Raw genomic sequence first — 224370 nt, 5'->3', positions numbered from 1 at the left:
GGGGCAAATGCCTATGCTGCACTGCAACCATTCACAGAGTGCGCCCCCTCTGTGCGAGCGACTGTCGTCCCGACGACATTGCGCACCGCAGCACGCACACCTGCAAACGCGCGATGCATGCACGCGCACCATCATGAGGATGTCGAGCACGCATGCACGCTTCGTGAAAAACTGGCGTGCCCGCTGCGCTGCCGCGATGCGCTTTCACCCGGATTGAATCCATCACCGCCATGCCGAACTTCCGCTCACCCGAATTCCTTGCCAGCCACATCGCCCACACGCTGGCGTTCTACGCGCCGCGCAGCCGCGATGCCTCGGGCGGCTTCTTCCATTTCTTCACCGACGATGGCACGGTGTACGACCGCCGCACACGCCACCTCGTGAGCAGCACGCGCTTCGTGTTCAACCACGCGATGGCCTGGCGCCGCTTCGGGCGGCCCGACGATCTTGCGGCGGTGCGCCACGGCCTGGCGTTTTTGCAGACCGCGCATGCGCAGCCGAATGGTGGCTATGCATGGCAGATCGACTGGGATGGCCATCAAGCCACCGTGCAGGACGGCACGCAGCACTGCTACGGCCTGGCCTTCGTGCTGCTGGCGCACGCGCATGCGCTGATGGCCGGCGTCGAGGAAGCACGCGCCGGCCTCGCGCGCACCCGCGATCTGATGGAACAGCATTTCTGGGAACCGGCGCACCAGCTGTACGCCGACGAGGCGACGCCAAGCTGGCAGGTCGGCCCCTACCGCGGCCAGAACGCCAACATGCACGCCTGCGAGGCCATGCTCGCGGCCTACGACGCCACGCGCGAGCCCTTCTACCTCGAGCGCGCACGCACGCTGGCCGAAAGCATCACGGGCCGGCAGGCCGCGCTCGCCGACGGGCTGGTGTGGGAGCACTACCGCGAGGACTGGTCGGTCGACTGGGACTACAACCGCGGCGACAAGACCAACATCTTCCGGCCCTGGGGCTTCCAGACCGGCCACCTCACCGAGTGGGCCAAGCTGCTGTTGCAGCTCGAGAGCCACCTCGGGCGCGGCGCGCCCGGCACCGAATGGCTCGTGCCACGCGCGCGCCACTTCTTCGACACCGCGATGCAGCGCGGGTGGGACGCGGCGCACGGCGGGCTGGTCTACGGCTTCGGTCCCGATGGCGCGGTGTGCGACGGCGACAAGTACTTCTGGGTGCAGGCCGAAAGCTTCGCCGCCGCCGCCCTGCTCGCGGTGCGCACGGGCGACGCCGGCTACTGGGACTGGTACGACCGGATCTGGGCCTACAGCTGGGACCACTTCGTCGACCACGCGCACGGTGCGTGGTATCGCATCCTCACGCCGCAGAACGCGAAGATCAGCGACGAGAAGAGCCCGGCGAGAAAGACCGATTACCACACGATGGGTGCGTGCCATGACGTGCTGAAGGCGCTGGGGCACGGCGTGAAGTAGCCACGCTGATCGTCACGATCCGCACAAATCTTGTGCGGCCCCGCCTCTACCCCGCAGCGTGCGGGCTGCCTACGCTTCAAGCCTTCTTTCACTCACGCAGAGAACGCATGAAGCACCCCAGCATCCGCAGCCTCACCGGCGCCGTGCCCACGAGCCGTCTCGATCCCGCCGCCACGGCGCTGATCGCCATCGATTTCCAGAACGAATATTTCGACGGGCGCATGCCCATTCCCGACGGCCTGGCCGCCCTGCGCCAGGCACGGCGCCTGATCGATGCCGCCGACCGGCATGCGATGCCGGTGTTCCATGTGCAGCACGTCGCGCCCGCCGACAGCCCGATCTTCGCGGAGGGCAGCCACGCCTTCGGCATCCACGACGCACTGCGCCCGGCGCCGCAACACGCCGTGCTGCGCAAGGCGACGCCGAGCGCCTTCGCCGGCACCGCACTCGAGGCCGAGTTGCAGGCGCGCGGCATCACGACGCTGATCCTCACGGGCCTCATGACGCACATGTGCGTGTCGGCCACGGCCTTCGATGCCGCACCGCGCGGCTACCAGAGCCTCATCGTGGGCGACGCCTGCGCGACGCGCGACCTCGACCTGGAGGAAGGCGGCGTGCTGGGCCACCGCGAGCTGCATCGCGCGGCGCTGCGCGGCGTGTCGGATGTGGTGGCCGAGGTGCGCTCGACCGACGAGGTGCTGCAACTGCTGGAAGCGGGCCGCTGACGCCCTGCCCTTCACATGCACCCACGAATCCACCCTCTTCGATCCATGACCATGAAACGCTCTTCTGCCTTGTTCCTCGCCCTGTCCTGCGCCCTGAGCGCGTCGGGCCTCGCCACTGCCGCCACGCCGGCACCCCGCACGCCGATCTCGGCACCGGCCGACACGCTGCAATGGCAGGCCCTCGCGGGCGGCATCCGCTACGCCAACGTGCGCGGCAACCTGACGGGCAATGGCCCGTACGAAGCTTTTGTCGAATTCCCGGCCGGCTTCGACAACCCGCACCATCGCCACACGCAGGCGCTTCCGTCCGTCGTGCTCTCGGGTGTGTTCTATGCGATCTTCGATGACGGCAAGAAGGTGCTGTACCCGGCCGGCTCGTACTACCTGCTGCCGGCGCGGCTGCCGCACCGCAGCGGCTGCGAGCCGGGCGCGAACTGTCTGCTGTTCCAGTACCAGAGCGATCGCTTCGACCTGGTGCCGACCACGTCGAAGTGAGGCGCTGCCGCCGCGTTCAGTCGCCCTGCCCGTCCGCGGGCAGGTAGCGCGCGGCGGCAAAGTCGACAAACGCCCGCACCTTCGGCGACAGGTGCCGGTTCTGCGGATACAGCGCGTACAGGTTCAGCGGCTGCTGGCGGAATTCGGGCAGCACGCGCACCAGCTCGCCGCGCGCCACAGGGTCGCGCACGAGGAACGCCGGCGACGCCGCCAGCCCCGTGCCCGCCAGCGCGGCGCTGCGCAGCACGAGCCCGCTGTTGGCCTGCAGCCGCCCACCCACGTCGACCGTGCAGACGCTGCCGTCCGGCGCGGTGAAGCTGGGCTGTGCGGCCTTCGCGGCCAATGAATAGTTCAGGCAGTCGTGCGCCGCCAGGTCGGCGGGCGTTCGCGGCGTGCCGCGCCGCTGCAGGTAGGCGGGCGATGCCACCCACCACTCCTCGAAGCTCGCGAGGCGCTTGACGATCAGCGTCGAGTCCGAGAGTGCATATGCCAGTCGCAATCCCACGTCGAAGCCCTCTTCGATCAGGTCGACGAAGCGGTCGTTGCAGACCAGGTCGGCCTTGACCTGCGGATGCGCGTCGAGAAAAGCCGGCAGCCACTGCGCCAGCTCCTCCAGCCCGAAGGACATCGGCGCGTTGATGCGCAGCAGGCCCGTGGGCTCGACCTGGTGCTGCGCCACGACCAGCGCCGCGGTCTCGACCTGGTCGAGGATCTGCCGCGCGTGTTCGTAGTAGGTCTGGCCCGCCTGCGTGAGCGCGAAGCGGCGCGTGGTGCGGTTCAGCAGCTGCACGCCCAGCGCCGTTTCCAGCTGCTTGACGTGGCGCGAGACCACCGTGTGCGACACGTCCATCGCGTCGGCCGCGGCGGTGAAGCCGCCGGCCTCCACGACGGCGCGGAACGCCTTCATGGCCGCGAACTGGTCCATGCGCGAGCGCTGCCCGTTGTCAGTGCGCGCCGGCGGCCGCGTCGCCGCCCGCGCCGCCCTTTTGCGGCCGTGCCAGCCACACCAGCGGAATCAGCAGCAGGAACAGCACCGCCGAGGCATAGAAGATGTCGTTCGTCGCGAGCATGAACGACTGCTGGTCGACCAGCCGGTTGATCTGCCCGAGCACCTGCTCGGAACTGAAGCCGCTGCCGGTCAGCCCCGAGATGGCGCTGGTGGCCGCGCTGTTGCCCGGGTTCACCGACTCCACCAGCTGCGCATGGTGCAGGGCCGCGCGGCTGTCCCACAGCGTGGTGGCGATCGAGGTGCCCATGGCGCCCGCCGTGATGCGCAGGAAGTTCGACAGCCCCGACGCGGCCGGGATGCGGTCGGGCGTGAGGCCCGACAGCGTGATGGTCACGAGCGGAATGAAGAAGAACGCCATCGCGATGCCCTGGATGATCGTCGGGATGATGATCGTCACGAAGTCGGCCTGCGTGTTGAAGTTCGAGCGCATCCACAGCACCAGCGCGAACACGAGGAACGAGAAGGTCGCGTAGCGGCGCGGGTCGATCTTGGACACCGTGAGGCCCACCACCGGCGAGAAGAAGATCGCCAGCAGCCCCACGGGCGCCATGATCATCCCCGCCTGTGTGGCGGTGTAGCCCATCCACTGCTGCAGCCACAGCGGCAGCAGCACCACGTTGCCGAAGAACAGGCCGTAGGCGATGGCCGTGGCCACCGCGCCCGACCAGAAGTTGCGCCGCTTGAACAGCGACAGGTCGACCACCGGATGCTTGTCGGTCAGCTCCCAAACCAGGAAGAAGGCGAAGCCGACCACGGCCACCACGGCCATCGTGACGATCTCGGCCGAGTGGAACCAGTCGAGCTCCTTGCCCTTGTCGAGCATGAGCTGCAGCGAGCCCACCCACAGCACCAGCAGCGCCAGGCCGATGGCGTCGATCGGCACCTTGTGCGTCTTGCTCTCGCGCTTGTGGTACAGCGTCCAGGTGATGGCCGCGGCCACGATGCCGACCGGGATGTTGATGTAGAAGATCCACGGCCACGAGATGTTGTCGGTGATCCAGCCGCCGAGCAGCGGTCCCATCACGGGCGCGACCAGCGTGGTCATCGACCACATGGCCATGGCCAGGCCGGCCTTGGCCTTCGGGTAGCTCGACAGCAGCAGCGTCTGCGACAGCGGGATCATCGGCCCCGCCACGAAGCCCTGCAACGCGCGAAACAGGATGAGCGTGGTCATGTTGGGCGCCAGGCCGCACAGCAGCGAGGCGACCATGAACAGGATCACGCTGGCCATGAACAGGCGCACCTGGCCGAAGCGCTGGGTCATGAAACCCGTGAGTGGCACCGCGATGGCGTTGGCCACCGCGAAGCTGGTGATGACCCAGGTGCCTTGCGTGGTGCTCACGCCGAGGTCGCCCGAGATGGCCGGCAGCGACACGTTCGCGATCGACGAGTCGAGCACGTTCATGAAGGTGGCGGCGGACAGCGCGACCGTGCCCCACACGCGGGCGGAGCCCTCGAGCGGGGGGTGCGCGATGTAAGCAGGAGCAGCAGTGGCCATGGCGCGAGCTGTGAGGGTTCAGCGAATGGCTGTGATCAGCCCGGCTGGCCCTGCGTGGCGACATGCGCGGCCGGCACAGCGTTGGAGGCCGCCGGACGGCTCACCGCCGCCGTGGGCGTACCGCGGCCGAGGTTGGCGGCGACGATGCGGTCCACCTCGGCGTCGGCACCGCGGTCGAGCTGGCTGTAGACCTGCGTCTGCGCGAAGGCGGTGCTGCGCGGCGCGTCGGCCAGCATCTTGCCGGTCTTCTGCGTGATGTCGATCTCGGCGTCCATCGACAGGCCGATGCGCAGCGGGTTGGCCTTGAGTTGTTCGGGGTCGAGCGCGATGCGCACGGGCACGCGCTGCACCACCTTGATCCAGTTGCCGGTGGCGTTCTGCGCCGGCAGCAGCGCAAAGGCGGCGCCGGTGCCCACGCCCAGGCCAGCGACCTTGCCGGTGTACTCGACCTTCTTGCCGTACACGTCGGCGGTGAGCTTCACGGGCTGGTCGATGCGGATGTTGCGCAGCTGCACTTCCTTGAAGTTGGCGTCGACCCACAGCTGGTGCAGCGGCACGATGGACATCATCGGCGTGCCGGCGGCCACGCGCTGGCCCAGCTGCACGGTGCGCTTGGCGACGTAGCCGTCGACCGGCGCAGGCATGGCCACGCGCTGCGTGGCGAGGTAGGCCTCGCGCACCTTGGCGGCGGCGGCCAGCACGCTCGGGTGCTGGGCCACGCTGGTGCCTTCGGTCAGCGACTGGTTGCTGGCCAGCGCCTCACGCGCGGCGACCACGCCGGCCTGTGCGGCGGCCAGTGCGCTCTTGGCGTTGGCCAGCTGCGTCTCGGCGTGGTTGAGTTCTTCCTTCGACACGGCGCCGTTGCCCGACAGCGCGCGGCGGCGCTGCAGGTCGTCCTGCGCCTTGGCGATGTCGCTCTGGGCCTTGGCGATGTCGCTCTGGCGCAGCGTGACCTGCGCGGCCAGCGAACCGTTGTTCGCGTACAGCGTGCGCACCTGGCGCACGGCCTGCGCGAGCGCGGCCTCGGCCTGCTCGAGCGCGACCTTGGCATCGGCCGGGTCGAGCTGCACCAGCGGCTGGCCGGCCTTCACGAAGTCGGTGTCGTCGGCGCCGATGGCCATGACGGTGCCGCCGATCTGCGGCGTGATCTGGATGACGTTGCCCTGCACGTAGGCGTTGTCGGTGTTCTCGTAGTGGCTGGCGACCAGCCATTCGTACAGGCCCCAGCCGCCGCCGGCGACCAGCACCACGGCGGTGAGAACGGTGAGTGCGCGGCGGCGCTTGCCGTTGCCCGCGGGCGCCTCGGGCGCGGCGGTGGTGGGCACGGGGGAAGCGGATGTCGGAGTGTTGTTATCGCTCATGATGGAGTTCTTTCCGAAGAAGGCGGATCAGCAAATCAGTTCTGGGTGGCGGCCGTCGGGGCCGAAGCCGTGGCGGTGGCCGGTGGCTGCCAGCCGCCGCCCAGGGCGCGCGCCAGGCCCACCTGCGTGTCGAGGGCGCGGGCCGCCAGGTCGACCGCGAGCCGGCGCTGGGCCAGCACGGCGGTTTCGGCGGTCAGCACGTTGAGGTAGTTGCCCAGGCCCGCGCGGTAGCGCTGCACGGCAATGTCATAGGCGCCTTCGGCGGCCGTCTGCGCGGCGCGCTGTTCGGTCTGCTGGCGCGTGATCGACTGTGCGCTCGACACCTGGTCGGCCGCGTCGCGCACGGCGTCGAGCACGGTGGCGTTGTAGCTTTCGATGGCCACGTCGAGGTCGGCCGACTTGCCGCGCAGGTTGGCGCGCAGGCGCCCGCCCTCGAAGATCGGCAGGTGGATGGCCGGGCCCACGCCCCACTGCTCGCTGCCCGACTTGAGCAGCTTGCCGAAGCCCAGGCTCTGGAAGCCGGCAAAGGCCGTGAGGTTCACGTTGGGATAGAACTGGGTCTTGGCATTGGCCACGTCGCTGGTGGCGGCTTCGACGCGCCAGCGCGCGGCGGCGATGTCGGCGCGGCGGCCCAGCAGGTCGGCCGGGATGTTCGCCTGCAGCGCCATCGGCTTCACGCCCGCGAGCACCGGCGGCTTGAGCGAGGCCGACACGTTGGGCTGGCCCACGAGCGCATCGAGTGCGTGCTGCTGCAGCGCGATCTGCTCGTTGAGCGCTTCGATCTGCTGGCGGGCTTCAGGCAGGCCGCCTTCGCTCTGGCGCAGTTCGAGGCGGGTGTCGAGGCCGGCCGAGACGCGGTCGCGCACCAGCTTGAAGGTCTCGTCGCGCTGGGCCAGCGTGCGCTTGGCCACTTCGACCTGCTCGTTCAGGCGCGCCCACTGGAAGTAGCTGCGCGCCACGTTGCTCGCGAGCAGCACGCGGGCGGCATCGGCGTCGGCCGCTGCGGCGTTGGCTGCGCCGAGGGCGGTGTCGAGCGCGCTGCGGTTCTTGCCGAAGAAGTCGAGCTCCCAGCTCGCGCCGAGCTGCAGCAGGCCGATGTTCTGCGTCGAGCCGCCCAGCGGCGCCGGGTAGATGTAGTTGCTGTTGAACTTCTGGCGGTTCAGGTTCAGGTCGGCACCGACCTTGGGCAGCAGCGCCGCGCCGGCGATGTCCGCCGAGGCCTGGGCGCGCACGAGGCGCGCACGCGCGACCTGCAGGTTCGGGTTGCCGGCCACGGCCTGGTCGACCAGCGCATTGAGCTCGCTGTCGCCGAAGGCCTGCCACCACTGGCTGTCGAGGCTGGGCACATTGGCGCGCGCGGGGTCGGCCGCGATGCCGAGCGTGGTCGCGTCGCGCAGCGTGGCGTGCGAGCCGATGCCGGCCATGTCGGCGCAACCGGCGAGCGCGACCACCGCCAGCGCGGCGGCCACGACGGGCGTGCGGCGCAGCGCGCGCACGGCGAAAGACTCAGTCATTCTTCTCTCCACGGGCCGCGAGGCCCTGTGCGTTGTCGAGGATGCGGCGCAAGTAGTCCTTGAGCTGCTCCCATTCTTCGAGGCTGAAGCCGGCCAGGTACTCGTTCTGCACCCGGCTCAGCACATAGGGCACTTCCTTCGCGGCCGCACGGCCTTCGTCGGTGAGTTCGATGTTGACCACGCGGCGGTCTTCGAGCGAGCGCACGCGCCGGCACAGACCCTTGGCCTCGAGGCGGTCGAGCAGGCGAGTCATGGCGCCGGTGTCGAGCTCGCAGGCGCGGGCCAGTTCGGCCACGGTGGTGGCGGCGCCGACGTGCAGCTTGTACAGCGGCACCCACTGCGGATAGGTGGGGCTGCCGGGCTCGCACATGCGCGTGCCGACGGTCTGGCCCACGGACGTGACGATGCGGCGCATCAGGTAGCCGATGCTCTCTTCGGCGCGGTAGTCCTCGGCGCGATAGAAGGCGGCCGGCGGGCGCACGGCCTCGTCGGGCGTCGGAGGGACCGGGGAAATGGGGGCATCGCTCATGGCCGAAATATTAGTTGTCATGGCAATTACTGTCAAGGCGACCTTTGTGGGGGCAAGGGCTCGGTAGAATTCGCGCCCATGGCTTCTTCCCCTCCGTCGTCCTCCGCAGCCAAGGGTTCGCCCCGCTCGCTGTCGGGGTTGCGCCCCTTCCTTCGCCCCTACCGCGTGCAGATCGTGCTGGCAGGGGTCTTCCTGGTGATGGCGGCGGTCACGACGCTGGCTTTCCCTATTGCCCTGCGCAGCCTGATTGATGGCGGCCTGGTCAGCGCCGACAAGGGCGCCCAGACCATGGCGCTGCGCGAGCACTTCGGTGCCCTCTTCGCCGTGGCCGTGGCGCTGGGCCTGTTTTCGGCGGCGCGCTTCTATACGGTGAGCTGGCTCGGCGAGCGCGTCACGGCCGACCTGCGCAACGCGGTCTACGGCCATGTGCTGCAGCAGAGCCCGGCCTTCTTCGAGACCACGCAGACCGGCGAGGTGCTGTCGCGCCTCACGGCCGACACCACGCTGGTGCAGACGGTGGTCGGCTCGTCGCTGAGCATGGGCCTGCGCAACGCGGTCATGGGCGTGGGCGCGCTGGCGGTGCTGGTCTGGACCAACCCTTATGTGATGGTGCAGGTGCTGGGCATCCTGGTGCTGGTGGTGCTGCCGAGCATGTGGTTCGGCCGCCGCGTGCGCAAGCTGTCGCGCGCCAGCCAGGACCGCGTGGCCGACTCGAGCGCCATCGCGGCCGAGGTGCTGAATGCGATTCCGGTGGTGCAGAGCTACACGGCCGAAGGCCGCGAGGCCGACCGCTTCAAGGGCTCGACCGAGAACGCCTTTCATACCGCCGTGCGCCGCACGCGCGCGCGCTCGGTGCTGGTGGCCTTCATCATCATTGCCACCTCGGCCGCCCTGCTCTGGGGCCTGTACGAAGGCACGCAGGCCGTGCTGCGCGGCGACATCACGGCCGGCCACCTGGGCCAGACCGTGGTCTACGTGGCGATCCTGGCGAGCGCCACCGCGGTGCTCGGCGAGGTGTACGGCGACCTGCTGCGAGCGGCCGGCGCCACCGAGCGCCTGATGGAACTGCTGCACGCGCCGACGGCCATCGCCTCGCCCGCACGGCCGGCAGTCGCGCCCGTTCCCGCCGCGGGCAGCGCCATCCGCTTCGACGCGATCACCTTCCACTACCCCTCGCGGCCGGGCACGCCGGCGCTGCGCGACTTCAGCCTGGACATCGCACCGGGCGAGACCGTGGCGCTGGTGGGATCGAGCGGCGCCGGCAAGAGCACGGTGTTCCAGCTGCTGCTGCGCTATTACGACCCGCAGTCGGGCCGCATCGTGCTCGACGGCGCGTCGCTCGACGCGCTCGCGCTGCACGACCTGCGCACCCGCATCGGCCTCGTGCCGCAGGACGCGGTGATCTTCTCGGCCAGCGCTTTCGAGAACATCCGCTACGGCCGGCCCGATGCCAGCACCGACGAGGTGCACGCCGCGGCGCGCGCCGCCTTCGCGCACGACTTCCTGCAGGCCCTGCCCGAGGGCTACGACACCTTCCTGGGCGAACGCGGCGTGCGGCTGTCGGGCGGCCAGCGCCAGCGCATCGCCATTGCGCGGGCCATCCTGAAGAACCCGCCGCTGCTGCTGCTGGACGAAGCCACCAGCGCGCTCGACGCCGAGAGCGAACGCATGGTGCAGGCCGCGCTGGAATCGGCGATGGAAAACCGCACCACGCTCGTGATCGCCCACCGCCTGGCGACCGTGCAGAAGGCCGACCGCATCATCGTGCTGGACCACGGCGGCATCGTCGAACAGGGAACGCACGCGGCGCTGGTGGCGCAAGGCGGCGTGTACGCGCGGCTGGCCGCGCTGCAGTTCACGGCCTGAGCGGGCCGGGCCGGACGGGCTCGTCGTCGAGCCGGTCGGTTACTGCAGGGTTTCTTTCAGCGCCGCCGGAATCGGCAGCGCCATCACCGGAATGCCTTCGTCGAGCAGCGCCTCGGTCTGCTCCGGCGTGGCTTGGCCGCGGATGCCGCGCTCGGCGGTTTCGCCGTAGTGCATCTTGCGCGCCTCGTCGGCAAAGCGGTCGCCGACGTCTTCGGTCTTGGCCAGCACTTCGCGCACGGCGCGCATCCAGCGGGCTTCGGGCGAAGTCGAGGTTGCGGATACTTGCGTGGAAGGCGTTGCGGGTGCCGCCGGCGCGCGGGCCGCGTCGCCACGCCCTTCTTCCTTCGGCGCCTTGGCGTTGCTCAGGTTCAGGCGGGGTGCACTCAGCAGCTTGACGATGGCGGTGTCGCCGCAGACCGGGCACTCGACCAGGCCGCTCGCGAGCTGGCTGTCGAACGCCTCGTTGGACGCGAACCAGCCCTCGAAGCCGTGGCCGTGCGTGCAGCGGAGATCGAGGACCTTCATGCGCGGATTATCCCGCGCCGCCTTGCGAGGCTGCGGCCTGCCAATCCAGTGCCCATGCGCCCGACAGGACGTTCTGCAGCCACAGAGCGCAGGTGAGCGTCTTCGCGTCGGTCACGGTGCCGTCGCGGCACCAGCCGATGAGCTCCTGCGGCGTGGCGGTGAACACGTCGAGGAACTCGCCGTGGTCGAGCTGGCGCTCGCCCAGCGAGAGGCCGCGTGCGAAGTAGATGTGGATGATTTCGGTCGAGTACGCCACCGCCAGGTGCGTGGCGCCCGCATGCGCCCATTCGCGCGCGGAGTAGCCGGTTTCCTCGAGCAGTTCGCGCTGGCCGCACAGCAGCGGATCTTCGCCGGCGTCGAGCTTGCCCGCGGGAAACTCGACGATCACGCGGTCCACCGGGTAGCGGAACTGGCGCTCCAGCACCACGCGGCCGTCGTCGAGCAGCGGAATCACCACCACCGCACCGGGGTGCACCACGTACTCGCGCGTGGCACTATGGCCGTCAGGCAGGCGGATGGTGTCGCGCTTGGCGTGCAGGAACTTGCCCTTGAAGAGCTCTTCGCTGCTGACGAGCGCTTCCTTCAGGTGCAGATCGGTGGCGGGAGAAGTCATGTCGGTCAGTGCCTGTGCTTCATCAGGTAGCGCCAGGTGAACCCCGGGAAGGCCAGCACGACGAACAGCGAGGCCGTCACCGCGTAGAACTCCCAGCCCTGGGCGGCGATCTGCCCTGCCCTGCGTTCGAACAGCAGGCCGATGCCGCCGGCAATGAAGTACAGCACCACCAGTTCGCCGAAGCGGATGGCGAGCGACTTGTGCGCGGTCGACAGCGGCACCGCCCCGAACAGGCGCTCATTCAGGAACGGCAGGTTGGCAGCCACCAGGGCCACCAGCAGCACCACCCAGACCGACGCGGTTTGCGACACCGTGTTGCGGACCGCGTCAGTGGGCCAGCGTGGCCGCGATGGCGTCGTAGCACAGCGTCATCAGACCGCCGGGCAGCACGCCAAGAATGAGGATCAGCGCGCCGTTGATCGTGAGCACGGTGCGCACGTCGAACGAGGCCGACACGGTGGTCGCCGTGACGGGCGCGTCGAAGTACATGACCTTGACCACGCGCAGGTAGTAGAACGCGCCGATCAGCGAGGTGATCACGGCGAACACCGCCAGGCCGATGTAGATGGCGGCGCCCGAGGCGATCAGCGCCTGCAGCACGGCCAGCTTGGCGTAGAAGCCAACGAGTGGCGGCAAGCCGGCCAGCGAGAACATCGCGATGGCCATCACGCCGGCGTACAGCGGGCTGCGCTGGTTCAGGCCGGCCAGGTCGGTGATCTCTTCGCTTTCGAAGCCTTCGCGCGCCAGCAGCAGGATGATGCCGAAGCTGGCCAGCGTGGTCAGCACGTAGGTCACGACATAGAACATCGCGGCGCTGTAGGCGGCCTGCGCGTTCTGCGTGCCCTGCAGGTCGGAACCCGCCACCAGGCCCAGCAGCATGAAGCCCATCTGCGCGATGGTCGAGTAGGCCAGCATGCGCTTGAGGTTGCTCTGCGCGATGGCGGCCAGGTTGCCGATCACCAGCGACGCCACCGCCAGCACGGCCAGCATCTGCTGCCAGTCGATGGCCAGCGGCTGCAGGCCGTCGACCAGGAGACGGATGATGATGCCGAAGGCAGCCAGCTCTGGCGCGGCACCGATCAGCAGCGTGATCGCCGTCGGCGCGCCCTGGTAGACGTCGGGCACCCACATGTGGAACGGAGCGGCACCGACCTTGAACGCCAGGCCGGCCACGATGAAGACCAGACCGAATACCAGCACCTGGTGGTTCACCTTGCCGGTCGAGATCGCCTTGAACACTTCGTTCAGGTCGAGCGAGCCGGTGGCGCCGTACATCATCGACAGGCCGTACAGCAGGAAGCCGCTGGCCATGGCGCCGAGCACGAAGTACTTCATGGCGGCTTCGCTGGCCACCGCGTTGTCACGGCGCAGCGCCACGAGGGCGTAGCTCGACAGCGTGAGCAGTTCCAGGCCGAGGTAGATCAGCAGGAAGTTGCTGCCGCCGATCATCACGAACATGCCCAGCAGCGCCAGCATGCTGATCGTGAACATCTCGCCGCCGCGCAGCATCTCGCGGTCGGCCGCGTAGGGCCGGCCGTAGACCAGCGTGACCATCAGGGCCAGCGAGGCGAAGCACTTGAGCCAGTTGCCCATCGTGTCGCTCACAACCATGCCGCCGAAGCCGTAGGAGGTCTTGCCGCCGACAGCGGCCAGGCCCGTGAGCACAGCCACCGCCGCCAGCGTGAGCAGCGTCAGGATGTAGGTGCGGGTGCGGCGCGGGCTCGTGTCCGACAGGTCGACCAGCGCAATGATGCAGGCCATGACCAGCAACACGATTTCGGGGTAGATCGTCACCCAGCTGAGTTTGTCAATCATCTCGTTCTCTTCTTCAGCGTGGCATCAGACGGGCAGCTTCGAAATCGCCACGTGGCGCAGAAGCTCGACGACGGAGGCATCCATCGCGTCGGTGAAAGGCTTCGGATACAGGCCCATCCACAGCACGGCGATCGCCAGCAGCGAGAGCATCAGGAATTCGCGGGCGTTGATGTCCTTCAGTTCCTTGACGTGGTCGTTGCCGACCGGGCCCAGGTACACGCGCTTGTACATCCACAGGGTGTAGGCAGCGCCGAAGATCAGTGCGGTGGCAGCGCCCAGGCCGACCCAGAAGTTGGCCTTGACGGCGCCCAGGATCACCATCCATTCACCCACGAAACCGGCGGTGCCCGGCAGGCCGCAGTTGGCCATGGCGAACAGCAGCGCGAACGCGGCGAACTTGGGCATGGTGTTGACCACGCCGCCGTAGTCGGCGATCTGGCGCGAGTGCACGCGGTCGTACAGCACGCCGATGCCCAGGAACATGGCGCCCGACACGAAGCCGTGGGCAATCATCTGCACGATGCCGCCGGACACGCCGAGCTCGTTGAAGATGAAGAAGCCCAGCGTCACGAAGCCCATGTGGGCGACCGACGAGTAAGCCACCAGCTTCTTCATGTCCTGCTGCACCAGCGCCACCAGGCCCACGTAGATCACGGCGATGAGCGACAGCGCGATCATGAGCCAGGCCCACTCGTGCGAAGCGTCAGGCGCGATGGGCATCGAGAAGCGCAGGAAACCGTAGGCACCCAGCTTCAGCATGATCGCGGCCAGCACGGCCGAACCGCCCGTGGGCGCCTCGACGTGCACGTCGGGCAGCCAGGTGTGGACCGGCCACATCGGCACCTTCACGGCGAAGGCCGCGAAGAAGGCGAAGAACAGGAAGGTCTGCGCGGTCGAACCCAGCGGCAGCTTGTGCCAGCTCAGGATGTCGAAGCTGCCGCCCGACTTGTTGTACAGGAAGATCAGCGCGACCAGCATGAGCAGCGAGCCGAGCAACGTGTACAGGAAGAACTTGAACGCCGCGTAGATCTTGTTCGGGCCGCCCCAGATGCCGATGATCAGGTACATCGGGATCAGCGTGGCTTCGAAGAACACGTAGAACAGGATGCCGTCGAGCGCCGAGAACACGCCGATCATGAACCCCGACAGGATCAGGAACGCGCCCATGTACTGGTTCACGCGCTCGGTGATCACTTCCCAGGCCGAGATCACGACCACGACCGTGATGAACGAGGTCAGCAGCACCAGCCACAGCGACATGCCGTCGATGCCCAGGTGGTAGTTGACGTTGAAGCGCGAGATCCAGCTCGTCTTCTCGACGAACTGCATCGCGGCGGTTCCGTTCTGGAAGCGCGTGAACAGCGGCACCGTGACCAGGAAGCTCACGATGGCACCGACGAGCGCGACCCAGCGCACGCCCTTGGCGTGCTCGTCGCGGCCAAACGCCAGCAGCACGGCGCCGAATGCGATCGGCACCCAGATGGCAAGGCTCAACAAACCCATTTTTCTTTTTCTCCAGCGTTCGGGCTCAACGTTTGAACCAGACGAAGTACGTCATCAGGATGAAGATGCCCAGCAGCATCGCGAAGGCGTAGTGGTAGATGAAGCCCGACTGCAGCCAGCGCACGACGCCGGCCACGCGACCCACCACCTTCCAGGAACCGTTGACGAGCGCGCCGTCGATCAGCGCCTGGTCGCCGCCCTTCCACAGGCCCGTGCCGAGCAGGCGCGCACCGCGGGCGAGGATGTTCTCGTTGATCCAGTCGAGGTAGTACTTGTTCTCGAGCAGGTTGTAGATCGGGCTGAAGGCGCGCTTGATGGCGGCCGGCAGCGCCGGGTTCATCATGTACATGTAGTACGACAGCGCCACGCCGGCCAGCGCCAGCCAGAACGGTGCGGTCTGCAGGCCGTGGATCGCCATGGCGACCGGGCCGTGGAAGGCTTCCTTCAGCTCGCCCATCGCGTGGTGCTTGGCACCGTCGACGAAGATCGCGTCCTTGAAGAAGCTGCCGAACAGCATCGGGTCGATGGTCATGAAGCCGATCACCACCGAGGGGATCGCCAGCAGCACCAGCGGCAGCCAGACCACCATCGGCGATTCGTGCGGCTTGTGGGCGTCGTGGCCATGGCCATGGTCGTCGTGTCCGTGCGCGTCGTGCGCATGGTCGTCGTGGTGTGCGTCCGGGTTCTGGTCGTAGCGTTCCTTGCCGTGGAAGACCAGGAAGTACATGCGGAACGAGTAGAACGCCGTCACGAACACGCCGGCCAGCACCGCGTAGTAGGCGAACTGCGCGCCCCACAGGTGGCTTTCGTGCACGGCCTCGATGATGCTGTCCTTCGAGTAGAAGCCCGAGAACAGCGGCGTGCCGATCAGCGCGAGCGAACCCAGCAGCGAGGTGATCCAGGTGATGGGCATGTACTTGCGCACGCCGCCCATCCAGCGGATGTCCTGGTTGTGGTGCATGCCGATGATCACCGAGCCCGCGCCGAGGAACAGCAGCGCCTTGAAGAAGGCGTGCGTCATCAGGTGGAACACCGCGACCGAGTAGGCCGAGGCACCGAGCGCCACCGTCATGTAGCCCAGCTGCGACAGCGTCGAGTACGCGACCACGCGCTTGATGTCGTTCTGGATGATGCCCAGGAAGCCCATGAACAGCGCGGTGATGGCGCCGATCACGAGGATGAAGCTCAGGGCCGTGTCGCTCAGCTCGAACAGCGGCGACATGCGCGCCACCATGAAGATGCCGGCCGTCACCATGGTCGCCGCGTGGATCAGCGCCGAGATGGGGGTCGGGCCTTCCATCGAGTCGGGCAGCCACACGTGCAGCGGGAACTGGGCGCTCTTGCCCATCGCGCCGATGAACAGGCAGATGCAGATCACCGTGATGAGCATCCACTCGGTGCCCGGGAAGGTGATGCCGGCCAGCGTGTGCGCCTTGGCGAAGGCTTCGCCGTAGTTCAGCGTGCCGGCGTAGGCGGCGATCAGGCCGATGCCCAGGATGAAGCCGAAGTCACCCACGCGGTTGACCAGGAAGGCCTTCATGTTCGCGAAGATGGCCGTGGGCTTGTTGAACCAGAAGCCGATCAGCAGGTACGACACCAGGCCCACCGCTTCCCAGCCGAAGAACAGCTGGAGCATGTTGTTGCTCATGACGAGCATCAGCATCGAGAAGGTGAACAGCGAGATGTACGAGAAGAAGCGGTTGTAGCCGTCGTCTTCTTCCATGTAGCCGATGGTGTAGATGTGGACCATCAGCGACACGAAGGTCACGACGCACATCATCATGGCCGTGAGGCCGTCGACCAGGAAGCCGACTTCCATCTTCAGGCCGCCGACCATCATCCATTCGTAGATGGTCTGGTTGAAGCGGGCACCGTCGACGATGACCGACTTCAGCGTCATCGCCGAGATCACGAAGGCGACGAACACGCCCAGGATGGTCAGCGAATGCGTGACCTTGCGGCCGATGTGGTTGCCGCCGAACTTCGTGCCGAACAGGCCGGCAAGTGCGGCGCCGACCAGGGGTGCCAGCGGCACGGCCAGCAAGGTGGATGCGGAAAGGGTTGCGCTCATACTGCTGTCAACCCTTGAGCGAGTTGAGTTCGTCGACGTTGATGTTGGACTTGTTGCGGAACAACAGGACCAGCAGCGCCAGGCCGATGGCCGATTCGGCCGCCGCCACCGTCAGGATGAAGAACACGAAGATCTGGCCGTGCATGTCGCCCAGGTAGTGCGAGAAGGCCACGAAGTTCATGTTGACCGCCAGCAGCATCAGCTCGATGGCCATCAGCAGCACGATCAGGTTCTTGCGGTTCAGGAAGATGCCGATCACCGACAGCGCGAAGAGCATCGCGCCGAGCGAGAGAAAGTGTCCGAGCGTGAGCGTCATGCCTTGTTTTCCTTTGCAGCGGCATCCGCTGCCGGGGCCTCAACCACCGGCTCGGCCGCACGCGTGACGGGCATCTGCACGATGCGCACGCGGTCGCGCGCCTTCACGCGCACCTGGTCCGACGGGTTGACGTACTTGCTGTCCTTGCGGGTGCGCAGCGTCAGTGCAATGGCGGCAATGATGGCCACCAGCAGGATGACCGCGGCGATTTCCAGCGGATAGAGGTATTCGGAGTACAGCAGCTTGCCCAGCTCGAGCGTGTTCGAGCTGTTGGGCGAGGTCGTCGCCATGGCGCGCGGGCCTTCGCCCAGGCGGAAGCCGCCCATGAGCACGGCCGCCATTTCGAGCGCGATGAGCGCGCCGATGCCTGCCGCCAGCGGGAAGTGCTTCCAGAAGCCCTCTCGCAGGCCGTCGACGTCGATGTCCAGCATCATCACGACGAACAGGAACAGCACCATCACGGCGCCGACGTACACCAGCACGAGCGAGATCGCCAGGAACTCGGCGCGCAGCAGCAGCCAGATGGCCGAGGCCTGGAAGAAGGCCAGCACCAGGTACAGCGCGGCGTACACGGGGTTGCGGGAGGTGATGACGCGGAAGGCTGCAAACAGCAGCACCGCGGCAAACAGATAGAACAGACCGGTCTTGACGTCCATTGGAATTCGATTGGTACGGGTTTCGAGCGGAGCCGGCTCAGCGGTACTTGGCGTCGGCCGCCTTGTTCGCCGCGATTTCTTTTTCGTAGCGGTCGCCCACGGCCAGCAGCATGTCCTTGGTGAAGTACAGGTCGCCGCGCTTTTCGCCGTGGTATTCGAAGATGTGCGTCTCGACGATCGAGTCGACCGGGCAGCTCTCTTCGCAGAAGCCGCAGAAGATGCACTTGGTCAGGTCGATGTCGTAGCGCGTGGTGCGGCGCGAGCCGTCGTCACGCACGTCGGATTCGATGGTGATCGCCAGCGCGGGGCACACGGCCTCGCACAGCTTGCAGGCGATGCAGCGCTCTTCGCCGTTCTCGTAGCGGCGCAGCGCATGCAGGCCACGGAAGCGCGGCGACAGCGGCGTCTTCTCTTCGGGGAACTGGACGGTGATCTTGCGCGCGAAGGCGTACTTGCCCGTGATGGCCAGGCCCTTGAACAGTTCGAACAGCATGAAGCTGCCCAGGAAGTCCTTGAGCGAGAACGGTGCGGAGGCCAGCTTGGAGGTGCGTCCGAGCCCTCCGGCGGTGTGTGAAGCAGTCATGATGTCGTCGCTTCCTGCTTATTTCCAGATGTTGAACGGCGTCTGCATCCAGCCACCGACCACGACCAGCCACACCAGGGTGACGGGAATGAAGATCTTCCAGCCCAGACGCATGATCTGGTCGTAGCGGAAGCGCGGGAACGTCGAGCGCACCCACAGGAACATGGTGACCACGCAGAAGGTCTTCAGGCCCAGCCAGATCCAGCCCGGAATGAAGCTCAGGAACTCGAACGGCGGCAGCCATCCGCCGAGGAACAGCACCACGGTCAGGATCGAGACGAGCCACATGTTGGCGTACTCGGCCAGGAAGAACATCGCGAAGCTCATGCCCGAGTACTCGATCATGTGGCCGGCCACGATTTCCGATTCGCCTTCCACCACGTCGAACGGGTGGCGGTTGGTTTCGGCGAGACCCGAGATGAAGTACACAACGAAGATCGGCAGCAGCGGCAGCCAGTTCCACGACAGGAAGCCAATGCCCATGTCTTGGAACATGCCCTTGCCCTGCACCGTCACGATGTCGGACATGTTCAGGCTGCCCGTGACCATCAGCACCACGACGAAGCAGAAGCCCATCGCGATTTCGTAGCTCACCATCTGTGCCGAGGCACGCAGCGCGCCCAGGAAGGCGTACTTCGAGTTCGAGGCCCAGCCGGCGATGATCACGCCGTACACCTCGAGCGAGGTGATGGCCATCACGAACAGCAGGCCGGCATTGATGTTGGCCAGCGCCACGTCGGGACCGAAGGGAATCACGGCCCATGCGGCCAGCGCCGGCATGATGGTCATGATCGGGCCGAGCAGGAACAGGCCCTTGTTAGCGACCGTCGGAAGGATGATTTCCTTGGTCATCAGCTTGAGCGCGTCGGCGATCGGCTGCAGCAGGCCCAGCGGCCCGATGCGGTTCGGGCCCACGCGGATCTGCGTGAAACCGATGGCCTTGCGTTCCCACAGCGTGAGGTACGCCACGGCCAGCATCAGCGGGATCACGACGACGATGATCTTGATCAGCGTCCAGACCACGGGCCAGACGACGGACGTCCACCAGCCCGCGGCGACCAGCCCCTGGCCGAAGCCATGAATTGCGTCGATCATGCCAGGGCCTCCTCGGCACGAGCGGGTGCGGCCTGTGCGCTGTGGCGCGCGTCGGCGGTCAACTGCAGCGACGGTGCGCGGCGCACGATCGAGTCGAGCTGGTAGATGCTCGCGACCACGGGCGCAGCCACGACGCCACTGGCCGCGACGGCCTTGGCGGAGGTGGCGTTGCTCAGCGCGTTCGCCGGTACGGTGCCCTTGTCACCGACGGTGGCCAGCACCTCGGCGGTCGATTCGAAGGCGAAGCCCGGCAGGCCGAGCAGGTTCGCCAGCACGCGCAGCACCTTCCACGCCGGGCGCGTTTCGCCTTGCGGCTTCACGACGGCATGGAAACCCTGCACGCGGCCTTCAGCATTGACGAAGGTGCCGGGCGTTTCGGTGAACGGGGCGATGGGCAGCAGCACGTCGCTGAACTCGAGGTTGGCCTTGAAGGGGCTCAGCGTGACCACCATCTGCGCATTGCCGATGACATCGGCGGCGGCAGCACCGGCGGCCGAGTCGAACACCGGCTCGGTGTTCAGCAGCAGCACGGCCTTCAGGCCGGAGCCGGCGGCAAGCATGCGGCCGGCATCGAGGCCGCCGTTTTGCGGGAAGGCGCCGACGAGCTGTGCGCCCACGGTGTTGCCCGCTTCGGTCAGGTAGCCGACGGTGGCGCCGGTCTGTGCGCCGATCCAGTTCGCGAGGGCCAGCAGGCTGCTGGCTTGCGCGTGGTGCGCGGCGGCATTGCCGAGCAGGATCGCCTTGCGCTCGCCGCTCAGCAGCGAGGCTGCGATGGCTTGCGCGGCGGCGTCGGGTGCGTTCTTCGGTGCCAGCGGTGCGGCCGCGCCATTGGTCTGGCCGATGGCCGCGGCCACGGCGGCCAGCGCCTCGACCCATTGGTCGGCGTCGACGATCGACGCTTGCGCCACGTCGATGGCCCAGGCACCGCGGTCGGCCATGAGGCTGGACGAGGTGATCACCGACAGCGCGGCGCCCTTGCGCACGGCCTGGCGGATGCGCTGTGCGAACAGCGGGTGTTCCTTGCGCAGGTTCGAGCCGACGACCAGCGCGCGCTGCACTTGCGTGAGCGAGGCGATCGAGGTGCCGAGCCAGCGCACGCCTTCGAAGGCCGAGAACTCGGCATTGCGCAGGCGGTAGTCGATGTTGTCGCTGCCGAGTTCACGCGTGAGCATGGCGGCGAGCTGCAGCTCTTCGAGCGTGCTGTGCGGGCTGACCAGCGTGCCGATGCTTTGCGCACCGTGGTCGGTCTTGATCTGCTTGAGACCGTTGGCGACGTACTCGAGCGCCGTCTGCCAGTCGACCTGCTGCCATTGGCCGCCCTGCTTCAGCATGGGCTGCGTCAGGCGTTCCGTGCCGTTGAGCGCTTCGTACGAGAAGCGGTCGCGGTCGGCGATCCAACATTCGTTGACGTCTTCGTTCTCGAGCGGCACCACGCGCATCACGCGGTTGTTCTTGACCTGGACGATCAGGTTGGCACCGGTGGAATCGTGCGGGCTCACCGACTTGCGGCGCGACAGTTCCCAGGTGCGGGCGCTGTAGCGGAAGGGCTTGCTCGTGAGCGCGCCGACCGGGCAGATGTCGATCATGTTGCCCGACAGCTCGGAGTCGACCGAGTCGCCGAGGAAGGTTTCGATTTCGGAGTGCTCGCCGCGGTGCGACATGCCCAGCTCCATCACGCCGGCCACTTCCTGGCCGAAACGGACGCAGCGCGTGCAGTGGATGCAGCGGCTCATTTCTTCCATGCTGATCAGCGGGCCGACGTCCTTGTGGAACACGACGCGCTTTTCTTCTTCGTAACGCGAAGAAGAACCGCCGTAGCCGACGGCCAGGTCCTGCAGCTGGCATTCGCCGCCCTGGTCGCAGATGGGGCAATCCAGCGGGTGGTTGATCAGCAGGAACTCCATGACGGACTGCTGGGCCTTGATGGCCTTGTCGCTCTTGGTGCGAACGATCATGCCCTGCGTGACGGGCGTGGCGCAGGCCGGCATCGGCTTGGGCGCCTTTTCCACGTCGACCAGGCACATGCGGCAGTTGGCCGCGATGCTGAGTTTCTTGTGATAGCAGAAGTGCGGAATGTAGGTGCCCGCCTTTTCGGCCGCATGCATCACCATGCTGCCTTCGGTCACTTCGACCTTCTTGCCGTCGAGTTCGATTTCGATCATGTCTGTGTTTCTTCTCGCACTCAGGCCTTGACGGGCGCCGTCGGGACGTGGCCCGGGATCAGGGCCTCGAACTCATGGCGGAAGTGCTTGATCATGGCGCGCACGGGCATGGCTGCCGCATCGCCGAGCGCACAGATGGTGCGGCCCATGATGTCGCCGGCCACGGAGTCCAGCAGCTGCATGTCGCTGGGCTTGCCCTGGCCGTTGTGGATGCGGTCCACCACGCGGTAGAGCCAGCCCGTGCCTTCGCGGCAGGGGGTGCACTGGCCGCAGGACTCGTGCATGTAGAAGTACGAGAGGCGCTTGAGCGACTCGACCATCGACCGCGTGTCGTCCATGACGATCACGGCGCCCGAGCCCAGCATGGAGCCGGCCTTGGCGATCGAGTCGTAGTCCATGGTGCAGGCCATCATGATGTCGGCCGGCAGCACCGGCGACGACGAGCCGCCGGGGATCACGGCCTTGAGCGTGCGGCCCTTGCGCACGCCGCCGGCCAGTTCGAGCAGCTTGGAGAACGGCGTGCCCATCGGCACTTCGTAGTTGCCGGGCAATTCGACGTCGCCGCTCACCGAGTAGATCTTGGTGCCGCCGTTGTTCGGCTTGCCGCACTCGAGGTAGGCCTGGCCGCCGTTGCGGATGATCCAGGGAACCGCCGCGAAGGTCTCGGTGTTGTTGATGGTGGTCGGCTTGCCGTACAGGCCGAAGCTGGCCGGGAACGGCGGCTTGAAGCGCGGCTGGCCCTTCTTGCCTTCGAGCGATTCGAGCAGCGCGGTTTCCTCGCCGCAGATGTAGGCGCCGAAGCCGTGGGCCGCGTGCAACTGGAAGTTGTACGTGCTGCCCATGATCTTGTCGCCGAGGTAGCCGGCGGCGCGCGCTTCTTCGAGGGCGGCCTCGAAGCGGTCGTAGCTCTGGAAGATCTCGCCGTGGATGTAGTTGTAGCCCACGCTGATGCCCATCGCATACGCGGCGATGGCCATGCCTTCGATCACGATGTGAGGGTTGAACTGCAGGATGTCGCGGTCCTTGCACGTGCCGGGCTCGCCTTCGTCCGAATTGCAGACGAGGTACTTCTGGCCCGGGAACTGGCGGGGCATGAAGCTCCACTTCAGGCCGGTCGGGAAACCCGCGCCGCCACGGCCGCGCAGGCCCGAGGCCTTCACTTCGGCGATCACCTGGTCGGGCGTGAGGCCCTCGGTGAGGATCTTGCGCAGCGCCTGGTAGCCGCCGCGCGCTTCGTAGTCGGCCAGGTGCCAGTTGGTGCCGTCCAGGCCTGCATAGATCTGAGCGCCGATGTGGCGGTCATGGAAGCAGGTCTGGACACCGGTGGCCTGGAATTGCGAGAGAACCTGTTCGGGCGTCATCACGAAGCCTCCCCTGGCTTGGCACTGCGCAAACCGTCGATGAGCTGGTCGAGCTTGTCGTTGCTCATGAAGCTGCACATGGTGCGGTCGTTGACCAGCATCACGGGCGAATCGGCGCAGGCGCCCAGGCATTCGCTCTGCTGCAGCGTGAACAGGCCGTCGGCCGTGGTCTCGCCCATCGTGATGCCGAGCTTCTTCTCGAGGTGCACGAGCGCGGTGACGCCGTCGCGCAGCTGGCACGGCAGGTTGGTGCACACGTTGAGCTTGAACTTGCCCACCGGATGCTGGTTGTACATGTTGTAGAAGGTCGTCACTTCGTGCACGGCGATAGGCGCCATGCCGAGGTAGGCGGCGATCTCGCGCTCGCGCTGCACGCTCACGAAGCCTTCGTCCTGCTGGACGATGGCCAGGCAGGCCATCACGGCCGACTGCTTGCCGGCTTCGGGGTACTTGGCGACCTCGCGCGCAAAGCGCTCGAGGATGGCGGCCTTCAACGGCGCCGAGGGCGCCGCGTCATGGTGATGGGTTGAGGAAGTCGTCATTCGCTCTTTCTCACCTGTCGATTTCGCCGAACACGATGTCCATCGTGCCGATCACCGCGACAGCGTCGGCGATCATGTGGCCGCGCGACATTTCGTCGAGGGCAGCGAGGTGCGGGAAGCCCGGGGCGCGGATCTTCAGGCGGTACGGCTTGTTGGCGCCGTCGCTCACGAGGTAGATGCCGAACTCGCCCTTGGGGTGCTCGACGGCGGCATACGCTTCGCCTTCGGGCACATGGAAGCCTTCGGTGAAGAGCTTGAAATGGTGGATCAGCTCCTCCATGTTCGCCTTCATCGATTCGCGCGCGGGCGCTGCGACCTTGTGGTTGCTGGTGATGACCGGACCCGGATTCACGCGCAGCCAGGCCGAGCACTGCTGGATGATCTTGTTGGCCTGGCGCATTTCTTCCACGCGAACCAGGTAGCGGTCGTAGCAGTCGCCGGTCTTGCCCACGGGCACGTCGAACTGCATCTGGTCGTAGACGTCGTAGGGCTGCTTCTTGCGCAGGTCCCATTCGACGCCCGAGCCGCGCAGCATCGGGCCGGTGAAGCCCAGGTTCAACGCGCGCTCCGGCGTGACCACGCCGATGCCCACGGTGCGCTGCTTCCAGATGCGGTTGTCGGTGAGCAGCGTCTCGTACTCGTCGACCATCTTCGGGAAGCGCTTGCAGAAGTCGTCGATGAAGTCGAGCAACGAGCCCTGGCGGTTCTCGTTGAGCTTTTCGATGGCCTTCGCATTCTTGATCTTGCTGACCTTGTACTGCGGCATCGAATCCGGCAGGTCGCGGTAGACGCCGCCCGGACGGAAGTACGCCGCGTGCATGCGCGCGCCGGACACGGCTTCGTACATGTCGAACAGGTCTTCACGCTCGCGGAAGCAGTAGATGAGCATGTTCATCGCGCCGCAATCGAGACCGTGCGCGCCGAGCCACAGCAGGTGGTTCAGCAGGCGGGTGATCTCGGCGAACATCACGCGGATGTACTGCGCGCGGATCGGCACATCGAGGCCCATCATCCGCTCGATGGCGAGGCAGTAGGCGTGCTCGTTGGACATCATCGACACGTAGTCGAGGCGGTCCATGTAGGGCAGCGACTGGATGAAGGTGCGCGATTCGGCGAGCTTCTCGGTCGCACGGTGCAGCAGGCCGATGTGGGGGTCGGCCCGCTGGATCACTTCGCCGTCCAGCTCGAGCACCAGGCGCAGCACGCCGTGTGCTGCGGGGTGCTGGGGACCGAAGTTGAGTGTGTAGTTCTTGATTTCGGCCATATCTGTCAGTGCAAACCGCCGCCGTAGTTGTCTTCGCGGATCACGCGCGGCGTGATTTCGCGCGGCTCGATCGAGACCGGCTGGTAGACCACGCGCTTCTGCTCTTCGTCGTAGCGCATCTCGACGTGACCCGACACCGGGAAGTCCTTGCGGAACGGGTGGCCGATGAAGCCGTAGTCGGTCAGGATGCGACGCAGGTCGTCGTGACCGTCGAACACGATGCCGTACAGGTCGAAGGCTTCGCGCTCGAACCACGTGGCAGCGCTCCAGACGGGCTGGAGCGAGTCGATCACGGGCAGGTCTTCGCTGGTCGCGAACACCTTCAGGCGCACACGCTGGTTGAGGCTCACGGAGAGCAGGTGCGAGACGACGCCGTAGCGTTCGCCCTGCCACTCGCCTTCGCGGTAGTCGGAATAGTCCATGCCGCACAGGTCGATCAGCTGCTCGAAGCGGCAGCCGGGCGCATCGCGCAGCAGGAGCGCCGCGTCGATGTAGTCGGCAGCGCTGACCACCACGGTCACTTCTTCGAGCGCGATCGTCACGCTCTTGGCCTTGGCGCCGAGTGTCTCGGCGATGGTGGCGCGCAGCACCTCCGGCGAAATTGCAAAGTCAGTCATCGTCGGCAATCTCTCAGGCGCGGGCAATGGTGTTGGTGCGGCGAATCTTCTGCTGCAGCTGGATCACGCCGTACAGCAGCGCTTCAGCGGTGGGCGGGCAACCCGGCACATAGACGTCGACCGGCACGATGCGGTCGCAGCCACGCACCACGGAATAGCTGTAGTGGTAGTAGCCGCCGCCATTCGCACAGGAGCCCATCGAGAGCACCCAGCGCGGCTCGGGCATCTGGTCGTAGACCTTGCGCAGCGCCGGCGCCATCTTGTTGCACAGCGTGCCGGCCACGATCATCAGATCGGACTGGCGCGGGCTGGGGCGGAACAGCATGCCGAAACGGTCGATGTCGTAGCGGGCAGCGCCCGCGTGCATCATTTCGACCGCACAGCATGCGAGGCCGAACGTCATCGGCCAGAGAGATCCGGTCTTCGCCCAGTTCACGACCGAGTCGTAGGTCGTGGTGACGAAGCCTTCTTTGAGAACGCCTTCAATGGCCATCGTGTAGCTTCCTTGTCATTCCCAGTCGAGCGCGCCTTTTTTCCACTCGTAGACGAAGCCCACGACGAGGATGGCGAGAAAGATCATCATGGCCCAGAAGCCAACAGCGCCGATTTCCTTGAGCGCAATGGCCCACGGAAAGAGAAAGGCAATCTCGAGATCGAAGAGGATGAAGAGAATCGCGACGAGGTAATAGCGCACGTCGAATTTCATGCGCGCATCCTCGAAGGCTTCGAAGCCGCACTCGTAGGGCGCGTTCTTCGCAGCGTCGGGCCGATTGGGCCCGAGGATGTATCCGATGACTTGCGGGGCGACGCCTACGCCGACCCCGACCAAAATGAACAAAAGGACGGGAAGGTAGGAATCGAGGTTCATCGAGAAATTTTCACCGCTTGCCACCGACAGAAGAGCCTCTGGAAAGAGATCTTCTGCCGGTGAGATTTGGTGCGGTCGGCGAGACTCGAACTCGCACAGCTTTCGCCACTACCCCCTCAAGATAGCGTGTCTACCAATTTCACCACGACCGCGGTTTTTAACTGTCCAGATGGCATGAGGTGCCGTTGAGGCATTTGGCTTTCTGAACAGATTTAGAGTTTACCCTGAAATGAAGCCGTTTCTCACGAACGGCTGCATGAAAACAACCTGATTACTTGGCCGGAATCTGGCCAGGGCCCGAAACGGGTGCAGCAGGTGCCGAAGCAGCCTTCGCAGGTGCTGCTGCAGCGGGGATTTCGCCCGCAGCGCCAGTCGCAGGCGCGGCCGGTGCAGCAGGCGCACCCACGGCTGCGCGCTCCAGCAGGCTGCCGCCGCCCGCAGGACGTGCGTGGCTGAAGTAGGCCAGCAGCAGCGTGCAGGCGAAGAACACCGCGGCCAGCACAGCCGTGGTGCGCGAGAGGAAGTTGGCACTGCCGCTGGCACCGAACAGGCTGCCCGCACTGCCGCTGCCGAAGGCCGCGCCCATGTCGGCGCCCTTGCCGTGCTGGATCAGGATCAGGCCGATCATTGCCAGCGCCGCCAGCATTTGCACGCCGACCAGAAGATTGAGGACCACGTTCATTCGTTCTTACTCCTAAGTGATGGCTGCCGTTGCCGCAATCAGCGTGCAGCGGCAGAAATGATCTGCAGAAAGTCGGGCGCCTTGAGCGAGGCACCGCCGATGAGGCCGCCGTCGATGTCGGCCTGCGCCAGCAGTTCGGCGGCATTCGCCGCGTTCATGCTGCCGCCGTACAGAATCTTGATGCCCGCGGCATGTTCGCTCGCGGCATGGTGCAGTTGCGCACGCAGCACGGCATGCACCGCCTGCGCCTGTTCGGGCGAAGCCGTCTTGCCCGTACCGATGGCCCAGACCGGTTCGTAGGCCACGACGATCTCGCTGATGCAGTGGCCATTCACATGGATCACCGCAGCCAGCTGACGCTTGACGATCTCTTCGGTCTGCCCTGCTTCGCGCTGTGCCAGCGTCTCGCCGACACAGACGATCGGCGTGATGCCGTTCGCCAGCGCCGCCGCCGTCTTCGCGGCCACGGCATCGTCGGTTTCGCCGTGGTACTGGCGACGCTCCGAATGGCCGACGATGGCATAGCGCACGCCGAAATCCTTCAGCATCGCAGCCGATTGCTCGCCGGTGAACGCACCTTGCGGGTGCGCCGAAATGTCCTGCGCACCGAGGGCCAGCGACGGCGTGTCCGCCAGCAGCGATTGCAGCTGGGCGAAGTACGGCGCAGGCGCGCACAGCGCGACACCGCATGCTGCAGGGCTGGCGGCCAGCCCTTGCTGCAGGGCCCTCACCAGCGCCTCGTTGGCGGCCAGACCGCCATTCATCTTCCAGTTGCCGGCAATCAGTTTCTTGAAGGTTGTCATCGCGTTGTTCGTCTCACCAAGTCAGCACGATCTTGCCGATGTGCTGGTTCGATTCCATCAGGGTGTGAGCCTGGGCCGCGCCGCTGGGCTCACCTGCTGCCGCATAGGTGCTGTGGATCACGGGCTTGACCGCGCCGCTTTCGAGCAGCGGCCAGACCTTCTCGCGCAGCGCCTTGGCGATGGCGCCCTTGAACGCCACCGGCCGCGGACGCAGCGTCGAGCCCGTGATCGTGAGCCGCCGACGCAGCACGAGGCCCGCGTTGATCTCGCTCTTCACACCACCCTGCACCGCAATGATCACCAGCCGGCCGTCTTCGGCCAGGCACTCGACCTCGCGCGCCACGTAGTCGCCCGCCACCATGTCGAGCACCACGTCCACACCCTTGCCGCCCGTGAGCTGCTTCGCCACTTCGACGAAATCGCTCGTGCGGTAGTTGATGGCGTGGTCGGCACCGAGCTTCAGGCAGGCTTCGCATTTGTCGTCGCTGCCGGCCGTGACGATCACGGCCGCGCCGAGCGCCTTGGCGATCTGGATCGCCGTGACGCCGATGCCGCTGGAGCCACCCTGGATCAGCAGGGTCTCGCCCTTCTGCAAGCGGCCGCGCTCGAACACGTTGCTCCAGACGGTGAAGAAGGTCTCGGGCAGCGAAGCCGCCTCGACATCGCTCCAGCCCTTGGGCACCGGCAGGCATTGCGCCACGGGCGCCACGCACAGCTCGGCATAGCCGCCACCAGCCACCAGCGCGCACACGCGGTCGCCGACCTGGAAGCCCGCATCTGCCAGCGCCTTGGCGTCACCCGACACGATCTCGCCGGCCACTTCGAGGCCCGGCAGGTCGGAGGCACCGGGCGGCACGGGGTAGTGCCCCATCCGCTGCAGCACGTCCGGGCGATTCACGCCGCTGGCCGCCACGCGGATCAGCAGCCCACCCTCGCCCGCCACCGGGTCGGGACGCGCAGTGACGCGCAGCACCTCGGGGGCGCCGTACGAAGTGATCTCAATGGCTTTCATGGGGGTCTCCGAGGCTCGGATGCCCGCACGGGGCGGGCATCACCACTGTCCACGCGAGAGGCGACGGCACAGGCCGTCGCGCCTCACTGCTTACTCCTGCGGTTCGCGCGGCGCTTGCTGCTGCGACTCGCCGACGGGCTGCTGTTGCTGCTCGCCGCGGGGCTGTTGCTGCTGGTCGTTGAAGCGCGGTGCGCGCTCGCCACGATCGCCGCCGCGGTCACCGCGGTCACCGCGGTCGCCACGGTCCGAACGCTCGCGGCGGTCGCCACGGTCGCCGCGATCACCACGGTCTTCGCGCGGCGGGCGCTCGCTGTACTCCATGCCGGCCGGACGCTCGGTCAGGGCCTTCATGGACAGCTTGACGCGGCCCTTTTCGTCGGTCTCCAGAACCTTGACCTTCACGATCTGGCCTTCGCTCAGGTAGTCGGTCACCTTCTCGACGCGCTCGTGCGCGATCTGGCTGATGTGCAGCAGGCCGTCCTTGCCGGGCAGCAGGTTGACCAGCGCGCCGAAGTCCAGGATCTTGGTGATCGGGCCTTCGTAGACCTTGCCGATTTCGACTTCAGCGGTGATCTGCTCGATGCGCTTCTTGGCGAATTCGGCCTTTTCCGGATCGGTCGAGGCGATGGTGATGGTGCCGTCTTCGTCGATGTTGATCGTCGTGCCGGTTTCTTCCTGCAGGCCACGGATGACCGCACCGCCCTTGCCGATCACGTCGCGGATCTTCTCGGGGTTGATCTTCAGCGTGGTCAGGCGCGGTGCGAACTGCGACACGTCGGCCTTGGCCTCGCCCATCGCTTCTTGCATCTTGCCCAGGATGTGCATGCGCGCTTCCTTGGCCTGCGCCAATGCAACCTGCATGATTTCCTTGGTGATGCCCTGGATCTTGATGTCCATCTGCAGCGCGGTGATGCCGTTGGTCGTGCCGGCCACCTTGAAGTCCATGTCGCCCAGGTGATCTTCGTCGCCCAGGATGTCGGTCAGCACCGCGAAGCGGTTGTCTTCCTTGATCAGGCCCATGGCGATGCCGGCCACGTGTGCCTTCATGGGCACGCCGGCGTCCATCATCGAGAGGCAGCCGCCGCAGACCGAAGCCATCGACGAGGAGCCGTTCGACTCGGTGATTTCCGACACCACGCGGATGGTGTACGGGAATTCTTCCTTGGTCGGCAGCACGGCGACGAGCGCGCGCTTGGCCAGGCGGCCGTGGCCCACTTCGCGGCGCTTGGTGGAGCCCATGCGACCCACTTCACCGGTGGCGAAGGGAGGCATGTTGTAGTGGAACAGGAAGCGGTCTTCGTACTCGCCGGCCAGCGCATCGATGCGCTGTGCGTCGCGCTCGGTGCCGAGCGTGGTGACGACCAGGCCCTGCGTCTCGCCGCGCGTGAACAGCGCCGAGCCGTGGGTGCGGGGCAGCACGGAGTTGCGGATTTCGATGGGGCGCACGGTGCGCGTGTCGCGGCCGTCGATGCGCGGCTCGCCTTGCAGGATCTGGCCGCGCACGATGCGCGACTCGATCGCGAACAGCAGGTCGCTGACCTTGCCGGCGTCGAACTCGGCGCCTTCGGCCTTCAGGGCCGTGAAGACGCTGGCATTGGCTTCACGCAGGGCTTGCGTCCGGGCTTGCTTGCTGCGGATTTGATAGACAGCGCGCAGCTTTTCTTCGGCCAGGCCATTGATCTTGGCGATGAAGTCTTCATCCTTGGCTTCAGGCACCCAGGTGCCTTCCTTGAGCCATTCCGGCTTGCCGGCGTCACGCACGAGGTCGTGGATCGCGTTGATCGCGATGTTGGCTTGCTCGTGACCGAACACCACGCCGCCCAGCATGATTTCTTCGCTGAGTTGCTGGGCTTCGGATTCGACCATCAGCACGGCGGCTTGCGTGCCGGCGACGACGAGGTCCATCTGCGAATCCTTGCGGGCGGTGGGGCCCGGATTCAGCACGTACTGGCCGTTGATGTAGCCCACACGGGCGGCACCGATCGGGCCGCTGAACGGGATGCCGGAGATCGACAGCGCGGCGCTCACGCCGATCATGGCGGCGATGTCGGCGTCGACTTCAGGGTTCAGCGACACGGTGTGGATCACCACGTGCACTTCGTTCAGGAAACCTTCGGGGAACAGCGGGCGGATCGGACGGTCGATCAGGCGGCTGGTCAGCGTTTCGTGTTCGCTGGGCTTGGCTTCGCGCTTGAAGAAGCTGCCAGGGATCTTGCCCGCAGCGTAGGTCTTCTCGATGTAGTCGACGGTCAGCGGGAAGAAGTCCTGGCCAGGCTTGGCGGTCTTGGAAGCGACCACGGTCGCCAGGATCACGGTGCCGTCGATGTCGACCAGCACGGCGCCGGTCGCCTGACGGGCGATTTCACCGGTTTCCATGACGACGGTCTTGTCGCCCCATTGGAAGGACTTGGTGATTTTGTTGAAGAGGCTCATTGTTGCTCCTATTTTGATAGCGAATCACACAGGATTCGCAAGGGGCGGAGGCTGCTCAGAACACGATGCCATTCCAGCGAAGCTCGGGACGAACTTCATTGGAATGACACAGCTTCGCTCTGTTGGGCACTCCGAAAGTGGATCGCGAAGTAAAAAACGCCTGAGCTAGCGGACTAACCCAGGCGTTTTTTCATGCGATTCGAATTACTTGCGCAGACCCAGCTTGGCGATCAGCGCGGTGTAACGCTCGGCGTCCTTGGACTTGAGGTAGTCGAGCAGCTTGCGACGGCGGCTGACCATGCGCAGCAGGCCGCGACGACCGTGGTGGTCCTTGGCGTGCGTCTTGAAGTGGGGGGTCAGCTCGTTGATACGGGCGGTCAGCAGTGCGACTTGCACTTCGGGGCTGCCGGTGTCGTTGGCTGCACGGGCGTTGTCCTTGACAACTTCGGCCTTGATGGAGGCTGCGATCATGTTGAATTTCCTTGTTCCGGGATGTTTGACTTGCGGTGAGCACTGGAACTGCCCTCACCGTGCGCCTTGCGGCATGCAAAGCTTTGGGAGTATACATCGGCCGGCTTGACCGCTCCTTCCCGCCGCCTTCCGTCAAGCGAAACCAGCCCCACGGCCCCCAGCACGCAGGCGGCGCCGGCGACCTGGGCCCACCCCACCGCCTCCCCCAGCCACCACGCAGCCAGGACCAGCGCCGACACCGGCATCAGCGCCGTGAACAGCGCCGCCTCGGCGCCGCGCAGCCGGGCGGCGCCCGCGTACCAGAGCAGGAAACCCGCCACCGTCGGCACCAGCGCGTAGTAGGCCACCCCGGCCAGCGCCTCGCCCGGTATCGGCCGCAGCCACGCGCGCTCCAGCAGCGCCGGAACCACGGACAGCAGCAGCCCCAGCGCGACCATCGCGGTCGATTGCACGAGCGGCGCCAGCGGCACGCGCAGCCGCTTGTTGAGCAGGATGAACAGCGACTCGAGCGCCACCGCCCCCAGCACCAGCAGGTTGCCGAGCAGCGCGGTCGACGTGCGCTCGCCACCTCCGTCGCCCGGGCGCAGCGTGATCGCCAGCACGCCCAGGCTCGCGAGCACGATCCCGCCCACAAGGTAGCGCCCCGGCCGCTCGCGCAGCGCCAGCACAGCCACCAGCGCGGCCATCGCCGGCAGCGTGCCGGTCACCACGCCCGCATCGGCGGCCGGCGCCCAGCGCACGCCCAGGATCAGCAGCACCGTGTAGCCGACGCTGCCCGCCGCCGCCTGGCACAGCAGCAGCACAGCGTCGTGGCGGTCCGGGCGCGGCCAGCGCACGCGCAGGAACCCCATCAGCGCCACGAACACGGGCAGCGCCAGTGCAAAACGCAGCGCGGTGGCCGTGAACGGCGGCAGGCCGCTGGCGATGAGCTTGCTCGCGACCACCGTGCTGCCGACCGTGACCATCGCGAGCGCGCACAGCCACATTCCCTTGCTTCGTTCCGACATGCTGATCGCCTTCCGTTTTGCAGAAAGCGCGAGCGTCTCCCGCCAGGGGCACGGCGGTCTTGAACGAAATTGCAGGAATCGAGCTAGCGCGCCGCCGCATACGCCCCGGGCGTGAAGCCCAGGAAGCGCACGAAAGCCCGCGTCATGTGGCTCTGGTCAGAGAAGCCTGCACCGGCGGCGGCCTCGGCCAGCGCCCTGCCCTGCGCGATCAGCCGGCGGGCGCGCGACAGCCGGCACTGCTGCAGCCAGGCATGCGGCGGCAGCCCGAAGGCGGCAGCAAAGCCGCGCAGCAACTGGTAGCGGCTCAGGCCCGCCTCGCGTGCCAGTTCGGCGAGCGTGGGCGCGTGAATGCAGTCGTCGGCGATGCGTGCACGCGCTCGTTCCATCGCTGCCGGCGCCACGCGCTGTGGCGACTCGGGAGCTCGCGTGCCGGGCGCATCGCGCAGCAGTTGCAGCACGCCCTGCTCCAGCGCCAGCGCGTCGCCGCCTTCGACGACGGCCGCGAACAGCCGATCGAAACCCTGCCGCAGCGCCGGATCGCTCAGCACCGGCCGCGTCAGCTCGAACCCCGGGGGCACACCGTCCGACAGCAGCGCAGGCGCCAGATGCAGCATGCGCCAGGCCCGCGCCTCACCGCGCATCGCGACGCCGTCGTGCACCTCGCCCGGATTCACCGTGATGACATCGCCGCGCACCGCCTCGACCGCGCCACGCCCGCTGGCCGAGCGCTGTCCACCGCGGTCCATCACGCCGATGCCGAACACGTCGTGCATGTGGCGCGGAAAGCTGCGCTTCGATTCAGCCGCGATCGCCTGCAGGCCCGGCAGCGCCGAGCCGCGGATGCGCACGGCATCGACAGGCGCGGACCTCGATGCCATGCCGGAAAGCCTCAGCGCGCCTGCTTCGCCAGCCAGTCGCGCAGCCGCTCGACACCCTGCACCAGCCGCTGCGGGTCCTTCGACGCGAAGCACCAGCGCAACCAACCCTGCGCCTCAGGCGCGAAGGCGTTGCCCGGCGCGAGCCCCAGGCCGGCTTCGGCGACCAGGCGCTTGGCGAGTTCGAGCGAATCGCCAAAACCTTCGAGCCGGAAGAAGGCATACATGCCGCCCTTGGCCGGTGCCACCTGCACGCCCGGCACCGCCGCCAGCAACGGCACCAGCGTGTCGCGGCACTGCTTCAGGTGTGCGACGACGCGCGGCGTGATGTCGGCCGTGTGCGCGAGCGCCGCGATGGCGGCACGCTGCGTGAACACGCTGGCGCACGAGGTGTTGAACTCGATCAGCTTGCCGATGCCGTCGACCATCGCCGGCGGCAGCACCAGCCAGCCGAGGCGCCAGCCGGTCATGAGGAAGCTCTTCGAGAAGCTGTGCGTCACGACCAGGCGATCGTCGGGCGTAGAAATGTCGAGGAAGCTCGGCGCACAACCGTTCGGCGTGGGCTCGAAGTACAGGCGCTCGTACACCTCGTCGGCCAGGATCCAGGTGCCGGTCTCGCGGCAATGGTCGAGCACGGCCTGCTGCTCGTCGCGCGTCATCGTCCAGCCCGTGGGGTTGTTCGGCGCGTTGACGATCAGCAGCTTCGTCTTCGGCGTGACCGCCGCGCGCAACGCAGGCAGGTCGAGCGTCCACTGCCCGTTCACTGGCACCAGCGGCACGGTGCGAACCTGCGCGCCCATGATCGCCGGCTGCGCCGTGAGGTTGGGCCACACGGGCGTGACCGCGACCACGTCGTCGCCCGCATCGACCAGCGCCTGCACCGCGAGCATCAGCGCACTCACGCCGCCCGAAGTGACGGCGATGCGCGAGGCGTCGACCGTCGGGTGCAGGCGGCTGGTGTAGCGCGCGATGGCTTCGCGCAGTTCGGGCAGGCCGAGGTTGTGGGCGTAGAAGGTTTCGCCGCGCTGCAGCGACTCGATGGCCGCCTGGCGGATCACCTCGGGAGTGACCTCGTCGCTCTCGCCGAACCAGAAGGCGAGCACGTCGTCGCGGCCCATGCCGGCATTGGCGACTTCGCGGATCTTCGAGGCTTCGAGGTGGTGGATGGCTTCACGCATGTCTGGGAGTTCCTGTGCTGTCGGGGTCATGCGCCTCAGGGGCGCTTCATCTTGCAAGAGGTGGGCTGCTCGGCGCGTTCGGGCGCGATCGTCTTGATCACGCGAAAGCCGTAGCCCGAGCCCTCGACGTCGAACTGCACGCCGGGCTTGCCCTGCTTGTCCATCACGCCCACCACGAGCTGCTGCTGGAACTGGTGGTCGGCCGCGCGCATGCGCCCGCGCTGGCCATACAGGCTCACGTCGGCCTGCTCCAGCGCGCGCGCCAGCGGCACGGCCTCGGTGCTGCCCGCGCGTTCCAGCGCCTGCGCGAGCGACTCGACCAAGAGCTGCATGCGCATGTGTACGTAGTCGTCGGCCGGGCGCGGAAAGCGCGTGCGGAAGGCGCGGTAGAAGGCCTCGGACTGCGGCGTCTGCACGTTCGGCAGCCAGTCGGCCACGGCGACCACGCGGCCGATGCCCGCGTCGCCGATGGCGGCCGGCGCGCCCAGCGCATTGCCGTAGAAGGTGTAGAAGCTGCCGTTGAAGCCGGCTTCGCGCGCGGCCTTCACGAGCAGCGTGAGGTCGTTGCCCCAGTTGCCGGTGACCACCGCCTGCGCGCCGCTGGCGAGGATCTTGGTGGCGTAGGGCGCGAAGTCCTTCACCTTGCCCATCGGGTGCAGCTCGTCGCCGACGATCTCCACGTCGGGGCGCTGCACGCCCAGCTGGCGGCGCGACTCGCGCAGCACGGCCTGGCCGAAGCTGTAGTCCTGGCCGATCAGGTAGACGCGCTTGAGCGCCGCGTCGTCCTTGACCACGTCCATCAGCGCGGCCACGCGCATGTCGGCATGGGCGTCGAAGCGGAAGTGCCAGAAGCTGCAGCGCTCGTTGGTCAGCACCGGATCGACCGCCGAGTAGTTCAGGAAGATCGCGCGGCGCGACGGATCGCGCTCGTTGTTCTTGTCGATGGCGTCGATCAGCGCCGCGGCCGTCACCGACGAGTTGCCCTGCAGCACGATGCGGGTGCCGTCGTCCATGGCCGCGCGCAGCGCCGACAGCGCCTCTTCGTTCTGGCCCTTGCTGTCGTAGCGGTCCAGTTGCAGCGGCCGCGCGCCGCCGGCCAGCTTCACGCCGCCGCGCGCGTTCACGCGCTCCACGGCCCACTGCAGGTTGCGGAACACGGCCTCGCCGGTGTTGGCGAAGGGGCCGCTCATGCTCTCGATGAGTGCCAGCCGGATGGGGGCGGGTTGCGGGGCCTGGGCCAGGCCGGCGAACGGGGTCGCGCATAGCGCCGCCGCTGCGAATTTCAAGGCCTGGCGGCGCCAAATAAAGGGGGTTTTCATTGTCTTGAAACGCGTGCCGATGCGCCTAGATGAGGTGTCAAGCGGCACTCACGATGGAAAGGCCGCGCAGTGTAAGGGACACACATTCCATGTCCCCATTGTGTTCATTCACCCAGGAGTTTTCGCCATGTTCTTCACCCCCACCCACCGCAGCGCGCATTTCGCTCCCCGTGCCCACGACCGCGCTTTCGAGCGCTTCGTGAACGAGGCTTTTGCCGGCGCCCGCCGCTCGCCCCTGGTCGAGCAGGACGACAAGAGCTGGACCCTGTCGCTGGACGTGCCCGGCCTGTCGCGTGAAGACCTGTCGGTGGCCATCGAAGGCGCCGTGGTCCGCATCGAAAGCAAGGCCGAAGCCAAGCGCCAGATCAAGCTCGCCTACGAGCTGCCGCAAGCCATCGACCTGGCCACCAGCGAAGCCAAGCTGGAGAACGGCGTGCTGACCCTGAAGCTCGGCAAGCTGGTGCCCGCAAGCCAGGTTTCGCACTTGCAGATCAACTAGTCCCGGCGATGCCCCCACGAAGAAAATGTTAGTGACAGCTTGTTTTGACTTTAAACAAGCGCCGTATTCACAATAGTGCCGGATAACGTCACATGATGTGACGATTTATTAGTACTTTCTTCTTCGTGGGCATCTCGTAAACGCATCGAGTTCCCGGGCGGTGCGGACAGCGGGTGTGCCTCAAGGCACCATGAAAACGCACCTGCAGTCAGCCAATGACAACGAACGGTCCGACACGCTCCTGATCTTCCTGCCAGGGGCCTACCTCAAGCCCGAAGAGTTCGAGCGCGAGGGCTTCATCAGCGCCGTGCGCGAGCGGCACCTCGCAGCCGACGCACTGCTGGTCGATGCGGACGTCTCCTACTACTACGACCAGACCCTCAGCGAGCGGCTGCACGCCGACGTCATCGAGCCCCAGCGCGCCAAGGGCTACACCTCGATCTGGCTGGTCGGCATTTCCATCGGCGGATTCGGCGCGCTGATCCACGAACTGGCGCGCCCGGGCTCGGTGGACGGCATCGTGGCGCTGGCGCCCTACCTCGGGCGCCGCGTGCTCGGTGCGGAAATCAAGAAGGCCGGCGGCCTGCGCGCCTGGCAGGCGCCCACCGGGCCGCAGCCCGACGAGGAACCCGACCGCAAGCTCTGGCCCTTCTTCCAGCAGTACCTGGCGCCGAAGCCTTCCCAGGACCTGCCGCCGCTGTACCTGGGTTTCGGCCTGGCCGACCGCTTCGCCAGCAACCACAAGCTGCTGGCCGACGCCCTGCCCCCGGGGCGCGTGTTCACGACCGAAGGCGGCCATGACTGGCCCGAGTGGCGCCAGCTGTGGCGCAACGTGCTCGACGTGCTGCCGCTGCCCTCGCTGGGGCGTGCACGGCAGCAGCCGGCTACACGGTTTCCGGCAGCGGCGTCTCGGGCGTCATCAGCGATGCCATCGGCCATCGCGGCTTGACGTCGAAGGCGTAGCGCTCGCTGGCCTGCGACAGGCCTGACTGCAGCCGCATCGCGGCGGCCATGGCGATCATGGCGCCGTTGTCCGTGCACAGGTGCAGCTCGGGGTAGTGCACGCGCACCTTGCGCTTGGCGCAGGCCGCGTTCAGCTGCTCGCGCAGGTTCTTGTTGGCCCCCACGCCGCCGGCGACCACCAGCCGCTTCAGGCCGGTCTGGTCCAGCGCCGCGAGCGACTTCTTCAACAGCACCTCGACGATGGCCGCCTGCGTGGAGGCGGCGAGGTCGGCCTTGCGCGCCTCGAGCTGGTCGCCGAGCTTCTTGGCCTGCGTGAGCACAGCCGTCTTCAGGCCTGCGAACGAAAAGTCGAGGTCGCCGCTGTGCAGCAGCGGGCGCGGCAGCTTGAAGGCTGCGGCGTCGCCGCCTTCGGCCAGCTTCGCGAGCCAGGGGCCGCCGGGGTACGGCAGGCCCATGAGCTTGGCGCTCTTGTCGAAGGCCTCGCCAGCCGCGTCGTCGATGGTCTCGCCGAGCAGTTCGTAGCGGCCCACGCCGTCGACCCGCATCAGCTGCGTGTGGCCGCCCGACACCAGCAGCGCCACGAACGGGAATTCGGGCGGGTCGGCGCTCAGGAACGGCGACAACAGATGCCCTTCCAGGTGATGCACACCCAGCACCGGCTTGCCCAGCGCCACACCCAGTGCGCAGGCCACGCCCGCGCCCACGAGCAGCGCGCCGGCCAGACCCGGGCCGCGCGTGTAGGCCACCACGTCGATCTCGGCCAGCGAACGCCCGGCCTCGGCCATCACGGCTTCGGTGAGCGGCAGCACGCGGCGGATGTGGTCGCGGCTGGCCAGCTCGGGCACCACGCCGCCGTAGGCCTGGTGCATGGCGATCTGGCTGTGCAGCGCGTGCGAACGCAGCAGCGGCAGCGCGTCGCCGTGCGACTCGACCAGCGCCACGCCGGTCTCGTCGCAGGATGATTCGATTCCCAACAAGAGCATGGCGCCGAGTGTAGGGGCCGCCCGCCGGCGGCGCCCGCGAAGGGGCAAGCAAGGCACGGAAGTTGCACGAGCGGAAGGCGCCCCTTCCGCGCCCCCACGAATGACTTCCGGCCTGAGCTTCCTGATCGCCGCGCGCCGATGCGAGATCGACGCGCTGGACCAGCTCGCGCGCACCAGCGAGCTGGTCGGCGCCATCGGCCGGCTCGTGCATGCGCTGCAGCGCGAGCGCGGCATGTCGAACGTGTTCCTGGCCTCGCACGGCGGGCGCTTTGCCGACCAGCGCGGCCCGCAGATCGCCGAATGCCTGGCGCTCGAGCAGCAGGTGCGCGCCGGCTTCGACCGGCTCGAGGCCGAGCACCACCGCGCGGTGGGCGCCGGCCACGGCGCGCGCCTGTTCAGCCGCATCGCCTGGGTGCTGCCCGGCCTGGACGCCCTGCCCGCGCTGCGCCGGCGCATCGACGCGCTCGAACTCCAGCCGGCGCAGGCCGTGGCCGCCTTCGCCAAGCTGGTGGCCGGCCTGCTGGCGGTGGTGTTCGAGGCGGCCGACGGCGCCACCGACCCCGAGATCTCGCGCCTGCTGGTGGCGATGTTCAACTTCATGCAGGGCAAGGAGTTCGCCGGCCAGGAGCGTGCCTTCGGCGCCGCCGCGCTCGCGCTGGGCCGGGGCGACGACGCGCAGCGCCAGCAGTGGCGCCACCTCATCGAGTCGCAGGAGCGCTGCTTCCAAGTGTTCATCGACTTCTCGGGCGACGCGGTGCGCACGCTCTGGCACGACAGCCAATCGGACGCCGTGCTGGCCGAGCTCGAGCGCCTGCGCCGCAAGGGCGCCACCTCGGTGCCGGCCGACGCACTGCTGAGCCAGGCCTGGTTCGACTGCTGCACGCGGCGCATCGACGCCATGCAGACGGTCGAGAACCGCCTCTCGGCCGACCTGCGCGCGCTGTGCGACCACAAGACCGCCCAGGCGCGCAGCGAGCTGGCGGCCTACCGGCAGCTGCTCGGCACGCTGGCCCCGCAGGCCGGCGGCGCGCTCTTCTTCGACGATGCCCAGCAGGCGCAGGACGCCACGCCGGCGCAGCTCGGGCGCCACCTCGAGCGCTCGGTGCTCGACATGGTCCAGGAACAGTCGCAGCGCCTGCAGGCCATGAGCGACGAACTCGACACCGTGCGCGCCTCGCTCAACGAACGCAAGATCGTCGAGCGCGCCAAGGGCCTGCTGATGGCGCACCGGCGCCTGAGCGAGGCCGAGGCGCACAAGATGCTGCGCCAGACCGCCATGAACCAGAAGCGCCGCCTCGTCGACGTGGCCGAGTCGATGCTGGCCATGGCCGACTACCTGCCGCTCGAGCCTGCACCGCGGCGCTGACCCGGGCCGCTTGGATTGGTGCAGCGCACAACAACTGTGCGTCGCCCGGGTTAGCGAGCCAGCAGGAACTTTCTCCTGCACCGGCGCGCCCTGCCAGCTATCTTTTCCATAGCTCCCAACGGTGGGTTCGAACTGGCACGTCGCTTGCATAGTCCTTGGCACGGGACCGCAAGGTCTCAAAGGCAGGTTGCACCCAACGGCGGGTGCGGCCCACCGAACCGGACAAAGGCGTCCCCATCCCGCAAGGGCTCGTTCACGAGCAGCCCCTGCGCGGTGCGGACGCCTTTTCGTTTTTGTCTTTCACTTCTGGAGCCCCGCCATGTCCGATCTGCTGCTGAAAACCAAACTGAGCCGGCGCCGCGTGCTGCAGGCCGCCGCCCTCGGCGCCGTGGGCATCGACCCCGCGCTGCGTGCCGCCGTCTGGGCCCAGGGCTCGGACAAGCCCGAGAAGGAAGAAGTGAAGATCGGCTTCATCCCGCTGACCGATTGCGCCAGCGTGGTGATGGCTTCGGTGCTGGGCATCGACAAGAAGTACGGCGTGAAGATCGTGCCGAGCAAGGAAGCCAGCTGGGCCGGCGTGCGCGACAAGCTCGTGAACGGCGACCTCGACATGGCGCACGTGCTCTACGGCCTCGTGTACGGCATGCACCTGGGCGTGAGCGGCCCGAAGAAGGACATGGCCGTGCTCATGACCCTGAACAACAACGGCCAGGCCATCACGCTGTCGAAGAAGCTGGCCGACAAGGGCGCGGTCGATGCGGCTTCGCTCGCCAAGCTCATCGCCAGGGAAAAGGGCGAATACACCTTCGCCCACACCTTCCCCACCGGCACGCACGCCATGTGGCTCTACTACTGGCTCGCCTCGGCCGGCATCGACCCGTTCAAGGACGTGAAGAACATCACCGTGCCGCCCCCGCAGATGGTGGCCAACATGCGCGTGGGCAACATGGACGGCTACTGCGTGGGCGAGCCCTGGGGCCAGCGCGCGATCATGGACGGTATCGGCTTCACCGGCATCACGACGCAGGACATCTGGAAGGACCACCCCGAGAAGGTGCTGGGCTGCACCGCGGAGTTCACGAAGAAGTACCCGAACACCGCGCGCGCCGTCACGGCCGCGATCCTCGAGGCCGGCAAGTGGATCGACACCGGCCTGCAGAACAAGAACAAGATGGCCGAAACCATTGCTGACAAGAGCTACGTCAACACCAGCGTGGACGCCATCAACCAGCGCATCCTGGGCCGCTACACCAACGGCCTGGGCAAGAGCTGGGACGACCCCAACCACATGAAGTTCTACAACGGCGGCGCCGTGAACTTCCCGTACCTGTCGGACGGCATGTGGTTCCTCACGCAGCACAAGCGCTGGGGCCTGCTGAAGGAACACCCCGACTACCTGAAGGTGGCCACCGAGATCAACCGCATCGACATCTACAAGCAGGCCGCCGCCGCCACGCAGACGCCCGTGCCCAAGGACGTGCTGCGCACCAGCAAGCTCTTCGACGGCACGGTCTGGGACGGCAAGGACCCGAAGAAGTACGCCGAGTCTTTCAAGCTCCATGTCTGAGGAGAAACGCACCATGGTCAGCGCTGTCTTCCATTCCCCGCTCGACGCCGTGGCCTCGCAGGTCGCCGCGCCCGTCGTGTCCAGGCCCCTGGCACCCGCCCCCGCTGTGGCCGTTGCGGCGGCGGCACCCGTGCCCCGCACCCGCGCGCCCCTCGATCTGCGCGCCTTCTGGATGCGCGTGCTCCCGCCGTTCCTGGGCTTCGGCCTGCTGGTGCTGGTGTGGGAGATCGTGGCCATGAAAAGCACCACCGGCTTCCCTTCGCCGCTGGCCACCTGGCAGCAGGCGCTCACGGTGTTCAGCGATCCGTTCTACAGCAAGGGGCCGAACGACCAGGGCGTGGGCTGGAACGTGCTGTCGTCGCTGCAGCGCGTGGCGCTGGGCTTCGGCCTGGCGGCGGCGGTCGGCATTCCGGCCGGCTTCGCCATCGGGCGCTTCGAGTTCCTCTCGCGCATGTTCAACCCGCTGATCAGTTTGTTGCGCCCGGTGTCGCCGCTCGCGTGGTTGCCCATCGGCCTCTTGGTGTTCAAGGGCGCCAACCCGGCCGCGATCTGGACCATCTTCATCTGCTCGATCTGGCCGATGGTCATCAACACCGCCGTGGGCGTGCAGCGCGTGCCCAGCGACTACATGAACGTGGCCAAGGTGCTCAACCTCAGCGAATGGAAGATCCTCACCAAGATCCTCTTTCCCGCCGTGCTGCCCTACATGCTCACGGGCGTGCGGCTGGCGGTGGGCACCGCGTGGCTGGTGATCGTCGCGGCCGAGATGCTCACGGGCGGCGTCGGCATCGGCTTCTGGGTGTGGGACGAGTGGAACAACCTCAACGTCGCCAACATCATCATCGCGATCTTCGTGATCGGCATCGTCGGCCTGGTGCTGGAGTTCGCGCTCGTCAAGCTCGCCACCGCATTCACGTTCGAAGAGGTGAAGTCATGAACGACGACAGCAAGTACATCGAGATCCACGGCGTCGAACAGGCGTTCAAGACGCCCAAGGGCCGCTTCGTCGCGCTGCGCGACGTGAACCTGAACGTGGCCAAGGGCGAGTTCGTCACGCTCATCGGGCACTCGGGCTGCGGCAAGTCGACGCTGCTGAACCTGATCGCCGGGCTGACCACGCCCACGCAGGGCGTGCTGCTGTGCGCCAACAAGGAGATCAAGGGCCCGGGCCCCGAGCGCGCCGTGGTGTTCCAGAACCACTCGCTGCTGCCCTGGCTCACCTGCTTCGAGAACGTGTACCTCGCGGTCGAGCGCGTGTTCGCGGCCACCGAGAACAAGGCGCAGCTGCGCGAGCGCACCGACGCGGCGCTCGCGCTGGTGGGCCTCACGCCCGCCGCGCAGAAGCGCCCCGGCGAAATCTCGGGCGGCATGAAGCAGCGCGTGGGCATCGCCCGTGCGCTGTCGATGGAACCCAAGGTGCTGCTGATGGACGAGCCCTTCGGCGCGCTCGACGCCCTCACCCGCGCCAAGCTGCAGGACGAGCTGCTCGCCATCGTGCAGAAGACGCGCAGCACGGTCGTCATGGTCACGCACGACGTCGACGAGGCCGTGCTGCTCAGCGACCGCATCGTGATGCTCACCAACGGCCCGGCCGCCACCATCGGCGACGTGCTGGCGGTGGAGATCGCGCGGCCGCGCAACCGTGTCGCATTGGCCGAAGACCCGGCCTATGTGCATGCGCGCAAGGCGGTGATCGATTTTCTCTACACGCGCCAGGCGCATGTGGAGAAGGCCGCGGCCTGAAGCACGCCCCGGGTGGTGACATCGTGTCGATCCTTCGGGAGACACCGCGGAACCGGCTTCGCCGGGCCGCTGGTGTCGCCCCCTGCAAGGGGGTAGGAGAAGCGACACGAAGTGCGCGAAGCCTGGGGGTTTGCCAGGTGACTCAGGACATGATGACCTGCAGGCTGTGCTCGTACCACCCCGTGAGGCGCTCGAAGGTGTCCACGAGCGCCTCGCTGGAACGCACCAGCGTGGCGCGCCCCTCGGCACTGTCGAGCGCCTGCACGCCACCGACGAGGCGCAGCCACTCGTCGCGCGCGCTCGCCAGTCCGGCACGGATCTCGGGCGAGCTGAGCGGCGCGCGCTCCAGCTCCAGCAGCGCGGCTTCGAATTCGTTCATGGTCGGCAACAGCCGCTCGCGCGAGGCGCCGGCCGCGAGCGTCGAGGCCAGCAAGGCGTCCTTGGCCAGCCGCTGCGCGCGCATGCGCTGCCGCCCGCAGATGTTGACGATGCGCAGCGCGCGCCGCGCACCCGAGGCCTCCAGCGCGTCCGTCAGCGCCTCGGCCGCCGACAGCAAGGCCTCGCCGCGCGCATCGATCGCAGCCAGCCCCTGCGACGCGGGCTTGGCAACCAGCAGCGCGGCCAGCGCGAGCCACGCGGCCTGCACCTCGCCGAGCGCCTGCACGCCCGCCGGCCCCAGCTCGAGGGCCGTCAGATGATCCAGCGTCTGCTGCACCCGCTCGGTCGACTGCGTGCGCAGCACGCGCGCACGCTGCGCATCGATGCCGGCCGCGAGCTGTGCCGCCACGCGCACCAGCCGCTGGGAGAGCATGCGCAGCTGGCCCGCGCGGTTGATCGCCTCGGCCCACTGCGCGGCCTCGATGACCGAGCGCGACACCTCGCCCAGCCGCAGGTTGGCGTGCATCGCGGCGCCGCGCAGCAGGCCGAAGGCCTCGTCCTCGCCGATGCCGCGCGCGGACATCAGCAGGCCCTTGGCGCGGTCGACCCACTTGCGCTCGTCCATGCGTGTGCGCAGGGCGTCGAGTTCGATGCGCAGCGCGGCCTCGCGCGTCCAGCGGGCCTGCGCCTGCGCGGTCAGTGCGGCGAACGCATCGGCGCTCTCGATGGGTACCCACCCGTGCACGCCCGCGGCCACGAGCGCCGCATGCTGCGCGCCGTCCAGCGGCGCGCTCATCACGCCCAGGGCGCACGGCGGTGCGCCGCCCCAGGGCGCCAGCGCTTCGAGCAACGCGTCGAGCTGCGGCTCTGTTTCATCCAGATGCACCAGGACCATCGACGGTGCAAGCGCCTGCGTGCGCTGCACCAGCGTGTGGCAGCCCGCGCGCCCGAGCACCGCGACGCCCGCGGCATCGATCGACTGCTGCAGCGGCGCCGGCAAGGGCTCGCCTTCAGCGGGTTCAGGGGAAAGGACGACGAGAAGGGACATGGCGGCAAGGTGTGGCAAGGCCCGGGAAGCATAGGCCACGCCAGCCTGCATTCGCAGGCACGCCTCTTGCATCGAAGGGGGCACGGTGTAACGAAGCACCGCTTTGGTGAGGCTGCAGGTTCCTGCATCCAACCCGGCCATCCTCAGGCCGGGCTCACCCCCATGCCGACGGCGTTCGCCGCCGGCCTCCCGACTCCACCCCTGTCCGTCGACACGACCGCTGCCCGGTCGCGCCGCGGCTTTTTGCACCTTTGAACACCATGTCCGGTTTCAGGAATTTCTTGCAGTCAGGCCACAGTCCGACCCTGTTCGCGGCCTTCCTGTACTTCTCGTTCTCCTGCTGCATCTGGGTGCTCAACGGCGCCATGGCGCCCTTCATCGGCGAGACCTTCAACCTCTCGCCCGCGCAGAAGGGCCTGATGCTGTCGGTGCCGATCATCGCGGGCGCGCTCATGCGCTTTCCGCTGGGCCTGCTGTCGCAGTACATCGGCCGCAAGAAGGCCACGCTGGTCGAGATGGGCCTCATCGCCGTGGCGATGCTGTTCGGCTTCTTCTTCGTGAAGAGCTTCAACGACCTGCTCGCCATGGGCGTGCTGCTGGGCATCGCCGGCGCAAGCTTCGGCGTGGCGCTGTCGCTGGGCTCGGGCTGGTTCCCGCCGCAGCACAAGGGCCTGGCCATGGGCCTGGTGGGCGCGGGCAACGTGGGCACGGCCGTGTCGGTGCTGGTGGCGCCGCCGCTGGCCAACTGGCTGGGCTGGCAGGCGGTGTACGGCGTGGCCGCCGTCGCGATCCTCATCCCGATGGTCGTGATGGTGTTCTTCGCCAAGGAGCCGCCGGACGTGGACCCGCACGGCAGCTTCCGCGCCCACATCGCCTGCCTGTTCGAGAAAGACGGCTGGGTCTTCAGCCTGATCTACGGCGTGACCTTCGGCGGCTTCATCGGCCTCACGACCTTCCTGCCCTCGTACTACTACGACCAGTTCGGCGTGAGCAAGGTGCAGGCCGGCCAGCTGACGATGCTCGCGGCCTTCATGGGCGCGGCGGTGCGCATCGTGGGCGGCTGGCTGTCCGACCGCTGGGGCGGCGTGAACACGCTCACGGTGGTGCTGCTGGTGGTGGCCGTGGGCCTCGTGCTGGTGGGCTTCTCTTCGGGCTCGCTGGCGCTCACTACGCTGCTGCTCATCGTCTGCTTCGCCGCCCTGGGCGCGGGCAACGGCGCGCTGTTCCAGCTGGTGCCGCTGCGCTGGCCCACGAGCACGGCGGTGGCCGGCTCGATGATCGGCGAGATCGGCGCCCTCGGCGGCGGCCTGGTGCCCAACGCCATGGGCCTGTCGAAGCAGTACCTGGGCAGCTATGCCTGGGGCTTCGTGTTCTTCGGTGCGCTCTCGCTGGCGATGCTGGGCGTGATGCGCGTGATGCAGATCCGCTGGACGCGCACCTGGGCCGAAAAAGGCGGACGCGCGCGCGTCACGCCGGCCCCTGCGGCTGCCAAGCCCTCGCCCGTTCGCAAGGCCGCCCGTTCATGAGCCTCTTCGCCCGCCCCCGCTCAACGTGGCAGGAAGAGAAGCCACACGATGAGCAGCACGTTGAACAGCACCGACACGCCGAGCGCGAGCTGGTACAGCGCGAGCGGATCGCGGCGGATCAGCGGCGTGGCGGCGGGCGCGTTCACGGGGCGCGAGGCGCCGCGCTCCAGCGCGAGCAGCATCTCCTCGGCGGTCTCGAAGCGTTCGCGCGGATCGCGGGCCACGGCCTTGCGCACGAGGTGGTCGAGCCACACGGGCACGTCGGGCCGCAGGCGCGAGAGCGCGACCGGGTCGCGCCGGTAGCGCGCCACCTGGTAGGGCTCGATCTCGCCGTAGGGCAGGTGCCCGCCCAGCCATTGGTAGAGCGTGGCACCGAGCGCGAACAGGTCGCTGCCCGCATCGGCCACGCCGCCCTCTTCCCACTGCTCGGGGTTGATGTAGCTCGGCGTGCCCGCGTGCAGCTCGCGCTGCGCCGCACCCTCGCGGCCCGAGATCGCCACGCCCAGGTCGAGGATGCGCCAGCGCCCGTCGTCGCCCCGGTGCAGGTTGCCGGGCTTGATGTCGCGGTGGACCACGCCGTGGCGGTGCAGCCGCCCGAGCGCGCGGCTCACCTCGATGGCCGCGGCGACCACCTCGGCCACGTTGCCGCGCGTGCCGTCCTTGCGCATCTGCTCGAGCGTGCGCCCGCCGTGCCAGTCGAACACGATGTACAGCGCGCTGGCGTCCGGTGCGCGCTCGTGCACGCGCACGAAGCCGCCGCCCTGCCCCACGCGCTGCCCCAGCCAGGCCTCGTGCGCCAGCATCGCGCGCTCCTGCGGGTCGCCGGCGCGCGACGGGTGCAGGGTCTTGAGCGCGACCAGCTCGCGCGTGACCGGATGGCGCGCCTGGTACAGCAGGTGCACGCCGGTGTCGGCCACCAGGCCGGTGACGACGTAGCCGTCGAGCACGTCGCCCACCTTGAGCCACGGCGGCGGCGCCAGGCGGCGGCCGTCGCCGAGTTCGTCGTCGAGCTGGCGCGCGTCCAGCCCCACCACGCGGATCACCAGCGCGGTCGCGTTGTCGCGCGTGCCGGCGGCCAGCGCCGCCTGCACCAGCGCCTCGCTCGCGGCCTCGGCGTCGCCCTGCAGCGCGAGCGCGGCCACCTGCTGCGGCTTGAGCACGCCGTGCACGCCGTCGGTGCTGAGCACGAAGCAGTCGCCCACGCGCACGTCGCCCTGCAGGTAGTCGACGCGCACCTGGTCGTCCAGGCCGATGGCGCGCGTGAGCCGGCTGCGCATGTCGGGGTGGTCGAAGGCGTGGTCTTGCGTGAGCAGCTGCGCGGGCTCGCCGTCGGCGCGCACGCGCCAGGCGCGCGTGTCGCCCACGTGGGCCAGCGTGTAGCTCTGGCCGTGCAGCACCAGCGCGGTGAGCGTGGTGAGCGCCGTGCCGGCGCCCTCCTGTTTGCCCTGGCGCCGGCGGTTGTGGTCGGCCAGCCAGCCGTTCTGCGCGCCGATCAGGCGGTCGAGCGCGGCGGTCGGCTCCCAGGTCGCGGGCATGGCGAAGTAGTCGGCCAGCAAACCCATCACCGTGGTCTGCGCCGCTTCGCGGCCGCGTCCGCCACTGGACACCCCGTCGGCAATGGCCGCGATGAGCCCACGCGCTTCGTCACCCACGGGCGCATGCACCGCGCCGGCGAAATCTTCGTTCGCGTCGCGCGGCCCGCGCTGGCTGCTGTAGCCGATGTCCACTTCAAAGCTCATGGCGCGATTCTGACCGCGCGCCGCGGGCCGTCGTTCGGTTGATTTCCCTGAAAGGTCCCGCCCCATGAAGAAAATGAAACTCGTGATGGTCGGCAACGGCATGGCCGGCGTGCGCACGCTCGAAGAGCTGCTGAAGATCGCGCCCGACCTGTACGACATCACCGTCTTCGGCGCCGAGCCGCACCCCAACTACAACCGCATCCTGCTGTCGCCCGTGCTCGCGGGCGAGCAGACGGTGGACGAGATCGTGCTCAACAGCTGGGAGTGGTACAGCGACAACCACATCACGCTGCACGCCGGCAAGAAGGTGGTCGAGGTCGACCGCGTGAACCGCATCGTGCGCGCGGAAGATGGCACCGAGGCGCCCTACGACCGCCTGCTGATGTGCACCGGCTCGAACCCCTTCATGCTGCCCGTGCCCGGCAAGGACCTGAAGGGCGTGATCGCCTACCGCGACATCGCCGACACCGACTACATGATCGAGACCGCGCGCACGCACAAGAACGCCGTGGTCATCGGCGGCGGCCTGCTCGGCCTGGAAGCGGCCAACGGCCTGATGCTGCGCGGCATGACCGTGACCGTGGTGCACGTGATGCCCTGGCTCATGGAGCGCCAGCTGGACGACGTGGCGGGCAAGCTGCTGCAGAAGTCGCTCGAAGACCGCGGCCTGAAGTTCCTCATGGGCGCGCAGACGCAGGACCTCGTGGGCGGTGACGATGGCCGCGTGAAGGCCATCCGCTTCAAGGACGGCACCGAAGTCGCGGCCGACCTCGTGGTCATGGCCGTGGGCATCCGCCCCAATGTCGAGCTGGCCGAGAAGATGCGCCTGCACTGCAACCGCGGCATCGTCGTGACCGACACGATGCAGACCGTGACCGATGCGCGCATCTACTCGGTGGGCGAATGCGCGGCGCACCGCGGCATCGCCTACGGCCTGGTCGCACCGCTGTTCGAGCAGGCCAAGGTGGCGGCCAACCACCTCGCGCTGTTCGGCATCGGCCGCTACCTCGGCTCGCTCACGTCCACCAAGCTCAAGGTGACGGGCATCGACCTGTTCAGCGCCGGCGAGTTCATGGGCGGCGAAGGCACCGAGGAGATCGTGATGAGCGACCCCTTCGGCGGCGTCTACAAGAAGCTGGTGCTCAAGGACGACAAACTGATCGGCGCCTGCCTGTACGGCGACACGGTGGACGGCAGCTGGTACTTCAAGCTGCTGCGCGACGGGCGCAGCGTGCACGACATCCGCGACAAGCTGATGTTCGGCGAATCGAACATCGGCGACACCGGCCACGAAGGCCACAGCAAGGCCGCGAGCATGCCCGACGATGCCGAGGTGTGCGGCTGCAACGGCGTGAACAAGGGCACCATCTGCAAGGCCATCAAGGAGAAGGGCTTGTTCACGCTCGACGAGGTGAAGAAGCACACCAAGGCCAGCGCCAGCTGCGGCTCGTGCACCGGGCTGGTCGAGCAGATCCTGATGTTCACCGCGGGCGGCGACTACTCGGCCACGCCGAAGAAAAAGGCGATCTGCGGCTGCACAGACATGAGCCACCAGGACGTGCGCGACGCGATCCGCAAGGAGCACTGGCTCACGCACGATGCGGTCTACCGCGGCATGGGCTGGCGCACGCCCAACGGCTGCGCCACCTGCCGCCCGGCCGTCAACTACTACCTGATCAGCACCTGGCCCAAAGAGGCGAAGGACGATCCGCAGAGCCGCTTCATCAACGAGCGCAGCCACGCGAACATCCAGAAGGACGGCACCTACTCCGTCATTCCGCGCATGTGGGGCGGCCACACCACGCCCGACGAGCTGCGCCGCATTGCCGACGCGGCCGACAAGTACAAGATCCCGACCGTCAAGGTCACGGGCGGCCAGCGCATCGACCTCTTGGGCGTGAAGAAGGAAGACCTGGAAGGCGTGTGGAAGGACATCGGCATGCCCTCGGGCTTTGCCTATGCCAAGTCGCTGCGCACGGTGAAGACCTGCGTGGGCAGCGAGTGGTGCCGCTTCGGCACGCAGGACTCCACGCAGATGGGCAAGGACCTGGAGCGCGCGCTGTGGGCCATGTACTCGCCGCACAAGGTCAAGCTGGCCGTGTCGGGTTGCCCGCGCAACTGCGCCGAGGCCGGCATCAAGGACGTGGGCGTGATCGGCGTCGACTCGGGCTGGGAGCTCTATGTGGGCGGCAACGGCGGCATCAAGACCGAGGTGGCGCAGTTCCTCGTGAAGGTGAAGACCGCCGAGGAAGTGATGGAACACGCCGGCGCCTTCCTGCAGCTGTACCGCGAGGAAGGCTGGTACCTGGAGCGCACGGTGCACTACATCGGCCGCGTGGGCCTGGACTACGTGAAGAAGAAGATCCTCGAAGACGCCGAGGGCCGCAAGGCGCTGTGGGAGCGGCTGCAGTTCGCGCTCGACGGCGAGCCCGATCCGTGGTTCGAGTCGGCGCAGGCCTCGGTGGACGTGCGGCAGTTTGCGCCGCTGAGCGTGTGATCGGAGCGACCGCTTGAAACGACGAATTTTCATTGCCTCTTCCGCCCTCGCCGCACTCGCCCCGGTGGGCGCCCGCGCGCAGGTGGCCGACCTCAACGACGCCATCAACAAGGCCGGCCGCCAGCGGATGCTGTCGCAGCGCGCGAGCAAGGCCTACCTGGCGCTGGTGCAGAAGGTGGAGCCGCGCAGCGCGCAGCAGGTGCTTGACCGTTCCGTGGCGCTGTTCGAGCGCCAACTCGGCGAGCTCAAGGCCTTCGCACCGACGCCGGCGCTGCGCGCCACCTACGATGGCCTGGACGGCGCCTGGCGTGCGTTCCGCACCGAGCTGGCCGATGCGGCGCCCGGCCGTGAAGCCGCCGCGCGGGTCGTGGCGCTCGACGCCGCCGTGCTCGCGCTGGCCCACCAGGGCACGGCGCAGTACGAGGCCGCCTCGGGCAAGCCGGTCGGGCGCCTGGTCAACATCGCGGGGCGCCAGCGCATGCTGTCGCAGCGCATGGCCAAGTGCTACCTGGCCGCGGCGATGCAGATCGACCCGGCCGGCAGCACCGCCGAAATCGCCAAGGCACGCACCGAATTCCTGGCCGCGCTCGAGCTGCTGCGCAACGCGCCCGAGGCCACCGCGCAGATCCGCCAGGAGCTGGTGCTGGCCGACGCGCAATGGATGTTCTTCAACCGCGGCCTGCAGCGCCTGGACGGTGCGGGCGCCTCGCCCGCGCTGATGTCCGACGTGTTCGTGAGCAGCGAGAACCTGCTCGCGATCATGGACCGCGTGACCGGCCTGTACGCCGAGATCAAGACCTGACCCGCGCCCGAACACAAGACAAGAGAGCCCCACCATGAGCGATTGGAAAGCCATCTGCCGCCTCGACGACATCCCCGTGCTCGGCGCCCGCCGCGTGATGCGACCCGCCGGCCTGGACGTGGCCGTGTTCCGCAATGCCGAGGACCAGGTCTTTGCGCTGCTCGACCGCTGCCCGCACAAGGGCGGCCCGCTGAGCCAGGGCATCGTGTTCGGCACCAGCGTGGCCTGCCCGCTGCACAACTGGGCCATCGGCCTGGACGACGGCTGCGCCCGCTCGCCCGACGAAGGCTGCACGCCGAAGTTCGCGGTGAAGCTGGAAGACGGCGTGGTGCACCTGGACGCCGGCGAGCTGGCCACGCATGCGCTCGACCTGGAGCGACCGGTCGCCGGGCCGCAGCGCCTCGCCGCCGTGACGGTCCTGTCCCCGGAAGAAGGTTGAGGCCCGCATGACCCAGGAGACGCGCTCCACCTGCCCGTACTGCGGCGTCGGCTGCGGCGTCATCATCGAATCGCAGGGCGACCAGATCACCGGCGTGCGCGGCGACCCCGACCACCCGGCCAACTTCGGCCGCCTGTGCACCAAGGGCTCGACCTTGCACCTCACAGCCAGCGCGACCGTCACGCGCCAGACGCGGCTGCTGCAGCCCCTGCAGCGCCTCGCGCGCAAGGAGGCGCCCGCGCCCGTGACGTGGGACCACGCGCTCGACCTCGCCGCCGGCAAGTTCGCGCAGGTGGTGCGCGACCACGGCCCCGACGCGGTCGGCTTCTACGTGTCGGGCCAGCTGCTCACCGAGGACTACTACGTCTTCAACAAGCTGGCCAAGGGCCTGGTCGGCACCAACAACATCGACACCAACTCGCGCCTGTGCATGAGCAGCGCGGTGGCCGGCTACAAGCAGACGTTGGGCGCCGACGCGCCGCCGGCCTGCTACGACGACCTGAAGCACGCCGAGTGCCTGTTCATCGTGGGCAGCAACACGGCGTGGGCGCACCCCATTCTGTTTCGCCGCATCGAGGACGCGAAGGCCGCGAACCCGGCGCTGAAGATCGTCGTGGCCGACCCGCGCCGCACCGACACGGTCGAGATCGCCGACCTGTTCCTGCCGATCCAGCCCGGCACCGACGTGATGCTGTTCCACGGCATGCTGCACCTGATGCTGTGGGAGGGCTGGACCGACACCGCCTACATCGCGGCCCGCACCAACGGTTTCGACGCACTGAAGGCCACGGTGCGCGACTGCACGCCCGACACCGTGGCGCAGGTGTGCGGCATTCCGAAGGACGACCTGCTCGCGGCGGCGCGGATGTTCGCCACCTCGCCCGCCACGCTGAGCCTGTACTGCCAGGGCCTCAACCAGTCTTCCAGCGGCACGGCGAAGAACGCCGCGCTCATCAACCTGCACCTGGCCACGGGCCAGATCGGCAAGCCCGGCGCGGGCCCGTTCTCGCTCACGGGCCAGCCCAATGCGATGGGCGGGCGCGAGGTGGGCGGCCTGGCCAACCTGCTGAGCGCGCACCGCGACCTGGCCAACCCCGAGCACCGCGCCGAAGTGGCCGCGCTGTGGGGCGTGCCCTCGGTGCCCGAGAAGCCCGGCAAGACGGCCGTCGAGATGTTCCAGGCCGCGGCCGACGGCGAAATCCGCGCGCTGTGGATCGCCTGCACCAACCCCGCGCAGTCGATGCCCGACCAGGCCACGGTGCGCCGCGCGCTCGAACGTGCCGAGTTCGTCGTGGTACAGGAAGCCTTCGCCACCACCGCCACCTGCGCCTTCGCCGACCTGCTGCTGCCCGCCACCACCTGGGGCGAGAAGGAAGGCACCGTGACCAACAGCGAGCGCCGCATCTCGCGCGTGCGCCCCGCCGTGCCGGCACCGGGCCAGGCGCGCAACGACTGGTCGATCGGCGTGGCCTTCGCGCGCCGGCTCGAGGCGCAGCTGGGCCGCAGCTTCACGCTGTTCCCGTACGAGAGCGCCGAGTCGGTCTGGAACGAGCACCGCGAATCCACGCGCGGGCGCGACCTCGACATCACCGGCCTGAGCTACGCGATGCTCGAGAACGCCGGCCCGCAGCAATGGCCGCTGAAGGAAGGCGAGCGCGCCGGCCGCGTGCGCCTGTACGAAGACGGCGTGTTCCCCACGCCCGACGGCCGCGCGCGCTTTGTCGACACGCCCTACAAGCCCGTGGCCGAGGCGCGCGAGGCGCGCTTTCCCTTCTCGCTGAACACCGGCCGGCTGCGCGACCAGTGGCACGGCATGAGCCGCACCGGCACGGTCGGCAAGCTGTTCGGCCACGTGTCCGAGCCCGTGGTGCAGATGAATGCGCAGGACATGGCGCGCCGCCAGATCGCCGAAGGCGACCTGGTGCACCTCACATCGAAGCGCGGCTCGATCCTGCTGCCGGCGCGCGCCAGCGCCGAGATCGGCCTGAGCCAGGCCTTCGTCGCCATGCACTGGGGCGAGGAGTACCTGAGCGGCTGCTCGTCGACCGGCGTGCGGCTCGCGGGCATCAACGCGCTCACCACGCCGGCCTACTGCCCCACCTCGAAGCAGCCCGAGCTCAAGCACACGCCCGTGAAGATCCTCAAGGCCGAGCTGCCGTGGTCGCTGCTGGCCATGGCCTGGCTGCCCGCCGGCGACGCGCTCACGGCGCAGCGCGCACTGCAGCCGCTGATGGCGCTGTTCCCCTTCGCCACCTGCGTGCCGTTCGCGGGCAATGCGCCCGGCGAAGAAGAACGCAGCGGCGTGCTCTTTCGCGCCGCCGCGCACGACGCGCCCGACGCCGCGCTGGTCGAAAAAATCGAAGCCCTGCTGGGCCTGCAGACCGCCGACACCCTGCGCTACGCCGACCACCGCCGCGGCCAGCGCCGCGCCGCGCGGCTGGTTCGCCGCGCCGACGGCAGCGCCGGGCTCGAAGCCTTTTTGCTGGGCGGCGACACCAGCGCCGAAGCCTGGATCGCCACCCTGCTGCGCGAGGAACTGCCCGCGCAGAGCTACGGCCGCCTGCTGCTGTCGCCGGGCGCCCGCGCGCCGGTGGCCGTGCAGTCGCGCGGCAAGCCGGTGTGCGCCTGCTTCAACGTGACCGACCGCGCCATCGAGGCCGAGCTGCTGCGCTGCACCGGCAGCGCCGACGAGCGGCTGGCGGCGCTGCAGGGGGCGCTGAAGTGCGGCACCAACTGCGGCTCGTGCGTGCCGGAGCTCAAGCGCATGGTGCGGGCCACCCCGGCCGAAGCACTGGCCGTGGGGGCATAAGCCGACTCACATTCCGGCATAAGCGTTGCGGGACAATCCGCCTACCCATGGGAATCAGCCACTACATCAAGGAAATCGGCCGCGGCGCGCGGGGCGCCCGTCCGCTCACGCGCGAGCAGGCCTGCGACCTGTTCGGCCAGGTGCTGGACGGCACGGTCACCGACCTGGAGATCGGCGGCTTCTGCCTCGCGATGCGCATCAAGGGCGAAACGCCCGAGGAGATGGCCGGCTTTCTCGACGCCACGCACGCGCGCCTGAACCCCGTGACGACCCGCGGCGGCCCGCTGATCGTGCTGCCCAGCTACAACGGCGCGCGCAAGCTGCCGGTGCTCACGCCGCTCCTGGCGCTGCTGCTGGCCCGCGAAGGCCTGTCGGTGCTGGTGCACGGCAGCGCGAGCGAAACCTCGCGCGTACTGGCATCGAACGTGCTTTCAGCCCTGGACATGCCCCCGATGACCACGCTCACCCCCTTGGCCGCCGGCCAGGTGGGCTTTGCCCCGACCGAGCTGCTGAACCCCGCGCTCAAGCGCCTGCTCGACGTGCGCCGCGTGGTCGGCCTGCGCAACCCCGGCCACAGCGTGGTCAAGCTCATGCGCCCGACCACCGGCCCCTGCGTGGTGGTGGCCAGCTACACGCACCCCGAATACGCCCGCACGATGGGCGAGACCTTCGAGCTCACGGGCATGACCGCCCTGCTCTCGCGCGGCCTCGAAGGCGAAGTGGTGTCCGACCCGCGCCGCACCGCGCAGATCGACGGCTTCGTGCGCGGCGTGCGCAGCGAACTCCAGGCCCAGGCCGCCGGCACCGCCGCCGACGTGCCCGGCCTGCCGAAAGAAATCGACGTCGCCACCACGGCCGACTACACGCGGCGCGTGCTGGCCGGCGAGCTTCCCGTGCCCGAAGCCATCGCGACGCAAGTCAGGCACATCACCGAACTGGCCTCCCACGCATGAACACCCCCTCCACCCTCATCACCGGCCGCTGCACGCTGGTAGGCGCCGGCCCCGGCGACCCCGAGCTGCTGACCGTCAAGGCCGTCAAGGCGATCCAGGCCGCCACGGTGCTGCTGGTCGACGACCTCGTGAACGATGCCGTACTCCAGGCCTACGCCCGCCCCGGCGCGCGCATCGTGCACGTGGGCAAGCGCGGCGGCTGCAAGAGCACGCCGCAGGCGTTCATCGAGCGGCTCATGATCACGGCCGTGCGCGAAGGCGAAACCGTGGTGCGCCTCAAGGGCGGCGACCCGTTCATCTTCGGGCGCGGCGGCGAAGAGGTGGAACACCTGCGCGAGGCCGGCATCGAGTGCGCGGTGGTCAACGGCATCACCGCCGGTCTGGCCGCCGTGACCTCGCTGGGCGTGCCGCTCACCCACCGCGACCATGCGCAGGGCGTGGTCTTCGTCACCGGCCACGCCAAGACCGGCGCGGGCGCGGCCGAAGACCCGACCGACTGGCGCGCGCTGGCCGCCACGGCGCACAACGCCCGCCTCACGCTCGTGATCTACATGGGCGTCTCGGGCGCCGGCCACATCGAGCGCGAACTGCTGCACGGCCTGCCGGGCGACACGCCCGTGGCCGTGGTGCAGCACGCGAGCCTGCCGCACCAGCGCCACCTCGTGACCACGCTGCAGGGCCTGCAGACGCGCATCGCCGAAGCCGGGCTGACCAGCCCGGCGGTGATCGTGGTCGGCGACGTGCTGCAGGGGCTGGCCGCGGCCGCGCTGCAGCCGGGCGACGCCGGCCGGTTCGGGACCTAGCGCGCAGCTTCGAGGTGCGTGACGGTCGGCTTGCCCTTCACCACCTCGACATGGAACCGGACCTTGTCGCCGGGCTTGACCTGTTCGAGCATCTGCTTCTCGGCCACATCGAAACCCATCGTCATCGGCGGCATCGCGAGATTCGGGATGTCGCCGTGCTTCAACACGATCAGGCCGCGGGCCGGGTCGATCTTCTGGACCACGGCATCGGTCAGCATGCCCGGCGCGGACGCCTTCGCGGGCGGTGGCTCGCTCTTCGGCGCCTGGGCCTGGGCGGCACCGGCCAGGCCGGCGATCAGTGCGAAGGCAAGGGGATGGAGAAAGTTCATGAAGTGGCTCCTTGATGAGATGAGGGGTTGGAAACGGGAGACGACAAAGGGGCGCGTCGGCGCAAGAGATACCAGGCCGCGGGCACGACCAGCATGCTCAGCAGCGGCGCGGTGACCATGCCGCCCACCATCGGCGCGGCAATGCGGGTCATCACCTCCGAGCCAGTGCCGCTGCCCCACAGGATGGGCAGCAGGCCGGCCATCACGACCGCCACGGTCATCGCCTTGGGCCGCACGCGCAGCACGGCGCCTTCGCGGATCGCGGCCAGGAGCGTCTCGTCGTTCATCGGCTCGCCGGCATCGAGGCGCCGTGCCAGCGCGTTCTTCAGATAGACCAGCATCACCACGCCGAACTCGGCCGCCACGCCGGCCAGCGCGATGAAGCCGACCGCCGTCGCCACCGAGATCAAATGGCCCAGCACCCAGATGAGCCAGAAGCCGCCGACGAGCGAGAACGGCACGGCCGCCATCACCAGGGCCGCATCGGCGAACGAGCGGAACAGCAGGTACAGCAGCACGAAGATCACCGCCAGCGTGGCCGGCACGACCAGCTTCAGCCGCTCGGTCGCGCGCGCCAGGTACTCGAACTGGCCGGACCATGACACCGCATAGCCCGCAGGCATCTTCATGGCCTGGTCGACCGCCGCCTGCATGTCGTGGACGGCGGAGCGCAGGTCGCGCCCGCGCACGTCGACGTAGACCCAACCCGACAGCCGCGCGTTCTCGCTGCGCAGCATCGGCGGGCCGTCTTCGATGGTGATGCGCGCGACATCGCCGAGCAGCAGCTGTGCGCCCTTCTCCGTCACGAAGGGCAGCTGCCGCAGCCGCTCCAGCGAATCGCGTATCTCGCGGGGGTAGCGCACATTGATCGGATAACGCTCGCGCCCCTGGATCACTTCGCCCACGTTCTCTCCGCCGATGGCCGTGGACACCACGGCCTGCACATCGGCCACCGAGAGGCCGTAGCGCGCGGCGGCGAGACGGTCGACATCGACGTCGATGTAGCGCCCGCCGGTGAGCCGCTCCGCCAGCGCCGACGACACGCCGGGCACGCCCTTCACCGCCGCCTCGATCTGCGTGGTCAGCGCATCGATGGTGGCCAGGTCCGCCCCCGCCACCTTGATGCCGACCGGGCTCTTGATGCCCGTGGCCAGCATGTCGATGCGGTTGCGGATGGGCGGCACCCACACGTTGGTCAGGCCCGGCACCTTGACGGCGCGATCGAGTTCCTCGACCAGCCTGTCGGGCGTCATGCCGGCGCGCCACTCGCGCTTCGGCTTGAACTGGATCGTGGTCTCGAACATCTCGAGCGGCGCCGGGTCGGTCGCGGTGTCCGCGCGGCCGGCCTTGCCGAACACGCGCGCGACCTCGGGCACGGTCTTGATGAGGCGGTCGGTCTGCTGCAGCAGCTCGGCGGCCTTCGACACCGACAGCCCCGGCAGCGCGGAGGGCATGTAGAGCAGGTCGCCTTCGTCCAGCGGCGGCATGAACTCGCCGCCCAGGCGCATCAGCGGCACCACGGTGAGCGCCAGCAGCACCGCGGCAACGGCCAGCGTCCCCTTCGGAAAGCGCAGCACCAGTTCCAGCGCAGGCCGGTACACGGCCATCAGGAAGCGGTTCACGGGATTGGCGCCTTCGTGCGGAATGCGCCCGCGCACCAGGTAGCCCATGAGCACCGGAATCAGCGTCACCGACAGGCCCGCGGCAGCGGCCATGGCGTAGGTCTTGGTGAAGGCCAGCGGCGAGAACAGCCGCCCCTCCTGTGCCTCGAGCGAGAACACGGGCACGAAGGACAGCGTGATCACCAGCAGCGAGAAAAACAGCGCCGGCCCGACCTCCACCGACGCGTCGGCCACCAGCCGCCATCGCTCGACCACCGTCGGCTGCCGACCCTGCGCCGTCTCGAAGGCCTCGATGTGCTTGTGCACGTTCTCGACCATCACGATGGCGCCGTCCACCATCGCCCCGATGGCGATCGCGATGCCGCCCAGCGACATGATGTTGGCGTTGACGCCCTGCCAGTGCATCACGATGAAGGCCGCGAGCACGCCGATCGGCAAGGCCACCACCGCCACGAGCGCCGAGCGCAGGTGGAACAGGAAGACCGCGCAGACCAGCGCGACCACGATGAACTCCTCGATCAGCTTGCCGCGCAGGTTGTCGACGGCGCGGTCGATCAGCAGCGAGCGGTCGTAGGTCGGCACGATCTCGACGCCCGGCGGGAGGCCGGGTTGGAGCGCATCGAGCTTCGCCTTGACGGCCTCGATGGTCGAGCGCGCGTTCTTGCCCGAGCGCATGACGATCACGCCGCCGGCCACTTCGCCCTCGCCGTCGAGTTCGGCGATGCCGCGGCGCATCTCGGGGCCGACCTGCACCGTGGCCACATCGCGCAGCAGTACCGGCGTGGCGCCCGTCACGGCCAGCGGGATGGTGCGGAAGTCGTCCAGCGAACGCAGGTAGCCGCGCGAACGCACCATGTACTCGGCCTCGGCGAGTTCGACGACCGAGCCGCCCGAGGCCTGGTTGGCTTTCTGCAGCGCCGCCACGACCGCCTGCTGCGTGATGCCCAGCGCGCGCATGCGGTCGGGATCGAGCACCACCTGGTACTGACGCACCATGCCGCCGATGCTGGCGACCTCGGCCACGTCGGGCACGGTCTTGAGCTCGAACTTGAGGAACCAGTCGTTCAGTGCGCGCAGCTGCCCGATGTCGCGCGTGCCGGTGCGGTCGACCAGCGCGTACTCGTAGACCCAGCCCACGCCCGTGGCATCGGGGCCCAGCGAGGCGTTCGCGCCCGCGGGCAGCCTGCCCTGCACCTGGTTCAGGTACTCGACGACGCGCGAGCGCGCCCAGTAGGGATCGGTCTTGTCGTCGAACAGCACGTAGACGAACGAGTCGCCGAAGAACGAGTAGCCGCGCACGGTCTTCGCGCCGGGCACGCTGAGCATGGTGGTGGTCAGCGGGTAGGTGACGAGGTCTTCGACCACCTGGGGCGCCTTGCCGGGGAAAGGCGTGCGGATGATGACCTGCGTGTCCGACAGGTCGGGTAGCGCATCGAGCGGCGTGCGCACCACCGACCACCACCCGGCGGCCACCAGGAACAAGGTCGCGATCAGCACCAGGAAGCGGTTGCCGATCGACCAGCGGATGACTGCGGCGATCATCGCTTGGCGCCCTGTGGCATGCGCTGCACGGAGACCAGCTCGTAGCCGGTGGGGCCGCCTTCCTTGAACTCGAAGCGGACCAGGTCGCCGGGCTCGATGTCCGGGAACGCCTCGGGCGATGCCTTCGCAAAGCCCATCGTCATCGGCGGCCACTTGAGCGTGGCGACAGGGCCGTGCGAGATCGTGAGGCCGTCGGGCGCCACGCTTTCGACCTTGCCTTCGGCCTGGTGCAGCACGGCAGCCGGCGCTGCGGCCGTGGCCGCAGGCGATGCCATGCTGCCCAGCACCGAACGCAGCCGGGCCTCCGAGTCGATGAGGAACTGGCCGCTGGCCACCACCTGGTCGCCTTCGTTCAGGCCCGAGACGATCTCGGTGTCGTCGCCCAGGTCCGCGCCCGGCGACACGTCGCGCGGCTCGAACGCGCCATCGGCCTTGCGCACGATGACGACCGCGCGCTTGCCGGTGCGGATGACGGCTTCGGACGGCACGACCAGCCGGGTGCTGGCGGGCCCCGTCACCTGCAGGCGCAGCAGCATGCCGGGCGTGAGCTTTCCGTTCCTGTTGTCGACCTCGAAGCGGGCCTTCAGGGTGCGGGTGGCTGCGTTGACCTCGGGCAGGATCTCGTCGAGCGTGCCGTCGAACGACTGGGCGGCATCGGCCTGGAGGACCGCCCTGACCTTCTGGCCGCGTGCGAGCCGCACGGCCTGTGCTTCCGGAATCTCGGCCACCGCCCAGACCTTCTCCAGGCCCGCGATGCGGAACAGCGTCATGCCAGGCGTGACGGCGACGCCTTCGCGCACGCCCAGCTCGGCCACCACGCCGTCGGACGGTGCGGTGAGCACGTAGCGCGCCTGCGCCGTGCCGGTCTCCTCGCTGCGGCGGATGAGCTCGGCGGGGATGGACAGGGCCCGCATGCGATCACGCGCCGCGGCGACGAGGTCGGCGGAAGCACCCGATCGCTTGAGGGCCAGCCACTCGTTCTGCGGGCCCAGCCATTCAGGCGCGAAGACCGTCGCCAACGCTTGCCCCTTGCGCACGCGCTCCATCGGCGCGCGGACCGACAGGCGCTCGACGTAGCCCGCCACGCGCGTCTGCACGACGACGTTGAGCCGCTCGTCGAACTGCACGGCGCCGACGGCATCGAAAGACGCGGAGACTTCCGCGTGCCGCACGCCGGCATACCGGATGCCGAGGTTCTGCTGAACCGTGGGGCTCACCTGCACGCCGCCTGCACTGCCCGTGCCGGTGGTGCTGTCAGCGTACATGGGCACCAGCTGCATGTCCATGAAGGGCGACTTGCCGGGCTTGTCGAAGCGCGGGCCCGGCACCATGGGGTCGTGCCAGTAGAGGACCTTGCGGCCGTCCGGGGTGGACGGCGCGGTCGTCGGTGCCTCCGTGGACGGGGCGGTCGTGCGCCCCAGGTAGAAGGCGCCTGCGGTGAGCAACAGGACGGCCAGCAGCGAAGCGCCGATCGTGCGTGTGCGGTTCATGGGGCCCCCTCGGTGGTGAGCAGCCGGAAGGCCAGTTGGACGTGGGTTCTGGCCAGGTCGCGCTGCAGCGTCAGCAGCTTGCGCTGCGCTTCGACTTCGGCATGCCGCGCCTCGAACAGCGTGACGAGGCTGCCCTGGTTGGAGCGGTAGGCCGCTGTCGCGGCCGCCGTTCTCTGGCCGGCCGGAACGACCACGCCCGTGCGGTAGCGGTCGATGCGTTGCTGCAGGCTTTGCGCATCGCTGCGCAGCGCCTGGTACTCGGCGGTCGCGGCCCGGGTGGCTTCGGCCAGGTCGGCCTCGGCTTTCTCGACCAAGGCCAGCTTGGCGGCGGTGTCCCGGTCCTGCCGTTCGCCGGGTGCAATGGGCAAAGGAATGCTCAGGCCCACCGACACCATGTCGGCGTAGCCGGTGCGCTGGCCGTAGGCGAGCTCCCAGGTCCAGTTCGGCTTGCGGTTGGACGCGGTGACGGCCGCCGTCTGCCTGGCCACGTCGACATCGCGCTGCAGGGCCGCGACCGTGGGGTGCGCGGCCACATAGGCCGCTTCGGACGGCACGGCGATGGCGCCCGGAGAACGCAGTTCGTCGGGCGGCACGCCGACCCAACGCCGGAAGGCGACGCTGGCGGCTTCCTGCTGCTGCTGGAGGTCGGCCGTCTCGTCTTCCGCGATGCCTCTGGCGCCGGCCAGGGCCAGCACGTCCTGGCTGCTCCCCGCGGCCGACGACAGGCGTGCGCGCGAGGCCTCCAGTTCTTCGTGCGCGTGGTGTTCCATGCGCCGCGCGAGCTTGACGCTCTCGCCTACGTAGAAGGCGTCCACGTAGGCGAGCGCGGCCTGCCGGCGGGTGTCGGCCACGGCGGCCTGCACCCGCACCGCCTCCAGGCCGACCGACGCCTCGGCGGCGGCCTGCCGCGCGGCGCGCTTGTCGGCGGACAGCCATTCCTGGCTGATGCCGATGCGCTTCATCGTCATCGAATCGCGCGTGGTGTGGAAACGGTCCGCACCCGTTGCGGGCAGGTTGTCGACGCCGATGCGCAGCGTCGGGTCGGGAAGCTGCGGGGCCGCGGAGGCCGCCGCCGTGGCGCTGGCGACGCCGGCACGGGCGGCGCGGGTGGCTTCGGAGCGCTGCGTCGCCCGCTGAAGCGCGTCCTCCAGGGACAGGGGGGCCGCCGTCGCCAGGTACGGCAGCAGCGCGGCAGCCCATGCGGCCGCGCGCGAAAAGGAAATGAACATGAAAACTCCGCAAACGAACGAGCGAATCGCTGGCAGGCGGACGCGCCGCACCAGCACCGGTCAGTCGACGGAGATGTCAGACGCGCAGTCTGCGCGTGGCGAGAAAAACGGGATCGGGCGGTGGATGCTGCCGCTCCGGCACGGCCTGCGGCGGAAGGACATGGCCTTCCGACACCAGCACCAGGGGCATCACCACGAGCTGCACGATGGCCGGCAGCGAAGGCGTGGTCAGCTTCACCGGCTCGAAGGACAGCGACAGGTCGGCGGCGTGCTGGAAGCACAACACCGGCTGGGCCATGTCCATGCCTTCGCAGGGCTCGCCCGACGCCATCATGTCGGCCATCGAACCCGGGCTGTCCGACGCGCCGGGGCAGACATAGCCTGCCAGCGCCAGCTGCGAGAACAGCAGCGACAGGACCACGAAAATCGCGGTCGTGCAGCGACGAAGAGAGCGGCGGGCCATGAGGAGCCGCAGTGTAGCGCCGCCGTCCGGGCGCCGCCTAAAATCCCGCCCGGCCCAACGAACAAGAAGGAAGAGGCAGGGATGCTCGACAAACTCAACGAATTCACCGAAAGCCACGGCGAGCTGCGCCGCGGGCGCGGGCTGGTCACGGGCACCATCGCCTTCAGCCTCGCCGCCCTGTGCTTTCTGGGCGTGCTGGCCTTCCACTTCCCGCAGTACCTGACGACGCCCGAGCTGCGCAAGAGCTACAACGTCGACGTGATGCGCGTCATCCTGCTGACGGCGCTGGTCATTGCGGGCGGGCTCTCGCTGGTCAACATCATCTTCAACCGCTCGCGCTGGCTCTCGTCGGCCGCGTTCCTGCTGGTGGCGGTGTCGGCGCTGCTGGGCGGGCACAAGGTTCCGGTGCATGACTTCGCTGACCACACGCCGTACATCGGCCTCGATTGGTTCATCCTCGACCTCTTGGGCTCGTCGCTGATCTTCATCTTCATCGAGAAGCTCTTTGCGCTGCGCAAGGACCAGCCCGTGTTCCGCGAAGAGTGGCAGACCGACTTTCATCACTTCGTGGTGAACCACATGATCGTGGGTTTCGTACTGCTGGCCACCAACCTCATGGTGCACAAGCTCTTCGGCTGGGCCGCCAACGACGGCATCCGCGGCTGGGTGAGCAATCTGCCGTTCTGGGCCGGCATCCTGCTGATCATCCTGGTGGCCGACCTCGTGCAGTACTGGACGCACCGCGCGTACCACGAGGTGCCGGTGCTGTGGCGCCTGCACGCCGTGCACCACAGCGTGAAGAGCATGGACTGGATGGCGGGCTCGCGCCAGCACATCCTGGAGCTGCTGATCACGCGCACGCTGGTGCTCGCACCCATCTACGTGCTGGGCTTCAGCAAGGACGTGATCGACGCCTACATCGTGGTGGTCGGCTTCCAGGCGGTGTTCAACCATTGCAACGTGAGCGTGCGGCTGGGCCCGCTGCGCTACCTGATCGTGACGCCCAACTTCCACCACTGGCACCACAGCCAGGACATCGAGGCGCTCGACAAGAACTACGCGGCGCACTACGCCTTCCTCGACTATTTGTTCGGCACCGCGGTGAAGAGCACCAAGCTCTGGCCCGAAAAATACGGCGTGCTGGGCGACTACGTGCCCAACGGCTTCTTCAAGCAGCTGAAGTTCCCGTTCGTCTGGAAGGGATGACCATGGCCTCCCTTCTTCGCGCCGTGGCGCTCGCCGCGGCGCTGCCGCTCTTGCTCTCGGCCTGCGCCACGCGCATCGAGATGCCTTCCGAAACCTCCGGCCTGCGCCTGCGCGTGCAGAGCTCGGTGATCGCCCCCGGCAACGGCGGCGAGCTGATCGGCGCCGAGGTGCTGGCGCCCGGCGACATCCTGCTGACCTCGATCGCCACGGTGAACTCGTTCGGCATCCGCCTGGGCACCTTCTCGCCCGTGAGCCATGCCGTGCTCTACCTGGGCGACGGGCAGATCGCCGAGGCCGTGGGCACCGGCGTGCGCGCACGGCCGCTGGCCGAGGTGGTCGACGAAGAGCAGATGGTCGTGGCCTTCCGCGTGCCGGGCCTCGTCGAGGCCGACGTCGAGAAGATGCGCGAGTGGGCGCATTCGCAGGTCGGCACCCGCTACAACACCGCCGGCGTGCTGCTGAACGCCCCCTTCGTGCTGAACCGCCGGCTGTGCGAGCTGCCGCTGATTCCCTCGGCCGTGAGCGCGTACTGCATCAGCGGCCTGGCCACGGTGCAGCTGGGCGCCAGCCGCAACGACCAGTTCTTCTGCTCCCAGTTCGTGCTGGAGGCCTACCGCCAGGCCGGCGTGCCGATCACCGACGCCGACCCGCGCTGGGTGAGCCCCGCCGACCTGCTCCACATGCGCGAGGGCGACGTGCCCTCGATCGCCGCCACGCAGCCGCTGCGCTACGTGGGCCACCTCAAATACAACCCGCCGCCGGTGCTGGCGGCGGACGGACCCGCTTGAGCTCTTCCCCCTCCTCTTCCTTTGACGTCGTTGTCGTCGGTGCCGGCGCCGCCGGTCTTTTTTGCGCCGCACTGGCGGGCCAGCGCGGCCTGCGCGTGCTGCTGGTCGACCACAGCGAGAAGGTCGGCGAAAAGATCCGCATCTCGGGTGGCGGCCGCGCCAACTTCACCAACCGCGACCTCGACGTGCGCGCCCCGCAGCGCCATTTCGTCGGCGACAACCCGAATTTCTGCCGCTCGGCGCTCTCGCGCTACGCGCCGCAGCAGTTCATCGACATGGTGCAGCGCCACGGCATCGCGTACCACGAGAAGCACAAGGGCCAGCTGTTCTGCGACGGCTCCTCGCAGCAGATCGTCGACATGCTGCTGGCCGAGTGCGCCGCCGGCAACGTCGAACGCTGGCAGCCGTGCAAGCTCGGCGACATCGCCTTTGTCGACGGGCGCTACCAAATCAGTAGCACGCGCGGCCCGATCGACACGCCCAAGCTCGTGGTGGCCACCGGCGGCCTGTCGATTCCCCAGATTGGTGCCAGCGACTTCGGCTACCGGCTCGCCGAGCAGTTCGGCCTGCGCCTGGTCACGCCGCGCCCGGCGCTGGTGCCGCTGACCTTCGGCGGCGACGCCTGGGCGCCCTACGCCGGCCTGGCCGGGCTGGCGCTGCCGGTGCGCATCGAGACCGGCGGCAAGAAGGACAAGATGGCCTTCCTGGAAGACCTGCTGTTCACCCACCGCGGCCTGTCGGGCCCGGCAGTGCTGCAGATTTCGAGCTACTGGAAGCCCGGCGCCCCGCTGACGCTGGACTTTGCGCCCGGCACGGACGTGGCCGAGTCGCTGTCCGACGCCAAGCGGCGCTCGAAGAAGCGCATCGCCAACGAACTGGCCGCGCTGGTGCCCTCGCGCCTGGCCGACGCCTGGGTCGGCGAAGACCCGGCCCTGCAGCGCCCGGTCAACGAGGCCACCGACAAGGCGCTGGCGACGCTGTCCGAGCGCATCGCCCGCTGGCAGATCACCCCCAGCGGCACCGAGGGCTACAAGAAGGCCGAAGTGACGGCGGGCGGCGTCGACACCCGCGATCTGTCGTCGCAAACCATGGAATCGAAGCAGCCGGGCCTGTATTTCATCGGGGAAGTGGTCGACGTGACGGGTTGGTTGGGCGGATACAACTTCCAGTGGGCGTGGGCGAGCGCACATGCGTGCGCAACCGCGCTATAATCGCGGGCTAACTCTGGCCTTCCCTCAACGGCCGCAAAAAGTTTTCAGTTGAGGAACCCCGGCTTGGGGCCTCGATCTCCCCCGGCCAAATCCATTTCAACGATTCATCAATGACCACCATCCGCGTTAAAGAAAACGAGCCCTTCGACGTCGCCCTGCGCCGCTTCAAGCGCACCATCGAAAAGCTCGGCCTGCTGACCGACCTGCGCGCCCGCGAGTTCTACGAGAAGCCGACGGCCGAGCGCAAGCGCAAGAAGGCAGCTGCGGTCAAGCGCCACTACAAGCGCGTGCGCAGCATGCAGCTCCCCAAGAAGCTGTACTAAGCAACGCCCAGGGTGGCTGGCCCCGACGAAAGTCCCCGCCAGCGCCCCGTTGCACCAGCCGCGCCAGGGAAACCTGCCGCGGCTTTTGTTTTTTCCGAAAGGTTGCGAAGAATGACTCTCAAAGAACAAATCACCGAAGACATGAAGACGGCGATGCGCGCCAAGGACTCGGAGCGCCTGGCCACCATCCGCCTGCTGCTCGCCGCCATGAAGCAGAAGGAAGTCGACGAGCGCGTGGAGCTCGACGACGCCATGGTCGTGGCCATCGTCGACAAGATGGTCAAGCAGCGCAAAGACTCGATCGCCGCGTTCACCACGGGTGGCCGCGCCGACCTGGCCGACAAGGAAGCCGCCGAGATCAAGGTGCTCGAGGTCTACCTGCCCCAGCGCATGAGCGCCGACGAAACGGCCGCCGCGGTGAAGGCCATCGTGGCCGAACTGGGCGCCTCGGGCCCCGGCGACATGGGCAAGGTGATGGGCGTGGTCAAGACGCGCCTGGCCGGCAAGGCCGACATGGGCCAGGTCAGCGCCGCGGTCAAGGCCGCCCTCACGGGCGCCTGAGGCGGCCACCGCCATGAAGAACGGCAGCAGCAGCCCGCTCGGCGCCGCCCCCGTCGCGACGATCCCGAAGGCCTGCGCCTGCCTGGTCGATGCGCAGGGCCGGCTGCTGGTGTTCCGTCATCCCGAGGACGGCAACATGCAGCTGCCCAAGGGCACCATCGAGCCCGGCGAGTCGCCCGAGGCGGCCGTGCGGCGCGAGCTGCTCGAAGAGTCGGGCCTGGTGTTCGCCGGCCGGCTCGAATCGCTGGGCACGCTGGAGCGCGAATGCGAAGCCGGCGTCGAAGGCAACACGCATCGCCACCCGCAGCGCTGGCACATCTTCCTGATGCGCGACCACCGCGCCCTGCCCGAGACCTTCGAGCACATGGCCACGGGCAGCCCGGAAGAAGAAGGCCTGGTGTTCTCGTTCTACTGGCTCGACGCCGATGCGGCCATCGAGGACTTCGCCCTGCCCTACCGCCAGACCATCGAGCGCGTGCGCGCGGCCCTGCTGGCCGCCAGCTGACCGGTCACGGGATCAGGCGGACATGACGGCGCGCAGCGCCATGTACGCCCCCAGCAGCGCCAGTCCGATCAGGAAGCAGCGCCGGAACACGGCCACCGGCAGCCGCTGCCGCAACCAGGTGCCCAGCACCATGCCGCCGACCGCCGGCACCAGCATCGCCAACGACCCGCCCAGCACCGCCGCCGGGTAGCTTCCGTTGGCCGCCAGCCCCAGGGCCAGCACCACGGTCGAGGTGGTGAACGAGATGCCCATGGCCTGGATCAGCCCATCGCGCTGGAAACCCAAGGCCTGCAGGTACGGCACGGCCGGCACCGCGAACACGCCGGTCACGGACGTCACCAGCCCCGTCGCGGCGCCCACCACGGGCCCCAGCCAGCGCGCCTGCGCGTCGCTCACGTGCAGCTGCCGCCCCGTCAGCCCCCACAGCGCATAGATCACCAGCGCCACGCCGAGCGCCAGCGAGGCCCAGGCCCCGGCCGGCACGCCCAGCCACCACGCCCCGGCGAGCGTGCCCACCACGACGCCGGCCTGCATGCGACCGATGCGGCGGAACACGGCGCCGAAGCTGGCGCGCGGTCCGGTCTGCCAGAGGTTGGTGACCAGCGACGGCACGATCAGCAGCGCCGCCGCCTGCGCGGGCGACATCCACAGCGCGAGCAGCGCCATCGCCACGGTCGGCAGGCCGAGGCCGATCACGCCCTTGATCAGGCCGGCCAGCAGGAAGACCGCGGCGGCCGCCGCCCACAGACCCATCGCTTCATTGGAGATCGTCATCGCCGCGGAGTCTGCCGACCGGCGCCTTCACTGGAAATGCGGCTTTCGCGCAGCCAGCCTCAGGCACAGGCTGAGGCTGGCGTGCTACCTTGCGGCCCATCATGCGATTCGATCTGACCGACCTGCGGCTCTTTCTCCACGTCGTCGAAGCCGGCAGCCTCACGGCCGGCGCCGGCCGCTCGCACATGACGCTGGCTTCGGCCAGCCAGCGTGTGCGCGGCATGGAAGACGCGCTCGGCACGCCCCTGCTCACCCGCCACGCGCAGGGCGTGCGCCCCACCGAGGCCGGGCGCACGCTGCTGCACCATGCGCGCGTCGTGCTGCAGCAGATGGAGCGGCTGCGCGGCGAACTCGGCGAGTACGGCCAGGGCCTCAAGGGCCACGTGCGCTTCATGTGCGGCACCTCGGCGCTCACCGAGCACCTGCCCGAGGTGCTGAGCCGCTTCCTGGCCGAGCATCCGCGCATCTCGGTCGACCTCGAGGAGCGCGCCAGTCCCGACACCGTGGAGGCCCTGCGCAGCGGCCTGTGCGACATCGGCATCGTCTCCGACGCCATCGACAGCGACGGCCTCGAATGCCACCCCTTCCGCCGCGACGACCTCGTGCTCGTGATGCCGCGCGGCCACGCGCTGGCCGGCCGGCGGCGCGTGCACCTGGCCGAGGTGGTCGACAGCGAGTTCGTCGGCCTGCCCGCCGACAGCGCGCTCCAGCAGCTGATCACCGGGCACGTGCGCGCGCTCGCCAGGCACCTGGCCTACCGCGTGCGCGTGCGCAACTTCGAGGCCGTGTGCCGCATGGTCGAGTACGGCATCGGCGTGGGCATCGTGCCGCAGACCGCGGCCGAGCGCTGCGCCCGTTCGATGAAGATCGCGCGCGCCTCGCTGGCCGACCCGTGGGCCGAGCGCACGCTGATGGCCTGCGTGCGCTCGTCGCAGGATCTGCCGCTCAATGCGCGGCGCATGCTCGACTACCTGATCGCACCGCCGCCGGCGGCGGACGCTACGCGCAAGTGACCGGCCGCCCCTGCTGCGCCCGCGCCGCGATGAAGGCCTCGAAGGCCTCGCGGCTGGTCTTGCGCGGCACGTAGCCGAACTGGGTCTTCAGCGCGGTGTTCAGCAGCACCGGCCGGTAGCGCAGGAAGTCGAGCTGCTCGGGCCCGTAGCGGCTCACGCCCAGTGCCGAACCCGCGGCCAACGCCGCCTGCAGCACGCCGGCCGGCCAAGCGATGGCGCGCTTGCCCAGGCGCGCGGCAATCTCGTGGATCGTGAGCGCGCCGTCGCCCGCGAGGTTGTAGCAACCGGGCGGCGCGCCGCCGAGCGCGTGGGCGATGGCGCCGGTCACGTCCTCGTCCCACACGAACACGAAGGGGCTGTCGCTGCCGCGGATGGCGATCAGCCGCTTCTTCTCGAACAGCGCCGTGATCTGGTTGTCGACGCGCTCGCCGAGGATGGTGCCGATGCGCAGCACGGTCTGCGCCAGCGCGGGATGCCGCGCACGGCAGTCGGCCAGCATCTCTTCCACCTGCCGCTTGTGGTCGGCATAGGCGAACACCGGATTGCCGCGCAGCGGCTGCGACTCGGTGATCCAGGCCGGGTTGTCCGCGTGGTAGCCGTAGGCCGCGCCGCTGGACGACACCACGATGTGCCCCACGCCGCGCGCCACGCAGGCGTCGAGCACGTTGCGCGTGCCGCCCACGTCCACCGAATGCTCGAAGGCGCGGTTCGAGTCCTTGCCGGGCGTGACGATGGATGCGAGGTGCACCACCGTGTCGATCGCGTGTTCGGCGAGCACGTCAGCGATGCCGTCGTCGCGCACGTCCTGCTGCAGGTAGGCCACGCCGGGCAGCCGGCGCGCGGCGGGCACCTCGCGCACGTCGAGTGCCACCAGGGTTTCGAAGGTGCCTTGCGCGGCCAATGCGGCGAGCACGCTGCGCCCGAGAAAACCATCACCGCCCGTCACCAGCACGCGTCGCGCGGACGCCTTCCAGACCTCGCTCATTGGTATACCTTCGTGCTTCGCACTGCGGTGCGAGCTTGCTTGGGGCGGCCCGGCGCGGCGCTCATGGCGTCGCAGGCTTGCGCCCCCACCAGCTCGCCAGCGCCAGGCCCGCGATGATGTCCCAGAAGCCCCACACGCCGGCCACCACGGCCATGCCGCCGAGCCCGCCGAAGAAGCTGAAGATCAGCACCAGCCCGAGCCCCGCGTTGCGGATGCCCACCTCGATGGCCACCGCGCGCCGGTCGTAGTCGCCCAGCCCCGAGAGCCGCGCGCACAGGTAGCCGGTGCCGAAGGCCAGCGCGTCGTGGATCACCACGGCCATCAGCACCAGTCCCACGTAGTCGAGGAAGTAGCGCCAGTTGCCCGCGATGGCGCCGACGATGAAGGCGATCAGCGCCAGGAAGCTCAGGATGCGCGCCGGCTTCTTGATGCGCGCCGTGAGCCCCGGCAGCTTGTGCGCGCAGGCCACGCCCAGCACGAAGGGAATGCCGATGATCATCACGATGTGGCCCAGCATGTCGAAGGGGTCGAGCGCGATGGTCTTGAGCAGCACCGAGGCCGTGGGATGCAGGCCGCCCCAGAACGCGAAGTTCAGCGGCATCACCACGATCGACAGCGCGTTCGAAATGGCTGTCATCGACACTGACAGCGCCACGTTGCCGCCCGCGCGGTGCGTGAGGATCTGCGAGATGTTGCCCGGCGGGCAGCAGGCCACGAGGATCATGCCCAGCGCGATGCTCGGGCCCGGCTGCAGGATCAGCGTGAGCACGAAGGTCACGGCCGGCAGCACCACGAACTGCGCACCGATGCCCACCGCCATCGCACCGGGCATGCGCGCCACGCGCCTGAAGTCGTCGATGCGCGTGTCCAGCGCAATGCCGAACATCAGGAAGCCCAGCACCACGTTGAGCAGCACCAGCGAGGCCGGGTTGAAGTGCAGGCGGATCTCGTCGACAGGCAGCATGCGCGGAACCTCGTGAAGAAGGGATCGGTCGGTCAGTCAGCCAGTGCGGCAGCGGCCTGGCGCACGGCCGCGCGGTAGGTGTCCTTGTGCACGTAGTAGGCCATGCGCTCCAGCTGCAGGTACTTGAAGCCGCCCGACAGGTCGGGCGGCGGCCCCTGCACTGCCGTGCGCAGCGCCGTTGCCTTGGGCGAGCCCGCAGCCTGCGCGCGGAAGTAGCGCGCCAGCAGCTCGGCCTGCTCGTAGCGCCCCTGCCAGCCGATGCCGCTGGCCTCGATCATGCCGAGCACGCCCAGCGTCTCGAAGCGCGGCGAGAAGATGTTCAGGTACAGGCGCGGCGCCATGCCCTGCCAGTTGAGCAGCTCGCGGTCGATGAACGGGTAGTGCAGCGCGTAGCCCGTGGCCGTGAGGATCAGGTCGTAGTCGCGCGCGCTGCCGTCCTTGAAATGCACGGTGCGTCCGGCGAGCCGCGCGATGTCGGCGCGCACGCCGATGTCGCCATGGCCCACGTGGTGCAGCACCAGCGAGTTCACCACCGGGTGCGACTCGTACATCTTGTAGTCGGGCTTCGGAAAACCGAAGCGCACCGGGTCGCCGGTGAACCACTGCAGCACGGTGGCGTCGACCTTCTGCTTGAGCCACGGCGGCAGCGGGCGCTTGCCGCCCAGCGTGTCGGCCGGCTTGCCGAACACGTACTTGGGCACGAAGTAGTAGCCGCGCCGCACCGAGATGTCGACGCTCTGCGCGTAGTGCACCGCATCGACCGCGATGTCGCAGCCCGAGTTGCCCGCGCCGACGATCAGCACGCGCTTGTCCTTGAACAGTTCCGCGTGCTTGTAGCGGCTGGTGTGCAGCAGCTCGCCGTCGAAGTGGCCTTCGAACTGCGGATGCTTGGGCTCGGAGAGCGTGCCGTTGGCGATCACCACGCCCTTGTATTCGTCGGTTTCCACGGTGCCGTCGGGCGCCTCGACGCTCACGCGCCAGCGCGTGTCGGGCGCGTCGCTCACCGGCTCCACACGCAGCACGCGCGTGCCGAAGCGGAAGTGCGCGCGCAGGCCAAAGCGGTCGGCAAAGTCGCTGAAGTAGCGGCGCAGCTCGCGGTGGCTCGGGTAGTCGGCCACGGTGTCGGCCATCGGGAACTCGGCGAACTCGGTCGTGCGCTTGCTCGAGATCAGGTGGGCCGAGTGGTAGACCGTGGAGCGCGGGTTGTCGATGTCCCAGAGGCCGCCCACGTCGCTGTGTGCTTCGAAGCCCTGGAACGGAACGCCGAGCTTCTGCAGATTGCGGGCGCCCGCGAGGCCCGAGGGCCCGGCGCCGATGAGGGCGATCTGTTCGTGTGTCGGAACGGCAGCGGCGGAAGGCGTCATCGGCGGGGAGGTTCTTTCTGGGAATTCAGGCCGGGGATGGCGGTGGCGCCCGCCTCGCCCACGCGCGGCTTGCGCGGCTGGCCGCGCAGCAGGCGGTCGTGCAGCGGTACGGGCAACAGGCCGAGTGCTTTCGACAGCCAGCCGATGCGCCGCGGCAGCACGATCTTTTCGCGCCGTGCGGCAAGGCCCGCCAGCAGCTGGCGCGCCGCTGCGTCGGCCTCGAGCAGCCCCGGCATCGCGAAGCGGTTGCCGGCCGTGAGCGCGGTGCGGATGTAGCCCGGGCTCACCGTGTGCACCGTGAGCCCCGTGCCGCGCAGCTCGGCGCGCAGGCTTTCGAGATAGCGGATCAGGCCGCCCTTGCTCGCGCAATAGGCGCCGTTGCCCGGCATGCCGTGCCAGCCCGCGATGCTGGCCACGCCCACGAGCGCGCCGCGGCCCTGCGCACGCATCGGCTGCACGAAGGGCTGGAAGGTGGTGGCCGCGCCGAGCAGGTTGATCTCGAGCATGCGGCGGAACACGGCGAGGTCGTCGGCCTCGGCGGTGTCGTAGCCGCCGGCCACGCCCGCGTTGGCGATCACGAGGTCGGGCGGGCCGAAGCGCTGCATCCAGTCGGCCGCCATCGCCTGCATGGCGGAGCTGTCGGACACGTCGGGCGTGTAGGCCTTGCAGCGTCCTTCACCTTGGGCCGCGAGCGCGGCGAGGCGTTCGGTGTCGAGCCCCACCAGTGCCACGCGCGCACCGCCATCGATCAGCGCACGCGCCAGCGCCTGCCCCAGGCCGCCGCAGGCACCGGTGAGAACGACATTGCGAAACGGCAAGAGCATGGGCAAGGAAGCGCGCGAGGCTGCGAGTGGCAAAACGCAGCCACTGTAGCCGCGCCCTGCCAGCGCACTCCCCAGCGTTTCCCCTTGTCCCGCGCCCTTGCGGGGCGTTCAGGCGGCTTCGGCGGCAGGAAATTCGATCTGGATCTTCACATCCGTGACGCGCCCGGCCGCAGCCTCCTCGAACGCGGCGATGCCGTCCTCGAACGCGAAGGTGCGCGAGATGAAGGGCTTCACATCGACCTGCCCCGACGCGATGAGCGCCAGCGCGCGCGGGAAGATGTTGGCGTAGCGGAACACCGACTCGATGCGCGCCTCCTTCGCCTGGATCGCGACGATGTCGAAAGCCACCTTGTCGGCGGGAATGCCCACCAGCACGAGGCAGCCACCGGGGCACAGCAGGTCGAACACGTTGTCGAAGGCGCGCGCGCTGCCACTGGCTTCGAAAACCACGTTCGCGCCCCAGCCGTCGGTGAGGGCCTGCACGGTGTCGGCGAGGCTGGTGCTGCGCACGTCGACCGTCGTCACCGCCGGGTTGTGGGCGAACAGCGCCAGCTTCTCGGGCACGAGGTCGGCCAGGATCACGCGCGCCGCGCCGCCCGCGAGCGCGGCCAGCGCCGTCATCGCGCCGATGGTGCCGGCGCCGATGACCACCGCCACGTCGCCCGGCTTCAGCGCCGCCTTCTTCGCGGCCTGCAGGCCGATGGCCAGCGGCTCGACGATGGCGCCTTCGCCGAAGCTCACGTTGTCGGGCAGGCGGAAGGTGAAGGCCGCCGGATGCACCACGTAGGGCGTAAGGCAGCCGTGGATCGGCGGCGTGGCCCAGAAGCGCACGGCAGGGTCGAGGTTGTAGAAGCCTTCGCGCACGGCGCGCGAGTCCATGTCGGGAATGCCGGGCTCCATGCAGACGCGGTCGCCGGGCTTCAGGTGGGTGACTTCGGCGCCCACCTCGGCCACCACGCCCGAAGCCTCGTGGCCGAGGATCATGGGCGCGTCGACGACGTACGGGCCGATGCCGCCGTGCTGGTAGTAATGAACATCGCTGCCGCACACGCCCACGGTGTGCATGCGGATCTTCACGTCGCGCGGGCCGACGTGCAGCGGCAGCTCGACATCGCGCAGCGTGATCTCGTGCGCCTTTTCCAGAACCAGTGCTTTCATTGCATCTTTCTCAGAGGGTTGAAATGGGGCCACACACTCGGCGTCAGTGCAGCGCGGCGTCCGGACGCAGCAGCGAGGCGCCCGTCGCGACATCGAACAGGTGCACCTGCTGCGCATCGGCCACCAAGCGCAGCGGCTCGCCGAGCCGGGGGCCCGCGGCGGACGGCAGGAGCACGGCGATCTCTTCGCCGCCCTGCCCCACGCTCACCAGCACTTCGTTGCCGAGGTATTCGATGAGCTGGACCTCGCCTGCAAAGCCTTCACCGTTTGCCCTGGTGGTGTCGAGGTGCAGGTGCGCCGGGCGCACGCCCAGCGTCACGCGCGCGCGGCCTTCGAGCGCGAAGCGGCGCGCATCCACGCGCACCGAGCCGCCGCCGCCACGCAGCTCGCACTGCCCGTTGTCCAGGCCGTGCACCGCCATCTCCATCAGGTTCATCGGCGGCGTGCCGATGAAGCCGGCCACGAAGGCCGAGCGCGGGCGCTCGAAGATTTCCTGCGGCGTGCCGACCTGCTCGATGCGCCCGTCGCGCAGCAGCACGATGCGGTCGGCCAGCGTCATGGCCTCGTGCTGATCGTGCGTGACGTACACGGTGGTGGTCTTCAGCGTCTGGTGCAGCTTCGCGATCTCGATGCGCATGTGGTTGCGCAGCTTGGCGTCGAGGTTCGACAGCGGTTCGTCGAACAGGAACACCTTCGGCGTCTTGATCATGGCCCGCGCAATCGCCACACGCTGCTGCTGGCCGCCCGACAGCTCGGTGGGCTTGCGCTGCAGGTAGCGCTCCAGGCCCAGCGTGTCCGACACCTCCTTGATGCGGCTGTCGATCTCAGCCTTGGGCACCTTCAGGCGCTTGAGCCCGAACGCGATGTTGTCGCGCACCGTCATGTGCGGGTACAGCGCGTAGTTCTGGAACACCATCGCGATGCCGCGCTCCTGCGGCGGCAGGTCGTTCACGCGCTGACCGCCGATGTGCAGGTCGCCGCCGCTGATGTCTTCCAGGCCCGCGAGCATGCGCAGGATGGTCGACTTGCCGCAGCCCGAGGGGCCGAGGAACACGACGAACTCGTTGTCGGCCACGTCGAGATCGAAGGCGTGGACGACCTGCGTTTCCCCGTAGCGCTTGATGAGGTGGTGACAGCGGATGGCAGACATTTTTTGTTCTGGAGAAAGAGAGGTGATGGCGCTCATGCGGCCTCCCGCTTGCGCTTGAACGCGGCATTGAGAAAACCGCTGAGCACGCCCACCATGAGCAGCGGCGGCAGCGACAGCAGGATGACCGAGGCATTCAAGATGCCCCAGGGCACGTCGCGCCCGAGCTGGCTGAGCTCCGAGGCCACGATGGGCAGCGTCTTGGCCTCGGAGGTGGTGAGCATCAGCGCGATGAGAAACTCGTTCCACACCAGCACGAAGCCGAAGGCGATGGCCCCTACCAGCGAGCGCGCGGCAATCGGCAGCGCGATGCGAAAGAAGATCGCGTAGGGCCCGTAGCCGTCGACGCGGCCGGCCTCTTCCACTTCCTTCGGCACCGCCTTGAAGGCCGGAATGGCGAGCCAGATCACGGTCGAGAGCGTGAGCAGCGTGTAGGTGGCGATGAGCGCCACGCGCGAGTCGTACAGCTCCAGCTGCAGCCAGATCACCATGAGCGGAATGGCCACCGCCACCGGCGGCAGGAAGCGCATCGACAGCACGAAGAACTGGATGTCGTTGCCCCAGCGCAGCGGGTAGCGCGCCAGCGCATAGGCGGCCGGCAGGCCCAGCACCGCGCCGATGATCACCGCCGCGCCCGCCACCACGATCGAGTTGACCAGCCCCGCGGCCACGGCCTCGCGGTTCAGCACGTACAGGTAGTTGTCGAGCGTGGGCGTGAAGAAGAACTTCGGCACGGCCGAGACGATGTCGACCCGGTTCTTGAACGAGTTGAGAAAGGTCCACAGCACGGGCACGAGCGCCGAGAGCCCGGCCGCGATGAGCGCCAGCCGCGCCAGCAGCGTTCCGATGGCAAGCTTCTTCATGATGGCCTAGTCCATTTCCAGATGTAGGTGAACGCGACCGTCGAGGCGACCATCATCAGCACCGCCATGCTCGACGCGTACGAGATGCGGCCCGACTCGATGAAGCCTTGCGAGAAGGCGTACATGTCGAGCGTCTCGGTCGAGATGCCGGGACCGCCGCGCGTCATCACGTAGATGAGGTCGAAGGCGCGCAGCGACTCCACCATCTTCACGAAGGCCAGGCTGATGAGCGGCGCCTTCAGCATCGGCAATGCCACGTAGGCATACACCTCCCACGTCTTCGCGTGATCGAGACGCGCGGCCTCGAAGGGCTGCGGCGGCAGGGTTTCGAGCAGCTTCAGCACGATGACGCCGAAGAACAGCCCCCACTGCCACACGTCGACGAAGGCCACCGTGAGCAGTGCCAGCACCGGGTCGGCGAACAGGTCGAGCGGCTCGCCGGTGATCGCCTTGTAAGGCCACGTGATGAGGCCGAACAGCGGATGGAAGGCGAACTTCCAGACGAAGGCGGCCGACACGCGCGGCAGCAGCACCGGCACGATGAACAGCATCGACAGCACCTGGCGCCAGCGCGGCGTGGCGCAGCGGTGCATCAGCGTGCCCATGAGCACGGCCAGGGCCATGGTGGCGCTGACGGTCAGCACCTCCCACACCAGCGACACGCGCACCGAGTTCAGGAAGCGCCGGTCGGAGAACAGCTGCACGTAGTTGCTGAACCAGACCCAGCCGGTGTCGGCCTGGCCCAGCTCGCGGTCCTGCAGCGAGATGGCGATGGCGAACACCGTCGGCACCAGCGCCAGGACGGCCAGCACGAGCAGCCCCGGCCCGATGAACACGGCCGGCAGCCGTGTTTTGTGGGAACGCATGCTCACTTCTTGCGACGCGCGATCAGCTGCTTGGCGTAGGCGTCGAGTTCGTCGAGCCCGCCCTGGATGTCGGTGCGCGAGCCGGTGATCAGCTCTTCCAGAATGATCCCCCAGCGGTCGCCCAGGTCGGGCCAGGCCGGGTCTTGCCAGAAGTTCACGGCCGTGACCTTGCCGGTGTCGGCCAGCGCCTTGCCCAGGTCGGCGCCGTAGCGCTTGGCGAACTCGGGGCTGCCGAGCACGCTGGTGCGGTTGAGCTCGCCGAACTGGCCCTGCGCCAGGCGGCGCTGCTCGTTCTCCTTGGACGTGGCCCAGGCGATGAACAGGCCCGCGCACTTCTTGGCCTCTTCGGTCTTGTTGGCGCGCGCGCCGATGGCCAGGCCGTGGCCGTAGCCGCCGCCGGTGAGCGGCGTGGGCGGCACGGCGTAGGCGATCTTGCCGACCACGGTCGACATCTTCGGGTCGAGCGCGTTGCCCGCCAGCGGCGTCGACTCGACCAGGATCGCGACCTTGCCGGCCAGGAAGGCGCCGGTGGATTCGTCCCATCCGCCCGTCTTGGTGCCGGGCGCGGAGTACTTGAAGAGATCCAGGTAGGTCTGGGTCGCCTTCACGGCGGCGGGCGAGTTGAAGACCGGCTTGTCGCCGTCGAACCACTGGCCGCCGTAGCCGCGGAAGAACGGCATCCAGCGCCACACGTTGGCGCCCGAGCCGCGCTGGCCGCGCAGCGCCACGCCGTAGACGCCGTTGGCCGGGTCGTTGAGCTTCTTCACGGCCGCCACGAACTCGTCGAGCGTGGCCGGCGGCTTGATCCCCGCCTTCTCGAGCAGGTCCTTGCGGTAAACCATGAGGTCGCCGCCACCGGTGAGGGGCGCGAACCAGGCCTGGCCGGCGAAGGTCGCGACTTTCTGGCGGCCGGCGTCGAAGTCGGCGTAGTCGTAGCTGGCGGGGTAGTACGGCGTGAGCGGCACGATCCACTTCGACTGGACGAACTGCGCCACGTTGGCCTCGTCGACGTAGTACACGTGGTACTTGCCGACCGTGGACGCATCGGCGCGCGACTTGGCGCGGCGGTCGTTCTCGTTGAGGTTGTCGATGCTGAACGAGGCCCCGCTCAGGCGCTTGAACTCGTCCTTGGATTTCTCGAGCAACGTCAGGCCTTCGCGCGGCTGCGACAGGACGCGCACGTCCTCCTTGCAGACCTGCGCCAGCGCGGCGGGCGCCAGCGTGGCCAGCGCGAGCGCGAGGCCGGCCAGACGGTGGGGATGCGGAATCGGCATGCTTGTCTCCTTCGTTGTTCGTGCAAATTGCCGGCGAAATGCCGGCAAATGCAACGAGACGAAGGTTAGGAGGCCGATCCGAAGGGCCTCCTACATGCCCACCGGGCGCCTGATACTTTGCTGCCAAGCCGTCTCGGGGTTTAGCCCGAGAGGCAAGTGCGTATCAGTCGGCAATCAGGCAGCGAGTGGCGTGTGCTGCGCGCTGCGCAGGCCGAAACGCTCCTGCGCCTGCTGCCGGTAGGCCGAGGGCGTCATGCCCTTGAGCTGCAGGAAGCGACGGTTGAAGTTCGCGAGGTTCGAGAAGCCGACCTCGTAGCAGATGTCGCTCACCAGCCGGTCAGACACCTGCAGCATCTCGCAGGCCTTGGTGATGCGCAGCCGCGTGACGAAGTCGGTGAAGGTGCTGCCCATGTGCTTGTGGAAGTAGCGCGAGAAGCTGCTCTCGGCCATGTTGGCGACGCCGCACACGGTGGGCAGCGAGAGCTCTTCGGCCAGGTGGGCATGCAGGTAGTCGAGCACGCGGCGCATGCGGGTGTTGGCCGTGGGGTCCTCGTCGCTCGGGTCGGCGTTGCTCGAGATCTGGCGCCAGTCGCTCCAGCTCGCGAGCTCGTGCAGCAGGCCGATGAACTCCGACAGCCGGGCCATGCCCTTTTGCTTCTGCACGCGCACGAAGCGCTCGCGCACGAGGTCGCCGATGCCGAAGAACTCGATGCCCAGCTTGGCGCGGTCGAGCATCGGCAGCACCGTCTCCAGCTCGGGGAACAGGTCGACGCCCTGGCGCAGGGGGGCGTCGCGGAAATGGATCACCATGCTGCGGTCGGCCACGCCCTCGGGCGGCACGTCGTGCGAGATCCAGGTGTGGGGCAGCCGCGCGCCCACCAGGGCGACATAGCCGGGCTCGAAGCGGCCGATGTGGTTGCCGACGAAGGCATCGCCGCTGGTGCGGTTGATGCACTGCAGCTCGTACTCGTCGTGGTAGTGCCAGCAGTCGAAGGGCCAGGGCACGCCGTGCTGCAGGCAGCGCACCGAACTGCTGCCCGCCGGCTCGAAGCCCAGGCGCGGGTCACGCAAGAGTTCGTGTTCGAGGGCCGGCTTGCGTACGGCGCTGTGTTTGCTCATGTCCTGTCCCCCTGTCCTTGAATGGAGGGGTCGTCGAGCCAGCGCCGTTGCGAGCGGCAGGGCCTGTCAGGCGCCCGCCACCTTCATGCGGTTGACCAGGATCGACCCCGTGGTTTTTGCGCCGAAAGTGTAAGCATCTGCGCCAATCGCTTCAATTCCCATCAGCATCTGACGCAAATTGCCGGCAATCGTGATTTCCTGCACCGGATAGGCGATGCGGCCGTTTTCCACCCAGAAACCGCTGGCGCCGCGCGAATAGTCGCCGGTCACGTAGTTCACGCCCTGCCCCATCAGCTCGATCACGAACAGGCCGGTGCCGAGCTTGGCGAGCATGGCGTCCAGGTCGTCGCCGTGCTTCGTGAGGCGCGAGCTCAGCGTCAGGTTGTGCGAGCCGCCGGCGTTGCCGGTGGTCTTCATGCCCAGCTTGCGCGCCGAGTAGGTCGAGAGAAAGTAGCCTTCGAGGCGGCCGGCATCGACCACCTTGCGGGCGCGGGTGATCACGCCTTCGTCGTCGAAGGGCGAGCTGCCCTTGCCGCGCAGCACGTGCGGGTCTTCGGCCACGTCGACGTGCTTGGGCAGCACCGGCTTGCCCAGCGAGTCGAGCAGGAAGGTGCTCTTGCGGTACAGCGCCCCGCCGCTCACGGCCTGCACCAGCCCGCCCAGGAGGCCCACGGCCAGCGGCGACTCGAACAGCACCGGGCATTCGGTGGTCTTGATCTTGCGCGACTTCAGGCGGCTGAGCGCGCGCTCGGCGGCGTAGCGGCCCACGGCCTGCGGGCTGGCCAGTTCGTCGGCCGAGCGCATCGAGCTGTACCAGGCGTCGCGCTGCATGTCGTCGCCCTTGCCGGCGATGGGGGCCACCGAAATCGAGTGCCGCGAGCTGGCGTAGCCGCCGCGAAAGCCGTGCGTGTGGGCGCTGAAGAAGTGGCTCTGCTGCGCCGAGACGCCGGCGCCTTCGCTGTTGGTGATGCGCTTGTCGGTGGAAAGGGCTGCCGCCTCGCATTCGAGGGCCAGCTTGGCGGCCTGCTCGCTCGTCACGTCCCAGGGATGGAACAGGTCGAGCTCGGGCTGCACCTTGGCGATGTCTTCCTCGTCGGGCAGGCCGCTCACCGGGTCTTCGGCCGTGAAGCGGGCAATGTCGTAGGCCGCCTGCACCGTGCGGGCGATGGCCGCCTCGGAAAAGTCGGAGGTGCTGGCGTTGCCGCGGCGGTGGCCCACGTAGACCGTGATGCCCAGCGACTTGTCGCGGTTGCGCTCGACGTTCTCGAGCTCGCCCTTGCGCACCGAGACGCTCAGGCCGCAGCCCTCGGAGGCCTCGGCGCCGGCGTCGGTGGCCCCGAGCTTTTTGGCGTGGGCCAGGGCCGAATCGACCAGGTTTTCGAAGAAGGAGCGGCTGTAGGCGAAGCCGGAATCGGCGCGCGAGGAGGATGTCGTCATGTGGTGGCTATGATACTTGCGCCCCCTGTTTCACGTTTTCCCTTCCGCGCCCCCTGTGCGCGTTGCAGCGCCGCACGGCGCGGCCCAGAATCCACCCCATGTCCCGCAAACCCAAAAAAGGCTATTTCGTCCGTGGCCACTTCGTTGCCGAAGGCAGCGAACTCGACCTGGAGCTCAAGCGCGAGCTCAAGGGCGGCACCGACGAAGCCAGCCGCACCGAACTCAAGCGCGAGAGCGCCGAACTGCAGAAACTGGGCGAAGAACTGCTCACCCTGCGCGCCGGCCTGTTCGACGCCCTCCCGCTGAGCGAGAAACTGGTCGACGCCATCGCCGAGGCGAAACGCATCACCAATTTCGAGGGCAAGCGCCGCCAGATGCAGTTCATCGGCAAGCTCATGCGCGCCCTCGACCCCGAGGTGCTCGAGGCCGTGAAGCAGGCGCTGACCGAGCAGAACACCGTGCCGGCCGCCGAAGCCGCCGCGCTGCACGAGGCCGAACGCTGGCGCGAACGCCTGATCGCCGACGACGACGCCCTCGGCGGCTGGATCGAGACCCACCCCGCCACCGACTCCCAGCAGCTGCGCGCCCTCGTGCGCCAGGCCCGCAAGGACCTGAAGTCCGGCCCCGCCGGCGAAGCACCGCGCCAGGGCAAGGCCTACCGCGAGATCTTCCAGCTCGTGCGCGCGCAACTCGCGGTGCATGGCGGCGACGACCACGCCGAAGCGGCTGCGGCGCAAGACCGGGAAGAAGACGCATGAGCGAAGGCTTCGATTCGGTGCGCATCGGCATCGTCTCCATCAGCGACCGCGCTTCCAGCGGCACCTACGAAGACAAGGGCCTGCCCGCGCTCAAGGACTGGCTGGGCCGCGCGCTGAAAAACCCCCTCGAATTCGAAGCCCGCCTGATCCCCGACGAGGCCGACCGCATCAGCGCCACGCTCATCGAGCTGGTCGATGCCGGCTGCTCGCTCGTGCTCACCACCGGCGGCACCGGCCCCGCGCTGCGCGACGTCACGCCCGAGGCCACGCTGGCCGTGGCCCACAAGGAAATGCCCGGTTTCGGCGAACAGATGCGCCAGATCAGCCTGCGCTTCGTGCCGACCGCCATCCTCTCGCGGCAGGTCGCCGTCATCCGCGACCAGAGCCTCATCATCAACCTGCCGGGCCAGCCCAAGTCGATCGCCGAGACGCTCGAAGGGCTGAAGGACGCCGACGGCACGCAGCTCGTGCCCGGCATCTTCGCCGCCGTGCCCTACTGCATCGACCTGATCGGCGGGCCGTACCTCGAGACCGACGACACGGTCTGCAAGGCCTTCCGGCCCAAGTCGGCGATCCGCGCCGCGCGCTAGGGCCTGTTCACCCTATTTCTGGCGTCGCGAAGGTCTGCCACGGCGGGCCAATCAAGGCGCGTGACGCCGCGTGTGCATGCGCACACGCAAGGAGCGCAACGCCGAGTGGCCCGCCGTGGCAGACCTTCCCTTCGGGTTGGCTGGCAAAGGGGCCGTCTGCGGCGTTGCCCGCGCTTGCAAGGCTTCAGCCTTGCTGCGCACGGGCGCCTTGCAGCCAGCCCCTTTGCCAGCCAACGCGACGCTAGAAATAGGGTGAACAGGCCCTAGCCTCCCCGCCGCCGGTTCTCGCGCGGCGGCTTTCACCACCGAAGACTTTCTGCTTCGCCGATGCGCGAGGGGCGCGCTCGCGCCCGCATCGCTCGCCTTGGCTTTTATCGGACCCGTCCGATGGTTCCGCTCCCCTGTTCTTCCTAGAGTTCCTGACGCCCGGGCCGCCGGATCGAACAGCGTGAATTCGCTGCCCGATCCGATCTTTCTTTCCCTTTTCAGAGCATAGGAACTGCATGGCATCCAAAAAGGCAAACGTCTTCGTCGACAACCCGAGCATCGATCAGACAGCACGCGCACAGGTCTTCGCACCACAGCCTCCCACCATGGACAGCGTCATCGACGACGCAGGCGACATCATGGGCACCCTCGCCTCCGGCGGCGTCACGGACGATCGCCAACCCGAGTTCCAGGGCCAGGGCACGCCGGGCGACACCATCCTCATCAGGAACCACGGCGTCGAGATCGGCCAGACCGTCGTGGACGACGATGGCCAATGGGCCTTCACGCCGTCGACCGACATGAGCGAAGGCCATCACGCCATCACCATCGTGGCGCGCGACACCGCCGGCAACGAGAGCGAGCCTTCGGGCCCGTTCAATTTCGAGATCGACGTCACGCCACCCAACGCGAGCAAACTGGCCATCACTGGCGTCCTCGATACAGCAGGCGGCATCACCGGCAACGTGGCCGCCGGCAAGACCACCGACGACACCCGCCCGCTGCTCACCGGCACGAGCACCGGTCAGCCCGGCCACACCGTCACGGTGATGGTCCGGGACAGCACCGGCACCCATGCGCTGGGTGAAGCCGTCGTCGGCGACAACGGCCAGTGGTCGCTGCAGGTCATGGCGCCACTGGCCGCGGGCCTGAATACCTTCACGCTCGTGGAGAAGGACGCGGCGGGCAACGAGACGGCGCCGACGGGGCGCTACCAGGTGACCATCGACACCAGCAAGCCAACGCCCCCGGTGATCGAGCACGTCTACGACGACGTGGGCGTGCCCCACATGCTGGCCCCCGGCGAGGTCACCAACGACGCCCGGCCGACCCTGCACGGCACGGCCCAGCCCGGCCATACCGTGACGTTCCACGACGGCACCACCGTTCTGGGCAGCACCCAGACCGGCGCCGACGGCACCTGGGCGTTCACGCCCAAAGACAACCTGAGCGAGGGTGCGCACCACATCACCGCCACGGCCACCGGCCCGGTGGGCCAGACCGGCGACGCGAGCAGCGGCTGGCACTTCGAGGTCGACACCCTGGCGCCCACGCAGACCCCCACCGTCTCGGGCATCGGCAAGGACAGCGGCATGAACGCCGACGACCACGCCACCAACGACGGCAGCGCGGGGCGCCTGATGACGGGCCGCCTGAGCGCATCGCTCGCGGCCGGCGAGACCCTGCAGGTGTCCACCGACGGCGGCCAGACCTGGAAGACCGCCTTCGTGAATGGCACGCAATGGAGTGCCCAGGACGACCACAGCCATGCGGGCGACTGGACGGTGCAGATGCGCGTGGTGGACCCGGCCGGCAACGTGGGGCCGGTGAACTCGCAGGCGGTGACCCTGGACACCGCCACGCCCCACGCGCCGACGGCCGTCGTGCTGGGCAATGCGCAAGTGACCGTGAGTTTCGACAAGGCCGCGGTGTCGCCGGGCGACCGGATTCACCTGCTCAACGGCAAGCAGAACGTGGACTACGTGCTGACGGCGGCAGACATTGCTGCGGGCCAGGCCACCGTTGCGGTAACCGACGTTTCGCTGAACCTGGCCGCGGCGGTGGTCAGCGCAACGGGAAATCATTCGCCCTACCTGGTGATCCGATCGAACGCCGAACAGGAAGACTTCGATGCCAGTGAAACCGTCGAACTTGCGCCAGGACAAACAGCCGACGCCGGCATGCTGCTCCTGACAAGACAAGACGCGGCGGCCGACGCTTCTTCGAACAACGGCGTTTTCGACAGCGCCTCACCCGACCACGGGCAGGCATGGCACATCAGCGGCACGACCAACGCATCACTGAAGGGCAACACCTACAACGCCATCGAGTTCGACTGGCGGCACTCCCAAGCCACGCAGTCGGTCACCTTCTACGACGCATCGGGCAAGGTCATCTTCGAAGGCAGCTTCGGAGAAAGCCACAGCCTTCCGGCCGATGGACACGCGAAGTTCATCATGCCCGACGGGCTTTCCTTTGCCTCCTTCGACATCCGGACCGGGCTCGTCGACGGCATGGAAACCGACTGGATCGAGGTCGACAACGTGTCCCTCGCCGTGCTGTACCCGCACCCTGAACTGGTGGACATCCCCACCCTGCAGGAAATCCAGGCGGGCTCGGACGTCCACTACGGCGGGGCGGGAGACGACGTGTTCCTGCTCCCCGACGTGTCGTACTTCGAAGGCAGCCATGCGAAGGTCATCGGCAACGAGGGACTGGACACCCTCACCCTGACCGGCGCGGACCAGACACTCGACCTGAGCTCGGTCACGGGCAAGCTCAGCGGCGTCGAAATCATCGACCTCACCGGCACGGGCGACAACACCTTGAAGCTGTCGCTGGCCGACGTGTTGGAGAACGGCGCCGTCGATCAGTTCGTTGCCAACGGCCGCGTGCAGATGCTGGTCAAGGGCGACGCCGGGGACGCGGTGACGCTGTCGGACGCCCTGCCCAACGGCACCGACCCCGGCGACTGGGTGAAGGGCGCCAACGTGACCATCGACGGCGTGGTCTACGAGGAGTACGCGCACTCGGGCTTCGACGCCGCACTGCTGGTGCAGCAGGGCGTGACTGTCAGCTTGCAGAACACCTCCGACACCTTCAACGATGCCGGACCCGGGGCAACACCAACGCTCGCCGACAGCGATGAAACACACATCGCCCGGTTCGGTTATGCAGACCGGTTGGAGGACGGCGCGGGTGACGACACCGCCCGCCTCCATGGCGACGGCGACTTCGCGCGTGTCCCTGGCGGCCTGGGCGTCGGCACCCTCGTGATGGACGGCAAGGCCATGCACATCGACCTGTCGGCCCTCGACCTGAAGACGGCGCAGGGCGCGCAGAACCCGGTGTCCCCCGACGGCACGGTGCAGATGCAGGCCACCGGCCCCCACGGCGAGGTCGACCCGCTCGACGGCGGCGGGGTCCACGGCAGCGATGCCACGGTGAGCGGCACCGCCGACCACGTCTACTCCAACCTCGCCGGCACCGCGCTGCTGGTCGAGGACAAGGTCCACGTGACGATCCTGTAGGCCCCCACTCGCCGGCGCACCCCGCGCCGCGTGCAGCCGACAACGCGACAGCCGCCCCGTGCAGCTGTCGCGTTTTTTTATTTCTGCCCAGCGACACATCGTCTTGTGCCGTCCTGCACGACTTTGTTCGCGCTTTCAGCGCCGACTGACTTCTTCGCGTGCCGCTTTCAGATTCGTCCGATGGCCTTGCACAGGGCTTCTTTCTAGAGTGCCCTACCCCACCAGACCCCACGATCGGACTGCGTTCGCTCGCATGCCGATGCGGTCTGGTTTCTTCATTTCAGAGCACAGGAATTCCATGGCCTCCGAGCAGACGAACAGCGTCGCCCTTTCCCAGAACACCGACCTCGCATCGACCTTTGCGCCCCCGCCTCTTCATGTGGGCAGCGCCGCCGACGACGCCGGCGACATCCTGGGCAGCATCGCCCACGGCGGCGTCACCGACGACCGCCAGCCCGAATTTGGCGGCCGGGGCACGCCGGGCGACACCATCGTCATCCGCAACAACGGCACCGAGATCGGCACCACCGAGGTCGACGCCAACGGCAGCTGGACCTTCACGCCCTCAACCGACCTGCTCGAAGGCCAGCACGCCATCACCATCGTCACGCGCGACGACAGCGGCAACGAGGGCACGCCCTCCCCCGCGTTCAACTTCGAGATCGACGTGACTCCGCCCGACGCCAGCCGGCTGAACGTCAGCGGCTTCACGGACAACGTGGGCGGGGTCACCGGCAACGTGATCTCGGGCGGCACCACCGATGAAACGCGCCCGCTGCTCAGCGGCATCAGCACCGGCGTGCCCGGCCACACCGTCACCGTGATGGTGAAAGACGCCACCGGCACCCATGAGCTCGGCCTGGCCACCATCGGCGAGAACGGGCAGTGGACCTTCCAGGTCGACACCCCGTTGAACGCAGGCCTGAACACCTTCATGCTCGTGGAGCGCGACGCCGCCGGCAACGAGACCATGCCGACCGGGCGCTACAAGGTGACCGTCAGCACCGACAAGCCGAACGCGCCTGTGATCGACAGCGTGTTCGACGACGTGGGCGAGCCGCACATGCTGCAGCAAGGCGAGGCCACCAATGACGCCAGGCCGACGCTTGCGGGCACGGCGCAGGCCAACCACACCGTCAAGTTCTACGACGGTTCTACGTATCTGGGCGAGGCCGTGGCCGACGCTTCGGGCAACTGGAGCTTCACGCCCACGGTCGGCCTGACCGATGGCACGCACGGCATCACCGCCACGTCCACCAGCCCCAAGGGCCAGACCAGCGGCGCGAGCAACACCTGGAATTTCGTGGTGGACACCGTTGCCCCCAAGATGCCGATCAAGCTTCTCGCCGACGGTGCCCATGTGGATGTGTACTTCGACGCCACCGACGCGAAGGCCGGTGACACGGTGCGCGTGTTCTTCGGCGACAGGCAGGTCGATCACGTGCTGACCGGAGCCGACATCGCCGCCGGCAAGGTTTCCCTGGCCGACGCAGGGCAGCCATCGAAAGCGGTGATCATCGATCCCGCAGGCAACGTCTCGCCGGCACGCACGCCGACCGCCGGCACGACCATCGACAAGGTGTACGACGACCAGGGCAGCATCACGGGCGACCTGCTTCCGGGCGCCGTGACGGACGACAACCAGCCCGACATCAGCGGCACGTCAGAGGCCAACAGCACCGTCCTCATCAAGGACCACGGCGTGGTCATCGGCCAGACAGAGGCTGACGCATCGGGCCACTGGACGTTCAAGTCACCGATGCTTCTGGCGGACGGTGCTCACAGCCTGACCGCCACCGCCGTGGGCAAGGATGGCATTGCCGGCGCGCCTTCAGACGCGTTCCATCTCACGGTGGACGCCAAGGCGCCGCTCGCGCCCTCCATCGAAAGCGTCTTCGACAACGAGGGCCCGGACCACGGCACCGTGGTTTCTGGCAGCGTCACCGACGATGCCACGCCTGCGATCAACGGCAAGGCCGAACCGAACAGCACGGTCATCGTCTATGGCAATGGCGTGGAACTGGGCCGTGCCCCGGTCGACGGCGCAGGCCGGTGGACCTTCGAGCCCAACCCGCCATTGGAAAATGGCGCCTACAAGCTGACCGCGAAGGCCGTCGATGCAGCGGGCAACATCAGCGTGCCGTCCAACGAATTCAACTTCGTGCTGGACAAGGACCTGAGCACGGGCGACGACCATCCGCGCGAGTTGCTTGAAGGCAAGAGAGGCTTCAACGCCACCCTGCTGATTGATACGTCAGGCAGCATGGGTGGCGCACCGCTCGCATCGGTCCAGCAGACCCTGAAGGATCTGGCAACGGCCTACCTCGAAGTCGGGGAATCCGTGACTTTGACGCTTCTGAGCATGAGTTCGAACAAGCCAGTGAAGTACACCTTTGCCAACGCAGCCGATGCAGATTATTTGAAGTACATCACTGCAGTGAACGCGCTGGGATCCAGCGGCATGATTGCTTACGAGACAACCGTACTGGCAGCCATGAACAGCATCAAGGCCGACTATCTGGCAGGAAAGGGGCCGAGCCAAGTTTTCATTCTTGGCGATACAGCGAACTCTCTTTCGCGTGAGACAGCTGACAAGTGGCAAGCCATGCTGAAAGACCCCGATGGTGACGGCAACCCGTTGACGACGCCCATCGTGTCGACACCGATATCCTTCGTCCCACTGGGCGGCTACTACGTCTATTCGTTCGAGTGGCTGGCCAGCGACAAGGCGATCGGCATGCCGACGCCCGAGATGCTGCCCGAAATCTTGCTGGGCTCCGCAGTTGCAGACAGCATCTCAGGAAACCTGCTGGGCAACGACGTGAAGATCACAGTGGATGGCAAGGAGCGCCTGAGCCAGATCACGTTCGAAGGCGGTGTGTTCCGTATCACCAGCGACAACAAGCTGGTCGTGGAAAACGCCAGTGGCAAGGTCATTTCCGCGGCCTACGACGCCAGCAGCGGCCTGCTGACCGTCGCCACCACCAACGGCTGGCTGAAGGTCTACATGCAGAACTCCACCGGTCACAAGGCCGGGGACTACTCGTACGCAGCCAAGCTCGCCACCCTCTACAACCTGGAAAGCTCGGTGAAGGAGGTCTACGGCTACACCGTGGTCGACAGCAAGGAGGCCTCGCAAACGTCCAAGCTGCACATCAGCATCCAGCAGCCTTCTGCGAGCGAGCTGTTGAAGATCTCGAGCCTGGGCAAGGACACGGGCGTGGCGGGCGACTCGGTCACGGCCGACGGCAGCGCCGGGCGTGCGATCACCGGCACGCTGTCGATGCCTCTGGCTTCGGGCCTCAAGGTCCAGGTGTCCGTCGATGGCGGCAAGACCTGGCAAGACGCCGTGGTCAACGGAAAGAACTGGGCCTTCGTGGACCTTTCGGCACACACCAGCGACTGGGCTTACCAGGTGCGCGTCAGCGACGGGGTCAAGCATGGGGCCGATGTGTTGTCCCAGGAAGTCACTCTGGTTGATGTGCCAGGGGCACCGGCCATTGTGCGCATTCCAGATGCCGAAGGCATCTACACCTCCACGAAGGCGCAAGACGGCTCGCAGGTGCTGCTGTCGCTCGCCGGTACGGGCGCCAAGGCGGGCGACACGGTGCACATCCAGTGGGGCATGAGCACGTACGACCAGGTGCTGACGCAGCTGGACATCAACACCGGCATCGCGACCATCAGCGTCCCATCGACCGTGACCTACTCATACCAGGGCGCGGCGAAGGACTTCGCGGTCACCGCGCAGATCATCGGCAAGGATGGTGCGATCGGCGCGGTGTCCAAACCCTACGAGGTGGTCGGTACGGCTGCGCTGACGGCGGTGAGCGACACCCTGCAGAAGGCGCCGGTGGGCGACGTGTACACCGGCACCGGCTTCAAGGTCACGACCACGGGCACGCTGGCCAAGACGGTCGCGACCACGACGGCACTGGCCGGCCTCACGCTGAACGACGCCACGCAGGCCAACGCGCTGTTCACCCTGGACAAGCCGGCCAACTACTTCTCGCTGCGCCTGACCGGCATCGACAACGCCATGGGCGCGCAGATCCAGGTGTTCGACGTCAAGGGCAACCTCATCCACACCGAGAACTTCATCGGCGGCACGGATGCGCGCCACACCAAGGTGTTCACCTACACCTCGGCGGAACTGGTGGACATCGGCTCGTTCAAGGTCATCTCGCTGAGCCCGAGCGTGACGCTGGACGCGTTCAGCCAGAAGGTGGTGAACCACGTGGCGGAAACGCGCGACCCCAACCTGATCGAGTACGCACCCGAGACCTTCTACGGCGGCACTGGAGATGACGTGGTGTCGCTGTCGGTCAGCGCGACGACCTACTTCAACCAGGCCACGGCGGGTATCCACGGCGGCAGCGGCATCGACACGCTCAAGCTTGAGGGCTACGCGCACGTGCTCGACCTGACCAAGGTCGGCAACAAGCTGAGCTCGATGGAGGTCATCGACATCACGGGCACCAGCTACAACACGCTGACCCTGTCGCTGGCCGAGGTGCTGAACAACGGCGGCGTCGACCTGTTCCACCAGGGCGACAAGAGCCGCGTGCAAATGATGATCAAGGGCAATGCCGGCGACACCGTGAACCTGAGTGACCTGCTCGCCGGTGGCATTGACCAGGGTGACTGGATCAAGAAGAGCAGCGTCACGGTGCAGGGCGTGGCGTACGACAGCTACCAGCACTCGTCGCTCGCCGCCGAGCTGCTGGTACAGCAGGGCGTGACCGTCAAGGTCACCAACTCGACGCTGGTCGGTGCGGTCGGCACCTTCGAAGCACCGTCGGATGCCATGCCGGACGCCCTCCCCGATGACGAGGTGCTGAGCCACTCGACCCAAGGCTACACCCATGGCGACGACGCGATCATCGCCAAGCTCGGCTTCGCGGACCGCCTCAGCGGCGGCGCCGGCAACGACACCTTCACCAACGTCGGCACCCGCGACGCGGTCCATGGCGGTGCAGGCGACGACACGATCCGCATCAACAGCGGCGACTTCGAGCGCGTTGAAGGCGGCCTGGGCATCGACACCCTGGTCATGGACGGCAAGGCCATGCACATCGACCTGACGGCCTTCGGCCTGAAGATCCAGGGCATCGAGAAGTTCGACCTGGGTGCCGGCGGCAACACGCTGGCGCTGCACGCCAGCGACGTGCTCGCCGGCGGCATGCGCGACATGGTCACGGCCGACGGCAAGGTGCAGATGCTGGTCAACGGCGCCAATGGCGATGTGAACCTGCTCGGCGGCGACGACGGCTGGACCCTGGGCAATGCAGCCACCGTCGGCGGCGTGACCTACAGCGTCTACACCAACCTCGCCGGCACCGCAGAACTGCTGGTCGAAGACAAGGTCCACGTGACCATCCTCTAAGCCTGCAGACAGGCCATGCGGCGCCCCATCGGCGCCGCCCCGACGCGACAGCCGCCCCGTGCGACTGTCGCGTTTTTTGTTGTGCCTGCCCTTGCGTCAGCCCGCCGTCACCGCAGGCCCGAACCCATGGGTCTCCCCCGCCTGCTCGCAAGGCACCCGCTCCACCTGCACGGTCGAGTGGTGGATGTCGAACTTCTCGGCCAGCAGGCCGCGCAGCCGCAGCATCAGCGGTGCCAGGTCGACCACGTCGGGCGTGCACACCACGTGCACGCTCAGGCTCACCTTGCCGCTGGACAGCGCCCACACATGCAGGTCGTGCAGGCCCGCCACGCCCGGCTGCGCCTGCAGCGCGCGCTCGACCTCGGGCAGGTCGATCTCGTCGGGCACGCCTTCGAGCAGCACGTTGAGGCTCTCGCGCAAGAGGCGCCAGGTGCGCGGCAGCACCCACAGGCCGATGGCGACGGCAATCACCGAGTCGACCCAGGCCCAGCCCGTGAAACGGATGACCAGCGCGCCCGCGATCACGCCGACGGAGCCGAGCATGTCGGCCCACACTTCGAGGTACGCGCCCTTCACGTTGAGGCTCTCGTCCTTGCCGCTGGCCAGCAGGCGCATGCCGATGAGGTTGACCACCAGGCCGCCGATGGCCACGAGCAGCATCATGGTCGACTGGATCTCGGCCGGCTGCGAGATGCGCCGGTACGCCTCGTAGAGCACGTAGATCGCCACGAAGAACAGCAGCACCGCATTGACCACGGCCGCCAGGATCTCGAAGCGGAAATAGCCGAAGGTGCGCCGCTTGTCCGCCGGCCGTTTGCCCAGCCAGATGGCGGCCAGCGAGATGGCCAGCGCCACGGTGTCGGTGGCCATGTGGGCCGCGTCGGACAGCAGCGCCAGGCTGCCCGACACCAGCCCGCCGATCACCTCGGCGACGAGGTAGGTCGAGGTGAGCGCCAGCGCCCAGCGCAGCGCCTTCTCGTTGCCACCTACAGCATGTGAATGCTCATGGGCCATGGGAACCTTGCAGTGCGGGATCGAGGGGTGCGCCGTGTTGCTGCTCGGCGTTGGCTTCCTGCACCTCGTCTTCATCGCGCCGGTGGGCGATGCGGTACAGCAGCGGCAACACCAGCAGCGTCAGCGCGGTCGACGACAGGATACCGCCGATGACCACGGTGGCCAGCGGGCGCTGCACTTCGGCGCCCGTGCCGGTGGCGATGGCCATGGGCACGAAGCCCAGCGAGGCGACCAGCGCGGTCATGAGCACGGGGCGCAGCCGCGTGAGCGCGCCTTCGCGAATGGCTTCGTCCAGCGGCAGGCCGCCCTCGCGCAGGTTGCGGATGAACGAGATCATCACCAGCCCGTTGAGCACGGCCACGCCCGACAGCGCAATGAAGCCCACCGCCGCCGAGATCGACAGCGGAATGCCGCGCAGCCACAGCGCGACGATGCCGCCCGTGAGCGCGAACGGAATGCCGGTGAACACCAGCAGCCCGTCCTTCAGGTTGCCGAACATCGCGAACAGCAGCGTGAACACCAGCAGCAGCGACACGGGCACCACCACCTGCAGGCGCTGCGTGGCCGAGGCCAGGTTCTCGTACTGGCCGCCCCACACGGTCCAATAGCCCGGCGGAATGCGCACGGCGCGCATGGCCTCCTCGGCCTCGGCCACGAAGGAGCCGAGGTCGCGCCCGCGCACGTTGGCGCTCACCACGATGCGGCGCTTGCCGTCCTCGCGGCTGACCTGGTTGGGGCCGGGCGCGAGGTCGAGCGTGGCCACTTCGCCCAGAGGGATGAAGCTGGTGCGCAGGCCTTCGCCGCCCGCCCCCTTGGGCAGCGCGATCGGCAGCCGGCGGATGGCCTCCAGGTCGGTGCGCAACGTCTCGGGCAGGCGCACGAGGATGTCGAAGCGGCGGTCGCCGTCGAACAGCGTGCCGGCCTCGCGACCGCCCACGGCGGTCGAAATGGCGTCCTGCACATCGCCCACGTTCAGGCCGTAGCGCGCGGTCTTCTGGCGGTCGATGTTCACAGTGAGCATCGGCAGGCCGGTGGTCTGCTCGACCTTCACCTCGGCGGCGCCGGGCACCTTGCCCAGCGCGTTCGACACCTGCGCGGCGGTCTGGTTGAGCACGTCCATGTCGTCGCCGAAGATCTTCACGGCCACGTCGCTGCGCACGCCCGAGATCAGCTCGTTGAAGCGCAGCTGGATGGGCTGCGAGAACTCGTAGTTGTTGCCCGGCAGCTTCTCGACCTCTTCCTGCACGGCGGCCAGCAGCTCGGGCCGCGTGCGCTTCGGCTTGGGCCACTCGCTCTCGGGCTTGAGCATGATGTAGCCGTCGGAGATGTTCGGCGGCATCGGGTCGGACGCGATCTCGGCCGTGCCGGTGCGCGCGAACACGCGCTCGATCTCGGGGAACTTGTCTTTCAGCGTGCGCTCGAGCTGCTTTTGCATCTCGACCGATTGCGTGAGGCTGGTGCCCGGGATGCGCAGCGCCTGGATGGCGAAGTCGCCCTCGCTCAGGCTGGGCACGAACTCGGTGCCCAGGCGCGTGGCCAGCAGGCCCGAAAGCACCACCGCCACCACCGCCGTGGTGATGACCAGCGGCTTGGCATTCATCGCGCGCGACAGCAGCGGCGCGTAGCCGCGCTTGGCCCACAGCATCAAGCGGTTTTCCTTCTCGGCGACCTTGTTGCCGATGAACAGCGCCACGGCGGCCGGGATGAAGGTGATCGACAAAATCATTGCGCCCAAGAGCGCAATCACCACGGTGAAGGCCATCGGGTGGAACAGCTTGCCCTCGACGCCGGTGAGCGCAAAGATCGGCAGGTACACGATCATGATGATGAGCTGGCCGAACAGCAGCGGCCGGCGCGCCTCCTGCGAGGCCGCGAACACTTCATGGAAACGCTCGCTGCGCGTGAGCGCCCTGCCGTGTTTCTCCTGCGCATGCGCCAGGCGCCGCACGCAGTTCTCCACGATCACCACGGCGCCGTCGATGATGATGCCGAAGTCGAGCGCGCCCAGGCTCATGAGGTTGGCGCTGACCTTCTGGTTCACCATGCCGGTGAAGGTGAAGAGCATCGACAGCGGGATCACCGTCGCGGTGATGATGGCCGCGCGGATGTTGCCCAAAAACAGGAACAGGATCGCCACCACCAGCACCGCGCCCTCGAAGAGGTTCTTCTTCACGGTGGCGATGGCCTTGTCGACCAGCACCGTGCGGTCGTACACCGTCACGGCCTTCACGCCCGCGGGCAGCGTGCGGTTGATCTCCTGCATCTTCTTGTCGACCGCCTGCGAAACGGTGCGGCTGTTCTCGCCGATGAGCATGAACACGGTGCCCAGCACCACCTCGCGGCCGTTGTCGGTGGCGGCGCCGGTGCGCAGCTCCTGGCCGATGCCGACCTCGGCCACGTCGGACACGCGCAGCGGAATGCCGCCGGCGTTGCCCAGGATCACGTTGCCGATGTCTTCCACCGACTTCACCTGCCCGGGCGCGCGAATGAGGTACTGCTCGCCACGCTTCTCGATGTAGCCCGCGCCCACGTTGGCGTTGTTGCGCTCCAGCGCGGTGACCAGGTCGGTCATCGTGAGGCCGTGCGCCAAGAGCTTCGCGGGGTCGGGTGCGATCTGGAACTCCTTGGCGTAGCCGCCGATGGAGTTGATCTCGGTCACGCCCGGCACGTTGCGCAGCTGCGGCTTGATGATCCAGTCTTGAATTTCTCGCAGGTCGGTCGGCGTGTAGGGCTTGCCGTCGGCCTTCTTCGCGCCCTCCTCGGTCTCGACGGTCCACAGGTAGATCTCGCCCAGGCCGGTCGAGATGGGCCCGATCACCGGCGACACGCCGGGCGGCATGCTCTCGCGCGCCGACTGAATGCGCTCGTTCACGAGCTGGCGCGCAAAGTAGATGTCGGTGCCGTCCTTGAAGATCACCGTGACCTGCGACAGGCCGTAGCGCGACAGCGAGCGCGTCTGCTGCAGGCCCGGCAGGCCGGCCATGACGGTCTCGATGGGGTAGGTCACGCGCTGCTCGGCTTCGAGCGGCGAGTAGCCGGGCGCGGACGTGTTGATCTGCACCTGCACGTTGGTGATGTCGGGCACGGCGTCGATGGGCAGCTTCTGGTAGCTGAAGACGCCGAGCGCCGCCATGCCGAGCACGGCCAGCAGGATCAGCCAGCGCTGCTCGATGGAGAAGCGGATGATGCGTTCGAACATGCGGTCGTCCTCAGTGGGTGTGCGTGGCCGAGCTCTTGCCCTGCTGCGACTTCACGACGAAGCTGCCGCTGGCCGCATAGGCCGCGCCGGGCTTCAGGCCGCCCACGATCTCGATGCGCTGGCCGTCGCTGCGGCCGGTCTTCACGTGCTGCGGCACAAAGCCGCCGGGCACGCGCAGGAACACGGTGGGCTGGTCGTCCACGGTCTGCACGGCTTCGGCCGACACGGTGACGGGCGCATCGGCCTCCGATGCCACCAGCTCCACGTTCACGAACAGGCCCGGGCGCCAGGTGCGCTGCGGGTTGGTGAGCGTGACGCGCGCGGTGGCGGTGCGCGTCTGCGCGCCGATGAGCGAGCCCACGTACGACACCGTGCCGCGCGCGGCCTGGTCAAAGGAACCGGCGCGGATGGTCACGGCCTCGCCGATGCGCACCAGGTTCAGGTTGCTGGCGGGCACGCTGATCTCGGCCCACACGGTCGACAGGTCGGAAATGGTGAACACGTTGACCGCCTCGCCCACCGATTCGCCCAGCGAGATGTGCTTTTCGACCACCATGCCGTCGAAGGGTGCGCGCAGCTCGTAGCGGCCCAGTGCCGACGAGCCGGGCGTGGCGCCCAGCGCCAGCAGCTTCTGGTTGGCGTTGGCCACGGCGATCTGCGCCTCCTGCATGGCCTGCTCGGCCTGCAGGAAGTCTTGCTGCGGCGAGATCTTTTCTTCCCACAGCTTCTTCTCGCGGTCGTGCGTGGTGCGCGCCAGTGCCAGCCGGCGCTGCGCGGTCTGCAGCTCGCTGCGCTGCTCCGAGAGCGCGGGGCTGGAGATCACGGCCAGCACCTGGCCGCGCTTGACCTCCTGGCCCAGGTTGGCCGACACGCTGTCGACCACGCCCGCCACGCGCGGCACCACGTGGGCCGTGCGGTCTTCGTTGAACTTGATCTCGCCGGGCAGCTGCAGCGACGTCTTGATGCGCGCCGGGCCGACGCTGTCGATCGCGATGCCGGCGGCCTTGACCTGCTCGTCGGTGAAGGGGATCTTTTCTTCGTCTTCCTTGTGGGCGTTGGCGGCGGCTTTCTGCGGCTCTGCCGATGCAGGCGTGTCCTTGCCGGGCGCCTTGCCCGCATCCTTGCCGGCGTCCTTGCCTTCTTCCGCGTGGTGTTCCTTGTCGCCATGGCCTTCGTCATGCGAATGGCCGTGGTCGTCTTCCTTGCCCTTGGCGTGGCTCTTGTCTTCCTCGTGGTGCTCGCCGTCGGCGTGGCCGGCGGACTCCGAATGGCCGCCCGCCTCGGGCTTGGACGGCGCGGTGCGCAGGATGAGCGCGCCGGCAACGAGGCCGGCGAGCAGGACGGCGGCAATGGCGATCCACTGCTTGCGGCCGGCGGACGTGGTGCGGTTGTGTGGTGTGGTCATGGTCGGAATCGGTTCGGTGTTCTTCTTCAGCGCACGTTCGGCGTCGCGTTCGAGGCGATGTCGTCGCCCTCCGTGCCCAGCAGGCGGTCGAGCTCGCCGGCCGCGCGGTGTGCTTCGGCCAGCGCGACGAGGTACTGGTTGCGCACCTGGAACAGCGTGCGCTGCGCGTCGAGCGCTTCGAGAAAGCTGAACTTGCCCAGCTCGAAGCCCTTGGTGGCGGCGCGGTAGGCGGTCTCGGCGCCGGGCAGTGCGTCGCGCTGCAGCGTCTCGGCGGTGGCGCGCGCGGAACGCAGGCGCTCGCTGGCCTGGGCCACGTCGGCGCCCAGTTGCAGCTCGGCGGCGGCGAGCTCGTCGCGCGCCTTGTCTTCGCGGCTCAGTGCCTCGGCGATGTTGCCGCGGTTGGTGTCGAAGATCGGCAGCGGCACCGACAGGCCCACCACCACCTGGTTGCGCCGGCTGCTGCTCACGGCCTCGCCGCCCTCGCCTTCGGACGCGGGCACGCGCTTGACGCCGAGCGACACGGTCACGTCGGGAATGCGCTTGGCCTGCTCCAGGTCGCTCAGCGCGCGGCGGCGCTCGACCTCGAGGCGGGCCTGGCGCAGCACGGGCGCATCGGGCAGGCGGCGCGCCACCTCGGGCGCGGCGGCCTGGGCCGGCAGCTGGTCGACCGCGCCGTCCACCTGCGTGAAGCGCGGCGACGGGTTGCCCCACAGCGCGGCCAGCAGCTGGCGCGACGCGCGCAGCGTGCCTTCGGCCTGCAGCAGTTCGACACGGATGCCGGCCTCGGCCACGCGCGCCTTGGTTTCCTCGAGCGGCGACACCTTGCCGGCCGCCACGCGGTTGGCCGCGGCGCGGGTGGCGATCTGCGCGAGCCCCACCGAGTCTTGCGCCAACCGCAGGCGCTCCTGCGCGGTCAGCACGTCGAAGAAGGCAGTGACGGCCGCGGCGCGCAGTTCGGCGCGCCGCGCCGACAGCGCCGACGTCGCCTGGTCGCGCGCACGCTCGGCCGCCGTGACGCGCGCGGCGCGCTTGCCGCCCAGCTCGAGGGGCTGGCTCAGCTGCAGCGTGGTCGTGCGGTTGTTGCGGCGCAGGTCTTCCAGCTGCGTGTCGAGCGTGGGATTGGGCCAGGCGCCGGCCTGCACCACGGCGCCGTCGGCGGCGGCCTGTTCATGGCGCGCGGCCGACAGGCCCGGATTGGCCTGCAGCGCCAGCGCCACGGCGGCGCGCAGGGTCAGCGGGCCTTCGGGCTCCAGCGTGCGGGCGGGTGCCGACAGGGACGACGAGGGACCGGCCGCCTGCGCGGTCTGCTGTGAAAAGGCCGGGGGTACCGCCAAGGCCAACACGGCCAGCGGCACGAAAAGCGTGCGCATCGAATTCTCCTGGGTTGCGAAACAACGGACGGACGAATTCGGCGAGGAGCGCTCAGCTGATGAGTGAGATCAGAAAGAAGAAAAGGGGCTGTGCTCTCGCCGAATCAGGCGCAGAGCAACCAGTCGGGGCGCACCGGCACTTCGGCGATGTGCGAGGCGAAGCGTTCGGTGGAAGCGGCGCGCAGCGGCTGCGAAGCCACGGGCGCCTGGGCCGGCAGCGCGGCGGCGGTGTCCGCATGCTGGGCCTGCCCGAAGTGGGCAACGATGCAATGGCCGACCGCCGCATTGGGCTGGCGGGTGCTGTCTTTCTTGGCGCCGTCGCCCGCGTGGGTGCGGTCGGTGCCGCGCGGCTCGTCCTCGTGGTGGCCCCAGTGGCCGCTGCTCTTGTCGCCTTCGTGCAGGCAATAGGCGGCCGACACCGCCCAGCTGTACTGGAAAGGCAAGAGAAACAGCAGGAAAATCAGGAGCCAGCGGCGCATTGTTGACAAAAGTATATCGACGGGGCGTGGCGCGCCGACCATGAAAAGCCCTGCGAACCGAGGGCCCGGCCCACTGTACGACAGCGTGTCGGCGCTTTGTCCTTCAATAGGATTACTAAATCGTAACCAGCGTCTCGAAAGGCCTTGGGTACGATCCGTACCATGCGAATTCTTGTCATCGAAGACGAACCCAAACTGGGCGATTACCTGAAAAAGGGGCTGGAAGAGAACGGCTACGTGGTCGACATCGCCCGCGATGGCATCGAAGGCCGCTACCTCGCCACCGAGGGCGACTACGCGCTCGTGCTGCTGGACGTGATGCTGCCGGGCATCGACGGCTTTGCCGTGCTGCAGGCCATTCGCCGCACGAAGAACGTGCCCGTGCTGGTGCTCACCGCGCGCGACAAGGTCGAAGACCGCGTGCAGGGGCTGCAGCAAGGCGCCGACGACTACCTGGTGAAGCCCTTCTCCTTCTCGGAGCTGCTGGCGCGCGTGCAGGCGCTGCTGCGACGCGGCAAGACGCAGGAACCCACGGTGCTGCGCCTGGCCGACCTGGAGCTGGACCTGGTGAGCCGCAAGTGCATGCGCAACCGCACGCGGCTGGACCTCACGGCCAAGGAGTTCACGCTGCTGGTGGTGCTGCTGCGCCGGCGCGGCCAGATCCTGTCGCGCTCCACGCTCGCCGAGCAGGTGTGGGACATGAACTTCGACAGCGACACCAACGTGGTCGAGGTGGCGATTCGCCGCCTGCGCAGCAAGATCGACGACCCCTTCGACGTGAAGCTGCTGCACACCGTTCGCGGCATGGGCTACGTCCTGGAAGACCGCTCCTGGGCATGAGCCCGAAGCCGCATTCGATCCAGAGCCGGCTCTCGTTCTGGTTCGCCGCGCAGACGCTGTCCGGCCTGAGCATCATCTGCCTGGCCATCTACCTCGTGACCGCCTGGAGCTTCGGCGCCAAGCAGCGCGACGCGCTCGACCAGAAGACGGTGCTCGTCGAGCACCTGCTCAAGGAGGCCGAGAAAGGCGGCGACCTCGTCTTTCTGCGCCACAAGCTCGACGACTTCTTCTCGATGCAGGACGACGTGACCTTGTCGATCGCCAACGCCGGCAAGCCGCTGTTCCAGTCCACGCCGCCGCCGCAGGGCCGCTGGCTGCGGCGCGCCATCGTCGTGCCCTGGCAGAACGGCGACTTCCACACCGACCTGTCGGTGCAGGTCGGCGTGAACATCGCGCAGGACTCGCGGCTGCTCGAACGCCTGGCCTGGACGCTGCTGGGCGCGGTGGTGCTGGGCACGGCGCTGGTGTCGCTCACCGGCATGTGGCTGGTGCGGCGCGGGCTGCGGCCGCTGAAGGCACTGGCCGAGCGCACCGCGGCCATCACGCCCGACCACGTCCACCAGTCGATCGACCCCGGCGCCTTCGCGCAGGAGCTGCGGCCCTGGATCACGCAGTTCAACGCGCTGCTGGCGCGGGTGCAGCGCGCCTACGTGCAGCTGGAGTCGTTCAACGCCGACGTGGCGCACGAGCTGCGCACGCCGCTGGCCAACCTGCTGGGCTCGACCGAGGTGGCGCTCACGCGCCCGCGCAGCAACGAGGAGCTGCAGGCCGTGCTGGCCTCCAACCTCGAGGAGATGGGGCGGCTGTCGGGCATCGTGACCGACATGCTGTTTCTTTCGAAGGCCGACCGCGGCACCTCGGCGCGCTCGATGGCCCCGGTGAGCCTAGCGGAGCAGGCGCGCGACGTGATCGACTTCTACGACGCCATGCTCGACGAGGCCGGCCTGCGCGCCGAGGTGCACGGCGAGGCCGTGGCCGAGGTGGACGCGGGGCTGATCCGGCGCGCCCTCTTCAACCTGCTGGGCAATGCGATCCGCTTTGCCGAACCGGCCTCGACGCTGCGCATCGAGATCGCGGCCGCCCCTGGCGGAGAACACCACACCATCGCCGTGATCAACCGCGGCGCGGCCATCGACCCCGAGGCATTGCCGCGCCTGTTCGAGCGCTTCTACCGCGCGGCCCAGGCGCGCGACGGCTCCACGCGCCACCACGGGCTGGGCCTGTCGATCGTCGAGGCGATCGCGCGCATGCACGGCGGGCAGGTGTTCGCGTCGAGCCAGGGCGGCGAGACGCGCATCGGGTTCAGCGTGCGCCGCAGCGGCTGAAGGGCTTCAGGGCTCGGCGTGCGCCGCCGTCTCGGCGGGCTTAGGCTTGCGGCCGACGCACAGCGTCATCAGCGGCCCGGTCATCGCGGTGGTGGCCAGCGCCATCACCAGCAGCATCGTGAAGAGCTCGGGGCCGATCAGGCCGACGTCCAGGCCGATCTTGATGACGATGAGCTCCATCAGCCCGCGCGCGTTCATGAGCGAGCCGGTGGCCAGGCTGTCGCGCCAGCTGTAGCCGGCGATGCGCGCGCCGGCTGCACCGCCGGCGATCTTGCCCACGGTGGCCACGCCCACGATCACCAGCATCGCGCCCAGGCTCGCGCCCGAGAACGCGTTGGCCGTGGTGCCCAGCCCCGCGAGCGCGAAGAACAGCGGCATCAGCACCACGATGGAGATCGGCTCGATGCGCTCGCTCAGCGAGCGCAGCAGGCGGTCGTCGCGCGGCAGGCAGGCGCCGAACAGGAAGGCGCCGAACACCGCGTGCAGGTGCAGCCACTCGGTCAGCAGCGCCGTGACCAGCAGGCCGATCATGAGCGCGGCCATCAGCGTGGTCGACGGCTCGCCGTCGGGCGCCTTCACGCGCAGCAGCCACGCAAAGGCCGGCTTCAGCCCGAGGAACAGCACCGTGAGCATCACCACCACGCCGACCGTGATCTTGATCAGGCCCGCATAGCCGTCGCTGGTGCCCACCAGCGCGACCACGAAGGCCAGCAGGATCCACGCGAACACGTCGACCACCGCCGCCGCGCTCAGCGAGAGCTGGCCGAAGGGCGTGCGCGTCATGCCGCGGTCTTTCAGGATGCGCGCCATCACCGGGAAGGCCGTGATCGACAGCGCCGCCGCCATGAACAGCGCGAAGGGCCAGAAGCCCACGCCGGCCGGCGCGAGCGTGGGGTGCAGCGCCGGCGAGATCGCCAGGCCCAGCACCAGCGGCACCAGCACGCTGAGCACGCCCACCGCGCCGGCCGCCTGCAGCTGCGCGCGCATGTTGCGCGTGGCCCGCAGCTCCAGGCCCACCACGAACATGAACAGCACCAGCCCCACCGTCGCCAGCGACGACAGCCCCTGCAGCGACTCCTTGGCGAACAGCTGCGCGTGCAGCGACGGGAACAGCAGGCCCATGACCGCCGGCCCGAGCATCAGCCCCGCCGCCATCTCCCCCACCACGCTCGGCTGCCCCACATGGCGCAGCACCCAGCCGCACAGGCGTGCGGTGGTGAGGATGACGACGAGTTGCAGCAGGAGGGTGGTGACGGACATGGGCGGAAAACCGTGAGAGCGAAAGAACTCGCTCGATGTTAGTGAGTTCCACGCGCTGGGGATGCCGGCAACCGGCCACCTTGCGCTAACCTGCGCCGCGGCCCGTGCCGATTGCCCCTTTCATCACATCTCACGCTTCCGGGAGAAACATGCAAACCTTTGTAGAACTCATCATCAGCTGGGGCCCCATGCTGCTGCTCATCGGCGTCTGGATTTTCTTCATGCGCCGCAGCGGCGGCCTGAAACAAGGCCAGTACATCGAAGAAGTGCGCCACTATCTGTCGGATCACATCGTCGAAACGCGGCGCATGAACGCCAACCTCGAACGCATCGCCGCCGCGCTCGAGGCCCGCCAGGCCCCGCCCGACACGTCCTCAAGAAACGGGACGTAGCGCGCTCACTTTTCGGTCCGCATCAACCGCAACCCGTTCGCCACCACCAACAGGCTCGCCCCCATGTCGGCGAACACCGCCATCCACATGGTCGCGCTGCCGAACACCGCGAGCACGAAGAACACGCCCTTGATGCCGAGCGCGAGGGTGATGTTCTGCCACAGCACGGCATGCGAGCGGCGCGACAGGCGGATGGTCTCGGGGATGCGGCGCAGGTCGTCGTTCATGATGACCACGTCGGCCGCTTCCATCGCGGTGTCGGTGCCGGCGCCGCCCATGGCGAAGCCGATGTCGGCCCTGGCCAGTGCCGGGGCGTCGTTGATGCCGTCGCCGGTCATCGCGACGGCGCCGTAGCGTTGCTGCAGGGCCTGGATGGCGCCCAGCTTTTCTTCGGGCAGCAGGTTGCCGCGCACGTCCTCGATGCCGGCGTGCGCGCCGATGGTCTTCGCGGTGGCGGTGTTGTCGCCGGTGAGCATGACGGGCGTCACGCCCAGCGCGCGCAGTTCGGCCACGGCGGCCTGCGACGAAGGCTTGATGGTGTCGGCCACTGCGAACAGCGCCAGCACCGACTTTTCAGATGCCAGCAGCGTCACCGTGCGACCGGCCTCCTCGTGCCGCTTGAGTTCGGCTTCGAGTTCCGGCGAGCACAGGCCGCGCTCCTCGATCAACCGGTGGTTGCCCAGCACGTAGGTCTGGCCCGCGTGCGTGGCCTGCACGCCGCGTCCGGGCAGCGCGGTGAAGTCGCCGACTTCTTCGACCGACCCACCCAGGCCCTGGGCGATGGCCTTCGACACCGGGTGGTCGGAACGGCCGGCGATGTTGGCGGCCAATGCGTACACCGCGCCTTCATCCCTGCCCGCCTTGTCGATCAGCACCGACTCGACCAGCTTGGGCTTGCCTTCGGTGATGGTGCCGGTCTTGTCGAGCGCCACGGCCTTGAGCTTGCGCGCCTCTTCGAGGTAGGTGCCGCCCTTGATGAGGATGCCGCGCCGCGCGGCCGAGGCCAGCGCGCTCACGACCGTCACGGGCGTGGAGATGACCAGCGCGCACGGGCAGGCGATGACCAGCAGCACCAGCGCCTTGTAGACCGCCTGCACCCAGGTCCAGCCCAGCAGCCACGGCGTGAGCACCGCGATGGCCAGCGCCAGCACGAAGACGGTGGGCGTGTAGATGGCGGCGAACCGGTCGACGAAACGCTGCGTGGGCGCGCGCGAACCCTGCGCTTCTTCCACCGCGTGGATGATGCGCGCGAGCGTGGTGTTGGCCGCCACGGCCGTCACGCGGAACACCAGCGCGCCGGTCTGGTTGATGGTGCCGGCAAACACCGCATCGCCCACGGCCTTGTCGACCGGGATGCTCTCGCCCGTGACCGGCGCCTGGTCGATGGCGCTGGTGCCTTCGAGCACCACGCCGTCCAGCGGCACGCGCTCGCCGGGGCGGATGCGGGCCACGGCACCGAGCGCCACCGCGTCGGCGCGCACGGTCTGCCAGCTGCCGTCGGGCTGCCGCACCTCGGCCTGTTCGGGCGCGAGCGCGAGCAGGCTCTGGATGGCGTTGCGCGCGCGGTCGACGGCGCGGGCTTCGATGAGCTCGGCGATGGCGTACAGCGCCATCACCATCGCGGCCTCGGGCCACTGGCCGATGATGAAGGCGCCCGTGACGGCGACGGCCATCAGCGCATTGATGTTGAGGCGCCCGCGCACCAGCGCGGCAAAGCCCTTCTTGTAGGTGTCCAGGCCGGCCAGCGCGATGGCCGCGAGCGCGAGCCCCATCTCGGCGGCCATGAAGCCCACGCCGTCGAGCGCCAGGAAGGACACGGTCTCGGCCGCGATGGCCAGCACCAGCGCGGCCACGAGGCGCGCCAGGCCGGTCGACATGCCGGCGAAGCGCGCGGGCTCGGCCTTCTGCCCCGTCGACGACGCCACCGGCTCGGGCTTGAAGCCGGCCTGGCGGATGGCGTCGAGCGCGGCGGGCAGCGCACCGTCTTCGGTGGTGAGGGCCAGCGTGCGTTCGCTCAGGCGAAAGCGCAGGGCCTTCACGCCCGCAACGGGCTCGAGGGCGCGGCGGACCTCGGACTCTTCGACCGCGCAGTCCATGGTGGGAATGCGAAACAGCACGGCGCCCTTCGGCAGGTCGCCCGGCTCGGCCGACGCCGGCGCACTGCCGCACACGGGGCTGCCACAGCAGGCCGTTGCCGGCGCGGCGGGGGCGTGATCGTGTGCATGGTCATGCGCGTGGTCATGTCCGTGGCTGTGCCCGTGGTCATGGTCGTGGTCATGCGGCGCTGCACGCGGCACCGGCTGATTCAGGGTGTTCTGATTCGTCATGCCTTCATTGGAAACCCTGAAGCAGGTGTAGAGTCAACCGTTGATTGCCACTTCCTTGAGATGCCGCATCATGAAAATCGGTGACTTGGCCAAGGCCACGAACACGCCGGTCGAAACCATCCGGTACTACGAACGCGAACAGCTGCTGCCCGCGCCCGCGCGCACCGACGGCAACTACCGCATCTACGACGACGAGCACACCCAGCGCCTGGGCTTCATCCGCCGCTGCCGCTCGCTGGACATGACGCTCGACGAGATCCGCAGCCTGCTGAAATTCCGCGATGCGCCGCAGGACGACTGCGGCGAGGTGAACCAGCTGCTGGACGACCACATCGGCCACGTGGCCTCGCGCATCGCCGAGCTGAAGACGCTCGAAAAGCAGCTGAAGGCCTTGCGCCTGCAGTGCGGCGGCCCCGAATCGGCGAGCGCCTGCGGCATCCTGCAGGAGCTGGACACGGCCGCTCTCGCCCCCGAGACCTTCGGCCAGCACGCGGGGCACGTGCACGGCACGCTGCACGCGCCGGGCAAGCGGGCCGGCTGAGGCGCCGGTCGATCGCCTCTTACTTGCCGATCAGCTGCGTCAGCTTGTCGGCCTCGAACGACTCGCCACGCGCCGCGTCGCCCGGCACGCAGTCCTTGGTGCCCGGCTGCGCCGACAGCTTCTCGATGGCCTGCCACAACAGCGCGATCTGGTGCTCCTGGCTCGAGGCGTTGTCGATCAGGCCGCGCATGGCCTGGCTCAGCGGGTCGTCGTCCTGCGTGATGCCGTAGGCCGAGAACTTCTGCGGCGCGGCCACGTCGGCGCTCTCGCCTTCTTTCGACGGGATGATGCGCGCCGGAATGCCCACCGCGGTCGCACCGGCCGGCACCGGCTTGATGACCACCGCGTTGGAGCCGATCTTGGCGCCGTCGCCCACGACGAAGCCGCCCAGCACCTTGGCGCCCGCGCTCACCACCACGTTCTTTCCCAGCGTCGGGTGGCGCTTGGTGCCCTTGTAGAGCGAGGTGCCGCCCAGCGTCACGCCCTGGTAGATGGTGCAGCCGTCGCCGATCTCGGCGGTTTCGCCCACCACCACGCCCATGGCGTGATCGAAGAACACGCGCTCGCCGATCTTGGCGGCCGGGTGGATCTCGATGCCCGTGAACGCGCGCGCGCAGTGCGCGATGAAGCGGGCCGGCCACTTGAAACCGTGGGTCCAACAGGCGTGCGCCCAGCGGTGCAGCACCACGGCATGGAAGCCGGGGTAGACCGTGATCACTTCCCAGGCGCTGCGGGCGGCCGGGTCGCGTTCGAGGATGCACCGGATGTCGGCGCGCAGTCGAGAGAACATCGCTGCCTTTGTTGTCGTTATATCGATAGGGGCCGGGCAGTCTAAAGCCGGGCGTCTTCGCTTACGCGCGATGGGGTTTTGTGACGATTCAGCTGCCGCGCGGCGGCCGGGTCGCGTCGCTCATGGCCTTGGCAATGCCGCGCAGGATGTGGATCTCTTCCGGCGTGGGCTGCGCGCGGTTGAACAGCTGCTGCAGCCGCGGCATGAGCTTCTTGGGCGCCGCCGGGTCGAGAAAGCCGATCTCCACCAGCGAGCGCTCCCAGTGGTCGAGCATGCCGGCCACGGCCTGCGCGTCGGCTGCCTGCACCGGGGCGATGGCCTCGCGCACGCCGTAGCCGCCCAGCGCCAGGCGCCATTCGTAGGCCACCACCTGGATCGCCGCGCCCAGGTTGAGCGAGCCGAACTTCGGGTCGGTCGGGATGCTCAGGGCCACGTTGCAGCGGTAGACGTCCTCGTTGCGCATGCCGAAGCGCTCGGAGCCGAACAGGAAGGCCACGTGCTGGTCGCCCTGCGTGGCCAGCGGTTCCAGGTGCTCGCGCGGCGTGCGCGTGGGCGGGCCGAAGTCGCGCGGGATCATGGCCGTCGCGCACAGGTGGGTCACGCCGTCGAGGGCTTCATCAAGCGTTTCGACGATGCGGGCGTTGTTCAGCACGTCCAGGGCGCCGCTGGCGCGCTGGATGGTTTCCTCGCGCCGCAGCACGTTGGCCCAGCGCGGCGCAACCAGCACCAGGTCGTCGAAACCCATGGTCTTCATGGCGCGGGCGGCGGCGCCCACATTGCCGGCGTGGCTGGTCTGGATGAGGATGAAACGGGTGCGCATGACGGGTGGGGAAGACACAAACGGGCTGAGCCGGTAAAATGCCCGATTCTCGCCGCCCGCATCGCCGGACCGCAGGGTCGCCCAGATTGCATTCTTGGGGACCTCTCCCACCCGTTCTTCTCACAATCCAGAATGTCGTCCCCCAACCTGCATCCCATGCTCAATGTGGCCGTCAAGGCCGCACGCGCCGCCGGCGCCATCATCAATCGCGCCGCCCTCGACGTCGAGGCCGTGCGCATCTCCCAGAAGCAGGTCAACGACTTCGTCACCGAAGTCGATCACGCCAGCGAGAAGGTCATCATCGAGACCTTGCTGGGCGCGTACCCGGGGCACGGCATCCTGGCCGAAGAATCGGGCACCGAATACGGTGCCAAAGACTCCGAATTCGTCTGGATCATCGATCCGCTCGACGGCACCACCAACTTCATCCATGGCTTCCCGGTCTACTGCGTGTCGATCGCGCTGTCGGTGCGTGGCAAGATCGAGCAGGCGGTCGTCTTCGACCCGTCGCGCAACGACCTGTTCACGGCCACCAAGGGCCGCGGCGCCTACATGAACGAGCGCCGCATCCGCGTGTCCAAGCGCGTGAAGCTCAGCGAGTGCCTCATTTCCACCGGCTTCCCGTTCCGCACCGGCGACAACTTCAAGCAGTACCTGGCCATCATGGCCGACATGATGCCCCGCATGGCTGGCCTGCGCCGCCCTGGCGCCGCCGCGCTCGACCTGGCCTACGTGGCCGCCGGCTTCACCGACGGCTTCTTCGAAACCGGCCTGAACCCCTGGGACGTGGCCGCCGGCTCGCTGCTGGTGACCGAGGCCGGCGGCCTCATCGGCAACTTCACGGGTGAGCCCGAGTTCCTCGACCAGCGCGAATGCCTGGCCGGCGCCCCGCGCGTGTACGGCCAGCTGGTGCCGCTGCTCGCCAAGTACTCCAAGTTCGCCAACGTGGACGACAAGCTGCGCGCCAGCGACCGCGTGCGCGCCGTGTCGGCCTCGACCAAGTCGAGCCCCGCCGACGCCTCGGTCGACCTGTACGCCCGCAGCACCGTGACCGAAGCCACGGCCGCCCCGCTCGACGGCAGCGCCGAGACCCCGGCCGCCGCAGCCCCCGCCGCGCCGACCGCCCCGCGCAAGCTCACCCGCATCAAGCGCGAGGCGCCCGCCGAGGGCGACGCCTCCGCCAAGTGATGACGGGGCCGGGCGCCGCCTCGCGGGTTCGCGCGGCGTTGCGCATTGCGTTGAGCCACTACGTCGCGAGCGGGCTCACCGTCGCGCTCGGCCTGCTCGTGATTTCGGGCGGGGTGCACCTGTGGCTGGGCACCCTGGCCGCCTCGGCCGCCGCCACCGGCGTGATCGTGACGGCGCCGCCCGACCTGCCCGGCCCGCGCCGCGGCAAGTTTTTGCAGATGCTGCCGGCGCCGCTCATCGGCCTGCCGCTGTTCTTCGCGGTGCAGATGCTGCACGGCGCACCGATCCGCCTCGGGCTGCTGCTGGTGCCCGCCACCTTCATGGCCTTCGTGGCCATGGCCTGGGGCAAGCGCGGCATTCCCATCGCGATCGCGGTGATGTTCTCGATGGTCTTCTCCATGGCCACGCCCGCGCCCGCCGGGCTGTCGGACGCCATCGCGCGCACCACCGAGTTCGGTCTGGGCGCCGGCCTGTACGTGGTGTGGGCCACGCTGGCCAACCTGCTGCTCAACGGGCGCTTTCGCACCCAGTCGATCGCCGACGTGCTGTTTTCGCTGGCCGCGCTCATGCGCACCGAGGCCAGCCAGTTCACGCCGCAGGACGAAACCCGCGACATCCGCGACACCCCCGCCTCGTTGCTCGGCCAACTGCTGCGTGAGCAGGCCGCGCTGGCCGACCAGCTGCAGGCCACGCGCGACATCGTGCTCGAATCGCCGCGCACGCCGCGCCGCCAGCGCCTGGCCGGCATGCTCGTCATCGTGCTCGAGATGCGCGACCAGCTGCTTGCCAGCGAGCTCGACCTCGACGCCCTGCGCGCCCATCCGTCGCACGCGCAGGCGCTGGTCGAGATGCGCCGCATCCTCGAAGAGCTGGCCGACGAAACGACCGGCCTGGCCGATGCGCTGCTCATGCGCCGCCACCCCGCCGCCGTGGCCGACCGCCGGCCGCGCCTGGCCGCGATCCACGTGACGGCGGACGACGAAGACACGCACGGTCAGATGGGCCCCTCGGCCGCCATGCTCGCGCGCGGGCTGGCCAGCCGCATCGGCCACATCAACGACGAGGTGCTGCGCCTGGCGGCCATGGCGCGCGGCGACGCCGAGCCCAACCTGGCCGTGGTGCGCGCCAACTGGCAGCTCTTCGTGAGCCCGACCGACTGGTCGCTGCGCCCCTTCCTCGCGTTGTGGCGCTGGGACGCGCCGCCGCTGCGCCACGCCATTCGCGCCGCGCTGGCCATCGCGGCCGGCTACGGCATCGCGGTGTCGATGCCCTGGGGATCGCACGACTACTGGATCTTGCTGACCATCGTGGTGGTGCTGCGCGGCAGCCTCTCGCAGACGCTGGAGCGGCGCAACAGCCGCGTTGCCGGCACGCTGCTGGGCTGCGTGCTCGCGGTGGGCCTGCTGTCGGCGCACCCGTCGCCGCTGATGCTGCTGGTGACCGTGACCATCGCGCAGGCCATTGCCCACAGCTTCGCGGTGCGGCGCTACCTCGTCACCGCCGTGGCCGCCACCGTGCTGGGCCTGCTGCAGGCCCACATGCTGAACACCGGCACCGCGCCCATCTTTGCGCTGTTCGAGCGCATCGCCGACACGCTCATCGGCGCCGCGCTGGCCTGGGGCTTCTGCTACGTGCTGCCCTCGTGGGAGCGCACGCAGATTCCCGCGCTGGTGGCGCGCGTGCTCACCGCGCAGGCACGCCATGCGCGGCTCGCGCTCGGCCTGGGCCAGTTGCAGGCCATCCAGAGCAGCCCCGAGCTCGAATGGCGGCTCGCGCGCCGCGAGGCCTACGACAGCCTCTCGGCGCTCGTGCAGGCCACGCAGCGTTCGCTCTCCGAACCGCGCGCCGTGCAGCCGCCGCTCGAACCGCTCGAACATCTGCAGGCCCACAGCTACCAGCTGCTCGCACAGCTCAGCGCCGTGAAGTCGATGCTCGTGCTGCGGCGCGACCGCCTCACGCCGGGCGACATCGAAGGCCCGCTCGTGCGCACAGCGCAACGCATCGAGGCCGCCCTGGGAACCATTCCGATCGCAGGGCCCTCTCACCCCGAGAGCACGGGGGCCACCACCGTCGGCGGCCCCATTCCACTGCCTGACCCGTTCGACAACGACATCAGCCCCTGGCTGGTGCGCCGGCTCGACCTGGCCACGGCGCTCGCCACGCAGCTGCGCGACGACGCAGCGCGCATTCTTCAACCACTGAACGACAACACCCCAGAAGCAAAGACCACTCCCGCCTGATGACCCAAGAGCTCCTCGCACACCCCTGGTTCGGCACCTGGATTGCCGCCCTGATCGCCGCGCCCCTCGCCCTTCTCGCCCACCGCATCGGGGGCATGGTCCTCAGGCGGATCACCCGCCCGGCGCCCGCCGTGCATGCGATGGTGCTCAACTGCACCGCCCCCGCGCGGCTGGTGCTGCCGCTGGCGGCGCTCATGATGGTGTGGCAGGCGGCGCCGGACGACCTGCGCTTCATCGGCAGCGTGCGGCATCTCACGGGGCTGCTGCTCATCGCGGCCAGCACCTGGTTCGTGCTCAAGGCCATCAGCGGTTTTGCCGACGGCGTGCTCGCGCAGCACCCTTCGGACATCTCCGACAACCTGCAGGCACGCCGCGTGCTCACGCAGACCCGTGTGCTCGCGCGCACCGCCATGTCGGTCGTCGTCGTGGCCGGCGGCGCCATGATGCTCATGACCTTCCCGGGCGCGCGCCAGGTCGGCGCCAGCCTGCTGGCCTCGGCCGGCGTGATCGGCATCGTGGCGGGCCTGGCGGCCAAGCCCGTCTTCAGCAACCTCATCGCCGGCCTGCAGATCGCGCTGTCGCAACCGATCCGCATCGACGACGTGCTCGTGGTCGAGGGGGAATGGGGCCGGGTCGAGGAAATCACCGGCACCTTCGTGGTCGTGCGCATCTGGGACGACCGGCGCCTGATCCTGCCGCTCACCTACTTCATCGAGAAGCCGTTCCAGAACTGGACCCGCCACTCGGCCGAACTGCTCGGCTCGGTTTTCTTCTACCTGGACTACGGCACACCGCTGGCACCGCTGCGCGCCGAGGTCGAGCGCCTCGTGAAGGCCGCGCCCGAGTGGGACGGCCGCTTCTTCAACCTGCGCGTGACCGACGCCACCGAGCGCACCATGCAGGTCCGCGTGCTCTGCACCGCAGCGACCTCCGGCCTCGCCTTCGATCTGCGCTGCCACGTGCGCGAAGGCGTCATCGACTTCATGCAGCGCGAGTACCCGCAGTTCCTGCCGAAGATGCGCTTCGAGGGCAACGATCCGGCGATGGGGCAGCCGGCGGTGATGCAGGGCGCGACGGCGGGCTGAAGCTCCCGCCGCCGCCTTCTTTCTTCTCCCCTACCGCGCAGGCGACGCCGCCGGCAACACCATCGGCGCGCCCAGCCGCGAGGCGCGCTCCCAGCCCGGTTGCGACTGCGCGCGCTCCAGCTCGGCCACCACCTCCGCGCGCGTGCGCGGTTGCGTGGCCTTCACGGGGATCGGGGCGCCCCAGCGCAGCACGCCGGCCCATTCGGGGCTTTGCTGCGCGGCGCGCAGTTCGGCCACCACCTGGGCGTCGGTCTTGCCCGGGCCGGCGTTTTCGGGGTGCTCCTTGATGCCGGCTTCGGTCGCCGCGAAATGCGCCGGCCCTTCGACGTGCTGCTGGCTGGTTTGTGCGCCGGCCACCAGCGGGAGCGCTGCGGCGGCCATCGCCGCCAGCGCAAAGGCCATCTTCCTGTTCGTCATGTGTCATCTCCTTCGTTGAACGCCGAAGAGGACCACCCGCTTCGGCGATGGCGGTTTTGCTTCGCCATGCCGACACGCTAGGAATTCGGACCGTCGCCGCGCGAACGGTTCAATTACAAAAACGACAGGATGAAGACCAATTCATCCATTCTCTGCAAGGGGCAAGCGGAGCTTTCCAATTCGTAACCCGGCTGCACGGAAAACGTAATTGAAAAAGGCGGTTTTGGTCTTTTCCTGTCGCAATCGATCGATATGATTTGCCCAGACGCATGAACCATGCGGAAGGCAGAAGAAATCAATTGAAGGTATTTCCGCATGCCGAACCGGAGCTCCAACGCGGTGCGTGGGAGCGATGAATTTCATATTCAATTCAAGGGCAACAATGAAAAGAGAATTCCTCACGGCCGCCGCACTGTTCGGGGTCGGGTTCGCCAATGCACAGTCTTCCGTCACGCTGTTCGGCGTGGTGGACACGGGCATCAGCAATTACTCCTCCAAATCGCAGGACATGAACGGCACCACGCTGTTCAACCCGTTCTACGTGAACCAGGGCACGCGCACCGCGAGCCAGACTGCGCTGAGCTCGGGCGGCTATTCGACGAGCCGGCTGGGTTTTCGCGGCACCGAGGACCTGGGCGGCGGGCTCGCGGCCAGCTTCTGGCTCGAGGCGCCGATCAGTCCCGACGACGGCAAGACCGGCATCACCACCTTCCAGCGCCGTTCCACGGTCAGCCTGTCGGGCGGTTTCGGTGAACTGCGCCTGGGCCGCGACTACGTGCCGACGGCCTGGAACGACATCGTGTTCGACCCCTTCGGCATCGTCGGCGTGGGCCGCAGCCTGATCTTCACCGCCGCCAACACGAACGCCGGCGGCGGCTCGGGCGGGTTCGGGGGCGACCTCAATTACAACCGCGCCAGCAATTCGATCGGCTATTTCCTGCCGAAGAATCTCGGCGGCTTTTATGGCCAATTCATGTACGCGCTGCATGAAAACACCAAATACGACCCCGGCACGGCGACGCCGCCCGGCGTCAATGCGGCGGGCGTACTCAATTCGGGCAATTCGGCTGCATCGCGCGCAGGCCGCTACCTGGGCGGACGTGTCGGTTATGCCAATGGCCCGTTCGACGTGGCCGTGTCGTATGGCAGCAGCACGGCGGCCGACAATTTCTATGCGGGCACCACCGACAACGTCAAGACCTTCAATCTCGGCAGCTCCTACGATTTCGGCGTGGTCAAGCTGTTCGGCGAATTGTCACGAATCAAGAAAACGCGCGATTACGCGGTCACGCCGCTGGTCGGCGGCGTGCCGGACGTCGACCTCACGGGCTACCTGATCGGCGTGACCGCGCCGGTCGGCCCGGGCCTGATCCGCGCCTCGTACTCGCAGGTCAAGTACGACCTCAACACCGTCGACCTGCCGTTCACGCCGTCGGTCGCCGACCCCAAGGCCAACAAGCTGGCCATCGGCTACATCCACAACCTGTCCAAGCGCACCGCCCTGTACGCCACTGTCGCGCGCATCAGCAACAAGAACGGCGCGGCGCTCACGGTCGGCGGCCCTGCCTTCGTGAACACCGGGGTGTTCGTGCCCAAGACCTCGACGGGCTACGACGTCGGGCTGCGCCACTCGTTCTGATCAGGGAAGACTGTCACGCGCAAAGAAGCAAGCAAGTGGGTGAATGACCGCGGGCGGCCCTGCGCCCGCGGATGTTCCGTTTCTCCAGGAGCCCGTCAGGCGGGTCCATTCGGTCCGCCTTTGTGCGGACCATTTTTTTGGGGCGAGAGAAGCGCGCCTCAGTCAGGCACAGTGCCCGCCGGCGCCGCCACCGCGCGCGCCGCGATCGGCACCGACATCACGATCGAGGTGCGCGTCTCGCCCAGGTGGTTGATGCTGCTCACGAAGGCTTCGAGGTGCTCGATGTCGCGCGCGACCACCTTCAGCACGTACGAGTCCTGCCCCGTGACGTGAAAACACTCGAGCACTTCGCGCCGGCTGCCGAGCAGCTTCAGCAGCCGGGCCTTATCGGGTTGTGCGGTGGTGATGCCGACGAGCGCCGTCACGGTATAGCCCGCCTTGCGCGGCGGCACCACCGCGCGGTAGCCCTCGATGACGCCGGCCTCTTCGAGGCGCTTCACGCGCTCGGAGGTGGACGGCACCGACAGCGCCACCTGCCGCGCCAGCGCCGTGAGCGAGGTGCGCGCGTCCTGCTGCAGCGCGTCGAGGATCTGCCAGTTCTTGGCGTCGATTTCCATGGATTTCAGGCCCGATTGAGAATTTCGCTTCCGATTTCAGGCAAGGCATGCCGCGCGCCTGAATTTCGCCATTCTCGTCATGCAGGCCTCGCCGAACAATCGACGGCATGGACTTCCCTCTCTTTCTCAAGGCCCTCGTCATCGGGCTCTCGATCGCCGCGCCGGTGGGCCCCATCGGCCTGTTGTGCATCCAGCGCACGCTCGCGCACGGCCGCACCATCGGCTTCCTCAGCGGCCTGGGCGCCGCGCTGGCCGATGCCTGCTACGGCGCCATCGGCGCCTTCGGCGTGTCGGCCGTGGTGTCGACGATGGTCGCGGCGCGCGTGCCGCTGGCGCTCGGCGGCGCGGCCTTTCTCGCGTGGATGGGCGTGCAGCTGCTGCGCGCGCCGGCGGCCACGCAGGCCCGCGCCGCGGAAGACGCGTCCACGCCGGTGAAGGCGTTGCTGTCGGTGTTCGTGCTCACGCTGGCCAACCCGATGACGATCCTGTCGTTCGTCGCGGTGTTCGCTTCGCTCGGCAGCGGCCACGTGGGCAGCGGCAGCGGTGCGGCGCTCACGATGGTGCTGGGCGTTTTCCTCGGCTCGGCGCTGTGGTGGCTGGGGCTGTCGAGCATCGTGTCGATGGTGCGGCACAAGCTCGGCGCGCGCGTGCTGCAGGGCATCAACAAGCTGTCGGGCGCGCTGCTGCTGGGCTTTGCGGTGTTTCAGCTGTCGACGCTGCTGTCGCGCTGACGAATCAACTGACCGACTTACGGCGCGCAGGCTTCCGCGCACCCAGCGCGCTCGCCAGCGCCTTCGTCGCCCAGTCGCGCAAGGCGTGCGGGTCTTCGAGCGCGTCGACCGGCGCTTCGTAGTAGCTCGCGACCTTCACGGTCGAGGCGCTGGTCGCGTACGAGAACGGCACCGCGCCCAGGCGCTCGAAGTCCGGCCGGGTGGCGTCGTCCACGCGCAGGTACAGCGTGCCCTTCATCACGAAAGCGAACTGCACGCCGGCCTGCACGAGGCCGAAGCCGCCGAAGAAGCGCTTGACCTCGATGGGGCCCATCGCGCCGAGCGACTCGGCCAGCTCGAGCGCTCGCCCGTGCGAACGCTCGGCACCGCCGGCGGCGGCCGCCCCTTTCGCGCGGCTCAAGCCACCGCCTTGCGCCGCGCGTCGGTCACCGGCGCGCCACCGTGCACTTCGAGCAGGCGCAGCAGCGCCTCGGAGCTGTGGGCCTTGGCCCAGTCGCGTTCGGAATCGTTGATGCCGACGAGGTGCAGGAAGTCAAAGCGGCCCGAATCGAGCTGCGCCGTCGCGGGGTAGTGCTTCGGCTCCATCAGCACCACATGGCGCAGGACCACGGTGCCCTTCTCGCGGATCGCTTCGCCGACGGGAATGCGGTCGCCGTAGTCGAAGGGCTGTTTGTCTTCGCCGAAGTGCGAGTGCGCGAGCAGCACGTTGTAGGCGAGCAGGCGACGCAGGAGCTTGATGGCCCACTGGTCCTGCGGCTGCGACGGCACTTCGATGACCAGCTCGGACCCGATCCACGAATAGTCCTCGGGGTCGTAGTCGGCCGGCTCCGTTTCCCAGGGCGTGGAGCCGCCCGAGGTCACGTACAGCCAGGTGTTGCGCACGGGCGTGGGCGCGAACTCGAACACGCCCAGGTGCAGCCAGCGCGGATCGACGTCTTCGGCGCCCAGCGCCTTGAAGTCATCGAAGTCCAGCACGTAGATGCCGGTGCGCTCGGGGCCGAACAGGCGCGGGTAGAGCGTCTCCTCGCGGTAGGCCCACACGTCTTCCATGGAACTCATCGGCGCATCCTCCTCGTTGGAACGAGGGCATTCTCGTCGCTCAACGTGACCGTTGCATACGCCGCAAGGCGGGCCATTCGAGGTTGGTGAAGGCGCGCAGCACCCACTCCACCGGGCCGTACGCAAAGCGTGCCAGCCACCAGCGGCTGACCAGCATCTGCGCGCCGAAGATGCCGAAGGCGACCATGAGGCTCATGAACGGCCCGAGCTCGCCGATGAGCCGCAGCCCATACGCCAGGAAGAGCCACGCGCACACCGCCGACTGCAGCAGGTAGTTCGACAGCGCCATGCGCCCCGCCGGTGCGAGCGCCTGCGCCAGCCAGCCGCCCCAGCGCGACTGGAACAGCAGCATCATCGCGCCCACATACGTCGCCGTGAGCAGCGGCGAGGTGAAGACGCCGACCGCCAGGCCGAGCACGTCCCAGCGCGAGCCCGGCACGACGGACGCGGTCCACGCATACACGGCCGCGCCCGGCAGCCCCAGCACCAGGCCGGGCACCAGCAGGCGCTTGAACAGCGGGCGGTAGCGGTCGGCCCGCGCGAACAGGTTGCGGCGGCCCTCGATGACGCCCGCGAAGAACATCGCCAGCGCCATCGGCGCCTGCACCAGCCCGAGCACGATCCACACCTGCGACAGCTCGCGCAGGTGCTGGCGGATGACCGTCGCCGCCGTGCCGCGGTAGGCCGCGAGTGCCGAAGCCGCGTCGGCCCTCGCGGTGCGAAGAACGTCTTCGGTCGCCGGGCCGCCCAGCATCGCGAGCATGCCGATGGCACCCCACACCATCGCGGTCGCCAGCACCAGCCGCAGCGCCCAGCGCGCCAGCACCGCGTCGCTCTGGTGGCGCAGCGCCAGCAGCACGGCGCCGAGCACCGCGTAGGTCGTGAGGATGTCGCCATGGAACAGCAGCACCGCATGCAGCGCGCCGATGCACCACAGCGCCACCAGCCGGCGCGCCAGGCGCGGCACGAAGGGCTTGCCGCTGCGCTGCGCCGACTGCATCTGCAGCGTGAAGCTGTAGCCGAACAGGAACGAGAACAGCAGGTAGAACTTGGTCTCGAACAGGAACGCGACGGCAAAGGCCGCCACGCGGTCCAGCCCCGAACGCATCATCGGGTCGGGCAGCGGCTGGCCGTAGTACGGCGAGGCAAAGGCCGCGATGTTCACGACCAGGATGCCCAAGAGCGCAAAGCCGCGCAACGCATCGACGAGCGACTGGCGCTCGCCGGCTACTGGAGTGGGGTTCATGCGCCCCGCCCCGGCTTTGCGAGAAAGCGGCCCACCACGCGCCGCAGCATCGGCGCCTCGCGCGCGGGGTCGAAGCCCGTGTCGAGCGCCAGGCGCGAGAACACGCCGTCGATGAGCGCGGCGATCCAGTTGGCCGATTGCACGGGGTCGAGCTCGGGGTCGATCTGCCCGCGCGCCGCGGCCTTGCGCAGCAGGGCCGCGAGGCCGTCGCGCATTTCGGTGTCGCCCGCGGCCACGCTGGCGCAGACCACCGGGTTGCGCAGGGTCTCGGCCGCCACCTCCAGCGCCAGCCGCGAGTAGCTGCGGTCGGAGGCGAAGACCATCACCACGTCGAGGAAAGACAGCACCACCTCCAGCGGGTCGGCCGGGTCGTCGTCGATCGCGGCGAAGTACGCGGCCGTGTCGCGCCACTCCTCCTCGGCCAGGGCCTCGATGATCGCGTTCTTGCTGGGAAAGTAATGAAAGAGATTGCCCGGGCTCATGCCCGCGGCGGTGCAGATCTCGGCGGTGGTGGTGGCATGAAAGCCGCGCCGCGCAAAGCAGTCGCCCGCGGCCTCCAGGATCTGGCGGCGCTTGGCCTGCTGGCGTTCGGGGTCAACTTTGCGCACGGTGGTTCTCGCGGAATTCGGTCATTCCCGAATTATTAGACCGAGCGCTCGATCTATTCTGAAGGAAGCCTGAAGAAACCCTTCAGGCAGCGCGCGTGGCCGCAATGCCCCGGATGGTGTCCAGCAGCAGCCGCGCGCCCTCGCCCGTCTCGCTGCCGCGCCGCACGGTCACGCCCACCGGGCCTTCGGTGCTCGCCGTGTCGATGGCCACGCGCTGGAGTTCGCCGCGCGCCACGAAGCCTTCCACCGCGCCCTGCGGCGCAAACCACACGGCGTCGGAGCGCTGCAGCAGGCCCACCGCAAAGCTGGTGTCGGTCGCCTCCACCAACCGGGCCGGCAGCGCCAGCCCCTGCGCGATGAGGAAGGCGTCGGCCGTGTGCCGGATCAGCGTGCCCGACACCGGCAGCACCAGCGGGTAGGCGGCCAGCGCGTCGAGCGTGGGCTTGCGCCGTGACGCCAGCGGATGGCCGGGCCGCACCACCAGCAGCAGCACCTCGCTGTACAGCTGCTCGAAGGCCAGGTCGGCCATGGCCGAGGCCTGCGCCAGCCGGCCGAGCACGAGGTCGATTTCGCCCTGGCGCAGCTGCGTCATGAGCTGCGCGTTGGTGCCGCTCACCACACGCACGCGCATCGCCGGGTGCGCCGCATGCAGCCGCGCGACCGCCTCGGGCAGCAGGTGCGCCGCCATGTTCGGCAAGGCGCCGACCGCCACGCGCAGCTGGTCGGCCTCGGGCTGGTCCATCGCCAGGCCCAGGCCTTCGCGCAGGCCGCGCAGCGCCGACACCGCATGGCGCACCAGCACCTCGGCGGCCGGCGTGAGCTCCACGCCGCGGCGGCGGCGCAGCAGCAACTGGCGGCCCACGATCTCTTCGAGCTCGGCCACCGTCTTCGACACCGCCGGCTGCGTGAGCGACAGCGCCTCGGCCGCGCGCACCAGGTTGCGCTCCTGCGCCACCATGACGAGGCATTGCAGATGGCGCATCTTCAGGCGCTCAAAGTTCATGGCTGACATGCGGTTCTCCTCGAAGCCGGTGGGGCGACGTGCTTTCAAATATAACCAGAGGGAATAGCTGGCGGAAGAGACTTCAGTTGTGCCGCGCCGCGCAGCCTTCTAGAGTGCCGTGGATACGGAGACAGACACAGCAGCCATGACCACGATTTCTTCCTCGAAACCTTCCTCTTCCTTTGGCGCGCGCCGCCGCCTCACGCTCGCCGCCGCCTGCGCCGCAGTGGCCCTCGGCCTCGCCGCCCCGGCCGCGCAAGCCCAGGCGAGCTACCCCGCCAAGCCCGTGAAGTTCCTCGTCAACTTCCCCGCCGGCGGCCCCATCGACATCCTCGGGCGCGCGCTGGCCGACGCGCTGCAGAAAGACCTGAAGCAGCCCTTCGTGGTCGACAACCGCCCCGGCGCGGGCGGCAACATCGGCGCCGACGCCGTGGCCAAGAGCCCGGCCGACGGCTACACCGTGCTGCTGGGCATCGACAGCACCTTCACCGTCAACCCGCACCTGTACGCATCGATGCCCTTCGCGGCCAAAGACCTCAAGCCGCTGATGATCTTCAGTTCGTCGGGCCTGAGCTTCACCACCGCCGCCTCGGTGAAGGCCAAGACGCTGCCCGACTTCATCGCGCAGGCCAAGGCCGAGCCCGCCACCTTCAGTTCGGCCGGCAACGGCAGCCCGGGCCACATTGCCGCCGAGATCTTCGCGAGCGCCACGGGCGCGAAGATCGTGCACGTGCCCTACAAGGGCAACGCCCCGGCCGTGATGGCCATGCTCGGCAACGAGGTGCAGGCCGGCATCGTCGCCACGCCCGGCGTGCTGCCGCAGATCCAGGGCGGCAAGCTGCGCGCCCTGGCCGTCACCGGCCGCCAGCGCGCGCCGCTGCTGCCCGAGGTGCCCACCGTCGGCGAGTTGGGCCTGAAAGACCTGGAGTTCGAAGTGCTCTACCTCGCCATGGTGCCGGCCGCCACGCCCGAGCCCGTGATGCAGACCCTGCGCCAGGCGCTGCACAAGGCGCTGGCCCTGCCCGAACTCAAGGCCCGCCTGGCCTCGCTCGACATGGTGCCGCTGGCCGAAACCGATGCCGCCGCCGCCACGCGCCTGGCCACGGCGCAGGCGCGCTACGGCCGCATCGTCAAGGCGACCGGGATGAAGGTGGACTGACGGCCTTGCCGCTGCGCGCCGTGTTGCTCTTCTTGCCCTGGCCTGCAGCCGCCGCCGCGTGGCGCCCCCGGTCGGCCTTGGGCAGCACCGCCTGCGCCACCATGGTTTCGGCGTGCGCCTGCAGCCGGTGCAGCGCGTCGTCGAAGCGCGCGGCATCGTCTGCGTCGAGCGTGCCCATCAGCTCGGCGTTGATGCGCGTCACCAGCGGAAACAGCTCGTCGTACAGCGCCTGCCCCGACGCCGTGAGGCCCAGCCGCACCTGCCGCCGGTCGCCCGCCAGCGCCGTGCGCGACACCAGCCGCTTGGCCACCAGCGAGCCCACCGCCTTCGAGGTGCGCGCCCGGTCCAGCTGCGCATGCTCGGCCAGTTGCGACGAGCCCAGCTCGCCCCGGCTGGCCAGCACCGCGATCAGCCGCCACTCGCGCCGCGTGATGCCGAAGCGGCCTTCGCACAGCCGGATCACCATGCTGCCCGCCACCGCGAGCAGGCGCGACAGCCGGTACAGCAGCAGGTCGTCCAGCGGGCGGCGCGGCGGGGTGGCGGCGTCTTCGGCAGTCATGGGCGGGGTCTCGAAAGGCCGGGTAAATCCGGGCGATGGTTGATTTGATCAATCGAATGTAGCGTCTCCAGAATCGTCCGCAGCCGCGGCCACCCGCCCGGCCACGCACAGACCCTGCCGAACGCCGAACGAGACCCCGGAGAGATTGACGATGCCCCAGCTTCCCGACCCGACCCGCCGCCGCACCCTGACCACCCTTGGCGGGCTGGCCCTTGCCCCCCTTGCATCCTTCGCACCGCTTGCGTTCGCGCAGCAGCAACCCGCCGCCTTCACCCCCGGCCAGCCGATCAAGGTGCTCATCGGCGTGCCCGCCGGCGGCACACAGGACGTGCTGACCCGCGCCATTGCCCACCAGGTGCGCGATTCGCTCGGCCCGCTCATCATCGACAACCGCTCGGGCGCGGCCGGCCGCATTGCCGTGGAGGCCGTGAAGACCGCGGCGCCCGACGGCCACACCCTGCTGCTGGGCACCGCGAGCATGATGACCATGTTCCCCAGCGCCTACCGCAACCTGTCGTACGACCCGATCAAGGACTTCGTGCCGCTGGTGAACGCCGCGCGCTTCGAACTGGCGCTCACCGTGCACAAGGACGTGCCCGCCAACACCCTGGCCGAGTTCATCACCTGGGCCAAGGCGCAGGGCGACAAGGTGAGCTTCGGCTCGTACGGCGCCGGCACGCCTTCGCACTTCCTGGGCGAAATGCTCAACCGCGCGGCCGGCCTGAAGATGGTGCACGTGCCCTACCGCGGCTCCACGCCCGCGCGCCAGGACGTGATGGGCGGCACCGTGCCCGTGTACTTCGACACCATCGGCGGCGCGCAGCAGATGCTGCCCACCGGCCGCGTGAAAGTGCTGGCCACCAGCGGCGACAAGCGCTCGCCGCTCATGCCGCAGCTGCCCAGCTTCGTGGAGAGCGGCTACAAGGACGTGGTGGCCACCGCATGGTTCGCCTACTACGCGCCGCTGAAGACGCCGCCCGCCACCGCCGAGAAACTGCGCACCGAAATCATCCGCGCCGTGAACAGCCGCGACGTGCGCCAGCTGCTGCTGCAGAACGGCATGTACCCCGTGGCCGACGGCCCCGAGGCGCTCGTGAAGACCATGCGCGAAGACATGGCCCGCTGGGCCGGCATCATGAAGGCCGTGAACTTCCAGGCCAACGACTGACCGACCGATCGACAACAAGGACACACCCTTCATGATCCCGCGCGCCCTCCCCGCTTTCGCTTCTTCCTTCAACCCGGCACGCCGCCGCCTCGCCACCGTGCTGGCCATGGCCGGCCTCGTGGCGGCCATCGCCGCCCCCACGCTCGCACGCGCGCAGGCCGCCCAAGCCGCACTCGACAGCCCGCTGCGCATCGTCGTCGGCTACGCGCCCGGCGGCGCCACCGACCGCGTGGCGCGCATCGTGGGCGACAAGCTCACGGCCCAGCTCGGCGTGCCCGTGATCGTCGACAACAAGCCCGGCGCGGGCGGCCGCCTGGCCGCGCAGCAGGCCAAGGCCACGCCCGCCAACCAGAACGTGCTGATGCTCGCCAACCCCGCCGTGATGGTGGTGGCGCCCCTCGTCTTCAAGGACAACGGCTACGACGCCGAGCGCGACTTCGTGCCCGTGTCGCACGTCAACGCCTACGACTTTGCGCTGGCCGTGTCGCCCACCCTGCCCGTGCGCGAGCTGAACCATTTGCTCGCATGGATGCGCGCCAACCCGCAGCAGGCCAACGTGGGCGTGCCCGCCACCGGCAGCCTGCCGCACTTCTTCGGCCTCATGGTGGGCGAGAAGGCCAAGGTGCAGACCCAGGTGATCGGCTACCGCGGCTCCGCCCCGCTGCTGAATGACCTGATCGGTGGCCAGGTGCCCATTGCCGTCGACACCGAAGACGTCGTGCTGCCGCAGCACACCGCCGGCAAGCTGCGCATCCTGGCGCTGTCGGGCGAAAAGCGCTCGCCCTTCGCGCCGAATATTCCCACCTTCAAGGAAGCCGGCCTCGACCTCGCCGCCACCGGCTGGAACACCTTCTTCGCGCCGGCCAGCATGCCCAAGGAGAAAGTCGAACGCCTGGCCACCACCATCCACGCCGTGATGCAAGACCCCGACACCCAACGCAAGTTCAAGGACGCCGGCATGACGCCGGTGGTGAGCACCCAGGCGCAGACCGCCGCGATGCTCAAGGCCTACAAGGCGCAATGGGCGCCCGTGGTGCAGAAATCCGGCTACCAGCCCTGATCGAAAAACCTCTCAGCGACTTATGACGACACGCAGCAGCACCCGCCCCAACATCATCTTCATCGTGGCCGACGACCTCGGCTATGCCGACCTCGGCTGCTACGGTGGCCGCGAGGCGCCTTTTGGCCGCGTGTCGCCCGTGCTCGACGGCCTGGCCGCCAACGGTTTGAAGCTCACGCAGGGCTACTCGAACTCGCCCGTGTGCTCGCCCACGCGCTTCGCGATGATCACCGCGCGGTATCAGTACCGCCTGCGCGGCGCGGCCGAAGAGCCCATCAACAGCCGAAGCCGCGGCAGCACCACGCTGGGCCTGCCCACCGAGCACCCCACCCTGCCGTCGCTGCTGAAAGACAGCGGCTACAAGACCGCGCTCATCGGCAAGTGGCACCTGGGCTACCCGCCCAGCTTCGGCCCGCTGCGCTCGGGGTATGAAGAATTCTTCGGCCCCATGTCGGGCGGTGTCGACTACTTCACCCACTGCGACTCGGCCGGCCGCCACGACCTCTGGTACGGCGAAGAAGAGCACAAGGACGACGAGGGCTACCTGACCGACGTGCTGTCCAAGCGCGCCGTCGACTACGTCGAACGCATGGCCACGCAAGAGGCGCCCTTCTTCCTGAGCCTGCACTACACCGCCCCCCACTGGCCGTGGGAAACCCGCGACGACGCCGACAAGGCGCCGCTCGTGAAGGACAACCTGTTCGACCTGTCGGGCGGCAACATCCATGTGTACCGCCGCATGATCCATCACATGGACGAGGGCATCGGCTGGATCATGGCCGCGCTCGAAAAGCACGGCATGGCCGACAACACCCTCGTCGTGTTCACCAGCGACAACGGCGGCGAGCGCTTCTCGGACAACTGGCCGCTCGTCGGCGGCAAGATGGACCTGACCGAAGGCGGCATCCGCGTGCCATGGATTGCGCACTGGCCGAAGGTGATCGCCAAGGGCGGCGAGAGCACCCAGCTGTGCATGACCATGGACTGGTCAGCCACCATGCTCGACGCCGCCGGCGTGAAGGCCGACGCGGCGTACCCGCTCGACGGCGTGTCGCTGATGCCCGTGCTGAAAGACGCCACCCACACCTTCCGCCGCCCCCTGCACTGGCGCATGAACCACCGCGGCCAGGAAGCCATGCGCGACGGCGACTGGAAGTACCTGAAGGTCGACGGCAACGAGTACCTGTTCAACATTCCGGCCGATGAGCGCGAACGCGCGAACCTGGGGAAGAAGGAGCCGCAGCGGCTGGAGGCGATGCGGGCGCAGTGGCAGGCGTGGAATGCAACCATGCCGGGGATTCCGGAGGATGCGACTGTGAGCCTTGGGTATTCGGTTAAGGATATGCCGCAGAGGTGAGGAGTTTTGACTTATTCGACTTGTCGTAGTCAACCTGCGACAAATCAAACAAAAAAACATCAACCTCTACACATCGGTTTTTCCAACCCCTTGACAAAAATGGTGTGCTTGGACGCGCGCTCCAAATGTGGGGTCCCAGTTTCTAAATCAATCACGACCGTGCCAGCGCAGGACCGACCGTCGTCTAAGCCAGCAGAAAACGGCAGGCTGCCTGGAGCCTGCTTGACCGTTTTCGAGTGACAGTTCTTTGAAATCTGAGTGCACGCAACATAGGCTTGGTTTTTCGAACAAACGCTGGCAACTATCTCAGGGCGAGGATTTCCATGCTTCTCCCTTCCATTTGAAAATATTACTGTTGCAGGTTTGACCGTATCCATCAATCGATGCGCAAACTCGGCGGTAGCGTCTGTGCCAGGTCGCCCCCCGTGATGAGGAAAAACAAGCGTAGACGCCTCCATCTCTTGACTGCTGGAAATCATCTCTTCCAGAGTTTGCTCCTCCATATCGGCGGCGAGTAATGCCTTGTGCCCATTTTTATGTGAAACGCGCACAACTACGCTATGAGAGTTTGCGGATATTTTTTTTCCACCCTCGTCTTTTGCTCCAACACCGCCCAATGTATTAAATGCGTTCGGAGATAATGCATCTAAGGTGAGATTTTTCCCCACCCATAAATCTATGGATCCACGAAAAACACCGACTCGAAGGCTAATTTTCCCTTGATTATATTGAGATTGCAATACGGCTCGCACGTCTCGCCAGATCTTGGTATCTTTTTCCGCATCAGCATTCAACGCAACAAGCTTGACCTTAATTTTTTCGGACGTTAAGAGGCCAATGACCCCTGCCAGATGATCATCATCTGTATGGGAGATTAGGATCAAATCGACTTCTGAAATTCCGGCAGTCGCGAGGTAAATTGATGCATACGGGCCTTTTCCAGCATCAACAACACCTACAACACCATCATCCAAAAGAATGGTGCAATTTCCATGCCCAACATCAAGCACCGCGAGTTGCGAACTCATAACGCCTTCCAATTCGAAAAATACAACTCCGTCACGTCTTCAGCACCCGTATTTACTTCAGCCGTAACTCTGGATTCGCCTTTTTCTTTGAGTTCTTTTTGAATTTCCTTCACGTGCAAAAATCGTTTTGCTTTAACTCTAATTTTCACCCCGATATGTGGATCCCAGTTTGGAACCACAACATTCAAGTTGTATGAGTCACCACTCCCTTCAAAACCTTCAATTCGAACCAAAGTTCTGATTGGTTTTCTTCTCGTCACAAACTCGCCTTTGTATTCTCCAACGCAAAGAAGAAAGGCTTCCACCACCGAACTCGGCTCAAGCGACTCAGAAGATACGGTTTTGGGTATAAATCGTCTTTGCCCATCCAAAGACAACGGAGTGTAATGGCTGGAAATAATAAATGGGATTTGCCTCTGATATGCTGCTTCACCATAGACGTCACCGTTATGCGGAGAGTATTTCGTACTATTCAATTGATAATCGAAAATTATCCCATCCGTATACGAATCAATAGAGCTAAAAAGGCTATCGATATCTTTGATTGGAGCAGACACGTCAATTGCCTCCAACCCCATATCTCTGACAGTTTCCGAGTAGGCATCCCTCACCAACGGATCGTCATCTATCACATGGATTCGTTTAATTCTTTTATCCAGAACCATCACGGACATGTCACCTCCCTAAGATTGGTATATCTATTAAAAACTCTGCTCCGCCAAGTGAGCCATTTGCTGAAGCAGTCACATCTCCTCCAAGATCTCGAACTGTATCTCGAACGATGGTCAGCCCAAGCCCAGTGCCTTCACTGGAAGACGTGATACCAGGCAACCAAATCTCATTAACTTTTAAATCCTGAATGCCAGGACCGGTGTCTGCCACAGTTATGTAACACCTTGATCCGCTGACTACCGTTTGAATTCTTATTAATCGATGATCCGTTGCCGCTCGTCGAAATGCATCAACAGAGTTATTAATTAGATTAGCAAGAACCGACTCAAATGCGGCTTCGCTAGCATATATATATGGATTTTCTTGGGATAAATTCAGATCCACCTGAGTATCTCTGCCGCGCCAAAATGGCCCCATTAAATCAACAAGAGATTTAATCGTTTCATGCAAATCAACTTTACCGATTTTTCTCTTTTCCGACTTAATCAACCCCAGAGTTGCTGCTCCAAGAGTACTTAGCGCACCAACAGAAATTGATATTTTCTCGATCGGATTCAGTAGTCTCGGCCGCTCTTCAATTTTAAGAATTTCATTTACTCTACGCTGTAACGTCTTCAAGTTTAGCGTGATGACTTTCAGCGGATTCCCTTGGCTTTCGTGCGCAAACGTCGCCGCGGTGATTCCTGCCGTACTCAAAGTGCGATAGAGTTGTATTTCCTTGCGCAGCGCATCGGCTTCTCGATCCCGAGAAGAGGCATATTTTTTGAACGCGATTTCAACCGTTGCACGAGAGTCGTTAGGAACCTTCAGCAGCGCTGCGGTAAACGCATCCTTCTCCGATTTTGCGGCTTCCTCAGCTTGTTTTCTCTCAACTGCTCTTCGTTGCTCTGCTTGTGTTAGCCGCCACTTTGCTAACCATTCCAATGCATCCAAGGCAAAACTTGTTAACTCGACGAAGGTGTCGTCCTCGATAAATCCAGATCGATCTGTTTTTTGTATTAGCTTGTATTCGCCGCGGCTCTTCAGAACTACGCGTCCGATTGAATTGTTTGTGCTCGGTCTTTCCTCAGGGCTTCGCGCTCGGGAGAGATTTATTTGCAGCCAATCATTTCCTGGGTCCCCATAGGGAGCGACTCGGACACTGTCTTGATATATATGGACGCCACCAAAATGGTTGAGCCATTGGCGGATTTCACTGACACGGGACTTTCTCCCTTGCATGAAATTTCCGGATTTCAGAAGAAATGTCCACAAATCAAATTGGCAAGACGGGGCACGATAGGGCTCCTTTGGGTCTCCTCTCTTTATCTCCAGATGGCTAGCCGAAGCCAATTCTTCCCCGCGCCAATCTAGAAGACTCACTTTCGCCTGCCCATGCGAATCTATAGTTGCAGAGAGATGAAAATCAGCCTCATCAAAATACTTCTTTCGTACGAGCCTCTCGATGTCGGCGAAATCTGCGCTCTCGAGCTCAACCTGAAATCCTGCTGTACTGTCGCCAAAGGGATCCGTGAGAAGAATGAGTGATCTGGCGAGCTTTCTTACCTCCTCAGCCCTAACTGCTGCCCTTAGCGAACGAAGCTCAATAACAGTTCCGTGCCCGCTGCTTGTCTTTTTTTCTGTATTTATTGATAAACTGACATCTTCAACAGCAGAGGCCTGTTCAAATTTGCTCCAATCAATATGCAGCGAATGAATGCTTCTAGGAGAGCCTTTCTTTACAGATGAAAGAAAAACTTCTTTACCTAGTCGGAGTGCTGCGAGTCTCCCCAAACCTTTGCTACCGGCAGGAGTTCGCCCTAAATCCGTCGTTACATCCGAATTTTTCTCTGACTTCCCCAAGACCAACCACGAATCCCTGATGGAATTTTGATCCATCCCATTGCCGTTGTCAGATACTCGAATTGTGCCGCCCACTGCACTAGTGTCGAACAATTCAATTTTGCATGTTTTCGCATCGGCATCGTAAGCATTTTTCACCAACTCCAAAATGCTCTGATCAAATGTCTGATTAAGCTCTTCCCCGAGTCTAGCGAGAATTCTAGGGGAGAACTTTAGTTTGGCAGCTTGCATTGGCTATATCTTCCCAGTTACTCAACGGAGCGGACTTCAAAGCTTCAGTAGTGAGATGTCTGCAGCGAAGCTGATCATTAATGTGGTTTGTCATCTCCTGACTATCCAACACCTTTACCAGCTTTAGACAATCCTCGACGGACTCGCTTTTTGGCGAAGCAACAATCAAATGATTTTCCACTGCAATTAACTCAGGCCCAGTAACCACGGTGCAAATTACTCTTCTCTTATCGGCTGGATTTGAGGTGCGCCTTATGGCAACAAAGGGAGTTTTAAAACAACTCCCATCAAATCGCCTTTTCGCCGTGACTACTGTTTCGCCATTGGCAGGAGCATTGCCGACCTGCAAATAGGGCTTCCACCCCCCCTTGTTTCCTTTGTGCCTATGTGGAACAACGGAGCCAACTTTGATGGAAAAAAAGTCACTTACCGTGGCGTGACGGGCAATGATTTCGAGTGACTCATTACTTTCTCGCAAAACTCCATTGAAATCATATCGAGCAATAAAAACGTCTACGTCCGTCCTTTTTTCAAAACGACCATATACTTTCATAGTCGAAAGACTTGCACGCGCAGAAATCATCTCCCGCCATCGCTTGTACCTAGTGCCACCTCGCAACACATCTGGAAGAATCGCGACCACCACCTGACCATCTCGACGATGAAGAATAACTTTTTCTAAGAAAATAGCGGCGAGCTGCGTTTTTCCAGCACTCCAAGCACAGTTTGGATCAGCATCTTTGTGGCCGAATGGTGGATTCACTAGGATACAGTCAAAGCCATTGCTTACCGCCGGATTGCTCAAGTAATCGAGCTGGAAAATATTCTTAAATAGATTTTTGATCTTTACATCAAAAGATTCTGACAAAACTCCGTGTCTATTTTTCGCAAGCAAGGCCAGTCGCCATTTAGTGGCGTCAACGAATGCCTGATGCAAATCTGTTCCACCCAGCCTCTCCCCCCAGGCATCTAGCGTTTCCTGAAGATTTTCTTGCAAGGGCAGAAGCTTTGCCGCAGCAATTAACAGGTCACCAGCCCCACAAGCGGGGTCAAATATTTTTGCCCCACCATTTATTAAGTCCAATGCCAACTCAGCAGTTTCTTGGGCCAATGCATGGCCGCTAAAAAAAATCCCGTCCTTTGCTCGGATCGACTTTGGAATTTTTGTGTACACCTCATCTGCAGCAGCCCCGTCAAGTAGTCGTCGAACTTCTTGATCAATTGTGGTGGCCTGAACCGAATTCTTTACTAGTGCCACGAAGGGCAGATAGAAGCTGTCAGGGGATAGCAGAGCAGATGACATTTTTAATTAAAATCGACGTTTTGCCCGAATTGTAGGCAACGAAGGGAAGTGTAAGTTGTGCGCTACCGATTTTTTTCCCATCATCACCTGCCTTTCAACGGCCATTCTTGCTCCTAAGCCAGCCTATGCCTTGGATAAATTGGTGCGATGCAAGAACTGGTACCAGCACTAAGTTGAAGCTCGAAGTCTGGCTCGAGGCCCCACGCAGACCGGGTCGACACGCGTCTCCTGTCGCAGTTAAGGACATGCGCGGATGAAGCATCAGTAGTCACAACGGCGCGGGGACCGAGTTGCAGGCTCCCTACCCCCTCCCACTCTCCCCCAACAACCTCTCCGCCTCCCTAGCCAGATCCGCTGCAATCCACAGCATGTGATCCCGGTGTTTCTCCCCCGCTTCCTCGAACCACCCGTTGCCGTCGCCGTAGCAGCACCACAGCAGGGAGTTCAGTTGGGCCAGTTTGATTTCGAGGAGGTCTCGGGCGTCTTCGCCCGTGGGGGTGGACGAAGGGGTCGCGCCGCGTGTGCGGCGGGGAGATTGGGGCGTGGAACGCCCGGCCATAATTCGATCAGCCATTTGGTGTGCTTTCCTGAAAAGTTGTGCACGTCATGTGGTCAGACGGTCAGGGTGTTCACGCACCCTGGCCGTCGCCTTTTGTGCCTCACATTCGTGTCGCCGCTTCACAAAGAGGCATCGACACCCGCCGTGAGGCAAGGCGGTTCATTCGCTCGCACGAATCAATCGATCGATCAATCAATGAATGTCTGGGAAGAAGGCGTTCCTTTCACGGGGTTCGTCGGCCGCTACAGCGGGCCGTCTTGTCGCGGGGGCATTCACTGTAGAGAAGCGAAGCCGCGCAAGAGAAAAGAATTCGTCGACGATTTCTCGAATCGACGAGATATCTGAGGTGCCCCGGTTTTTCTGCTTCGCCGGAGGCGAGACGAGGCGAAGCAAGGTTCGGCTCGGGGCCGGCCGCCAGCTAGTGCGCGTGCGTAGCGCGCTCGGCTTCGCTGTCGTGGTGGTCCTGGCTGACACCTCGCGCCGGCAGCGCGTCGGCCGCCAGCGCAAGGAAGAGCGCAAGGAGCAGCCACAGCGCCACGTCGCTCAACCGGTAGAGGTTCTTGCGAAAGCGCTTGGTGCGGCGGATCACGGCGTGCCTCCCAGGGCGGCCGTGCGGGCGTTGTCGTTCAACGCCAGAAGAAGACCAAGCCCCATGCGGTGGACCGCATCCACCGCAAGGGCCGCGTCGCCCACGTCAGCCATGGGGCATGAGGTGGTACAGCTCCGGCAGAAAGCCGCCGGGCGCGGTGAGGCGCGACTTGAGCCGCACGACCAGGTGCAGGTCGTCCACCAGATGGAGGTCGCCGCCGCGGTTGGTGAGCTGCAGCTTCACGGCCAGCAGGCCCTGCAGCTTGGCGCGGTGCCATTCGGCGGCGTCGGCGATCTGTGCGCGCGTCATGGCCGCGATGCCGATGCCGTGTTCCAGTTCGGCCGCGCGCAGGCAGGCCACGACGCGGTCGACGCTTTTCAGCGTGCCCTCGATCACCTCCAGGCAACGCTCGGCCAGCCGCGTGGGCTCGTCGGCGGAGTTGCCGTACACGAAGGCCTCGTAGGGACGGGGCGCGCGCTTGGAATCGCGAGGCATGGGCTGTGGGCCGGCGTTGCGGCTCAGCGCGGCAGCAGGTCCAGGCACTGGCGGCGGCGCCACACGGCGCTGCGCACGGCCTGGCTGTCGTCGAACACGACCTTGTACTGGCACACGAGGTAGTTGGCCGACTGGGGCATCTGGAACTTGAAGTGGTAGTCCCACTCGGTGCCGAGCGCGCCGCGCTGCTGCTTCAGTGCCTGCCCGAGCACGGCGAGCACCTGGGCCTGGTTGAGGCCGGGCTTGATCTCGCGAAAGCGCTCGGGCCGCGACACGACGCCGTCGCGCAGAAAGGGCTCCTTGAAGTCGGGGCGGCGCGCCTCGACGTCGCGGTAGTCCAGCTTGTCGGGGTTGCTCACGGGGTCCACGGGGTTGTCGCGGGCCACCGCAGGAGCGGCGGCGCCGAGCAGCGCGGCGGCGAGCACGAAGGCGGCAGCGGCGGGGGATGCGTGCGGGGTGGTTTTCATGGCTAGCGTCCTCTTGGGTCGGATGGGTGACGGATGGGTTTGCTGGGAGAGATCGGCGCGCGGGTCAGCGCTCGCGCATGGCTTCGCGCGCCTTGTTCAGCGGCTTGGTCAGGTAGTCCCACACGGTCTTGCGGCCGGTGCGGATGTCGGCGGTGGTCACCATGCCGGGCACGATGGGCATGCGGCGGCCGGCCTTGTCGGTGAGTGCGTCGGAGTCGGTGCGCACGAGCACGGGGTAGTACACGATCTCGGGCTTGACCTCGTCGCGCTGGGTGTCGGGCGCGATGGTCACCACGCGGCCCTTGAGGCCGCCGTACACGGCGTAGTCGTAGGCGGTGATCTTGATCTGCGCCTCCTGCCCGGGCCGCATGAAGGCAATGTCGCGCGGCGAGATGCGCGCCTCGACCAGCAGCTGGTCGTCCAGTGGCACCAAGGTCAGCAGCGACCCGTTGGGCGGCACGACGCCGCCGATGGTGGTGACCTGCAAGCTCTTGACGATGCCGCGCACGGGCGAATTCAAGGTGAGCCGCTCGAGCGAATCGGCACGCCCGCGCACCACGGACGACAACGACTTCACCTCGGCATCGGCCTTGGCGAGTTCTTCGCGGCTGCGCACCATGTAGTTGGCGCGCGCCTCGGCAATCTTCAGCTCCAGGTCGGCGGCCTGGCGTTGCAGGCGGATGAGCTCGACGTTGCTGGCCGCGCCGCTCACCTGCAGCGAACGGGTGATGTCGAGCTCCTTGCGCACGAGCGCGAGCGCCTGGCCCAGGCCGGAGACGGTGTCGCGCAGGCTGCCCTGGCGCGAGCGGAAGAGCGCGCTTTCAGAGTCGACCAGCTGCGCGTAGGCCTTCAGCTCGGCGGGGAACTGCAGGCTGCCCTGCCCTTGCACCTCGGCGCGCAAGCGCACGCTGCTGGCCAGTGCGGCGCGGTAGCGCGCGGCGGTTTCTTCCACGTTCGATTCGCCGCGCGTGGGGTCGAGCTGCGCGAGCACCTGGCCCTTCTCGACGATCTGGCCTTCGTGCACGCGCAGCTCGGCCAGGATGCCGCCTTCGAGCGACTGGATGCGCTGCTCACGCGAGCTGGGAATCACCTTGCCCATGCCGCTGGACACCTCGTCGATCTCGAAGACCCAGGCCCACACGAAGAAGGCGAGCAGAAAGAGCGCGATGAACCACACGACGCGCGCGGAGCCGCTGGCGCGGGCTTCGTCGAAGTCGTCGGCGCCGCCGGGGCCCCACACGGTGGCGGTGGATACGGTGGGTGCCTGCGCGGCGGCCTGCACCTGCGCCTTGGTCAATGTCACGGCGTTCATGCCTGCCCCTCCTTGCTGCGGCCTGCGGAGGCCATCGCCTCGCGCGAGGCGACCGCGCCCTGGCGCAACCGCGCCATCACCTGGTCGCGCGAGCCGTCGAGCACGACGGCGCCGCCGTCCACCACGAGGATGCGGTCGACCGCTTCGAGCACGGCGGGGCGGTGCGTGGCCAGCACCAGCGTGCGGCCGGCGGGCAGCGCCCGCAGGTGTTCGATCACTTCACGCTCGGCCACTTCGTCGAGCGAGGCGGTGGGCTCGTCGAGCAGCAGCACGCCGGGGCGGCGCAGCAGGAGCCGCGCGAGCAGCAGGCTCTGGCGCTGTCCTCCCGAGAGGCCGCGCCCGCCTTCGAGCAGCGGATGGTCCAGCCCGGTGGGCAGGCGGCGCACGAAGGCCCAGGCGCCGGTGGCCTGCAGGGCCGCCACCAGTTCGGCGTCGGTGGCGTGGGGCGTGCCCATCTGCAGGTTCTCGCGCAGGGTGCCGTGGAACAGGCGCGCGTCCTGCGCGAGCAAGCCGACGTCGCGGCGCACGTCGGCGGGGTCGATGTGGGCCATCGATACGCCGTCGAGCAGCACGCTGCCCGCACGCGGCTCAAGGAGGCCCGACAGCGCCTGCAGCAGCGTCGACTTGCCCGCGCCGTTGCGCCCGAGCACGGCAATGCGTTCGCCGGCGCCGATGTGCAGCGCCTTCACGTGCAGCGCGGTGGTCTGGCCGTCGTGGCTGAAGACGGCGTCGCGCAGCGTGTAGTCGCCCTGCACGGCGGGCCGGTGCACGCGGGTCTCGTGGGGCGGGTGGTCGACCGGCAGCTTCATGAGCTGGTCGAGCGCCTCGCCGGCCACCTTGGCCTGCTGCCAGCGGTTGAGCACCTGCGTCACGCCGGCCAGCGGCGCGAGCATGCGGGTCGACAGGATCGATGCGGCCACGAGCACGCCGGTGCTCATGTGGCCGTCCATCACCAGCGGCGCGCCGAAGAACACGACGAAGGCGAAGGCGGCGCCCTGCACGGTCTGCGTCCAGTTGCTCAGGGTGTTGAGCAGCGCGCGCAGTTGCAGGCCCGAGTCGGCGTTGACGGCGTTGTAGTGGTTCCACTGGTTCTGGAAGCGCGGCTCGGCCTGCAGCCCCTTGATGTCGTCGATGCCCTGCACGGCCTCGACCAGCATGGCGTTGCGCAGCGACGACTCGCGCATGCCCGTCTGGGCCAGCGCGCGCAGGCGCGGCTGCGCCAGCAGGCTGGGCACGATCAGCAACACGCACGCGGCCAGCGGCACCAGCACGAGCCAGCCGGCAATGAACCAGAACAGCACGCAGAACACGAAGAAGAACGGCAGGTCGGCCACGGCCGCCACGGTGGTCGACGTGAGCATTTCGCGCACGGGCTCCAGCTCGCGCAGCTGCGAGATGAAGGTGCCGGTGGCGCGCGGGCGCGCCGAGCCGCGCACGCGCAGCGCGTGACCGAACACGCGGTCCGAAATGCGCAGGTCGGCGCGCTTGCCCACCACGTCGGTGATGCGCATGCGCGCGCCGCGCATGACCCAGCTGAACGCGATCGACAGCAACACGCCGCCGAACAGCACATGCAGCGTGGGCAGCGACTGCGCGGGCACGACGCGGTCGTACACCTGCATGGAGAACAGCGTGCCGGCCAGCGCCATGAGGTTGTAGGCCAGCGACGCGACGAGGATGTGGGCGTAGGGCCGCCAGTCGGCCAGCACGATCTGGCGCAGCCAGTGCGGCTCCACCGGGCGGATGTAGGCGTCCACGCGCGAGTCGGGCGCCGATTGCGCGGGCCGCAGCACGGCCATGGCTTCGAGCGCGGGTTGCAGCTCGTCCACGGTGCAGACGGTTTCCGCGCCCTGGTCGCCACCCAGCATCACGCGCAGGCCCTGCGCCGAGATGGCGGTGACCACGGCCACCTGCCCGTCGCGCAGCTGCAGCACCACGGGCAGGCGCCAGGGGCTCAGGGCGTCCAGGCGCGGCGCGACCTGGCGCACGGTGAGCCCGGCCTGGCGAGCCATCTGGCGCACGCGCTCGCCGATGTCTTCGTGGTCGCTCCATGCGGCGGCGCCGCGGATGCGCTCGCGCGAGGTGTCGAGGTGGTAGTGGGCGGCCACGGCCAGCACGGCGTCGACCCAGCCGGCGAGCAGCTCGGGGCCGCGCGCGGCGGACAGTTCGGGCACGGTGGTGGCGGTCATGGCTGGCCTCCGGCGACGAGCTCGCCCGCATCGACCAGCCCGAAGGCCTCGCGCAGGCGGCCCGACTGGTACAGACACTCGACCGCGAGCCGCTGCACCTCGTGCGCGCTCTCGGCCTGCTCGAAGCGCGCGCCGTGAAACTCCTGCTCGGCATTGAGCAGGTCGAGCAGCGAGCGCGTGCCCAGCTGCAGGTACTGCTCGCGGTACAGGTCGCGCGTGCGCTGCGTGCTGTGCACGCGCGCGGCAAGCACGGGCAGGCGCTGCGCGTGGCCTTGCGACTGCACGCGCGCGTCTTCGAGCCGCTGGCGCACGCTGAGTTCGGCGTAGCCCAGCGCGGCCTCGGCCGCCTCGACGGCGTGCGCGGCGGCGCGCTGGCGGGCCTGGCTGCGCCCGCCTTCGTACAGCGGCGCGCTGAAGTTGACGGTGAACGTGCTTTCGTTGGCGGACTGGCCGGCGGGCCGCGCGCCCGATTCGAGCCCCCGGTTGACGGCGGCGTTGAGCGACAGCGTGGGCAGCAGCTGCGCATCGGCACCGCGCAGCGCGGCCTGCGCCATGTCGCGCTCGGCCTGCGCCATCTGCACGGTCGGCGCGGGCAAAGCCGTCTGCGGCAGCGCGGCGCAGGCGCTCGCGAGTGGCGCAGGCGCTTCGCCGGCGATGCCGGCCGGCGCGCGGCCCTGGGTCAGGTGCATGAGGTTGAGGCGCCAGCGCTCGGCCTGCGACGCGGTGTTGAGTTGCTGGGCGCGCGCGGCTTCCAGGCGCGACTGCGCCTGTGCCACGTCGGACTGGCTGGTGGCGCCCTTGGCCTGGCGCTCGCCCACGAGGCCGGCCAGCGACTGCACGCCCTTCACCTGGGCCTGCGCGATCTCGCCGAGCGCCTGCTGGCGATGCACTTCGATCCATGCCTGCGCGGTGTCGCGCACCACGTCGTCGACCGCCACGAGCAGCTTGGCGCGCGCGGCCGTGGCCGAGGCTTCGGCCTCGCTCACGGCGCTCGACACCTTGCCGAAGTCGTACAGCAGCTGCGTCACCGACAGCGAGGCCTGGTGCACCTGGCGGCGACCGTCGGCCTGCAGCTGGCGATTGCCCGTGCGCGCGCTGACGCCAGCGCTGACCTGCGGGTAGTAGCCCGAACGCGCGGCCGCAATGCCCTCGCCCGCCTGCAGTGCCTGGCCGACGGCGTTGCGCACGGTCGGGTGCGAGGTGGCGGCCAGGCGCACGGCCTCGGCCATGCCCAGCGGGGTGGCGGTGCTCGCTTGCGCAAGCGCCGCCGATCCGGCGAGCAGGAAGAAAAGGCCCGCGGCAGCAGACGAAAGATGACGGGAAGCAAGCATGCGTGAAGACGTGCAGACCACCAGATGCCGACGCCGCAAGCGGCGCCGGCACACCGGTCGGTCAGTGGTGAAGCGCGAGGCCCATGTGGAGCTCGTCGTCGAGCGAAGGCGCCACGGGCGGTGCGTAGGCCGCGAGCGAATCGGCGGACGACGCCAGCGACAGCACCGTAGGAGACGCCTGCGTGCCACCGAAGGCCGGCGGGAACGCGGCCTGCAACAGTGCATGCAGCGACTCGGCAGCGCCGAAGCCCTGCAGCATGTCGGACAGCTGCAGCCCGCCCCACGCCGTGCCGTCGCCGAAGGGGAAATGCGGCGCATCGTGCGGTTGCTGTTGCTGCTCGATCGACACCGTCACTTCGTCGACGCCGGCCAGGCCCAGCGAGTCGGCCGAGGTGAAGAGCGCTGCCGCCCCCGCTGCAGGCGTGTAATTGACGTGCAGCGTCTGCGTGGCCACGTTGCTCGCATCGCCGTCGCGGTCGACCACCTGGTAGCTGAGCGTCTCGTCGTAGTTGTGCGAGGTGGTGGTGCGCGGTGCCACCTGGTAGCTGAACTCGCCCGTGTCGAAGTCCACCACCAGCTTGCCGCCCTTGTCGGTGGCAATGGTGACCTGGTGCGTCGCCTGGTTGTAGCTGTAGTCGCTGCTGGTGGCGGGGCCGGTCTTCACCATATCGCCCGTGACGCTGTCGAAGGTGTAGGTGGTGCCGTCGATGGTCAGCGTGGACACATGGCCACCGTCGGCACCGAAGCCCGACGAACCGCCGAGGCCGCCGGTCAGCAGGTTGCTGACGGTGGGCGGCACGCTGATCGTGCCTTGCAGCATGTCGTTCAGCTGGCTCGTGTCGGTGACGATCTTGCCGTTGGTGTTCGTGCCGGTGTTGCCGTTGTAGGCGATGGGGTCGATGATGCCCTGCGCCGCGGGCAAGAGGTCGGACCCGAGACCCAGTGCGAACGAGTTGATCTTGTTGTTGGTGAGGAAGGTCTTCCAGAGCGCTTCTTCCGCCGCCTGGATACCGTAGTCGGCCGAACCGCTGCTGCTGCTGTTCGACAACTGCCCTGTGTCGCCATCGCCCCGCGTCGGCTCGCCGTCCGTGAGGAAGTAAGACACATTCTGGGCCCCCTGCAGCTTGCCTCCGGCCGAGAAACCGCTCATCGCCGTAGCCAGGGCCGCGTCGTAGTTGGTGCTGCCCCCGTGCTGCAGGGTCTGCACCAACGCCTTGGCCTCGGCCGCCGTCATCCAGGCCTGCTGCGCCTGCCCGGTCGTGCTGAAGGTGACAAGCTGCACCCGGACTTCGCCGTACAGGTCGTAGCCGTCGATCAGGTTCTGGACGGCCGCCTTCGCACGGGAGAGCCGCGTCGGCGTTTCCTCGTTCATGCTCCCGGAAAGGTCCAGGATCACCATCAGGTTCGTGTTGATCGGCGCCACGTCGACGGACTGCTCGCCGTTCACGAGCACCGGCGCATCGTCCTTGACGGGCACGTTGAAGCCCACCGGCGCGCCGCTGAGCTGGCCATCGCTCACCACGGCCTCGAAGTGCAGGTTCGACACGCCCTCGCCGTTGCCCGTCGGGTGGTCGATCGGCGCCTTCAGCGTGACGGTGTAGCCCGCCTCGAACTGCCCCGCGCCCATGGCGGTGACGTTGCCCACCGCCACGGTCATCACCTGGGTGGTGAGGCCGCCGATGGTGACGCTGCCCGTGAGCGTGTGCGTGCCCGCGTCCCAGGTCCACGACACCGGCTGGCCGCCGGAGGTGACACCGGTCGGGCCGCTGAGCGACACCGACAGGTCGCCCGCCAGGCTGTCGGGGTCCGCGATGGAGATCTTGCCGGTCGATTGCACCGTCGGCTCGCCCGCCGCCGGGATGCCGCCGGGCAGGCTGCCTTCGGAGACGATGCCGGCGTCGGTCGCCGTGGCCGTCGGCGGGTCGTTCACCGGGTTGACGGTCACGGTCACCGTGCTGGTGGTCGTGCCGCCGTGGCCGTCGCTCACCGTGACGGTGAAGCTGTCGGTGCCGTTGAAGTTGGCGTTGGGAACGTAGGTGTAGGTGCCGTTGGGGTTCACCGTCACCGTGCCGTTCGACGGGTTGCTGCCCTTGGTGTAGGTGAGCGTGTCGCCGTCGACGTCGCTGCCGACGATCTGGCCGCTGACCGGCGTGTCTTCGTCCGTGGTCTTGGTGTCGTCGGGCGCCTCTGGTGCCTCGTTGACGTTCTGCTCGTTGAGCGTGACGGGAATGTTCGTCGTGACGGTGCCGTCGCTCGCACCGACCACCAGGGCGTGCGCGTTGGCGCCTGCTTCGTAGTCGTTGACGAAGGCTGCAGCGCCTGCCGCCGTGAGGCTGATCTCGCCCGTGGCCGGGTCGATGGCGAAGTAGCCGTTGTCGTTGCCCGAGAGGATGCTGTAGGTGACGGTTGCGCTGTCGATGTCGGTGGCGCGAACCGTGCCGAGCACGGTGCCCGCAGTGCGGTTCTCGTCGTAGCCGAAGACGTAGCCGGTGGCGCTGTCCACCGGCGTGCCGCCGCCGTCGACGAACACCGGGGCGTCGTTGACGGGGTTGATGGTCACGTTCACCGTGCTGGTGGTGGTGCCGCCATGGCCGTCGCTGACCGTGACGGTGAAGCTGTCGGCGCCGTTGAAGTCGGCGTTGGGAACGTAGGTGTAGGTGCCGTCGGCGTTGACGGTGACCGTGCCGTGCGATGGGTTGCTGCCCTTGGTGTAGGTCAGCGCGTCGCCATCGACGTCGCTGCCGACCACGCTGCCACTGACGGGTGTGTCTTCGTCCGTGGTCTTGGCGTAGTCGGGCACCGTCGGTGCGTCGTTGATGTTCTGCTCGTTGAGCGTGACGGGGATGGTGGTCGTGGCCGTGCCATCGGTCGCGCCAATCACCAGCGAGTGCGCGTTGGCGCCTGCTTCGTAGTCGTTGACGAAAGCCGCAGCGCCTGTCGGCGTGAGGCTGATCTCGCCGGTGACCGGATCGATGGCGAAGTAGCCGTCGTCGTTGCCCGAGAGGATGCTGTAGGTGACGGTTGCGCTGTCGATGTCGGTGGCCCGGACTTTGCCGAGCACGGTGCCTGCGGGGCGGTTCTCGTCGTAGCCGAAGACGTAGCCGGTGGCCGTGTCGACCGGCGTGCCGCCGCCGTCGACGAACACGGGGGCGTCGTTGACGGGGTCGATCGTCACGGTGACGGTGCTGGTGGTCGTTCCGCCGTGGCCGTCGCTCACCGTGACGGTGAACGTGTCGGTGCCGTTGAAGTTGGCGCTGGGGACGTAGGTGTACGTGCCGTCAGCGTTGACAGTCACCGTGCCGTGGGCTGGATCGCTGCCCTTCGTGTAGGTGAGCGTGTCGCCGTCGATGTCGCTGCCGACGACCTGGCCGCTGACGGGTGTGTCTTCGTCCGTCGTTTGGGCGTAGTTGGGCACCGTCGGCGCGTCGTTCACCGGGTCGATCGTGACCGTCACAGTGCTGGTGGTCGTTCCGCCGTGGCCGTCGCTCACGGTGACGGTGAACGTGTCGGTGCCGTTGAAGTTCGCGCTGGGGACGTAGGTGTAGGTGCCGTCAGCGTTGACCGTGACGCTGCCATGCGCAGGGCCATTGCCCAGCGCATACGTCAGCGCGTCGCCGTCCACGTCGCTGCCGATCACTTGGCCGCTGACGGGTGTGTCTTCGTCCGTGGTCTGGGCGTAGTTGGGCACCGTGGGGGCGTCGTTCGCCGGATCGACGGTGACCGTGATGGTGCTGGTCGTCGTGCCGCCGTGACCGTCGCTCACCGTGACGGTGAACGTGTCGGTGCCGTTGAAGTTGGCGCCAGGGACGTAGGTGTACGAGCCATCGGCGTTAACGGTCACCGTGCCGTGCGTGGGATCACTGCCCTTGGTGTAGGTCAACGTGTCGCCATCGACATCGCTGCCGACGACCTGGCCGCTGACAGGCGTGTCTTCGTTCGTGGTCTCGGTGTAGTTGGGGGCCGTCGGTGCGTCGTTGACCGGGTTGACGGTCACGTTCACCGTGCTGGTGGTGGTGCCGCCGTGACCGTCGTTGACCGTCACCGTGAAGCTGTCGGTGCCGTTGAAGTTCGCGCCGGGGACGTAGGTGTAGGTGCCATTCGCGTTGACCGTCACCGTGCCGTGCGCTGGATCGCTGCCCTTGGTGTACGTCAGCGTGTCGCCATCGACGTCGCTGCCGACGACCTGGCCGCTGACGGGCGTGTCTTCGTTCGTCGTCTCGGTGTAGTTGGGGACTGTCGGTGCGTCATTGACCGGATCGACAGTGACGGTGATGGTGCTGGTCGTCGTACCGCCGTGGCCGTCGCTCACCGTGACGGTGAACGTGTCGGTGCCGTTGAAGTTGGCATTCGGGGTGTAGGTATAGGTGCCGTCCGCGTTGACCGTGACCGTGCCGTTCGCGGGGTCGCTGCCCTTCACATAAGTCAGCGTGTCGCCATCCACGTCGCTGCCGGTCACTTGTCCGCTGACGGGCGTGTCTTCGTTCGTCGTCTCGGTGTAGTTGGGGACTGTCGGTGCGTCGTTGACCGGGTTGATGGTCACGTTCACTGTGCTGGTGGTCGTACCACCGTGGCCGTCATTCACCGTGACGGTGAAGCTGTCGGTGCCATTGAAGTTAGCACCCGGGGTGTAGGTGTACGTGCCATCGGCATTGACCGTCACCGTGCCGTGCGCTGGGTCGCTGCCCTTCGTGTAGGTCAACGTGTCGCCATCGACGTCGCTGCCGACCACTTGCCCGCTGACGGGTGTGTCTTCGTTCGTGGTCTTGGTGTAGTCGGGCACCGTGGGTACATCGTTCACCGGATCGACGGTGACCGTGATGGTGCTCGTCGTCGTGCCGCCATGGCCGTCGCTCACCGTGACGGTGAACGTGTCAGTGCCGTGGAAATTCGGGTTCGGCGTGTAGACGTACGTGCCATCGGGATTGACCGTGACAGCACCGTTCGAAGGATTGCTGCCCTTGGTGTAGGTCAACGCGTCACCGTCGACGTCGCTGCCGATGACCTTGCCGTTGACGGGCGTGTCCTCGTTCGTGGTCTGGTTGTAGTTGGGCGCCGTGGGGGCATCGTTGACCGGATCGACGGTGACCGTGATGGTGCTCGTCGTCGTGCCGCCGTGGCCGTCACTGACCGTGACGGTGAACGTGTCGGTGCCGTTGAAGTTCGGGTTCGGCGTGTACGTGTAGGTGCCGTCGGGGTTGACGACCACCGAGCCATTCGAGGGATTGCTGCCCTTCGTGTAGGTCAGCGCATCGCCGTCCACGTCAGCGCCCGTCACCTTGCCGCTGACCGGCGTGTCTTCGTTCGTGGTCTGGGTGTAGTTGGGCGCCGTAGGAGCGTCGTTGACCGGGTTGATGGTCACGTTCACGGTGCTGGTGGTGGTGCCGCCATGACCGTCGCTCACTGTCACGGTGAAGCTGTCGGTTCCGTTGAAGTTGGCGCCGGGGACGTAGGTGTACGTGCCATCGGGATTGACCGTGACGGTGCCGTGCGCTGGATCGCTGCCCTTCACGTACGTGAGCGTGTCGCCGTCGACGTCGCTGCCGACCACTTGCCCGCTGACGGGGGTGTCTTCATTCGTGGTCTCGATGTAGTTGGGCGCCGTCGGTGCGTCGTTGACCGGATTGATGGTCACGTTCACCGTGCTGGTGGTCGTGCCACCGTGGCCGTCGCTCACCGTCACGGTGAAGCTGTCCGTGCCGTTGAAGTTGGCGCCGGGGACGTAGGTGTACGTGCCATCGGCGTTGACCGTGACCGTGCCGTGTGCCGGGTCGCTGCCCTTGGTATAGGTCAGCGCGTCGCCATCGACGTCGCTGCCAACGACCTGGCCGCTGACCGGCGTGTCTTCGTTCGTGGTCTCGGTGTAGTTGGGCACCGTGGGTGCGTCGTTCACCGGATCGACAGTGACGGTGATGGTGCTGGTCGTCGTGCCACCGTGGCCGTCGCTCACCGTGACGGTGAAGCTGTCCGTGCCGTGGAAGTTGGCGCCCGGGGTGTAGGTGTAGGTGCCATCGGCATTGACCGTGACGGTGCCGTGCACCGGGTCGCTGCCCTTCACGTACGTGAGCGTGTCACCGTCCACGTCACTGCCAACGACCTTGCCGCTGACCGGCGTGTCTTCATTCGTGGTCTCGATGTAGTTGGGCGCCGTCGGTGCGTCGTTGACCGGGTTGATGGTCACATTCACCGTGCTGGTGGTGGTGCCGCCGTGGCCATCGCTCACCGTGACGGTGAAGCTGTCGGTGCCGTTGAAGTTGGCGCCGGGGACGTAGGTGTACGTGCCATCGGCGTTGACCGTGACCGTGCCGTGTGCCGGATCGCTGCCCTTCGCGTACGTCAGTGCATCGCCATCGACGTCGCTGCCAACGACTTGGCCGTTGATGGGCGTGTCTTCGGCCGTGGTCTGGTTGTAGTTGGGCACCGTCGGTGCGTCATTCACTGGATCGACCGTGACCGTCACCGTGCTCGTCGTCGTACCGCCATGGCCATCGCTCACCGTGACAGTGAACGTATCGGTGCCATTGAAGTTCGGATTCGGCGTGTAGACATACGTGCCATCCGGATTCACCGTCACCGTGCCGTGCGCCGGATCACTGCCCTTCACGTACGTCAGCGCATCGCCATCGACGTCGGTGCCGACCACGCTTCCGTTGATCGGCGTGTCTTCGTTCGTCGTCTCGTTGTAGTCGGGTGCCTCGGGCGCGTCGTTGACGGGCGAGACCGTCACCGTCACCGTGCTCGTCGTCGTACCGCCATGGCCATCGCTCACCGTGACAGTGAACGTATCGGTGCCGTTGAAGTTCGGGTTCGGCGTGTACGTGTACGTGCCGTCCGGGTTGACCGTGACCGTGCCGTGCGCCGGGTCGCTGCCCTTCGTGTAGGTCAGCGTGTCGCCGCTGTCGATGTCGCTGCCGGTCACGCGGCCGCTCACGGGCGTGTCTTCGGTCGTGGTCTCGGTGTAGTCGGGCGCGGTGGGCGCGTCGTTCACGGGCGAGACGGTCACCGGCACCGTGACGGTGGTGGTGCCGCCCTTGCCGTCGCTGACGGTCACCTCGAAGCTGTCGGGGCCTTCGTAGCCGGGCTTGGGCGTGTAGACGAACTGGCCCGTGGTCGGATCGACGGTGACGGTGCCGTGCTCGGGGCCCTTGGCGACGGTGTAGGTCAGCGTGTCACGGTCCGGGTCGGTCGCCTGCACTTGTCCGCTAACAGGCTTGTCCTGATCGGTGACGACAGGGTCGGCCTTGCCTTCGGGGCTACGGTTCTGCGCGGGCAGCAACGGCGGGATGAAGGCCGGGCCACCGCCGCCGCCGCCACCACCACCGCTCGCGGCGGCACCGACGCCCAGCACGCCGAGCGCGCCCAGCAGCCAGCCCGGCACGCCGTCGGGCAGCAAGGCGCCGCCGGCGTCGTTCCATTCGATCTCGGTGAAGTGGAAGTCTTTCCAGGGCGCGGTGTACTGGCCCCACCACTGCACGCCGGCGCCGTCTTCGAGCACGAGGTCGTTGCGGCCGGCGTCGGGGTACTCGGCGAAGAAGCCGCGCACGGCGACTTCCTGGCCGTCGCGCAGCACGAGCACGAGGTCGTCGCCGCGGCGCTCGAACTTGAGCACGCTCTCGGGCGCGATCTTCAGCGTGACGATCGACGGGCGATCCAGAACCAGAGGGGCTTCCGCCGTCGCTTTGCGGGATGACGCGCCACCAGACTTGTAAACAGCTTCCATGATTGGTCTTTCTCCTTGACTCCGGACCTCGGGCGAGCCCTCGCTTTCAGCGAACAGCCCGGGTCGCACGTTGGGAAATCTCGAAGGCCGCGGGTGGCTCTCGAGGACTCGCCGGCGCGACCCGGTGTGCGGATCACGCAGGCTTGCGCTTGCATGGGGCGGGATTCTTGGTTCGGGGGGGTGTCCGGACTTTTGCCGGAGAGGCCGTGGCGTTTGCCGTGGCGTACAACTGTTCACAAACGTGTGTGAATGTCGAATACTTCACACGATTGGCGAAAGAAAATCAGCAATTCGCAAGTTGGGAAAGCGAGCGCTGGCGGTCTTTTGGCTTACGGGCTTTTGCCGGAGCGTCCAATTCTTTTGATGGACGGAATCGGCCCGGCTATTTCCTGCAATACCGGACGGGCCCTGTCCAGCACCCCGTTTTCCCTCTGACAGACCCCCTCGCCGCGGCACCTTTTTTAAGGCCTCGGGCGTCAATGGCGGGTGAATCGATCAGGAATGAAGACCGGTCATTGGATGAATTTGCATTTCTTGTGACAATGATTACCAAATTAATTTCTTGGTTACATTGTTTCGGCCACAGGGCGTTCCAACGCGGTGCCGGCGCCCCCTCTTTCCATGTCCTATTGGTCACCTCCGGAGCCCCGGAGAGCTCATCTTCTGGTTGTCGACGACAACGTTGACGAACTCAAGCTTTTGCTGGAAACGCTGCGGGGCACCGGCTACCGCATCACGCTTGCCTTCGACGCGATGGAGGGTTACCGGCGGGCGACGACGCTGCAGATGGACCTGGTGCTGCTGGACGTGCGCCTGGGCGGCACCGACGGGTTTGCCGCCTGCCGCCTGCTGAAGGCCGACCCGGCCACGGCGGACATTCCGGTGATCTTCGTGACCTCGTCGGCCAGCCTGGAAGAGCGCCTGACGGGCCTGCGCGCCGGCGCGGTCGACTACATCGTGAAGCCCTTCGACCCGGCCGAGGTGATGGCCCGCGTCGAGATTCACCTGGCGCTGGCGGAATCCCGCAGGGCGCGCATCGCCCCTGCCACGCAGGCGGCGCCCCCGCCCGACAGCCCCGCCGCGAACGACGGCGGCGCGCCGGGCTCGGGCATGGACCGCGCGCTCATGCAGGCGGCGGAGCGACTGATACTGGCCGACCTGAGCCGCGTGCTGCCGCTGCGCGAGCTGGCGGCGCGCGTGGGCACGCACGAGAAGCGCCTGTCGCGCGTGTTCAAGGAGCTCGCGAACCGCACGGTGTTCGAGTTCGTGCGCGAAGCGCGGCTGCACGAGGCGCAGCGCCTGCTGCTCGAATCGGCCATGCGCATCGAAGAGATCGCCGCGGCGGTGGGGTTCTCGAGCGCCGCGAATTTCGCGACGGCGTTTCGCGAGTACTTCGACTGCACGCCCTCGGCCTGCCGCCAGGCCGGTGTCGAACGTTCCGGCACCTGACGCGCGATGCATCCGGTGCGCACACGCCCCTGGTGGGCAAGCGGCTTGCTGCTCGGCCTGGCCTTGTGGTTGTGGGGCTTCGCGGCCAGCGCGGCGGAAGCCGTCAGGTTCAGCGCGCTGAACCGGGGCAATGTCTCCGTCGAACAGACCGTCGAGGTGCTGGAAGACCCCACGGCCCGCCTGTCGGCACGCGAGGTGCTCGCCCTGCCCAGCGGTGGCGCGAACGGGTTCGTGCCCGCCACGCCCGACCAGCTGATGCGCGGGTTCTCGAGCTCGGCGGTCTGGCTGCGCCTGTCGCTGGTCAACGATGCGCAGGAAGTGCGCACGGCGCGGTTCGGGCTCAACGTGACGTGGCTGCGGCATGTGGACTTTCATCTGCTGCGCACGCGCAATGGCCAACCCGCATGGACGCACGCGCAGGCCGGCGTGTCCGACCCGATGGACAGCACGCACCGCCACGACCGCATCCCCCAGCTGCAGATCGACCTGCAGCCGGGCGAGTCGGTGCAGGTGCTGGTGCGCGTGATGAGCACGGGCCAGATCAAGCTGGTGCTGGAGCTGCACACCGACGAGGCGTGGCATCACATCGAACGCAACCACGCGCTGCTCAGCGGCCTGCTGATCGGCGGGCTGCTGGCCTTCGCGGTGTACTCGGCCGCGCTGTGGTGGATTTCGCGCGCGCCGATGCTCGCGTTCCAGGCGGGGAGCTTTGCGCTGCTGGCGCTGTACGAGGCCACCTACCGGGGCTATGCGCGCATCGCGCTGTGGCCCGACAGCACCGTCTGGAGCTACCGCGGCCACAGCGTGATGGTGGCGGCCACGGCGCTGTGCCTGCTGCTGTACTTTCACGAGCGCGGCCGCCAGAGCCCGGTGCGCGTGCCCGGGCGCCCGCTGCTGTTCGTTCTGGCCGGCGTCGAGATCGTCGTGCTGCTGGGCACCTTGCTCGGCCCCTACGCGACCTTCGCGGCCATCGGCATCGTGAACGCGCCGCTGATCGTGCTCGCGCTGACGGTCTGCACTTTCATCTACCAGCGGCGCGCCGGCCCGGGCGGGCGGCTGTCGCTGCTGGTGATGCTGGTGATCTGCGTGGGCGCGCTGATGCGTATGTCGGCGCTGATGTTCGCGGAGCGCTCGATGTCCGACTTCGACCACTATGCGCTGGCGTTCCCGGGGATGCTGGTGGGCGCGTTCGCGATCACGGCCTGGTCGTTCCAGGAAACGCGCCAGCGCAACGCCGCGCAGCAGACGCTGCTGCAGTGGCAGGCCCAGGAACAGCAGCGGCTCGAAGAAGAAGTGGTGCGCAAGACCCGCGCCCTGAGCGAGGCGCTGGGCCAGGCCGAGCAGCGCACACGCGAACAGAAGGAACTGCTGGCCTACATCAGCCACGACCTGCGCGCGCCGGTGGCCACCATCCTGGGCAACCTGAAGCTGATGCAGGACGGCAGCGACACGCCGGCGCCCGCGCGGCTGGCCACCATCGAGCGCAGCGCGGCCTACCAGCTGGAGCTGATCGATGACCTGGTCGACTACGCCAAGGGCGAGCTGGCGCCGCTGGCCGTCGAGGCGCAGCCGGTGCAGCTGCGCACGCTGGTCGACAACGTCGCGCAGTACGCGCACGCGCTCGCGCAGCGCCAGCACAACAGCTTCGAACTGACGATCGACGGCGAACTGCCGGCCCTGGTCCGCCTGGACGGCAAGCGGCTGCAGCAGGTGGTTCTGAACCTGCTGTCGAACGCGGCCAGGTTCACGCGCAACGGCGCCATCGGGCTGCGCTTGCAGGCGCAGCCGAGCGACGGCGCGTGGCAGCTGCATTTCGAAGTGACCGACAGCGGCACGGGCATCGACGCCGACACGCTCGAGCGCATGACGCGCCTGCTGGCCGACAACGCGCCCAGCATGGCGGGCGGCGGCCTCGGGCTGGTGATTGCGCAGCGCATCGTGCAGCGCATGGGCGGGCGGCTCGCCATTCACAGCGGCATGGGCGCGGGGACGCGGGTGGTGTTCTCGCTGTCGACCGAGCCGGCGCCTTCGTCGGACACACCTGCACCGCCGCCATCGGAACCCATCGCCGCGCCGCGCCCGCGTGCCAGGCCCCGGGCGCGCGGCCGGCTGCTGCCGGTGCTGACGCCGCTGTCGCCGGCGCAGAAGGACGAGCTCGAAGTGCTCGCCCGCGACGGGCGCTGGAGCGACCTGCACGAGTGGGTGAACCGGCTGGCCACGGAGGCGCACAGCCAGCCGATGGTGCTGACGCTTCGCCAGGCGCTGGACCGGCTGGATTTCGAGCAGATCCGGTTGATTGCGCGCGCGGCGCCTTTGCGTCCGCTGTAGCCCGCTCTCACTCGCGCTCGCCCGAAGGAGCCGCGCCGCCAGAACCCATGCGACCGGCAGGGTCGCCCGATGGGTGGGCTTTCGCCTTCTATTTCGATATATCTAGAATAGTCTCGACCCACTCAAAAAAGCCATCCCCATGCGCCACCTTCACCACGCTCCGCACCACCATCACCACCGCCACGCCCCGCGCGGCGAACACGAAGACGGCCTGGCCGGCGGCGGCCGCGGGATGCGCGGCGGCCGCGGCGGCGGCGCGGGCCGGGTGTTCGGCCACGGCGGGCTGCGCTTCGTGCTGCTGCAGCTCATTGCCGACAAGCCTTCGCACGGCTACGAGCTCATCAAGGCCATCGAAGACCGCCTGGGCGGCACCTACGCGCCGAGCCCCGGCGTGGTCTACCCCACGCTCACGCTGCTGGAAGAGCTGGGTTATTTGAGCGTGGAAACCGCGGACGTCGGCGGTCGCAAGCGCTACAGCATCACGCCGAGCGGCCAGGAGTTTTTGGCCGCCAACCGCGAGACGGCCGACGCCATGATGGCCCGCATGGCGGGCGGCGTGGACGGCGCCGGCCCGCGCGCCGGACGGCCCCCGCAAGTCACCCGCGCCATCGAGAACCTCAAGCTCGCGATGCGCCTGCGCCTTGGCGGCGCCCCCCTCACCGAACAACAAGCCCACGAATTCGCCGCGGTGCTCGACAGCGCCGCACAACAGCTCGAACGCATCTGAACCCATCTCTGCAAATGACCGACTTCACCACCACTGCTTCTTCCAACACGCCCGACCGCACGCCCCGCCGCGTGCGCCACGAACTGCGCTTTCGCCAGCTCACGGTGAAGACCGTCCAGCGCGTGACGCCGCACCTGATCCGCATCACGCTGACCGGCGACGCGCTCGAAGGCTTCACCAGCCCCGGCTTCGACGACCACGCGAAACTGTTCTTTCCCGATGCCGCCACCGGCCAGCTCACGCTGCCGACCGCCGGCCCCGACGGCCCCGTGTGGCCCGAAGGCGGACGCCCCGCCATGCGCGACTACACGCCGCGTCGCCACGACGCACAGGCCAACACGCTGGAGATCGACTTCGCGCTGCACGACGCCGGCCCCGCCACGCAGTGGGCCGAGCAGGCCAAGCCCGGCGACATCGTCGGCGTGGGCGGCCCGCGTGGCTCGTTCATCGTGCCGACCGAATTCGACTGGCACCTGCTGATCGGCGACGACACCGCCCTGCCCGCCATCTCGCGCCGCCTGGCCGAGCTGCCGGCCGGCGCGCGCGTGGTGGTGCTGGCGGAAGTCGACAGCAAGGCCGACGAGATTCCCTTCGAGACGCAGGCCGAGCTCACGCTGCGCTGGGTGCACCGCCAGGGCGCCGCGCCGGGCCTGAGCCCGGTGCTGGTCGACACGCTGAAAGCGATGACGCTGCCGGCCGGCGACTTCCACGCCTGGGTGGGATGCGAATCGGCGATTGCGAAGGCGCTGCGCGCGCACCTCGTGGGCGAGCGCGGCGCGAACCCGAAGTGGGTTCGGGCGTCGGGTTACTGGCGTCGCGGTGCAGTGGCGACGCACGACACGCACGACGAATAAAGAAGGCGCGACTCAGTCGCGAGGCACCGCAGCAAGCGACACGAAGCCCGGGGCCGGGCTTCGCGCTAGAGCCAGCCGACGCGCTTGAACCGGTAGTAGAGGTAGCCGCAGGTGCTGACGATCAGCCCCAGCGCCATCGCATAGCCATAGCGGAATTTCAGCTCCGGCATGTGCTCGAAGTTCATGCCCCAGATGCCCGCAAACGCGGTGCACACCGCAAAGATGCTGGCCCAGGCGGCGAGCCGCTTGGTCACTTCGCTCTCTTCGATGGTGACCATCGAGAGGTTCACCTGCACCGCCGTGGCGATGGTGTCGCGCACCGCATCGATCGAGCCGTTGATGCGCACCAGGTGGTCGCCCACGTCGCGGAAATACTCCTGCGTGCCCACGCAGATCTGCGGCACGCGCCCGCCGTGCAGCTTGCCCGCCGCCTCCACCAGCGGCGCCACCGCGCGCTTGAGGATGAGGCTGCGGCGCTTCAGGTCGTACAGCTGCTTGATCTTGTCGCGCGCCGCGCCGCCCTGCGCAAAGATCTGCTGCTCGATGGATTCGAGTTCCACTTCGAGCGCGTCGATCACCGGAAAGTAGCGGTCGACCACCGCGTCCATCAGCGCATAGAGCACGAAGCCCGCGCCGTTGCGCAGCAGGTCGGGCTCGCGCTCGCAGCGCTCGCGCACACCAAGGAAGCCCTGCTGACTGCGGTTGCGCACCGACAGCACGTAGTTGCGGCCGACGAACACGTTGACCTCGCCCACGTTCACGCTGTGCTCGCCTTCGGCTTCGGTCGAAGGCTCGACCAGGTGCATCACGACGAACAGCGAGTCGCCGTACTCCTCCACCTTGGGACGCTGGTGGCCGTGCTGGGCGTCTTCGACGGCCAGCGGGTGCAGGTCGAACTCGTCCTGCATCTGGGCCAGTTCTTCGGGCGTGGCGTCGCTCAGCGCCACCCAGACGAAACAGCCGGCGCGGGAGATGTAGTCGCTGATGTCCTCGACGGGAATGTCGGCGAGCTTGGCGCCGTTTTCATAGGCCACGCAGTTGATCAGCATCGGAGCACTTCCATCGTCGAACTTGAAGGGAGGTCAGGCCGCCGCATCGGTCGGTGCGGTCGCGGCCAGGCGGGCCGTGTCGGCCAGCGAGGCCTCGATGGCCTGCGTCTCGCGCGCGAGCAGGGCCAGCCCCTGGTCGGCGAACGCGCGGTGACTGGCCACGTCGGCCCACAGGCTCGCCGCAGCTTCGGCACACGTCAGCGACGTGAAGCGGATGCGGCCCTTGGCCAGCGCGACGAAGCGCTGCTCGCGCAGCGGATCGGCCCGGTCCCAGGCGCCGCCGATGAGCACGCGCTTGCCGCGCTTGATGCGGGGCTCACGCTCGGCGAAGAAAGGCAGCTTGGCGCCGAACCAGCCCGGCAGGCCGGTGTTCAGCGCGGTGTCGAAGGCCGAGGGCGCGGCGTTCGCCTTGGCAAACTCGCGCAGCGTGCCGAGCTGGTAGAGCGCCGGGTCCTTGGCGCCGCCCGTGCCTTCGACCGGCCGGATGACGGACGGGCCGCTGTTGCCCGTGCCCGGTCGCCCTTCGGGCCGTTTCGACTTGCGCAGGTCCGCCAGCTGGGCCGGCGACATGCACAGGTACAGCGCCGCAAGGTCAGCGGGCAGGGTGGCGGTGTCCGGGAGCGCGTCCGCTGCAGGGCCTTTGATTTCATCCGACGGGGCCATGGGCGCCTTTGTTCTTCACGCGGGGTTTGCGCCGAGGGATTTTAGGAGGGGCGATGCGGGCCGCCGCCCGCGCCCGGCCGCGTCAGTGCTCGGGGCCGCCCTGCCCCTGCGGCTCGGGCGCCGGGGCCGGCAGCCATTGCAGCTCGTCCGGCAGGTACGGCCGCGACCAGCGCATCCCGTCCAGCCGCACGCGCAGCGTGAGCCCCCGCACGGTGGTCACGGTGCCGGGCTGCCCGTGCACCAGCACCCTGGCGCCCTTGCGGGCAGGCACATGAAATCGTTTCCGGATGTCCTCGTAGCTCACTGGGGTCTCCATCGATGAAGGTCGCGTGCGCCCGCGTAGTCATGCGCATGCGCATGACTACGCACGGGGGAAGCGTCTGGATTCAGGAACGGCCAAGAAGCGCGTGCGGCGGGGCGCTGCGCCTGGAACCGGCCACGTGGTGGATCTGCGCTGGATCCCCACAAAGTTCACGGTCATCGGGACCGGCATGGTGCCACGCGAGGCGAAGCCCTCCGACGCTTCTCGACAATGCCGCCCCAGGGAGGAGTCATGGCGCATGGAACGCACCAGGCTTCACGTATAAAATCTTATACATGCGAGTGCGTCAATGGACGAGAAGGAAATCCGCTGGGTGGGCTCGTCCTATGCAGACCTGCTGGCCTTTCCCGTGGAACCGCGCCGCGCGGCGGGTTTCGAACTGGGCAAGGTGCAGGCCGGGCTGGACCCGACGGACTGGAAGCCCTTCAACGACGTGGGGGCCGGCACACGGGAAATCCGGCTGCGGGACGCCAGTGGCATCTACCGCGTGATGTACGTGGCGAAGTTCGAGGAAGCGGTCTATGTCCTGCACTGCTTTCAAAAGAAGACACAGGCCACCAGCCCACAGGACAAAGCCATCGCCCAAGCGCGCTACCGCGCCGTGATCCACGCCAGGAAGGACAGACCATGAAGACCGACACCGCCATCCGCCACGTCACCCCGCCGGGCGCCAACCTCTTCCTCGAGCTGGGCTTTGCGCCGGCCGAAGCCCGCCGCCTGCAGGCCGCCTCGCACAAGCAGATCAACGACACGCGGCTGCTGAAGCAGCAGCTCATGGAAGCGCTGGCCGGCTGGATCGCCGAGCACCAGCTGAAGCAGGCCGAAGCGGCTGAGATCCTGATGGTCTCGCGCCCCCGGGTGTCGGACGTGGTGAACAAGAAAACGACCAAGTTCACCATCGACACGCTGGTCGAAATGCTAAGCCGCATCGGCAAGCCGGTCACGCTGACCGTCGGCTGATCCCTGTCCGCCCGTCCCCGATAATCGCCCGAGTGAAAACGACGACTGCCCACCCCGCCCCCTCCTCCAGCGACTTCTCCGGGCACACGCCCATGATGGCGCAGTACCTGGGCCTCAAAGCCGACCATCCGGACACCCTGCTGTTCTACCGGATGGGCGATTTCTACGAACTGTTCTGGGCCGACGCCGAGAAGGCCTCGCGCCTGCTCGACATCACGCTCACCCAGCGCGGCCAGTCGGCCGGGCAGCCGGTGCTGATGTGCGGCGTGCCCTTCCACTCGGTCGACACCTACCTCGCGCGGCTCATCAAGCTGGGCGAATCGGTCGCCATCTGCGAGCAGGTGGGCGAGGTCGGCGCCAGCAAGGGGCCGGTCGAGCGCAAGGTGGTGCGGGTGGTCACGCCCGGCACGCTGACCGACTCGGAACTGCTCAACGACAAGAGCGATTCGCTGCTGCTCGCGGTGCATGCGGGCACGCGCAATTTCTGCGGCCTGGCCTGGCTCAGCGTGACGGGCGCCGAGCTGCGGCTGGCCGAGTGCCCGGCCGATGCGCTCGAAGCCTGGATCGCGCGCATCGCGCCGAGCGAGCTGCTGTACAGCGCCGAGGTCACGCCCGCCTTCGAGCAGCGCCTGAAGGCCGCGCGCGCGGCCGTGCCGTTCACGCTGTCGCTGCGTCCCGCCTGGCAGTTCGATCCCGGCCTGGGCGAGCGCAAGCTCAGCGAGCAGATGGGCAGCCACAGCCTTGCGGCATGGAACGCCGAATCGCTGGGCAACGCGCATGCCGCCGCCGCCGCGCTGCTGGGCTATGCCGAGCACACGCAGGGCCGCGCGCTGTCGCACGTGCAGCGGCTGTCGGTGGAGCGCGACGGCGACCTGATCGAGCTGCCGCCCACCACGCGCCGCAACCTGGAGCTGGTGCAGACGCTGCGCGGCGAAGACGCGCCCACGATGTTCTCGCTGCTCGACACCTGCATGACGGGCATGGGCAGCCGCCTGCTCAAGCGCTGGCTGCTCTCGCCGCGCCGCGACCGCAGCGAAGCGCAAGGCCGGCTCGACGCCATCGGTGCGCTGCAGTCCCCCGGGCCCGGCGCCACCGCCGCGCCTTGGCGCACGCTGCGCGAGCAACTGAAGAACACCAGCGACGTGGAACGCATCGCGGCGCGCATTGCGCTGCGCCAGGTGCGCCCGCGCGAACTGGTGGCGCTGCAGCTCGCGCTGGCAAAGGCTGAGCAACTCGCGCCGCTGCTGCCGGGCGCCGCGGCGCTGCTGGCGCAGATCACCGAACGCCTGGCGCCGCCGCCGGGCTGCGCCGATCTGCTGGTGCGCGCGATCAAGCCCGATCCGTCGGCGCTGGTGCGCGACGGCGGCGTGATCGCCACGGGCCACGACGCCGAGCTCGACGAGCTGCGCGAGATCAGCGAGAACTGCGACGACTTTTTGCTCAAGCTCGAGATCAGCGAGCGCGAGCGCACCGGCATCAGCAACCTGCGCGTGCAATTCAACCGCGTGCACGGCTTCTACATCGAGGTGACGCAAAGCGCGCTCTCGAAGGTGCCCGACAACTACCGCCGCCGCCAGACGCTGAAGAACGCCGAGCGCTTCATCACGCCCGAACTCAAGGCTTTCGAAGACAAGGCACTGAGCGCGCAAGACCGCGCGCTGGCGCGCGAGAAGTGGCTGTACGAGCAGCTGCTCGACGCGCTGCAGCCCTCGGTGCCCGCGCTCACGCAGCTGGCCGGCGGCATCGCTGCGCTCGACGCGCTGTGCGCGCTGGCCGAGCGCTCGCACACGCTGAACTGGCGCGCGCCGACCTTCGTGTCGCACCCGTGCATCGAGATCCAGCAGGGCCGCCACCCGGTGGTGGAGGCGCGGCTGGCCGAGAAGTCGTCGGGCGGCTTCATCGCCAACGACACGCAGATGGGGCCGCAGCAGCGCATGCAGATCATCACCGGCCCGAACATGGGCGGTAAGTCGACCTACATGCGGCAGGTGGCCATCGTGGTGCTGCTGGCCTCCATCGGCTCGCACGTGCCGGCCACGGCCTGCCGGCTCGGGCCGATCGACGCGATTCACACACGCATCGGCGCGGCCGACGACCTGGCCAACGCGCAGTCGACCTTCATGCTCGAGATGACCGAGGCCGCGCAGATCCTGCACAGCGCCACGGCGCAGTCGCTGGTGCTGATGGACGAAATCGGCCGCGGCACCAGCACCTTCGACGGCCTGGCGCTGGCGGCCGGCATCGCGGCGCAACTGCACGACCGCAGCAAGGCCTTCACGCTGTTCGCCACCCACTACTTCGAGCTCACCGAGTTCCCGGCCACGCACCACGGCGCGGTGAACATGCACGTGAGCGCGACCGAGTCGGGCCGCGACATCGTGTTCCTGCACGAAATGCAGCCGGGCCCGGCCAGCAAGAGCTACGGCATCCAGGTGGCGCGCCTCGCGGGCATGCCCGCGGCGGTGGTCAACCACGCGCGGCAGGCGCTCGACGCGCTCGAATCGCAGCATGCGCAAACGCGTGCGCAGGTCGACCTGTTTGCGCCGCCGCCGGCCACCGAAACCCCCATGGCCAGCGCCGTAGAATCCGCGCTGGCTGCCCTCGACCCGGACGCCATGAGCCCGCGCGAAGCCCTCGACGCGCTCTATGCCCTCCAGAAACTGAACGCACGTGAACGCAGTACCGCATGAGCGGGCCCAGTTCCTGCAAGGCGAACCCATGACTTATTGCGTAGGCATCAAACTCAACGCCGGCCTGGTGTTTCTCTCCGACTCGCGCACGAATGCGGGGGTGGACCACATCAGCACCTTCCGCAAGATGATCGTCTACGAACAGCCGGGCGACCGCGTGATGGTGCTGCTGTCGTCGGGCAACCTGAGCATTTCGCAGTCGGTGCGCGAAATTTTGCAGATCGAAGAGCTGCGCGAAACGCGCGAAGACGGCACGCAGGGTGAACCCATCACCATCTGGAACGCCAAGAGCATGTTCGACGCCGCGCGCGTGCTGGGCTCGGCCGTGCGCCATGTGTACGACCGCGATGCCGAGGCGCTCAAGCACGCGGGCCTCGATTTCAACGTGTCGTTCATCTTCGGCGGGCAGGTCAAGGGCGAAGGCATGCGCCTGTTCCTGGTATACGCCGCGGGCAACTTCATCGAAGCGACCACCGAGACGCCCTACTTCCAGGTGGGCGAGTCGAAGTACGGCAAGCCCGTGCTCGACCGCGTGCTCACGCCCGAGACGCCGCTGGACGAAGCCGCCAAGTGCGCGCTGGTGTCGATGGACTCGACCATGAAGTCGAACCTGTCGGTCGGCCTGCCGCTCGATCTGGTGGTGTACGAGGCCAACAAGCTCGAGACCGACCGCGTGATCTGCATCGACGCCGACAACCCCTACTACCGCATGATGCACAACAGCTGGGGCCAGAAGCTGCGCGAGGTGTTCGACAGCATCGAAGACCCGGTGTGGGACGACAGCGCCACCGAACACCCGCTGCGGATGCCGGCCACGCGCCACAGCCCGCTGCGCAAGATCTCGACCCCCGACGAAAAGCTCATCTGAATCTGTCCGTGCCTCCTGTCATCTTTTCGCACGGCAACAGCTTTCCGGCGAGCACCTACCGCGTCGTTCTCGACAGCCTTCGCAACCGGGGCTTCGAGGTCGACGCCATCGAGAAATTCGGGCACGACCCGAAGTACCCCGTCACCGACAACTGGCCGCACCTGGTGCAGCAGCTGGCCGATTTCGCCAAGCTGCGCGCCGACCGCGCGGGCGGCCCGGTGTTTCTCATCGGCCATTCGCTGGGCGGATTCCTGAGCCTGATGTGCGCGGCGCGCCACCCCGAGCTGGCGCGCGGCGTGCTGCTGATCGATTCGCCGATCCTCGGCGGCTGGCGCGCGAACACGCTCAACGTGGTCAAGCGCACGCCGCTCATGAAGAGCATTTCGCCCGGCGCCGTGAGCCGCAAGCGCAAGAACAGCTGGGAGCACCGCGAGGCGGTGTTCGAGCACTTCCGCAGCAAGAAGGCGTTCGCGAAGTGGGACGAGCAGGTGCTGCATGACTACATCGACCACGGTACCTTCGACAGCGAAGACACGCGCTCGCTGAGCTTCGACCGCGACGTGGAAACCGCCATCTACAACACGCTGCCCCACACGCTGGGCGCGCTGCTGCGCCGCCATCCGCTCAAGTGCAAGGCGGCCTTCATCGGCGGGCGCCAGTCGGTCGAGATGAAGCAAGTGGGCATGGCGATGACCGAGCAGGTCACCAAGGGCCGCATCACGATGCTCGACGGCAGCCACCTGTTCCCGATGGAAAAGCCGCTGGCCACGGCGGCGGCCATCGAGGCCTCGCTGCGCAACCTGATGTAGGTGGTGTTCAGGCGGTGCGGCAGGCGACCGCGTCGCCGACGCGCAGCACACCGCCACGCAGCACCCGCGCCGTCACGCCGCCATGCCCGCGCATGGCGTTGTAGCCACCGGGGCCGAGCAGTTCTTCCATGCGCGAGCAAGGCTCGCAGGGCCCGGTGATCTCGAGCAGCACCTCGGGTCCGAGCGCCAGCACCAGCGGCTGGTCACGAAACAGCGAGCGCGCCGCCAGCAGGTTGAGGCCCGACACGACGAGGTTGCGGCGCAGCAGCCCCGCATCCACACCCGCCACACGCTGCACGAGCGCCGCGACAACCGGCAGGTGCTCCGCCTGGATCAGCGTGACCTGCCGCTTGCCACCGCCGCGCCCGGCGCTGCTGCGGTCGCCGGCCAGGCCCAGCGCTTCGATCGCCAGCACCTCCTGCACCGACTCGACAGGCGTGCGCCGCGCGGGGCGCAGCAGGATGGCGTCGAGCCGGCCGGGGTGCGGGAACTGCCGGGTCAGGGCGTGGAGATCGGACATACGCCGCATTGTCCACGCGGACTTTTTTTGCGCGCCGCTGTCGGCCCGCCGCATACTGGCGCGTCCTTGGGGTTGAACCGACCTTCTTCGAAGCGACACGCACCGCGCCGACGATGACCACCACCGAGCTGAGCTGGATCGCCACCACGCTGACCGCCGCACGCCCGCGCGCGGTGGCCGCGTTGCTGCGCTACTTCCGCGACCTGGACACGGCCGAGGAAGGTTTTCAGGAAGCCAGCCTGCGCGCGCTGCGGCACTGGCCCGAGCAGGGCCCGCCCGACGATCCGCTGGCCTGGCTGATCCTCGTGGGGCGCAACGCGGCGCTCGACGAGCTGCGGCGGCGCGACCGGCACGATCCGCTGCCCGAAGCCGATGACGGCGACGTGGACATGACCCTCGACCCCGACCTCGCCGAACAGCTCGACCAGTCGCACTACCGCGACGACGTGCTGCGCCTGCTGTTCGTCTGCTGCCACCCCGCGCTGCCGCTCGCGCAGCAGATCGCGCTCGCGCTGCGCATCGTCTCGGGCCTGTCGGTGGCGGAGATCGCGCGCGCCTTCCTCGTCGGCGAGCGCGCGATGGAACAGCGCATCACGCGCGCCAAGCAGCGCGTGGCCGCGGCCGGCCTGCCCTTCGATGCGCCCGGCGCGCGCGAGCGCGGCGAGCGGCTGGCGGCCGTGGGCGCGGTGGTCTACCTGTTGTTCAACGAAGGCTATGCGGCCAGCGGCGGCACGGCCCATGTGCGCGTGGCGCTGTGCGAAGAGGCGATCCGCCTTGCGCGCCTGCTGTGCGACCTGTTCCCCGACGAGCCCGAGACCGCCGGCCTGTGCGCCCTGCTGCTGTTGCAGCACGCACGCGCCGATGCGCGGCTGGACGCGGGCGGCATGGTCGTGCTGCTCGAAGACCAGGACCGCACGCGCTGGCACCGCGCGGCAATCGACGAAGGCCTGGCCCTGCTCGACACCGCGCTGCGCCAGCGCCGCATCGGGCCGTACCAGCTGCAGGCGGCCATCGCGGCCACGCACGCACGGGCGACGCGCGCGACCGACACCGACTGGGCCGAGATCGACCGGCTCTACGCCGGGCTCGAAAAGCTGCAGCCTTCTCCGGTGGTCACGCTCAACCGCGCGGTGGCCGTGGCCAAGGTGCGCGGGCCCAAGACGGCGCTGGCGATGGTCGACGGGCTGGCAGAGCCGCTGTCGGCGTACTTCCACTTCCACGGCCTGCGCGGCGGGCTGCTGACGCAGCTGGGCCGCGCCGACGAAGCGCGCCGCGCCTTTGCCGACGCGCTCGCGTTGGCCCGCACCGCCGCCGAGGCCGCGCACATCCGCCTGCTGCTCGACCGCCTCGGCGCGGGCGCCTCTTCCGACTCCCTTCAAGCAAAGGACGCACGATGCTCTATTCCATCCTGATCTACGGTTCCGAAGCTGCGGCGGCCGGCTGGGCGCCCGAGGTCGAAGACGAGATGCTCGAGCGCCACACCGACCTGCGCGACGAGCTACAGGCCGCCGGCCGCCTCGGCACCGTGCTGCGCCTGATGCCCGACACCGCCACCACCGTGCGGCACGCCGGCGCCGCGCATCCGCTGGTGACCGACGGGCCGTTCGCCGAGACGAAGGAGCAGCTGATGGGCATCTACATCGTCGAGTGCGAGTCGCTCGAAGACGCGCGGCATGCGGCGCGGCGGCTGGACTTCGAGGGCGGCGTGTTCGAGATCCGCCCGGTGACCTGGTACGACCCGGGCGTGATCGCGCCGCGCATCCCGCAGGTCTGAAAAAAACTCCACTGCGCTGTCGGATCATCTGGGCCTGCGCCGTCCTTGGAACGAGCGCCCGCATGTCGCGGGTCGCCATTCACGCCAAGGAGAAGCTCTCATGCCCTCGAATGCCCTGTCTTTGCAAGACCGCTGCGCCGTGATCCACGGTGGCAGCGGTGCCCTCGGCGGCGCCGTCGCCCGCGCCTTTGCACGCGAAGGCGCCCGCGTGTTCGTCACCGGCTGCAACCGCGACAAGCTCGATGCGGTGGTGCGAGACATCACCCAAGCCGGCGGCCATGCGCAGGCCGCGGTGGTCGATGCGCTGGACGAGGCCGGGATGCTGCGCCACGCGGCCGAGGTCGCCGAGCAGGCCGGCGGCATCGACCTCGCGTTCAACGCGGTCGGCGTCTTCCACGTGCAGGGCCGGCCGCTGGCCGAGCTGTCGCTGGAGGACTTCTTCCTCCCCATCCACGCCTACACGCGCAGCAACTTCCTCACCGCCAAGGCCGTGGCACCGCACATGGCGGCGCGCGGCGGCGGCATGATCCTGTCGGTGTCGACGCCCGCCTCGCGCCTACCCGGCCCCGGGTACCTCGGACATGCCGTGGCCTGCGCCGGCGTGGAAGGGCTCATGCGCCACATGGCGGGCGAGCTGGCGGCCTTTCGCATCCGCACCGCCTGCATCCGCTCGCACGCGATTCCCGAGGCGGTGGCCGCGGGCTCGCACAGCGGCGAGGTGTTTCGCCCGGCGGCCGAGCGCATGGGCCTCACGGTCGAACAGATGCTGGCCGAGCGGCCCGAGGGCCTGCTGGTGGCGCGCCTGCCCTCGCTGGACCAGCTCGCGGGCACCGCGGTGTTTCTGGCCTCGCCGCTGGCTGGGGCCATGACGGGCGCAATAGTCAACCTGAGTGGAGGGGTCATCCTCGATTAGGGTTGTGGTCGCTTTGAATTAACATCAAGATACAAATAGGAACTTTAGAAACAGTCGTTTCATTTAAGAAAAAACGTTGCACCACGTACACCACGGCTCAAAAATGTCGTCCTATGTCTGCCCCTCTCCTGGAAGACGTTGAAGTGGTCTCGCTGAGCCCCGCGCTGGTGGTCGAAGACGATCCGGCGATGCGCGAGCGCCTGGCGTACGTGCTGTCGACGCTCGGATGCGACGAGCCCCAGATCGCCTGGGCCGACAGCCTGACCTCGGCCCGCTCGCTGCTGGAGCAGCAGCATTTCGGCGTGGCGCTGGTCGACATCGGCCTGCCCGACGGCAGCGGCGTCGACCTGATCGAGTGGATGCACGTGCACCACCGGCTGGTGCCCGCCGTGGTGATCTCGGCCTGGCGCACCGAGGCCGTGATCTTCGCGGCGTTGCGCGCCGGCGCCATCGGCTACCTGCTGAAGGAACGCGACGACCTCGAGCTCAGCATCGCGCTGCGCAGCATCGAGCAAGGCGGCGCACCGATCGACCCGGCCATCGCCCGCCGCATCCTCGGCTGGGTCGCGACCCAGCTGCCCGGCCTGCCCTCGCCGCCCGACGACCCGTCGCTGACGCCGGCCACCACGCCCGTCATGCTGACGCCGCGCGAGCGCAAAATCCTCGAGCTCGTGTCGCAAGGGATGAGCAACCGCGACATGGCGGAGGCGCTGTCGATCTCCAGACTGACCGTGGAATGCCACACCAAGAACATCTACCGCAAGCTGGCCGTCAACTCGCGCACCGAGGCGGTCTACCAGGGCCGAAGGCAGGGCTTGCTGCGCTGACGGTCTTCGCGGGCCTCGTGATGTGGGCCCTGTGGCTGCTGCTCTCGACGGGCGGCGCACACGCACAAACACCGGTGGTTCCTGAGCTTCGCGCCGAAGCCGCACGCGGCACCGGCTGGCACGACACGACGCCGCCCGCCGACGGCTGGACGCCCGTCGCCCTGCCCGACAGCTGGGCCACGCGCTGGCCCGGCTTCGACGGCGTGGTCTGGTACCGGTTGACCTGGGAGCAGCCCGCACCCGTGACCGAAACCGGGCTGCTGCTGCACTACCTGAACATGGCCGGCGAGGTCTCGCTCAACGGCACGACGATCTGGCGCGACCGCAGCCTGGTCGAACCGCTCACGCGCGCATGGAACTCGCCGCGCTACTGGCTGCTGGACGCGCCGCAACTGCGCGCCGGCACCAACACGCTGCTGGTGCGCGTGTCGGGGCTGTCGGCCTACCAGGCCGGGCTGGGGCCGGTGAGCCTGGGCACGCCCGCGCTCCTGCAGGCCGAGTTCGGCCGCGAGCAGCTCATGCGGCGCGACCTGCAGGTGTTCGGCCTGGCGACCAGCGCGGCGGTGTCGGCCTTCTTCGCGGCGTGGTGGCTGCTGCGCCGGCGCGAGACGGCCTACGGCTGGTTCGCGGCGATGTCGGTGCTGTGGCTGCTGTTCGGCTACAACCAGATCGCCACCAGCCCCTGGCCCTTTGCCAGCAACCACAGCTGGCAGGCGCTGAACACCTCGCTGCTGCTGTTCTTCAGCGTGTCGTACGGCGTGTTCGTGCTGCGCTTTGCCGGGCGGCGCCTGCCGCGCCTGGAGATCGCGGCGTTCGCGGTGGCGGCCGTCGGCGTGCTCGACCTGTGGTTCGCGGGCACCGCCAACCTGCCCACGCACCGCGCGATCTGGACGCTGGTGGGCGGCCTCACGATCATCGTGGTGAACAGCAGCGGCATCTTCCACGCGCTGCGCCACCGGGGCAGCCCGATGCGTTCGCTCGCGCCGTTCATGGCGGTGTCGGCGCTCACGGGCGCGCACGACCTGCTGGTGTTCACGCAGGTGATCGACAGCAACATCTACTACACGACCATGTCCTCGTACGTGCTGCTCTTGGGCATGGCGCTGACGCAGGCCGGGCGCTTCGTGCAGAGCCTGCGGCGCATCGAGAACTTCAACACCGAGCTGATCGAGGAAGTGAACGCCGCCAAGGCGGAGCTCGCGTCCACGCTCGCGCAGCAGCATGCACTGGAACTCGCGCACGCGCGCATCGGCGAGCGCGTGGCCCTGGTAAGCGACCTGCACGACGGCCTGGGCGGCATGCTGGTGGGCAGCATCGCGACGCTGGAGCGCACGCCCGAGCACCTCAGCGCACCGCAGTTGCTGGCGATGCTCAAGAGCCTGCGCGACGACCTGCGGCTGATCATCGACGCCACCGGCCGCGACGACGGCGCGCGCGCGCTTGGCGAACTGCTGGCGCCGCTGCGCTACCGCAGCGCGCAGCTGCTGGATGCCAACGGCATCGACTGCCGCTGGAAGGTCTCGGGCATCGACACGCTCGAACTCGCGCCCTCGCAGAGCCTGGACCTGATGCGCTTCCTGCAGGAGGCGCTGACCAACGTGCTCAAGCACAGCGCGGGCCGGCGCGTGGACGTGACGGTGGCGCGCGCGGGCGCCGAACTGCAGCTCAGCGTGCGCGACGACGGCCGCGGCTTCGCGGTGGACGGCGTGAGCGGCGGCGCGGGGCTGCGCAACCTGCGGGCACGGGCACGCCGCCTGGGCGCGCAGCTTCAGCTGCAGTCGCGCCCCGGCGAGACGCAGGTGGTGCTGCGGATGCCCCTGGGCGGCGCGGCGCCTACTTGACCAGCGCCAGCGTGCCCTTCATGAGCGACGCGTGGCCCGGGAACGAGCAGAACCACGCATAGCTGTCTCCCGCCTTGAGCTTGCTCACATCGAAGCTCACGGCATCGGTCTCGCCGCCGCCGATGACCTTCGAATGCGCGATGACGCGGGCATCGCCCGGCTTCACATAGGCCTTGTCCAGCCCCGCGCCGATGCCGTCCGCCGCCACGCCCTGCGCGTCGGCCGCCTTGCTCAGCACCCAGTTGTGGCCCATCGCGGCCTTGGGCAGCTTGCCGACGTGCTTGAGCTTCACGGTGAACTGCTTGCAGCTGGCCGGCACGGCGATGGCGGTCTTGTTGAACTGCATCGCGTCGTTGCCTTCGATCTCGATGTCGCAGGTGGCGGCCAGCACGGGGCCGGCGAGCAGCGCCGTGAAAAGCAGGGCCGCGGTGGTTCTCGTCTTCATCACATGGTTCCTTCGGTGAGGTGCCGATTCGGCACGCCCCACTGTGCGGTGGGCGTGCCGCGAAACACTTGCGATGAATCAATGCGCGCGGAGAAAGGTCTCAGAGTTCGAGCACCAACCGCCCCTCGCAGGCGCGAGAGCAGCAGGCCATCATCTTGGTGTTCGCATCGCGCTCGCTGCGCGTGAGCACCACGTCGCGGTGATCGACCTTGCCGGCCAGCACGCGCACTTCGCACGAACCGCACAGGCCTTCCTCGCAGTCGCTCTGCACATCGACGTTGGCCGCGCGCAGGGCCGTCAGCAAGGTCTGGTCGGGCGGCACGGTGATGACGAGGCCGGAGTCTTTCAGCTCCACCTCGAAGGCATGTTCCTTCGACGGGTCGAGCGTGGCCAGCGTCGATTCGAAATGCTCCACGCGCAGCGCGCCCTCGGGCCACGCGGCGCAGCAATCTTCGAGTGCTTCGAGCATGCGCAGCGGGCCGCAGGCATACACCTGCGCGCCGGGCACGGGCGTGGCCAGCAGCGCGCGCAGGTCGTTGCGCCGGCCTTCGTCGGCGGGATGCACGTGCAGGCGCTCGCCGTGCAGCGCGGCCAGTTCGTCGACGAAGGCCATGCTCGCACGGCTGCGGCCGCTGTAGTGCAGTTCGTAGTTCATGCCCAGCGCCTTGGCGCGCCGCGCCATCGCGCTCACGGGCGTGATGCCGATGCCGCCGGCGATGAAGATCGCCTTCGGCAGCGACTCGTCGAGCCGGAAGTGGTTGCGCGGGCCGCGGATGCGCAGGCGGTCGCCCACCTTCACGTTCGCATGCACCCAGGCCGAACCGCCACGGCCTTCGGGCTCGTGCAGCACGGCGATCTCCAGCGCGTGGGCTTCGTCGGGGTCGCCGCACAGCGAGTACTGGCGCGACAGCTCGGGCGAGCCGCATTCCACGTCGATGTGCGAGCCCGGCGTCCAGCGCGGCAGCGGCTTGCCGTCGGGCGACACCAGGCGCAGGCGCACGATGCCGTCGGCCACCGGCGTCACGCGCTCGACCACCACGGGCCGCGCGATGGCGTGCGCCGACGGCTCGCCGATGCGCACCGGCACCTGCACGTCGCGCAGGCCCGCGTTGGCGCGCTCCGGGTTGGCGCGCGGGTCCCACTCGACCCACAGGTGCTCGGGGCCACGGAACGAGGTGTTGGGCACGTAGCTGAAGCGTTGCTCCGACAGGCGCATGTGCGGCAGGCGGCGCGTGAACTCCTCCAGGAAGATCTGCATCTCCATGCGCGCCAGGTTCTTGCCCATGCACTGGTGCGAACCGTAGCCGAAGGTCAGGTGGTCGCTGGCGTTGTCGCGGCGAATGTCGAACAGGTCGGCATCGGCGAAGTGGCCTTCGTCGTGGTTGGCCGACGAGGTGACGATCAAGAGGCGCGAGCCTGCCGGCAGGTCGACGCCGCCGACCTGCGTGTCTTTGGTGACGAGCCGGCGCCAGGCGGCCACCGAGCCGTTGTGGCGCAGGCACTCTTCCACCGCGTTGGGAATGAGGCCCGGGTCGTCGCACAGCTCCTGCCACACCTGCGGGTGCTGCAGCAGCAGCTTCACGGCGTTGGCGGTGGCGTTGGCGGTGGTCTCGTGCGCGGCCACGATGCCGGCCATCATCATCGAGTGCAGGTACGAGTCGGTGACGACCTCGGGGTGCTGCATCTGCTTGCGGATGCCGTACTGCATCCAGCCGGGTGCGTCGGGGTCCTGGCGCATCTTGTCGAGCACCTTGCCGGCGTACTGCCAGAAGTTGCCGACCGCGTGCGCCACGGCCACCTGCTCCTCGGGCTTGGGGCGGCCCCAGGTGTTGACGGTGTGTGCAATGGAGTATTTGCGCAGCGTGTCCATGTCTTCCTCGGGCACGCCGAGAAAGTGCAGCGCCACGGTGAGCGGAATCTCCCACAGCATCTGGTCGACGAGGTCGGCGCGGCCGTCGTCGATGAAGCGGTCGACGTAGCTGCGCGCGAGTTCGCGCACCAGCGGCTCGTGGTGCTTCAGCGCCTCGGGCGTGAACGGGTCCATGAGCGCGCGGCGGCGCGGCATGTGGGCCGGTTCGTCCTCGTTCACCAGCGTGCGGTTGAGCGCAAAGCCGTAGCTTGCGAGCACGGCATTGGCTTCTTCGCCCGTGGGCGTGATCTTCTCCAGCGCGTTCGACGGGCTGAAGGTGAGGTTGTCGCGGAACACCGCCTTGATGTCGTCGTAGCGCGTGATCACCCAGTAGCCCAGCTTGGGGCTGTAGAAGATCGGCTCCTGCTCGCGGGCCCAGCGCACGTACTCGGGCGGGTCCTGCTGGTAGCCGTCCTCGAAGGGATCGAACTCGGCGGCGCGCTGGCTCACGGGGCAGCCGGTGGGCGTGCTGTGCGACGAGAGCGCCCCGTGCGCGACGGGGCAGCCAGAAACTGAGGAGATGCGCGATGGCATGGCGGTGTCGGACATGGCAGCAGACTCAGTCGAGCGTGATCTTCAGGTCGCGGATCAGCTTGTGCCAGCGCGCGGTCTCGGCCTTGAGCAGCTCGGTGTACTGCGCGGGCGTGTTGCCCACGGGCTCGACGCCGAAGTCGACCATGCGCTTGTTCACCGAGGGCTCGTGGATGGCGGCCACCAGCTGGCGGTTGAGCGTGTTCACCACGTCGGCCGGCGTGGCCGCGGGCACCACCACGCCGACCAGCGCGGCGGCTTCGACATTCTTGTAGCCGAGCTCGGCGAAGGTGGGCACATCGGGCAGCTGCGGCAGGCGCGTGGGGTTGGCCACGGCCAGCGCGCGCACCTTGCCGCCCTTGATGAAGCCGGCGCCGGCGGCCATGTCGACCATCATGGCCGGCAGCTGCCCGCCGACCACGTCGGCCAGCGCGGGCGCCGCGCCGCGGTACGGCACGTGGACCATGAAGAGCTTGGCTTCCACTTTCAGCAGTTCCATCGCCAGGTGGTGCGGGCTGCCCGCGCCGGCCGAGGCGTAGTTGATGCCGCCCGGCTTGGCCTTGGCCTGGGCGATGAAGTCCTTGGCGGTGGCAAAGCCCGAATTGGCGCCGACCACCAGGATCATCGGGAACTTGCCCATCAGCGTGACGGGCGTCAGGTCCTTGGTGGGGCTGTAGCTCAGCGACTTGTACAGCGCCGGGTTGAACACCAGCGTGCCGTTGTCGGCCGAGAGCACGGTGTAGCCGTCGGCCGGGGCACGCGCGGTTTCGGCGGCGGCCAGCGCGGTGTTGCCGCCCGGCTTGTTGTCCACCAGCACCGGCTGGCCGACCTGGGTCGACAGCGTCTGGGCGACGGTGCGCGCGAGGAAGTCGGAACCGCCGCCCGCGGCGTAGGGCACGAGCCAGCGGATCGGCTTGGCGGGGAAGGTGGTCTGGGCGCTGGCGGCGGTGGCCAGGGCAGCCAGGGACAGGACCGCAAGGCCGCGGGCGAAGTGCATCTTCATCGGGGTGTCTCCGGGGTGGAAATTGTGTATTGCGTAATTATCATACGCATTGCGTAATCACCAATCCACGGGTTTACCCGGCCACCGAGGCCGCCACCTAAGATGCCGACGACATGACCTCCCCCGCCGAAGCACCCTCTTCCCCTCCCCGCGAGCGCCGCCAGCGCGTGCAGTCCGCCGAGACCGGCATGGCCGTGCTCAAGGGCCTGGCGCACCTGGGCGGGCGCAGCAGCCTCACGGCGCTGGCCACCCACGTGGGCGAGAGCCCGGCGAAGGTGCACCGCTACCTCGCGAGCCTGATGGAAGAAAGCCTGGTGCGCCAGGACACCGCCTCGCAGCACTACTACCTGGGGCCCGAGGCGATCCAGATCGGCCTGGCCGCCATGCGCCAGGCCGACCCGATCCGCGCGGCCGAGCCCTGCCTGATCCGCCTGCGCGAATCGCTGGAGGTGACCTGCTTCGTCGCGGTGATGGGCAACAAGGGCCCGACCATCGTGCGCTTCGAGGAGCCGGGCCTGCCGGTGACGGTGAACGTGCGCGCCGGCTCGGTGATGTCGATCCTGTGGTCGGCCACCGGGCGCGCCTTCCTGGGCCTGCTCGACGAATCGCGCGTGGTGGCGCTGGCCGAGCAGGAACTGGCCGACGCCACCGAGGACATGCGCGCGCTGCTCGATGCCGACGACCCCATCGGCGCGCTGCGCCGCGAGGTGCAGCAGGCGCACTGCGCCATCGTGCGGGACACCTACCTGCGCGGCATCAGCGCCGTGGCGGCGCCGGTGTACGACTACGCGGGAAGGGTGTGCGCCGTGATCACCGCGCTGGGCGCCACGGGCGGGTTCGATCCGTCGATCGACGGGCCGATCGCCATCGCCGTGCGGCGGGAGGCGAAGGCCGCCGGCGCGCTGCTGGGCGCGGCGGCCTGAGGCTGCTGGCTTATTCCGCCCAGACCACGGCGCCGGTCCACGCCGTGGCCAGCACCACGATGCCGAAGGCGATGCGATACCACGCGAACGGAATGAAGTTGTGCGTGCTGATGTACTTCAGCAGCCAGCGCACGCACAGCCATGCGCTGATGAACGAGAAGGCCAGGCCCACCGTGAACATCGGAATGTCGGCCACCGACAGCAGCGCGCGCTCCTTGTAGAGGCTGTAGGCGCCCGCACCGATCAGCGTCGGAATCGCCAGGAAGAACGAGAAATCGGTCGCCGCCTGGCGCGACAGGCCCAGCAGCATGCCGCCGATGATGGTCGAGCCGCTGCGGCTGGTGCCGGGGATCATCGCGAAGCACTGCACCAGGCCGACCTTGAGCGCGTCCCAGGGCGTCATGTCGTCCACGTGCTCGACGCGCACCGAACCGGGCGGGCGCTTCTCGGCCCACAGGATGATGAAGCCGCCGATGATGAAGGTGCTCGCCACCACGGTCGGGATGAACAGGTGCGCCTTGATCATCTTGCCGAACAAGAGGCCCAGCACCACCGCGGGCAGGAAGCCGATGACGATGTTCAGCGCCAGCCGGCGCGCCTTGGGCTGGCGCGGCAGCGCCACCACGGTCGAATGGATCTTCTGCCAGTAGACCAGGATCACCGCGAAGATCGCGCCGGTCTGGATGGCGATGTCGAACACCTTGGCCTTGGCGTCGTCGAAGCCCAGCAGCGAGCCCGCAAGAATGAGGTGGCCGGTCGACGAGATCGGCAGGAATTCGGTCAGACCCTCCACGATGCCCATGACAGCGGCCTTGACCAGCAAAACGATATCCACGCGTACTCCTTGAAAGACCGGCAATTATGGCGAGGCCATCGGTCAGGCCCTGTTCAGGCGCCGTTCCGCCGGTGGAACACAAGGCAGCCCGCCCACGGAAATACCTAGTTCAGGTGATGTTCGACCTCGGCGCGTTAATACATATTGATAACAGTTATTCATCTGCGCCCGAAGGAGCATCCATGTCAACGTTCACCACCGGGAGTGAACTCGAGGACTGCGTCGCAGAAGAACGCCCCTCGACGCTCGACGACCATGTCGAAGACCGTCTCAAGAGCCCCTGCCAACTGGAGCGGGAGCAGTGCCACGGCATGCTGCGCGTGGCCGAAGCCACCGGCGCCTCGGCCCACGAGCTGCGCCAGCTGACGCAGCGCCTGGCCGACATCGACCGCTGCGGCGCCAGCGCCTGCATCGTCGCGCAGGGCCATGTGGAGGCCGACCGCATGGCCTCCGGCCTGCAGGCCAACGCCGCCCTGTGCATCGACTTCCGGCTGCTGGAGCCGCTGGGCCCGGCCCACGACAAGAAATGGTTTGCGCGCTGGAAGTTCTGGAGCTTCCTGCTCGGCGCGGCCGGCCCGGTGGCCGCGCTCACGCTGCAGGGCCTGGCGCTGCGCCCGAGCGAGCCGCACGACGCGCACGCCGACCTGGTCGCCAAGTCGCGCAAGGTGCTCGAAAGCTGGCGCCGCACCTCCGACACCCTCTTCTGGCACGCGGTGGAAGACTACGTGCGCCAGCAGGCCTTCTCGCTCGAGACCCAGGCCTACCTGATGCACTGCGTGGCGTCGGTCTTCGCCGCCGAGGCGCCCGTGCTGTGCGACGCCGAGCGCGAACGGCTGGCCGCCGTGCTCACCGACACCTACTGCGACGCGCTCGGCACGGCGGCGACCATGCCCTCGTCGGACATCTACCGCCGCCTGGCGCAGGGCCTGGAAACCGACAGCGGCAACGCCGGCCCCGGCCGCCCGCTCGCGCGCGGCGAGGCCGCGCAGGTGGCAATGACCACGCTGGTCACGGTCGTCGGCAACGGCGGCTCACACTGAAGCTGAAGCACGCCGGCGCAGCGCGCGCACCGCGCTGTCGACCGTCGTCAGCACCGGCAGGCCGCTGGCCGCCTCGCAGGCGCCACGCGCCCGCGCCATGCTGAACTGAGCCAGGGCAATGCGCGTGCAGCCGCGCACACGCAGCGCGGCGGCCTGTTCGGCGATGAGCGCATCGTGGCGCTGCGTGTCGCCCGCATCGAGCGCGGCCAGCGCGCCCTCGGCCAGCGCGAGTTCGAGCGCCATGCCCGAAGGAAACTCCGGCGGCATCGATTCCAGCGTGCGCGCAAAAGTCGCGATCAGGCCCAGCCGGCCTTCGCCCTGCACGGCCTCCTCGATCATGGCCTCGTTGGGCTTGAGCACCGGAATGCCCGCGTGCCGCTGCGCCACCGCCTCGATGCACGGCCCGAAGGCCGAGCAGGTGAAGAGGATGCCGCGCGCGCCCGTGTCCACCGCGTACTGCGCCAGGCGCTGGAAGCGCTCGTGCATCGCCGCGTCGAGCCCCTTGCCGTCGCGCGCGAGGTCGGCCGAAAGGCTGTCGTCCAGCAGGTTCATGCGCACGGCCTCGGGCCAGTCGCGCGCGAAGGCTTCGTTGATGGGGGCGACGGAATGCGAGAGCGCGTGGATGAGGGCGATGCGTGTCATGAAGTCAGGTGAGATCAGATGCCCTTGGACGACGGGTTGGCAAAGGCCTCCTTCGTCTCGGCATTGAGCGGGTAGTTGATGTTGATGCCCTTGGGCGGAATCGGCGACATGAACCACTTGCTGTAGAGCTTTTCCATCTCGCCGGACTTCATCATGCCCGACACCACGCGGTCCACCAGCGCCTTGAAGGCCGGGTCGTCCTTGCGGAACATCAGCGACTGGTTCTCGGTGCGCAGGCTCTCGCCGGTGATGACGAAGTCCTTCGGGTTGCGCGCGTTGGCGATCTGGCCCGCGAGCAGGATGTCGTCCAGCACGAAGGCCTGCGCGCGGCCGCTCTCGACCAGCAGGAACGAGTCGGTGTGGTCCTTGCCCGAGAGCTGGTTCACCTCGAGGCTTCGGCCCTTGTCGGCCGCGCGCAGCAGGCGGAACGAGGTGGTGCCGGCGGTGGTGACCACCGTCTTGCCCTGCAGGTCGGCGATGCTCTTGATGCCCGAATCGGCCTTCACCAGCGTGCGCACGTTGTAGCGGAAGATGTCCGGCGAGAAGGCCACCTGCGACTGGCGCTCGACCAGGTTGGTGGTGGAGCCGCACTCGATGTCCACCGTGCCGTTCTGCACCAGCGGGATGCGGTTGGCCGAGGTCACGGCCTGGTACTTGATGTCGAGGGCCGGCAGCTTCAGCTCGGTCTTCACCGCGTCGACGATGCGGTTGCAGATCTCGATGCTGTAGCCCACGGGCTTGAGGTTGGCGTCCAGGTACGAGAAGCCGAACGAGGCCTCGCGGTAGCCGAAGGTGATGGCGCCGCTGGCCTTGATCTTGGCGAGCGTGTCGTTGGCGGGCTGCGCCTGCGCGGGAGCGGTCGGAGCCAGGGCGGCAAGGGCCAGCGCGAAGGCGGCGGCGATGGAAAGCGACGGGCGAAGCTGGGGCATGGAACGCTCCTCGGAACGGCGGTTGAAGAAAAAGGGGCGGTGGCTCAGCGCGTGGCGCTGCGCGTGACCGCGTCGACCGAGGCGGCGAGCCGCGCGACGATCTCCTGCAGGTGATCGCGCGTCGCGATGTACGGCGGCGCCAGCAGCACGTGGTCGCCCTGGCGCCCGTCCACCGTGCCGCCGAAGGGGTAGCACAGCAGTCCGCGCGCCATCGCGTCTTTCTTGAGGAGCGCATGGACCTTCAGCGATGGATCGAAGGGCTGCTTGCTCGCGCGGTCGGCCACCAGCTCGACGCCCCAGAAGAAGCCGCGCCCGCGGATGTCGCCCACGTGCGGGTGGTCGCCCAGCGCCTCGGCCAGCATCGCGCCGAAGGCAACGCCGTCGTCGCGCACCTTGGCAACCAGGCCGTCGCGGCGGATCACCTGCTGCACCGCGAGCGCCGCTGCGCAGGCCATCGGATGGCCCAGGTACGTATGGCCGTGCTGGAAGAAGCCGCTGCCCTTGGACATGGCCTCGACGATGCGGCGCTGCGCCAGCACCGCGCCGATCGGCTGGTAGCCGCCGCCCAGGCCCTTGGCGACGGTCATCAGGTCGGGCACCACGCCCTCCTGCTCGCAGGCGTGCAGCGAGCCGGTGCGGCCCATGCCGCACATCACCTCGTCGAGGATCAGCAGCACGCCGTACCTGTCGCACACGGCGCGCACGGCCTTGAAATAGCCCGGCACCGGCGTGAGCACGCCGGCGGTGGCGCCGCCCACGGTCTCGGCCACGAAGGCGATCACGCGGTCGGCACCCTGCGCTACGATGGCCGCTTCGAGCTCGGCCGCCAAGCGCAGGCCGTACTGCTCCGCGCTTTCATCGGCGCGCTGCTCGCGGTAGGGGTAGCACGGCGCGACGTGCGTGGCCGGCACGAGGATCGGCGCGAAGGGCTCGCGCCGCCAGGCGTTGCCGCCCACCGCGAGCGCGCCCAGCGTGTTGCCGTGGTAGCTCTGGCGGCGCGCGATGAAGTGCGTGCGCTGCGGCTGGCCGATTTCCACGAAGTACTGGCGCGCCATCTTCAGCGCCGACTCCACCGCCTCGGAACCGCCGCTCACGAGGTACACGTGGCTCATGCCTTCGGGGGCAGAACCGATGAGTTCGTCGGCCAGCTGCTCGGCCACCTCGCTCGTGAAGAAGCTGGTGTGGGCGTAGGCCAGTGTGTCGATCTGCGCGTGCATGGCCGCCATCACCTCGGGATGGCCGTGGCCGAGCGAGGACACGGCCGCGCCGCCCGAGGCATCGAGGTATTCGCGCCCGTCGGCGTCGCGGATGAACATGCCCTGCGCGCTGGCGGCAACGGGCGGGGTCTGGCGAAGGTGGCGGTGGAAGACGTGCGTCATGGCGGGAGGAAAGCTGGGGCGTGTGTTTGGAACTAACGTTTCGGCTGAATTATTGTTTGGAACATTTGTTCCGTCAACTCCCGGGATTTCCCTGCTCCGGTACATTCGTTCCAGACACCGCACGAAAAGAGACACCGCCATGAGCGCTGCGCCGGGCCGCCCCAAGCAAGCTCGCACCGCAGTGCGAAGCACGAAGGTATTTCGATGAACGCCAAAGAACTGATCCGCCAACGCTTCAACGACCTGAGCCCTGCCCTGCAGCAGGTGGCGCGCTACGTGCTCGACCACCCGAACGAAGTGGTCACGGGCTCGATGCGCAACGTCGGCACGCGCGCGCAGAGCACGCCGGCCACGCTGGTGCGTTTCGCCCAGCACCTGGGCTTCGAAGGCTGGCCGCAGCTGAAGGAGGCCTTCGCTGCCGACATGGGCCTGGGCACCGAGACCTACGGCGGGCGCGCCAAGCAGCTGGTGGGCCGCGTCGCCGACCAGGGCCTGGCGGGCGAGATGTTCGAGGTGCAGCGGCGCAACCTGGAGCTCACGCACCAGCAGAGCGGGCCGGCGCTGCTCAAGGCCTGCGCGCTGCTGGAGAAGGCGCCGGCCGTGCACGCGGCGGGCTTTCGCGCCTGCTTTCCGATCGCCTTCTCGTTCGTGTACGTGTACCGGCTCTTTCGCACCAGCGTGCACCTGGTGGACGGCCAGGGCGGCTCGCTCGAGATGCAGCAGCGCGCCTTCGCCAAGGGCGACGCGCTGGTGGTGGCGAGCTTTGCGCCCTACTCGCGCGAGGCTTTGCAGGTGGCCGAGGCGGCGAAGGCGGCCGGTTGCCGCATCGTGGCGATCACCGACAGTGTGACCTCGCCGCTGTCGCTGCTGGCGGACGAGACGCTGCTCTTCACCATCCACAGCCCCTCGTTCTTCCCGTCGGTGGCGGCCGGCGTGGCCGTGACGGAAGCGCTGGTCGAGTTGCTGGCGAGCCGCGCGGGCAAGCCGGTGATCCGGCGCATCGACCAGGCCGAGGCGCAGCTGTTCGAGTCGGGGGCCTACCTCATGGCGCCGGTGGCGCGGGGCGGCTGATCAGGCGAGCGCGCGGGTGCGGCCGGCGCTCTGGCGCAGGTAGAGCACCAGCAGGTCGCGGTTGGCGTTGATGTGCTCGCGCATCGCGGCTTCGGCGCCCGAGGCCTCCTGACGGCCGAGCGCCTCGACGATGCAGCGGTGCTCTTCGAGCGCCTGCAGGGCCTGGCTGTGGCGGTACAGCAGCATCGCGGCGTCGTGCCTGTGCGGGCGCGAGCGGCTGTCGAAGATCACCGGCAGCTGGCAGGCGCGCTGCACGGCCTCGCTGAGCCAGCGGTTGTCGGCCAGCGACAGCAGCTTGTGGTGGAAGGCCTGGTTCAGGTCCTGCCACTGGTCGGCCCGCTCGTCGGTCCATTCGCCGCTGTCGTGCAGCAGCGCGTGCTGCTCGTCGACCATGGCCGTCAGTTCGGCCAGCGCCTCGTCGTCCAGGCCGCGCTCGCTGAGCAGGCGGCAGCCCATGCCTTCGAGCGTGGCGCGCACGCTGAAGGCGTCGAACACGTCCTTGGCGTCGAAACGGCGCACCTGGAAACCCCGCTGCGGGTGGTAGACCAGCAACCCCTCGTCGGCCAGCCGCGCCATGGCGCCGCGCACAGGGGTGCGCGACACGCCAAGCTCATTGGCGAGCGAAATCTCCATCAGGTGGGCGCCGGGGGCAATCGCACCATCGAAGATGCGGGTGCGCAGCGTGTCGGCCACGGACAGAACGCGCGTCCGCGAGGGATCTGGGGGGGTCATCGAAAGTCGGAAACAGGGGACGGCCGGAAGCGGGCCGCGCGGATGGTACGGCGGCGTATCGAAGCTTCATATCCCCAATTTCCGTAAAAATACCGTTCTGGCGACTTTTTCGAGAATTACGGAAAAATTATTAACTTCTGTAAACAACCACCCCGGTTTCTGCGTTACCGCCCCGCTGTTTCTGCCGCCAGGTGGATCGCGGCGCGAATCCGGGGGTAGGTGCCGCAGCGGCAGATGTTGCCGCGCATGGCGTCCGAGACCTGGTCGTCGCTGGGTTTGGGCGTGGCTTTGAGCAGCGCGCAGGCCGACATGAGCTGGCCGCTCTGGCAGTAGCCGCACTGCACCACGTCGACCTCGGTCCAGGCCGCGCGCAGGGCGTCGGCCTCCCGGCCCTTCAGGCCCTCGATGGTGGTGACTTCGCGCCCGCCCACGGCCTCCAGCGGGGTGACGCAGGAGCGCACGGCCTGGCCGTCCAGGTGCACGGTGCAGGCGCCGCACAGCGCCTTGCCGCAGCCGAACTTGGTGCCGACGAGCTTCATTTCGCCGCGCAGCACCCACAGCAGCGGGGTGTCGGGCTCGGCGCTCACGGTGGCGGTCTGGCCGTTGATCTTCAGCGTGGTGGTGGTCATGGGGTGTCTTTCTTGCTGTTCTCGGGGGTCAGGCCAGCCGCAAAGGCAGGCTGCGCAGGCGCTGGCCGGTCAGCGCGAACACGGCGTTGGCCACGGCGGGCGCGATGGGCGGCGTGCCCGGCTCGCCCACGCCGCCGGGCGGCACCTCGGCGCCGGTGCCGGCGAGGATGTCGACCTCGATGGCCGGGCACTCGTCGATGCGCAGCGGCGTGTAGTCGTGGAAGTTGCTCTGCTGCACCTGGCCGCGCGCCACGGTGATCTCGCCGCGCAGCGCGGCCGACAGGCCGAACACGATGCCGCCTTCCATCTGCTGGCGGATCAGGTTGGGGTTGACCGGCAGGCCGCAGTCGATCACGCACACCACGCGGTGCACACGGATCTGCCGCTCGGGCGTCACCGACACCTCGGCCACCTGCGCCACGATGCTGCCGAAGGCGCGGTGAATGGCCACGCCGCGCGCGCGCTTGGTGCCGTCGGGCCCGTCGGCCAGCGGCTCGCCCCACTTCGAGAGTTCGGCCACGCGCTTCAGCACCGCCAGGTGGCGCGCATCTTTCGCGAGCAGGCCGGCGCGAAAGGCGACCGGGTCCTTGCCTGCCGCGACGGCGCATTCGTCGATGAAGCTCTCGACGAAGAAGCCGTTCTGCGAATGCGCCACCGAGCGCCAGATGCCGGTGGTGACGGCCGATTCGACCGGCACGTGCGCCACGCGGGCCTGCGGGAAGTCGTAGGCGGTGTTCCAGGCGCCGTCGGTCGAGTTGTCCATGAACGACGGCGCCCCGAGACTGGAGCCGGCGCTGGTGGTCTGCCACGCGACCAGCGCGCCCGCCGCGTCGAAGCCGGCCTTGCACAGCGCCACGTAGGCGGGGCGGTAGAAGTCGTGCGTCATGTCTTCCTCGCGCGACCAGATCAGTTGCACCGGTGCGCCGCCGGCCTCGCGCGCGAGCTGCGCGGCCTGCACCAGGAAGTCGATGAAGTAGCGCCGCCCGAAGCCGCCGCCCAGGTAGGTCACGTGCAGCGTGACCTTCTCGGCATCGATGCCCAGCGCCTTGGCGACCGCGGCGCGCGCGAAGCCCGGCGCCTGCGTGGGCGCCCAGACGGTGGCGGCGCCGTCCTTGAACTGCACGGTGCAGTTCATCGGCTCCATGGTGGCGTGCGCCAGGAAGGGCACGCGGTACTCGACCTCGATCGTGCGCGCGGCGGACTTCAGTGCCGCCGCCACGCCGCCGGTATCGAGGCGGGCGTTGCCTGCGTCGGCGTCGAGCGTGCGCGCAAGGCGGTCGATCATCTCGGCGCTCGACAGGCTCGCGGCCGGGCCGTGGTCCCATTCGATGTCGACCTGCTTCAGTGCGCGCATCGCGTGGTACGGCGTGTCGGCGATCACCGCCACGCCGCCCGCCGTGCTGCCGGTGCCGACAAGGCTCGCGGCCACCGGTTCCAGCGCCATCACCTTGCGCACGCCGGGCAGCGCCTCGGCCGCCTTGGCGTCGAAGCGCGCGACGCGGCCGGCCAGCGTCGGGCACATGGCGATGCTGGCGTACAGCAGGCCCGGCGGCAGCACGTCGATGCCGTAGGTGGCCGTGCCATTGAGCTTGCCGGCGTTGTCGATGCGCCGCTGCGGCTGGCCGATGACGCGGAAGTCGGCTTGCGCCTTGAGCTTCACCGCCGTGGGCAGCGGCTGCTGCGCGGCCTTTGCGGCCAGCTCACCGAAGCGCGCGCTGCGGTTGGAGGCCGGGTGCAGCACGCGGCCCGCCTCGGTGCGGCATTCGCTGGCAGGCACCTGCCACTGTGCGGCGGCCGCGCCCACCAGCATGAGCCGCGCCGACGCGCCGGCCTCGCGCACCGGGCCCCACTGGTCGGTGACGCTCGACGAACCGCCCGTGCCCGAGAGCCCCGGGATCGTGCGCAGCAGCTTGCCCACGACCTGGTGCGCCGCGCGCTTGCCGAAGCCCTCGTCGCCGGGCCTGAAGGGCAGCGCGTCGAGGATCATGGCCTGGTTGTTGTAGATGGCGTCGAAGCCGGCCTGCTCGAGCCGCACCTGCGACACCGCGGCGTCCATTTCTTCGGCCAGCAGCATCGCCAGGCCGGTGTGCGTGCCCTGCCCCATTTCCGACTGCGTCATCACCAGCGTGACGGTGTCGTCGCTGCCCACCTTGACCCAGCCGTTGAGCGCGACCTGCCCGTTGCCCGCCGGCAGCGGCGCGCCGGGCACGAGGCGTGAAGCCGCCGGCGTGGCGGCCCAGCCGACGACCAGGGCGCCGGCGGCGCCGAGGGTGCCGAGCACGAAGTGGCGGCGTTTGAGTGTGGGCATGGCGGGGTCTTTCTTCGGTGGGGGTCTTGTCGTTCGTGCGGGAGGTGGGGTCGTCGTCAGGGCGGCACGGCGATGCCTTGCCAGAAGATCTCGAAGCCGGCTTCGGCGTAGTCGAAGGCCGGTTCGGCGTCGCCGGCCTGCGCGATGTAGCCGACGGTGGTCTCGGCCATGGCCGTGAGCATCGCGCCCAGGAATTCGATCGGCCGCTCGACGACGAGCCCGCGCCGCATGCACTCCTGCGCCACCGCTTCCAGGCGCGCGAAAGGCGCCATGCCGGCGGCGCGGCTCTCGTCGCTCAGTTCATCGGACACCTTGAGCTGCGCCAGCACGCGCAGCTTGCCGGGGTGCGCCACGCCCCAGCGCACGTAGCGGTCCCAGATGTGGCGGAACTGGGTGCGCGGATCGGCGGCCTCGGGCCAGTCGGCCAGCATCACGCCGGCCAGCTCGGTCTTGAGTGCGCGGTACAGCGCGTCGGTCAGCAGCGCCTTGCTCGCGAAGTAAGTGAACAGCGTGCCCTCGGCAACGCCCGCGGTGCGCGAGATCGCCGAGGTCGGCGTGGCCCACACGCCGCGCCGGCCGAACTCGACCAGCGCGGCCTCGAGGATGGCGTTGTGCTTGTCGACACTGCGGGGGCGGGCCATGCGCGGGCGGTCTCCGTCGTTCGTTTAATTGAGTGTTCACTCAAGTATAGGAACGCCGCGCCGATCCGCAAGCCCCGCGCCATGCCGCATGGCGGAACCACGGCGCGGCGCGGCAGTCCAACCAGAGTCGTGGCGTCGTGCTGCGACAGGAGGTACGACCATGAAGCATGTGAAGCATTGGCAGGACCCCGTCAACGCCGTCGCCGGCGTGTGGCTGATCGTCTCGCCATGGGTACTGGGCTTTCAGGGCAATTCGCTCGCCATGTGGACCATGGTGGCGACCGGCATCGTGCTGGGCGCCGTGGCCTTGGGCGCGACCTTCGTGCCGCACCAGTGGGAAGAGTGGACCGAAGTGGCGCTGGCAGCCTGGCTGGCGGTGTCGCCCTGGTTGCTCGACTTCCGCATGGTCGAGCCGGCGCTGGTCAATGCAGTCCTCGTGGCTGCGGTGATCATGGTGCTCGCCCTCTGGGTCCTGGTGACAGACAAGGACTACCTGGGCGAGGCCCTCGACCGACCAGCGCACTGATGGGGAGAGAGCGATCCTGTGAGCGCCGAGCGGTGACCACCGCCGCGAAGCGACGACGCCCGGTCCGGTGTTCGCGCCGGTCGGGCCGACGGGCCAGGCAGGTTCCCATGCCCGCCCGCAACACCCGCCCCTTACGGTGTGCGGGAAGCGGCGCTGTTGTTTGAAGTGCTGTTGCCGGCCGGACGGGTCGCCCCCATCCAGTCGGCCTGCCAGCCGCCGCCCATGGCCTGGATCAGCGCGATTGCCGCGGCCTGGCGATTGACCTGAAGCTGCACGAGCGCGCGCCGCGCGCTCAGTGCGGCGGCCTGCGCCTGCACCACGTCGGTGTAGCTCACCTGCCCTGCGCGATACCGGTTGAGCAATTGCTGCTCGGTCTTGTCGGCGGCTGCCGTGGCCTCGCGTCGCAGGCCTTCCTGCTGCGCCAGCGTGGCGCCGCTGGTCAGCTGGTCTTCCACGGCCTGGAACGCGGCCAGCACGGTCTGGCGGTAGCGCGCCACGCTGGCCTCGTGGCCGGCCTTGGCGGCATCGACGCTGGCGCTGATGGCGCCCGCGTCGAACACCACCTGCGCCACCGACAGGCCCAGCCCCCACAGCGTGTTGGCCGCGCCGAAGAGGTCTCTCACGCGGCTGGCGTTGCTGCCGACCGAGGCCGTGAGCGAGATGTTCGGGTAATAAGCCGAGCGCGCCACGCCGATCTGCGCATTGGCCGCGGCCACCGCGCGCTCCGCCGCCGCGATGTCGGGACGGCGCTGCAGCAGCGTCGAGGGCACACCGGTCGGCACGCCGGGCACCGTGGGCGTCCAGCGCGCGGGCGGCAGGCTGAAGTCGGCCGGCGCCACGCCCACCAGCATCGCGATGGCGTGCTCCAGCGTGGCGCGCGTGCGCTGCAGGCCCACGCGGTCGGCCTTGGCGTTCACCAGTTGCGTCTGCGCCTGCAGCACGTCGGTCTGCGCGGCAATGCCGGCGGCGTAGCGGTTGCTCGTGATCTCGAACGCGCGCTGGTAGCCGAGGATGGTTTCGTCGAGCAGCACGATCTCGGCGTCGGCCTCGCGCAGCGAGAAGTAATTGGTGGCCAGGGCTCCGACGGCCGACAGCCGCGCCGACGCCAGGTCGGCCTCGCTGGCCTGCGCGTTGGCCTGCGCGCTGTTCACGGCCTCGCGCAGGCGGCCCCACACGTCGGGCGTCCAGCTCGCGCCCAGCGTGGCGCCGAAGGTGTTCGACGGGCTGGCCGAGGCGTTGCCGCCCACCGTGCCCGAGCGCTTGCCGCTGCCGTCGAAGGACACCGACGGGAACAGCCCCGCGCGCTGCTCGCGCACCAGCGCCTGGGCCTGCGTGTAACTGGCGACGGCGGCGGCGATGTTCTGGTTCGACACCTGCACGCGCGCCGCGAGCTCGTCGAGCGTGGCGTCGCCGAAGAGCTTCCACCACTCGCCGCGGTCGAGCGCGTCGGCCGGCGCGGCGGGCAGCCAGCCGTCGGCGGCGGGCTGTTCCTTCCAGCCGGCCGATGCCGCCGACTCGGGCACCTTGTAGGCCGGGCCCACGGCACAGCCGGCGAGCACGGCGGCCAGCGCGAGCGTGCTCAGCGCGAAGAAACGGCGTGAAGAACCAAAGGAAGAAATGGAGGCAGTCATGGTCATGGGTCTCAGGCGGCCGGGGCGCGGCTCAGCGCGTGTTCGTTCTTGCCGCGGCGGCGCAGCTTGTCCAGCAGCAGGTACACCACCGGCGTGGTGAGCAGCGTCAGCAGCTGGCTCGCGATGAGCCCGCCGATGATCGCCACGCCCAGCGGCCGGCGCAGCTCGGCGCCCTCGCCGAAGCCGATGGCCAGCGGCAGCGCGCCGAGCGCGGCGGCCAGCGTGGTCATCAGGATCGGGCGGAAGCGCAACAGGCAGGCCTCGCGCACCGCCTCGAGCGGGCTCAGGCCGCGCGAGCGCTCGGCCTCCAGCGCGAAGTCGATGATCAAAATGGCGTTCTTCTTCACGATGCCGATCAGCAGGAACACGCCGATCAGCGCGATGATGGAAAACTCCATGCGGAACATCAAGAGCGCCAGCACCGCGCCCACGCCGGCCGAAGGCAGCGTCGAGAGCACCGTCACCGGATGCACCAGGCTCTCGTACAGGATGCCCAGCACGATGTAGATCACCACCAGCGCCGCCACGATCAGCATCGCCTGCTGCCCCTGCGACTGCTGCGCGCTCAGCGCGGTGCCGGCAAAGGCGCCGCGCACATTCGTCGGCATGGCGATGTTGGCCTCGGCCTTGGCGATGGCCTCGCGCGCGTCGCCGAGGTTGGCGCCCTCGGCCAGGTTGAACGAGATGGTGGTGGCGAGCTCGCCGTCCTCATGGCTCACCGACGTGGCCACCGACTGCTCCTCGAACTTCGCCACCGCCGACAGCGGCACCAGCGCGGTGGCCGTGTTGCTCAGCACGTTGCCGGTCGAGGCGTTGCGCGAGCCGGCGTTGGCCGACACCGGCACCGTCGCGGCGGCGGCACCGGCAGAAGCCGTCGTGCCGCCCGTGGACGTCGTGGCCGCCACCTGCGTGGTCACCGCCTGCCCCGCCACCACCGAGGTCTTGGTGGCCGGCACGTACACGTCGCGCAGCGCGTTCGGGCTGCGCGTGTAGCCCGGCGCCCATTCCATCACCACGTGGTACTGGTTGAGCTCGGTGTAGATGGTGGCCACCTGCCGCTGCCCGAAGGCGTTGTACAGCGCGTTGTCGATGGCGGTGGAGGTGAGCCCCAGCCGCCGTGCGCTGTCGCGGTCGACCTTGGCCACCGTCTCCACGCCGTTCTGGTCCTGGTCGGTGTCGATGTCGGTCAGCGTGGGCTGCTGCTTCATCTCGTCGGCCAGCTTCACGGCCCAGGTGCGCAGGTCGGACAGGCTGTCGCTCTTGAGCGTGTACTGGTAGGTGGAGTTGCTGGAGCGCCCGCCCGAGCGCACGTCCTGCACCGGGCCGAGGAACACGCGCAGCCCCGTCACCTGCGCCAGCTGCGGGCGCAGCCGCGCGATCACCGCCAGGCCGCTGTCCTTGCGCTGGCTGGCCGGCTTCAGGTTGACGAACATGAAGCCGCCGCCCGCGCGCCCGCCGCCCGTGAAGCCCACCACGGTGTCGACCGCCTCGTCCTTGCGGATGATGTCGACCACCTCGCGCAGCTTGGCGCCCATGGCCTGCGACGAAATGCTCTGGTCGGCGCGCAGGCCGCCGTTGAGCTGGCCGCTGTCCTGCTGCGGGAAGAAGCCCTTGGGCGCCGCGCTGAACAGGTAGACATTGAGCCCCACCACCGCCAGCAGCACGACCATGACGATCGCCTTGCTGTCCAGCGCCCAGTCGAGCGCGCTCTCGTAGCGCTTGAGCATCCAGTCGTAGCTGCGCGCCGCCGCGCGGCCGAAGCGGCCTTGCGGCTTGTTCTTGTCGTGCTCGCCGCCGGGCTTGAGCATCCACGCGCACATCATCGGCGTGGTGGTGAGCGAGATGACCAGCGAGATCAGCACCGCCGCCGACAGCGTGACCGCGAACTCGCGGAACAGCCGCCCCACCTGCCCGCCCATGAACAGCAGCGGAATGAACACCGCCACCAGCGACACGCTGATCGACAGCACCGTGAAGCCGACTTCCTGCGCGCCGAGCAGCGCCGCCTTCATGCGCGACATGCCCGATTCGATGTGGCGGCTGGTGTTCTCCAGCACCACGATGGCGTCGTCCACCACGAAGCCCGTGGCCACGGTGAGCGCCATCAGGCTCAGGTTGTTGAGGCTGAAGCCCAGCAGGTGCATCACCCCGAACGTGCCCAGCAGCGCCACCACCGTGGCCACCGCCGGCACCACCGTCGCGCGCACGCTGCGCAGGAAGAGGCTGACCACCAGCACCACCAGCAGCACCGCGATGACCAGCGTCATCTCCACCTCGCGCAGCGAGCTGCGGATGGAGTTGGTGCTGTCCGAGGCGACCTGCAGCGTCACGTCCGGCGGCAGCTGCGCCTGCAGCTCGGGCAGCAGCGCGCGCACGTTGTCGACGGTCTCGATGATGTTGGCCGAGGGCTGGCGCGTGATCAGCACGATGATCGCCGGCTCGCCGTTGAACAGGCCCAGCGTGCGCGTGTCTTCCACGCCGTCGATCACGTCGGCGACCTCGCGCAGCCGCACCGCCGCGCCGTTGCGCCAGGCCACGACCATCGAGGCGTAGTCGCTCGCGCGCAGCGCCGGGGTCTGGGTGTAGATCTGCAGCTTGCGGCCTTCGCCCTGGACCATGCCCTTGGGGCGGTTCGCATTCGACGCCTGGATGGCGGCGCGCACGTCTTCGGTGCTGATGCCGTAGCGATTCAGTGCGAAGGGAAGCAGTTCGATGCGTACCGCGGGGAGCGAGCCGCCGCCGATCTCTACGTCGCCTACGCCGTCTACCTGCGACAGGCGCTGGCTGACGATGTTGGAGACGGCGTCGTAGATCTGGCCTGGGGTCTTTGTTTTGGACGTGAGGGCCAGGATGATGACTGGCGACGCAGCCGGGTTGGCTTTGCGGTAGGTGGGGTTGCTTCTTAATGTCGCAGGCAGGTCTACGCGGCTGGCGTTGATGGCGGCTTGGACTTCTCTTGCGGCGCCGTCGATGTTGCGGCTGAGGTCGAATTGCAGGGTGACTCGGGAGGAGCCTACGGAGCTGGTGGACGTCATTTCGTTGACGCCTGCGATGGTGCCCAGGTGTCTTTCCAGCGGGGTCGCGACGCTTGTTGCCATCGTCTCTGGGCTTGCTCCTGGGATGGAGGCTCTTACCGAGATGACTGGATAGTCGACTTGGGGGAGCGGGGAGACTGGTAGGACGAAGAAAGCTGCGATTCCTGCCAGGGCGATGCCTATGGTCAGGAGGACTGTGCCTATGGGGCGGCGGACGAAGGGGCGCGACAGGTTCATCGCAGTGCCTCGTTTTGCTTCCCGAGGCCGGGTCTCGGCCCGGCGGCCGACCTACTTTTCTTTGCTTCGCCAAAGAAACGTAGGCAAAAGAAAGGCGACCCTACTGTCTGCGTCCCTACGCTTCGCTTCGGGCAACCTGCGGTGCTCGCGTTTCGCGGGGTCTCGCCCAAACTCGCTTCGCTCAAACAAGGGCGAGCCCTGATCCGCGAAACGCTGCGCTCCTCGGCGCATACAGAAGGGCTTTGGATACCAGCGGGCCATCGCTTCGCTCGGCCAGTGGGCCGCAGCAGGCGCTTTGCGCCTGCTGCGGCTGGGATTGGTTGGTGCGCTGGCGCTGGCGCTCGCGTTGGCGTTTCCGTTTGCGCTGCCCTTGCTGTTGGCAAGGAGCCGCGCGCCGGCGAAGCCGCGCGCAGGGGCATTGAATTCGGCTGTTGGTACTCCCGGGCCGAGCGAAGCGACGGCCCGAAGCTCCCCTCCCCTCTGGCTGCGCCGAGGAGCGGAGCGTTTCGCGGATCAGGGCTCGCAGCTGTTTGAGCGAAGCGAGTTCTGCGAGACCCCGCGAAACGTGAGCACCGCAGGTTGCCCCGTAGCGAAGCGCAGGGGTCGCAGACAGTGGGGTCGCCTTTTCTTTGCTTACTTTCTTTTGGCGAAGCAAAAGAAAGTAAGTCCGCCGCCGGGCGGAACTCCCGGCCTCGGAAAGCAAACCAGCGGCAGGAGGTGAACCAGATCAAGCCGCCTCCTCCTCAAGCTCAGAAGAAGAAGCCCGAGCACTCCCCCCACCCAACCGATCAAACGCCAAATAAATAACCGGCGTAGTAAACAAAGTCAGCATCTGACTAACGATCAACCCCCCAAAGATCGCAAGCCCGAGAGGACGTCGCAACTCAGCCCCGTCCCCAAAACTGAACATCAGCGGCACAGCAGCAAAAAGCGCAGCCAAAGTAGTCATCAAGATCGGCCGAAACCGCAACAGAGCAGCTTGATGAATCGCTTCACGAGCAGACTTCCCCTGCGTCCGCTCAGCATCGATAGCAAAGTCGATCATCATGATCGCGTTCTTCTTCACGATGCCGATCAGCAAGATGATCCCGATGATCCCGATCACCCCTAGGTCATTGCCGGTCAGCATCAGGGCCAGCAAAGCCCCAACCCCGGCAGAAGGCAACGTAGACAAGATCGTCAGCGGATGCACATAGCTCTCGTACAGCACCCCAAGAACGATATACACACAAACCACCGCCGCCAAAATCAACCACAGCTGATTCGACAACGACTTCTCATAAGCCCCAGAAGCCCCCAGAAAAGTCATCGTCACACTGCTCGGCAGCCCGATCTCTTTAGCAGCCGCGCGAATCGCGGCAACCGATCCACCGAGCGAAACCCCCGGCGCCGTATCGAAGTTCAACGTACTCGCCGGATACTGCGCCACGTGCGTGATCTGCAGCGGCGCCTGCCGCTCGCTGATCTCCGCAAACGCCGACAGCGGCGTCGCCGTGCCCGACCCCGCAATGAGGTTCAACTGCCCCAGCGTCTGCGGCGTGTTCACCATGCCGGGCTGCGCCTCGAGGATCACGCGGTACTGATTCGTCTCGGTGAAGATGGTCGACACGATGCGCTGCCCGAAGGCGCTGTACAGCGCGTCATCCACCGAACTCGCGGTGATCGACAGCCGCGACGCCGTGTCGCGGTTCACGTTCACATACGCCGCCAACCCTTGCGCCCCGGCATCGCTGCTCACGTTGCGCACCTTGTCCGATTCCTGCAGCTTCGCCACCAGCTTCTGCATCCACTCGGTGACCAGCGCACTGTTCACGCCTTCGAGCGACACGCGGTACTCGGTCGGCCCGGTCTCGGCGTCAATGGTCAGGTCCTGCGTGGGCTGCAGGTACAGCGTGAGGCCGGCCACCTGCCGCACGCGCTCGCGCAGGCGCTCCATCACCTCCTGCTGGTTGTCGTGGCTGCGGGTCAGGTTGATGAGCATGCTGCCGGTGTGCAGCATCGTGTTGTTGGCCGCGTCCACGCCGACGAAGGAACTGAGGTTCTCGACGTCATGGTCTTCAAGAATGGCGCGCGCGGCCTGCTGCTGCAGCTGCGCCATGCGCTCGAAGGACACATCTTGCGCGGCCTGCACACGGGCCTGCAGCTGGCCGGTGTCCTGCGTGGGAAAAAGGCCCTTGGGGATCGTGAGGTACAGCACCACGGTCAGCACCAGGGTGAGCAACGCCACCAGCAGCGTGAGCGGCTGGTGCGCGATCACCCAGTGCAGCGAGCGGTCGTAGCGCACCATCACGCCGTCGAAGAAACGCTGGGCGCGCGCGCCGAAGCCGGTGCCCGATGCGTCCTTCTTCGGCTCGTGCTTGAGCCAGCGCGCCGACATCATCGGCACCAGCGTGAGCGACACCACGCCCGAGATCAGGATGGTGATCGCCAGCGTCACCGCGAACTCGCGGAACAGGCGGCCCACCACGTCGCCCATGAACAGCAGCGGGATCAGCACGGCGATGAGCGACACGGTCAGCGAGATGATGGTGAAGCCGATCTGCGCGGCGCCCTTGAACGCAGCCTGCAATGGCTTCTCGCCCTCCTCGATGTAGCGCGCGATGTTCTCGATCATGACGATCGCGTCGTCCACCACGAAGCCGGTGGCGATGGTCAGCGCCATCAGGCTCAGGTTGTTCAGGCTGTAGCCCAGCAGGTACATCAGGCCGAAGCTGCCGATGAGAGAGATCGGCACGGCGATGCTGGCGATGACGGTGGCGCGCAGGCTGCCCAGGAAGGCGAAGATCACCAGCACCACGAGCACCACGGCCAGCACCAGCTCCATCTCGACGTGCTGCACCGACGAGCGGATGCCGGCGGTGCGGTCGCTCAGCACCTCGACCTGCAGGCCCGCGGGCATGCCGGCCTGCAGCTCGGGCAGCTGCTTCTTGATGGCGTTGACGGTGGCGATCACGTTGGCGCCGGGCTGGCGCTGCACGTTCAGGATGATGGCCGGCGTGAGCTGCACCTGCCCGTCGACCTTGCGCCCGGCCCAGGCGCCCAGCTGCGTGTTCTCGGCGCTGTTGACCACGCGCGCCACGTCGACCATGCGGATCGGCGCGCCGTTCTTGTAGCTGACGATGAGGTTCTTGTAGTCGTCGACCGTGAGCAGCTGGTCGTTCGAGTTGATGGTGTAGGCGCGCTTGGGGCCGTCGAAGCTGCCCTTGGCGCCGTTGGAGTTGGCCGCGCTGATCGCGGTGCGCAGCGAATCCAGCCCGATGCCGTTGGCCGCCAGCGCCTGCGTGTTGGCCTGGATGCGCACGGCCGGGCGCTGCCCGCCGCTGAGCGACACGAGCCCCACGCCCGAGACCTGGCTGATCTTCTGCGCGAGCCGGGTGTTCACGAGGTTCTGCACCTCGGTGAGCGGCAGCGTGTCGGAGGTGATGGCCAGCGTGAGCACCGGCGCGTCGGCCGGGTTGACCTTGGCGTACACCGGCGGCGCGGGCAGGTCGGCCGGCAGCAGCGAGCCGCCGGCGTTGATGGCGGCCTGCACTTCCTGCTCGGCGACGTCCAGCGTCTGGCCCAGCGAGAACTGCAGCGTGATGATCGACACGCCCGCCGCGCTGGTCGAGCTCATGCGGTCCAGGCCCGACATCTGGCCGAACTGGCGCTCCAGCGGCGCGGTGACGGTGTTGCTCATGACCTCGGGGCTGGCCCCGGGGTAGAGCGTCTGGACCTGGATGGTCGGGTAGTCGACCTGCGGCAGCGCCGCCAGCGGCAGGAAGCGGAACGCCACCAGGCCGGCCAGCACGATGGCCAGCATCAGCAGCGAGGTGGCGACCGGCCGCAGGATGAACGGGCGCGAGGGGCTCATGGGCTGCGCCGTCCCTCACCACTGCGTTCACCACCGGCGCTGCCGCGCTCGGCCATGCGCTGCCAGCGCTCCAGCGCGGCCGGCTCGCCGCGGTCGAGGGCTTCGAGGAAACGCTTGCGGCGTTCGAGTTGTTCGGGATCGTCCTTGGCCGCATCGAGCATGCGCTGGCGCTGCTCAGCGGTAGGGAGCTTGGCGGGCGTGGTGGCCGGTGCGGGCGTCGTGGCCGCCGGCGCTGCGGCCGGCGCCGCTGTTCCAGCAGCGGGTGCAGCCGGAGCCTGCGAGGGCGAAGCCGGCGCTGCCGCTTCGGCCGGGCGGGCTCCGCCGCCTTGCGCACCACCGCCACCTTCCTGCCGACGTCCTCCACGCCGCCCGCCCGGCGCGGCCGCACCCGAGGCCGCACCGGCCGGCCGGTCGACCGTGGTCTGCACGCGCGCGCCATCCTTCAGGCGGTCGCCGCCTTCGGTGACCACGGTTTCGCCGGGCTGCAGGCCCTTGGTGATGGAGGCGAAATCGACGCTCGATTCGCCGCGCGTCACCGGCCGCTGCGAGGCCGTGTTCTCGGCCGTCACCACGTACACGTAGTCGCCGTTCGGGCCGTGGCGCAGCGCCGTGACCGGCACCACCACCGCGCTGCTCACGGTGCGCAGCAGCAGCCGCAGGTTGACGAACTGGTTCGGGAACAGCGCGCCGTCGGCGTTGGTGAAGCGCGCCTTGGCCTTCACGGTGCCGGTCTGCGTGTCGACCATGTTGTCGAGCGTGGAGAAGCTGCCGTCGGCCAACCGGCGCGTGCGCGTGCGGTCGAAGGCGGTGGTGGCGAGCGTGGCGCCCTGGCCCAGCCGCTCCTGCACCTCGGGCACGCGGTCCTGCGGAATGGCGAACTCGACGTCGATGGGCGCGATCTGCGTGATGGTGGCCACGCCGCCGGTGCTGCCGGTCGAGATGTAGTTGCCCGCGTCCACCGGCCGCAGGCCGATGCGCCCGCTCACCGGCGCCGTGATGCGGCTCCAGGCCAGGTTGAGCTTGGCGGTGTTCTCGTTGGCGCGGTCGATGGCCACGGTGCCTTCGAGCTGCTTGACCAGCGCGGCCTGGGTGTCGACGTCCTGGCGGGCGATGGAGTCCTGCCCGAGCAGCGTCTGGTAGCGCTGCAGCGTGACGCGCGCCGCGGCCAGCTGCGCCTCGTCGCGCTGGCGGGCGCCGGCGGCCTGCGCCAGCGCGTTCTCGAAGGGCTGCGGATCGATGGTGGCGAGCACGTCGCCCTTCTTGACCATCTGACCTTCCTTGAACAGCACGGCCGTGAGCACGCCCGACACCTGCGGCTGCACCGTCACGTTGGCCAGCGGCGTGACCGTGCCCAGCGCCTCGAGCTGCACCGGGATGTCGGCCTGCCGCGCGACGGCGGTGCCGACGGTGCTGGAGGCCGGACCCCCGCCGCCTGCCCGGCCGCCTGGCCCACCGCCGCCGGGGCGGCCTGCGCCTGCACCCGGTCCGCCCGCGCCCGGTGCCGGCGACTTGGAACGCTGCACCAGGTACCAGGCACCGCCCCCGAGCGCCACGAGCAGCAGCAGGGCCAGCAGGCTCCCGACCCATCGGCGCCGGCGCGCCGGAGGATGGGTCGGCGACACGACGGGTGGCAGGGGTTCGGGGGGCGTTTGGGAATCCATGGGCGGTGCGTGCGAAGGGGTGCGAAAAGGCGGCCTGAAGGGAGGCGGCCTAGAGTACAGCGCGAAATATCACTCCCGCAGTTTTCCGTGCCGTAAAGCGACGGTAAAGCTTCCGTTTGCGCGGCACCTCCGACATCACCGGGGCCGCCGTTCGCGCCCGCGACCCGCACTTCACGCCGCCCACCCGCATTTCGTCGCATGGCCGTGGCGGGGGCCGGGCGGCCTCGGCACAGTCCGCTCCATCGATTCCCTGCCCCCCTTTGTCTTCTTCCAACCGAACGGAGCCTCTCATGCTGATGCAAATCCTTCTTCACACCCCGAAGTGGGTGTTCGCCGTTTTCGTCCTGCTGGCCTGGCTCGGTGGCCGGCAGCTCGTGGCCAACCGCATCGGCCTGAACCGCGTGCTGGTGATGCCGGTCGCCATGGCCGGCCTGTCGTTCTGGGGCGTGATGTCGGTGTCCGGCGAGTCGGCCGGCGCCCTGCTCGGCTGGGCCGTGGCCGCGCTGCTGCTCATGGTGCTGGTGCTGCGCCGTCCGCTGCCGGCGACCACGCGCTACGACGCCGCGGCGCGCCAGTTCGAGGTGGCCGGCACCGCCGTGCCGCTGATGCTCATGATGGGCATCTTCCTCACCAAGTACGTGGTGGGCGTGTCGCTGGCCCTGCATCCGGAGCTGCGCCACCAGGCCGCCTTCGCCCTGGGCGTGCCGGCGCTGTACGGCGCCTTCAGCGGCGTCTTCGCGGCCCGCGCCGCGCGCCTGTGGCGGCTGGCCGCCGCGTCGGGCGCGATGGTCAGCGGCGCCCGCGCGGCCTAAGATTCTGCGCACTTCAGCCCCGCCCGCCCTTCGCCGCCAGGAACCGCCATGACCGTGCTCGTGTTGATCCTCAAGATTTCCATCTCGGTGGTGCTGCTTGCCTCGCTGGCCGAAGCGCTGGTGCTGTCGTGGCGCAACGGCTGGCGCAACTACGACTGGAAGGCGGCGGGCATCTCGGTGTTCGACTTCCTGGTGCGCGAATACCCGCTGCGCTGGCTGCTGCCGCTGGCCTTCTGGGTCGGCGCCATGGACTGGCTCTACGCCCACCGGCTCTTCACGCTGCCGATGGACCACTGGACCGGCTGGCTCGCCTGCTTCGTCGGCCAGGAGTTCTGCTACTACTGGTACCACCGCGCCGCGCACCGCGTGCGCTGGTTCTGGTGCACCCACGCCGTGCACCACTCGCCGAACCAGCTGAACCTGTCGGCCGCCTACCGCTTCGGCTGGACCGGCCGGCTCACCGGCACACTGGCTTTCTTCCTGCTGGCGCCGCTGCTGGGCATGCCGCCGCGGATCATCTTGCTGATGCTCACGCTGAACCTGCTCTACCAGTTCTGGATTCACGCGACCTGGATACCGAAGCTCGGCCCGCTCGAATGGGTGCTGAACACGCCTTCGGCCCACCGCGTGCACCACGCCTCGAACCTGGAGTATCTGGACGGCAACTACGGCGGCGTGCTGATCGTGTTCGACCGCCTGTTCGGCACCTACATCCCCGAGCGCGCCGACCTGCCCTGCCGCTACGGGCTGGTGAAGCCGATCACCTCGTACAACCTGTTCGAGATCGAGTTCAGCCAATGGCGCGACCTGTGGCGCGACCTGCGCTCGGCGCGTTCGCTGCGCGCCTTCGTCGGCTACCTCGTGAAGCCGCCGGGCTGGCGGGCGGACGGGCCGGGCGAGACCACCGAGGAGCTGCGCCAGCGCGCGGCCCTGCCACCTTCACCGCCGATGCCGGCATCGGCCGCCAGCGACTTCGTTCCCCTTTCACCTGCCTCTCTCAAGGAGCTGTCATGACCCCCATGTCCCCTTCCTCTTCTTCCTCCTCCTCTTCTTCGTCCGCCGACATCGAGCGGCGCGCCCGCCGCCGCGCCGGCGCCAAGATGGGCTGGTTCATCCATGCCTTCGTCTATGTGGTCGTCAACGTCGGGCTGGTTGCGCTTGCCGCCTCGCGCGGCCACAACTGGGCCGTGTACCCGCTCATGGGATGGGGCCTGGGCTTGCTGATCCACGGCGCCGTGGTCTGGCTCATCGCGCCCGGCGGCGGCCTGTACGACCAGCTGCTGGAACGTGAGCGCCGCGCGCTAGGTGGCGGGGACCGCCGGTGACGGCCACGGCGGACGACACGCCACGCCCGTCGCGCTTTCGCGCCGAGAACCTGCGAGACATCCTGCGGCACGGCCTGATCACGGCCGCCTTCTGCTGCGTCATCGCCGCGGCGCTGACCGTCTCGGGCATGGGCAGCTGGAGTTCGCAGATGGTGTATTCGCTGTCGATCGGAACGATCAGCTGGCTGGTTATCGACACCGGGCGCCTGTTCATCAGCGGCCACCAGAACGTGCTCTGGCCGCACGGGCCCTGGGGCTTCGTGCTGGTGGCCTTCGGCGTCACGCTGGGCTTCCTCGGCGGCGGGGCCATCGGGGACGCCTGGGTCGGTCGGCCGCTGTTCGACTTCACCGGCTTCGCCCGGCACCGGATGGTCTCCACCATCGTCATCACGCTGGCCGCCACCATCGGCATGTGCTACTTCTTCTACAGCCTCGGGCGCAGCAAGCACATGCAGCGCCAGCTCGACCTGGCGCAGCGAGACGCCACGGACGCCCGCCTCAAGCTGCTCGAAACCCAGCTCGAACCGCACATGCTGTTCAACACGCTGGCCAACCTGCGCGTGCTGATCACCGTCGACCCACCGCGCGCCGTGGCCATGCTCGACCGCCTGAACAGTTATCTGCGCATGACGCTCAGCGGCTCGCGCGCGCTGTCGCATCCGCTGTCGGCCGAGTTCGACCGGCTGGGCGACTACCTCGAGCTGATGTCGGTGCGCATGGGCGAGCGCCTGCGCTACACGCTTGAGCTGCCCGAGGATCTGCGCGATACGCCCGTGCCGCCGCTGCTGCTGCAGCCGCTGGTCGAGAACAGCATCCGCCACGGCCTCGAGCCCCAGGTCGAAGGCGGCGAGATCGCCGTGCGCGCGCGCCGCGAGGCGGGCGAACTGGTGATCGAGGTGAGCGACACCGGCGTCGGGCTCGACGCGACCCGGCCGCAGGCCTCGGAAGGCAGCGGCTTCGGGCTCGAACAGGTGCGCGAGCGGCTGGCCACCGTGTACGGTGAGCAAGGCCGCCTGAGCCTGGCCCCCGCGCCGACGGGCGGCGGGACGTGCGTCACCCTGAACCTTCCCCTGCCCGCCTGAACAGGCCCCACGACAACAACAAGAAGACGATGCCCCTCACCGCCCTCATCGCCGAAGACGAACCCCTGCTGGCCCAGGCCCTGCAGGCCGAACTGGCCGCCGCCTGGCCCGAGCTGCGCGTGGTCGCCACCGCCCGCGACGGCCGCAGCGCCGTGCGCGAGGCGCTGCGGCTGCTGCCGCAGGTGCTGTTCTTCGACATCCGCATGCCCGGCCTGGACGGCCTGGGCGCCGCCGCCGAGCTGGCCGACAGCTGGCCCACCGATGAGGCGCCGATGCCGCAGCTGGTGTTCGTGACCGCCTACGACGAATACGCCGCGCGCGCCTTCGAGGCCGAAGCCATCGACTACGTGCTCAAGCCCGTGCAGCCCGAGCGCCTGCGCAAGACCGTGGCGCGGCTGCGGCAGGCGCTGGCGGCGGCCGCGCCGTCGATGACGCCGCCCATCCCGCCTGACGAGGCGCTGGAGCGCTCCCTCGCCCAATGGCGCCAGGTGCTGGGCGCCGCCGGCGGGGCCCCGTCGGCATCGTCGTCACCGTCAGCGCCGCTGCGCATGATCGCCGCCAGCGATGCCGGCGGCGCCACCGTGCGCATGGTGCCGATCGACGAGGTGCTGTATTTCGAGGCCGCCGACAAGTACTTGCGCGTGCTCACCGCCACGCAGGAATACCTGATCCGCACGCCCCTGAAGCAGCTGCTGCCCCAGCTCGATGCCGACACCTTCTGGCAGGTGCACCGGGCAGTGGTGGTGCGCAGCGCAGCCATCGAGGCGGTGCACCGCGACGAGGCCGGCAAGCTGCACCTCGCGCTGCGCGGGCGGGCCGAGAAGATCCCGGTCAGCCGGCTCTACGCCCACCTGTTTCGCGCCATGTGAAATCTGCGCGCCCCGCACGCAGCAAAAAGCCGGCCTTTTCGGGGCCGGCTTTTTTCATTCAGTCACGAATGGCGTTGTAAATCAGCGCCAGTGGCCGTGTCCGTGGCCATGACCGCGGTGATAACCACGACCGTAGTAGCGCGGGCCGTAATAGGCCGGCGGCGGTGCGTAGTAGACCGGCGCCGGGCGGTAGTACACCGGCGGCGGCGGGCGGTAGTAGACCGGGGGCGGCGGTGCGTAATACACCGGGGCCGGCGGCGCATAGACCGGGGCCGGGTAATAGGCGGGGCCGCCCACGCCGACCGCCACGCCGGGCACGCCGACGCCGATCGACCAGCTCACGTCGCCGCGGGCGCTGGCCGAGGTGGCGGCAAACAGCGCACCGAAGGCCACCGCACCGGCAGCGGCCCATTTGAAGAGGGTAGAACGTGTGACGCTCATGATGTGGAACTCCTTGTTGAGGGGGCGTTGTGGGCCCATGTGTGTATTGAACGCCCCAAATGCAAACCGCGTGGACGCTGCATTGTGAAGAGCGTTGCCAAAAGTAACCCCGACAGGCCCCCCTCTAGAATGACGCGATGACCTCCCCGACCGACAAAAGCGGCACCAAAACGACCGCTGCACCGAGCAATTTCCTGCGCCATGTGATCGAGAACGACCTCGCACAGGGTGCCTACGCAGGCCGCACCTGGGGCGGTTCCCCGGGCGACGCCGCCCACCACGCCCAGGGCATGCCCGACCCCGCCAAGGTCCGCATGCGCTTTCCGCCCGAGCCCAACGGCTACCTGCACATCGGCCACGCCAAGAGCATCTGGCTGAATTTCGAGCTGGCCAAGGAATACGGCGGCGTGTGCCACCTGCGCTTCGACGACACCAACCCCGAGAAGGAAGAGCAGGAGTACGTCGATTCCATCCGCGACGCCGTGAAGTGGCTCGGCTACGAAACCTACCTGGCCGACCGCCCCAGCGCGCCCGGCACGATTCAGGAACACGAGTATTTCGCCAGCAACTACTTCGACTTCATGTACGAAGCCGCCGAGTACCTGATCGGCGCCGGCCTGGCCTACGTCGACGAGCAGACGCCCGAAGAAATGCGCGCCAACCGCGGCGACTTCAACACGCCCGGCACCGACAGCCGCTTTCGCAGCCGCACGCCCGACGAGAACCTGGCGCGCTTTCGCGAGATGCGCGACGGCAAGCTCGCCGACGGCGCCGCCATCCTGCGCGCCAAGATCGACATGGCGAGCCCCAACATCAACATGCGCGACCCCGCGCTGTACCGCATCCGCCGGGCCACCCACCACAACACGGGCGACAAGTGGTGCATCTACCCGATGTACACCTACGCGCACCCGATCGAAGACGCGCTGGAGCAGATCACCCACTCCATCTGCACGCTCGAATTCGAAGACCAGCGCCCCTTCTACGACTGGCTGCTCGACCGCCTCGCCGAGGGCGGCCTCGTCGCCAGCCCGCACCCGCGCCAGTACGAGTTCGCCCGCCTGAACGTGACCCACGTGATGACCAGCAAGCGCAAGCTGCGCCAACTGGTCGAAGAAAAGCACGTCGACGGCTGGGACGACCCGCGCATGCCCACCATCGCCGGCCTGCGCCGCCGCGGCTACACGCCCGCCGCGCTGCAGCTGTTCTGCGAACGCAGCGGCACCACCAAGTCGGGCGGCTGGATCGAGTACGCCAGCCTGGAGGCCGCGCTGCGCGACACCCTCGACCCCATCGCGCCGCGCGCCATGGCCGTGCTCGACCCGGTGAAGCTCGTCATCACCAACTGGGGTGAGCTGATGGGCAGCGACGACACGCTCGACGACTGCTCCGCCCCCGTGCACCCGCACCACCCCGAGATGGGCAAGCGCGAATTCAAGCTCGGCCGCGAAGTCTGGATCGAGCGCACCGACTACGAAGACGTGCAGCCCAAGGGCTTCTTCCGCCTGTTCCCCGGCAACAAGGTGCGCCTGAAGTACGGCCACGTCATCGAATGCACCGGCGCCACGCGCGACGCCGACGGCAAGCTCCTCGAAGTGCAGGCCACGCTGGTGCCCGATACCAAGAGCGGCACGCCCGGCGCGGACGCGATCAAGGTCAAGGGCAACATCACCTGGGTCGCCGCGGCCGATGCCGTGCAGGCCGAGGTGCGGTTGTACGAGCGTCTGTTCGCCGAAGCCAACCCCGGCAGCGGCGAGCTGCTGGACGAGCTGAACAAGCACAGCCTGGAGGTGTGCACGGCCTTCGTCGAGCCGTCGCTGGCGAAGGCCGAACCCGGCGTGGGCATCCAGTTCGAACGGCATGGCTACTTCGTGCGCGACACGAAGGGCGCCGCCGCCGGCGGACAGGTGGTGTTCAACCGCGCGGCGGGGATGCGGGACAGCTGGGCCAAGTAGGCCCGCTGCCGCACTCTCCCGCAAAGCCGGGGCCGTCAGGGCTCCGGCTTTTTTCTTGCGCCGAGCGTCGACAGACCCCGGCTATCCTGTCGGTTCATGAACGCTACGAGCCCTTCTTCTCGCCTGATCCGCTTCAACAAACCCTACGGCGTCCTCAGCCAGTTCACGCCCGAGGGCCGCTGGCGCGGGCTGAAGGACTTCATCGACCTGCCCGGTGTCTACGTCGCCGGCCGCCTCGATGCCGACAGCGAGGGCCTCCTGCTGCTCACCGACGACGGCAAGCTCCAGGCGCGCATCGCCGATCCGCGCTTCAAGATGGAGAAGACCTACTGGGTGCAGGTCGAGGGCGTGCCGACCGACGAAGCGCTGGCGGCGCTGCGCAACGGCGTGCAGCTCAACGACGGCCCCACGCGCCCCGCACGGGCACGCCGGCTCGATCCACCGCCCGACGTGTGGCACCGCGAGCCCCCCATCCGCGAGCGCAAGCTCATTCCCACCGCGTGGCTGGAGCTGGCGATCAGCGAAGGCCGCAACCGCCAGGTGCGGCGCATGACGGCGGCCGTGGGGCTGCCGACGCTGCGCCTCATCCGCGCCGCCATCGGGCCCTACACGCTCGAGGGGCTCGCGCCCGGAACCTGGCGGGAACAGAGCGGCGACTGAGCCGCCGCACCCTCAACTCCTCTTTCGAATCCTGTCCATGCACATGAACCTTCCTCTCTCCGATCTCCCTTCTGCCGCATTGAACCGCCGCAGCGCCGTGCTCGGCGCCCTCGGCCTGCTGGCACTGCCTGCCGGTGCCGCGGCCCCGGCCAAGAAGAACAGCAAACCGCAGGCGCCCGATGTCTGGCCACGCGCCTTGCTAGTGCCCGGCGGCGTCGCCCGCCTGTCGCTCGGCCCCGCCGCCACGCGCCCCAAGGCCTTCGCCGGTGACGTGCCGCTGCTGGTGCTGGGCGATCCGATCGAATGGACCGCGCTGGTCGGTATTCCGCTGGCCACCCCACCCGGCGAAGCCAGCATCAGCGTGCGCGCCGAGGGCAACAAGCCCGAGCGCCAGATCGCCTACACCGTCGCCCCAAAGCAGTACCGCGAACAACGCCTGACAGTGGCGCCGCGCACGGTCGACCTGTCGCCCGAGGACGAGGCTCGCTACACCAAGGAGCGCGATCACCTGACCGGCGTGATGGCCACCCTCACCGACCTGCGTCCCGACGCCGCGCTGCAGATGCGCGTCCCCGTGCCGGGCCGTCGCTCCAGCTCGTTCGGCCTGCGCCGCGTGTTCAACGGCCAGTCGCGCAATCCGCACAGCGGCATGGACATCGCGGCCGGCACCGGCACGCCCGTGCGCGCGCCGCTGGCCGGCAAGGTGATCGATACCGGCGACTACTTCTTCAACGGCGGCACCGTCTGGGTCGATCACGGCGGCGGCCTGCTGACGATGTACTGCCACCTGAGCCGATGGGACGTGAAGGTGGGCGATGTGCTCAAGGCAGGCGAGCCGCTGGCCGCCGTGGGCGCGACGGGGCGGGTGACCGGGCCGCACCTTCATTGGGGGGTGATGCTGAATCGGACGATGGTGGACCCGGCGTTGTTCGTTGCGGGTTGAGGCACCCAGCCGGAACGCCGTCATGAGTGACAAAGCGCCGACCCTCTTCACCGAAGCCTGCCTAGCCTCCTCGTTCGCGCCCACCGAACGCCGCGAAGCCCTCGCCCGCCTCAACACCCTCTTGCACCCCGCCCTGCAGCGGATCGTCGCCGCCGAAGTCGCCGCGGGCAACCGCGTCGTCGATGTCGGCATCGACTGGCCCGACGAGGGCTCGGTGCACGTCACGCTCCAAAGGCACTTCACGGCCCGGCACGCCGGCAAGCAGGCTGCGTTCAGCCTCTGCGACGACCCGCACTACTGGCATGCCGACTACAGCACCGCGGACAAACCGCGGCACCTGCTGATCTGCTGAAGAGAAGAACGCCGGCCTCAGAGCGGCCTGGTCAGGTACACCGCCTCGCGCCCGACAATCGTGCGCTGCGCGGGCATGAAGATCGTGCAGTCGTCGCACGGCGCGCGGATTTCGTCGGGGCCGTTGGTGGCGATCAGCTCGCCCTTGGCGAAGGTCTCGAAGCCGATCAGCGGGCGCACGAAGGCGAAGTCTTCCGACTTGATCACGTGCGTCTGGAGCAGCTCGAAGCGGCGCTGCTCGCCGGGCGCGGGCACGGCCGGGTCCTTGTCGATGAGGCCGAAGTGCGCCAGGAAGTCGAGCGAGATGGCGGTGGCCAGCTCGGAGGCCGAGCGCAGGAAATGCTGGCCGCACTCGGCCACCAGCGCCACGCCCTTGCCGTCGGCCCGGCCATGCTGGCCGTGCTGGATCAGCGGCGTGCCCGAGCCCAGGCCGTCGGGCATCACCAGGTGCACCGACGGGCGGCCGATGGCCATGGCGGCCTCGGCGTTGCGGTCGAAGGCCGGGTACACCCAGAACGGGATCACGGGCTGGCTCGTGGAATGGATGTCGAGGATGTGGTCGGCCGCGCTCACCACCGGGCGCAGCTCGCGGGCGCGGCGCAGCTCGGGGCTGTCCTCGCTGCCGTCGAGCCATTCGGGCGACCACACGCGGTTGAGGTTGTGCACCAGCTGGCGGCTGTCGAAAGGCAGCGCCTCGTTGAAGGACTCGTAGGCCGCCACATTGGCAAAGCTGACGGTGAGCGTGCCGATCTTCGGGCGCACGCCGGTGTCGAGCAGGTGCGTGGCGGCGGTCATGCCGCAGATCTCGTTGCCGTGCGTCAGCGCGTTGATCAGCACGTGCGGGCCGGGCTTGCCGGACTCGAAGCGGTGCACGTAGTCGATGCCGACGTTGCCCTCGCGGTAGGCGGACAGGTCGCGGGGGAGGACTTCGAGGGCGGGGGGCAATTGGGTCATGGGGTGGTGAACAGGTGGGATCGGGGGCCGCCGGCAAGTTTGCTACAGCTGGCAAATTCGTGCCGTGCGCCGCAAATCCCCCGATGCGGCTCATGTCCTGAGCCGCAACGCCCTCACCAGTTCACTTCCCGCTCCGGCGTCGCCGAAATGTGGTGGATCGACAGATCCGCCCCGTCGTACTCCTCTTCCTGCGACAGCCGCAACCCCATGGTCGCCTTGAGCACGCCGTACACCACCGCGCCACCGATCAGCGCCCAGACCACACCGAGCAAGGTGCCGATGAGCTGCGCCCACAGGTTCACGCCGCCGATGCCGCCGAGCGCCTGCGTGCCGAAGATGCCGGCCGCGATGCCGCCCCAGGTGCCGCACAGGCCGTGCAGCGGCCACACGCCGAGCACGTCGTCGATCTTCCATTTGTTCTGGGTGCGGGTGAACATGAAGACGAAGATGGCGCCGGCCACGCCGCCCGCCACGAGCGCGCCCAGCGGGTGCATGAGGTCGGAGCCGGCGCACACGGCCACGAGGCCGGCGAGCGGGCCGTTGTAGACGAAGCCGGGGTCGTTCTTGCCCATGGCCAGCGCCACCAGCGTGCCGCCGACCATCGCCATCAGCGAGTTGACGGCGACCAGGCCCGAGATCTTGTCGATGCTCTGTGCGCTCATCACGTTGAAGCCGAACCAGCCCACGCACAGCACCCACGCGCCCAGCGCCAGGAACGGGATGTTCGACGGCGGGTGTGCGCTGAGCGAGCCGTCGCCGCGGTAGCGGTTGCGGCGAGCGCCCAGCAGCAGCACGGCCGGCAGCGCGAGCCAGCCGCCCACGGCGTGCACGACGACCGAGCCGGCGAAGTCATGGAACTCGTGGCCGGTGACCGAGGCGATCCAGCCCTGGATGCCGAAGGCCTTGTTCCAGGCGATGCCCTCGTACAGCGGGTAGACGAAACCGACGATCACCGCGGTGGCGATCAGCTGCGGCCAGAACTTGGCGCGCTCGGCGATGCCGCCCGAGATGATGGCGGGGATGGCCGCCGCGAAGGTCAGCAGGAAGAAGAACTTCACCAGCTCGTAGCCGCTTCTTGCCGACAGTTCGGTGGCGCTGACGAAGAAATGCGTGCCGTAGGCCACGCCGTAGCCCACCAGGAAGTACACGATGGTCGACACCGAGAAGTCGACCAGGATCTTGACCAGCGCATTGACCTGGTTCTTCTTGCGCACGGTGCCCAGTTCCAGGAAGGCAAAGCCGGCATGCATGGCCAGGACCATGATGGCGCCGAGAAGGATGAACAGCGCATCTGCGCCCTGTTTGAGTGCGTCCATGAGAGCTTCTTGCAGGTTTTTGGTTTGATTTGGTGCGTCGCACCCGAACGGATCGGGGCGCCGGCGCAGGAAAGCAAAAATGGTGCCCGAAGGCTCTTTGATGGTGCGAAACGACCCAAGAGTGGGCTGATTTCGCGGGGCACGCACCGGATCGGAACGCGCCGCCGAAGCGTTGCTCGGCCCGCTCAGCCTGCGCCGCCGCGCAGCGCGTCGCGATACCGCCGGCTGCAGGGCACGCTCGTGCCGTCGTGCATGTGCAGCCGGGCGTCGCCGCCGTCCAGCGGCTCGATCTCCTTGATGCGGCCCAGGTTCACGGCGTGGCTGCGGTGCACGCGCACGAAGGTGGCAGGGTCGAGCTGGGTCAGGAAGTCTGTGAGCGTGGCGCGCAGCAGGTAGTCGTGGCCGTTGACGTGCAGGCCGACGTAGTTGCCCTCGGCCTGCAGCCAGTCGATGTCGGTGGCGGCGATGAGGAATTCGCGGCGCAGCTTGCGCACGAGGAAGCGTTCGGGGCGGGCCGGCGGTGGGGCTGCCGGCGGGGGCACGTCCTGCACGGAGGGTTCGAAACCCTCCGGTTCCGCCAGCGCCTCGGGCACCGGCGCCACGCCCTCTTCCGGCAGATCGAGCACGCGCGCCTCGCCCTGCAGCCGCAGCATGAAGAGCCGGTAGGCCCACACGCCGAAGACCATCGTGGCGTAGACGCGCACGTCCTTCAGGTACTCGTAGCCCCATCGCCCCATGGCGCCGGCGAAATCGTAGGGCTCGCCGGCCACCGCGTACACCGCGGCACGCAGCCCGAACATCGCCGCGACGTGCGCCAGGCTCAGGAGCACGCTGGCCACCAGATGCCCGGCGAGAAAACGCACCCAGTGGTCGCGCGCCAGCGGCGACAGCCGGCGCTCCACGGCCACCAGCACCGGCACCAGCGCCAGCAGCGCGATGTGGCTCGACACCTCCCAGGTAATGACCTCCCAGTTCGCGCGCGGCACGGCGCGGCTGCGGGCGTCGATGAGCGCGACCACGGTGCTGATCGCGGCGTGCACCGTCATCAGCACGATCCAGAAGCCGACCTCGACGTACCGCCGGATCGGTTCGTAGCGCTCGTACAGGTTCTTGTGCGGCTCGCTCATGCGGGGATTCTCGCGAACCGGGGGCCGGATTTCGTCCCTGGGGGCCACCGTTCGTCACAAATCCGGAGCGATCCGTCCCGGCGATGGCCCCGGGGACGGGCGCGGGGGCCACGATGGCCGCCGTTTCTTCGTTCCAGGAGCCCGCCATGCCCTCCGATTCCGTTTCGGCCCTCGCGCCGCAGCGCCGCCACGACATCGACGCCCTGCGCGCCCTCGCCTTCCTGCTCGTCATCCTCTACCACGTGGGCATGTACTACGTGGCCGACTGGCCCTGGCACCTGAAGAGCCCGCACGCGTCCGAGTGGCTGCCGTGGCCGATGCGGGTGCTGAACCTGTGGCGCATGGACCTGGTCTTCCTGATCTCGGGCGTGTCGCTCGGTTTCCTGAGCCGGGGCCAGGGCACCTGGGGCCTGCTGCGCAGCCGGGGCCTGCGGCTGATGCTGCCGCTGGCCTTCGGCATGGCGGTGGTCGTGCCCTACCAGGCCTATGCCGAGGGCGTGGCGCGCGGGCTGGTGGCGCCGGGCTTCGGCACCTTCCTGCTGCGCTACCTGTCGATGGACGCGCCGTGGCCCAAGGGCGCGTTCGCGGGGGCGGAGTTCGGCATCACCTGGAACCACCTCTGGTACCTGCCCTACCTGTTCGTCTACACGGCACTGGTCGCGCTGACGCTGCCGCTGTGGCGCTCGGCGGCCGGCCAGTGGGTGCGGCAGCGCTTCAACGGATTGCGCGGCTGGCAGCTGCTGGTGCTGCCGGCGCTGCCGCTGCTGGCGTGGACGGTGCTGCTGGCGCGGCACTTCCCGGCCACGCACAACCTGGTGTGGGACTTCCACCTGCACAGCATCTACTTCACCGTCTTCCTCTACGGCTACTGGATGGGCGTGGACACGGGCATCTGGTGCGAACTCGAACGGCTGCGCCGCGTGTCGCTGCTGCTGGCGGTGGTGGCGATCGGCGCGTTCATCGCGCTGCGCGTCGGGGCCGTCGTTGCACCCAAGGGGCTGCTGATGGACGTGCTGCGCACGGCCTACCTGTGGCTCGCGGTCGCCACGATCCTGGGCCATGGCCATCGCCACCTGAACCGCCCCTGGCCGTGGCTGCGCTGGGCCAACGAATCGGTCTACCCCTGGTACATGCTGCACCAGACGCTGATCGTCGCGGGGGTGGCGCTGCTGGTGCCGCTGGCGCTGGGCCCGGTGTGGGAGCCCGTGGCGCTGGTCGCCGTGACCATCGTCGGCTGCTGGCTATTGACCGACGGGCTGATCCGCCGCATCGGCTGGTTGCGCCCGCTGTTCGGACTGAAGCGCAAGCCCGAGCCGGTGATGGTTATGCCGCCTGCTTCGGCTTCGGCGTCGTCGACGCCTCGTCCACCGGCACCAGGATGGCGTTCGCCGTCGCCACGAGCTTGAGCTTGTCTTCGCCTTGGCCTTCAGGCTGCGCGAACAGCTCGGCCCCGACGAACACCTGCTTGCGCCCCGCCTTCACCACGCGCCCGCGCGCCACGAAGGCCTCGCCAATGGCGGGCGAGATGCAGTTGATGGAGAAATGCGAGGCCAGCACGCGGCCCGCCACGGTGGCGGCCGCGAAGCCGCTCACGGTGTCGAGCAGCGCGGCAATCATCCCCGCGTGCAGGAAGCCGGTGTACTGGCCCATGTCTTCCTCGCGCCATTTCATGCGCAGTTCGGCCTGCCCGTCGGCGGCCTGGGTGACGTCGAAGCCGGCCCAGCGGTTGAAGGCGACCGAACGGTTGATGGCCTGGATCGTGTCGAGCATGGGGGTGTCCTTTCAGGGTGAATCAATGGAGGGAAGGCGAGACCCACTCTAGGAAGCCGGGCCGCCGCGCACCGTCTCTTGGGTGACCGGTTCGCCGCCGGCAGATGCCTGCGCGACAGCAACGCGTCCGCGTCACATCGGCGTCATAAAAAAACTTCGCCACGCCTTAACCCCGTTCGCCCGCCCCGTCCGTAGAAGCGGAGATTCGTCACCGACTTTCTTCCGGAAGGCTTTCCATGCACACACCGTTCTCCGCCCGTCCCCTCCTGCGCGCCACCGCCCTCGCCGCCCTCTGGCTGGCCGCGGGCGCGGGCGCCCATGCGCAGCTGCAGGCCGATGCCTCGCGCATCACGCAGGTCAAGGTCTACCCCGGCAGCGCCACGGTGGAGCGCGTGGCGCGCGTCGCGGCGGGCAGCCGCTCGGTCACCTTCGCCTGCCTGCCGGCCGGGCTCGACGTGCAGAGCCTGCAGGTGTCGGCCGGCGCGGCGGTGCGCGTGGGCGAGACCTCGGTGCTCAGCGAGGCGCGCGAGCTCTCGGCAAACTGCGCCACCAGCGCGCTCGACGGCCGCATCCGCGAGCTCGAAGACCGCAAGGCCGCGCTGCAGGCCGAGACCGATGCGCTGGGCATGGTCACGGGTTATCTCAAGGGGCTGTCGGGCGGCGAGTCGGGCCCCGGCACACGCGCGCCGATGGACGCGCGCAACCTCGCGGCCATGACCGAGGCGATGCGCCGCTCGGGCCAGGACGCGCTGCTCAAGCAGCACCAGATCCAGCGCCAGCAGACCGACCTCGACCGCCAGCTCAAGCCCCTGCTGGCCGAGCGCGGCCGCACGCAGGGCCAGGGCGCGCAGGTGACGGCCGTCACCGTCACGCTGGCCGCCAGTGCCGACGCCGACGTGAAGCTCAGCTACCAGGTCAACGGCCCGGGCTGGACGCCCAGCTACCGCGCGCTGCTCGACACCACGACGCGCAAGGTGCGCATCGAGCGCCAGGCGCTGGTGGCGCAGGCCACGGGTGAAGACTGGCGCGGCGTGAAGCTGGTGCTGTCCACCGGCCAGCCGCGCCGCGAGACCACGGGGCGCACGCCGAGCGCGTGGCGCATCGGCATCGAGCCGCCGCCGCGCGCGAACGCCGAGTCGGCGTACATGGCCGCGCCGATGGCCGCAGCCCCCTCGCCCATTGCCGCCGACCGCAAGATGGCCATGGAGCGCGTGCGCGAGCCGCTGTTCGACGTGAGCGTGTTCGACAACAGCTTCGCCACCGAATTCGCCGTGCCGCAAAGCATCGACGTGCCTTCCAACGGCCAGCGCGTGACCCTGGCGCTGGGCCAGCATGAGGACACGGCGCAGCTCGCCGCGCGCACCAGCCCGCGCGTGGACCCGAGCGCCTTCCTGGTCGCCGAGATGACGCAGCCCTCGGGCGTGTGGCCGGCCGGTCCGATGCAGCTGTACCGCGACGGCAACTTCGTCGGCCAGGGCCGCTGGAACGCACCGAGCGACGCGAAGCTCACGCTCTCGTTCGGCCGCGACGAACTGGTGCGCGTGCAGGTCGAGCCCGAGCGCGACAACCAGGGCTCGGGCGGCTTCGTCGGCTCGCGCGCCGAGCGCCAGGTGCAGCGCGCCTATGTGGTCGAGAACCGCCACCGCACGCCGATCGCGGTGCAGGTGCTGGAGGCCGCGCCGGTGTCGGTCGACGAGCAGGTGCGCGTGACCACGCGCTTTGCACCGCAGCCCGCCGAGCAGGCATGGAACAAGCAGCCGGGGCTGGCGATGTGGCGCTTCGACCTGGACGCGGGGCAGACGGCGCGCGTGTCGGCGGACTACACGATCGGGTATCCGAAGGATGCGCGGTTGCAGATGCGCTGATCGGGCGTGTTCAGGGCGTGTGCACAGGCCACCGGGTACTTCCCTCCGCGAATGTCCCCCGGCCTGCGGCCTCCTCCTTGATTTCGCTGCGGGAAGCACCCAGTGTCCTGCGCACGGGGCACGCTGCTGGTTCTCCCCAGCGCACAGGGCTCAGAAGTCGAACTTCGCCGACACCTCGAAAGTCCGCCGCGGCGCCAGCAGCACCTGGCTCGCGGCGCGGCCGGTCCAGGTCGCGTAGAGCCGGTCCGTCAGGTTGCGCACGCGGAAACTCAGCAGTGCGTTCTTCAGGCGGTAGCTCACGGCCGCATCGACCGTGGTGAAGCCGTTGATGCGGATCTGGTTGGCGTTGTCGGTGTACATCGGCCCCGTGTGGTTCAGCGACGCGAAGTACTCGAACTTCGAGCCGTCGGGCCGGTAGGTGGCAAAGATGTTGGCCATGCGCTCGGGCACGTTCGGCGGGGTCTTGCCCACGCGCGAGACGTTGCCGGCTTCCACCAGCGTGTCGAAGCGCGCATCGAGCGCCGCGAGGTTGCCCGCCAGCGTCCATTCGCGCGTGGGCTTCCACACGGCCGACAGCTCGAGGCCGCGCGACGACTGGCGACCGTTGTTCACGGTGGTGGCGGCGTTGTTCGGATCGCGCGAGAGCACGTTGTCGAGTTCGATCTTGTACAGCGCTGCGGTCCACTCCAGGTTGGCCGCGGGCAGGCTCTGCTTGAAGCCCACCTCGGCCTGCTTGCCGCGCGACATCGGGAACGCGGCGTTCGACGCCGACAGCAGGAAGAGCGATCCCACCGGCAGCGTGGCGTTGGTGTACTGCGCGTACAGGCTCGACTGCGGCGACAGGTCGTACACCGCGCCGATGCGCCCCGAGGTGGCGCGGTAGCTCGCGCCGAAGCGCGTGACGCTGCCCGCGTTCAGGTCCCAGATGCGGCGGTCGACCTCGGTGCGGTCGTGGCGCAGGCCGCCGACCAGCGTGAGGTCGCGCATCGGCTTGAGCGCGTCTTCCACGAAGACCGAGGCAACCTTCACGCGCGAGAAGGTGTCGGCGCGGTTGCCCGCGCCGGTGGTCAGCGCGGGGTTGTCGTCGAAGTAACCGGTGTACGGGTCGAACACGGGCACGCGCAGTTGCGCAGCGGTGGTGGCGCTGCTGTTCGAGAAGCGGCGCTGGCTGCCGAAGCGGGTTTCGCTGTACTCGCCGCCGACGACGAAGCGGTTGTCCAGTCCGGCGATCTTTCCCTTGTGCGTGGCGTCGAAGCGGTCGAGCCAGAAGTCCTGGTCGTGCGTGATGAGCGTCTGGTCGCGCGCGATGCTGGCGGGCGGCACGAAGGTGGCGCTTTCGGAGTTGCGGAACATGCGCTTCGATTGGTTGGCCGAGAACTCGTTGCGCCACGACCAGCCGCCGTCGAGTTGTCCCGTAAGGCGCGCGCGCAGCCAGTAGGTTTCGGACGAGTTCTCGTCGTCGCGCACGTTGTAGTTGGTGCGCGCCATGCGCCGGTCGATCACGCGGCCGTCGGGCGTGCTGACGACGTTCGTCGGTTGCGTGGCGAAGCTGCGCGGCACGAGCGGCGTGCCCCAGTAGGCGTCGTTGTCGTCGCGCAGGTAGTCGAACGACAGGTCCAGCTTCACCGAGCCGCCCAGGTCCACCAGCAGGCCGCTCGTGAAGTGATCGATGCGCTCGCCGTTGCGGTCGATGGTGCCCACCTTGGTGTCGTTGCGGCTGTAGTCGAGCCGGTAGGCGCTGGCCTCGCCCAGCGCGCCGCCGAAGCCGAAGGCCGCGCGTGTGGAGCCGTAGCTGCCGTACGAAAGCAGCGCTTCCTTGTGCGGGTTGCTGCGGTCGGGCCACTTGGTCACGAAGTTGACGATGCCGCCGATGGCGCCCTCCCCGTCGAGCACCGAGGCCGGGCCCTTGAGCACTTCGATGCGCTCGTAGTTCCAGGTGTCCTGCACGCGGTTGGTGACGCCCGCGCCCGAGCTGCGCACGCCGTCGTACAGGTACATGAGGCTGGTGAAGCCGCGCAGCGACAGCGTGGTCGGCGACGACGGCGGGCCCCCGCCCGACAGGCCCGCCATGCCGCGCAGCGCCTCGCTGAAGGTGCGCGCGCCGCGCTGCTGGATCGCGTCCTGCGACAGGATCTCGACCGAGGCCGGCGTCTCGCGCACCGACAGGCCCAGGCGCGAAGCCGAGCCGCTCGACTCATCGAGGTGCAGGCTGTTCGCGTCACGGCTGCCTTCGATGGTGACGGTGCCGAGTTCGGCGTTGTTGCTGCTGCTGTCTTGTGCAGAGGCGACTTGCAAGGCGGTGAAGGCGGCCAGCGCGACGGTGGTGCGGGTGAACGGGGTCATGGAGCGGTGCGTGGAAGAAATGAAGAAAGCGTCAGGCCACCGAGAAGCGCCGCAGCCGCCAGGCCGCGAGCCCGAACAGCAGCAGGCTCGGCACCAGCAGTTGCAGCACAGCGAGCGCGGCCTGCCCGCGCACGAGCTCGGCGGGCTCCTCGTGCCAGGCGAAGGTGGGCATGCGGTCGAAGTCGGCCGGGGCGAGCGCATCGCGCGCATCGATGCGCGGGAAGAAGAAGGCCTTCCACGCTTCGTGGTGCGCCACGGTCTGTGCGTCGAAGCGCGCATGGCGCCGTGCGCCGTTGCCGGCCAGCGCGGTCATGCCCTCGTAGGCCACGGCCGCCGGCGACACCGCACCGAAGCGGCCCACCAGCGCCTGCTGTGTCGCCTGCTGCGCGTCGAAGCGCGCGAGCGCGGGGCGGATCGCTTCGTCGACCTCGCGCTGGATGCGGTAGTTAGCCAGCGAGCGGCCGGCGATCTCGATCTTGCCGTCGCGCGGCACGAGGATGGCGCCCTGCCCCACGTGCTGGTACTCGGTGCCCAGCAGGTCCTGGTAGCGCTTCATCGCCTCGGCCGTGACCACGCGCTGGCGCGTGGCCAGTTCGGTGCGCGACGGCGCGGGCGCGGCCTGCGTGACGGCCAGGTTCAGCAGCACGGGCGCGACCAGCACCAGCAGCACCCAGGCGATGACCAACACCATCGCGTTCGTCGCCGACGAGGCGCCGAAGGCATTGACCGCCACCACCAGCGCGAACCAGAACAGCGCGTAGGCGCCCACCAGCAGCGCCCACCACAGCGTGGCGCTGCCCGCGCCAGCTGCCGTGAGCCCCGCATGGCGGGCAATCCACAGCACCGCCACCGGCAGCAGCACGGCCGGCCCCAGCAGCACCGCCGCGCGCACCGTGAGCTTGCCCGCGAGCAGCGTGCGCAGCCGCAGCGGTTGCGACAGCAGCAGGCGCAGGGTGCCGTTCTCGCGCTCGGCCGACAGCAGGTTGTAGCTGAGCGCGAAGATCAGCAGCGGCAGCAGGTAGACGATGACGAAGGCCAGGTCGAAATGCCCGCTCAGCAGGTGCCACGGGCTCTCGATGTCGCTCGGGTTCATGAACACCACGCGGCTCTGGTTCGTGACCTGGTACTGGCTCGGGAACAGGTCGCTCTGCCCCAGCGCGACCGGGCCCAGCGGCGCGGTCGGCAGCAGCACGTGCTGGCCGCCGTAGCTGCTGGCCATGCGCGACGGGTCGGCCGGGTTCTCGAAGGGCGTGGGCTGCGCGGTGCCGGCCAGGATGGCTTCGAGCAGCGTGCGTTGCGTGGTGCGGGTGTCGCGGTCGGCCTGCGCCACCGCGGCCTGCGCGCGGTCACGCTGGGCGGTCTGCAGCAGGCCGTTGCCCAGTGCATAGGCCACGAGCAAGAGGAACAGCGCACCGACGACCCAGAGGCCGCGCTCGGCAAGCATCAAACGGACTTCCTGGCGCATCACGGCCAGCAGACGCCGGCCTTGGGGAGGATGAATGGACATGGGTGGCATCCCCTCTCAGAGCGCGCGCTGGCGCAGGGTGGCGAAGGCCGCGAACGCCACCGCGAGCAGCAGGCCGGCGCACAGCACGAGGAAGCTGCGCGCCTGGTGCCGCAGCGCCCACCCGGCTCCCGGCGGGTGGTAGTCGAAGGGCGGCACGGTGGCCCAAAGCTCGGGCGTGGCCTGGTAGGAGAAGTGGCGGTCGCCGAGCGGATCGGCATGCGCGACGAGGTCCTTGCTCATCAGGTCCTGGATATTGCGGCGGTGCAGCTCGGCGGCCGTGGTGAAGCGCCGGTGGTGCGAGAAGTCGGTGCCCGCCATGCCCATCGAGAAGCTGCGCACCGCGAGCAGCGGCAGCAGCAGGCCGCTCCACTCCTGCACCTTTTGTTGCTGCTCCCAGGTGTCCCACAGGCGGCCGTAGTGGCGGTCGTACACGGGGTACGAGGCCTGGTCGTCCAGGCGCAATGCGATGCCCCACTTGCTCAGCGGCACGTCGCGCCCCCAGCGCTCGGTGGTGCCGAAGTTCTGCTGCCAGACCTGGTTCGACACGGCCTTGAGTTCCGCGCCCAGCGCCTGGTTGAACACCAGCCGCGTCGGGCTCGGGAACCAGGTGCGCGAGAGTTCGGAGAGCACGCGCGGCGCCATCACGGCCTGCCCGATCCACAGCGCGAGCAGCACGGTGATCGCCATGCGCGAGGTGGACGACAGCGCCGACACGCCCAGCACCAGGCACACGAAGATCCCGAGGTAGACCGCGTAGCCCAGCGACCACGCGCCCAGCCGCAGCAGCGCATCGACGCGCCCACCCGGCTCCGCGCCCACCGCCACGGCGACAGCCGCGACCAGTGCCGCCGGCACCAGCAGCACCGCGAGCAGCGCCGACAGCGCGAGCGCCTTGCCGGCCAGCAGGCGCAGCGGCGCCACGCCCAGGCTCAGCGTCTGGCGCAGGATGCCCTGCTCGCGCTCGCCCGCGAAGGCGTTGAAGCCCAGCACGATCACCAGCAGCGGGCCGAGCACCTGCAAGATCCAGCCCACCGACAGGTTGCCGAAGCGCTGCAGGCCGGTCGCGTCCTGCGCGGCATTGAACTTGACTTCGCTCTGGCGGTGCGCCTGCAGCCACACGGTGCTGCCGATGTAGGGGTTGATGCCCGCATCGACCATCGACAGCGGCGGCTCGGGCTTGAAGGCATGCATGCCCTGGTGCGCGGCGTCGTGCGGATGGCGCTTGTCCTGGTGCAGCCAGTCGCGGTAGTCCATGGCCTGCGCGGCCACCTGCTCGGCATGCGCGCCGCGCTGGTGCGCCCAGCCGACGGCCAGCGCGGTGAGGAGCAGCACGGCCACGAGCCCGCCCGCCCAGTACAGGCGGCCATCGCGCAGGCGTTCGGTGAATTCGCGTCGGGCGATCCAGCGCATCGTCATCGGGTCAGGCCCTCATGTGTTGCAGGTAGAGGGACTGCAGGTCGGTCTGGCCGATCTGCGCGCCGTCGAGGCTTTCGACCAGCCGGCCGCGCTTCATGATCCCGACGCGCGTGGCGGTCTGCTGTGCATGGAACAGGTCGTGCGTGGTGGTGAGCACGGCCACGCCGCGGTCGGCCGCGCGGCGCAGCAGGTCGGAGAACTCGGCGGCGGCATGCGGGTCGAGCCCCGAGGTGGGCTCATCGAGCAGCAGCGCCTTGGCCTCTTTGGCCAGCGCCACCGCGATCCACACCTTCTGGCGCATGCCCTTGGAGTACATGCTGACGCGCTTGTCGGCGGCCGCGTGGTCGAGCCCCACCTCGGTCATCAGCGCGAGCAGGCGGTCGCGTGGCAGCTCGTGGCCCAGTGCGAGGCCGGCGAAGAAGCGCAGGTTTTCCAGACCCGAGAGCGTGCCGTACAGCGTGACCTGCTCGGGGATGTACGCCACGTCCTGCTTGGTCGCGACCGGGTGGCGCGTGACGTCGGTGCCGTTGATCTGCACCGTGCCGTCGGTCGGCGCGATGAAGTTCAGGAACAGGTTGATGGTCGTCGTCTTGCCCGCGCCGTTGGCACCCAGCAGGCAGTAGATGTCGCCGCCGCGGATGTCGAGGTCGAGGCGGTCGAGCGCGGTGTGCGCGCCGTAGCGTTTGGTGAGGCCGGAGGCTCGGAGCATGGCGGAGGGATTCCGATGGAAGGAAGAAAGGAAAGACGCGCGCAGGCACGCCCCGGCGTAGGCACGCCGATGCGGTCATCGAGGGGAATGGAAGGCGGCAGCGAGGCCGCCGCGCGTCAGCGCTTGTTCTTGTTTTTCGCGCCGCCTTGCCGCGCCTTGAAGCGCGGGTTGGACTTGCAGATGACGTAGGTGCGGCCGCGCCGCGTCACCACCTGGCAATCGCGGTGACGCTTCTTGGCTTCCTTGAGCGAGGACAGGACTTGCATGTGCGTGGCCGGGGAGTTCGTTCGGACACGCGAATATACGTTATTGCGAATTCATTCTCAATAACTTTGTTGACCTTTCCCCGGCATCCGGGGCCCCGCCGTCGTCAGTGCGGCGGGTGCGCCTTCGGCGCTTTCGCGCCGGCGTCGACACAGGCGGCGCACAGGCCATGCAGCGTGACCTCGTGGTGCGTCACCTGGAAGCCCTTGGGGGCCAGGTCGTGCATCGGCCCCGGGCAGGCGTGCAGCAGGAACACCTGGCCGCACTGCGAGCAATGGAAGTAGTGATGGTGGTGGTGCCCTGCATCGCCACCTTCGCTGGCGCCGTGCGAATGGTGGTCGTGCGGGTCGGCCTTGCAGGCCACTTCGTAACGCGCCGGTTCGCCCGGCAGCTCGACCTTGGCGATCTCGCCGTCGGCCAGCAGCAGCGAGACCTGGCGGTACACCGTCGACAGGCTGATCTCGGGCACGATGGCCCGTGCGTGTTCGAGGATTTCGGGGGCGGTCAGCACGCGGCCCGCGTCGCTGAAGGCGGAGAAAACGGCGTTGCGCTGGCGCGTGAGACGTTGCATCTCTCGATGATAGGGGCGGCCCGCGCGGCCTTCAGCGCGGCGCGCGCAAGACCTTCACGCGTCGGCCGTTGGGCTGCTGTCTGCGTCGGGCGCCTCGGGCTTGGCCTTGCCTTTCTTGCCGCGCGCCGCCTTCTTCGCGGCGCGCTCGGCGTCGGCGCGCTGGCCGGCGGCCAGCCACTGCGCGAACTCCTCGGGCGTCTCGAGCGTGATGCGCCCCAGGTTGCCGGCGCGGAACTCGTGCATCACGATCTCGGCCGCCTTCTGCAGGTTGACCTTGCCCTTGCCCAGCAGCGCGCCGCGCTTGCGGCCGATGGTGTCGAGGACGTCTTCGTCCTTCATGCCGGCCAAGGTGGCGGCGTCGAGCTCGACGAGCTTGAAGCGCGCGACGATGCCCTCGGCGTAGTTCGCCTTGAGGTAGTCCAGCAGCTCCAGCGCCACTTCTTCTTCATCGAAAGCGTTGCGCCCCACCGCGCCGCTGGCCGCGAGGTTGTAGCCGCTCTTGGGCACGATGATGCGCGGCCACAGCATGCCGGGCGTGTCCCACAGGTAGAAGTCGTCGGCCAGCGTGATGCGCTGCTCCAGCTTGGTGATGCCGGCCTCGTCGCCGGTCTTGGCCTTGCGCCCGCCGGTGAGCGTGTTGATGAGGGTCGACTTGCCCACGTTGGGGATGCCGCAGATCAGCACGCGCATCGGCTTGGCCATGCCGCCGCGGTTGGGCGACAGCTCGTGGCAGGCGCGCACGATGCGTTGCGCGGGCGTGGTCAGGCTGGCATCGAGCGCAATGGCGCGGGTGTCGGGCAGCGCGTTGTAGTGCGCCAGCCAGGCCTCGGTGCGCACGGGGTCGGCCAGGTCCTGCTTGTTGAGCACCTTCAGCGTGGGCCGCCCGGCCGTGAGCTCGGCCAGCATCGGGTTGGCGCTGGAGCCGGGCAGGCGCGCGTCGAGCAGTTCGATCACCACGTCGATGTCCTTCACCCGTTCGGTGATGGCCTTCTGGGTCGAATACATGTGACCGGGGAACCACTGGATCGCCATCGATGGATGCTCTTTCTTTCGCGCTGTCTGGAAGGGGGCCGGCCTCGCAGGCCGGGTGCGCATTGTGAACCGGGAAACGGACCGATTCCTCGTTGCTGCGCTTTTGATAGCACCAACTGGCGTATTCACTGGCTTGTTGGCCGCCAGATCACCCCTAGAATCCGCGCGTTGCGCCTGCAGCCGTTTCAAAAAGTCACACCGAGGGAGATCCTTTTCATGGTCCAGCGCCTTGCCGCCGCCCTGCTCGCGGCCACCACCATCCTGTCCGCCACCGCGGCGCATGCCCAGCGCCCGTCGCCGCCGCCCGGCCCGCTGACCGACGGCTTCCTGTGCTGCAACATGCGCACGTATGGCGACTCGATCAGCGACATCAACTACGACGAACAGGGCACGAGCATCGTCCCCGTGGGCACGCCGGCGCGCATCACGGCCTACGACTTCCGCTTCTTCAACCTCGATCTCGCGGGCAAGCCCCAGCGCATCAAGAACGACTACAGCCGCAACATCACGCTGATCGACTTCGCCAAGCGCTACGTGGTCACCGAAGACCCGAAGCGCAAGATCGCCAGCTTCCCGCCTGCAGTGGGCGCCGCCATCCTCGCGGGCAAGGTGATGCCGGGCATGACGCGCGAACAGGTGCTGATGGCACTGGGCTACCCGGTGGCCAGCGAGAACCCGAGCCTGGACGCGCCGGTGTGGCGCTACTGGCGCGACAGCTGGTCGGAGTTCCAGGTGAACTTCGACGCGCAGGGCCTCGTGAAGGACGTCGCGGGCAATGCCGTGGCGCTGAGCCGCGTGCTGGCCGCCGCGCCCTGAGCACCCTTGATCATCCCCGGGTTCGTGTGCGCGGCATGACACGCGCAACACCCGGGAGGGTTTTGCATCGCGAAGGGCGATTCCGCCCCTATGATTTGTCCGAAGCACGGCGCCGCCACGTGCGTCGGCCGGATCGAAACCCCTGAATGGAGTGCCTGCGATGAAACCCGTCTCCGAACTGCTCAAGCGCCACGATTCCGCCGCCTGGCGCACCTCGCCCGACACCAGCGTGTTCGACGCGCTGGCCACGCTGGCGCATTTCGAAGTGGGCGCGCTCATGGTGATGGACGGCGAAAAGCTCGTGGGCTTTTTGTCCGAGCGCGACTACACCCGCAAGGTGGCGCTGCAAGGCAAGAATTCGAAAGAGATGAAGGTCGCCGAGATCATGACGCCCGACGTGATGACCGTCACCCCGCAGACCCGCACCCGCGCCTGCATGGCGCTCATGAGCCAGCGCAAGTTCCGCCACCTGCCCGTGGTCGACGGCGACAAGGTGGTGGGCATGATCTCCATTCAAGACCTGATGGACGACATCATTTCCGAGCACGAGCAGACCATCACCCAGCTGACCAGTTACATCCAGAGCTGAGCACGCTGCGATGCCCCGGAAAAGAGGGGCAACACACCTACGCACAGGGGCACTCTTTCGGGTGCACAGTGAAGTCTCGTTCACCATCCAGCAGGGACATACGCAATGCAGATCCAGGTCAACACGAGCAATGGCATCACCAACAAGGACACGCTGGAGCGCTGGGCAGACACCGAGATCAAGCAGCACCTGAGCCGTTTCGTCGAAGACGTGACGCGCGTCGAGGTGCACCTGAGCGACGAGAACCACGACAAGGCCGGCGGCGGCGACAAGTGCTGCGTGATGGAAGCGCGCCTGGCGCACCACCAGCCGCTCGCGGTGACACAGCACGCCGCCAGCCTCGACGAGGCCTTCCGCGGCGCGGCCGACAAGCTCAAGCGCCTGCTCGACAACACGCTGGGCCGTCTCAACAACCACCGCGCCCGCGATTCGATCCGCCGCGACGGCGAGGGCTTCGTCGCCGAGTAGTCGAGTCGAAGCTCAGCGCGCCGGCTTGCGCTTCGGCGCCGGCAGGCGCTGCGGCGTTTCCACCGGAATGAGCGGCGGGCGCCGCCCGTCGGCCATCCAGGCATCGTAGAAATCGATCTTGCGATCGACCAGCGACAGCGCCTGCTGCCAGTCGGCAATCGTCTGGTGCACGCGCGCGCGGTGCGCCTCGAGCAGGTCGCGCCGCTGGCGCAGCGTGGCCTTGCCCTGCAATGCGAGCGCCGTGTAGTCGCGCATCTCGGCGATCGACATGCCGGTGCGGCGCAGCCGGTCCATCAGGTCGAGCCAGCCCACATGCAGTTCACCGTACACGCGCCGTCCGCCCGCGTCGCGCGCCACGCCGGGCACGAGGCCCTGCGATTCGTACCAGCGGATGGCGTGCACCGTGCGGCCCGTGCGCGCGGCCAGTTCGCCGATGTGGAACGACGGTGTGGTGGTGGCGACGGGGTCAGCCGGCATGGGCGGTCGGCGCGTCGAGCGCCCGCTCGACCAGCGCGGTGTCGAAGTACTCGGTCAATGTTTTCACCTGGCCTCCTTCGAGTCGGTAGACGTAGCAATAGCGGTTGTTGTAGCGCTTGCCGGCCTTGGTGGGCACGTCGCCGCTGAACAGCACCACCACGCGGTCGCCTTCCGCAACGATGCATTCGGTCTTGCTCACATAGGGCCCGGCGAACTGCCCGAACAGCGGCTTGATCAGCTCTTCGCGGATCGCCTGCTTGCCCTGGTAGGTGCGCGACCAGGGCGTGCTGCCTTCCAGCGTCCAGCTGGCGTCGTCGGCCAGGCTGTCGATGAAGGCCTGGCCGTTGCCCTTGTCCAGCTCCGCGTGGATGCGCTGGACCAGGGCCTTGTTGTCGATCGTGTGCATGGCGTGATTTCCTTGGATGAATGAAGACACCGGACATCCGGTGAATTCATTGGAAATGCTCGAGTGCGCTCGAAGTCAAGCGCCATGCACCGAACGACGGTGAGATCAGCCCCGGCCGGCGTTCGCCATGCCCTTGGCGACTTCGTTCGCGCCCTGGGCGGCGCCGCTTTGCGGCACGGCCTCGCCCTCGCGCGCGGTCACTTCCGACAGGCGCGCGGCCAGCTGCTCGGGCGTGTCGGCGGCAATGCCCAGCCAGGCGCCCTGCGTCAGCGTGATGTGGGCGGCCTCGAAAGTGCCGGCGCCGGCGCAGAGGATGGTGCGGTTGGGCGCGTCCTGCGCGGCCAGCACCAGCATCGCGGGCACCACGGCCTCGGGGCGGAAGGCCTCGAGCATGTCCTTGGGGAACAGGTCTTCCGTCATGCGCGTGGCGGCGGTGGGCGCCAGGCAGTTCACGCGGATGTCGTTCTTGGCGCCTTCGATGCTCAGCGTCTGCATCAGGCCCACCAGCGCCAGCTTGGCGGCGCCGTAGTTGCTCTGGCCGAAGTTGCCGTACAGGCCCGACGACGAGGTGGTCATCACGATGCGGCCGTACTTCTGCTCGTTCATGAGCGCCCAGACGGCCTTGGTGCAGTTCACGGCGCCCATCAGGTGCACGTCGACCACGAGCTTGAAATCGTCCAGCTCCATCTTGGCGAAGCTCTTGTCGCGCAGGATGCCGGCGTTGTTCACCAGGATGTCGACGCGGCCCCAGGCGTCGACCGCCTGCTTGACCATGGCCTGCACGGCCTCGAAGTCGGTCACCGAGGCGCCGTTGGCCATGGCTTCGCCGCCGGCCGCCTTGATCTCGTCGACCACCGCCTGCGCGGCGCTGACCGAGCCGCCCGAGCCGTCGCGCGCGCCGCCCAGGTCGTTGACCACCACCTTGGCGCCGCGCGCCGCCAAGGCCAGCGCATGCTGGCGGCCCAGGCCGCCGCCCGCGCCGGTCACGATGGCCACGCGGCCCTGGAAGTCGATGGAGGTGCTGTTGCTCATGAGGTCTCTGCTCGCTGTCTGAACGGTGTGGGTCGGTGTTGGTGAGGGTTGCCAATTGACAACAACCCAACGTTTTACCTCAGTTCCCCGCCCCGTTCGCCGCCGGGCGCCCCCGGCGGGAGTCACCCATGCGACGGCTGGACCGTGGCGCAGTACGCCACCAGCTGGTCGAGTTCGGCCGATTTGTCGAAGAAGGCGTCGGCACCCAGCTGCTGCGAGCGCAGGCGCATGTCGGCGGTGGCGTAGTTGCTGAGCACCACCACCTTCTGGTGCGGCGAGCGCTGGCGGCAGGCGTTCAGCACGGCCAGGCCGTTGCCGCGCTGCAGGAACAGGTCGACGATGGCCAGGTCCCAATCGCTCTTGTGGTCGCGCAGCCAGTCGAGCGCTTCGTCGGCGGTGCTGGCCGAGGCGATCACGTGCGCATCGACCACGTCCTCGAGAAAGTCGACCAGGTTCTCGCGGATCACCGGACTGTCCTCGACCAGGTAGGCATGGAGCGTCATGGTGGGTGTCTCGGGTCCGGAACTGGGCAGCGCATGACGCCATCTTCGGGGCTGGCCGCCGCGCCACGGTGAGCCGGACAGGTCAATGGCTGTAGGCCATCGGCCAGCGGCGCTGTCGGCATGCGCCGGCCGGCGCCGCCGTGGCGCCGCCGTGGCGCCGCCGTGAGCATGCTTCAGGCTGCGACCGGCAGGCGGCCAGGAGCCATGCCCAGGCGCGCCGGCGAGACGTACTGCTCGCGGTAGATCTCGAAGGGCATGGTGTCGGCCGCCTCGATGCGCTTTTGCGCCTGGATCGACTCGGCCGTCATCTGCTCGAACCCGGCCTGCTGCGCGGCCGAGAACGGCAGCGCCAGCAGCGCGGCGCGGGTCTGTTCCGACTGGGCGCGCACGAAGCCGACGAAGGAGTTGCCGTGCTGCTGCTCGATGGCCGCGAGCACGCGGGCCGAGGGCAGGCTGTCGGGGTTCTCGAGGCCGGCCTTGGCGGCGCGCACGGCGTCGACGTGCTGCGTGCCGCCCTGCGCCGCGTCGAGCGCGGCGGCAATCGGCAGGCACTGCTCGACCAGCTCCAGGCCCCAGTCGGTGAGCGCGACCTCGCGCCCGTCGCGGCGCAGCTTCAGCCCCGGCTCGCGGCCGCGCGCGGCCGTGAGGTGCTGGTTCTGCGCCAGGTCGGCGATTTCTTGCGGGGTGTCGTCGGGGCTGTCGTTCAGCAGGCAGTGCAGCAGGAACACGTCGATGAAGCGCATGGTCTGCGCATTGATGCCGACGGTCTCGAAGGGGTCGAGGTCCATCAGGCGCACCTCGACGTACTCCACGCCGCGCTCGCGCAGCGCATGCAGCGGACGCTCGCCGGAGTGGATGACGCGCTTGGGGCGGATGGTGCCGTAGAACTCGTTCTCGATCTGCAGCAGGCTGGTGCCCAGCTGGTTGTAGTCGCCGCCCAGGTTGCGGATGCCGATGGCCTCGTAGGCCGGCCACGGGCGCGTGAGCGCGTCCTGCAGCGAGGCGCCGTAGCCCTCCAGGCTGTTGTAGCTCACGGCCAGCGAGGCCTGCGCCTCGCTCTGGTAGCCCAGGCGGCCCATGCGCAGCGAGGTGCCGTGCGGCATGTACATGCTGCCGTCGCCCAGCGGCTGCAGCTCGTGCGGGCGGCCCGCGACAAAGCTCGAACACAGGGCCGGCGAGGCGCCGAACAGGTACAGCAGCAAGAAGGCCTGGCGGCGGAAGTTGCGGATGAGCGCGAAGTACTCTTCGCTCGACACCTCCGGCAGCGACCAGTTGTAGTGGATGCCCGAGATGGTCTGCATGCGCCGGCCATAGCGGTGGCTCAGGCCCATGCGGTACACGCTCTTGGCGCGGCCCACGTTCGACGAGCCGTAGCGGCCGATCGGAATGGTCTCGTCGGTCGGCAGGCCGCAGGGCATGCTCGACACCCACAGGCGCTCGTCGCCGAGCTGGTCGAGCACGCGGTAGGTGAACTGGTGCACCCGCGTGAGCTCTTCGAGCGCCGACTCCACGCCCGCGTGCACGCCCGTGATGAGTTCGAGCTGCGATTCGCTGAAGTCGGTCGTGATGTGCGGATGCGTGAGCGCCGAGCCCAGCGCCAGCGGATGCGGCGTGAGGGCCAGCTTGCCGTCGGGCAGCGCGCGCAGGCTTTCCTTCTCGATGCCGCGACGCATTCCCTTCAATCGCGCGGCCGGGAGTGCACCCAGCCTCTCCTGCAATCTGTTGCTCATGTTCTTATGACCCATCAATCTTCTGTGGGGCTGGAAGGTAGCACGGGCGGACAGGCACTGCTGAAGCAGGGAATCCCGCATCCGGCTATGCTGTTTTTTGCTACTTTTTTCATAGCTGCCCTCTCAAATACCACCGGCCTTGCGGCGCGCAGCGGGGTTCGAAATTCAGGCCTTGGGGCGGCCCGCCGACAGGTCGATCTCTTCCGACTGGTAGACATGGATCGACGGCACGCCGTCGGCCATGGCCGCGAGCGCCTTGCCGAAAGCGCGCGACGCATCGACGCGAAAGTGCGCCTGCAGCGCCGCCATGTCGCTCCAGCGCTCCACGAAGGTGAGCTGCAGCGGGTCTTGCACGTCGGTCGTGACGTCGTGCGAGATGCAGCCGGGCTCGGCGCGCGAGCGCAGCACGTGTTCCACGCTGATGGCCAGCATCGCCTGCAGGGTGTCGGCCTTTGCCAGCGCGTGTCCGATGACCAGGATCATGGGGGTCTCCTTCTGTGCGTTCTTTCGGGGTGACAGGATCAGGATGGATGCGCGCGCGGCCCGGCGTGGCGGGCCTTCAGCCGAACACGCGCAGCAAAAAGCGGTTGAGGTCGGCGATCTCTTCCATGCAGACCGAGTGCGCCATGGCGTACTCGTGCCATTCGACCGGGTGGCCCAGCGCCACCAGCGCGTCGCGCGACTGTTCGGCGCGCGCCAGCGGCACCACCGGGTCCTGCCGGCCGTGTGCGAGGAACACGGGCGTGTCGTGGTTGGCGCCGTGGCGCTCGGCCGCCGTGGTCGCGGCGATCGGCAGATAGCCCGAAAGGCCGACGATGCCGGCCAGCCGCTCGCCGTGGCGCAGCCCCGTCATCAGCGCCATCGCGCAGCCTTGCGAGAAGCCGGCCACCACGATGCGGTGGGCGGGAATGCCGCGTGCCTTCTCGTTGGCGATGAGGGCCTCGATGCTCGCCTGCGAGCGGCGCAGGCCGGCCTCGTCCTCGCGCGCCACCAGGTCGGCCACCGCGATGTCGTACCAGGCGGGCATCTCGTAGCCGCCGTTGATGGTCACGGGAATGACGGGCGCGTTGGGGAACACGAAGCGCACCGGGCCCACCGCCGACAGGTCGAGTTCGCCGGCGATCGGCACGAAGTCGTTGCCGTCGGCACCCAGGCCGTGCATCAGGATCACCGAGGCGGTGGGGTTCGGGGCGGTTTCGATTTCGATGGGAGGACGGGACATGGTCAACGAAGGTATTCAGGAATGCGAATGCCCGGACCTTAGCGCATTCGGGCGACCCGGGCAGCGGCGAAACGGCCGGTTGGCTGACTTGCACCTCGCAACATCCGGGCCTTCGGGCCGCCCCGGCGCCCTTGCCGGCACAAGGGAGCGCCGGATGCAACACAATGGCGTTTCGCATGAAGACCACCCCGAACCCGTCCCCGAAGACCTCGTCGCCCGGCCCCGCCTTCGACAGCGAGGCGCTGCTGCGCGGCAGCGGGCTGCGCGTGACGCGCGCCGCCCAGACCGTGCTCGAGCTGCTCGAACACGGCTCGCAGCCGCTGACCCACGAGGAAGTGGCCGCCGCCTACACCGCCGCCACGGGCGAGCCGCCCGACCGCGTCACGCTCTACCGCGTGCTCGACCGGCTGGTCGAGGCCGGCCTGTGCGACCGCCGCGTGGGCGCCGACCGGGTCAACCGCTTCGCGCGGCACGTCGACACCGCCTCGGGCAACACCTTCGAATGCGACCAGTGCCACAAGGTGCTGGCCCTGCCCTCCGACCCCGAACTGCCCAAGGTGATGGGCCGGCTCGGCAAGGCGCTGCGCAAGCAGGGCATCGACACGCGGCACACGGCGCTCACGCTGCACGGCATGTGCGGCGACTGTGCCCGATAGCTCGCCGAGCCGACCAGGCCGCGCGTGTACGTCTCCCGGCACCACCGCCAGCCCGACCTCGGCGCGAGCCACGCGCTGATCGACGCGCATCCGCTGGGCGCCTGGGTCGTTCAGGGCGCCGACGGGCTGGTCGCCAACCACCTGCCCTTTCTGCTCGACCGCTCGCGCGGCCCGTTCGGTACGCTGCTCGGCCACGTGTCGCGCGCCAATCCCGTGTGGCGCGAACTCGATGCCGCGGCCCCTTCGGTCGTGATGTTCCAGGGGCCGCAGGCCTACATCACGCCCGGCTGGTACCCCGGCAAGGCCGAGCACGGCCAGGTGGTGCCGACCTGGAACTACGCCGTCGCCCATGCGCACGGCATCGCGCGCGCCATCGACGACGAAGCCTGGCTGCTCGACCTGCTCGCGCGGCTGACCGCGGCGAACGAGGCCGGCCAACCCGTGCCCTGGCAGACCACGGACGCGCCCGAGACCTTCATCCGCAAGCTGGCGCGCGCCGTGGTGGGCATCGAGATCCCCATCGACCGCCTCGAAGGCAAGCTCAAGGCCAGCCAGGACGAAGCCCTGCAGGACCGTCAAGGCACGGTGCAGGGCCTGGCCGCCGTCGGCAGCGAGAACGCGTCGGCCATGGCGCGGCTGGTGCAGCAGGCGATGCAGCCCGGCAGCGCCGGCGACTGAATCTCCCGCGCCCTACGCGTTCCACGACGGAAACGGATCGGGCAGGTTCTGCCACCACGAGGGGCCGAAGCGCATCTCGTTGGGCGTGAGCAGGCAGGCATCGAGCCGCGCGCGCAGTGCGGCTTCGTCCATGCCGATGCCGATCAGCACCAGCTCCTGGCGCGCGTCGCCGGTGGCGTCGTCCCAGTTCTTGCGGATGAGTTCGAGCCCGTCGGGGTCGGTCGGCCAGTGTTCGCGCGGCACGGCCGCCCACCACAGGCCCGCCACGCCGTAGCGGCAGGCACCGCCGGCCTGCGACCACGCACCCGCGCGGGTCGGCCGGCTCGCGAGCCAGAAGAAGCCCTTGGAGCGCACCACGCCGTCCCACTCGCTCTGCACCAGGTCCCAGAAGCGCTGCGGATGGAACGGCAGGCGCGACCGGTAGACGAAGCTGCGGATGCCGTAGGCCTCGCTCTCGGGCACGTGCTCGCCTCGCAGCTCGGCCAGCCAGCCGGGGGCCTGCTCGGCCTGCTCGAAGTCGAACAGGCCCGTGTCGAGCACGCGGTCGAGCGCGACGCGGCCGAATTCCGACTCCTCGATGCGCGCACGCGGGTTGAGGCTGCGCAAGATGGCCATCAGCCGCTCGCGTTCCTCGGCCGTCACGAGGTCGGTCTTGTTGACCACAAGCACGTCACAGAACTCGATCTGCTCGATCAGCAGGTCGACCACCGTGCGCGTGTCCTCGTCGCCGAGCGACTGGCCGCGCTGGCCCAGGCTGTCGGGCGAGCCGTAGTCGCGCAGGAAATTGAAGGCATCGACCACCGTGACCATGGTGTCCAGCCGCGCCACGTCGGCCAGGCTCTGGCCGTCCTCGCCCGCGAAGGTGAAGGTCTCGGCCACGGGCAAGGGCTCGGAAATGCCGGTCGACTCGATCACGAGCTGGTCGAAGCGCCCTTCCTTGGCGAGCCGCTTCACCTCGATCAGCAGGTCTTCGCGCAGCGTGCAGCAGATGCAGCCGTTGCTCATCTCGACCAGCTTCTCGTCGGTGCGCGACAGCGCGGCGCCGCCTTCGCGCACCAGCGCCGCGTCGATGTTGACCTCGCTCATGTCGTTGACGATCACCGCCACGCGGCGGCCCTCGCGGTTGTGCAGGATGTGGTTGAGCAGCGTGGTCTTGCCGGCGCCCAGGAAGCCGGACAGCACGGTGACGGGAAGACGATCGGCCATGAGGGCAGGCTCCGTAGTTGCAACAAAATTGCATTATATGGATTGACGCAACTCAGTTGCATTTCATGAGAACGTGACCGACAGGCGCGCGCTCGCCTACCATCCGGCACATGACCGATTTGTCTGCCTTCGTCGCCCCGCCGCCCTCCGACGTGCCACACGCTGCCGTCGTCGCCGCCGCGTCGGCCTGCCTCGACCGCTTCACGGCCGCGTTCAACGCCTCGGACACGCGCGGCATGGACGCCGAGCTGCACTTTCCGCACACGATGCTTTCGGGCGCGCAGCGGCTCGACTGGCCCGCGCCCGGCCAGCACCCGGCCGATTTCTTCGACACGCTCAAGGCCGGCGGCTGGGCGCGCACGCAGTACGAAAAGAAGGAGCCGGTGCTCGTGAGTCACGACAAGGTGCACTTCGTCGTGCACTACACGCGGCGCGATGCGGCCGGCGCGGTGCTCAGCACGCACGCCAACCTCTGGATCGTCGTGCAGGCCGAGGGGCGCTGGGGCATCGCCCTGCGCTCGTACTGAATGAACCCGAAAGAAAAAGGACCGCGTCCCATGTCCCCTTCCGCCCTGCAGCTCGTCTGGCCGTCGCCCGAGCACCTGCCCGGCTACATCGCCGCACTGGAGCGCGGCTGGTCGCCCAACAACCTGCGGGCCGAAGCCGGCCGGGAAGAACTGGCGCTGATCCGCACCGACCCCGACGGCTTTCTCGCCGGCCTCGTCGACCGCGAAGCCAAGGGCCCGCCCATCGCGCTGCCCACCGGTGGCACCGTGCCGCGGCTGCCCGGCTACCGGCGCTGGCTGTGGGACGGCGAGTTCTGCGGCAGCATCCAGCTGCGCTGGCAGCCGGGCACCAACGCCCTGCCTTCGTACTGCCTCGGCCACATCGGCTACGGCGTGGTGCCATGGAAAAGCGGCCGGGGCTACGCCACCGCCGCGCTGCGCGCGCTGCTGCCCAACGCGCGCGCCATCGGGCTGGACCACGTCGAGATCACGACCAGCCCCGACAACCTCGCTTCGCAGCGCGTGATCCGCGCCAACGGCGGCGTGCTGGTCGAGGAGTTCATCACCGCGCCCGGGCTCGGCGGCGCGCCCGAGCTGCGCTTTCGCATCGACGTGCGCGAACTCGGCTGACGCTACATCTCGAACGCCTTGACCTGCCGCCCGTCGATGTCGGTAAAGCCGTAGGCACGCGCCAGGTCGGCCACGCGCAGCACCTGGCCGGTCTTGTCGAGCACCTGCGCATCGGCCGCCAGCGCGGCCACGGCGCGGCCCAGGTAGCGCGGCGACTCGGTGCGCGCCAGCGCGGGGCGCTCCTGCCAGTGCGCCTCGTCGGTCTTGTGGCCCGCGAGCACGAACTCCGTGCGCATCCAGCCCGGAGACACCGCCACCGAGGCCACCCCGTGCGGCTGCAGTTCCTGCGCGATGCCAAAGGCCAGCCGCGTCATCGATGCCTTGGCGAGGTCGTAGAACAGGTTGCCGCGCAGGTAGTGGCCGCGGTCCCAGAAGGTGGTGGTGACGATCAGGCCCTGCTTGCGCGCCACCATGAACGGCGCGGCGCAGCGGCTGGCCACGAGGTGGTTGCGCACGCCGCGATCGAACATCGAATCCCAGTTGGCGAGCGGGTGCTCCCAGAACGGCGCCTCGAAGACACCGGTGAAGCTTTCGTGACCGCCCCAGGCGTTGTTCACGAGCAGGTCGAGCCGGCCCTGCTCGCGCTCGACGCGCGCGAACAGCGCCGCCACCTCGTCTTCCTTCGTGTGGTCGCAGGCCACGGCAATGCCGCGCCCGCCGAGTTGCGTGACCTCCTCGGCGGTGTCGTCGATGGTGCCGGGCAAGGCGGCCAGTTCGGACAGGGCGAGCAGCTGCCCGTAGCTGTCGGCCGGCCGCGCGCGGGTGCTGCGCCCGGTCACGTACACGGTGGCGCCGGCCGCGCCCAGTTCCTGCGCGATGCCGCGGCCCGCGCCGCGGCTGGCGCCGGTCACCACGGCCACGCGGCCCGCCAGCGGACGGTGCGCGGCGTCGGGGGTGGAGGGGGCTGCTGTCATGTGTCGTTGCTCCTTCGTTCGGTGAGGGTCCTTGGGCAGGACAGGCCGCCACGATAGGCCGGCCTCAGCGCGCCGTCTTGGAAGAAACCGAAACCCGGCGCCCGAGGAACTCGGTGGGCGTCACGCCGCACAGGGCGCGGAACTCGTTGACGAGGTGCGACTGGTCGTAGAACCCGTGGTCCAGCGCCATGTCGGCCCAGGCCGGCGCGCTGTGCAGGCGCAGTGCGCGCAGGCAGGCATGCAGCCGCGCCAGCCGGCCCCAGGCGCGCGGCGACAGCCCGACGTGCGCATGAAAGAGCTGCTGCAGCCGGCGCTCGCCCACACCGACCGCCTGCGCCACCTCGCGCAAGGCCTGGCGCCCGTCGGCGGCGGCGATGAGCCGTGCAGCGTGCATCGCGGCGGCCGGT

Annotated in this window: 197 protein-coding genes and 1 tRNA gene (1 of these 198 running past the window's edge); 77 read left to right on the top strand and 121 right to left on the bottom strand. The window is 68.1% G+C overall.

Going from position 1 to position 224370, the window contains the following annotated elements; translation table 11 throughout:
• The first annotated feature begins 230 nt into the window (after positions 1 to 230).
• From AC1RGU_RS14290 to AC1RGU_RS14280, 3 genes are all read left to right on the top strand, one after another.
• Positions 231 to 1439 (top strand): AGE family epimerase/isomerase, encoded by a 1209-nt coding sequence (locus AC1RGU_RS14290; protein ID WP_492696625.1) that lies wholly within the window; start codon positions 231 to 233, stop codon positions 1437 to 1439.
• A 107-nt stretch (positions 1440 to 1546) separates the two neighbouring features.
• Complete coding sequence (locus AC1RGU_RS14285; RefSeq protein ID WP_492696624.1) at positions 1547 to 2164, top strand: cysteine hydrolase family protein; 618 nt, start codon at positions 1547 to 1549, stop codon at positions 2162 to 2164.
• Between the two features lie 51 nt (positions 2165 to 2215).
• Positions 2216 to 2659, top strand: a complete 444-nt coding sequence (locus tag AC1RGU_RS14280) for a cupin domain-containing protein (RefSeq protein ID WP_492696623.1) — start codon at positions 2216 to 2218, stop codon at positions 2657 to 2659.
• Between the two features lie 16 nt (positions 2660 to 2675).
• Here the strand turns inward: AC1RGU_RS14280 and AC1RGU_RS14275 are convergent, their stop codons facing one another.
• Genes AC1RGU_RS14275 through AC1RGU_RS14255 form a run of 5 tightly spaced genes read right to left on the bottom strand, consistent with a single transcriptional unit; the run spans position 2676 to position 8570 of the window.
• Entirely contained in the window at positions 2676 to 3584 is a 909-nt protein-coding gene (locus AC1RGU_RS14275) for a LysR family transcriptional regulator (RefSeq protein ID WP_095746048.1), read from the bottom strand.
• A gap of 19 nt (positions 3585 to 3603) precedes the next feature.
• Positions 3604 to 5166: a DHA2 family efflux MFS transporter permease subunit gene (locus AC1RGU_RS14270; RefSeq protein WP_062474087.1), complete on the bottom strand. Its 1563-nt coding sequence runs from the start codon at positions 5164 to 5166 to the stop codon at positions 3604 to 3606.
• A 35-nt stretch (positions 5167 to 5201) separates the two neighbouring features.
• Positions 5202 to 6527 carry an HlyD family secretion protein gene (locus tag AC1RGU_RS14265; RefSeq protein ID WP_492696622.1) on the bottom strand — a complete coding sequence of 442 codons (1326 nt, stop codon included), beginning with the start codon at positions 6525 to 6527 and terminating at the stop codon, positions 5202 to 5204.
• 35 nt (positions 6528 to 6562) lie between these two features.
• The gene (locus AC1RGU_RS14260; RefSeq protein ID WP_492696621.1) at positions 6563 to 8041 is read right to left on the bottom strand and encodes an efflux transporter outer membrane subunit; all 1479 of its coding nucleotides are present in this window, start codon (positions 8039 to 8041) and stop codon (positions 6563 to 6565) included.
• Positions 8034 to 8570 carry a MarR family winged helix-turn-helix transcriptional regulator gene (locus tag AC1RGU_RS14255; protein ID WP_487848393.1) on the bottom strand — a complete coding sequence of 179 codons (537 nt, stop codon included), beginning with the start codon at positions 8568 to 8570 and terminating at the stop codon, positions 8034 to 8036. Before AC1RGU_RS14255 ends, AC1RGU_RS14260 begins: the two co-directional genes overlap by 8 nt.
• 78 nt (positions 8571 to 8648) lie before the next feature.
• On the opposite strand from AC1RGU_RS14255, the gene AC1RGU_RS14250 reads away from it, so the two are divergent.
• A complete protein-coding gene (locus tag AC1RGU_RS14250; protein ID WP_492696620.1) occupies positions 8649 to 10436 on the top strand; it encodes an ABC transporter transmembrane domain-containing protein in 1788 nt (595 codons plus the stop codon).
• Between the two features lie 39 nt (positions 10437 to 10475).
• On the opposite strand, the gene AC1RGU_RS14245 is transcribed toward AC1RGU_RS14250, so the two are convergent.
• The 27 genes from AC1RGU_RS14245 to AC1RGU_RS14115 all read right to left on the bottom strand — a co-directional run bounded on the left by AC1RGU_RS14245 (position 10476) and on the right by AC1RGU_RS14115 (position 36207).
• Positions 10476 to 10961, bottom strand: a complete 486-nt coding sequence (locus AC1RGU_RS14245) for a DUF1178 family protein (protein WP_487848391.1) — start codon at positions 10959 to 10961, stop codon at positions 10476 to 10478.
• A gap of 7 nt (positions 10962 to 10968) precedes the next feature.
• Positions 10969 to 11574 (bottom strand): NUDIX domain-containing protein, encoded by a 606-nt coding sequence (locus tag AC1RGU_RS14240; protein WP_487848390.1) that lies wholly within the window; start codon positions 11572 to 11574, stop codon positions 10969 to 10971.
• A 5-nt stretch (positions 11575 to 11579) separates the two neighbouring features.
• Positions 11580 to 11885: a DUF2818 family protein gene (locus AC1RGU_RS14235; protein ID WP_062475381.1), complete on the bottom strand. Its 306-nt coding sequence runs from the start codon at positions 11883 to 11885 to the stop codon at positions 11580 to 11582.
• 16 nt (positions 11886 to 11901) lie between these two features.
• Positions 11902 to 13389 carry an NADH-quinone oxidoreductase subunit NuoN gene (nuoN, locus tag AC1RGU_RS14230; RefSeq protein ID WP_062475383.1) on the bottom strand — a complete coding sequence of 496 codons (1488 nt, stop codon included), beginning with the start codon at positions 13387 to 13389 and terminating at the stop codon, positions 11902 to 11904.
• Positions 13390 to 13413: 24 nt separating this feature from the next.
• Entirely contained in the window at positions 13414 to 14892 is a 1479-nt protein-coding gene (locus AC1RGU_RS14225) for an NADH-quinone oxidoreductase subunit M (RefSeq protein ID WP_062475386.1), read from the bottom strand.
• Positions 14893 to 14917: 25 nt separating this feature from the next.
• A complete protein-coding gene (gene nuoL / locus AC1RGU_RS14220; RefSeq protein ID WP_062475389.1) occupies positions 14918 to 16963 on the bottom strand; it encodes an NADH-quinone oxidoreductase subunit L in 2046 nt (681 codons plus the stop codon).
• Positions 16964 to 16970: 7 nt separating this feature from the next.
• On the bottom strand, positions 16971 to 17279 hold the full coding sequence (gene nuoK, locus AC1RGU_RS14215) for an NADH-quinone oxidoreductase subunit NuoK (protein ID WP_007837741.1): 309 nt from the start codon (positions 17277 to 17279) through the stop codon (positions 16971 to 16973).
• Positions 17276 to 17935, bottom strand: a complete 660-nt coding sequence (locus AC1RGU_RS14210) for an NADH-quinone oxidoreductase subunit J (RefSeq protein ID WP_062475392.1) — start codon at positions 17933 to 17935, stop codon at positions 17276 to 17278. Before AC1RGU_RS14210 ends, nuoK begins: the two co-directional genes overlap by 4 nt.
• A gap of 37 nt (positions 17936 to 17972) precedes the next feature.
• Positions 17973 to 18518: an NADH-quinone oxidoreductase subunit NuoI gene (gene nuoI / locus AC1RGU_RS14205; protein ID WP_062475395.1), complete on the bottom strand. Its 546-nt coding sequence runs from the start codon at positions 18516 to 18518 to the stop codon at positions 17973 to 17975.
• 18 nt (positions 18519 to 18536) lie between these two features.
• Positions 18537 to 19613: an NADH-quinone oxidoreductase subunit NuoH gene (nuoH, locus tag AC1RGU_RS14200; protein WP_095949076.1), complete on the bottom strand. Its 1077-nt coding sequence runs from the start codon at positions 19611 to 19613 to the stop codon at positions 18537 to 18539.
• Positions 19610 to 21775: an NADH-quinone oxidoreductase subunit NuoG gene (gene nuoG / locus AC1RGU_RS14195; RefSeq protein ID WP_447745778.1), complete on the bottom strand. Its 2166-nt coding sequence runs from the start codon at positions 21773 to 21775 to the stop codon at positions 19610 to 19612. Before nuoG ends, nuoH begins: the two co-directional genes overlap by 4 nt.
• Positions 21776 to 21795: 20 nt before the next feature.
• Complete coding sequence (gene nuoF, locus AC1RGU_RS14190) at positions 21796 to 23136, bottom strand: NADH-quinone oxidoreductase subunit NuoF (protein WP_070063112.1); 1341 nt, start codon at positions 23134 to 23136, stop codon at positions 21796 to 21798.
• Positions 23136 to 23678 carry an NADH-quinone oxidoreductase subunit NuoE family protein gene (locus AC1RGU_RS14185; RefSeq protein ID WP_492696619.1) on the bottom strand — a complete coding sequence of 181 codons (543 nt, stop codon included), beginning with the start codon at positions 23676 to 23678 and terminating at the stop codon, positions 23136 to 23138. Before AC1RGU_RS14185 ends, nuoF begins: the two co-directional genes overlap by 1 nt.
• Before the next feature lie 10 nt (positions 23679 to 23688).
• Entirely contained in the window at positions 23689 to 24942 is a 1254-nt protein-coding gene (locus tag AC1RGU_RS14180; RefSeq protein ID WP_062475408.1) for an NADH-quinone oxidoreductase subunit D, read from the bottom strand.
• A gap of 5 nt (positions 24943 to 24947) precedes the next feature.
• Entirely contained in the window at positions 24948 to 25559 is a 612-nt protein-coding gene (locus AC1RGU_RS14175; protein WP_062475411.1) for an NADH-quinone oxidoreductase subunit C, read from the bottom strand.
• A 13-nt stretch (positions 25560 to 25572) separates the two neighbouring features.
• The gene (locus tag AC1RGU_RS14170; RefSeq protein WP_007837763.1) at positions 25573 to 26052 is read right to left on the bottom strand and encodes a NuoB/complex I 20 kDa subunit family protein; all 480 of its coding nucleotides are present in this window, start codon (positions 26050 to 26052) and stop codon (positions 25573 to 25575) included.
• A gap of 15 nt (positions 26053 to 26067) precedes the next feature.
• Complete coding sequence (locus AC1RGU_RS14165) at positions 26068 to 26427, bottom strand: NADH-quinone oxidoreductase subunit A (protein ID WP_055805154.1); 360 nt, start codon at positions 26425 to 26427, stop codon at positions 26068 to 26070.
• Between the two features lie 67 nt (positions 26428 to 26494).
• Positions 26495 to 26579 (bottom strand) — tRNA-Leu (locus AC1RGU_RS14160).
• Positions 26580 to 26698: 119 nt separating this feature from the next.
• Positions 26699 to 27109: a preprotein translocase subunit SecG gene (gene secG / locus AC1RGU_RS14155; protein WP_390342723.1), complete on the bottom strand. Its 411-nt coding sequence runs from the start codon at positions 27107 to 27109 to the stop codon at positions 26699 to 26701.
• Between the two features lie 38 nt (positions 27110 to 27147).
• The gene (tpiA, locus tag AC1RGU_RS14150) at positions 27148 to 27912 is read right to left on the bottom strand and encodes a triose-phosphate isomerase (protein ID WP_369646424.1); all 765 of its coding nucleotides are present in this window, start codon (positions 27910 to 27912) and stop codon (positions 27148 to 27150) included.
• Between the two features lie 13 nt (positions 27913 to 27925).
• Positions 27926 to 28924 (bottom strand): NAD(P)H-quinone oxidoreductase, encoded by a 999-nt coding sequence (locus tag AC1RGU_RS14145; protein ID WP_492696618.1) that lies wholly within the window; start codon positions 28922 to 28924, stop codon positions 27926 to 27928.
• A gap of 90 nt (positions 28925 to 29014) precedes the next feature.
• Positions 29015 to 31357, bottom strand: coding sequence for a polyribonucleotide nucleotidyltransferase (pnp, locus tag AC1RGU_RS14140; protein WP_492696617.1), 2343 nt, complete (start codon positions 31355 to 31357; stop codon positions 29015 to 29017).
• 204 nt (positions 31358 to 31561) lie between these two features.
• The gene (gene rpsO, locus AC1RGU_RS14135) at positions 31562 to 31828 is read right to left on the bottom strand and encodes a 30S ribosomal protein S15 (protein WP_056579564.1); all 267 of its coding nucleotides are present in this window, start codon (positions 31826 to 31828) and stop codon (positions 31562 to 31564) included.
• Entirely contained in the window at positions 31825 to 32835 is a 1011-nt protein-coding gene (locus tag AC1RGU_RS14130; protein WP_492696616.1) for a DMT family transporter, read from the bottom strand. The genes rpsO and AC1RGU_RS14130 overlap by 4 nt, the downstream gene beginning before the upstream one ends.
• Before the next feature lie 83 nt (positions 32836 to 32918).
• A complete protein-coding gene (locus tag AC1RGU_RS14125) occupies positions 32919 to 33713 on the bottom strand; it encodes an AraC family transcriptional regulator (RefSeq protein WP_492696615.1) in 795 nt (264 codons plus the stop codon).
• 11 nt (positions 33714 to 33724) lie between these two features.
• Entirely contained in the window at positions 33725 to 34918 is a 1194-nt protein-coding gene (locus AC1RGU_RS14120) for a pyridoxal phosphate-dependent aminotransferase (protein WP_492696614.1), read from the bottom strand.
• Between the two features lie 5 nt (positions 34919 to 34923).
• Entirely contained in the window at positions 34924 to 36207 is a 1284-nt protein-coding gene (locus tag AC1RGU_RS14115; protein WP_062475434.1) for a branched-chain amino acid ABC transporter substrate-binding protein, read from the bottom strand.
• A 127-nt stretch (positions 36208 to 36334) separates the two neighbouring features.
• On the opposite strand from AC1RGU_RS14115, the gene AC1RGU_RS14110 reads away from it, so the two are divergent.
• Together AC1RGU_RS14110 and AC1RGU_RS14105 are read left to right on the top strand one after the other, a co-directional pair.
• Positions 36335 to 36706, top strand: coding sequence for an Hsp20/alpha crystallin family protein (locus tag AC1RGU_RS14110; protein WP_095746066.1), 372 nt, complete (start codon positions 36335 to 36337; stop codon positions 36704 to 36706).
• A 190-nt stretch (positions 36707 to 36896) separates the two neighbouring features.
• The gene (locus AC1RGU_RS14105) at positions 36897 to 37655 is read left to right on the top strand and encodes an alpha/beta hydrolase (RefSeq protein WP_062475441.1); all 759 of its coding nucleotides are present in this window, start codon (positions 36897 to 36899) and stop codon (positions 37653 to 37655) included.
• On the opposite strand, the gene tsaD is transcribed toward AC1RGU_RS14105, so the two are convergent.
• Complete coding sequence (tsaD, locus tag AC1RGU_RS14100; RefSeq protein WP_139702818.1) at positions 37591 to 38652, bottom strand: tRNA (adenosine(37)-N6)-threonylcarbamoyltransferase complex transferase subunit TsaD; 1062 nt, start codon at positions 38650 to 38652, stop codon at positions 37591 to 37593. The two genes, AC1RGU_RS14105 and tsaD, sit on opposite strands and share 65 nt — an antisense overlap.
• A gap of 100 nt (positions 38653 to 38752) precedes the next feature.
• Here tsaD and AC1RGU_RS14095 point away from each other — a divergent pair, with 100 nt between their 5' ends.
• The 4 genes from AC1RGU_RS14095 to AC1RGU_RS14080 all read left to right on the top strand — a co-directional run bounded on the left by AC1RGU_RS14095 (position 38753) and on the right by AC1RGU_RS14080 (position 43328).
• Positions 38753 to 40018: a nitrate regulatory protein gene (locus AC1RGU_RS14095; RefSeq protein ID WP_062475447.1), complete on the top strand. Its 1266-nt coding sequence runs from the start codon at positions 38753 to 38755 to the stop codon at positions 40016 to 40018.
• Between the two features lie 319 nt (positions 40019 to 40337).
• Positions 40338 to 41585 carry a CmpA/NrtA family ABC transporter substrate-binding protein gene (locus AC1RGU_RS14090; protein ID WP_492696613.1) on the top strand — a complete coding sequence of 416 codons (1248 nt, stop codon included), beginning with the start codon at positions 40338 to 40340 and terminating at the stop codon, positions 41583 to 41585.
• Positions 41586 to 41598: 13 nt separating this feature from the next.
• Positions 41599 to 42522 (top strand): nitrate ABC transporter permease, encoded by a 924-nt coding sequence (ntrB, locus tag AC1RGU_RS14085; RefSeq protein ID WP_492696612.1) that lies wholly within the window; start codon positions 41599 to 41601, stop codon positions 42520 to 42522.
• A complete protein-coding gene (locus AC1RGU_RS14080) occupies positions 42519 to 43328 on the top strand; it encodes an ABC transporter ATP-binding protein (RefSeq protein ID WP_492696611.1) in 810 nt (269 codons plus the stop codon). The genes ntrB and AC1RGU_RS14080 overlap by 4 nt, the downstream gene beginning before the upstream one ends.
• A 142-nt stretch (positions 43329 to 43470) precedes the next feature.
• Here AC1RGU_RS14080 and AC1RGU_RS14075 read toward each other — a convergent pair whose 3' ends face one another.
• The gene (locus tag AC1RGU_RS14075) at positions 43471 to 44754 is read right to left on the bottom strand and encodes an ANTAR domain-containing protein (protein ID WP_492696610.1); all 1284 of its coding nucleotides are present in this window, start codon (positions 44752 to 44754) and stop codon (positions 43471 to 43473) included.
• A 260-nt stretch (positions 44755 to 45014) separates the two neighbouring features.
• On the opposite strand from AC1RGU_RS14075, the gene AC1RGU_RS14070 reads away from it, so the two are divergent.
• Positions 45015 to 46280 (top strand): MFS transporter, encoded by a 1266-nt coding sequence (locus AC1RGU_RS14070; protein WP_369629492.1) that lies wholly within the window; start codon positions 45015 to 45017, stop codon positions 46278 to 46280.
• 20 nt (positions 46281 to 46300) lie between these two features.
• On the opposite strand, the gene AC1RGU_RS14065 is transcribed toward AC1RGU_RS14070, so the two are convergent.
• Positions 46301 to 48019, bottom strand: coding sequence for a bifunctional protein-serine/threonine kinase/phosphatase (locus tag AC1RGU_RS14065; RefSeq protein WP_492696609.1), 1719 nt, complete (start codon positions 48017 to 48019; stop codon positions 46301 to 46303).
• 64 nt (positions 48020 to 48083) lie between these two features.
• On the opposite strand from AC1RGU_RS14065, the gene nirB reads away from it, so the two are divergent.
• From nirB to cobA, 6 genes are read left to right on the top strand one after another with little or no spacing between them, the layout of a single operon-like run.
• Positions 48084 to 50516, top strand: a complete 2433-nt coding sequence (gene nirB, locus AC1RGU_RS14060) for a nitrite reductase large subunit NirB (RefSeq protein WP_492696608.1) — start codon at positions 48084 to 48086, stop codon at positions 50514 to 50516.
• A 13-nt stretch (positions 50517 to 50529) separates the two neighbouring features.
• A complete protein-coding gene (locus AC1RGU_RS14055; RefSeq protein ID WP_492696607.1) occupies positions 50530 to 51318 on the top strand; it encodes a type IV pili methyl-accepting chemotaxis transducer N-terminal domain-containing protein in 789 nt (262 codons plus the stop codon).
• Between the two features lie 34 nt (positions 51319 to 51352).
• Complete coding sequence (gene nirD / locus AC1RGU_RS14050) at positions 51353 to 51757, top strand: nitrite reductase small subunit NirD (RefSeq protein ID WP_062475470.1); 405 nt, start codon at positions 51353 to 51355, stop codon at positions 51755 to 51757.
• Positions 51758 to 51764: 7 nt separating this feature from the next.
• On the top strand, positions 51765 to 54566 hold the full coding sequence (locus AC1RGU_RS14045; protein WP_492696606.1) for a nitrate reductase: 2802 nt from the start codon (positions 51765 to 51767) through the stop codon (positions 54564 to 54566).
• Positions 54567 to 54613: 47 nt separating this feature from the next.
• Positions 54614 to 55519 carry a DNA-binding protein YbiB gene (ybiB, locus tag AC1RGU_RS14040; RefSeq protein ID WP_492684308.1) on the top strand — a complete coding sequence of 302 codons (906 nt, stop codon included), beginning with the start codon at positions 54614 to 54616 and terminating at the stop codon, positions 55517 to 55519.
• Positions 55516 to 56322 (top strand): uroporphyrinogen-III C-methyltransferase, encoded by an 807-nt coding sequence (cobA, locus tag AC1RGU_RS14035; protein ID WP_492696605.1) that lies wholly within the window; start codon positions 55516 to 55518, stop codon positions 56320 to 56322. Before ybiB ends, cobA begins: the two co-directional genes overlap by 4 nt.
• Here cobA and AC1RGU_RS14030 read toward each other — a convergent pair.
• From AC1RGU_RS14030 to AC1RGU_RS14010, 5 genes are all read right to left on the bottom strand, one after another.
• The gene (locus AC1RGU_RS14030; RefSeq protein WP_062476537.1) at positions 56319 to 56651 is read right to left on the bottom strand and encodes a copper-binding protein; all 333 of its coding nucleotides are present in this window, start codon (positions 56649 to 56651) and stop codon (positions 56319 to 56321) included. The genes cobA and AC1RGU_RS14030 overlap by 4 nt on opposite strands.
• Positions 56648 to 59815: an efflux RND transporter permease subunit gene (locus AC1RGU_RS14025; protein ID WP_492696604.1), complete on the bottom strand. Its 3168-nt coding sequence runs from the start codon at positions 59813 to 59815 to the stop codon at positions 56648 to 56650. Before AC1RGU_RS14025 ends, AC1RGU_RS14030 begins: the two co-directional genes overlap by 4 nt.
• Positions 59812 to 61305, bottom strand: coding sequence for an efflux RND transporter periplasmic adaptor subunit (locus tag AC1RGU_RS14020; RefSeq protein WP_492696603.1), 1494 nt, complete (start codon positions 61303 to 61305; stop codon positions 59812 to 59814). The genes AC1RGU_RS14025 and AC1RGU_RS14020 overlap by 4 nt, the downstream gene beginning before the upstream one ends.
• Positions 61302 to 62534 carry a TolC family protein gene (locus AC1RGU_RS14015; RefSeq protein WP_492696602.1) on the bottom strand — a complete coding sequence of 411 codons (1233 nt, stop codon included), beginning with the start codon at positions 62532 to 62534 and terminating at the stop codon, positions 61302 to 61304. The genes AC1RGU_RS14020 and AC1RGU_RS14015 overlap by 4 nt, the downstream gene beginning before the upstream one ends.
• Positions 62535 to 62610: 76 nt before the next feature.
• Entirely contained in the window at positions 62611 to 62997 is a 387-nt protein-coding gene (locus tag AC1RGU_RS14010) for a hypothetical protein (protein ID WP_369646411.1), read from the bottom strand.
• An 81-nt stretch (positions 62998 to 63078) separates the two neighbouring features.
• Here AC1RGU_RS14010 and AC1RGU_RS14005 point away from each other — a divergent pair, with 81 nt between their 5' ends.
• From AC1RGU_RS14005 to AC1RGU_RS13980, 6 genes are all read left to right on the top strand, one after another.
• Positions 63079 to 64203, top strand: a complete 1125-nt coding sequence (locus tag AC1RGU_RS14005; RefSeq protein ID WP_070063138.1) for a sterol desaturase family protein — start codon at positions 63079 to 63081, stop codon at positions 64201 to 64203.
• A 2-nt stretch (positions 64204 to 64205) separates the two neighbouring features.
• A complete protein-coding gene (locus AC1RGU_RS14000) occupies positions 64206 to 64991 on the top strand; it encodes a YaeF family permuted papain-like enzyme (protein WP_159276073.1) in 786 nt (261 codons plus the stop codon).
• Complete coding sequence (locus AC1RGU_RS13995) at positions 64988 to 66202, top strand: BaiN/RdsA family NAD(P)/FAD-dependent oxidoreductase (protein WP_492696601.1); 1215 nt, start codon at positions 64988 to 64990, stop codon at positions 66200 to 66202. The genes AC1RGU_RS14000 and AC1RGU_RS13995 overlap by 4 nt, the downstream gene beginning before the upstream one ends.
• A 110-nt stretch (positions 66203 to 66312) precedes the next feature.
• Positions 66313 to 66525 carry a 30S ribosomal protein S21 gene (gene rpsU, locus AC1RGU_RS13990; protein WP_007833691.1) on the top strand — a complete coding sequence of 71 codons (213 nt, stop codon included), beginning with the start codon at positions 66313 to 66315 and terminating at the stop codon, positions 66523 to 66525.
• A 111-nt stretch (positions 66526 to 66636) separates the two neighbouring features.
• Positions 66637 to 67086 carry a GatB/YqeY domain-containing protein gene (locus tag AC1RGU_RS13985; protein WP_062476513.1) on the top strand — a complete coding sequence of 150 codons (450 nt, stop codon included), beginning with the start codon at positions 66637 to 66639 and terminating at the stop codon, positions 67084 to 67086.
• 13 nt (positions 67087 to 67099) lie between these two features.
• Positions 67100 to 67591, top strand: a complete 492-nt coding sequence (locus AC1RGU_RS13980) for an NUDIX domain-containing protein (RefSeq protein ID WP_492696600.1) — start codon at positions 67100 to 67102, stop codon at positions 67589 to 67591.
• Between the two features lie 12 nt (positions 67592 to 67603).
• Here AC1RGU_RS13980 and AC1RGU_RS13975 read toward each other — a convergent pair whose 3' ends face one another.
• On the bottom strand, positions 67604 to 68365 hold the full coding sequence (locus AC1RGU_RS13975) for a sulfite exporter TauE/SafE family protein (protein WP_159271021.1): 762 nt from the start codon (positions 68363 to 68365) through the stop codon (positions 67604 to 67606).
• Positions 68366 to 68466: 101 nt separating this feature from the next.
• Between AC1RGU_RS13975 and AC1RGU_RS13970 the strand changes: the two genes are divergently transcribed.
• The gene (locus AC1RGU_RS13970) at positions 68467 to 69378 is read left to right on the top strand and encodes a LysR family transcriptional regulator (RefSeq protein WP_492696599.1); all 912 of its coding nucleotides are present in this window, start codon (positions 68467 to 68469) and stop codon (positions 69376 to 69378) included.
• On the opposite strand, the gene AC1RGU_RS13965 is transcribed toward AC1RGU_RS13970, so the two are convergent.
• The 11 genes from AC1RGU_RS13965 to pmbA all read right to left on the bottom strand — a co-directional run bounded on the left by AC1RGU_RS13965 (position 69365) and on the right by pmbA (position 81379).
• Positions 69365 to 70363 (bottom strand): SDR family oxidoreductase, encoded by a 999-nt coding sequence (locus AC1RGU_RS13965; protein ID WP_492696598.1) that lies wholly within the window; start codon positions 70361 to 70363, stop codon positions 69365 to 69367. The genes AC1RGU_RS13970 and AC1RGU_RS13965 overlap by 14 nt on opposite strands.
• Positions 70364 to 70424: 61 nt before the next feature.
• Complete coding sequence (locus AC1RGU_RS13960; RefSeq protein WP_095949103.1) at positions 70425 to 71327, bottom strand: bile acid:sodium symporter family protein; 903 nt, start codon at positions 71325 to 71327, stop codon at positions 70425 to 70427.
• A gap of 32 nt (positions 71328 to 71359) precedes the next feature.
• Positions 71360 to 72691: a flavin-containing monooxygenase gene (locus AC1RGU_RS13955; RefSeq protein WP_492696597.1), complete on the bottom strand. Its 1332-nt coding sequence runs from the start codon at positions 72689 to 72691 to the stop codon at positions 71360 to 71362.
• On the bottom strand, positions 72688 to 73515 hold the full coding sequence (locus AC1RGU_RS13950) for an SDR family oxidoreductase (RefSeq protein WP_492696596.1): 828 nt from the start codon (positions 73513 to 73515) through the stop codon (positions 72688 to 72690). Before AC1RGU_RS13950 ends, AC1RGU_RS13955 begins: the two co-directional genes overlap by 4 nt.
• A 108-nt stretch (positions 73516 to 73623) precedes the next feature.
• Positions 73624 to 74673: an NAD(P)-dependent alcohol dehydrogenase gene (locus AC1RGU_RS13945; RefSeq protein WP_492696595.1), complete on the bottom strand. Its 1050-nt coding sequence runs from the start codon at positions 74671 to 74673 to the stop codon at positions 73624 to 73626.
• Positions 74674 to 74716: 43 nt separating this feature from the next.
• Complete coding sequence (locus AC1RGU_RS13940; RefSeq protein ID WP_492740797.1) at positions 74717 to 75859, bottom strand: ABC transporter ATP-binding protein; 1143 nt, start codon at positions 75857 to 75859, stop codon at positions 74717 to 74719.
• Positions 75856 to 76668 carry a carbohydrate ABC transporter permease gene (locus AC1RGU_RS13935; protein WP_492697087.1) on the bottom strand — a complete coding sequence of 271 codons (813 nt, stop codon included), beginning with the start codon at positions 76666 to 76668 and terminating at the stop codon, positions 75856 to 75858. Before AC1RGU_RS13935 ends, AC1RGU_RS13940 begins: the two co-directional genes overlap by 4 nt.
• An 11-nt stretch (positions 76669 to 76679) precedes the next feature.
• Positions 76680 to 77549: a carbohydrate ABC transporter permease gene (locus tag AC1RGU_RS13930; RefSeq protein WP_492696593.1), complete on the bottom strand. Its 870-nt coding sequence runs from the start codon at positions 77547 to 77549 to the stop codon at positions 76680 to 76682.
• Between the two features lie 2 nt (positions 77550 to 77551).
• A complete protein-coding gene (locus tag AC1RGU_RS13925; protein ID WP_492696592.1) occupies positions 77552 to 78823 on the bottom strand; it encodes an ABC transporter substrate-binding protein in 1272 nt (423 codons plus the stop codon).
• A gap of 174 nt (positions 78824 to 78997) precedes the next feature.
• Positions 78998 to 79942: a helix-turn-helix domain-containing protein gene (locus AC1RGU_RS13920; RefSeq protein ID WP_062476487.1), complete on the bottom strand. Its 945-nt coding sequence runs from the start codon at positions 79940 to 79942 to the stop codon at positions 78998 to 79000.
• Positions 79943 to 80008: 66 nt separating this feature from the next.
• Complete coding sequence (pmbA, locus tag AC1RGU_RS13915; protein ID WP_062476484.1) at positions 80009 to 81379, bottom strand: metalloprotease PmbA; 1371 nt, start codon at positions 81377 to 81379, stop codon at positions 80009 to 80011.
• Between the two features lie 98 nt (positions 81380 to 81477).
• Between pmbA and yjgA the strand changes: the two genes are divergently transcribed.
• From yjgA to AC1RGU_RS13895, 4 genes are all read left to right on the top strand, one after another.
• Positions 81478 to 82137: a ribosome biogenesis factor YjgA gene (gene yjgA, locus AC1RGU_RS13910; protein WP_062476481.1), complete on the top strand. Its 660-nt coding sequence runs from the start codon at positions 81478 to 81480 to the stop codon at positions 82135 to 82137.
• Positions 82134 to 82727, top strand: a complete 594-nt coding sequence (gene mog / locus AC1RGU_RS13905) for a molybdopterin adenylyltransferase (protein ID WP_492696591.1) — start codon at positions 82134 to 82136, stop codon at positions 82725 to 82727. Before yjgA ends, mog begins: the two co-directional genes overlap by 4 nt.
• Positions 82728 to 83320: 593 nt before the next feature.
• Complete coding sequence (locus AC1RGU_RS13900) at positions 83321 to 86245, top strand: Ig-like domain-containing protein (RefSeq protein WP_492696590.1); 2925 nt, start codon at positions 83321 to 83323, stop codon at positions 86243 to 86245.
• Positions 86246 to 86543: 298 nt separating this feature from the next.
• Positions 86544 to 91631, top strand: a complete 5088-nt coding sequence (locus tag AC1RGU_RS13895; RefSeq protein WP_492696589.1) for an Ig-like domain-containing protein — start codon at positions 86544 to 86546, stop codon at positions 91629 to 91631.
• 96 nt (positions 91632 to 91727) lie between these two features.
• On the opposite strand, the gene AC1RGU_RS13890 is transcribed toward AC1RGU_RS13895, so the two are convergent.
• From AC1RGU_RS13890 to AC1RGU_RS13870, 5 genes are all read right to left on the bottom strand, one after another.
• The gene (locus AC1RGU_RS13890; RefSeq protein ID WP_492696588.1) at positions 91728 to 92645 is read right to left on the bottom strand and encodes a cation diffusion facilitator family transporter; all 918 of its coding nucleotides are present in this window, start codon (positions 92643 to 92645) and stop codon (positions 91728 to 91730) included.
• Positions 92635 to 95844: a CusA/CzcA family heavy metal efflux RND transporter gene (locus AC1RGU_RS13885; RefSeq protein ID WP_492696587.1), complete on the bottom strand. Its 3210-nt coding sequence runs from the start codon at positions 95842 to 95844 to the stop codon at positions 92635 to 92637. The genes AC1RGU_RS13890 and AC1RGU_RS13885 overlap by 11 nt, the downstream gene beginning before the upstream one ends.
• Positions 95845 to 95854: 10 nt before the next feature.
• A complete protein-coding gene (locus AC1RGU_RS13880) occupies positions 95855 to 97249 on the bottom strand; it encodes an efflux RND transporter periplasmic adaptor subunit (RefSeq protein ID WP_492696586.1) in 1395 nt (464 codons plus the stop codon).
• A gap of 26 nt (positions 97250 to 97275) precedes the next feature.
• Positions 97276 to 98619 carry a TolC family protein gene (locus tag AC1RGU_RS13875; RefSeq protein WP_492696585.1) on the bottom strand — a complete coding sequence of 448 codons (1344 nt, stop codon included), beginning with the start codon at positions 98617 to 98619 and terminating at the stop codon, positions 97276 to 97278.
• A gap of 104 nt (positions 98620 to 98723) precedes the next feature.
• On the bottom strand, positions 98724 to 99098 hold the full coding sequence (locus AC1RGU_RS13870) for a hypothetical protein (protein WP_095746104.1): 375 nt from the start codon (positions 99096 to 99098) through the stop codon (positions 98724 to 98726).
• A 162-nt stretch (positions 99099 to 99260) separates the two neighbouring features.
• On the opposite strand from AC1RGU_RS13870, the gene AC1RGU_RS13865 reads away from it, so the two are divergent.
• Positions 99261 to 99938 carry a heavy metal response regulator transcription factor gene (locus tag AC1RGU_RS13865; protein WP_062481258.1) on the top strand — a complete coding sequence of 226 codons (678 nt, stop codon included), beginning with the start codon at positions 99261 to 99263 and terminating at the stop codon, positions 99936 to 99938.
• Positions 99935 to 101263, top strand: coding sequence for a heavy metal sensor histidine kinase (locus AC1RGU_RS13860; RefSeq protein WP_492696584.1), 1329 nt, complete (start codon positions 99935 to 99937; stop codon positions 101261 to 101263). Before AC1RGU_RS13865 ends, AC1RGU_RS13860 begins: the two co-directional genes overlap by 4 nt.
• Positions 101264 to 101269: 6 nt before the next feature.
• Here AC1RGU_RS13860 and AC1RGU_RS13855 read toward each other — a convergent pair whose 3' ends face one another.
• Positions 101270 to 102523, bottom strand: coding sequence for a cation:proton antiporter (locus AC1RGU_RS13855; RefSeq protein WP_492696583.1), 1254 nt, complete (start codon positions 102521 to 102523; stop codon positions 101270 to 101272).
• A gap of 149 nt (positions 102524 to 102672) precedes the next feature.
• On the opposite strand from AC1RGU_RS13855, the gene AC1RGU_RS13850 reads away from it, so the two are divergent.
• Positions 102673 to 102915 carry a hypothetical protein gene (locus tag AC1RGU_RS13850; protein ID WP_159270994.1) on the top strand — a complete coding sequence of 81 codons (243 nt, stop codon included), beginning with the start codon at positions 102673 to 102675 and terminating at the stop codon, positions 102913 to 102915.
• Positions 102916 to 102920: 5 nt separating this feature from the next.
• On the opposite strand, the gene AC1RGU_RS13845 is transcribed toward AC1RGU_RS13850, so the two are convergent.
• The gene (locus AC1RGU_RS13845) at positions 102921 to 105242 is read right to left on the bottom strand and encodes a heavy metal translocating P-type ATPase (RefSeq protein WP_492696582.1); all 2322 of its coding nucleotides are present in this window, start codon (positions 105240 to 105242) and stop codon (positions 102921 to 102923) included.
• A gap of 70 nt (positions 105243 to 105312) precedes the next feature.
• Between AC1RGU_RS13845 and cadR the strand changes: the two genes are divergently transcribed.
• On the top strand, positions 105313 to 105783 hold the full coding sequence (gene cadR / locus AC1RGU_RS13840; protein WP_070063161.1) for a Cd(II)/Pb(II)-responsive transcriptional regulator: 471 nt from the start codon (positions 105313 to 105315) through the stop codon (positions 105781 to 105783).
• Between the two features lie 19 nt (positions 105784 to 105802).
• On the opposite strand, the gene cysE is transcribed toward cadR, so the two are convergent.
• Both cysE and AC1RGU_RS13830 read right to left on the bottom strand, forming a co-directional pair.
• Positions 105803 to 106594: a serine O-acetyltransferase gene (gene cysE / locus AC1RGU_RS13835; protein ID WP_223301446.1), complete on the bottom strand. Its 792-nt coding sequence runs from the start codon at positions 106592 to 106594 to the stop codon at positions 105803 to 105805.
• Between the two features lie 67 nt (positions 106595 to 106661).
• Complete coding sequence (locus AC1RGU_RS13830; RefSeq protein ID WP_492696581.1) at positions 106662 to 107393, bottom strand: RNA methyltransferase; 732 nt, start codon at positions 107391 to 107393, stop codon at positions 106662 to 106664.
• A gap of 132 nt (positions 107394 to 107525) precedes the next feature.
• Here AC1RGU_RS13830 and AC1RGU_RS13825 point away from each other — a divergent pair, with 132 nt between their 5' ends.
• Genes AC1RGU_RS13825 through AC1RGU_RS13815 form a run of 3 tightly spaced genes read left to right on the top strand, consistent with a single transcriptional unit; the run spans position 107526 to position 111906 of the window.
• Positions 107526 to 108581 (top strand): inositol monophosphatase family protein, encoded by a 1056-nt coding sequence (locus AC1RGU_RS13825; protein ID WP_492696580.1) that lies wholly within the window; start codon positions 107526 to 107528, stop codon positions 108579 to 108581.
• Entirely contained in the window at positions 108581 to 110821 is a 2241-nt protein-coding gene (locus AC1RGU_RS13820) for an FUSC family protein (protein ID WP_095746115.1), read from the top strand. The genes AC1RGU_RS13825 and AC1RGU_RS13820 overlap by 1 nt, the downstream gene beginning before the upstream one ends.
• Positions 110821 to 111906, top strand: coding sequence for a mechanosensitive ion channel family protein (locus AC1RGU_RS13815; protein WP_095746116.1), 1086 nt, complete (start codon positions 110821 to 110823; stop codon positions 111904 to 111906). Before AC1RGU_RS13820 ends, AC1RGU_RS13815 begins: the two co-directional genes overlap by 1 nt.
• Before the next feature lie 30 nt (positions 111907 to 111936).
• Here AC1RGU_RS13815 and AC1RGU_RS13810 read toward each other — a convergent pair whose 3' ends face one another.
• Positions 111937 to 112323 carry a DUF4148 domain-containing protein gene (locus AC1RGU_RS13810; RefSeq protein WP_492696579.1) on the bottom strand — a complete coding sequence of 129 codons (387 nt, stop codon included), beginning with the start codon at positions 112321 to 112323 and terminating at the stop codon, positions 111937 to 111939.
• 382 nt (positions 112324 to 112705) lie between these two features.
• Between AC1RGU_RS13810 and AC1RGU_RS13805 the strand changes: the two genes are divergently transcribed.
• On the top strand, positions 112706 to 113962 hold the full coding sequence (locus AC1RGU_RS13805; RefSeq protein ID WP_492696578.1) for a porin: 1257 nt from the start codon (positions 112706 to 112708) through the stop codon (positions 113960 to 113962).
• 158 nt (positions 113963 to 114120) lie between these two features.
• Here the strand turns inward: AC1RGU_RS13805 and AC1RGU_RS13800 are convergent, their stop codons facing one another.
• Positions 114121 to 114579, bottom strand: a complete 459-nt coding sequence (locus AC1RGU_RS13800) for an Lrp/AsnC family transcriptional regulator (protein WP_070063168.1) — start codon at positions 114577 to 114579, stop codon at positions 114121 to 114123.
• A gap of 107 nt (positions 114580 to 114686) precedes the next feature.
• Between AC1RGU_RS13800 and AC1RGU_RS13795 the strand changes: the two genes are divergently transcribed.
• On the top strand, positions 114687 to 115310 hold the full coding sequence (locus tag AC1RGU_RS13795; RefSeq protein ID WP_492696577.1) for a LysE/ArgO family amino acid transporter: 624 nt from the start codon (positions 114687 to 114689) through the stop codon (positions 115308 to 115310).
• 4 nt (positions 115311 to 115314) lie between these two features.
• Here the strand turns inward: AC1RGU_RS13795 and AC1RGU_RS13790 are convergent, their stop codons facing one another.
• From AC1RGU_RS13790 to pcaQ, 5 genes are all read right to left on the bottom strand, one after another.
• A complete protein-coding gene (locus tag AC1RGU_RS13790) occupies positions 115315 to 115623 on the bottom strand; it encodes a TfoX/Sxy family protein (RefSeq protein WP_492697086.1) in 309 nt (102 codons plus the stop codon).
• An 83-nt stretch (positions 115624 to 115706) separates the two neighbouring features.
• The gene (locus tag AC1RGU_RS13785) at positions 115707 to 116369 is read right to left on the bottom strand and encodes a suppressor of fused domain protein (RefSeq protein WP_492696576.1); all 663 of its coding nucleotides are present in this window, start codon (positions 116367 to 116369) and stop codon (positions 115707 to 115709) included.
• A 40-nt stretch (positions 116370 to 116409) separates the two neighbouring features.
• A complete protein-coding gene (locus AC1RGU_RS13780; RefSeq protein ID WP_095949135.1) occupies positions 116410 to 117615 on the bottom strand; it encodes a DUF418 domain-containing protein in 1206 nt (401 codons plus the stop codon).
• Positions 117612 to 118223, bottom strand: coding sequence for a TetR/AcrR family transcriptional regulator (locus AC1RGU_RS13775; protein ID WP_070063172.1), 612 nt, complete (start codon positions 118221 to 118223; stop codon positions 117612 to 117614). The genes AC1RGU_RS13780 and AC1RGU_RS13775 overlap by 4 nt, the downstream gene beginning before the upstream one ends.
• An 82-nt stretch (positions 118224 to 118305) precedes the next feature.
• Positions 118306 to 119235 carry a pca operon transcription factor PcaQ gene (pcaQ, locus tag AC1RGU_RS13770; RefSeq protein WP_159276039.1) on the bottom strand — a complete coding sequence of 310 codons (930 nt, stop codon included), beginning with the start codon at positions 119233 to 119235 and terminating at the stop codon, positions 118306 to 118308.
• Positions 119236 to 119371: 136 nt separating this feature from the next.
• On the opposite strand from pcaQ, the gene AC1RGU_RS13765 reads away from it, so the two are divergent.
• The gene (locus AC1RGU_RS13765; RefSeq protein ID WP_492696575.1) at positions 119372 to 120385 is read left to right on the top strand and encodes a tripartite tricarboxylate transporter substrate binding protein; all 1014 of its coding nucleotides are present in this window, start codon (positions 119372 to 119374) and stop codon (positions 120383 to 120385) included.
• On the opposite strand, the gene AC1RGU_RS13760 is transcribed toward AC1RGU_RS13765, so the two are convergent.
• Positions 120357 to 120944 (bottom strand): MarR family winged helix-turn-helix transcriptional regulator, encoded by a 588-nt coding sequence (locus AC1RGU_RS13760; RefSeq protein WP_492696574.1) that lies wholly within the window; start codon positions 120942 to 120944, stop codon positions 120357 to 120359. The two genes, AC1RGU_RS13765 and AC1RGU_RS13760, sit on opposite strands and share 29 nt — an antisense overlap.
• A gap of 151 nt (positions 120945 to 121095) precedes the next feature.
• Here AC1RGU_RS13760 and AC1RGU_RS13755 point away from each other — a divergent pair, with 151 nt between their 5' ends.
• The 3 genes from AC1RGU_RS13755 to AC1RGU_RS13745 all read left to right on the top strand — a co-directional run bounded on the left by AC1RGU_RS13755 (position 121096) and on the right by AC1RGU_RS13745 (position 124529).
• Complete coding sequence (locus AC1RGU_RS13755) at positions 121096 to 122112, top strand: Bug family tripartite tricarboxylate transporter substrate binding protein (RefSeq protein WP_492696573.1); 1017 nt, start codon at positions 121096 to 121098, stop codon at positions 122110 to 122112.
• Positions 122113 to 122218: 106 nt separating this feature from the next.
• The gene (locus tag AC1RGU_RS13750) at positions 122219 to 123172 is read left to right on the top strand and encodes a Bug family tripartite tricarboxylate transporter substrate binding protein (RefSeq protein ID WP_492697084.1); all 954 of its coding nucleotides are present in this window, start codon (positions 122219 to 122221) and stop codon (positions 123170 to 123172) included.
• Positions 123173 to 123194: 22 nt separating this feature from the next.
• The gene (locus tag AC1RGU_RS13745) at positions 123195 to 124529 is read left to right on the top strand and encodes a sulfatase family protein (protein ID WP_139704500.1); all 1335 of its coding nucleotides are present in this window, start codon (positions 123195 to 123197) and stop codon (positions 124527 to 124529) included.
• Positions 124530 to 124588: 59 nt separating this feature from the next.
• Here AC1RGU_RS13745 and AC1RGU_RS13740 read toward each other — a convergent pair whose 3' ends face one another.
• The 11 genes from AC1RGU_RS13740 to AC1RGU_RS13690 all read right to left on the bottom strand — a co-directional run bounded on the left by AC1RGU_RS13740 (position 124589) and on the right by AC1RGU_RS13690 (position 144264).
• Positions 124589 to 125557 (bottom strand): ComEC/Rec2 family competence protein, encoded by a 969-nt coding sequence (locus AC1RGU_RS13740; protein ID WP_492696572.1) that lies wholly within the window; start codon positions 125555 to 125557, stop codon positions 124589 to 124591.
• Complete coding sequence (locus AC1RGU_RS13735; RefSeq protein WP_492696571.1) at positions 125554 to 126231, bottom strand: hypothetical protein; 678 nt, start codon at positions 126229 to 126231, stop codon at positions 125554 to 125556. Before AC1RGU_RS13735 ends, AC1RGU_RS13740 begins: the two co-directional genes overlap by 4 nt.
• Position 126232: 1 nt before the next feature.
• Complete coding sequence (locus AC1RGU_RS13730; protein ID WP_492696570.1) at positions 126233 to 128302, bottom strand: sensor histidine kinase; 2070 nt, start codon at positions 128300 to 128302, stop codon at positions 126233 to 126235.
• A complete protein-coding gene (locus AC1RGU_RS13725; protein ID WP_492739320.1) occupies positions 128271 to 129605 on the bottom strand; it encodes an N-6 DNA methylase in 1335 nt (444 codons plus the stop codon). The genes AC1RGU_RS13730 and AC1RGU_RS13725 overlap by 32 nt, the downstream gene beginning before the upstream one ends.
• A 977-nt stretch (positions 129606 to 130582) precedes the next feature.
• Positions 130583 to 130753, bottom strand: coding sequence for a hypothetical protein (locus tag AC1RGU_RS13720; RefSeq protein ID WP_157627413.1), 171 nt, complete (start codon positions 130751 to 130753; stop codon positions 130583 to 130585).
• 105 nt (positions 130754 to 130858) lie between these two features.
• On the bottom strand, positions 130859 to 131248 hold the full coding sequence (locus tag AC1RGU_RS13715; RefSeq protein WP_139140430.1) for a hypothetical protein: 390 nt from the start codon (positions 131246 to 131248) through the stop codon (positions 130859 to 130861).
• 23 nt (positions 131249 to 131271) lie between these two features.
• A complete protein-coding gene (gene bamE, locus AC1RGU_RS13710; RefSeq protein WP_062479197.1) occupies positions 131272 to 131715 on the bottom strand; it encodes an outer membrane protein assembly factor BamE domain-containing protein in 444 nt (147 codons plus the stop codon).
• A 64-nt stretch (positions 131716 to 131779) separates the two neighbouring features.
• Positions 131780 to 133027 carry a beta-barrel domain-containing protein gene (locus AC1RGU_RS13705; RefSeq protein ID WP_492696568.1) on the bottom strand — a complete coding sequence of 416 codons (1248 nt, stop codon included), beginning with the start codon at positions 133025 to 133027 and terminating at the stop codon, positions 131780 to 131782.
• A complete protein-coding gene (locus AC1RGU_RS13700) occupies positions 133024 to 135216 on the bottom strand; it encodes a type I secretion system permease/ATPase (protein ID WP_492696567.1) in 2193 nt (730 codons plus the stop codon). The genes AC1RGU_RS13705 and AC1RGU_RS13700 overlap by 4 nt, the downstream gene beginning before the upstream one ends.
• Positions 135213 to 136547, bottom strand: coding sequence for a TolC family outer membrane protein (locus AC1RGU_RS13695; RefSeq protein WP_492696566.1), 1335 nt, complete (start codon positions 136545 to 136547; stop codon positions 135213 to 135215). The genes AC1RGU_RS13700 and AC1RGU_RS13695 overlap by 4 nt, the downstream gene beginning before the upstream one ends.
• A gap of 61 nt (positions 136548 to 136608) precedes the next feature.
• Positions 136609 to 144264, bottom strand: a complete 7656-nt coding sequence (locus AC1RGU_RS13690; RefSeq protein WP_492696565.1) for a tandem-95 repeat protein — start codon at positions 144262 to 144264, stop codon at positions 136609 to 136611.
• A gap of 699 nt (positions 144265 to 144963) precedes the next feature.
• On the opposite strand from AC1RGU_RS13690, the gene AC1RGU_RS13685 reads away from it, so the two are divergent.
• The 4 genes from AC1RGU_RS13685 (at position 144964) to AC1RGU_RS13670 (ending at position 149622) form a co-directional block, all read left to right on the top strand.
• Positions 144964 to 145713 (top strand): response regulator transcription factor, encoded by a 750-nt coding sequence (locus tag AC1RGU_RS13685; RefSeq protein ID WP_492696564.1) that lies wholly within the window; start codon positions 144964 to 144966, stop codon positions 145711 to 145713.
• A 15-nt stretch (positions 145714 to 145728) separates the two neighbouring features.
• Positions 145729 to 148041, top strand: coding sequence for a sensor histidine kinase (locus tag AC1RGU_RS13680; protein WP_492696563.1), 2313 nt, complete (start codon positions 145729 to 145731; stop codon positions 148039 to 148041).
• Positions 148042 to 148180: 139 nt separating this feature from the next.
• Entirely contained in the window at positions 148181 to 148768 is a 588-nt protein-coding gene (locus tag AC1RGU_RS13675; RefSeq protein WP_062474958.1) for a PadR family transcriptional regulator, read from the top strand.
• A gap of 14 nt (positions 148769 to 148782) precedes the next feature.
• Positions 148783 to 149622, top strand: a complete 840-nt coding sequence (locus AC1RGU_RS13670; protein ID WP_492696562.1) for a siderophore-interacting protein — start codon at positions 148783 to 148785, stop codon at positions 149620 to 149622.
• Between the two features lie 65 nt (positions 149623 to 149687).
• On the opposite strand, the gene corA is transcribed toward AC1RGU_RS13670, so the two are convergent.
• From corA to AC1RGU_RS13655, 3 genes are all read right to left on the bottom strand, one after another.
• Complete coding sequence (gene corA, locus AC1RGU_RS13665) at positions 149688 to 150671, bottom strand: magnesium/cobalt transporter CorA (protein ID WP_139704480.1); 984 nt, start codon at positions 150669 to 150671, stop codon at positions 149688 to 149690.
• A 33-nt stretch (positions 150672 to 150704) separates the two neighbouring features.
• Positions 150705 to 151334, bottom strand: coding sequence for a hypothetical protein (locus tag AC1RGU_RS13660; protein WP_062474949.1), 630 nt, complete (start codon positions 151332 to 151334; stop codon positions 150705 to 150707).
• Positions 151335 to 151416: 82 nt separating this feature from the next.
• The gene (locus AC1RGU_RS13655) at positions 151417 to 151605 is read right to left on the bottom strand and encodes a polysaccharide deacetylase (protein WP_390342593.1); all 189 of its coding nucleotides are present in this window, start codon (positions 151603 to 151605) and stop codon (positions 151417 to 151419) included.
• Positions 151606 to 151945: 340 nt separating this feature from the next.
• Between AC1RGU_RS13655 and AC1RGU_RS13650 the strand changes: the two genes are divergently transcribed.
• From AC1RGU_RS13650 to AC1RGU_RS13630, 5 genes are read left to right on the top strand one after another with little or no spacing between them, the layout of a single operon-like run.
• Positions 151946 to 152287: a type II toxin-antitoxin system RelE/ParE family toxin gene (locus AC1RGU_RS13650; protein WP_492696561.1), complete on the top strand. Its 342-nt coding sequence runs from the start codon at positions 151946 to 151948 to the stop codon at positions 152285 to 152287.
• Positions 152284 to 152616 carry a helix-turn-helix domain-containing protein gene (locus AC1RGU_RS13645; RefSeq protein WP_489058321.1) on the top strand — a complete coding sequence of 111 codons (333 nt, stop codon included), beginning with the start codon at positions 152284 to 152286 and terminating at the stop codon, positions 152614 to 152616. Before AC1RGU_RS13650 ends, AC1RGU_RS13645 begins: the two co-directional genes overlap by 4 nt.
• Before the next feature lie 32 nt (positions 152617 to 152648).
• Positions 152649 to 155306 (top strand): DNA mismatch repair protein MutS, encoded by a 2658-nt coding sequence (mutS, locus tag AC1RGU_RS13640; protein WP_435533319.1) that lies wholly within the window; start codon positions 152649 to 152651, stop codon positions 155304 to 155306.
• 28 nt (positions 155307 to 155334) lie between these two features.
• Complete coding sequence (locus tag AC1RGU_RS13635) at positions 155335 to 156174, top strand: proteasome-type protease (protein ID WP_062474940.1); 840 nt, start codon at positions 155335 to 155337, stop codon at positions 156172 to 156174.
• A gap of 2 nt (positions 156175 to 156176) precedes the next feature.
• A complete protein-coding gene (locus AC1RGU_RS13630) occupies positions 156177 to 156983 on the top strand; it encodes an alpha/beta fold hydrolase (protein WP_206167908.1) in 807 nt (268 codons plus the stop codon).
• Positions 156984 to 156990: 7 nt separating this feature from the next.
• Here the strand turns inward: AC1RGU_RS13630 and AC1RGU_RS13625 are convergent, their stop codons facing one another.
• Entirely contained in the window at positions 156991 to 157503 is a 513-nt protein-coding gene (locus tag AC1RGU_RS13625; RefSeq protein WP_492696560.1) for an MOSC domain-containing protein, read from the bottom strand.
• Between the two features lie 113 nt (positions 157504 to 157616).
• Here AC1RGU_RS13625 and AC1RGU_RS13620 point away from each other — a divergent pair, with 113 nt between their 5' ends.
• From AC1RGU_RS13620 to AC1RGU_RS13600, 5 genes are all read left to right on the top strand, one after another.
• Positions 157617 to 158915 (top strand): RNA polymerase sigma factor, encoded by a 1299-nt coding sequence (locus AC1RGU_RS13620; protein WP_492696559.1) that lies wholly within the window; start codon positions 157617 to 157619, stop codon positions 158913 to 158915.
• Positions 158897 to 159277 carry a YciI family protein gene (locus AC1RGU_RS13615; RefSeq protein ID WP_070062632.1) on the top strand — a complete coding sequence of 127 codons (381 nt, stop codon included), beginning with the start codon at positions 158897 to 158899 and terminating at the stop codon, positions 159275 to 159277. Before AC1RGU_RS13620 ends, AC1RGU_RS13615 begins: the two co-directional genes overlap by 19 nt.
• A 100-nt stretch (positions 159278 to 159377) precedes the next feature.
• Positions 159378 to 160190, top strand: coding sequence for an SDR family NAD(P)-dependent oxidoreductase (locus tag AC1RGU_RS13610; RefSeq protein WP_492696558.1), 813 nt, complete (start codon positions 159378 to 159380; stop codon positions 160188 to 160190).
• Between the two features lie 113 nt (positions 160191 to 160303).
• Positions 160304 to 161017 (top strand): response regulator transcription factor, encoded by a 714-nt coding sequence (locus AC1RGU_RS13605; protein WP_095948901.1) that lies wholly within the window; start codon positions 160304 to 160306, stop codon positions 161015 to 161017.
• A gap of 74 nt (positions 161018 to 161091) precedes the next feature.
• Positions 161092 to 162858: a sensor histidine kinase gene (locus AC1RGU_RS13600; protein WP_492696557.1), complete on the top strand. Its 1767-nt coding sequence runs from the start codon at positions 161092 to 161094 to the stop codon at positions 162856 to 162858.
• On the opposite strand, the gene azu is transcribed toward AC1RGU_RS13600, so the two are convergent.
• The 3 genes from azu to AC1RGU_RS13585 all read right to left on the bottom strand — a co-directional run bounded on the left by azu (position 162851) and on the right by AC1RGU_RS13585 (position 166746).
• On the bottom strand, positions 162851 to 163303 hold the full coding sequence (gene azu, locus AC1RGU_RS13595; RefSeq protein WP_139704464.1) for an azurin: 453 nt from the start codon (positions 163301 to 163303) through the stop codon (positions 162851 to 162853). The genes AC1RGU_RS13600 and azu overlap by 8 nt on opposite strands.
• A gap of 100 nt (positions 163304 to 163403) precedes the next feature.
• Complete coding sequence (locus AC1RGU_RS13590; RefSeq protein ID WP_492696556.1) at positions 163404 to 165761, bottom strand: cytochrome P450/oxidoreductase; 2358 nt, start codon at positions 165759 to 165761, stop codon at positions 163404 to 163406.
• Between the two features lie 10 nt (positions 165762 to 165771).
• Positions 165772 to 166746, bottom strand: a complete 975-nt coding sequence (locus AC1RGU_RS13585; RefSeq protein WP_492696555.1) for a Bug family tripartite tricarboxylate transporter substrate binding protein — start codon at positions 166744 to 166746, stop codon at positions 165772 to 165774.
• A 113-nt stretch (positions 166747 to 166859) separates the two neighbouring features.
• Between AC1RGU_RS13585 and AC1RGU_RS13580 the strand changes: the two genes are divergently transcribed.
• Positions 166860 to 167669, top strand: a complete 810-nt coding sequence (locus AC1RGU_RS13580) for an IclR family transcriptional regulator (RefSeq protein WP_492696554.1) — start codon at positions 166860 to 166862, stop codon at positions 167667 to 167669.
• A 10-nt stretch (positions 167670 to 167679) separates the two neighbouring features.
• On the opposite strand, the gene AC1RGU_RS13575 is transcribed toward AC1RGU_RS13580, so the two are convergent.
• Positions 167680 to 168504 carry an undecaprenyl-diphosphate phosphatase gene (locus tag AC1RGU_RS13575; RefSeq protein ID WP_062474913.1) on the bottom strand — a complete coding sequence of 275 codons (825 nt, stop codon included), beginning with the start codon at positions 168502 to 168504 and terminating at the stop codon, positions 167680 to 167682.
• 182 nt (positions 168505 to 168686) lie between these two features.
• Here AC1RGU_RS13575 and AC1RGU_RS13570 point away from each other — a divergent pair, with 182 nt between their 5' ends.
• On the top strand, positions 168687 to 169544 hold the full coding sequence (locus tag AC1RGU_RS13570) for a hypothetical protein (RefSeq protein ID WP_159270950.1): 858 nt from the start codon (positions 168687 to 168689) through the stop codon (positions 169542 to 169544).
• On the opposite strand, the gene AC1RGU_RS13565 is transcribed toward AC1RGU_RS13570, so the two are convergent.
• The 3 genes from AC1RGU_RS13565 to AC1RGU_RS13555 are packed head-to-tail and all read right to left on the bottom strand — an operon-like array spanning position 169536 to position 172494.
• Positions 169536 to 170186, bottom strand: a complete 651-nt coding sequence (locus tag AC1RGU_RS13565) for an aspartate/glutamate racemase family protein (RefSeq protein ID WP_492696553.1) — start codon at positions 170184 to 170186, stop codon at positions 169536 to 169538. The two genes, AC1RGU_RS13570 and AC1RGU_RS13565, sit on opposite strands and share 9 nt — an antisense overlap.
• Before the next feature lie 14 nt (positions 170187 to 170200).
• On the bottom strand, positions 170201 to 171115 hold the full coding sequence (locus AC1RGU_RS13560) for a transporter substrate-binding domain-containing protein (protein ID WP_492696552.1): 915 nt from the start codon (positions 171113 to 171115) through the stop codon (positions 170201 to 170203).
• A gap of 44 nt (positions 171116 to 171159) precedes the next feature.
• The gene (locus tag AC1RGU_RS13555; RefSeq protein ID WP_492696551.1) at positions 171160 to 172494 is read right to left on the bottom strand and encodes an aspartate aminotransferase family protein; all 1335 of its coding nucleotides are present in this window, start codon (positions 172492 to 172494) and stop codon (positions 171160 to 171162) included.
• Between the two features lie 204 nt (positions 172495 to 172698).
• On the opposite strand from AC1RGU_RS13555, the gene AC1RGU_RS13550 reads away from it, so the two are divergent.
• On the top strand, positions 172699 to 173565 hold the full coding sequence (locus AC1RGU_RS13550; RefSeq protein WP_307589068.1) for a MurR/RpiR family transcriptional regulator: 867 nt from the start codon (positions 172699 to 172701) through the stop codon (positions 173563 to 173565).
• On the opposite strand, the gene AC1RGU_RS13545 is transcribed toward AC1RGU_RS13550, so the two are convergent.
• The 4 genes from AC1RGU_RS13545 to AC1RGU_RS13530 form a co-directional block, all read right to left on the bottom strand.
• Positions 173566 to 174297 carry a GntR family transcriptional regulator gene (locus tag AC1RGU_RS13545; RefSeq protein ID WP_083259300.1) on the bottom strand — a complete coding sequence of 244 codons (732 nt, stop codon included), beginning with the start codon at positions 174295 to 174297 and terminating at the stop codon, positions 173566 to 173568.
• A gap of 164 nt (positions 174298 to 174461) precedes the next feature.
• Positions 174462 to 174926: a (2Fe-2S)-binding protein gene (locus AC1RGU_RS13540; protein ID WP_070062620.1), complete on the bottom strand. Its 465-nt coding sequence runs from the start codon at positions 174924 to 174926 to the stop codon at positions 174462 to 174464.
• Positions 174927 to 174954: 28 nt separating this feature from the next.
• Complete coding sequence (locus AC1RGU_RS13535) at positions 174955 to 177234, bottom strand: xanthine dehydrogenase family protein molybdopterin-binding subunit (RefSeq protein WP_492696550.1); 2280 nt, start codon at positions 177232 to 177234, stop codon at positions 174955 to 174957.
• 56 nt (positions 177235 to 177290) lie between these two features.
• A complete protein-coding gene (locus AC1RGU_RS13530) occupies positions 177291 to 177875 on the bottom strand; it encodes a TetR/AcrR family transcriptional regulator (RefSeq protein ID WP_447746024.1) in 585 nt (194 codons plus the stop codon).
• Positions 177876 to 178035: 160 nt separating this feature from the next.
• Between AC1RGU_RS13530 and AC1RGU_RS13525 the strand changes: the two genes are divergently transcribed.
• Complete coding sequence (locus tag AC1RGU_RS13525; protein ID WP_062474873.1) at positions 178036 to 178401, top strand: SPW repeat protein; 366 nt, start codon at positions 178036 to 178038, stop codon at positions 178399 to 178401.
• Between the two features lie 131 nt (positions 178402 to 178532).
• Here AC1RGU_RS13525 and AC1RGU_RS13520 read toward each other — a convergent pair whose 3' ends face one another.
• From AC1RGU_RS13520 to AC1RGU_RS13505, 4 genes are all read right to left on the bottom strand, one after another.
• On the bottom strand, positions 178533 to 180032 hold the full coding sequence (locus AC1RGU_RS13520) for an efflux transporter outer membrane subunit (RefSeq protein WP_492696549.1): 1500 nt from the start codon (positions 180030 to 180032) through the stop codon (positions 178533 to 178535).
• Positions 180033 to 180043: 11 nt separating this feature from the next.
• Positions 180044 to 183304 (bottom strand): efflux RND transporter permease subunit, encoded by a 3261-nt coding sequence (locus AC1RGU_RS13515; protein WP_492696548.1) that lies wholly within the window; start codon positions 183302 to 183304, stop codon positions 180044 to 180046.
• Between the two features lie 727 nt (positions 183305 to 184031).
• Positions 184032 to 187157, bottom strand: a complete 3126-nt coding sequence (locus tag AC1RGU_RS13510; RefSeq protein WP_492696547.1) for an efflux RND transporter permease subunit — start codon at positions 187155 to 187157, stop codon at positions 184032 to 184034.
• Positions 187154 to 188818: an efflux RND transporter periplasmic adaptor subunit gene (locus tag AC1RGU_RS13505; RefSeq protein ID WP_492696546.1), complete on the bottom strand. Its 1665-nt coding sequence runs from the start codon at positions 188816 to 188818 to the stop codon at positions 187154 to 187156. The genes AC1RGU_RS13510 and AC1RGU_RS13505 overlap by 4 nt, the downstream gene beginning before the upstream one ends.
• 290 nt (positions 188819 to 189108) lie before the next feature.
• Between AC1RGU_RS13505 and AC1RGU_RS13500 the strand changes: the two genes are divergently transcribed.
• From AC1RGU_RS13500 to AC1RGU_RS13480, 5 genes are read left to right on the top strand one after another with little or no spacing between them, the layout of a single operon-like run.
• Positions 189109 to 189630 carry a DUF6622 family protein gene (locus AC1RGU_RS13500; protein WP_492696545.1) on the top strand — a complete coding sequence of 174 codons (522 nt, stop codon included), beginning with the start codon at positions 189109 to 189111 and terminating at the stop codon, positions 189628 to 189630.
• Positions 189631 to 189678: 48 nt separating this feature from the next.
• On the top strand, positions 189679 to 190644 hold the full coding sequence (locus AC1RGU_RS13495) for a sterol desaturase family protein (RefSeq protein WP_492696544.1): 966 nt from the start codon (positions 189679 to 189681) through the stop codon (positions 190642 to 190644).
• Entirely contained in the window at positions 190641 to 190955 is a 315-nt protein-coding gene (locus tag AC1RGU_RS13490; protein ID WP_370870079.1) for a 2TM domain-containing protein, read from the top strand. Before AC1RGU_RS13495 ends, AC1RGU_RS13490 begins: the two co-directional genes overlap by 4 nt.
• Positions 190952 to 192037, top strand: a complete 1086-nt coding sequence (locus AC1RGU_RS13485) for a sensor histidine kinase (protein ID WP_492696543.1) — start codon at positions 190952 to 190954, stop codon at positions 192035 to 192037. Before AC1RGU_RS13490 ends, AC1RGU_RS13485 begins: the two co-directional genes overlap by 4 nt.
• A 29-nt stretch (positions 192038 to 192066) precedes the next feature.
• On the top strand, positions 192067 to 192906 hold the full coding sequence (locus tag AC1RGU_RS13480) for a LytR/AlgR family response regulator transcription factor (protein ID WP_062476924.1): 840 nt from the start codon (positions 192067 to 192069) through the stop codon (positions 192904 to 192906).
• Between the two features lie 81 nt (positions 192907 to 192987).
• Here AC1RGU_RS13480 and AC1RGU_RS13475 read toward each other — a convergent pair whose 3' ends face one another.
• Positions 192988 to 193347 (bottom strand): hypothetical protein, encoded by a 360-nt coding sequence (locus AC1RGU_RS13475; RefSeq protein WP_070062581.1) that lies wholly within the window; start codon positions 193345 to 193347, stop codon positions 192988 to 192990.
• A gap of 137 nt (positions 193348 to 193484) precedes the next feature.
• Here AC1RGU_RS13475 and AC1RGU_RS13470 point away from each other — a divergent pair, with 137 nt between their 5' ends.
• From AC1RGU_RS13470 to AC1RGU_RS13455, 4 genes are all read left to right on the top strand, one after another.
• A complete protein-coding gene (locus AC1RGU_RS13470) occupies positions 193485 to 195302 on the top strand; it encodes a glutamine--tRNA ligase/YqeY domain fusion protein (protein ID WP_492696542.1) in 1818 nt (605 codons plus the stop codon).
• A gap of 96 nt (positions 195303 to 195398) precedes the next feature.
• Complete coding sequence (locus tag AC1RGU_RS13465) at positions 195399 to 195962, top strand: pseudouridine synthase (protein WP_492696541.1); 564 nt, start codon at positions 195399 to 195401, stop codon at positions 195960 to 195962.
• 43 nt (positions 195963 to 196005) lie between these two features.
• Positions 196006 to 196905, top strand: coding sequence for a peptidoglycan DD-metalloendopeptidase family protein (locus AC1RGU_RS13460; protein ID WP_492696540.1), 900 nt, complete (start codon positions 196006 to 196008; stop codon positions 196903 to 196905).
• Between the two features lie 22 nt (positions 196906 to 196927).
• Entirely contained in the window at positions 196928 to 197257 is a 330-nt protein-coding gene (locus tag AC1RGU_RS13455; RefSeq protein ID WP_062476941.1) for a hypothetical protein, read from the top strand.
• A gap of 17 nt (positions 197258 to 197274) precedes the next feature.
• Here AC1RGU_RS13455 and AC1RGU_RS13450 read toward each other — a convergent pair whose 3' ends face one another.
• The 3 genes from AC1RGU_RS13450 to AC1RGU_RS13440 all read right to left on the bottom strand — a co-directional run bounded on the left by AC1RGU_RS13450 (position 197275) and on the right by AC1RGU_RS13440 (position 200653).
• Positions 197275 to 198210, bottom strand: coding sequence for a M14 family metallopeptidase (locus AC1RGU_RS13450; protein WP_492696539.1), 936 nt, complete (start codon positions 198208 to 198210; stop codon positions 197275 to 197277).
• Between the two features lie 113 nt (positions 198211 to 198323).
• Positions 198324 to 199526: an ammonium transporter gene (locus tag AC1RGU_RS13445; RefSeq protein ID WP_062476947.1), complete on the bottom strand. Its 1203-nt coding sequence runs from the start codon at positions 199524 to 199526 to the stop codon at positions 198324 to 198326.
• Between the two features lie 185 nt (positions 199527 to 199711).
• Positions 199712 to 200653, bottom strand: coding sequence for a LytTR family DNA-binding domain-containing protein (locus tag AC1RGU_RS13440; RefSeq protein ID WP_492696538.1), 942 nt, complete (start codon positions 200651 to 200653; stop codon positions 199712 to 199714).
• Positions 200654 to 200799: 146 nt separating this feature from the next.
• On the opposite strand from AC1RGU_RS13440, the gene AC1RGU_RS13435 reads away from it, so the two are divergent.
• Positions 200800 to 202059: an acyltransferase family protein gene (locus AC1RGU_RS13435; RefSeq protein ID WP_492696537.1), complete on the top strand. Its 1260-nt coding sequence runs from the start codon at positions 200800 to 200802 to the stop codon at positions 202057 to 202059.
• Here the strand turns inward: AC1RGU_RS13435 and AC1RGU_RS13430 are convergent.
• The gene (locus AC1RGU_RS13430) at positions 201977 to 202423 is read right to left on the bottom strand and encodes a PaaI family thioesterase (protein ID WP_492696536.1); all 447 of its coding nucleotides are present in this window, start codon (positions 202421 to 202423) and stop codon (positions 201977 to 201979) included. The genes AC1RGU_RS13435 and AC1RGU_RS13430 overlap by 83 nt on opposite strands.
• A 236-nt stretch (positions 202424 to 202659) precedes the next feature.
• On the opposite strand from AC1RGU_RS13430, the gene AC1RGU_RS13425 reads away from it, so the two are divergent.
• Positions 202660 to 204288, top strand: a complete 1629-nt coding sequence (locus AC1RGU_RS13425) for a DUF4139 domain-containing protein (RefSeq protein WP_492696535.1) — start codon at positions 202660 to 202662, stop codon at positions 204286 to 204288.
• Positions 204289 to 204438: 150 nt separating this feature from the next.
• Here the strand turns inward: AC1RGU_RS13425 and AC1RGU_RS13420 are convergent, their stop codons facing one another.
• The 7 genes from AC1RGU_RS13420 to ylqF form a co-directional block, all read right to left on the bottom strand.
• A complete protein-coding gene (locus AC1RGU_RS13420; RefSeq protein ID WP_492696534.1) occupies positions 204439 to 206631 on the bottom strand; it encodes a TonB-dependent receptor in 2193 nt (730 codons plus the stop codon).
• A 31-nt stretch (positions 206632 to 206662) separates the two neighbouring features.
• Entirely contained in the window at positions 206663 to 208138 is a 1476-nt protein-coding gene (locus AC1RGU_RS13415; RefSeq protein ID WP_492696533.1) for an ABC transporter permease subunit, read from the bottom strand.
• Between the two features lie 15 nt (positions 208139 to 208153).
• Positions 208154 to 209554 carry an ABC transporter permease subunit gene (locus tag AC1RGU_RS13410; RefSeq protein ID WP_492696532.1) on the bottom strand — a complete coding sequence of 467 codons (1401 nt, stop codon included), beginning with the start codon at positions 209552 to 209554 and terminating at the stop codon, positions 208154 to 208156.
• 4 nt (positions 209555 to 209558) lie between these two features.
• Positions 209559 to 210263: an ABC transporter ATP-binding protein gene (locus AC1RGU_RS13405; protein ID WP_492696531.1), complete on the bottom strand. Its 705-nt coding sequence runs from the start codon at positions 210261 to 210263 to the stop codon at positions 209559 to 209561.
• 116 nt (positions 210264 to 210379) lie between these two features.
• Complete coding sequence (ykgO, locus tag AC1RGU_RS13400) at positions 210380 to 210529, bottom strand: type B 50S ribosomal protein L36 (RefSeq protein WP_013542562.1); 150 nt, start codon at positions 210527 to 210529, stop codon at positions 210380 to 210382.
• A gap of 104 nt (positions 210530 to 210633) precedes the next feature.
• On the bottom strand, positions 210634 to 211098 hold the full coding sequence (locus AC1RGU_RS13395; protein ID WP_139706524.1) for a Fur family transcriptional regulator: 465 nt from the start codon (positions 211096 to 211098) through the stop codon (positions 210634 to 210636).
• Positions 211099 to 211152: 54 nt separating this feature from the next.
• On the bottom strand, positions 211153 to 212130 hold the full coding sequence (gene ylqF, locus AC1RGU_RS13390) for a ribosome biogenesis GTPase YlqF (RefSeq protein WP_492696530.1): 978 nt from the start codon (positions 212128 to 212130) through the stop codon (positions 211153 to 211155).
• A 216-nt stretch (positions 212131 to 212346) separates the two neighbouring features.
• Between ylqF and bamE (AC1RGU_RS13385) the strand changes: the two genes are divergently transcribed.
• The 3 genes from bamE (AC1RGU_RS13385) (at position 212347) to AC1RGU_RS13375 (ending at position 214003) form a co-directional block, all read left to right on the top strand.
• Positions 212347 to 212946, top strand: a complete 600-nt coding sequence (bamE, locus tag AC1RGU_RS13385) for an outer membrane protein assembly factor BamE domain-containing protein (RefSeq protein WP_492696529.1) — start codon at positions 212347 to 212349, stop codon at positions 212944 to 212946.
• Between the two features lie 160 nt (positions 212947 to 213106).
• The gene (locus tag AC1RGU_RS13380) at positions 213107 to 213535 is read left to right on the top strand and encodes a CBS domain-containing protein (protein ID WP_070062567.1); all 429 of its coding nucleotides are present in this window, start codon (positions 213107 to 213109) and stop codon (positions 213533 to 213535) included.
• Between the two features lie 105 nt (positions 213536 to 213640).
• Positions 213641 to 214003, top strand: a complete 363-nt coding sequence (locus AC1RGU_RS13375) for an HPF/RaiA family ribosome-associated protein (RefSeq protein WP_492696528.1) — start codon at positions 213641 to 213643, stop codon at positions 214001 to 214003.
• 12 nt (positions 214004 to 214015) lie between these two features.
• On the opposite strand, the gene AC1RGU_RS13370 is transcribed toward AC1RGU_RS13375, so the two are convergent.
• The 7 genes from AC1RGU_RS13370 to AC1RGU_RS13340 all read right to left on the bottom strand — a co-directional run bounded on the left by AC1RGU_RS13370 (position 214016) and on the right by AC1RGU_RS13340 (position 219373).
• The gene (locus tag AC1RGU_RS13370; protein ID WP_492696527.1) at positions 214016 to 214480 is read right to left on the bottom strand and encodes a MerR family transcriptional regulator; all 465 of its coding nucleotides are present in this window, start codon (positions 214478 to 214480) and stop codon (positions 214016 to 214018) included.
• Positions 214470 to 214886, bottom strand: coding sequence for a nuclear transport factor 2 family protein (locus AC1RGU_RS13365; RefSeq protein ID WP_492696526.1), 417 nt, complete (start codon positions 214884 to 214886; stop codon positions 214470 to 214472). Before AC1RGU_RS13365 ends, AC1RGU_RS13370 begins: the two co-directional genes overlap by 11 nt.
• A gap of 105 nt (positions 214887 to 214991) precedes the next feature.
• Positions 214992 to 215918 (bottom strand): SDR family NAD(P)-dependent oxidoreductase, encoded by a 927-nt coding sequence (locus tag AC1RGU_RS13360; protein WP_492696525.1) that lies wholly within the window; start codon positions 215916 to 215918, stop codon positions 214992 to 214994.
• A gap of 122 nt (positions 215919 to 216040) precedes the next feature.
• A complete protein-coding gene (locus AC1RGU_RS13355) occupies positions 216041 to 216421 on the bottom strand; it encodes a response regulator transcription factor (RefSeq protein ID WP_139706529.1) in 381 nt (126 codons plus the stop codon).
• Between the two features lie 173 nt (positions 216422 to 216594).
• A complete protein-coding gene (gene gshA / locus AC1RGU_RS13350) occupies positions 216595 to 218151 on the bottom strand; it encodes a glutamate--cysteine ligase (RefSeq protein ID WP_095746179.1) in 1557 nt (518 codons plus the stop codon).
• Between the two features lie 165 nt (positions 218152 to 218316).
• A complete protein-coding gene (locus AC1RGU_RS13345; RefSeq protein ID WP_307587546.1) occupies positions 218317 to 218634 on the bottom strand; it encodes a putative quinol monooxygenase in 318 nt (105 codons plus the stop codon).
• Positions 218635 to 218710: 76 nt separating this feature from the next.
• On the bottom strand, positions 218711 to 219373 hold the full coding sequence (locus AC1RGU_RS13340) for an alpha/beta hydrolase (protein WP_489058281.1): 663 nt from the start codon (positions 219371 to 219373) through the stop codon (positions 218711 to 218713).
• A 176-nt stretch (positions 219374 to 219549) separates the two neighbouring features.
• Here AC1RGU_RS13340 and AC1RGU_RS13335 point away from each other — a divergent pair, with 176 nt between their 5' ends.
• Together AC1RGU_RS13335 and AC1RGU_RS13330 are read left to right on the top strand one after the other, a co-directional pair.
• Complete coding sequence (locus AC1RGU_RS13335) at positions 219550 to 220029, top strand: Fur family transcriptional regulator (protein ID WP_062477006.1); 480 nt, start codon at positions 219550 to 219552, stop codon at positions 220027 to 220029.
• Between the two features lie 24 nt (positions 220030 to 220053).
• Positions 220054 to 220707 (top strand): FMN-binding negative transcriptional regulator, encoded by a 654-nt coding sequence (locus tag AC1RGU_RS13330; protein WP_492696524.1) that lies wholly within the window; start codon positions 220054 to 220056, stop codon positions 220705 to 220707.
• Positions 220708 to 220719: 12 nt separating this feature from the next.
• Here AC1RGU_RS13330 and zigA read toward each other — a convergent pair whose 3' ends face one another.
• Entirely contained in the window at positions 220720 to 221913 is a 1194-nt protein-coding gene (gene zigA / locus AC1RGU_RS13325; RefSeq protein WP_492696523.1) for a zinc metallochaperone GTPase ZigA, read from the bottom strand.
• Positions 221914 to 222023: 110 nt separating this feature from the next.
• Between zigA and AC1RGU_RS13320 the strand changes: the two genes are divergently transcribed.
• Both AC1RGU_RS13320 and AC1RGU_RS13315 read left to right on the top strand, forming a co-directional pair.
• Entirely contained in the window at positions 222024 to 222440 is a 417-nt protein-coding gene (locus AC1RGU_RS13320) for a hypothetical protein (RefSeq protein ID WP_492696522.1), read from the top strand.
• Positions 222441 to 222470: 30 nt separating this feature from the next.
• Positions 222471 to 223049: a GNAT family N-acetyltransferase gene (locus tag AC1RGU_RS13315; RefSeq protein WP_492696521.1), complete on the top strand. Its 579-nt coding sequence runs from the start codon at positions 222471 to 222473 to the stop codon at positions 223047 to 223049.
• A gap of 2 nt (positions 223050 to 223051) precedes the next feature.
• Here AC1RGU_RS13315 and AC1RGU_RS13310 read toward each other — a convergent pair whose 3' ends face one another.
• Entirely contained in the window at positions 223052 to 223963 is a 912-nt protein-coding gene (locus AC1RGU_RS13310) for an SDR family oxidoreductase (RefSeq protein WP_492696520.1), read from the bottom strand.
• Positions 223964 to 224027: 64 nt separating this feature from the next.
• Positions 224028 to 224370 carry the end of a helix-turn-helix transcriptional regulator gene (locus AC1RGU_RS13305; protein ID WP_492696519.1) on the bottom strand. It continues 530 nt past the right edge of the window, so only the last 343 of its 873 coding nucleotides appear in the window; the start codon falls outside the window, past its right edge; the stop codon is at positions 224028 to 224030.

This window comes from Variovorax sp. GW823-FHT02B07 (assembly GCF_058797695.1).
This window is presented reverse-complemented; position numbering and strand designations above follow the sequence as displayed.

Bases quoted from the DNA above. Each gene is read 5' to 3' on its own strand.
- AC1RGU_RS14290 (WP_492696625.1), top strand. From the start codon at position 231: ATGCCGAACTTCCGCTCACCCGAATTCCTTGCCAGCCACATCGCCCAC.
- AC1RGU_RS14285 (WP_492696624.1), top strand. From the start codon at position 1,547: ATGAAGCACCCCAGCATCCGCAGCCTCACCGGCGCCGTGCCCACGAGC.
- AC1RGU_RS14280 (WP_492696623.1), top strand. From the start codon at position 2,216: ATGAAACGCTCTTCTGCCTTGTTCCTCGCCCTGTCCTGCGCCCTGAGC.
- AC1RGU_RS14275 (WP_095746048.1), bottom strand. From the start codon at position 3,584: ATGGACCAGTTCGCGGCCATGAAGGCGTTCCGCGCCGTCGTGGAGGCC.
- AC1RGU_RS14270 (WP_062474087.1), bottom strand. From the start codon at position 5,166: ATGGCCACTGCTGCTCCTGCTTACATCGCGCACCCCCCGCTCGAGGGC.
- AC1RGU_RS14265 (WP_492696622.1), bottom strand. From the start codon at position 6,527: ATGAGCGATAACAACACTCCGACATCCGCTTCCCCCGTGCCCACCACC.
- AC1RGU_RS14260 (WP_492696621.1), bottom strand. From the start codon at position 8,041: ATGACTGAGTCTTTCGCCGTGCGCGCGCTGCGCCGCACGCCCGTCGTG.
- AC1RGU_RS14255 (WP_487848393.1), bottom strand. From the start codon at position 8,570: ATGAGCGATGCCCCCATTTCCCCGGTCCCTCCGACGCCCGACGAGGCC.
- AC1RGU_RS14250 (WP_492696620.1), top strand. From the start codon at position 8,649: ATGGCTTCTTCCCCTCCGTCGTCCTCCGCAGCCAAGGGTTCGCCCCGC.
- AC1RGU_RS14245 (WP_487848391.1), bottom strand. From the start codon at position 10,961: ATGAAGGTCCTCGATCTCCGCTGCACGCACGGCCACGGCTTCGAGGGC.
- AC1RGU_RS14240 (WP_487848390.1), bottom strand. From the start codon at position 11,574: ATGACTTCTCCCGCCACCGATCTGCACCTGAAGGAAGCGCTCGTCAGC.
- nuoN (WP_062475383.1), bottom strand. From the start codon at position 13,389: ATGATTGACAAACTCAGCTGGGTGACGATCTACCCCGAAATCGTGTTG.
- AC1RGU_RS14225 (WP_062475386.1), bottom strand. From the start codon at position 14,892: ATGGGTTTGTTGAGCCTTGCCATCTGGGTGCCGATCGCATTCGGCGCC.
- nuoL (WP_062475389.1), bottom strand. From the start codon at position 16,963: ATGAGCGCAACCCTTTCCGCATCCACCTTGCTGGCCGTGCCGCTGGCA.
- nuoK (WP_007837741.1), bottom strand. From the start codon at position 17,279: ATGACGCTCACGCTCGGACACTTTCTCTCGCTCGGCGCGATGCTCTTC.
- AC1RGU_RS14210 (WP_062475392.1), bottom strand. From the start codon at position 17,935: ATGGACGTCAAGACCGGTCTGTTCTATCTGTTTGCCGCGGTGCTGCTG.
- nuoI (WP_062475395.1), bottom strand. From the start codon at position 18,518: ATGACTGCTTCACACACCGCCGGAGGGCTCGGACGCACCTCCAAGCTG.
- nuoH (WP_095949076.1), bottom strand. From the start codon at position 19,613: ATGATCGACGCAATTCATGGCTTCGGCCAGGGGCTGGTCGCCGCGGGC.
- nuoG (WP_447745778.1), bottom strand. From the start codon at position 21,775: ATGATCGAAATCGAACTCGACGGCAAGAAGGTCGAAGTGACCGAAGGC.
- nuoF (WP_070063112.1), bottom strand. From the start codon at position 23,136: ATGACGCCCGAACAGGTTCTCTCGCAATTCCAGGCCACCGGTGTCCAG.
- AC1RGU_RS14185 (WP_492696619.1), bottom strand. From the start codon at position 23,678: ATGACGACTTCCTCAACCCATCACCATGACGCGGCGCCCTCGGCGCCG.
- AC1RGU_RS14180 (WP_062475408.1), bottom strand. From the start codon at position 24,942: ATGGCCGAAATCAAGAACTACACACTCAACTTCGGTCCCCAGCACCCC.
- AC1RGU_RS14175 (WP_062475411.1), bottom strand. From the start codon at position 25,559: ATGACTGACTTTGCAATTTCGCCGGAGGTGCTGCGCGCCACCATCGCC.
- AC1RGU_RS14170 (WP_007837763.1), bottom strand. From the start codon at position 26,052: ATGGCCATTGAAGGCGTTCTCAAAGAAGGCTTCGTCACCACGACCTAC.
- AC1RGU_RS14165 (WP_055805154.1), bottom strand. From the start codon at position 26,427: ATGAACCTCGATTCCTACCTTCCCGTCCTTTTGTTCATTTTGGTCGGG.
- secG (WP_390342723.1), bottom strand. From the start codon at position 27,109: ATGAACGTGGTCCTCAATCTTCTGGTCGGCGTGCAAATGCTGGCGGCG.
- tpiA (WP_369646424.1), bottom strand. From the start codon at position 27,912: ATGACAACCTTCAAGAAACTGATTGCCGGCAACTGGAAGATGAATGGC.
- AC1RGU_RS14145 (WP_492696618.1), bottom strand. From the start codon at position 28,924: ATGAAAGCCATTGAGATCACTTCGTACGGCGCCCCCGAGGTGCTGCGC.
- pnp (WP_492696617.1), bottom strand. From the start codon at position 31,357: ATGAGCCTCTTCAACAAAATCACCAAGTCCTTCCAATGGGGCGACAAG.
- rpsO (WP_056579564.1), bottom strand. From the start codon at position 31,828: ATGATCGCAGCCTCCATCAAGGCCGAAGTTGTCAAGGACAACGCCCGT.
- AC1RGU_RS14130 (WP_492696616.1), bottom strand. From the start codon at position 32,835: ATGTCGGAACGAAGCAAGGGAATGTGGCTGTGCGCGCTCGCGATGGTC.
- AC1RGU_RS14125 (WP_492696615.1), bottom strand. From the start codon at position 33,713: ATGGCATCGAGGTCCGCGCCTGTCGATGCCGTGCGCATCCGCGGCTCG.
- AC1RGU_RS14120 (WP_492696614.1), bottom strand. From the start codon at position 34,918: ATGACCCCGACAGCACAGGAACTCCCAGACATGCGTGAAGCCATCCAC.
- AC1RGU_RS14115 (WP_062475434.1), bottom strand. From the start codon at position 36,207: ATGAAAACCCCCTTTATTTGGCGCCGCCAGGCCTTGAAATTCGCAGCG.
- AC1RGU_RS14110 (WP_095746066.1), top strand. From the start codon at position 36,335: ATGTTCTTCACCCCCACCCACCGCAGCGCGCATTTCGCTCCCCGTGCC.
- AC1RGU_RS14105 (WP_062475441.1), top strand. From the start codon at position 36,897: ATGAAAACGCACCTGCAGTCAGCCAATGACAACGAACGGTCCGACACG.
- tsaD (WP_139702818.1), bottom strand. From the start codon at position 38,652: ATGCTCTTGTTGGGAATCGAATCATCCTGCGACGAGACCGGCGTGGCG.
- AC1RGU_RS14095 (WP_062475447.1), top strand. From the start codon at position 38,753: ATGACTTCCGGCCTGAGCTTCCTGATCGCCGCGCGCCGATGCGAGATC.
- AC1RGU_RS14090 (WP_492696613.1), top strand. From the start codon at position 40,338: ATGTCCGATCTGCTGCTGAAAACCAAACTGAGCCGGCGCCGCGTGCTG.
- ntrB (WP_492696612.1), top strand. From the start codon at position 41,599: ATGGTCAGCGCTGTCTTCCATTCCCCGCTCGACGCCGTGGCCTCGCAG.
- AC1RGU_RS14080 (WP_492696611.1), top strand. From the start codon at position 42,519: ATGAACGACGACAGCAAGTACATCGAGATCCACGGCGTCGAACAGGCG.
- AC1RGU_RS14075 (WP_492696610.1), bottom strand. From the start codon at position 44,754: ATGTCCCTTCTCGTCGTCCTTTCCCCTGAACCCGCTGAAGGCGAGCCC.
- AC1RGU_RS14070 (WP_369629492.1), top strand. From the start codon at position 45,015: ATGTCCGGTTTCAGGAATTTCTTGCAGTCAGGCCACAGTCCGACCCTG.
- AC1RGU_RS14065 (WP_492696609.1), bottom strand. From the start codon at position 48,019: ATGAGCTTTGAAGTGGACATCGGCTACAGCAGCCAGCGCGGGCCGCGC.
- nirB (WP_492696608.1), top strand. From the start codon at position 48,084: ATGAAGAAAATGAAACTCGTGATGGTCGGCAACGGCATGGCCGGCGTG.
- nirD (WP_062475470.1), top strand. From the start codon at position 51,353: ATGAGCGATTGGAAAGCCATCTGCCGCCTCGACGACATCCCCGTGCTC.
- AC1RGU_RS14045 (WP_492696606.1), top strand. From the start codon at position 51,765: ATGACCCAGGAGACGCGCTCCACCTGCCCGTACTGCGGCGTCGGCTGC.
- ybiB (WP_492684308.1), top strand. From the start codon at position 54,614: ATGGGAATCAGCCACTACATCAAGGAAATCGGCCGCGGCGCGCGGGGC.
- cobA (WP_492696605.1), top strand. From the start codon at position 55,516: ATGAACACCCCCTCCACCCTCATCACCGGCCGCTGCACGCTGGTAGGC.
- AC1RGU_RS14030 (WP_062476537.1), bottom strand. From the start codon at position 56,651: ATGAACTTTCTCCATCCCCTTGCCTTCGCACTGATCGCCGGCCTGGCC.
- AC1RGU_RS14025 (WP_492696604.1), bottom strand. From the start codon at position 59,815: ATGATCGCCGCAGTCATCCGCTGGTCGATCGGCAACCGCTTCCTGGTG.
- AC1RGU_RS14020 (WP_492696603.1), bottom strand. From the start codon at position 61,305: ATGAACCGCACACGCACGATCGGCGCTTCGCTGCTGGCCGTCCTGTTG.
- AC1RGU_RS14015 (WP_492696602.1), bottom strand. From the start codon at position 62,534: ATGTTCATTTCCTTTTCGCGCGCGGCCGCATGGGCTGCCGCGCTGCTG.
- AC1RGU_RS14010 (WP_369646411.1), bottom strand. From the start codon at position 62,997: ATGGCCCGCCGCTCTCTTCGTCGCTGCACGACCGCGATTTTCGTGGTC.
- AC1RGU_RS14005 (WP_070063138.1), top strand. From the start codon at position 63,079: ATGCTCGACAAACTCAACGAATTCACCGAAAGCCACGGCGAGCTGCGC.
- AC1RGU_RS14000 (WP_159276073.1), top strand. From the start codon at position 64,206: ATGGCCTCCCTTCTTCGCGCCGTGGCGCTCGCCGCGGCGCTGCCGCTC.
- rpsU (WP_007833691.1), top strand. From the start codon at position 66,313: ATGACCACCATCCGCGTTAAAGAAAACGAGCCCTTCGACGTCGCCCTG.
- AC1RGU_RS13985 (WP_062476513.1), top strand. From the start codon at position 66,637: ATGACTCTCAAAGAACAAATCACCGAAGACATGAAGACGGCGATGCGC.
- AC1RGU_RS13980 (WP_492696600.1), top strand. From the start codon at position 67,100: ATGAAGAACGGCAGCAGCAGCCCGCTCGGCGCCGCCCCCGTCGCGACG.
- AC1RGU_RS13975 (WP_159271021.1), bottom strand. From the start codon at position 68,365: ATGACGATCTCCAATGAAGCGATGGGTCTGTGGGCGGCGGCCGCCGCG.
- AC1RGU_RS13970 (WP_492696599.1), top strand. From the start codon at position 68,467: ATGCGATTCGATCTGACCGACCTGCGGCTCTTTCTCCACGTCGTCGAA.
- AC1RGU_RS13965 (WP_492696598.1), bottom strand. From the start codon at position 70,363: ATGAGCGAGGTCTGGAAGGCGTCCGCGCGACGCGTGCTGGTGACGGGC.
- AC1RGU_RS13960 (WP_095949103.1), bottom strand. From the start codon at position 71,327: ATGCTGCCTGTCGACGAGATCCGCCTGCACTTCAACCCGGCCTCGCTG.
- AC1RGU_RS13955 (WP_492696597.1), bottom strand. From the start codon at position 72,691: ATGACGCCTTCCGCCGCTGCCGTTCCGACACACGAACAGATCGCCCTC.
- AC1RGU_RS13950 (WP_492696596.1), bottom strand. From the start codon at position 73,515: ATGCTCTTGCCGTTTCGCAATGTCGTTCTCACCGGTGCCTGCGGCGGC.
- AC1RGU_RS13945 (WP_492696595.1), bottom strand. From the start codon at position 74,673: ATGAAAGCACTGGTTCTGGAAAAGGCGCACGAGATCACGCTGCGCGAT.
- AC1RGU_RS13940 (WP_492740797.1), bottom strand. From the start codon at position 75,859: ATGAGCGCCATCACCTCTCTTTCTCCAGAACAAAAAATGTCTGCCATC.
- AC1RGU_RS13930 (WP_492696593.1), bottom strand. From the start codon at position 77,549: ATGCGTTCCCACAAAACACGGCTGCCGGCCGTGTTCATCGGGCCGGGG.
- AC1RGU_RS13925 (WP_492696592.1), bottom strand. From the start codon at position 78,823: ATGCCGATTCCGCATCCCCACCGTCTGGCCGGCCTCGCGCTCGCGCTG.
- AC1RGU_RS13920 (WP_062476487.1), bottom strand. From the start codon at position 79,942: ATGAGCAAACACAGCGCCGTACGCAAGCCGGCCCTCGAACACGAACTC.
- pmbA (WP_062476484.1), bottom strand. From the start codon at position 81,379: ATGACGACATCCTCCTCGCGCGCCGATTCCGGCTTCGCCTACAGCCGC.
- yjgA (WP_062476481.1), top strand. From the start codon at position 81,478: ATGTCCCGCAAACCCAAAAAAGGCTATTTCGTCCGTGGCCACTTCGTT.
- mog (WP_492696591.1), top strand. From the start codon at position 82,134: ATGAGCGAAGGCTTCGATTCGGTGCGCATCGGCATCGTCTCCATCAGC.
- AC1RGU_RS13900 (WP_492696590.1), top strand. From the start codon at position 83,321: ATGGACAGCGTCATCGACGACGCAGGCGACATCATGGGCACCCTCGCC.
- AC1RGU_RS13895 (WP_492696589.1), top strand. From the start codon at position 86,544: ATGGCCTCCGAGCAGACGAACAGCGTCGCCCTTTCCCAGAACACCGAC.
- AC1RGU_RS13890 (WP_492696588.1), bottom strand. From the start codon at position 92,645: ATGGCCCATGAGCATTCACATGCTGTAGGTGGCAACGAGAAGGCGCTG.
- AC1RGU_RS13885 (WP_492696587.1), bottom strand. From the start codon at position 95,844: ATGTTCGAACGCATCATCCGCTTCTCCATCGAGCAGCGCTGGCTGATC.
- AC1RGU_RS13880 (WP_492696586.1), bottom strand. From the start codon at position 97,249: ATGACCACACCACACAACCGCACCACGTCCGCCGGCCGCAAGCAGTGG.
- AC1RGU_RS13875 (WP_492696585.1), bottom strand. From the start codon at position 98,619: ATGCGCACGCTTTTCGTGCCGCTGGCCGTGTTGGCCTTGGCGGTACCC.
- AC1RGU_RS13870 (WP_095746104.1), bottom strand. From the start codon at position 99,098: ATGCGCCGCTGGCTCCTGATTTTCCTGCTGTTTCTCTTGCCTTTCCAG.
- AC1RGU_RS13865 (WP_062481258.1), top strand. From the start codon at position 99,261: ATGCGAATTCTTGTCATCGAAGACGAACCCAAACTGGGCGATTACCTG.
- AC1RGU_RS13860 (WP_492696584.1), top strand. From the start codon at position 99,935: ATGAGCCCGAAGCCGCATTCGATCCAGAGCCGGCTCTCGTTCTGGTTC.
- AC1RGU_RS13855 (WP_492696583.1), bottom strand. From the start codon at position 102,523: ATGTCCGTCACCACCCTCCTGCTGCAACTCGTCGTCATCCTCACCACC.
- AC1RGU_RS13850 (WP_159270994.1), top strand. From the start codon at position 102,673: ATGCAAACCTTTGTAGAACTCATCATCAGCTGGGGCCCCATGCTGCTG.
- AC1RGU_RS13845 (WP_492696582.1), bottom strand. From the start codon at position 105,242: ATGACGAATCAGAACACCCTGAATCAGCCGGTGCCGCGTGCAGCGCCG.
- cadR (WP_070063161.1), top strand. From the start codon at position 105,313: ATGAAAATCGGTGACTTGGCCAAGGCCACGAACACGCCGGTCGAAACC.
- AC1RGU_RS13830 (WP_492696581.1), bottom strand. From the start codon at position 107,393: ATGCGCACCCGTTTCATCCTCATCCAGACCAGCCACGCCGGCAATGTG.
- AC1RGU_RS13825 (WP_492696580.1), top strand. From the start codon at position 107,526: ATGTCGTCCCCCAACCTGCATCCCATGCTCAATGTGGCCGTCAAGGCC.
- AC1RGU_RS13820 (WP_095746115.1), top strand. From the start codon at position 108,581: ATGACGGGGCCGGGCGCCGCCTCGCGGGTTCGCGCGGCGTTGCGCATT.
- AC1RGU_RS13815 (WP_095746116.1), top strand. From the start codon at position 110,821: ATGACCCAAGAGCTCCTCGCACACCCCTGGTTCGGCACCTGGATTGCC.
- AC1RGU_RS13810 (WP_492696579.1), bottom strand. From the start codon at position 112,323: ATGACGAACAGGAAGATGGCCTTTGCGCTGGCGGCGATGGCCGCCGCA.
- AC1RGU_RS13805 (WP_492696578.1), top strand. From the start codon at position 112,706: ATGAAAAGAGAATTCCTCACGGCCGCCGCACTGTTCGGGGTCGGGTTC.
- AC1RGU_RS13800 (WP_070063168.1), bottom strand. From the start codon at position 114,579: ATGGAAATCGACGCCAAGAACTGGCAGATCCTCGACGCGCTGCAGCAG.
- AC1RGU_RS13795 (WP_492696577.1), top strand. From the start codon at position 114,687: ATGGACTTCCCTCTCTTTCTCAAGGCCCTCGTCATCGGGCTCTCGATC.
- AC1RGU_RS13790 (WP_492697086.1), bottom strand. From the start codon at position 115,623: ATGGGCCCCATCGAGGTCAAGCGCTTCTTCGGCGGCTTCGGCCTCGTG.
- AC1RGU_RS13785 (WP_492696576.1), bottom strand. From the start codon at position 116,369: ATGAGTTCCATGGAAGACGTGTGGGCCTACCGCGAGGAGACGCTCTAC.
- AC1RGU_RS13780 (WP_095949135.1), bottom strand. From the start codon at position 117,615: ATGAACCCCACTCCAGTAGCCGGCGAGCGCCAGTCGCTCGTCGATGCG.
- pcaQ (WP_159276039.1), bottom strand. From the start codon at position 119,235: ATGTCAGCCATGAACTTTGAGCGCCTGAAGATGCGCCATCTGCAATGC.
- AC1RGU_RS13765 (WP_492696575.1), top strand. From the start codon at position 119,372: ATGACCACGATTTCTTCCTCGAAACCTTCCTCTTCCTTTGGCGCGCGC.
- AC1RGU_RS13760 (WP_492696574.1), bottom strand. From the start codon at position 120,944: ATGACTGCCGAAGACGCCGCCACCCCGCCGCGCCGCCCGCTGGACGAC.
- AC1RGU_RS13755 (WP_492696573.1), top strand. From the start codon at position 121,096: ATGCCCCAGCTTCCCGACCCGACCCGCCGCCGCACCCTGACCACCCTT.
- AC1RGU_RS13750 (WP_492697084.1), top strand. From the start codon at position 122,219: ATGGCCGGCCTCGTGGCGGCCATCGCCGCCCCCACGCTCGCACGCGCG.
- AC1RGU_RS13745 (WP_139704500.1), top strand. From the start codon at position 123,195: ATGACGACACGCAGCAGCACCCGCCCCAACATCATCTTCATCGTGGCC.
- AC1RGU_RS13740 (WP_492696572.1), bottom strand. From the start codon at position 125,557: ATGAGTTCGCAACTCGCGGTGCTTGATGTTGGGCATGGAAATTGCACC.
- AC1RGU_RS13735 (WP_492696571.1), bottom strand. From the start codon at position 126,231: ATGTCCGTGATGGTTCTGGATAAAAGAATTAAACGAATCCATGTGATA.
- AC1RGU_RS13730 (WP_492696570.1), bottom strand. From the start codon at position 128,302: ATGCAAGCTGCCAAACTAAAGTTCTCCCCTAGAATTCTCGCTAGACTC.
- AC1RGU_RS13725 (WP_492739320.1), bottom strand. From the start codon at position 129,605: ATGTCATCTGCTCTGCTATCCCCTGACAGCTTCTATCTGCCCTTCGTG.
- AC1RGU_RS13715 (WP_139140430.1), bottom strand. From the start codon at position 131,248: ATGCCTCGCGATTCCAAGCGCGCGCCCCGTCCCTACGAGGCCTTCGTG.
- bamE (WP_062479197.1), bottom strand. From the start codon at position 131,715: ATGAAAACCACCCCGCACGCATCCCCCGCCGCTGCCGCCTTCGTGCTC.
- AC1RGU_RS13705 (WP_492696568.1), bottom strand. From the start codon at position 133,027: ATGAACGCCGTGACATTGACCAAGGCGCAGGTGCAGGCCGCCGCGCAG.
- AC1RGU_RS13700 (WP_492696567.1), bottom strand. From the start codon at position 135,216: ATGACCGCCACCACCGTGCCCGAACTGTCCGCCGCGCGCGGCCCCGAG.
- AC1RGU_RS13695 (WP_492696566.1), bottom strand. From the start codon at position 136,547: ATGCTTGCTTCCCGTCATCTTTCGTCTGCTGCCGCGGGCCTTTTCTTC.
- AC1RGU_RS13690 (WP_492696565.1), bottom strand. From the start codon at position 144,264: ATGGAAGCTGTTTACAAGTCTGGTGGCGCGTCATCCCGCAAAGCGACG.
- AC1RGU_RS13675 (WP_062474958.1), top strand. From the start codon at position 148,181: ATGCGCCACCTTCACCACGCTCCGCACCACCATCACCACCGCCACGCC.
- AC1RGU_RS13670 (WP_492696562.1), top strand. From the start codon at position 148,783: ATGACCGACTTCACCACCACTGCTTCTTCCAACACGCCCGACCGCACG.
- corA (WP_139704480.1), bottom strand. From the start codon at position 150,671: ATGCTGATCAACTGCGTGGCCTATGAAAACGGCGCCAAGCTCGCCGAC.
- AC1RGU_RS13660 (WP_062474949.1), bottom strand. From the start codon at position 151,334: ATGGCCCCGTCGGATGAAATCAAAGGCCCTGCAGCGGACGCGCTCCCG.
- AC1RGU_RS13650 (WP_492696561.1), top strand. From the start codon at position 151,946: ATGGACGAGAAGGAAATCCGCTGGGTGGGCTCGTCCTATGCAGACCTG.
- AC1RGU_RS13645 (WP_489058321.1), top strand. From the start codon at position 152,284: ATGAAGACCGACACCGCCATCCGCCACGTCACCCCGCCGGGCGCCAAC.
- AC1RGU_RS13635 (WP_062474940.1), top strand. From the start codon at position 155,335: ATGACTTATTGCGTAGGCATCAAACTCAACGCCGGCCTGGTGTTTCTC.
- AC1RGU_RS13625 (WP_492696560.1), bottom strand. From the start codon at position 157,503: ATGTCCGATCTCCACGCCCTGACCCGGCAGTTCCCGCACCCCGGCCGG.
- AC1RGU_RS13620 (WP_492696559.1), top strand. From the start codon at position 157,617: ATGACCACCACCGAGCTGAGCTGGATCGCCACCACGCTGACCGCCGCA.
- AC1RGU_RS13615 (WP_070062632.1), top strand. From the start codon at position 158,897: ATGCTCTATTCCATCCTGATCTACGGTTCCGAAGCTGCGGCGGCCGGC.
- AC1RGU_RS13610 (WP_492696558.1), top strand. From the start codon at position 159,378: ATGCCCTCGAATGCCCTGTCTTTGCAAGACCGCTGCGCCGTGATCCAC.
- AC1RGU_RS13605 (WP_095948901.1), top strand. From the start codon at position 160,304: ATGTCTGCCCCTCTCCTGGAAGACGTTGAAGTGGTCTCGCTGAGCCCC.
- azu (WP_139704464.1), bottom strand. From the start codon at position 163,303: ATGAAGACGAGAACCACCGCGGCCCTGCTTTTCACGGCGCTGCTCGCC.
- AC1RGU_RS13590 (WP_492696556.1), bottom strand. From the start codon at position 165,761: ATGTCCGACACCGCCATGCCATCGCGCATCTCCTCAGTTTCTGGCTGC.
- AC1RGU_RS13585 (WP_492696555.1), bottom strand. From the start codon at position 166,746: ATGAAGATGCACTTCGCCCGCGGCCTTGCGGTCCTGTCCCTGGCTGCC.
- AC1RGU_RS13580 (WP_492696554.1), top strand. From the start codon at position 166,860: ATGACCTCCCCCGCCGAAGCACCCTCTTCCCCTCCCCGCGAGCGCCGC.
- AC1RGU_RS13570 (WP_159270950.1), top strand. From the start codon at position 168,687: ATGTCAACGTTCACCACCGGGAGTGAACTCGAGGACTGCGTCGCAGAA.
- AC1RGU_RS13565 (WP_492696553.1), bottom strand. From the start codon at position 170,186: ATGACACGCATCGCCCTCATCCACGCGCTCTCGCATTCCGTCGCCCCC.
- AC1RGU_RS13560 (WP_492696552.1), bottom strand. From the start codon at position 171,115: ATGCCCCAGCTTCGCCCGTCGCTTTCCATCGCCGCCGCCTTCGCGCTG.
- AC1RGU_RS13555 (WP_492696551.1), bottom strand. From the start codon at position 172,494: ATGACGCACGTCTTCCACCGCCACCTTCGCCAGACCCCGCCCGTTGCC.
- AC1RGU_RS13550 (WP_307589068.1), top strand. From the start codon at position 172,699: ATGAACGCCAAAGAACTGATCCGCCAACGCTTCAACGACCTGAGCCCT.
- AC1RGU_RS13545 (WP_083259300.1), bottom strand. From the start codon at position 174,297: ATGACCCCCCCAGATCCCTCGCGGACGCGCGTTCTGTCCGTGGCCGAC.
- AC1RGU_RS13540 (WP_070062620.1), bottom strand. From the start codon at position 174,926: ATGACCACCACCACGCTGAAGATCAACGGCCAGACCGCCACCGTGAGC.
- AC1RGU_RS13535 (WP_492696550.1), bottom strand. From the start codon at position 177,234: ATGCCCACACTCAAACGCCGCCACTTCGTGCTCGGCACCCTCGGCGCC.
- AC1RGU_RS13530 (WP_447746024.1), bottom strand. From the start codon at position 177,875: ATGGCCCGCCCCCGCAGTGTCGACAAGCACAACGCCATCCTCGAGGCC.
- AC1RGU_RS13525 (WP_062474873.1), top strand. From the start codon at position 178,036: ATGAAGCATGTGAAGCATTGGCAGGACCCCGTCAACGCCGTCGCCGGC.
- AC1RGU_RS13520 (WP_492696549.1), bottom strand. From the start codon at position 180,032: ATGACTGCCTCCATTTCTTCCTTTGGTTCTTCACGCCGTTTCTTCGCG.
- AC1RGU_RS13515 (WP_492696548.1), bottom strand. From the start codon at position 183,304: ATGAACCTGTCGCGCCCCTTCGTCCGCCGCCCCATAGGCACAGTCCTC.
- AC1RGU_RS13510 (WP_492696547.1), bottom strand. From the start codon at position 187,157: ATGAGCCCCTCGCGCCCGTTCATCCTGCGGCCGGTCGCCACCTCGCTG.
- AC1RGU_RS13505 (WP_492696546.1), bottom strand. From the start codon at position 188,818: ATGGATTCCCAAACGCCCCCCGAACCCCTGCCACCCGTCGTGTCGCCG.
- AC1RGU_RS13500 (WP_492696545.1), top strand. From the start codon at position 189,109: ATGCTGATGCAAATCCTTCTTCACACCCCGAAGTGGGTGTTCGCCGTT.
- AC1RGU_RS13495 (WP_492696544.1), top strand. From the start codon at position 189,679: ATGACCGTGCTCGTGTTGATCCTCAAGATTTCCATCTCGGTGGTGCTG.
- AC1RGU_RS13490 (WP_370870079.1), top strand. From the start codon at position 190,641: ATGACCCCCATGTCCCCTTCCTCTTCTTCCTCCTCCTCTTCTTCGTCC.
- AC1RGU_RS13480 (WP_062476924.1), top strand. From the start codon at position 192,067: ATGCCCCTCACCGCCCTCATCGCCGAAGACGAACCCCTGCTGGCCCAG.
- AC1RGU_RS13475 (WP_070062581.1), bottom strand. From the start codon at position 193,347: ATGAGCGTCACACGTTCTACCCTCTTCAAATGGGCCGCTGCCGGTGCG.
- AC1RGU_RS13470 (WP_492696542.1), top strand. From the start codon at position 193,485: ATGACCTCCCCGACCGACAAAAGCGGCACCAAAACGACCGCTGCACCG.
- AC1RGU_RS13465 (WP_492696541.1), top strand. From the start codon at position 195,399: ATGAACGCTACGAGCCCTTCTTCTCGCCTGATCCGCTTCAACAAACCC.
- AC1RGU_RS13460 (WP_492696540.1), top strand. From the start codon at position 196,006: ATGAACCTTCCTCTCTCCGATCTCCCTTCTGCCGCATTGAACCGCCGC.
- AC1RGU_RS13455 (WP_062476941.1), top strand. From the start codon at position 196,928: ATGAGTGACAAAGCGCCGACCCTCTTCACCGAAGCCTGCCTAGCCTCC.
- AC1RGU_RS13450 (WP_492696539.1), bottom strand. From the start codon at position 198,210: ATGACCCAATTGCCCCCCGCCCTCGAAGTCCTCCCCCGCGACCTGTCC.
- AC1RGU_RS13445 (WP_062476947.1), bottom strand. From the start codon at position 199,526: ATGGACGCACTCAAACAGGGCGCAGATGCGCTGTTCATCCTTCTCGGC.
- AC1RGU_RS13440 (WP_492696538.1), bottom strand. From the start codon at position 200,653: ATGAGCGAGCCGCACAAGAACCTGTACGAGCGCTACGAACCGATCCGG.
- AC1RGU_RS13435 (WP_492696537.1), top strand. From the start codon at position 200,800: ATGCCCTCCGATTCCGTTTCGGCCCTCGCGCCGCAGCGCCGCCACGAC.
- AC1RGU_RS13430 (WP_492696536.1), bottom strand. From the start codon at position 202,423: ATGCTCGACACGATCCAGGCCATCAACCGTTCGGTCGCCTTCAACCGC.
- AC1RGU_RS13425 (WP_492696535.1), top strand. From the start codon at position 202,660: ATGCACACACCGTTCTCCGCCCGTCCCCTCCTGCGCGCCACCGCCCTC.
- AC1RGU_RS13420 (WP_492696534.1), bottom strand. From the start codon at position 206,631: ATGACCCCGTTCACCCGCACCACCGTCGCGCTGGCCGCCTTCACCGCC.
- AC1RGU_RS13415 (WP_492696533.1), bottom strand. From the start codon at position 208,138: ATGTCCATTCATCCTCCCCAAGGCCGGCGTCTGCTGGCCGTGATGCGC.
- AC1RGU_RS13410 (WP_492696532.1), bottom strand. From the start codon at position 209,554: ATGACGATGCGCTGGATCGCCCGACGCGAATTCACCGAACGCCTGCGC.
- AC1RGU_RS13405 (WP_492696531.1), bottom strand. From the start codon at position 210,263: ATGCTCCGAGCCTCCGGCCTCACCAAACGCTACGGCGCGCACACCGCG.
- ykgO (WP_013542562.1), bottom strand. From the start codon at position 210,529: ATGCAAGTCCTGTCCTCGCTCAAGGAAGCCAAGAAGCGTCACCGCGAT.
- AC1RGU_RS13395 (WP_139706524.1), bottom strand. From the start codon at position 211,098: ATGCAACGTCTCACGCGCCAGCGCAACGCCGTTTTCTCCGCCTTCAGC.
- ylqF (WP_492696530.1), bottom strand. From the start codon at position 212,130: ATGGCGATCCAGTGGTTCCCCGGTCACATGTATTCGACCCAGAAGGCC.
- bamE (WP_492696529.1), top strand. From the start codon at position 212,347: ATGGTCCAGCGCCTTGCCGCCGCCCTGCTCGCGGCCACCACCATCCTG.
- AC1RGU_RS13380 (WP_070062567.1), top strand. From the start codon at position 213,107: ATGAAACCCGTCTCCGAACTGCTCAAGCGCCACGATTCCGCCGCCTGG.
- AC1RGU_RS13375 (WP_492696528.1), top strand. From the start codon at position 213,641: ATGCAGATCCAGGTCAACACGAGCAATGGCATCACCAACAAGGACACG.
- AC1RGU_RS13370 (WP_492696527.1), bottom strand. From the start codon at position 214,480: ATGCCGGCTGACCCCGTCGCCACCACCACACCGTCGTTCCACATCGGC.
- AC1RGU_RS13365 (WP_492696526.1), bottom strand. From the start codon at position 214,886: ATGCACACGATCGACAACAAGGCCCTGGTCCAGCGCATCCACGCGGAG.
- AC1RGU_RS13360 (WP_492696525.1), bottom strand. From the start codon at position 215,918: ATGAGCAACAGCACCTCCATCGACTTCCAGGGCCGCGTGGCCATCGTG.
- AC1RGU_RS13355 (WP_139706529.1), bottom strand. From the start codon at position 216,421: ATGACGCTCCATGCCTACCTGGTCGAGGACAGTCCGGTGATCCGCGAG.
- gshA (WP_095746179.1), bottom strand. From the start codon at position 218,151: ATGAGCAACAGATTGCAGGAGAGGCTGGGTGCACTCCCGGCCGCGCGA.
- AC1RGU_RS13345 (WP_307587546.1), bottom strand. From the start codon at position 218,634: ATGATCCTGGTCATCGGACACGCGCTGGCAAAGGCCGACACCCTGCAG.
- AC1RGU_RS13340 (WP_489058281.1), bottom strand. From the start codon at position 219,373: ATGTCCCGTCCTCCCATCGAAATCGAAACCGCCCCGAACCCCACCGCC.
- AC1RGU_RS13335 (WP_062477006.1), top strand. From the start codon at position 219,550: ATGAAGACCACCCCGAACCCGTCCCCGAAGACCTCGTCGCCCGGCCCC.
- zigA (WP_492696523.1), bottom strand. From the start codon at position 221,913: ATGGCCGATCGTCTTCCCGTCACCGTGCTGTCCGGCTTCCTGGGCGCC.
- AC1RGU_RS13320 (WP_492696522.1), top strand. From the start codon at position 222,024: ATGACCGATTTGTCTGCCTTCGTCGCCCCGCCGCCCTCCGACGTGCCA.
- AC1RGU_RS13315 (WP_492696521.1), top strand. From the start codon at position 222,471: ATGTCCCCTTCCGCCCTGCAGCTCGTCTGGCCGTCGCCCGAGCACCTG.
- AC1RGU_RS13310 (WP_492696520.1), bottom strand. From the start codon at position 223,963: ATGACAGCAGCCCCCTCCACCCCCGACGCCGCGCACCGTCCGCTGGCG.